The sequence below is a fragment of the Klebsiella sp. JN_Kp127 genome (assembly GCF_040062505.1).
GTDB classification, from domain to species: domain Bacteria; phylum Pseudomonadota; class Gammaproteobacteria; order Enterobacterales; family Enterobacteriaceae; genus Klebsiella; species Klebsiella quasipneumoniae.
The window spans coordinates 1-230686 of sequence record NZ_JBEAHS010000053.1 but is presented as its reverse complement, the minus strand read 5'-3'; the positions used below and the strand labels follow the sequence as shown (position 1 = coordinate 230686).

201 protein-coding genes, 7 pseudogenes and 1 other annotated feature (1 of these 209 cut by a window edge) are annotated in these 230686 nt (G+C 56.3%); of the genes and pseudogenes, 138 read left to right on the top strand and 70 right to left on the bottom strand.

Annotation, left to right across the window (positions count from 1 at the left end; genetic code table 11):
- From ABLV04_RS23125 to ABLV04_RS23070, 12 genes and pseudogenes are all read left to right on the top strand, one after another.
- A protein-coding gene (locus ABLV04_RS23125; protein ID WP_348816234.1) for a phage tail tape measure protein crosses the window boundary here: on the top strand, positions 1-695 show its end. The gene continues 2650 nt to the left of window position 1, outside the view; only the last 695 of its 3345 coding nucleotides appear in the window; its start codon lies off the left edge, out of view; the stop codon is at positions 693-695.
- Positions 695-1033, top strand: a complete 339-nt coding sequence (locus ABLV04_RS23120; RefSeq protein WP_032418052.1) for a phage tail protein — start codon at positions 695-697, stop codon at positions 1031-1033. Before ABLV04_RS23125 ends, ABLV04_RS23120 begins: the two co-directional genes overlap by 1 nt.
- Positions 1030-1785: a phage minor tail protein L gene (locus ABLV04_RS23115; RefSeq protein WP_064141495.1), complete on the top strand. Its 756-nt coding sequence runs from the start codon at positions 1030-1032 to the stop codon at positions 1783-1785. Before ABLV04_RS23120 ends, ABLV04_RS23115 begins: the two co-directional genes overlap by 4 nt.
- Position 1786: 1 nt before the next feature.
- Positions 1787-2497, top strand: coding sequence for a C40 family peptidase (locus ABLV04_RS23110; protein ID WP_348816233.1), 711 nt, complete (start codon positions 1787-1789; stop codon positions 2495-2497).
- Between the two features lie 41 nt (positions 2498-2538).
- Complete coding sequence (locus tag ABLV04_RS23105) at positions 2539-2961, top strand: hypothetical protein (protein ID WP_135704288.1); 423 nt, start codon at positions 2539-2541, stop codon at positions 2959-2961.
- Between the two features lie 39 nt (positions 2962-3000).
- The gene (locus ABLV04_RS23100) at positions 3001-3600 is read left to right on the top strand and encodes a tail assembly protein (RefSeq protein ID WP_130943506.1); all 600 of its coding nucleotides are present in this window, start codon (positions 3001-3003) and stop codon (positions 3598-3600) included.
- 62 nt (positions 3601-3662) lie between these two features.
- On the top strand, positions 3663-16262 hold the full coding sequence (locus ABLV04_RS23095) for a DUF1983 domain-containing protein (protein WP_348816232.1): 12600 nt from the start codon (positions 3663-3665) through the stop codon (positions 16260-16262).
- Between the two features lie 62 nt (positions 16263-16324).
- Complete coding sequence (locus tag ABLV04_RS23090) at positions 16325-17767, top strand: tail fiber domain-containing protein (RefSeq protein WP_348816231.1); 1443 nt, start codon at positions 16325-16327, stop codon at positions 17765-17767.
- Positions 17768-18228: 461 nt separating this feature from the next.
- On the top strand, positions 18229-19098 hold the full coding sequence (locus tag ABLV04_RS23085) for a hypothetical protein (RefSeq protein WP_348816230.1): 870 nt from the start codon (positions 18229-18231) through the stop codon (positions 19096-19098).
- A gap of 342 nt (positions 19099-19440) precedes the next feature.
- Entirely contained in the window at positions 19441-20634 is a 1194-nt protein-coding gene (locus tag ABLV04_RS23080) for an outer membrane protein transport protein (RefSeq protein ID WP_348816229.1), read from the top strand.
- Positions 20635-21084: 450 nt separating this feature from the next.
- A complete protein-coding gene (locus ABLV04_RS23075) occupies positions 21085-23061 on the top strand; it encodes an alkyl sulfatase dimerization domain-containing protein (protein WP_348816228.1) in 1977 nt (658 codons plus the stop codon).
- A 388-nt stretch (positions 23062-23449) separates the two neighbouring features.
- A pseudogene (locus ABLV04_RS23070) lies at positions 23450-23584 on the top strand (OmpW family outer membrane protein); the annotation flags it as partial.
- Between the two features lie 78 nt (positions 23585-23662).
- Here ABLV04_RS23070 and ybiX read toward each other — a convergent pair.
- The 3 genes and pseudogenes from ybiX to ABLV04_RS23055 form a co-directional block, all read right to left on the bottom strand.
- Positions 23663-24340 (bottom strand): PKHD-type hydroxylase YbiX, encoded by a 678-nt coding sequence (gene ybiX / locus ABLV04_RS23065; RefSeq protein WP_032428774.1) that lies wholly within the window; start codon positions 24338-24340, stop codon positions 23663-23665.
- Between the two features lie 48 nt (positions 24341-24388).
- Entirely contained in the window at positions 24389-26674 is a 2286-nt protein-coding gene (locus ABLV04_RS23060; protein ID WP_147733773.1) for a catecholate siderophore receptor Fiu, read from the bottom strand.
- A 323-nt stretch (positions 26675-26997) separates the two neighbouring features.
- Positions 26998-27336 (bottom strand): annotated as a pseudogene (locus tag ABLV04_RS23055) (short-chain dehydrogenase); the annotation flags it as partial.
- A 162-nt stretch (positions 27337-27498) separates the two neighbouring features.
- On the opposite strand from ABLV04_RS23055, the pseudogene ABLV04_RS23050 reads away from it, so the two are divergent.
- Positions 27499-27761, top strand: a pseudogene (locus ABLV04_RS23050) (helix-turn-helix domain-containing protein); the annotation flags it as partial.
- Between the two features lie 47 nt (positions 27762-27808).
- On the opposite strand, the gene ABLV04_RS23045 reads toward ABLV04_RS23050, so the two are convergent.
- Positions 27809-28717 carry a LysR family transcriptional regulator gene (locus ABLV04_RS23045; protein WP_004203855.1) on the bottom strand — a complete coding sequence of 303 codons (909 nt, stop codon included), beginning with the start codon at positions 28715-28717 and terminating at the stop codon, positions 27809-27811.
- Positions 28718-28844: 127 nt separating this feature from the next.
- Here ABLV04_RS23045 and ABLV04_RS23040 point away from each other — a divergent pair, with 127 nt between their 5' ends.
- Genes ABLV04_RS23040 through ABLV04_RS23030 form a run of 3 tightly spaced genes read left to right on the top strand, consistent with a single transcriptional unit; the run spans position 28845 to position 32520 of the window.
- Positions 28845-30155 (top strand): MFS transporter, encoded by a 1311-nt coding sequence (locus ABLV04_RS23040; protein WP_004203856.1) that lies wholly within the window; start codon positions 28845-28847, stop codon positions 30153-30155.
- 14 nt (positions 30156-30169) lie between these two features.
- Positions 30170-31258, top strand: coding sequence for a tartrate dehydrogenase (locus tag ABLV04_RS23035; RefSeq protein WP_004203857.1), 1089 nt, complete (start codon positions 30170-30172; stop codon positions 31256-31258).
- Between the two features lie 2 nt (positions 31259-31260).
- Entirely contained in the window at positions 31261-32520 is a 1260-nt protein-coding gene (locus tag ABLV04_RS23030) for a glycerate kinase (protein ID WP_147733774.1), read from the top strand.
- Positions 32521-32736: 216 nt separating this feature from the next.
- On the opposite strand, the gene trpA is transcribed toward ABLV04_RS23030, so the two are convergent.
- Genes trpA through ABLV04_RS23005 form a run of 5 tightly spaced genes read right to left on the bottom strand, consistent with a single transcriptional unit; the run spans position 32737 to position 39268 of the window.
- Positions 32737-33546 (bottom strand): tryptophan synthase subunit alpha, encoded by an 810-nt coding sequence (gene trpA, locus ABLV04_RS23025; RefSeq protein ID WP_147733775.1) that lies wholly within the window; start codon positions 33544-33546, stop codon positions 32737-32739.
- Positions 33546-34739 carry a tryptophan synthase subunit beta gene (gene trpB / locus ABLV04_RS23020; protein ID WP_023289323.1) on the bottom strand — a complete coding sequence of 398 codons (1194 nt, stop codon included), beginning with the start codon at positions 34737-34739 and terminating at the stop codon, positions 33546-33548. Before trpB ends, trpA begins: the two co-directional genes overlap by 1 nt.
- A gap of 9 nt (positions 34740-34748) precedes the next feature.
- A complete protein-coding gene (trpCF, locus tag ABLV04_RS23015; protein ID WP_023289324.1) occupies positions 34749-36107 on the bottom strand; it encodes a bifunctional indole-3-glycerol-phosphate synthase TrpC/phosphoribosylanthranilate isomerase TrpF in 1359 nt (452 codons plus the stop codon).
- A gap of 3 nt (positions 36108-36110) precedes the next feature.
- Complete coding sequence (gene trpD, locus ABLV04_RS23010) at positions 36111-37706, bottom strand: bifunctional anthranilate synthase glutamate amidotransferase component TrpG/anthranilate phosphoribosyltransferase TrpD (RefSeq protein WP_023289325.1); 1596 nt, start codon at positions 37704-37706, stop codon at positions 36111-36113.
- Positions 37706-39268 carry an anthranilate synthase component 1 gene (locus ABLV04_RS23005; protein WP_023289326.1) on the bottom strand — a complete coding sequence of 521 codons (1563 nt, stop codon included), beginning with the start codon at positions 39266-39268 and terminating at the stop codon, positions 37706-37708. The genes trpD and ABLV04_RS23005 overlap by 1 nt, the downstream gene beginning before the upstream one ends.
- Before the next feature lie 33 nt (positions 39269-39301).
- Positions 39302-39397, bottom strand: a sequence feature (Trp leader region).
- A gap of 159 nt (positions 39398-39556) precedes the next feature.
- Between ABLV04_RS23005 and rnm the strand changes: the two genes are divergently transcribed.
- The 4 genes from rnm (at position 39557) to rluB (ending at position 43084) form a co-directional block, all read left to right on the top strand.
- Complete coding sequence (gene rnm / locus ABLV04_RS23000) at positions 39557-40420, top strand: RNase AM (protein WP_023289327.1); 864 nt, start codon at positions 39557-39559, stop codon at positions 40418-40420.
- Between the two features lie 16 nt (positions 40421-40436).
- Positions 40437-41057: an L-threonylcarbamoyladenylate synthase gene (locus ABLV04_RS22995; RefSeq protein ID WP_023289328.1), complete on the top strand. Its 621-nt coding sequence runs from the start codon at positions 40437-40439 to the stop codon at positions 41055-41057.
- 81 nt (positions 41058-41138) lie between these two features.
- Positions 41139-41801 (top strand): response regulator, encoded by a 663-nt coding sequence (locus ABLV04_RS22990; RefSeq protein ID WP_101976736.1) that lies wholly within the window; start codon positions 41139-41141, stop codon positions 41799-41801.
- Positions 41802-42181: 380 nt separating this feature from the next.
- Positions 42182-43084: a 23S rRNA pseudouridine(2605) synthase RluB gene (gene rluB / locus ABLV04_RS22985; RefSeq protein ID WP_023289330.1), complete on the top strand. Its 903-nt coding sequence runs from the start codon at positions 42182-42184 to the stop codon at positions 43082-43084.
- A gap of 60 nt (positions 43085-43144) precedes the next feature.
- Here the strand turns inward: rluB and cobO are convergent, their stop codons facing one another.
- Both cobO and ABLV04_RS22975 read right to left on the bottom strand, forming a co-directional pair.
- Positions 43145-43735 (bottom strand): cob(I)yrinic acid a,c-diamide adenosyltransferase, encoded by a 591-nt coding sequence (gene cobO, locus ABLV04_RS22980; RefSeq protein WP_023289331.1) that lies wholly within the window; start codon positions 43733-43735, stop codon positions 43145-43147.
- The gene (locus ABLV04_RS22975; protein WP_101976737.1) at positions 43732-44493 is read right to left on the bottom strand and encodes a YciK family oxidoreductase; all 762 of its coding nucleotides are present in this window, start codon (positions 44491-44493) and stop codon (positions 43732-43734) included. Before ABLV04_RS22975 ends, cobO begins: the two co-directional genes overlap by 4 nt.
- A 255-nt stretch (positions 44494-44748) precedes the next feature.
- Between ABLV04_RS22975 and sohB the strand changes: the two genes are divergently transcribed.
- A complete protein-coding gene (gene sohB / locus ABLV04_RS22970; protein WP_032429135.1) occupies positions 44749-45795 on the top strand; it encodes a protease SohB in 1047 nt (348 codons plus the stop codon).
- Between the two features lie 62 nt (positions 45796-45857).
- On the opposite strand, the gene ABLV04_RS22965 is transcribed toward sohB, so the two are convergent.
- Positions 45858-46109: a YciN family protein gene (locus ABLV04_RS22965; RefSeq protein WP_002901761.1), complete on the bottom strand. Its 252-nt coding sequence runs from the start codon at positions 46107-46109 to the stop codon at positions 45858-45860.
- 406 nt (positions 46110-46515) lie between these two features.
- Between ABLV04_RS22965 and topA the strand changes: the two genes are divergently transcribed.
- The 4 genes from topA (at position 46516) to acnA (ending at position 53906) form a co-directional block, all read left to right on the top strand.
- The gene (gene topA / locus ABLV04_RS22960; RefSeq protein WP_023289334.1) at positions 46516-49113 is read left to right on the top strand and encodes a type I DNA topoisomerase; all 2598 of its coding nucleotides are present in this window, start codon (positions 46516-46518) and stop codon (positions 49111-49113) included.
- 343 nt (positions 49114-49456) lie between these two features.
- A complete protein-coding gene (gene cysB / locus ABLV04_RS22955; protein WP_004203875.1) occupies positions 49457-50431 on the top strand; it encodes an HTH-type transcriptional regulator CysB in 975 nt (324 codons plus the stop codon).
- Positions 50432-50676: 245 nt separating this feature from the next.
- Complete coding sequence (locus ABLV04_RS22950) at positions 50677-50844, top strand: YmiA family putative membrane protein (protein WP_002901776.1); 168 nt, start codon at positions 50677-50679, stop codon at positions 50842-50844.
- Positions 50845-51233: 389 nt separating this feature from the next.
- Positions 51234-53906: an aconitate hydratase AcnA gene (gene acnA, locus ABLV04_RS22945; protein ID WP_023289335.1), complete on the top strand. Its 2673-nt coding sequence runs from the start codon at positions 51234-51236 to the stop codon at positions 53904-53906.
- A gap of 47 nt (positions 53907-53953) precedes the next feature.
- Here the strand turns inward: acnA and ribA are convergent, their stop codons facing one another.
- Entirely contained in the window at positions 53954-54556 is a 603-nt protein-coding gene (gene ribA, locus ABLV04_RS22940) for a GTP cyclohydrolase II (RefSeq protein ID WP_023289336.1), read from the bottom strand.
- A 163-nt stretch (positions 54557-54719) separates the two neighbouring features.
- Between ribA and pgpB the strand changes: the two genes are divergently transcribed.
- The 5 genes from pgpB (at position 54720) to yciH (ending at position 58362) form a co-directional block, all read left to right on the top strand.
- Positions 54720-55487 carry a phosphatidylglycerophosphatase B gene (gene pgpB / locus ABLV04_RS22935; protein ID WP_023289337.1) on the top strand — a complete coding sequence of 256 codons (768 nt, stop codon included), beginning with the start codon at positions 54720-54722 and terminating at the stop codon, positions 55485-55487.
- Positions 55488-55622: 135 nt separating this feature from the next.
- Entirely contained in the window at positions 55623-55931 is a 309-nt protein-coding gene (locus ABLV04_RS22930; RefSeq protein WP_023289338.1) for a LapA family protein, read from the top strand.
- A gap of 6 nt (positions 55932-55937) precedes the next feature.
- Positions 55938-57107, top strand: coding sequence for a lipopolysaccharide assembly protein LapB (lapB, locus tag ABLV04_RS22925; protein WP_004203879.1), 1170 nt, complete (start codon positions 55938-55940; stop codon positions 57105-57107).
- 191 nt (positions 57108-57298) lie between these two features.
- Positions 57299-58036 (top strand): orotidine-5'-phosphate decarboxylase, encoded by a 738-nt coding sequence (gene pyrF / locus ABLV04_RS22920; RefSeq protein ID WP_023289339.1) that lies wholly within the window; start codon positions 57299-57301, stop codon positions 58034-58036.
- Positions 58036-58362: a stress response translation initiation inhibitor YciH gene (gene yciH / locus ABLV04_RS22915; protein WP_002901782.1), complete on the top strand. Its 327-nt coding sequence runs from the start codon at positions 58036-58038 to the stop codon at positions 58360-58362. Before pyrF ends, yciH begins: the two co-directional genes overlap by 1 nt.
- Before the next feature lie 129 nt (positions 58363-58491).
- On the opposite strand, the gene osmB is transcribed toward yciH, so the two are convergent.
- The 7 genes from osmB to ABLV04_RS22880 all read right to left on the bottom strand — a co-directional run bounded on the left by osmB (position 58492) and on the right by ABLV04_RS22880 (position 65035).
- On the bottom strand, positions 58492-58710 hold the full coding sequence (osmB, locus tag ABLV04_RS22910; protein WP_002901783.1) for an osmotically-inducible lipoprotein OsmB: 219 nt from the start codon (positions 58708-58710) through the stop codon (positions 58492-58494).
- 271 nt (positions 58711-58981) lie between these two features.
- Positions 58982-59731, bottom strand: a complete 750-nt coding sequence (locus tag ABLV04_RS22905) for a DNA-binding transcriptional regulator YciT (protein WP_023289340.1) — start codon at positions 59729-59731, stop codon at positions 58982-58984.
- A gap of 73 nt (positions 59732-59804) precedes the next feature.
- Positions 59805-59984 (bottom strand): hypothetical protein, encoded by a 180-nt coding sequence (locus tag ABLV04_RS22900; RefSeq protein ID WP_004203883.1) that lies wholly within the window; start codon positions 59982-59984, stop codon positions 59805-59807.
- Positions 59985-60142: 158 nt separating this feature from the next.
- A complete protein-coding gene (locus ABLV04_RS22895; RefSeq protein ID WP_065805819.1) occupies positions 60143-62077 on the bottom strand; it encodes an exoribonuclease II in 1935 nt (644 codons plus the stop codon).
- 81 nt (positions 62078-62158) lie between these two features.
- Positions 62159-63316: a carboxymuconolactone decarboxylase family protein gene (locus ABLV04_RS22890; protein ID WP_117136836.1), complete on the bottom strand. Its 1158-nt coding sequence runs from the start codon at positions 63314-63316 to the stop codon at positions 62159-62161.
- A 188-nt stretch (positions 63317-63504) separates the two neighbouring features.
- A complete protein-coding gene (gene fabI / locus ABLV04_RS22885) occupies positions 63505-64293 on the bottom strand; it encodes an enoyl-ACP reductase FabI (RefSeq protein WP_023289343.1) in 789 nt (262 codons plus the stop codon).
- 199 nt (positions 64294-64492) lie between these two features.
- Positions 64493-65035: a HutD family protein gene (locus ABLV04_RS22880; RefSeq protein WP_048297337.1), complete on the bottom strand. Its 543-nt coding sequence runs from the start codon at positions 65033-65035 to the stop codon at positions 64493-64495.
- Between the two features lie 209 nt (positions 65036-65244).
- Here ABLV04_RS22880 and ABLV04_RS22875 point away from each other — a divergent pair, with 209 nt between their 5' ends.
- Genes ABLV04_RS22875 through hutH form a run of 5 tightly spaced genes read left to right on the top strand, consistent with a single transcriptional unit; the run spans position 65245 to position 69854 of the window.
- Positions 65245-66090, top strand: coding sequence for a transporter substrate-binding domain-containing protein (locus ABLV04_RS22875; RefSeq protein ID WP_023289345.1), 846 nt, complete (start codon positions 65245-65247; stop codon positions 66088-66090).
- An 11-nt stretch (positions 66091-66101) separates the two neighbouring features.
- On the top strand, positions 66102-66821 hold the full coding sequence (locus ABLV04_RS22870; protein ID WP_117128348.1) for an ABC transporter permease subunit: 720 nt from the start codon (positions 66102-66104) through the stop codon (positions 66819-66821).
- 9 nt (positions 66822-66830) lie between these two features.
- Positions 66831-67562, top strand: a complete 732-nt coding sequence (locus tag ABLV04_RS22865; protein ID WP_023289347.1) for an ABC transporter permease subunit — start codon at positions 66831-66833, stop codon at positions 67560-67562.
- A gap of 1 nt (position 67563) precedes the next feature.
- Entirely contained in the window at positions 67564-68358 is a 795-nt protein-coding gene (locus ABLV04_RS22860; RefSeq protein ID WP_017900863.1) for an ATP-binding cassette domain-containing protein, read from the top strand.
- Positions 68355-69854 carry a histidine ammonia-lyase gene (hutH, locus tag ABLV04_RS22855; protein WP_048334801.1) on the top strand — a complete coding sequence of 500 codons (1500 nt, stop codon included), beginning with the start codon at positions 68355-68357 and terminating at the stop codon, positions 69852-69854. The genes ABLV04_RS22860 and hutH overlap by 4 nt, the downstream gene beginning before the upstream one ends.
- A gap of 29 nt (positions 69855-69883) precedes the next feature.
- Here hutH and sapF read toward each other — a convergent pair whose 3' ends face one another.
- Genes sapF through sapC form a run of 3 tightly spaced genes read right to left on the bottom strand, consistent with a single transcriptional unit; the run spans position 69884 to position 72577 of the window.
- Complete coding sequence (gene sapF / locus ABLV04_RS22850; protein WP_004203898.1) at positions 69884-70693, bottom strand: putrescine export ABC transporter ATP-binding protein SapF; 810 nt, start codon at positions 70691-70693, stop codon at positions 69884-69886.
- Between the two features lies 1 nt (position 70694).
- The gene (gene sapD / locus ABLV04_RS22845) at positions 70695-71687 is read right to left on the bottom strand and encodes a putrescine export ABC transporter ATP-binding protein SapD (RefSeq protein ID WP_023289349.1); all 993 of its coding nucleotides are present in this window, start codon (positions 71685-71687) and stop codon (positions 70695-70697) included.
- Positions 71687-72577 (bottom strand): putrescine export ABC transporter permease SapC, encoded by an 891-nt coding sequence (sapC, locus tag ABLV04_RS22840; RefSeq protein WP_004151901.1) that lies wholly within the window; start codon positions 72575-72577, stop codon positions 71687-71689. The genes sapD and sapC overlap by 1 nt, the downstream gene beginning before the upstream one ends.
- 146 nt (positions 72578-72723) lie before the next feature.
- On the opposite strand from sapC, the gene ABLV04_RS22835 reads away from it, so the two are divergent.
- Positions 72724-73941: a site-specific integrase gene (locus ABLV04_RS22835; RefSeq protein WP_049153071.1), complete on the top strand. Its 1218-nt coding sequence runs from the start codon at positions 72724-72726 to the stop codon at positions 73939-73941.
- Between the two features lie 220 nt (positions 73942-74161).
- Here ABLV04_RS22835 and ABLV04_RS22830 read toward each other — a convergent pair whose 3' ends face one another.
- From ABLV04_RS22830 to ABLV04_RS22800, 7 genes are all read right to left on the bottom strand, one after another.
- Entirely contained in the window at positions 74162-74401 is a 240-nt protein-coding gene (locus tag ABLV04_RS22830; protein ID WP_022631172.1) for a DUF4060 family protein, read from the bottom strand.
- Positions 74402-74441: 40 nt separating this feature from the next.
- Complete coding sequence (locus ABLV04_RS22825; RefSeq protein WP_348816227.1) at positions 74442-75551, bottom strand: RecT family recombinase; 1110 nt, start codon at positions 75549-75551, stop codon at positions 74442-74444.
- A 12-nt stretch (positions 75552-75563) separates the two neighbouring features.
- Positions 75564-78596: a RecE family exodeoxyribonuclease gene (locus tag ABLV04_RS22820; protein ID WP_348816226.1), complete on the bottom strand. Its 3033-nt coding sequence runs from the start codon at positions 78594-78596 to the stop codon at positions 75564-75566.
- Positions 78597-78734: 138 nt separating this feature from the next.
- The gene (locus ABLV04_RS22815) at positions 78735-78890 is read right to left on the bottom strand and encodes a YdaE family protein (RefSeq protein WP_023282477.1); all 156 of its coding nucleotides are present in this window, start codon (positions 78888-78890) and stop codon (positions 78735-78737) included.
- An 8-nt stretch (positions 78891-78898) separates the two neighbouring features.
- Positions 78899-79090 (bottom strand): YebW family protein, encoded by a 192-nt coding sequence (locus ABLV04_RS22810; RefSeq protein WP_080892538.1) that lies wholly within the window; start codon positions 79088-79090, stop codon positions 78899-78901.
- 646 nt (positions 79091-79736) lie between these two features.
- A complete protein-coding gene (locus ABLV04_RS22805; protein WP_016946291.1) occupies positions 79737-80246 on the bottom strand; it encodes a hypothetical protein in 510 nt (169 codons plus the stop codon).
- A gap of 340 nt (positions 80247-80586) precedes the next feature.
- The gene (locus ABLV04_RS22800; protein ID WP_177339063.1) at positions 80587-80982 is read right to left on the bottom strand and encodes a helix-turn-helix transcriptional regulator; all 396 of its coding nucleotides are present in this window, start codon (positions 80980-80982) and stop codon (positions 80587-80589) included.
- A gap of 104 nt (positions 80983-81086) precedes the next feature.
- Between ABLV04_RS22800 and ABLV04_RS22795 the strand changes: the two genes are divergently transcribed.
- The 8 genes and pseudogenes from ABLV04_RS22795 (at position 81087) to ABLV04_RS22760 (ending at position 85217) form a co-directional block, all read left to right on the top strand.
- Entirely contained in the window at positions 81087-81314 is a 228-nt protein-coding gene (locus ABLV04_RS22795) for a YdaS family helix-turn-helix protein (protein ID WP_110215589.1), read from the top strand.
- Between the two features lie 2 nt (positions 81315-81316).
- On the top strand, positions 81317-81853 hold the full coding sequence (locus ABLV04_RS22790) for a toxin YdaT domain-containing protein (protein WP_348816225.1): 537 nt from the start codon (positions 81317-81319) through the stop codon (positions 81851-81853).
- A 121-nt stretch (positions 81854-81974) separates the two neighbouring features.
- Positions 81975-82769 carry a hypothetical protein gene (locus ABLV04_RS22785; RefSeq protein WP_177339061.1) on the top strand — a complete coding sequence of 265 codons (795 nt, stop codon included), beginning with the start codon at positions 81975-81977 and terminating at the stop codon, positions 82767-82769.
- 20 nt (positions 82770-82789) lie between these two features.
- Positions 82790-83689, top strand: a complete 900-nt coding sequence (locus tag ABLV04_RS22780) for a hypothetical protein (protein WP_348816224.1) — start codon at positions 82790-82792, stop codon at positions 83687-83689.
- A 2-nt stretch (positions 83690-83691) separates the two neighbouring features.
- Positions 83692-84441 carry an ATP-binding protein gene (locus ABLV04_RS22775; protein WP_177339060.1) on the top strand — a complete coding sequence of 250 codons (750 nt, stop codon included), beginning with the start codon at positions 83692-83694 and terminating at the stop codon, positions 84439-84441.
- Between the two features lie 7 nt (positions 84442-84448).
- A complete protein-coding gene (locus ABLV04_RS22770; RefSeq protein ID WP_348816223.1) occupies positions 84449-84817 on the top strand; it encodes a DUF977 family protein in 369 nt (122 codons plus the stop codon).
- Positions 84814-85017, top strand: coding sequence for a hypothetical protein (locus ABLV04_RS22765; RefSeq protein WP_348816222.1), 204 nt, complete (start codon positions 84814-84816; stop codon positions 85015-85017). The genes ABLV04_RS22770 and ABLV04_RS22765 overlap by 4 nt, the downstream gene beginning before the upstream one ends.
- Positions 85010-85217, top strand: a pseudogene (locus ABLV04_RS22760) (hypothetical protein). The gene ABLV04_RS22765 and the pseudogene ABLV04_RS22760 overlap by 8 nt, the downstream one beginning before the upstream one ends.
- Before the next feature lie 101 nt (positions 85218-85318).
- Here the strand turns inward: ABLV04_RS22760 and ABLV04_RS22755 are convergent.
- The 3 genes from ABLV04_RS22755 to ABLV04_RS22745 are packed head-to-tail and all read right to left on the bottom strand — an operon-like array spanning position 85319 to position 87227.
- Positions 85319-85843: a hypothetical protein gene (locus ABLV04_RS22755; RefSeq protein WP_200779632.1), complete on the bottom strand. Its 525-nt coding sequence runs from the start codon at positions 85841-85843 to the stop codon at positions 85319-85321.
- Entirely contained in the window at positions 85843-86538 is a 696-nt protein-coding gene (locus ABLV04_RS22750) for a hypothetical protein (RefSeq protein WP_348816221.1), read from the bottom strand. Before ABLV04_RS22750 ends, ABLV04_RS22755 begins: the two co-directional genes overlap by 1 nt.
- Positions 86539-86546: 8 nt before the next feature.
- Positions 86547-87227, bottom strand: coding sequence for a hypothetical protein (locus ABLV04_RS22745; RefSeq protein ID WP_048299385.1), 681 nt, complete (start codon positions 87225-87227; stop codon positions 86547-86549).
- A gap of 1114 nt (positions 87228-88341) precedes the next feature.
- On the opposite strand from ABLV04_RS22745, the gene ABLV04_RS22740 reads away from it, so the two are divergent.
- The 6 genes from ABLV04_RS22740 to ABLV04_RS22715 all read left to right on the top strand — a co-directional run bounded on the left by ABLV04_RS22740 (position 88342) and on the right by ABLV04_RS22715 (position 91403).
- Positions 88342-88575 carry a hypothetical protein gene (locus ABLV04_RS22740; RefSeq protein ID WP_102009259.1) on the top strand — a complete coding sequence of 78 codons (234 nt, stop codon included), beginning with the start codon at positions 88342-88344 and terminating at the stop codon, positions 88573-88575.
- A gap of 35 nt (positions 88576-88610) precedes the next feature.
- Positions 88611-89207, top strand: coding sequence for a DUF1367 family protein (locus tag ABLV04_RS22735; RefSeq protein WP_348816220.1), 597 nt, complete (start codon positions 88611-88613; stop codon positions 89205-89207).
- Positions 89207-89413: a hypothetical protein gene (locus tag ABLV04_RS22730; RefSeq protein ID WP_072198463.1), complete on the top strand. Its 207-nt coding sequence runs from the start codon at positions 89207-89209 to the stop codon at positions 89411-89413. Before ABLV04_RS22735 ends, ABLV04_RS22730 begins: the two co-directional genes overlap by 1 nt.
- Positions 89414-89415: 2 nt before the next feature.
- Positions 89416-89712: a DUF1364 domain-containing protein gene (locus ABLV04_RS22725; protein ID WP_080923154.1), complete on the top strand. Its 297-nt coding sequence runs from the start codon at positions 89416-89418 to the stop codon at positions 89710-89712.
- Positions 89709-90524 (top strand): antitermination protein, encoded by an 816-nt coding sequence (locus ABLV04_RS22720; protein WP_117122707.1) that lies wholly within the window; start codon positions 89709-89711, stop codon positions 90522-90524. Before ABLV04_RS22725 ends, ABLV04_RS22720 begins: the two co-directional genes overlap by 4 nt.
- 252 nt (positions 90525-90776) lie before the next feature.
- Positions 90777-91403, top strand: coding sequence for a YagU family protein (locus ABLV04_RS22715; RefSeq protein ID WP_117122708.1), 627 nt, complete (start codon positions 90777-90779; stop codon positions 91401-91403).
- A 746-nt stretch (positions 91404-92149) separates the two neighbouring features.
- Here ABLV04_RS22715 and ABLV04_RS22710 read toward each other — a convergent pair.
- Entirely contained in the window at positions 92150-92320 is a 171-nt protein-coding gene (locus ABLV04_RS22710; protein WP_004184492.1) for a YnfU family zinc-binding protein, read from the bottom strand.
- 204 nt (positions 92321-92524) lie between these two features.
- Here ABLV04_RS22710 and ABLV04_RS22705 point away from each other — a divergent pair, with 204 nt between their 5' ends.
- The 28 genes from ABLV04_RS22705 to ABLV04_RS22570 all read left to right on the top strand — a co-directional run bounded on the left by ABLV04_RS22705 (position 92525) and on the right by ABLV04_RS22570 (position 118068).
- Positions 92525-92824 (top strand): phage holin family protein, encoded by a 300-nt coding sequence (locus ABLV04_RS22705; protein WP_024176410.1) that lies wholly within the window; start codon positions 92525-92527, stop codon positions 92822-92824.
- Positions 92821-93360, top strand: coding sequence for a putative peptidoglycan-binding domain-containing protein (locus ABLV04_RS22700; protein ID WP_060876946.1), 540 nt, complete (start codon positions 92821-92823; stop codon positions 93358-93360). The genes ABLV04_RS22705 and ABLV04_RS22700 overlap by 4 nt, the downstream gene beginning before the upstream one ends.
- Positions 93357-93704, top strand: a complete 348-nt coding sequence (locus ABLV04_RS22695) for a hypothetical protein (protein ID WP_004206698.1) — start codon at positions 93357-93359, stop codon at positions 93702-93704. The genes ABLV04_RS22700 and ABLV04_RS22695 overlap by 4 nt, the downstream gene beginning before the upstream one ends.
- Positions 93701-93976, top strand: coding sequence for a hypothetical protein (locus tag ABLV04_RS22690; protein WP_004206697.1), 276 nt, complete (start codon positions 93701-93703; stop codon positions 93974-93976). The genes ABLV04_RS22695 and ABLV04_RS22690 overlap by 4 nt, the downstream gene beginning before the upstream one ends.
- Positions 93927-94115 carry a hypothetical protein gene (locus tag ABLV04_RS22685; protein WP_071787613.1) on the top strand — a complete coding sequence of 63 codons (189 nt, stop codon included), beginning with the start codon at positions 93927-93929 and terminating at the stop codon, positions 94113-94115. Before ABLV04_RS22690 ends, ABLV04_RS22685 begins: the two co-directional genes overlap by 50 nt.
- A 1522-nt stretch (positions 94116-95637) precedes the next feature.
- Positions 95638-95883, top strand: coding sequence for a DUF2560 family protein (locus ABLV04_RS22680; protein WP_004184480.1), 246 nt, complete (start codon positions 95638-95640; stop codon positions 95881-95883).
- A gap of 558 nt (positions 95884-96441) precedes the next feature.
- A complete protein-coding gene (locus tag ABLV04_RS22675) occupies positions 96442-97437 on the top strand; it encodes a terminase small subunit (protein WP_110226412.1) in 996 nt (331 codons plus the stop codon).
- Positions 97415-98719, top strand: a complete 1305-nt coding sequence (locus ABLV04_RS22670) for a terminase family protein (protein ID WP_177339055.1) — start codon at positions 97415-97417, stop codon at positions 98717-98719. Before ABLV04_RS22675 ends, ABLV04_RS22670 begins: the two co-directional genes overlap by 23 nt.
- 4 nt (positions 98720-98723) lie before the next feature.
- Positions 98724-100148, top strand: a complete 1425-nt coding sequence (locus tag ABLV04_RS22665; RefSeq protein WP_348816219.1) for a DUF4055 domain-containing protein — start codon at positions 98724-98726, stop codon at positions 100146-100148.
- The gene (locus ABLV04_RS22660) at positions 100132-101244 is read left to right on the top strand and encodes a phage minor head protein (protein WP_110216897.1); all 1113 of its coding nucleotides are present in this window, start codon (positions 100132-100134) and stop codon (positions 101242-101244) included. The genes ABLV04_RS22665 and ABLV04_RS22660 overlap by 17 nt, the downstream gene beginning before the upstream one ends.
- Before the next feature lie 106 nt (positions 101245-101350).
- Positions 101351-102115, top strand: coding sequence for a DUF6651 domain-containing protein (locus ABLV04_RS22655; RefSeq protein WP_023282506.1), 765 nt, complete (start codon positions 101351-101353; stop codon positions 102113-102115).
- A gap of 87 nt (positions 102116-102202) precedes the next feature.
- Complete coding sequence (locus tag ABLV04_RS22650) at positions 102203-103339, top strand: P22 phage major capsid protein family protein (RefSeq protein WP_004184463.1); 1137 nt, start codon at positions 102203-102205, stop codon at positions 103337-103339.
- Positions 103340-103379: 40 nt separating this feature from the next.
- Positions 103380-103592, top strand: coding sequence for a hypothetical protein (locus tag ABLV04_RS22645; protein WP_110212811.1), 213 nt, complete (start codon positions 103380-103382; stop codon positions 103590-103592).
- Between the two features lie 3 nt (positions 103593-103595).
- Positions 103596-104006 carry a protein singed gene (locus ABLV04_RS22640; RefSeq protein WP_348816218.1) on the top strand — a complete coding sequence of 137 codons (411 nt, stop codon included), beginning with the start codon at positions 103596-103598 and terminating at the stop codon, positions 104004-104006.
- Between the two features lies 1 nt (position 104007).
- The gene (locus tag ABLV04_RS22635; RefSeq protein WP_110212813.1) at positions 104008-104391 is read left to right on the top strand and encodes a glutamate 5-kinase; all 384 of its coding nucleotides are present in this window, start codon (positions 104008-104010) and stop codon (positions 104389-104391) included.
- 1 nt (position 104392) lies between these two features.
- The gene (locus ABLV04_RS22630; RefSeq protein ID WP_012967909.1) at positions 104393-104944 is read left to right on the top strand and encodes a hypothetical protein; all 552 of its coding nucleotides are present in this window, start codon (positions 104393-104395) and stop codon (positions 104942-104944) included.
- The gene (locus tag ABLV04_RS22625) at positions 104941-105333 is read left to right on the top strand and encodes a phage tail terminator-like protein (RefSeq protein WP_163590411.1); all 393 of its coding nucleotides are present in this window, start codon (positions 104941-104943) and stop codon (positions 105331-105333) included. Before ABLV04_RS22630 ends, ABLV04_RS22625 begins: the two co-directional genes overlap by 4 nt.
- Positions 105334-105356: 23 nt before the next feature.
- Positions 105357-106289 carry a phage tail tube protein gene (locus tag ABLV04_RS22620; protein ID WP_348816217.1) on the top strand — a complete coding sequence of 311 codons (933 nt, stop codon included), beginning with the start codon at positions 105357-105359 and terminating at the stop codon, positions 106287-106289.
- A 38-nt stretch (positions 106290-106327) separates the two neighbouring features.
- Positions 106328-106810, top strand: coding sequence for a hypothetical protein (locus ABLV04_RS22615; RefSeq protein WP_023159435.1), 483 nt, complete (start codon positions 106328-106330; stop codon positions 106808-106810).
- A gap of 167 nt (positions 106811-106977) precedes the next feature.
- A complete protein-coding gene (locus ABLV04_RS22610; protein WP_348816216.1) occupies positions 106978-107154 on the top strand; it encodes a hypothetical protein in 177 nt (58 codons plus the stop codon).
- Positions 107155-107221: 67 nt separating this feature from the next.
- Positions 107222-107689 carry a hypothetical protein gene (locus ABLV04_RS22605; RefSeq protein ID WP_131008383.1) on the top strand — a complete coding sequence of 156 codons (468 nt, stop codon included), beginning with the start codon at positions 107222-107224 and terminating at the stop codon, positions 107687-107689.
- Positions 107690-107789: 100 nt separating this feature from the next.
- Positions 107790-110906, top strand: coding sequence for a phage tail length tape measure family protein (locus tag ABLV04_RS22600; RefSeq protein ID WP_348816215.1), 3117 nt, complete (start codon positions 107790-107792; stop codon positions 110904-110906).
- A complete protein-coding gene (locus tag ABLV04_RS22595; RefSeq protein ID WP_325995800.1) occupies positions 110906-111379 on the top strand; it encodes a hypothetical protein in 474 nt (157 codons plus the stop codon). The genes ABLV04_RS22600 and ABLV04_RS22595 overlap by 1 nt, the downstream gene beginning before the upstream one ends.
- Positions 111366-111848, top strand: coding sequence for a DUF1833 family protein (locus ABLV04_RS22590; RefSeq protein ID WP_325995799.1), 483 nt, complete (start codon positions 111366-111368; stop codon positions 111846-111848). The genes ABLV04_RS22595 and ABLV04_RS22590 overlap by 14 nt, the downstream gene beginning before the upstream one ends.
- Before the next feature lie 9 nt (positions 111849-111857).
- Positions 111858-112238 (top strand): nitrite transporter, encoded by a 381-nt coding sequence (locus tag ABLV04_RS22585; protein WP_325995798.1) that lies wholly within the window; start codon positions 111858-111860, stop codon positions 112236-112238.
- Entirely contained in the window at positions 112235-115291 is a 3057-nt protein-coding gene (locus ABLV04_RS22580) for a host specificity factor TipJ family phage tail protein (RefSeq protein WP_348816214.1), read from the top strand. The genes ABLV04_RS22585 and ABLV04_RS22580 overlap by 4 nt, the downstream gene beginning before the upstream one ends.
- A gap of 78 nt (positions 115292-115369) precedes the next feature.
- On the top strand, positions 115370-117259 hold the full coding sequence (locus ABLV04_RS22575; protein WP_348816213.1) for a hypothetical protein: 1890 nt from the start codon (positions 115370-115372) through the stop codon (positions 117257-117259).
- Positions 117259-118068 carry a hypothetical protein gene (locus ABLV04_RS22570; RefSeq protein ID WP_348816212.1) on the top strand — a complete coding sequence of 270 codons (810 nt, stop codon included), beginning with the start codon at positions 117259-117261 and terminating at the stop codon, positions 118066-118068. Before ABLV04_RS22575 ends, ABLV04_RS22570 begins: the two co-directional genes overlap by 1 nt.
- Before the next feature lie 96 nt (positions 118069-118164).
- On the opposite strand, the gene ABLV04_RS22565 is transcribed toward ABLV04_RS22570, so the two are convergent.
- Positions 118165-121320, bottom strand: coding sequence for an SGNH/GDSL hydrolase family protein (locus ABLV04_RS22565; protein ID WP_348816211.1), 3156 nt, complete (start codon positions 121318-121320; stop codon positions 118165-118167).
- Positions 121321-121411: 91 nt separating this feature from the next.
- Between ABLV04_RS22565 and ABLV04_RS22560 the strand changes: the two genes are divergently transcribed.
- Positions 121412-122011: a recombinase family protein gene (locus tag ABLV04_RS22560; RefSeq protein ID WP_062913846.1), complete on the top strand. Its 600-nt coding sequence runs from the start codon at positions 121412-121414 to the stop codon at positions 122009-122011.
- 131 nt (positions 122012-122142) lie between these two features.
- Here the strand turns inward: ABLV04_RS22560 and lpxP are convergent, their stop codons facing one another.
- Together lpxP and ABLV04_RS22550 are read right to left on the bottom strand one after the other, a co-directional pair.
- Positions 122143-123051: a kdo(2)-lipid IV(A) palmitoleoyltransferase gene (gene lpxP / locus ABLV04_RS22555; RefSeq protein ID WP_023322469.1), complete on the bottom strand. Its 909-nt coding sequence runs from the start codon at positions 123049-123051 to the stop codon at positions 122143-122145.
- Positions 123052-123252: 201 nt separating this feature from the next.
- Positions 123253-123525: a hypothetical protein gene (locus ABLV04_RS22550; RefSeq protein ID WP_023322470.1), complete on the bottom strand. Its 273-nt coding sequence runs from the start codon at positions 123523-123525 to the stop codon at positions 123253-123255.
- Positions 123526-123934: 409 nt separating this feature from the next.
- Here ABLV04_RS22550 and ABLV04_RS22545 point away from each other — a divergent pair, with 409 nt between their 5' ends.
- Positions 123935-124168 (top strand): hypothetical protein, encoded by a 234-nt coding sequence (locus ABLV04_RS22545; RefSeq protein ID WP_004132711.1) that lies wholly within the window; start codon positions 123935-123937, stop codon positions 124166-124168.
- A 19-nt stretch (positions 124169-124187) separates the two neighbouring features.
- Here the strand turns inward: ABLV04_RS22545 and ABLV04_RS22540 are convergent, their stop codons facing one another.
- The 3 genes from ABLV04_RS22540 to cspF form a co-directional block, all read right to left on the bottom strand.
- On the bottom strand, positions 124188-132770 hold the full coding sequence (locus ABLV04_RS22540; RefSeq protein WP_348816210.1) for a glucoamylase family protein: 8583 nt from the start codon (positions 132768-132770) through the stop codon (positions 124188-124190).
- A 156-nt stretch (positions 132771-132926) separates the two neighbouring features.
- Positions 132927-133091 (bottom strand): YnfU family zinc-binding protein, encoded by a 165-nt coding sequence (locus tag ABLV04_RS22535; protein WP_213191361.1) that lies wholly within the window; start codon positions 133089-133091, stop codon positions 132927-132929.
- A gap of 81 nt (positions 133092-133172) precedes the next feature.
- Entirely contained in the window at positions 133173-133385 is a 213-nt protein-coding gene (gene cspF, locus ABLV04_RS22530; RefSeq protein ID WP_071787615.1) for a cold shock-like protein CspF, read from the bottom strand.
- Between the two features lie 279 nt (positions 133386-133664).
- On the opposite strand from cspF, the gene ABLV04_RS22525 reads away from it, so the two are divergent.
- Together ABLV04_RS22525 and ABLV04_RS22520 are read left to right on the top strand one after the other, a co-directional pair.
- The gene (locus ABLV04_RS22525) at positions 133665-133883 is read left to right on the top strand and encodes a cold shock domain-containing protein (RefSeq protein ID WP_023279058.1); all 219 of its coding nucleotides are present in this window, start codon (positions 133665-133667) and stop codon (positions 133881-133883) included.
- A gap of 314 nt (positions 133884-134197) precedes the next feature.
- A complete protein-coding gene (locus ABLV04_RS22520; RefSeq protein ID WP_071787616.1) occupies positions 134198-134425 on the top strand; it encodes a hypothetical protein in 228 nt (75 codons plus the stop codon).
- Positions 134426-134990: 565 nt separating this feature from the next.
- Here ABLV04_RS22520 and ABLV04_RS22515 read toward each other — a convergent pair.
- The 4 genes and pseudogenes from ABLV04_RS22515 to ABLV04_RS22500 all read right to left on the bottom strand — a co-directional run bounded on the left by ABLV04_RS22515 (position 134991) and on the right by ABLV04_RS22500 (position 139567).
- Positions 134991-135492, bottom strand: a pseudogene (locus tag ABLV04_RS22515) (SOS response-associated peptidase family protein).
- 227 nt (positions 135493-135719) lie between these two features.
- The gene (sapB, locus tag ABLV04_RS22510) at positions 135720-136685 is read right to left on the bottom strand and encodes a putrescine export ABC transporter permease SapB (RefSeq protein WP_017900865.1); all 966 of its coding nucleotides are present in this window, start codon (positions 136683-136685) and stop codon (positions 135720-135722) included.
- Positions 136682-138325, bottom strand: coding sequence for an ABC transporter substrate-binding protein SapA (gene sapA, locus ABLV04_RS22505; protein WP_023289350.1), 1644 nt, complete (start codon positions 138323-138325; stop codon positions 136682-136684). The genes sapB and sapA overlap by 4 nt, the downstream gene beginning before the upstream one ends.
- Positions 138326-138658: 333 nt before the next feature.
- Complete coding sequence (locus tag ABLV04_RS22500) at positions 138659-139567, bottom strand: SDR family oxidoreductase (RefSeq protein WP_180265796.1); 909 nt, start codon at positions 139565-139567, stop codon at positions 138659-138661.
- A 107-nt stretch (positions 139568-139674) separates the two neighbouring features.
- Here ABLV04_RS22500 and ABLV04_RS22495 point away from each other — a divergent pair, with 107 nt between their 5' ends.
- Positions 139675-140517 (top strand): helix-turn-helix transcriptional regulator, encoded by an 843-nt coding sequence (locus tag ABLV04_RS22495; protein WP_147733819.1) that lies wholly within the window; start codon positions 139675-139677, stop codon positions 140515-140517.
- On the opposite strand, the gene ABLV04_RS22490 is transcribed toward ABLV04_RS22495, so the two are convergent.
- A complete protein-coding gene (locus ABLV04_RS22490) occupies positions 140484-142805 on the bottom strand; it encodes a helix-turn-helix domain-containing protein (RefSeq protein ID WP_065812999.1) in 2322 nt (773 codons plus the stop codon). The two genes, ABLV04_RS22495 and ABLV04_RS22490, sit on opposite strands and share 34 nt — an antisense overlap.
- 171 nt (positions 142806-142976) lie before the next feature.
- Between ABLV04_RS22490 and ABLV04_RS22485 the strand changes: the two genes are divergently transcribed.
- Together ABLV04_RS22485 and ABLV04_RS22480 are read left to right on the top strand one after the other, a co-directional pair.
- Positions 142977-144146, top strand: a complete 1170-nt coding sequence (locus tag ABLV04_RS22485) for a M20 aminoacylase family protein (RefSeq protein WP_064158318.1) — start codon at positions 142977-142979, stop codon at positions 144144-144146.
- Between the two features lie 25 nt (positions 144147-144171).
- Positions 144172-145563 carry an MFS transporter gene (locus ABLV04_RS22480; RefSeq protein ID WP_178944436.1) on the top strand — a complete coding sequence of 464 codons (1392 nt, stop codon included), beginning with the start codon at positions 144172-144174 and terminating at the stop codon, positions 145561-145563.
- Here ABLV04_RS22480 and pspF read toward each other — a convergent pair.
- Entirely contained in the window at positions 145554-146543 is a 990-nt protein-coding gene (pspF, locus tag ABLV04_RS22475) for a phage shock protein operon transcriptional activator (RefSeq protein ID WP_162823499.1), read from the bottom strand. The two genes, ABLV04_RS22480 and pspF, sit on opposite strands and share 10 nt — an antisense overlap.
- 152 nt (positions 146544-146695) lie before the next feature.
- Here pspF and pspA point away from each other — a divergent pair, with 152 nt between their 5' ends.
- From pspA to ABLV04_RS22445, 6 genes are all read left to right on the top strand, one after another.
- The gene (gene pspA / locus ABLV04_RS22470) at positions 146696-147364 is read left to right on the top strand and encodes a phage shock protein PspA (RefSeq protein WP_004203910.1); all 669 of its coding nucleotides are present in this window, start codon (positions 146696-146698) and stop codon (positions 147362-147364) included.
- 55 nt (positions 147365-147419) lie between these two features.
- Positions 147420-147644, top strand: a complete 225-nt coding sequence (pspB, locus tag ABLV04_RS22465; protein ID WP_147733781.1) for an envelope stress response membrane protein PspB — start codon at positions 147420-147422, stop codon at positions 147642-147644.
- Entirely contained in the window at positions 147644-148003 is a 360-nt protein-coding gene (pspC, locus tag ABLV04_RS22460) for an envelope stress response membrane protein PspC (RefSeq protein ID WP_004203911.1), read from the top strand. The genes pspB and pspC overlap by 1 nt, the downstream gene beginning before the upstream one ends.
- Before the next feature lie 28 nt (positions 148004-148031).
- A complete protein-coding gene (gene pspD / locus ABLV04_RS22455) occupies positions 148032-148250 on the top strand; it encodes a phage shock protein PspD (RefSeq protein ID WP_002901915.1) in 219 nt (72 codons plus the stop codon).
- 102 nt (positions 148251-148352) lie between these two features.
- On the top strand, positions 148353-149750 hold the full coding sequence (locus ABLV04_RS22450) for a YcjX family protein (protein ID WP_032452561.1): 1398 nt from the start codon (positions 148353-148355) through the stop codon (positions 149748-149750).
- Positions 149747-150808, top strand: coding sequence for a YcjF family protein (locus tag ABLV04_RS22445; RefSeq protein WP_023289359.1), 1062 nt, complete (start codon positions 149747-149749; stop codon positions 150806-150808). The genes ABLV04_RS22450 and ABLV04_RS22445 overlap by 4 nt, the downstream gene beginning before the upstream one ends.
- Positions 150809-150907: 99 nt before the next feature.
- On the opposite strand, the gene ABLV04_RS22440 is transcribed toward ABLV04_RS22445, so the two are convergent.
- A complete protein-coding gene (locus ABLV04_RS22440; protein WP_223825673.1) occupies positions 150908-151777 on the bottom strand; it encodes a LysR substrate-binding domain-containing protein in 870 nt (289 codons plus the stop codon).
- A gap of 143 nt (positions 151778-151920) precedes the next feature.
- Here ABLV04_RS22440 and ABLV04_RS22435 point away from each other — a divergent pair, with 143 nt between their 5' ends.
- The 3 genes from ABLV04_RS22435 to ABLV04_RS22425 all read left to right on the top strand — a co-directional run bounded on the left by ABLV04_RS22435 (position 151921) and on the right by ABLV04_RS22425 (position 156102).
- Entirely contained in the window at positions 151921-153234 is a 1314-nt protein-coding gene (locus tag ABLV04_RS22435; RefSeq protein WP_180265685.1) for a 6-phospho-beta-glucosidase, read from the top strand.
- 172 nt (positions 153235-153406) lie between these two features.
- Positions 153407-154948 (top strand): transcriptional regulator TyrR, encoded by a 1542-nt coding sequence (gene tyrR, locus ABLV04_RS22430; RefSeq protein WP_023289362.1) that lies wholly within the window; start codon positions 153407-153409, stop codon positions 154946-154948.
- A 101-nt stretch (positions 154949-155049) separates the two neighbouring features.
- Positions 155050-156102, top strand: coding sequence for an AbrB family transcriptional regulator (locus ABLV04_RS22425; RefSeq protein WP_023289363.1), 1053 nt, complete (start codon positions 155050-155052; stop codon positions 156100-156102).
- A 70-nt stretch (positions 156103-156172) separates the two neighbouring features.
- Here ABLV04_RS22425 and tpx read toward each other — a convergent pair whose 3' ends face one another.
- On the bottom strand, positions 156173-156679 hold the full coding sequence (gene tpx, locus ABLV04_RS22420) for a thiol peroxidase (protein WP_008805229.1): 507 nt from the start codon (positions 156677-156679) through the stop codon (positions 156173-156175).
- Between the two features lie 102 nt (positions 156680-156781).
- Here tpx and ycjG point away from each other — a divergent pair, with 102 nt between their 5' ends.
- Positions 156782-157747, top strand: coding sequence for an L-Ala-D/L-Glu epimerase (gene ycjG, locus ABLV04_RS22415; protein ID WP_048297345.1), 966 nt, complete (start codon positions 156782-156784; stop codon positions 157745-157747).
- Here ycjG and mpaA read toward each other — a convergent pair.
- Entirely contained in the window at positions 157744-158451 is a 708-nt protein-coding gene (gene mpaA, locus ABLV04_RS22410) for a murein tripeptide amidase MpaA (RefSeq protein ID WP_147733783.1), read from the bottom strand. The genes ycjG and mpaA overlap by 4 nt on opposite strands.
- A 72-nt stretch (positions 158452-158523) precedes the next feature.
- Between mpaA and ABLV04_RS22405 the strand changes: the two are divergent.
- From ABLV04_RS22405 to ABLV04_RS22385, 5 genes and pseudogenes are all read left to right on the top strand, one after another.
- Positions 158524-158642, top strand: a pseudogene (locus tag ABLV04_RS22405) (hypothetical protein).
- Positions 158639-160255 (top strand): peptide ABC transporter substrate-binding protein, encoded by a 1617-nt coding sequence (locus ABLV04_RS22400; RefSeq protein WP_048335009.1) that lies wholly within the window; start codon positions 158639-158641, stop codon positions 160253-160255. Before ABLV04_RS22405 ends, ABLV04_RS22400 begins: the two are co-directional and overlap by 4 nt.
- A 415-nt stretch (positions 160256-160670) precedes the next feature.
- Positions 160671-161681, top strand: a complete 1011-nt coding sequence (locus ABLV04_RS22395; RefSeq protein WP_227665980.1) for a hypothetical protein — start codon at positions 160671-160673, stop codon at positions 161679-161681.
- Positions 161682-161768: 87 nt separating this feature from the next.
- Positions 161769-162725, top strand: a pseudogene (locus ABLV04_RS22390) (MFS transporter); the annotation flags it as partial.
- Positions 162726-162802: 77 nt separating this feature from the next.
- The gene (locus tag ABLV04_RS22385; RefSeq protein WP_117136829.1) at positions 162803-163672 is read left to right on the top strand and encodes an aldo/keto reductase; all 870 of its coding nucleotides are present in this window, start codon (positions 162803-162805) and stop codon (positions 163670-163672) included.
- A 24-nt stretch (positions 163673-163696) separates the two neighbouring features.
- Here the strand turns inward: ABLV04_RS22385 and ABLV04_RS22380 are convergent, their stop codons facing one another.
- Genes ABLV04_RS22380 through ABLV04_RS22350 form a run of 7 tightly spaced genes read right to left on the bottom strand, consistent with a single transcriptional unit; the run spans position 163697 to position 175077 of the window.
- On the bottom strand, positions 163697-165895 hold the full coding sequence (locus ABLV04_RS22380; RefSeq protein WP_147733784.1) for a glycoside hydrolase family 2 TIM barrel-domain containing protein: 2199 nt from the start codon (positions 165893-165895) through the stop codon (positions 163697-163699).
- Positions 165885-168575 (bottom strand): response regulator, encoded by a 2691-nt coding sequence (locus ABLV04_RS22375; protein WP_180265684.1) that lies wholly within the window; start codon positions 168573-168575, stop codon positions 165885-165887. The genes ABLV04_RS22380 and ABLV04_RS22375 overlap by 11 nt, the downstream gene beginning before the upstream one ends.
- A gap of 2 nt (positions 168576-168577) precedes the next feature.
- Positions 168578-169012 carry a hypothetical protein gene (locus ABLV04_RS22370; RefSeq protein WP_023289374.1) on the bottom strand — a complete coding sequence of 145 codons (435 nt, stop codon included), beginning with the start codon at positions 169010-169012 and terminating at the stop codon, positions 168578-168580.
- The gene (locus ABLV04_RS22365; protein ID WP_180265683.1) at positions 169009-170403 is read right to left on the bottom strand and encodes a DUF3131 domain-containing protein; all 1395 of its coding nucleotides are present in this window, start codon (positions 170401-170403) and stop codon (positions 169009-169011) included. Before ABLV04_RS22365 ends, ABLV04_RS22370 begins: the two co-directional genes overlap by 4 nt.
- A complete protein-coding gene (locus ABLV04_RS22360; RefSeq protein ID WP_065812992.1) occupies positions 170388-171935 on the bottom strand; it encodes a DUF3131 domain-containing protein in 1548 nt (515 codons plus the stop codon). The genes ABLV04_RS22365 and ABLV04_RS22360 overlap by 16 nt, the downstream gene beginning before the upstream one ends.
- Positions 171932-173263 carry a DUF3131 domain-containing protein gene (locus tag ABLV04_RS22355; protein ID WP_023289377.1) on the bottom strand — a complete coding sequence of 444 codons (1332 nt, stop codon included), beginning with the start codon at positions 173261-173263 and terminating at the stop codon, positions 171932-171934. The genes ABLV04_RS22360 and ABLV04_RS22355 overlap by 4 nt, the downstream gene beginning before the upstream one ends.
- Positions 173260-175077, bottom strand: coding sequence for a cellulose synthase catalytic subunit (locus ABLV04_RS22350; RefSeq protein ID WP_180265682.1), 1818 nt, complete (start codon positions 175075-175077; stop codon positions 173260-173262). Before ABLV04_RS22350 ends, ABLV04_RS22355 begins: the two co-directional genes overlap by 4 nt.
- Positions 175078-175353: 276 nt before the next feature.
- Between ABLV04_RS22350 and opgC the strand changes: the two genes are divergently transcribed.
- From opgC to ABLV04_RS22325, 5 genes are read left to right on the top strand one after another with little or no spacing between them, the layout of a single operon-like run.
- Positions 175354-176571, top strand: a complete 1218-nt coding sequence (gene opgC / locus ABLV04_RS22345; RefSeq protein WP_180265681.1) for an OpgC domain-containing protein — start codon at positions 175354-175356, stop codon at positions 176569-176571.
- 10 nt (positions 176572-176581) lie between these two features.
- Positions 176582-177481, top strand: a complete 900-nt coding sequence (locus ABLV04_RS22340; RefSeq protein ID WP_044522506.1) for a hypothetical protein — start codon at positions 176582-176584, stop codon at positions 177479-177481.
- An 8-nt stretch (positions 177482-177489) separates the two neighbouring features.
- Entirely contained in the window at positions 177490-178704 is a 1215-nt protein-coding gene (locus ABLV04_RS22335) for a SpoIIE family protein phosphatase (protein WP_180265679.1), read from the top strand.
- Positions 178694-179032, top strand: a complete 339-nt coding sequence (locus ABLV04_RS22330; protein WP_023289382.1) for an STAS domain-containing protein — start codon at positions 178694-178696, stop codon at positions 179030-179032. The genes ABLV04_RS22335 and ABLV04_RS22330 overlap by 11 nt, the downstream gene beginning before the upstream one ends.
- A gap of 19 nt (positions 179033-179051) precedes the next feature.
- A complete protein-coding gene (locus ABLV04_RS22325) occupies positions 179052-179519 on the top strand; it encodes an ATP-binding protein (RefSeq protein ID WP_085550764.1) in 468 nt (155 codons plus the stop codon).
- 45 nt (positions 179520-179564) lie between these two features.
- Here ABLV04_RS22325 and ABLV04_RS22320 read toward each other — a convergent pair whose 3' ends face one another.
- Entirely contained in the window at positions 179565-179753 is a 189-nt protein-coding gene (locus ABLV04_RS22320) for a hypothetical protein (protein ID WP_023289384.1), read from the bottom strand.
- A gap of 302 nt (positions 179754-180055) precedes the next feature.
- On the bottom strand, positions 180056-180970 hold the full coding sequence (locus ABLV04_RS22315) for a LysR family transcriptional regulator (RefSeq protein WP_023289385.1): 915 nt from the start codon (positions 180968-180970) through the stop codon (positions 180056-180058).
- Positions 180971-181078: 108 nt separating this feature from the next.
- Between ABLV04_RS22315 and ABLV04_RS22310 the strand changes: the two genes are divergently transcribed.
- Complete coding sequence (locus ABLV04_RS22310; protein ID WP_180265678.1) at positions 181079-181840, top strand: SDR family oxidoreductase; 762 nt, start codon at positions 181079-181081, stop codon at positions 181838-181840.
- A gap of 142 nt (positions 181841-181982) precedes the next feature.
- On the opposite strand, the gene ABLV04_RS22305 is transcribed toward ABLV04_RS22310, so the two are convergent.
- Positions 181983-182549, bottom strand: coding sequence for a DJ-1/PfpI family protein (locus tag ABLV04_RS22305; RefSeq protein WP_023289387.1), 567 nt, complete (start codon positions 182547-182549; stop codon positions 181983-181985).
- A gap of 600 nt (positions 182550-183149) precedes the next feature.
- Here ABLV04_RS22305 and tssB point away from each other — a divergent pair.
- From tssB to ABLV04_RS22205, 20 genes are all read left to right on the top strand, one after another.
- A complete protein-coding gene (gene tssB, locus ABLV04_RS22300) occupies positions 183150-183641 on the top strand; it encodes a type VI secretion system contractile sheath small subunit (RefSeq protein ID WP_180265677.1) in 492 nt (163 codons plus the stop codon).
- Between the two features lie 42 nt (positions 183642-183683).
- On the top strand, positions 183684-185228 hold the full coding sequence (gene tssC, locus ABLV04_RS22295; RefSeq protein ID WP_044522514.1) for a type VI secretion system contractile sheath large subunit: 1545 nt from the start codon (positions 183684-183686) through the stop codon (positions 185226-185228).
- Positions 185229-185237: 9 nt separating this feature from the next.
- On the top strand, positions 185238-186581 hold the full coding sequence (tssK, locus tag ABLV04_RS22290) for a type VI secretion system baseplate subunit TssK (protein WP_072421769.1): 1344 nt from the start codon (positions 185238-185240) through the stop codon (positions 186579-186581).
- The gene (tssL, locus tag ABLV04_RS22285) at positions 186578-187267 is read left to right on the top strand and encodes a type VI secretion system protein TssL, short form (protein WP_023289391.1); all 690 of its coding nucleotides are present in this window, start codon (positions 186578-186580) and stop codon (positions 187265-187267) included. The genes tssK and tssL overlap by 4 nt, the downstream gene beginning before the upstream one ends.
- A complete protein-coding gene (locus ABLV04_RS22280) occupies positions 187264-188970 on the top strand; it encodes an OmpA family protein (protein WP_147733794.1) in 1707 nt (568 codons plus the stop codon). Before tssL ends, ABLV04_RS22280 begins: the two co-directional genes overlap by 4 nt.
- Positions 188971-188974: 4 nt before the next feature.
- Positions 188975-189466, top strand: coding sequence for a type VI secretion system effector Hcp (hcp, locus tag ABLV04_RS22275; RefSeq protein WP_023289393.1), 492 nt, complete (start codon positions 188975-188977; stop codon positions 189464-189466).
- A 265-nt stretch (positions 189467-189731) separates the two neighbouring features.
- Positions 189732-192386, top strand: coding sequence for a type VI secretion system ATPase TssH (gene tssH / locus ABLV04_RS22270; RefSeq protein ID WP_147733795.1), 2655 nt, complete (start codon positions 189732-189734; stop codon positions 192384-192386).
- 1 nt (position 192387) lies between these two features.
- Positions 192388-194757 carry a type VI secretion system Vgr family protein gene (vgrG, locus tag ABLV04_RS22265; RefSeq protein ID WP_180265795.1) on the top strand — a complete coding sequence of 790 codons (2370 nt, stop codon included), beginning with the start codon at positions 192388-192390 and terminating at the stop codon, positions 194755-194757.
- On the top strand, positions 194757-195536 hold the full coding sequence (locus tag ABLV04_RS22260) for a DUF4123 domain-containing protein (RefSeq protein WP_109547451.1): 780 nt from the start codon (positions 194757-194759) through the stop codon (positions 195534-195536). Before vgrG ends, ABLV04_RS22260 begins: the two co-directional genes overlap by 1 nt.
- Before the next feature lie 63 nt (positions 195537-195599).
- Positions 195600-196121 (top strand): T6SS immunity phospholipase A1-binding lipoprotein Tli1-KP, encoded by a 522-nt coding sequence (tli1, locus tag ABLV04_RS22255; protein ID WP_109547450.1) that lies wholly within the window; start codon positions 195600-195602, stop codon positions 196119-196121.
- Positions 196122-196189: 68 nt separating this feature from the next.
- Entirely contained in the window at positions 196190-196720 is a 531-nt protein-coding gene (gene tli1 / locus ABLV04_RS22250; RefSeq protein WP_101861508.1) for a T6SS immunity phospholipase A1-binding lipoprotein Tli1-KP, read from the top strand.
- Positions 196708-199149, top strand: coding sequence for a DUF2235 domain-containing protein (locus ABLV04_RS22245; protein WP_180265676.1), 2442 nt, complete (start codon positions 196708-196710; stop codon positions 199147-199149). The genes tli1 (ABLV04_RS22250) and ABLV04_RS22245 overlap by 13 nt, the downstream gene beginning before the upstream one ends.
- 20 nt (positions 199150-199169) lie before the next feature.
- Positions 199170-199427, top strand: a complete 258-nt coding sequence (locus ABLV04_RS22240; RefSeq protein ID WP_002902252.1) for a PAAR domain-containing protein — start codon at positions 199170-199172, stop codon at positions 199425-199427.
- Positions 199424-200563: a hypothetical protein gene (locus ABLV04_RS22235; RefSeq protein WP_147733799.1), complete on the top strand. Its 1140-nt coding sequence runs from the start codon at positions 199424-199426 to the stop codon at positions 200561-200563. Before ABLV04_RS22240 ends, ABLV04_RS22235 begins: the two co-directional genes overlap by 4 nt.
- Positions 200547-203975 carry an ImcF-related family protein gene (locus ABLV04_RS22230; RefSeq protein ID WP_180265675.1) on the top strand — a complete coding sequence of 1143 codons (3429 nt, stop codon included), beginning with the start codon at positions 200547-200549 and terminating at the stop codon, positions 203973-203975. Before ABLV04_RS22235 ends, ABLV04_RS22230 begins: the two co-directional genes overlap by 17 nt.
- Complete coding sequence (tssA, locus tag ABLV04_RS22225) at positions 203972-205564, top strand: type VI secretion system protein TssA (RefSeq protein WP_048334955.1); 1593 nt, start codon at positions 203972-203974, stop codon at positions 205562-205564. The genes ABLV04_RS22230 and tssA overlap by 4 nt, the downstream gene beginning before the upstream one ends.
- 79 nt (positions 205565-205643) lie before the next feature.
- Positions 205644-207398 (top strand): type VI secretion system baseplate subunit TssF, encoded by a 1755-nt coding sequence (gene tssF, locus ABLV04_RS22220; RefSeq protein ID WP_348816204.1) that lies wholly within the window; start codon positions 205644-205646, stop codon positions 207396-207398.
- Positions 207362-208447, top strand: coding sequence for a type VI secretion system baseplate subunit TssG (gene tssG / locus ABLV04_RS22215; protein WP_348816202.1), 1086 nt, complete (start codon positions 207362-207364; stop codon positions 208445-208447). The genes tssF and tssG overlap by 37 nt, the downstream gene beginning before the upstream one ends.
- Entirely contained in the window at positions 208425-208967 is a 543-nt protein-coding gene (gene tssJ / locus ABLV04_RS22210) for a type VI secretion system lipoprotein TssJ (protein ID WP_023289403.1), read from the top strand. The genes tssG and tssJ overlap by 23 nt, the downstream gene beginning before the upstream one ends.
- Before the next feature lie 126 nt (positions 208968-209093).
- Positions 209094-209588, top strand: coding sequence for a hypothetical protein (locus tag ABLV04_RS22205; protein WP_064154721.1), 495 nt, complete (start codon positions 209094-209096; stop codon positions 209586-209588).
- Between the two features lie 4 nt (positions 209589-209592).
- Here ABLV04_RS22205 and ABLV04_RS22200 read toward each other — a convergent pair whose 3' ends face one another.
- Positions 209593-210348, bottom strand: coding sequence for an SDR family oxidoreductase (locus tag ABLV04_RS22200; RefSeq protein WP_032452600.1), 756 nt, complete (start codon positions 210346-210348; stop codon positions 209593-209595).
- Positions 210349-210506: 158 nt separating this feature from the next.
- On the opposite strand from ABLV04_RS22200, the gene ABLV04_RS22195 reads away from it, so the two are divergent.
- Positions 210507-211385 carry an AraC family transcriptional regulator gene (locus ABLV04_RS22195; RefSeq protein WP_180265672.1) on the top strand — a complete coding sequence of 293 codons (879 nt, stop codon included), beginning with the start codon at positions 210507-210509 and terminating at the stop codon, positions 211383-211385.
- A gap of 50 nt (positions 211386-211435) precedes the next feature.
- Here the strand turns inward: ABLV04_RS22195 and ABLV04_RS22190 are convergent, their stop codons facing one another.
- Positions 211436-211642 carry a DUF1471 domain-containing protein gene (locus ABLV04_RS22190; protein WP_032452602.1) on the bottom strand — a complete coding sequence of 69 codons (207 nt, stop codon included), beginning with the start codon at positions 211640-211642 and terminating at the stop codon, positions 211436-211438.
- A gap of 25 nt (positions 211643-211667) precedes the next feature.
- Positions 211668-212597: an aromatic alcohol reductase gene (locus ABLV04_RS22185; RefSeq protein ID WP_180265671.1), complete on the bottom strand. Its 930-nt coding sequence runs from the start codon at positions 212595-212597 to the stop codon at positions 211668-211670.
- Positions 212598-212735: 138 nt separating this feature from the next.
- Here ABLV04_RS22185 and ABLV04_RS22180 point away from each other — a divergent pair, with 138 nt between their 5' ends.
- Complete coding sequence (locus ABLV04_RS22180; RefSeq protein WP_023289409.1) at positions 212736-213641, top strand: LysR family transcriptional regulator; 906 nt, start codon at positions 212736-212738, stop codon at positions 213639-213641.
- Between the two features lie 21 nt (positions 213642-213662).
- Here the strand turns inward: ABLV04_RS22180 and ABLV04_RS22175 are convergent, their stop codons facing one another.
- The gene (locus ABLV04_RS22175; protein WP_257394947.1) at positions 213663-214586 is read right to left on the bottom strand and encodes a LysR family transcriptional regulator; all 924 of its coding nucleotides are present in this window, start codon (positions 214584-214586) and stop codon (positions 213663-213665) included.
- A gap of 87 nt (positions 214587-214673) precedes the next feature.
- Between ABLV04_RS22175 and ABLV04_RS22170 the strand changes: the two genes are divergently transcribed.
- From ABLV04_RS22170 to ABLV04_RS22160, 3 genes are all read left to right on the top strand, one after another.
- A complete protein-coding gene (locus ABLV04_RS22170; RefSeq protein WP_180265670.1) occupies positions 214674-215537 on the top strand; it encodes an MBL fold metallo-hydrolase in 864 nt (287 codons plus the stop codon).
- Positions 215537-216448 carry an NmrA/HSCARG family protein gene (locus tag ABLV04_RS22165; RefSeq protein WP_060590915.1) on the top strand — a complete coding sequence of 304 codons (912 nt, stop codon included), beginning with the start codon at positions 215537-215539 and terminating at the stop codon, positions 216446-216448. The genes ABLV04_RS22170 and ABLV04_RS22165 overlap by 1 nt, the downstream gene beginning before the upstream one ends.
- 206 nt (positions 216449-216654) lie before the next feature.
- Positions 216655-217014 carry a hypothetical protein gene (locus ABLV04_RS22160; RefSeq protein WP_023289413.1) on the top strand — a complete coding sequence of 120 codons (360 nt, stop codon included), beginning with the start codon at positions 216655-216657 and terminating at the stop codon, positions 217012-217014.
- Positions 217015-217033: 19 nt separating this feature from the next.
- On the opposite strand, the gene ABLV04_RS22155 is transcribed toward ABLV04_RS22160, so the two are convergent.
- On the bottom strand, positions 217034-218209 hold the full coding sequence (locus ABLV04_RS22155; protein WP_165457876.1) for an aminotransferase class I/II-fold pyridoxal phosphate-dependent enzyme: 1176 nt from the start codon (positions 218207-218209) through the stop codon (positions 217034-217036).
- A 220-nt stretch (positions 218210-218429) separates the two neighbouring features.
- Between ABLV04_RS22155 and ABLV04_RS22150 the strand changes: the two genes are divergently transcribed.
- The 3 genes from ABLV04_RS22150 to ABLV04_RS22140 are packed head-to-tail and all read left to right on the top strand — an operon-like array spanning position 218430 to position 220916.
- Entirely contained in the window at positions 218430-219233 is an 804-nt protein-coding gene (locus ABLV04_RS22150) for a MetQ/NlpA family ABC transporter substrate-binding protein (protein WP_064157537.1), read from the top strand.
- An 8-nt stretch (positions 219234-219241) separates the two neighbouring features.
- Complete coding sequence (locus ABLV04_RS22145) at positions 219242-220255, top strand: ATP-binding cassette domain-containing protein (RefSeq protein ID WP_032429140.1); 1014 nt, start codon at positions 219242-219244, stop codon at positions 220253-220255.
- Complete coding sequence (locus ABLV04_RS22140) at positions 220248-220916, top strand: methionine ABC transporter permease (RefSeq protein WP_044522560.1); 669 nt, start codon at positions 220248-220250, stop codon at positions 220914-220916. Before ABLV04_RS22145 ends, ABLV04_RS22140 begins: the two co-directional genes overlap by 8 nt.
- 44 nt (positions 220917-220960) lie before the next feature.
- Here ABLV04_RS22140 and ABLV04_RS22135 read toward each other — a convergent pair whose 3' ends face one another.
- From ABLV04_RS22135 to ABLV04_RS22125, 3 genes are all read right to left on the bottom strand, one after another.
- Positions 220961-222160, bottom strand: coding sequence for an amino acid aminotransferase (locus ABLV04_RS22135; protein ID WP_023289418.1), 1200 nt, complete (start codon positions 222158-222160; stop codon positions 220961-220963).
- 38 nt (positions 222161-222198) lie between these two features.
- A complete protein-coding gene (locus ABLV04_RS22130; protein ID WP_004176405.1) occupies positions 222199-222813 on the bottom strand; it encodes a YitT family protein in 615 nt (204 codons plus the stop codon).
- Positions 222814-223064: 251 nt separating this feature from the next.
- Positions 223065-223544: an Lrp/AsnC family transcriptional regulator gene (locus tag ABLV04_RS22125; protein WP_023289419.1), complete on the bottom strand. Its 480-nt coding sequence runs from the start codon at positions 223542-223544 to the stop codon at positions 223065-223067.
- 334 nt (positions 223545-223878) lie between these two features.
- Here ABLV04_RS22125 and ABLV04_RS22120 point away from each other — a divergent pair, with 334 nt between their 5' ends.
- Complete coding sequence (locus ABLV04_RS22120; protein ID WP_048334942.1) at positions 223879-225258, top strand: amino acid permease; 1380 nt, start codon at positions 223879-223881, stop codon at positions 225256-225258.
- A 274-nt stretch (positions 225259-225532) separates the two neighbouring features.
- Here the strand turns inward: ABLV04_RS22120 and ABLV04_RS22115 are convergent, their stop codons facing one another.
- From ABLV04_RS22115 to ABLV04_RS22105, 3 genes are all read right to left on the bottom strand, one after another.
- A complete protein-coding gene (locus ABLV04_RS22115) occupies positions 225533-225727 on the bottom strand; it encodes a hypothetical protein (RefSeq protein WP_004203980.1) in 195 nt (64 codons plus the stop codon).
- A 236-nt stretch (positions 225728-225963) separates the two neighbouring features.
- Positions 225964-227082 carry an oxidoreductase gene (locus ABLV04_RS22110; RefSeq protein ID WP_348816196.1) on the bottom strand — a complete coding sequence of 373 codons (1119 nt, stop codon included), beginning with the start codon at positions 227080-227082 and terminating at the stop codon, positions 225964-225966.
- Positions 227045-227788, bottom strand: a complete 744-nt coding sequence (locus tag ABLV04_RS22105; protein ID WP_180265668.1) for a DeoR/GlpR family DNA-binding transcription regulator — start codon at positions 227786-227788, stop codon at positions 227045-227047. Before ABLV04_RS22105 ends, ABLV04_RS22110 begins: the two co-directional genes overlap by 38 nt.
- 278 nt (positions 227789-228066) lie before the next feature.
- Here ABLV04_RS22105 and zntB point away from each other — a divergent pair, with 278 nt between their 5' ends.
- The 3 genes from zntB to dbpA form a co-directional block, all read left to right on the top strand.
- Entirely contained in the window at positions 228067-229050 is a 984-nt protein-coding gene (gene zntB / locus ABLV04_RS22100) for a zinc transporter ZntB (RefSeq protein ID WP_032436262.1), read from the top strand.
- A gap of 318 nt (positions 229051-229368) precedes the next feature.
- The gene (locus ABLV04_RS22095) at positions 229369-229563 is read left to right on the top strand and encodes a hypothetical protein (protein WP_071592553.1); all 195 of its coding nucleotides are present in this window, start codon (positions 229369-229371) and stop codon (positions 229561-229563) included.
- 14 nt (positions 229564-229577) lie between these two features.
- Positions 229578-230686, top strand: a 1109-nt coding sequence (gene dbpA, locus ABLV04_RS22090) for an ATP-dependent RNA helicase DbpA (protein WP_348816194.1), incomplete at its 3' end; no start/stop codon positions are given.

The window sequence follows — 230686 nt, the reverse complement described above, 5'->3', positions numbered from 1 at the left end:
AGGGAGAATTCCAGAGCCTGGCCGTCGGGTTATTTGAAACGGCCCATGAGCGCTCAAGCAACTTCCTGACGAGCATGCTGACGCGGACGAGAAGCTTTAAGGAGAACATGGCTGACCTGTTTTCCTCGCTCACGCAGTCGGTCATAAAAAACCTCGTTGATATGGCCGCTCAGGCGCTGGTCACCAGTTCTGTCATGCAAACCATTATGGGCGTGGTGGGCGTCGGGACCAGCGTTTTCACGGGCGCCGCAGGTGCTGCAGATGCAGGTTCGGGGACGGCGATCCAGAATGCCGCCAGTAACTTCCAGTTTAACGCCAAAGGCGGCGTTTACGACTCACCGTCGCTGAGTGCATACAGTAACCAAGTCTACGATTCTCCGCAGTTCTTCGCTTTCGCAAAAGGGGCCGGCGTATTTGGCGAGGCCGGGCCGGAGGCCATCATGCCACTGACGCGTGCCGGCGATGGTTCGCTGGGTGTACGCGCTGTCGGTGGTGGTCAGAACGCCGGCGCGTCGGAAGGGCCAAAAGTCTATATCACGATTGAAGGCGGAAACACCTCAACGCAGGCGCCGTCTGGTTTTGAGCAGTTTGGCCAGCAGATTGGCTCGTTTGTGGAGAAAAAATACAGGGAGCTGATGGCGCAGGATATGCGACCTGGCGGGATGGTCTGGAATGCAGTTAAAGGGCAACGTTGATGGCTATTGAGATATTCACCTGGAGTCCGCGGGTTAATCCCCAGCAGACCGTTAACTTTCGTGTCCGGAAGGCGCAATTCGGTGACGGGTATGCGCAGGTATCCGGCGATGGTATTAACACCCGATCACAGGACTGGGAGCTGAGTTTTGTCGGTACGGAGGACTATATCCGACCGATTAAGCAGTTCCTCGACCGTCATGCCGGCACCCGCGCGTTTCAGTGGACCCCGCCTCTGGAAGAGGTGGGGCTTTTCCGCTGCGAACAATATAAACCGGTGCCGCTGGGCGGCGGAAATTACTCACTTTCAGCCACTTTTATTCAGGCATTTAAACCATGAGCCTTAACGCGAATTATCAGAAGTTAGAGCCAGGCGATGAGGTTCGTCTCCTGGAGATCGATGGCCAGGCGTTTGGCCTGGACGAGGTTTTGTATTTCCACGGCTATAACGTTCCCCATACTGCAGCCGAAATCCTCGCCGCTGGCGGCGACCTGGATAAGCTGCCGGCGAAAAGCATCTGGTGGCAGGGGCGGGAGTATAAAGCCTGGCCATGTGAAATCGAAGGGATCGAGTCCTCCACCACGGGCAGCGACGCGCAGCCAACGCTGCGGGTAGGGAATATCGACGGGAAGATATCCGCGCTCTGTCTTCATTACGACGATCTGGCTCTCGCGCGGGTTGTCATCCACGACACGCAAAAACAGTATCTCGATGCGAAGAACTTTCCGGACGGGAATGCCTCAGCCGATCCGACGCAGGAGAAACGGCGCCTCTTCTTCATTGACGTAAAGCATTATGAAGACGATGAGAAGGTGGAATTTACTCTCTCCAGCCCTTTTGCCCTGCAGGGGATGATGATCCCCACTCGCCAGCTGCATGCGATTTGTACCTGGTGTACCCGCAATCAATACCGCAGCGGTAACGGGTGCGACTATGCCGGCACCCGGTATTTTGACAGGAACAATCAGCCAGTTGATGACCCGTCGCAGGATGTCTGCAATGGAACGCTCACGGCCTGCAAATTACGTCATGGTGAGAATAGTGAACTGCCGTTTGGCGGGTTCCCCGGCACCTCATTAATCAGGAGCTGATATGCGTCAGAAAACGATTAAGGCCATCCAGGAACATGCGGCCGCAGAATATCCGCGCGAGGCCTGCGGCCTCGTCGCCCAGAGGGGGCAAGCGGAGCGTTATTTCCCCTGCCGGAACCTGGCCACAGAGTCGAAAGATAATTTTGTGCTGGCGCCGGAGGATTATGCGGAGGTTGAGGAATGGGGAACGATCACCGGTATAGTTCACAGCCATCCTGATGCCACCACCCAGCCGAGCGAACTGGATAAAGCGCAATGCGACGCGACCCTTCTCCCCTGGCATATTATCAGCTGGCCAGAAGGCGATCTCCGTACCATTCACCCGCGTGGTGAGTTGCCGCTCCTCGAGCGACCATTCGTGCTGGGCCACTACGATTGCTGGGGCCTGGTGATGAGCTATTTTCGGCAAACCCACGGCATCGAGCTGCACGATTACCGCGTCGATTATCCGTGGTGGGAAAAGGAGTATCCGGACAATTTTTATCAGGACTGCTGGTATGAATGCGGGTTCCGTGAGTTTGATGGTCCACCGCAACCGGGTGATATGGTGATCATGCAGGTGCAGGCGGATAAGTGGAACCACGCCGGGATTCTGCTGGAAGGGAACCTGCTGCTGCATCACCTGTATGGCCATCTCAGCAAGCGTGTGCCGTATGGTGGGTACTGGATGGAAAGGACAATGAAAATCGTTCGATACCATTCTCTGTGTTAATCTTTTGTGGCATTTGAATTAAAAGCAAAAGGGACACAGCGATGAAGAAAATAGCTCTGGCATTAGCGATATTAGCTATAACGGGATGCGCGACATCAGCCGTTCCTCCGAGTAAAGCAATGCAGGCACCAAAGGAACGACTCTTAAAATATCAAAGCGACTCGGATGGATATGGCAGTCTAACTGTAATTCGAGATAAGGGTATGGTTGGTGGGGGGTGTTACGCAACAGTCTATCTAAACGGTGAGCGTTCAGCGAAGTTAGATACGAAAGAGAAAGCTACATTTTATCTTCCTGCCGGTGAATGGGCGGTTGGCGTAAACCTTGAGGGTAAAGGGCTTTGTAGCTATTCAGGGGATAGGCAGGAGAGATTTATTAGTTTAAGGAAAAGCGAGCATAAATATGTACGTATATTTACTGACGGTGATGGAAATATGGACATAAGGCCCACGACCCTTAATTAAAAAAATCCCGCTAAATGCGGGTTTTTTTATGGAGAAAAAATGCAAGAAGTAATGACGCGAATTGAATTGAGCGGACCATTAGGTAAAAGGTTTGGGAAAATTCACCATCGGCTAATTTCCTGCACACATGAAGCAGGAGAAGCGCTGGCAAAAACTATCCCAGGCTTTGAAAAATTCATGATATCTAGTGAGGAGCGTGGGTTAACCTATGCAGTATTCAAAGGTGATAAGAATATTGGAGTCGATGATTTAGGTTTTCCTGTAACCGGTGAAGTAATTCGTATTATTCCTGTAATCATTGGTAGTAAAAAAGCGGGAGCATTACAAACAATTCTTGGTGCAGTTCTTGTCGTTGTCGGCGTCATTGTGGGTTATGCCAGTGGTGGGACTTTATCTGCAGTGGGGTATGGAGCAGCCAAATTTGGCGCTGCCATGATGCTCGGCGGCGTCGTTCAGATGCTTTCCCCGCAGCCAGCAGGCCTGGCACGAAAAGAATCTGCTGACAATAAAGCGTCCTACGCCTTTGGGGGCGTGACGAATACTGCCTCTCAGGGATACCCAGTCCCTTTGCTTTATGGCAAACGGCGAATTGGCGGCGCCATTATATCTGCCGGTATTTACGTAGAAGACCAGCAATAAGATTTATTCACTAAACCATCCAATTCAGGCCACCTTGCGGTGGCTTTTTTTATGGGCGTAATATGGCAAATAACATAATTAAAGGGCGCAAGGGTGGCGGCTCAAAGCAGCGTACACCGACGGAACAGCCGGATGATTTACAGTCCGTTGCGAAAGCCAAAATTCTGCTCGCATTAGGTGAGGGTGAATTTGCAGGTGGTTTAACCGGGAAAGATATTTATCTTGATGGCACCCCGCTTGAAAATGCTGATGGTTCGCAAAACTTCAGTGGAGTATCCTGGGAATTTCGCCCCGGCACGCAGGCTCAGACTTATATTCAGGGTATTCCCGGTACTGAAAATGAAATCAGTGTAGGAACGGAAGTTTCCAGCAAGACAGCCTGGACCCATACCTTTACTAATACCCAGCTTTCTGCCGTTCGTGTTCGTCTGAAATGGCCGTCCCTGATGAAACAGGAAGATGACGGCGACGTGGTGGGCAATACCGTCAAGTATGCGATTGACCTGCAGACCGACGGCGGCGCCTGGCAGACGGTTCTGGAAACCGCTGTCACGGGTAAAACCACCTCCGGTTATGAGCGGAGCCATCGTATTGATCTGCCCCAGGCCGGCAGTACCTGGACGCTACGCCTGCGTAAAATCTCTCCGGATGCAAACAGTGTCAAAACTGGCGACGTGATGACGCTGCAGAGCTATACCGAAGTGATTGACGCGAAGCTGCGTTATCCCAACACCGCGCTGCTTTATATCGAGTTCGACTCCAGCCAGTTTAATGGCTCCATTCCGCAAATTTCCTGTGAGCCGCGCGGGCGCGTGATTCGTGTGCCGGATAACTACAATCCGGAAACCCGCGAATATACCGGCGTCTGGACCGGCGGGTTTAAATGGGCCTGGACGGATAACCCGGCCTGGATCTATTACGACATTGTTATAGCTGACCGTTTTGGTCTCGGTAATCGTCTGAGCAGCGCCAATATTTCGAAATGGACGCTGTACCAGATTGCACAGTACTGCGATCAGCTGGTTCCTGACGGGCGCGGTGGTGACGGCATGGAGCCGCGCTATACCTGTAACGTCTACGTTCAGGAACGCAACGATGCTTACACCGTGCTGCGAGACTTTGCCGCCATTTTCCGGGGCATGACCTGCTGGAACGGTGAGCAGATTGTTGTGCAGGCTGATATGCCGCGTGATGTCGATTTTACCTATACGCGCGCCAATATTATCGGCAAACCCCGTTATTCGAGCAGCAGCAGCCAGGTTCGGTACACCAACGCCCTGGTTTCCTGGTCTGATCCGGATAATGCTTATGCTGATGCAATGGAGCCGGCATTTATCCCGGAACTGGTTTCCCGCTACAGTTTTAACCAGCTCGAAATGACGGCGATTGGCTGTACGCGCCAGAGCGAAGCCCACCGTAAGGGGCTGTGGGGCATACTGACCAACAATAAGGACCGCATGGTCGAAATTGATGTCGGGCTGGACGGTCGCATTCCTCAACCCGGCTATATTATTGCCCTGGCGGATGAGTTGCTGGCCGGACGGGTCAACGGCGGGCGAATCAGCGCGGTGAATGGCCGGGTGATTACGCTGGATCGTGATGTGGATGCCAAACCTGGCGACCGCCTCCAGCTAAACCTGCCATCCGGGATCTCACAGAGCCGGACTATTCAGGCTGTTAACGGACGCCGGCAGATTACGGTCACCACGGCGTACAGTGAGACGCCAGAACGGGAATGCGTCTGGGCCGTTGAATCCGATGACCTCTTCCTGCAGCAGTACCGGGTTACAGGGGTAAAAGAGAACAGCGATGCCACCCTCACGATCACCGGCGTGGCACATGACCCGGATAAATTCGCGCGCATCGATACCGGCGCTATTATCGACCAGCGCCCGGTTAGCGTATTGCCGGCGGGCAACCAGTCACCTCCTGACGATATTGTCATCACATCCCGCTCGGTCGTGAATCAGGGGATCAGCGTCGAAACGATGCAGGTTAACTGGTCAGCGGTCAGCGGCGCTATTGCCTACGAGGCACAGTGGCGCCGTAACGACGGGAACTGGATTAATGTGCCGCGCAGCTCGACCACCTCGTTTGAGGTCAGCGGCATTTATGCCGGTCGTTATCTGGTTCGTGTCCGCGCGATAAATGCGGCGGAGATCTCGAGCGGGTGGGCGTATTCCGAAGAGAAAACCCTGACCGGCAAGGTCGGCGAGCCGCTGGCACCGCTGGCGCTGGCAACCCGTTCGCTGGTTCATGGGGTCCAGGTTAGCTGGGAGTTCCCGACCGGCTCCGGGGATACGCTGCGCACGGAACTGCAGTACAGCAAAAATCAGGACGGCAGTGCACCGATGCCGTTATCAGACGTGGCCTACCCGGGGAAAAGCTATCAGCAGATGGGCCTCAGTATGGGCGCAGAATTCTGGTATCGGGCGCGCCTTGTGGATCGTCTTGGCAATGAAAGCCCGTGGACCGGCTGGGTCCAGGGGATGGCCAGCGATAACTTTGATGACTACTACGAAAACCTGACCGACGCGATCAAGGATACGGCTGCCTGGGAGGAAACGCAGCGCACCATTAGCGAAACGCAGGAAGGTATCCGCAATACGCAGCAGGAACTGGAGCAGACCGCTGAAGCTCTGCGCAAGGAAGCCGAAGACCAGGCGAAGCAGGTCAGCCAGGATATTGATGCATCGGCGAAAAGCATCACGGCTGATGTTGACGGGAAGATCTCCGCCGTGAATAAAACCATCACGGATGAGATCACCTCGGTCAATGAGGCTCTCGATTCTGGTCTGGCTCAGGCAAACAAAGGCGTTCAGGAGGCAAAATCCGCCGTCGCAGATGCGAACAAGCAGATCGCAACTGTGAACCAGTCGCTGACCGACAGCATTACCCAGGTAAGACAGTCAGTCACTGATACGGCTACGGAAATCAACGCCACCATCGACCTGGAGATTGCCAGGGTCAGCAAAACGCTGGCCGACGGTGATGCCGCATTGAATGCGCAGATTAAAACTGCCGAGAATGGCCTGAAGCAGTCGCTGTCTCAGGTCAACACCACGCTGACCAATGCGGTGAAACAGGAGACCGCGGATCGTATCGCTGATGTTAACGCGAAGGCGGCACAGGCCGCTGATGAACTGCTGGCGGCAACGCAGGGGATTGAGGCGAGTATCGAGAGCCTGTCTGAGGCCGTGACCTCCGGTGACGAAAATCTGGCACGCCAGATCTCACAGATTGCCGCTGGCACAGGGGAGCAGTTTGACGCTCTGGAAATCTGGTATTTCGACAAGGATGCCGAAGGCTGGACGGAAGACGACAACGGCTACACGCCAATGAGCGTCACCAGCGATGGCTGGCTGAAAGCCAACAATTCGACTTCAACCTGTCGATCTCCTAACGGCCTGACGATCGATGCCCATGCTTATCGTTTCATTAAGATGCGCATTAAAAAGGTTGGCAACCCAACCTGGAATGCCAAAATGTTCTGGATCGGCGCTGATGAAACCGGCTGGAATGCTGGTCGCTCCGTGGTTATCAGTGAGCCGGAATACGATGACAAGGGTATTGCGATTCTGACCCTGCACGACATTGAGTGGCGGGATTCGACAACGATTCGTCGTTTCCGCTTCGATTTCACAACGGGCCAGGATGCGGACAACTATCTGTTATTTGACTGGATCGCCGTTGGCCGGCCAGCACCCGGCGCCAGTACGGCGGCTCTGCAGGATGTGCGCAGTACGCTGAGCAACGCGCTGACTGCCGAAGCGCAGGCACGCAGCACGCTGGCGGCGCAGATGCGTGGCTCCTATGAGGGCAGCGATCTGGATAAAGTCACCTCCGGGCTGCTGTACCAGGAAAAAACCGCGCGCGTTACCGCCATCTCGGCAGAGGTTAAGGCCAGAGAGTCCCTGCAGACGCAGTTTAACGACAACAAAGCTGCTGTTTCTGGTGAGCTGAGTTCTCTGACGACAGAGCAGAGCGCGCAGGCGAGCCGTATCGGTGGCCTGGAAACCAGCCTCGGGAAAAAAGCCGATGCGGCCGCGCTGACGTCCCTGACGCAGAAAGTTGAGCAACAGGGCGCCACGCTGACATCGCAGGGCGCCGCGTTAACATCGCTCACTAACCGGGTTGGCCAGACGGAAACGGGCCTGGCTGGTACGAACGAGGCGCTGAACGGGCTGCAGTCTGTTGTTACCCAGCAGGGCGACAGGATAACCAGCCAGGGTCAGTCCATCACGAAACTGACGAGCGATTTGGGCACGACAAATGCCGCGCTGGCGAAGAAAGCGGAGGCGGCTGCGGTCACTGCCTTAACGCAGCAGATAGAGCAAAACGGGCGGGATATTCGCAGCAATTCTGACAGCATCACCAGCCTGTCGAATCAACTGGTCAATGGCCAGGCGAATCGCTGGTCCCGTCGGATCTATCCTGTGCTGCTGGCTACCGCCGGGACAGTCCCGTCATTCAGCGATATTCGCGCCGTGGCGCCAACGGTCGTGGATGAGGTGGCTGACGCGGCCAAACTGGACTTTACGTCCGCCGGCAGCTATCTGATCGCGCAGTATTCCTGCCAGGTGAAAGTGGCAGCAGATACCACCATCACACTGGCGCCCGGCGCCAGGGTTTTTGATGATACCGGCGCCATATTTGTGAATGGGGTTCAGGTCGCCTGGGGTAACGCCAGCTGGAATACCGTCAGTTTTGAACTGAAAACCGGCTGGAACACCGTTGATTTTCTGGTGAATCAGTGGACCGGCCAGGCGTATATCAACCTGGGCCTGAAGGTGTCAGACAAGGTTGCTGAGATGTACTCCGGTCTCGGGGTTTCGGCGCTGGCAAACGCAGCCGGCGTGCTCAGCTCGAATGTCAGCCAGATTGGCAACGATGTGGTCAGCAATTCGCAGAGCATCACCCAGCTCCGGAATGCGCTGACGCAGACAGACGCGAACGTGTCCAGCAAAGCCGATCAGACGGCGATGAACTCGTTAACCGGACGAGTGGAGAAGACGGAATCCGGGCTGACGGCTGCTAACGCCAACATTACCTCGCTGAAATCCGCTGTACGGGCCGGAAACGCATCAGGTGGAGATTTAATTCCCAACCCGACATTTGACCCGGCTTACGACCAGATGGGGTTTAGCGTCTTATCCACGACGGCTGAGGAGGTCCCTCCTGGCTGCCCGTATGGTTATGCGGCCAGAATTGCCAGCCGGGATCACCATCCTAACTTTGCCGCGTTCCCGGCCACGCTTAACGATGTGATTGAGATCAGCGCACTGGTTGCCTGCGGCGCCGGCACGGCGAATTTTAATCTGTATGTTGGCACCGCCGTTCGGCCAGATACGAGCACCGGTGCGCCACTCATGGCGGGGGGCGGAAAATCACCTTCCGCGACCTGGCAGAGAACCACCTGGCGCTTCAAGGTCACGCAGGCGATGGTGGACAGGGGTTATATCCGCCCGTTCCTGCAGATCTCGCAGAACAGCCCGTATGGCACCGTATGGTTCGTTACGGACTGGCATATGCGAAATGTGACAGCGGCGCAAAAGGTTCAGGATACTGCGGATGCCACGGCGGCGGCGGTTGACTCCCTGACCACCACCGTGACGCAACAGGGTAATCTGCTGACCTCGACCGGCAACCGGACAACCCAGCTGGAAAACGGGCTGGCAACCACCAATGCCGCAGTGGCCAAAAAGGCTGATGCGACAGCGTTGCAGGATTTGACCAATACCGTCACACAGCTGGGCAATGACCTGACGGCTGCGAACAGCGCCATCACGAAACTGACCGGAAATCTGGCGAATACCGATAAAGCGCTGGCGCAGAAAGCCGATGCGACTGCGCTGGCCACGCTCGACACGAAAGTGACGCAGCAGGGTAAAACGCTGGAGAGCCAGAGCAATTCGCTGACGAATCTGTCGAACAGCCTCTCGCAGGTCGCGGCAGATCTCGATGCCAGCGGTCAGATACCGGGTAACCTGGTCGTGAATCCCTCGTTTGAACGCGGGCTGGATGGTTACACCGGGCGGTCAACCGCGACCAGTGTGGTGGAGGTTTCCGTTCCTCACGGCGGGACGCGGGCGCTGAAGGTTGATCCGGGGAATGTGACTCCGGGGCAATACATCCCGTTTGTTCAGGGGCGAACCTATGAAATCGGGGTGTGGGTCAAGGAACCCGGAGCGACGACGGATAATGGCGCGGGGAACAACAAGCTGCGGATCGGCAACTCTGCCGGCCAGCCGGTTTTTGAGCGTCCGTACAACAGCGGTACGGTGGGGACAAACTGGACCCTGATTTCCGGTCGCTGGAAAGCGACGGAGACAGCCAGCCTGCCGGTGACGCTGAGTAACTATCTGATTAGCGGCAGCCGCTACTTCGATGATTTTTACGTCACTGACGTTACCGACCGGGTGGACATCGATGCCACCGCCGGCGCCGTTACCGGACTGACGAGCCGGGTCAGCACAGCGGAAGGGGCCATCACCTCACAAAGCCAGCAGCTGACGAACCTGCAGAACAGCCTGAACACGACCAACAGCAATGTGTCGAAGAAGGCCGATGCAACGGCACTGACTTCGGTCGATAACCGGGTGACAGAGGCGGAAGGGAGACTGACCACACAGAGCCAGCAGCTGACAAATCTGGCGAATGTGCTGACGGCCACCCGCAACGCCGGCGACAACCTGATCCCGAACTTTGATTTTCTGCAGGGCAGCACTGCCTGGGATATTCAGTATCCAGCCGGTGTGACCTTTGGCGATTTCGGGGACGGGAAAGCGGGGGTACGGCTGAACCGGACGACCACGACCAGCCCAGGCATTTTCTCCAACAACAACAAGCCGGTGCCGCTGAATGGCCAGCGCAAGTATCGGGTGGTGGTGAAGGCCAAAGGTGTTTCCGGCGCGATGAGTCTGCTGATCCGTCGCCAGAACAAAATCGGCCAGACGGACAGTACGTATGAGGATAAAACGGTCACGCTGACCACTGACTGGCAAACCATCACCTGGGAAACCGGATTGACGGCTGCCGGCGCGGACGGGCAGAACTTCAAACTTTATTCTCATCCGACAAACGGTGAAATCTGGCTCGATTCAGTCCGGGTGTTTGATATCACCGATGAAACCAACATCAAGGCGACCAGCGATGCTGTTTCGTCTCTGACCGGGACGGTGACGAACCAGGGGAACACCCTGACATCACAGGGGCAATCCATCACGGCGCTGAATAACGCGCTGGAAGGGGTCAAGGGCGATGTGGCGAAGAAGGCTGATGCGTCGGCGGTCAGTTCACTGACCAACCGGGTTACCCAAACTGAAAAGGATATCCGTAGCCAGGCCGACAGCCTGACCAGCCTGAATACATCGCTGAAGCAGCAGGCGACACGGGGAGCCAACGTACTGCCGGACGGCAGTTTTGAATCCTATGCCGTCGGCGATGTTCTCAGTAATGCCCGCGCCGTTATCACCAGTGAAGCTGCTCACAGCGGGACCAAAAGCCTGCGTGTTACGCGCAGTACGGAGTACAACCCGAACGCGACGGATAATAACGATACCCATATCTTTTCAGGCATGCAGGTTCGCGATAACGCGGTCTATTACGTGGAGGCGTGGGTTAAGTTGCCGGCTGGCTCGACTGCCGATCCGACCGTTTATATGGTGCTCGGATTTTCCTTCCAGGATTCTGCCAATGGCTGGTCGTGGCCTGGCCTGAACGTGAAAGTCTCCGAGTTGTCGGTGGACAACTGGACAAAAGTCAGTGGCTATCTGACCAACAACCGAACCGCGCTAAAACAGGCAATGGTGAGGATCTCCATCCCGAATACACCAAAAGTTCGCCTGGGTGACGCCTTCCTGATTGATGATCTGATCATCACTGACGTGACCGATGCGAAAGCGGCGCTCGATGCCGCCGATGCGAATGCGCAGGCGCTTTCCAGTCTGTCCGCGTCAGTCACGCAGAACGGGAAGAATATTACGTCTCAGGGCAGCGCGATCACGAAACTGCAGTCGGATGTGACGCAACTTGGTAAGGATATCAGCGGCAAGGCCGATGCCAGCGCGCTGACGAATCTGACGACCCGCGTGACGGCTACCGAAGGCGGTCTGAAATCGCAGGGAGACAGCCTGACCAGCCTGCAGAACAGCCTGAACACGACTAACAGCAATGTGGCGAAGAAGGCTGATGCAACGGCGCTGCAGAGCCTGCAGAATACCGTTGAACAGCATGGCAGGGATCTGACCACGCAAAGCAGCGCGCTGACGAACCTGGAAAACAACTTTTCCTCCCTGGCCGTGGGCGGGACCAACCTTATCCGCAATGCGGACACACTGGAAGGATGGCGCAGCCGCCACGCCACAGAGACCTATCTGGGCGACCGCGTGGCCTACACCCGGCTGGCGAAAGGTGCATCCGGTTATACCCTGCTGGATGAACAGACGCTGGACGTTACCGGGCGTACGGAATTTGTATTCAGCTTCTATGCGAAAGGGGCTTATGACGGGCAGGAGATGGCGAGTTATTTCTATAACCCGTCGAACACCACCACCACGGAAACCAGCCAGGGCGTTAAAGGCGGGGCCGGTGACGGCAAGGCGGTCACGAAACTGACCACCGCATGGGCGCGTTACTGGGTGAAATGGGTTATTCCTGCCACCAGTGGCACCAAACGGCTGATTGCCGCGCGTCTGGAAAGCGCGACGTCTGCCGACAAAGAAGTCTGGCTCTGCCGCCCTCAGCTGGAAACTGGGACCGTGATGACCGACTGGTCACCGAGTCCGGATGATGCAGCCAGCGGTATTACCGCGAACACATCGGCCATTAACAGCATCACCAGTCGGGTGACGAATGCCGAGGGGCAGCTGACCGCGCAGTCTCAGAGCATCACGAATCTGCAGAACAGCCTGAACACCACCAACAACAACGTGGCACAAAAGGCCAGCGCGCAGTCGGTGAGTGATCTCACCAGCCGGGTCACCAGTGCGGAAGGCAAAATCACCTCCCAGGGGCAGGCTATCACGAAGCTGCAGGGCGATTTGAGCAGCACCACCGATAAGGTCAACACCAAAGCGGATCAGACGGCGCTTAACGCGCTGACTGGCCGGGTTGAGAAAACCGAGGCAGGCCTCACGGCAGCCAACAGCAACATCGTCAGCCTGACGGCGGCGGTGAATGCCGGGAATGCTGCCGGGGATGATTACATTCCAAACCCGTCATTTGATCCGGCGTATGACCGCATGGGTTATGACGTGGTGGAGACCACCGCCGATGGTGTGCCGGCTGACTGCCCGTTCAGGTATGCCGTCCGGCTGGCCGGGCGAGACCATGTGCCAAAAATCAACAATATCGCCGTGACGCCGGGCGACGTTTACGAAATGTCTGCTCTGGTAGCGTGTGGTACCGGCAGCGCTGACTTTAATTTCTACATCGGTCGGGCCACCACTGCTACTGGTGGCATCGGGGCGAGAGCGTCCGGGGGAAACACCAAGACCACCACCGCGTGGAAACGAGCCACCTGGCGCTTTACTGTGCCGGCAGACACGAACTTCCTGCGACCGTTCCTGCAGGTTAATCAGAGCAGCCCGTTCGGCACTGTCTGGTACGCTGCCGACTGGCATATGCGTAACGTGACGGCGGCGAACAGCGCGCAGAAAACCGCAGATGCGACCGCAAAAGCGGTGGATTCACTGACCACCACGGTTAGCCAGCAGGGCGATACGCTCAGCAGCATCGGCACGCGTACCACCTCGCTGGAGAACAGCCTCCGTTCGACAAACGATACGGTGAGTAAAAAGGCTGACACGACAGCGGTGACGCAGCTGCAGGGCACGGTGACGCAGCAGGGTAATGACATCGCGGCAGCCAACAGCGCGCTGACAAAACTCAGCAGCGATCTGGCCACGACGAATGCGAACGTGAACAAAAAAGCGGACGCAAGCGCGATGAACACCCTGCAAAACCAGGTCACGGAGCAGGGCAAAACACTCAGTGCGCAAGGGGATTCTTTGACGCAACTGAGTAACAGCCTGAGCCAGACGGCAGCAGATATTGACGCCAGCGGGAAAATGCCGGGCAACCTCATTGTCAACGGCAGTTTTGAGCGCGGCGCGGCGGGCTTTACCGGCTGGAGCAGTACCGCAACGGTGGCCGATTTACAGGTTCCGCACTCGGGTAACAAGGCACTGAAAATGTCTGCCGGCCAGTCTAACCTGGTCGGACAGGAAATCAGTATCACCCAAGGCCGTACCTACCGCATGGGGGTATGGGCGAAGCAGGATCCGGGGACCACGATTAAAGATGCGGGTAACACGAAGTTTCGTGTGGCCGACAGCACTGGCCTGCTGGTCGGCTCAAACTACGGACCGTTTAGTTCTGGCTGGCAACTGGTAACGTTTGACTGGAAAGCCACGAAGACCACAATGGCCAGTTTCCAGCTGACGACCTTCCTCAGCGCGGGGGCAATGTATTTTGATGATTTCCATGTTCTCGATGTTACGGATGAAAAGGATATCGCGGCTAACGCCGGGGCCATCTCTCAGATGAATACCCGCGTCACCGCTGCGGAAGGGGCTATCACCACCCAGGCGCAGCAGCTGACGAAACTCAGCGGCGATCTGGCCGTCACGAATGCGGCGGTCAGTAAGAAGGCTGAGCAAAGCGCTGTCACCGGGTTGACCACCCGGATGACGTCTGCTGAGGGTAAACTGGATTCGCAGTCGCAGCAGCTCACCAGTCTGCAGAACAGCCTGACCACGATGAATACGGAGCTGGGGAAAAAGGCTGACACGTCCGCGGTGAGTTCACTGACCGGTCGCGTCAGCCAAGTGGAAAACACCATCACCAGCCAGTCGCAGAGCATCACGTCGCTGACCAGCACCATCAATACCATCCGCACTCAGGGAGCTAATCCGTGGGTTGACGGTACATTTGAAAGCTACAGCGATGGCCAGGTGCTGGGCGGGAGCGGTACCGCCGTTGTGGTGGCGTCTCAGAAATTCACCGGCGATAAGAGCCTGAAGTTGAGACGGGATGAGAACAACGGCGGCAACAGCGATAAACAGCTTGGCACCTGGCAGTCAGTCCGTGAGGACGCGAAGTTCCGGTTTGAGTTCTGGGCCATGATGCCGGCGGATCAGGCGCCCTCCTCCGGGTGGACGACGCTGGTCGGTATCCAGTCGCAGAATGCTGCCGGGCAAAATGCCTGGCAGGCGGCGGTCACTATCAGCGAAGCCTCTCTGGGAGCGCGCGATAAATGGGTGAAATTCACGGGTATCGCCAGTAACAACGGGGCGGGCAGAACACGCGCGGTGGTCTGGATCTCCACCCGTGGCGCCACCGGCAACGGTACCCCTGGCTATTCACTGTATATAGACGATCTGGTCATCACGGATGTTACCGATGCGAAAGCGGCACAGGATGCTTCTGACGCGACGGCGAGCGCTGTGAGCGGCCTGACGGCGCGCGTAACGGATGCCGAAGGGAAAATCACCGCTCAGGCGCAGCAGCAGACTGCACTGGCCACGAAAGTGGATAACGCCAACTCCCGCGTCGATAACATGGCGAAGACGCTGAGCGACAGCCAGAGCACACAGGCCAGCCTGAATACCTCGCTTCAGTCGCAGATTGACGCGCAGGCGGCCGCCAACATCAAAAACCAGACGACGCTGGACAACACGATTAAATCGGTGGCCAGTATCACCAGTACCCAGCAGACGCATGCAACGGCACTGGAGGCGCTGGCAACGCAGCAGACGACCCTGACATCCAGTGTTGGGGATCTCAGCGCTTCCGTTCAGAACACTGCTAAAACCGTGGCGGATGTGAATGGTACGGTGAGTTCGCTGTGGTCGATGAAGGTTGAGACGGTTAACGGGAAGAATGTTGGCGCGGGGATTACGCTGGGTAGCAATGGTGAAACGAGCGACATGATCCTCTACGCCGACCGGTTCTCGCTGTTTAACCGTAACAATGCGACGGCAGTGCCGGTGATGATTGCCGAGGGCAATGAGCTGTATATCGATACGGCACGTATCAAAAACAGTTCCCTGACCTCAACCAAAATCGCGGACGGTTCCATCACGAACGCGAAGATCGGCAACGAGATCCGCTCGAATAACTTTGTTGATGGGTCGCAAGGCTGGCGTATCGCCAAGGATGGCTCTTCGCAGTTTAATAACGTGATCGTCCGTGGCAGGGTCGAAGCGAATAGCGGCGTGTTCCGTGGCACTGTCCAGGCGGATGCGTTCATCGGTGACATTGCGGTGGCCAAAAGTTACGACAGCCTGACTTTCCGCCGTAACCAGACGGTACAGCGGAACGGTGCGTATCAGAACAGGGGGTATAGCATGACAGTGGTTCTGGCCTGCACCCTGGTGTGCCAGACCTATGGGACGGGCAGTGGCCTGGGGTATACCTCTGATATTACGTTCAACATTGGTGGGCAGGAGGTAACCCGCCGTATCTTTGTCGATGCCGGTAATATCACAGCCGGCACCACGGCCTTTGAATTGCGGTTTGCCGCGCGCCTGGATGCTGACTACAACAATGTCGGCTTCTTTATCAAAGCGACAGGTCGTACTGCCGCGATTGATTACACCTGCACACTCGAGAACATCACCGCAACCGCATTTCGGACGGACAGCAGTTCATTTAGCTAACAGAGGCCCCGTAAGGGGCCTTTTCTTTTTCCAGAGAAAAACTATCCAGGAGCAACTTTATTATGGCGATGTATGAAGTCGGCACTGTCACGGGTGCAGCGTCGCAGGCACGAGTGACAGGTGCGACAACAAAATGGTCACAGGTGGCGCTGGGGATAATGCCCGGGTCGATTCTGGTGGTCTACCGCAGCGGTAGTGCTGACCTGTATGCGATCAAATCCGTGGACAGCGACACGCAACTGACGCTGACCCGGAATATCACCACCGCATTTTCCGGAGCCTCTTACGGCATTATTACCGCTGAAACCGCCAGCACCTCGTCGTTTGCTAACCAGCTGGCCAGCGCATTTGTATTCTGGCGTAGTGTGGTGGAGGGCTGGTCGATGGCCCTGACCGGCAGCGGCAATATCACCCTGACTGACCCGATCACCGGAAAGCAGGTGACCGTACCGGCGATAGCCGGGATGGCGAAGGCATCGGATCTTAACGCGCTGGCAAAACTCACTGGAGGAAACGACCTCGCCGGCTCGCAGGTTATAACCAGTGATAATGCCGGTTTTATTCTCGGTAAAAACTCAGATCTGGCTCTGCTCAAAAAACAGGGGCAAGGAGGGACAATGGCCGTTGGCTCGGGAACACCGTTCAGGGTTCAGCGCTCAAGAGCGACCACTGTATCACCGTCAGACACCTTTGATGACATCCTCGTTATTGGGACCGATAACCAGACGACTTTGCCCGGTGGGTTATCAGCTGGCGGCAACATCGATAACACGTCAAAGGGGAAGGTCCTGACGCAGTCGATCGAGCTGTCAATGAGCACGCCTTATATTGACTTCCACTACAACGGCAGCAGTGCGGATTATACCGCTCGCCTTATCCACGACAGGCAGAACCGCCTGAACGCGCAGGTACAAAGTTTTTGGGTAACGGACGGGAGGATCACAGCATCATCGACCATGCCAGCCAACCCAGCCATCGGAACGCAACTGACCTCCAATCCGGTACGCTCATTGATGGCCGGGCGCGGGGCCTATGGTGACGTGGACGGCGCTTACGTGCAGATGTACATGGAAGAGCAGGTCGGGACTGAGCACCGGCTTGTGTTGTACGCGGATGGCTTCGGACGCACTGACGCATGGATTTTCCGGGCTGGCGGCACCATTACCACCGGGAAGGGTGACGTTATGACCACCGGATCAGACGTGCGTTTGAAGGAGGTATTCACAAAAGCGCCTCAAAACGCTCTGGATCGGGTCGACCGTTTAGGTGTGTGCGAGTATCAGATGAAGGGAGAAAGTCGAAGGAGGCGGGGTTTTATCGCGCAACAGGCTGAAACCGTAGATTCAATTTATACATTCATGGGGATCGAACAAGAGATAGGCGGAGATAGGTTCAAAGTGATGAATGTGGACTATGTAGCCATCATTGCAGATCTTGTATCGTCGGTGCAGGAACTGAGAAAGCAAGTCTCTAATTTAATGGAGATAAACAGTCAAAAGAAATGATGACAGTTCTGATGTGATTGAACAATAGCTATCCATTAAGAACATTTTTTTAAAGAAATGCTTAATGTAAACACAGAGTTTTTGTGATGTGAAATTAGGCCGCTAAACTCATATATCAAAATGGATTGGTCTCATGCAAAAGTCATTGAGTTAAAAGGTCTTTGTACCTTGCCAAATCGCAATACATGCGATGTCAGAAAACAGCACGCGAGTAGGTTTTATTAGCATTTTTAAAACATAATCCAGAATTAAATGCTTTTTGTGTTACCAGTTATTATTAACATGCTAATCTTATGTGCACGAATCATTTTCCTTCGACCTGGCGTGACTGTTTGCGCAAAGACTGATGGTATAATCTTTTGGAAAATGGGCTAACATTGGTTATTGCTAATAATAAAGTTTATGTCTTCCTAACTCTAAAGTCTTAGAATGCTATCCTAATACAAATCAAGAAGGTGCTTATGTTTCTTGAATCATTAATTTTGAAAATAAAAAGCAGTTTATGGGCTTATTTTTTACCAAATTTCATAACGAAGAGTAAAGCTAACAATGAAACATACAACTACTATGGTGTTTACTTTTCAGATGTAAAACAAGAGAAGTATGTCCTTTCGGAAATAGTCGATAATACTGTCATACTTTTGAAATGGGATCCCGAAACCAAATCCTACTCTGATAGAACGGCATTTTCAATCGCAGAAATCGAAATGATGAATGTCGAAATATTACATTGGTTGAAAAATGGGCCATTAAAATTTGACTCTATATTTAATTACACGATAAATCATTTCACCCGAGTTGCATATGTTAAAACTAGTCTTTCGAGAGTCAAGGGTCAAATACAATCAAAATTCCATTCCAATAATGAAATGATAGGGTTGGAACGTATCAATCTGTTGCAAATGTTGATCAATGAATTTGTGCATCAATCACCTGATAAGATTTACGATGGTGTTACATGCGATGAAACTATTGATATGATTTACGGAAATCTTTGGCGCGATCATATTAAAAATGAAGGTTTTCGAAGGAAAACTCTTTTGCTGCTACAATCATTCACTATTACTGGAGATGTTAAATATCAGAATGGAAGATACTACGTTCAGGGTCAAGCTATTGCAACCATCCTGTCCTGGCAAACCGAAGAAAAAAAGGAGAGACAACAATCTAAAACGCAAAAAAATATCAGCCGATTAATGTTGGTAATCACAGCTTCAACTTTCATGATAACAATTGCAATTTTAGCTCAGGCAGGGATTGTTAACCTGCATAATCTATGGGGTTATATTAAAGAGTTAGGACCTTTCCGTGTATTATTTAAACTAATTTGATGGCAATTGAAGAACTGATTTTTGAATGAGGTAGTAACAAGGTTGGTTTACCTTTCGTGTAACTGCCTCAGAAAGAATTGCACCAAAAAAATTGGACTGACGGCATGCAGCAAGTGTTTTAACTTTTTTATGCGGATAACTGATCTTACCAGAATGATAGTACTATGATTTTGAAAAGAAAACTGTTCCATTGATGTTCACGAGAACACCTTAATTAATAAGAATGTATTTTATTTGCTTAATAATCTAAAAGTTCTATAGTTTTTTTTTGGGGTGATGCATGATGCCACTAATATCTTAACGCAGGTGGTACCTTAAATACATGTAAATGCAGGGGATTTTATGAATACAAGAATAAAAATAACTATCTTGTCGGGGATTTTCGTTTCCACATTTGCTCATTCAAGTGCACTTTACTTTTATGAGATTGCAACGGAAGATTCTGCTTTGGCTGGGGCTGGCCAAGCGGCTCGCGCTCAGGATGCTTCCACGCTATTAACGAATCCTGCGGGTATGACTCGCTTGCCAGATCATATGGTCACCGGAGGGCTGCAGGCCATGGGGGGCGATATCTCTTATACGCTTGATGACAAATCTGGAGGACGTCAGAGCCCAGGCAACGTTATGAAACTTTTCCCGAATGCCAGCATGTTTTATACGCAGCGCCTGAGCAATACGGTTACTGCCGGTGTAGGGCTTTATGGCAATTATGGGCTAGGTATTGATTTTGGGAATTGGGCGGGTGACCGTTTAATTAAGAAAAGTACTATGGTGGCCATGACTCTTAGCCCTGGTATTGCTTGGAAACTGAGTGATAGAGTCTCAATCGGAGCAGCGACTGGCCTGAACTATGGTTTTCTGTCGTTAACGCGGAAGGTTGATGATAATGACGAAAAACAAAGCGATCACGACTGGGCAATGAACTACCGCCTTGGATTGCTGATGGAATTAACCGACCAGACCCGGGCGGGGATAACATGGACCAGTAAAACGGATTATCATTTTAACATCGACGGTAAGGCACGCTTTCCAAACTTACCTAACGTTGAGTATGACCTGCCTATTTCTGCACAAGTGCGTGCACCTCAGCAACTGATGATAAGCCTGGTGCATGATATCGACAAACAATGGTCTGTAATGGGGGATCTCGGTTGGCAGGACTGGAGTCAGTTCGGCAGTCCGCAAATTTCGGTCGATGGTAAAGCTAGCGACCGCAATAATCGACTAAAGGATACCTGGCATACAGCCCTCGGTGTGCAGTTTCGGCCTGATGAACAATGGCGGATTAATGCCGGAGTTGCCTTTGATAGTACACCATACAAAACGCAAAGCGATGTGGCGCTTTCTCTGCCAACCGGTGACGAGTGGCGCTTTGCTACCGGCGCGCAGTACCAGCTGACACCTGCCAGTAATATCGGATTTGCGCTTGAATACCTGCACATGCAGTCATCCCGGGTACAATCAACGGCCTTTGGAGGTGAATATAATAATCCATGGCTTTGGTTTGCCAGCTTGAATTACAGCTATCAATTCTAATTCAATATAATACCCTCTGAAATTTATCGATTTGGTAATAGTCTCTTTGTTGATCATAGAAGGGACTATTTTTCCTTTTCTTGTAACGCTAGCAACTATTAGTGCATGATATCTATTCGTTAAAACTGTGTGGTTGCTATAATTTTATCATTATTTCCGAGTAATTATTTTTCAGCTTTGATAGCAGTAAATCCCTATCTTGTCAAATCTGTGAAAAGAATGGCGATGATGTATTTTTTAAAGGTTTTCAATGTGTTAAATGTATTTTTACTCGTGCACCTCAATAAAAAAATAATTGTCATACTAAGCTATTAATTTGAGTCTGTAGTATTGCCAAATGTAAAAAAATGGTTATCTTTACAAAATAGTTATCTACAGTGGATATGTAGATGTATGAATCACTTACTGTCGTCAACGTGTAACTGCCAATACGAGTCAAAGAGGGCTCCAATGAAACTAACACAAATTGCCAGAAGTCTGGCGCTCGCCGGGCTGATGTCAACGGTCATCCTTCCTGCTTATGCTGATATCGCACCAAAAGATGCTACCGACGCCACCAAATCAGCCAACGACGCGCTTTATAATCAACTGCCTTTTTCTGACAACACAGATTTTACCAATGCACATAAAGGCTTCATTGCTGCTTTGCCTACTGAGGTTATCAAAGGCGAGCAAGGAAACGTCGTCTGGAACCCTCAACAGTATGCATTCATCAAAGAGGGTGAAAAAGCACCAGCTACCGTTAACCCAAGCCTGTGGCGTCAGTCTCAGCTGATTAATATCAGTGGTCTTTTTGAAGTCACTGATGGTGTTTATCAGATCCGTAATCTTGACCTGTCCAACATGACCATCATTGAGGGTAAAGAAGGGATTACGGTTGTTGACCCTCTGGTTTCAGCCGAAACGGCTAAAGTTGGAATGGATCTCTATTACAAAAATCGCGGAAAGAAACCTGTTGTCGCGATTATTTATACTCACAGCCACGTTGACCACTATGGTGGCGTTCGCGGCGTCGTTGATGAAGCAGATGTTAAATCCGGTAAGGTGAAGGTTTATGCACCATCAGGCTTTATGGAAGCCGCTGTAGCGGAAAACATCATGGCCGGTAATGTCATGAGCCGTCGCGCCAGTTATATGTACGGCAACCTGCTGAAACCTGATGCGAAAGGCCAGGTGGGCGCAGGTCTCGGAACTACCACTTCAGCGGGTACAGTTACGCTGATCGCCCCAACGAACATCATTGAAAAAGACGGTCAGAAAGAAGTGATTGATGGCCTGACCTATGACTTTATGCTGGCGCCGGGTTCAGAAGCACCGTCAGAAATGCTGTGGTATATCGAGGAGAAAAAACTCATCGAATCTGCAGAGGACGTAACCCATACCCTGCACAATACGTACTCCCTGCGCGGCGCGAAAATTCGTGAACCATTACCATGGTCTAAGTACATAAACGAAGCTATCGTCCGCTGGGGTGATAAAGCCGAAATTATCATGGCTCAGCACCACTGGCCGACATGGGGCAACGAAAATGTTGTTAATCTGCTGAAAAGCCAGCGTGACCTCTATCGTTACATCAACGACCAGACGCTGCGCATGGCGAACCAGGGCCTGACCCGTGATGAAATCGCTGCAAACTTCAAATTGCCCGATAGCCTTGCGCACACATGGGCTAACCGAGGTTACTATGGCTCCGTCAGCCATGACGTGAAGGCCACCTACGTGCTATATCTCGGCTGGTTCGATGGCAACCCGGCAACCCTCGACGAACTGCCACCGGAAGAAGCAGCGAAGAAATTCGTGGATTATATGGGTGGCCCGGACGCCATCATGAAGAAAGCAAAAGAGGATTTTGCACAGGGGAACTACCGTTGGGTCGCTCAGGTTGTTAGCAAAATCGTGTTTGCCGATCCGAAAAACCAGGATGCGCGTAATCTGGAAGCAGATGCCCTTGAACAGCTGGGCTACCAGGCTGAATCAGGCCCATGGCGTAACTTCTACCTTACCGGCGCGCAGGAACTGCGTAACGGCGTGCTGAAAGGACCAACCCCAAACACTGCCAGCCCGGATACCGTGCGCGCCATGACCCCGGAAATGTTCTTCGACTATCTTGCCGTCCATATTAACGGTGAGAAAGCAGGCAATGCGAAGTCAGTGTTTAACATTGACCTTGGTAACGACGGCGGGAAATACAAGCTGGAGCTGGAAAACGGAGTCCTGAACCACACGGCTAACGCCGAGGCGAAAGATGCCGACGCCACCATTGCCCTCGATCGAGCAACGCTGAATAAGATTATCCTGAAAGAGGAAACCCTCAAACAGGCGAAAGATAAAGGCGAAGTTAAGGTTACTGGCAACGGTGAGAAGCTCGAAGAGATGCTCGGTTACATGGACAAATTTGAATTCTGGTTCAATATCGTCACGCCGTAATTTCCTCGTAATAAAAAGGCTGCTAATAGGCAGCCTTTTTAGTAAAAGCGCCAAAGATATAGCTGCCGAATTATATGCTTCGATTTACTAGAGCAATGATATCCAGCGCCTGAATCTTTAATTTCCCTACTACACAAGATGTTAGATACCAGGAGCACCTGGTACGTCATGAGCCATTACTTCAGACCCATCTCCGGATATTCACTACCTGTTCATTTCGGCTTCGAAAACCGAACTGTGGATGTTGAGTTGTTGCATTGCAAGCATAAAAACCTTCTGCAAAACAATGATTATTTCCAGGAAAATCAAGTTCTTAAAGTAGGGCTAAAAACCCTTATTTTCGCATGTAGAAACAAAGATTTTTCTTTTAAAAACATATAATTAATCATTTCTTTTGGGTGTGTCGGTGTGGTACATGGATATCGATACCGATGTGAAATTCAAAGCCAACGGCGTGGACCAGAAAGTCAGCACCCGCCTGGATCCGTGGGTGTTTATGTTCTCCGCAGGCTATCGGTTCTAACGCCTGCTGCAAACTGGCCAGCGGACGGCCAGTTTGTTGCCTCCTCACTCCTCCCTGCGATATCCCTTCGCCTGCGGATCACACTTCCGTCCACTGGCGCAGCAGGTTGTGATACATATTGAGCAGGGAGAGCACCTCTTCTCCGTCGCCAAAGCGCGTTTTGAGCGACTGGATCGTGCGGTCCAGGTCGTAGAGCATCGCGCGCTGCTTATCGTCGCGGACCATCGACTGGATCCACAGGAAAGAGGCCTGGCGTACGCCGCGGGTGACCGGGGTGACGCAGTGCAGGCTGCTGGCGGGATAGAGCACCAGATGCCCGGCCGGGAGCTTCACCCGATGCTGGCCATAGGTGTCTTCAATGACCAGTTCGCCTCCCTCATAGCTTTCCGGTTCGCAGAGAAACAGCGTCGCCGATAAATCGGTCCGCATCCAGCCCGCTTCGCCGTTCTGACGCACCGCGCCATCGACATGAAAGCCGTAGGTCTCCCCCGGCCCGTAGCGATTAAACAACGGTGCGGAAATCGTCCGCGGCAGCGCGGCGGAAAAAAACTGCGGATGGCCGCGCAGCGCGTCGAGTACGGCGGCCTGCAGACGGGCGTACAGCGGCGTGCGGGTATCGATCTGTTGGTTTTGTTTGACGGTCGCCCCCTGGCTGCCGACGGTAACCCGCCCGTCAACCCATTCGGCCTGCGCCAGCAGGCGGGCATATTCAGCCACCTGGTCCGCCGTTAGCACGTCAGGAATGTGATACATCATTGCGGTGTCCTCTCAAAAAGGTGGGGCGCGATGGCCCCACGTACAGACTCAGAAATGGACGTTCGCCGTCAGCATAAAGGTACGGGGTTCGCCCGGATGATAGCGATAGCCGCTCTTGTTGATGGAAGCCACGTAATCGGTATCAAACAGGTTGTACATATTGAGCTGCAGATCGAGGTTGCTGTTGACCCGATAGCCCAGTTTGGCGTCGGCGACCCAGTAGCCCTCGGTGTGATCCGGGGTACCGACCGCGCCATCGCTGCCCCGGCGCAGGCTTCCGACATAGCGCACGCCGCCGCCGACGGACAAATCGTTGGTGGCCTGATACTGCGTCCACAGCGTAAAGGCATGTTTCGGGGTGTAGGCCAGCGCGGAAGAGCCATCCTGCGCCACATTCTGCCCCTCCGTCACCTTGGCATGCTGCTGGGTGTAGCCGGCGATGATCGTCCAGTCCGGGGTCAGGTTCCCGGTCGCGGAGAGCTCATACCCCTCCACGCGCTTTTTGCCGTATTGCGACCAGGTTCCGTCATCGTTGGCGGCCACTTCGTTTTCAATATCGGTACGGAATAACGCCGCGCTGAGCAGCAGGCGTTTGTCGAGGATCTGCCACTTGGTGCCCAGTTCGCTGGATTTCGCCTTCTGCGGTTTAAAGTCGGTCCGGTTGGCGCTGTTGCCGCTGCCGCTGGCGGCCAGCGCGAAGCTGCTGCCCCCCGGCGGTTGCTGCGAGATGGCATAGTTGACGTAGATATTGCCCTGCTCGGTTAAGCGATACAGCGCCCCGGCCTTCCAGTTAACCAGGTTACCGGATTTGGCGGTATCGACTGTGGTGACCGGGCTGCCGGTCGACTGTCCTGGCGGGCAGGCGACAGCCCCGCGTCCGCTGCCGCCGCAGGCGGTGGCGCTGTCATATTTGGTATGGTAACTGTCGAGACGCAGCCCGCCGTTGACCTCAACCCGATCGGTCAGCGCCAGCGTATCGAAGGCATAAATGCCGAAGGTATCGGTCTGGCCGTTGGCGTTCGCCCCGTTTCTGTCCAGCCCGCCAATCGACAGGCTGCTCACCGGATGATAGAGATTCACCGCCGGGGCGGTCAGGGCGTTGACGCCATAGTTGGTCTGGTTTTCCCGGGTAAACTCCACGCCGGCGCTAACGTCATGGCCTATCGAGCCGGTATTGAAGGTCGAGGTGATATTGGTCTGGTTGGTCAGAATGCGGTTGCTGACATCTTTGGTATTAACCAGCCGTGACCAGCTCCAGGTGTTGACGTCATTGATGTCGGGGGCGGTGATATTGCTCGCGCCGCCCATCACCGCAGTCAGGAGATACTCCTGCTTCACCCGCGACCAGCGGGTGGTATTGCGCACGGTGGTATTGTCCGTCAGATCGTGTTCGAAGCGCAGGGTGCCGCTGTCGGTGGTGGATTTATCGTAATCGGAGTCGGTGCCATAGAAATTGCTGGTATTGACCTTACCGGCGGAATTGAGCGCGGCATACTTCGGCGAAGGCGCTGAATAGCCCGGCAGGCCGACGGTGGGGATCCCGCCATCCGGGGTGTTGTTCTGCCGGACATGGAGATAGTTCAGATACAGACGGGTGGGCGTATCGAGGCCGAAGGCCAGCGACGGAGCGATGCCGTAGCGCTCGTTCTCAATCTTATCCCGGCCGGCGTCGTGGGTTTTTTCGCCCATCAGGTTGAGGCGAAACGCGGCGTTGTCGCCGAAGGCCTGGTTAAGATCAAGGGTACCCCGGCGCGACCAGGCGCTGCCGATGCTGGCCGAACCGTCGATCCCGGAGTCAAGACGCGGCTGTTTGCTGATCATATTGATCGAGCCGGAGGGGGCGCTGCGGCCATAGTCCGTGCCGGCGGGCCCTTTGATGACTTCCACCTGCTGGGTATTGAAGGTATCCCGCGTCACGCTGCCGATATCGCGAATGCCGTCCACATAAATACTGTTGGAGGTGTCCACGCCGCGCATAAAGATGGCGTCCCCGGTGGTTGAGCTGCCATTCTCCCCGGCGTAAAACGCCCCGACGCCAGGGACGTTTTTGAGGGCGTCAGTCAGGTTGGTGACGCCCTGATCTTTAATGACCTGTTCGGGGATCACGGTGATGGTGCGAGTGGTATCCACCAGCGGTTTATTAAACTTGGGATCGGCGGAGGCCCCGGGAGAATAGAGCGAAGGCGGGGCGGCTTCCACCACCAGCGTCTCTTCATTATTTTTGACTGATTTTTCCGCTGCCATGCCGGTTGTCGGCGCGGCCCCCAGACACAGACCCGTAAACAATGCCAATGAGTTGAAACTGCCAAACGGCAGAGAAGCGTTTTTTTCCATGATAAATGCAGGCTTATTTTTTGTTATTCGCACATATCACGCCGCGCAAAAGCGACGTTATTCGTCGTCTGGCTTGCGCTGACCCGGCGTGACTCTATAAATGATAAAAAGAATAGTTATCATTCGCCTTAATATTTACACAGAAAGGTTGACGTTTAAACTGATTTCTTCACCCCCGTTTACAAATTTCATAAATTTTGAACAAAAAAGGCGGATTAGCTCGGCAAAGGCGGCGGGACAAAGCGGTACATGGCGTGGTGATCTGGGATCAATGACGACGGGCGGGCGCCGGAGGACGCCCGGAGGCAGGCGTCCCGGCGGGCTTACCAGGGCACCGTGCGGCCCTGGTAATCCGGAGACTCCAGTCCCGGGCGCCGCTGCTTGTCGAGCAGGACGTTCACCAGGCGTGGGATGGTCTCTTCGATGGTCAGGGGAGCGTCGGCCCCGCCGAGCTCGGTGCGGATCCATCCCGGAGCCATCACTACCAGCGGGTGGCAGGCCGAGGTGGGGCGAGCGGCGAAGCTGCGCATGAACATATTCAGCGCGGCTTTACTTCCGCGGTAGAGCTCCCGCTGGCCGCCGAGATTGTTCGTCAGACTGCCCTGGCCGGAGGACATCACGCCCAGCAACCCCTGCGGCTTGACCGCCGGCTGCGGCAGCTGGTGCGTGAGGTGTGTTGTGAGTAAAAAAAAGCCCGCACAAGTGCGGGCAAAAATACTGGAAGCAATGTGAGCAATGTCGTACTGAATACCTGAGTTATTTACTCAACTATTCAGTAATGAGAAAGATAATATTTCTCATTTAAGATATCAACCCCATCTTTTGTGCGGAAGCGATTTTTATCCAAGGGTAAAGACCGTGCGCTGCTGGATATCATCAGCGTGATGAACCAGCCGGTGCGCGATGAGCAGATCCTCCAGGCGGCCGGCGTCCAGTTGGTACAGATGCTGTTTCCGCTGCTGGTGGCGGTAGGGCGCCATGGCCCGGTGGGGGGGAGCTGGCGGATCATTTAGGGCGCGATAACACCACCGTCAGTCGCCAGGTGAAGAAACTGGAAGCCCAGGGGCTCGCCTGTAAGCAACCGAACTAAATTCTCGCGTGTTGCCGCCCCGGCGCAACAATCATCTTTTTCCGTCACAAATCACGGGTCAGCTCGTCGATGTTGTCGGAAAGTATCTCCAGTAGGGATCGCAAATAGATAGTGTTATTTCCCTGATGCCACATCGCGCTGAGGGGAAGGCCTTCGATATGTTTTTTGGGCGCGAGCTTAAGGTATTTCACGCCGTCCGCATTCATATCTTTATATGACGCAGGCACCAGAGCGATGCCCAGTCCAGCGGCAACAAAACTCAGGATAGTCTGCTTCTCTTCGGCATACTGCGCGATGACAGGCATGCTGCCACCCTCCTTGAAAATATTCATTGTCAGGTCATGGCTGTGACGCCGGGTGCCTCTTTCCGGCACGATAACCGGCTCGTGTCGGAAGTCATCGATACTGACTTCGTCATAACTGACCAGGCGGTGGTTAGCGGGCACGGCGAGCACGCAGGTTTCATTGGCGATAAAACGTGTTGTCAGCGTGGCATCAATATGTTCCGGCGGACGTACAAAGACCACATCCAGCCATCCTGAAATGAGTCGGGGGATAAGTTTGTGAGATTTATCTTCCGTAAGATGAATGTCTGCCTCCGGAAAACGCCTGACGAAAAGATTAAGCAGTTCAGGAAGTAATCCTTTGGCTGCGCTATCGATAGCTCCGATCCGCAACGTCCTTTTCTGCAACAGGCTATTTTTCCGGAATCGCTGCCGTAGCGCATCGAAATCAGCAATGACCGTTTTGGCCTCATTTAAAAAGGCGGCACCTTCAGGCGTTAGCGACACATTGCGGGTCGATCGATTCAGTAGTCTTATCCCCAAATCATCTTCCAGCAGTTTTATGAAGCGACTCAGTGACGCAGGCATCATTTCAAGTTTACGGGCAGCACGGCCGAAGTGAAGCTCATCACCCAATACCACAAAGCAACGTAGCTGATTTATATCCATTTTTTCACCAAAACCTGATTATGCAAATTATTTATATAAAGCCATGCCGATGATAAAGCGGTTCAAAACTTCATACTGGGTTTATTACAAAACGATAACAACCCTACATTACTATGGAGCATCCGTCATGAAAAACGACCTCGAAAAGAAGGTGATGCGCAAGGTTACCCTGCGCATTATTCCTTTCATCATGCTGCTGTACTTCATTGCCTTCCTCGACCGTGTCAACATTGGCTTTGCCGCCCTGACCATGAATCAGGATCTGGGTTTTTCACCCACCGTTTTTGGGCTGGGCGCCGGCATCTTCTTCCTGGGGTACTTTCTGTTTGAGGTGCCGTCAAACTTAATTCTCCATAAAGTAGGGGCCCGCATCTGGATCGCCCGCGTCATGATCACCTGGGGCCTGGTCTCTGGCTGCATGGCTTTTGTGCAGGGTACGACGAGCTTCTACATTCTGCGTTTTCTACTCGGCGTAGCGGAAGCCGGTTTCTTCCCGGGAATTATCCTTTATCTCAGTTATTGGTTCCCGGCAGCCAGACGCGCGCAGGTTACCGCCATCTTTATGGCCGCAGCACCGCTCTCTACAGCATTGGGATCGCCTGTTTCTGCCGCCCTGCTGGAGATGCATGGCTTTCTCGGCTACGCCGGCTGGCAGTGGATGTTTGTACTGGAAGCCTTGCCAGCGCTGATACTCGGCGTTGTGGTTCTGTTCTTTCTTACCGATCGTCCGGCCAAAGCCAAATGGCTGACTGACGAAGAGCGTGCATGGCTGGAAAACACCATGCAGGCCGAGGAGCTGGCCCGGGCGGCAAAACAGAACCACAGCAGCGCATGGAAAGGACTGGCGGATAAGCGGGTACTGGCTCTGGCGCTGGTCTATTTCGGTACTTCTGCCGGCTTGTACACACTTGGCATCTGGTCCCCGCAAATCATCCGCAGCTTCGGTGCTACCTCACTGGAGATTGGCTTCCTCAACGCCTTCCCGGCGGTCATCGGCGTCATCGCCATGATCCTGTGGGCGCGGCATTCTGACCGCACCAGAGAGCGCAGCTGGCATGTGATTGGTGCCTGCCTGCTGGCAGCAGCCGGTCTGATTTACGCCGGTAACGTCAGCACACTGTTTACCGTGATTGTTGCCTTAACCCTGGTCACCGCAGGCATCAGCGCCTCGAAACCGCCCCTTTGGAGTATGCCTACCGTGTTCCTCAGCGGCCCGGCTGCGGCCGCGGGTATTGCCACGATTAACTCCATCGGCAATCTGGGCGGCTTTGTCGGCCCGATGATGATTGGGGTGATCCGCGAGCAGACCGGTAGCTACACCTGGGGCCTGTACTTTGTCGCCGGACTGCTGGCTATTTCGGCCCTCATTGTCCTGATCCTTTCTGCCAGGGCGGGTAAACCGCAAACGGCAGAACTCACTCATCCTCATACTCATTAACCGGAGAATTTACTATGCGTAACTATAAAATTGCCGCCATACCTGCCGACGGTATTGGTCCTGAAGTCATCTCGGCAGGTGTTGAAGTGCTGCATGCACTGACACGCCACGATCCGCAGCTGAAGTTTGATGTGGAGACCTTTGACTGGGGGTCGGACTATTACAAAAAACATGGCGTGATGATGCCGGAAGAAGGGCTGAACACACTAAAAAAATTTGATGCCATTTACTTCGGCGCGGTGGGCGCACCGGATGTCCCTGACCACATCACACTCTGGGGTCTGCGCCTGCCAATTTGCCAGGGGTTTGACCAGTACGCCAACGTGCGTCCAACCAAAATCCTGCCGGGTGTCACCTCACCGCTGCGCAACCGCGGGCCCGGCGATCTTGACTGGGTGATTGTGCGCGAAAACTCCGAAGGTGAGTATTCCGGTAACGGCGGCCGTGCACACCGTGGCTTACCGGAAGAAGTCGGCACCGAGGTGGCCATCTTCACCCGCGTCGGGGTTACTCGCATTATGCGCTATGCCTTCAGACTGGCGCAGTCTCGTCCACGTAAACTGCTGACCGTGGTGACTAAATCCAACGCCCAGCGCCACGGAATGGTGATGTGGGATGAGATTGCCGCCGAGGTGGCGCAGGAATTCCCGGATGTGCAGTGGGACAAGATGCTGGTCGATGCGATGACGCACCGCATGACGCTGCATCCCCAGACCCTGGATACCATCGTTGCCACCAATTTGCATGCCGATATCCTTTCCGATCTGGCCGGCGCGCTGGCGGGCAGTCTGGGCGTAGCGCCGACCGCCAATATTGATCCGGAACGCCGCTTCCCTTCCATGTTCGAACCTATCCATGGTTCAGCTTTTGATATCACCGGCAAAGGCATTGCTAACCCGATAGCAACCTTCTGGACTGCGGTACAGATGCTTGAACATCTGGGAGAGCGTAACGCCGCGGCGATGATTATGGAAAGTATCGAATATGTTTGTGAGAAAGGCATTCTGACGCCAGATGTCGGTGGAACGGCCAGTACCGCGGACGTCACCCGCGCTGTAGTGGAATTTATTGAAGCCAGAGCAAATATCGCCGAGACCGTATAACCATGATAAATGAACAGCCTGCAGAGATCCTGCAGGATATTTTTCAGCATGCTGTCGACAGCGCCCGAGCCGGGCCTGCGATCCTGTCTAACCTGCCGGAAAAACCGCGTGGCCGCTGCGTGGTAATCGGTGCCGGTAAAGCCTCGGCGGCAATGGCAGCGGCTGTGGATGCAGCCTGGCCGGATGTGGATGTGTCTGGCGTGGTGGTGACGCGTTACGGTTACGCGGTGCCTGCTGGTCGCATCCGGATTATCGAGGCTGCTCATCCGGTATCGGATTCGATGAGCGAAGTTGCCGCAATGCTGATTGTGGAAGCGCTGCGCGGATTGACCTCTGATGACCTGGTGCTGGCGCTCATTTCCGGTGGCGGTTCGGCGTTGATGGCGCTGCCCGCACCAGGATTAATATTGAAAGATAAGCAGGCCATTACCCGCGCGCTACTGCACAGCGGTGCCAATATCAAAGAGATGAATCTGGTACGTCGTCATCTCTCCGCGGTGAAAGGCGGCAAGCTGGCAAGAATGGCGCAACCGGCCCGTATTGTGTCACTGATTATCAGCGATGTGCCGGGGGATAACCCGGCAGATGTGGCATCAGGTCCTACTGTCGCCGATGACAGCACGCCGCTTGATGCGCTTCGGGTACTTCAGCGCTACGGTATTCAGACCCCGGAACCTGTTCATAAACTGCTAAGCCAGCCGGCAGGCCCGGTTGAAAGCGCAGTGAACAGCGAAGTAAAACTCATTGCCACGCCGCATCTGGCTTTGCAGGCTGCCGCGCTGGCTGCGTGCAGACACGGACTGACGCCGCTTATTCTCGGCGATGCGTTAGAAGGCGAAAGTCGTGAAGTGGCCATTGTTATGGCCGGGATTGCTAAATCCGTGAAGCAATATGGTCATCCGGTTTCCGGTCCGGCAGTGCTATTGTCGGGGGGCGAAACCACCGTGACGGTAAGTCAGGGTCAGCACGGGAAAGGGGGGCGTAATACTGAATTTGCGCTCAGTCTGGCCTGTGCGTTGCAGGGAGAAAGCGGTATATGGGCAATCGCTGGCGACAGTGATGGTATCGACGGAACGGAAGATGCAGCAGGTGCGCTGGTATTCCCGGACACGCTAACACGCGGCAAAATGGGTGGTCTAAATGCGGCTAGTTATCTTGATGCACACGATAGCTATAGCTATTTTCATGCGCTCGATGACCTGGTAATGACCGGCCCAACGTTAACCAACGTCAATGATATTCGGGCAATATTGATTGCCTGACCTATCGCTCTCCTGTACCAGGGAGAGCGATATTTTTACTTTCAACATGGTGCAAATCTTCGGTATCCGCCCGCCATCAATTTCCACGTTAAAGCGCATCGCCTGGCGTCAAGGTGTCGATCATCGTTCAGTCTGATGTGCAGGCGTGCAAGATGACGTGGAAGGGGAGCTAACGCGAGGAAATCGCCGCCCGGCGCAAGGCCAGGCGGCTGACGGTCAGGCGGTTTTGGTCGCCGCCTTCAGGCTCTGGACGAAGGCTTTCAGCTCGTCGAGCATGGCCTGCGGCTCATCAAGATGGCGTTCGATGATTTTGACGATGGCGGAACCGGAGATCGCCCCGGCGGCGCCGGCGTCAATGGCGGCGCTCACCTGCTCCGGCGCGGAGATGCCAAAGCCCTGCAGCGGCGGCGCGGCGTGATATTCCGCCAGCTTCTCCACCAGATGGTGCAGCGGCAGCGCAGCGCGATTTTCCGCACCCGTCACCCCGGCGCGCGACAGCAGATAGGTGTAGCCGCGGCCATATGAGGCAATCTGGCGCAGTAAATCGTCATCCGCATTGGGCGGGCAGATGAAAATCGGCGCGATGTTATGGCGCATCGCCGCCTGGCGGAACGGTGCGGACTCTTCCACCGGCACGTCGGCGACCAGCACCGAGTCGACGCCGACGCGGGCGCACTGGGCATAGAACTCATCGATACCCGGGCTGAAGACGAGGTTGGCGTACATCAGCAGGCCGATTGGGATCGTCGGACGCTTCTGGCGGATCGCCGCCAGCATCTCAAAGCACTGCGCCGGGGTCACCCCCGCGGCGAAGGCGCGCAGGGCCGCGCCCTGGATGGTCGGGCCGTCCGCCAGCGGGTCGGAGAAGGGGATCCCCAGCTCAAGAGCATCGGCGCCGCCTTCGATCAGCGCATCGATAATTTTCAGCGACTGCTCCGGTCCCGGATCGCCAAGGGTCACAAAGGGGACGAAGGCGCCTTCCTGGCGGTTTTTTAGTTGGGCAAACAGCGTCTCATAGCGTTCCATCAGATTTCCCCTCGCGCTTTCAGGATGTCGTGTACGGTGAAAATGTCTTTATCGCCGCGGCCGGAGAGGTTAACCACCAGCAGCTGCTCTTTTTCCGGGTTCTCGCGCATCATCTTCAGCGCGTGGGCCAGGGCGTGCGAGGACTCCAGCGCCGGGATGATCCCTTCGTGGCGGGAGAGCGCTTTGAACGCGTCCAGCGCTTCGTCGTCGGTGATCGACACATAGTCGGCGCGCCCGGTGCTGTTCAGATACGCGTGCTGCGGCCCAACGGACGGGAAGTCCAGCCCGGCGGAAATGGAGTAAGATTCCTCGATCTGGCCGTCGGCGGTTTGCATCATCGGCGACTTCATGCCGAAGTAGATCCCAACGCGACCATGCTTCAGCGGCGCGCCGTGCTCCCCGCTTTCGATACCGTGCCCGGCAGGCTCCACGCCGATCAGGCCGACATGGGTTTCCTCGATAAAATCAGCGAACATGCCGATGGCATTTGACCCGCCGCCGACGCAGGCGATCACCGCGTCCGGCAGGCGTCCCTCTTTTTCGAGGATCTGCGCTTTGGTCTCTTCGCCAATCATGCGCTGGAATTCACGCACGATGGTTGGGAACGGGTGCGGACCGGCGGCGGTGCCCAGCATATAGTGCGCCTTCTCGTAGCTGCCGGACCAGTCGCGCAGCGCCTCGTTACAGGCATCTTTCAGCGTGGCGGAACCGCTGTGCACCGGGATCACTTCGGCGCCCATCAGGCGCATACGGAAGACGTTCGGCGACTGGCGCTCGACGTCCTTAGCGCCCATGTAGATACGGCATTTCAGGCCGAGCAGGGCGCTGGCCAGCGCTGAGGCGACGCCGTGCTGGCCGGCGCCGGTCTCGGCGATAATTTCGGTTTTGCCCATCCGTTTGGCCAGCAGAGCCTGGCCCAGTACCTGGTTGGTTTTGTGCGCGCCGCCGTGCAGCAGATCTTCGCGTTTCAGGTACAGGGTGGTGCGGGTCCCTTCGGTCAGGTTCCGGCATTTGGTCAGGGCCGTCGGACGACCGGCGTAGTTTTTCAGCAGGTCGGTGAATTCCGCCTGAAAGGCCGGGTCCTTCTGCGCGCTGACAAAGGCTTCTTCCAGCTGGCGCAGGGCGGGCATCAGGATCTGCGGCACATACATGCCGCCGAATTCGCCGAAGTAGGGGTTCAGTAAAGTGCTCATTATTGCTCCTTAATATGCGCGCAGCGTCTGGAAAACGGAGGCCAGCTTGCTGGCGTCTTTAATCCCGGGTTGCGACTCTACGCCTGAATTGAAATCGAGTCCGGCACAGCCGCTTTTGGCCGCTTCCACACAGTTATCGGCGCCAAGGCCGCCGGCCAGCATAACGTTGCGCAGATCCTGGCCCTGCAGCAAGCTCCAGTCAAAACGCTGGCCGCTGCCGCCCTGGCCGTTGTCGAGCAGATACTTATCGACATGGCGGAGTGTACGGGCCGGCAACGTTTCGCCAACGCTCAACGCTTTCCAGATGCGGACGTTATCCGCGAGGGCGTCGCGCAGCGCGTCGATATAAGCCTGGTCTTCATCACCGTGCAGCTGCACGGCGGCCAGCCCCAGGGCCTGGGCGCGGGCGACCACCTCGTCCAGCGGCGCATTGCGGAAGACGCCGACGTACTGCAGCGGCGCGGCGGCGATCACCGCTTTGGCCTGGGCATCATTTACCGCCCGCGGCGAGGTCGGGACGAAGATCAGGCCGCCGTAAATGGCGCCGGACTCCCAGGCCACCTGGGCATCCTGTGGGCGCGTCAGGCCGCACACTTTGTTCTCGCCGAGCAGCACGCGTTTGACCGCCGCTTCCAGATCCGCCTGCTCCATCAGGGCGGAGCCGATCAGGAAGCCGTTGGCGAAGTGGCTCAGCTCACGCACTTCGGCATAGGTATGGATGCCGGATTCGCTGATCACCGTGACATCCGGGCCGAGACGCGCCGCCAACTGACGGGTGCGGTTAAGGTCAATCGACATATCGCGCAGGTCGCGGTTGTTAATGCCCACCACCTTCGCCTTCAGAGCGATGGCGCGCTCCAGCTCCTCTTCGTTGCTGACTTCGGTCAGCACGCCCATATTCAGGCTGTGAGCCACCGCGGAGAGCTGACGATATTGTTCATCGTCGAGCACCGAGAGCATCAGCAGGCAGGCGTCGGCCTGATAGTAGCGCGCCAGGTAGATCTGGTAAGGGTCGATGGTGAAGTCCTTACACAGGATCGGCTGCGGCGCGACCTTGCTGACGATCGGCAGAAAATCGAAGCTGCCCTGGAAATATTTCTCATCACACAGCACCGAGATCGCCGAGGCGTAGTGTTTGTAGATGCTGGCGATCGCCGCCGGATCGAAATCTTCGCGAATCAACCCCTTCGACGGCGAGGCCTTTTTGCACTCGAGAATAAACGCGGTGCGGGTGCCGGCCAGCGCGTCATAGAAATTGCGCTGCGTCGGGACGACCTCATTCTGAAAACTGGCTAACGGTTGTTGTTGTTTGCGGGCTTCCACCCAAATCGCTTTGTCGGCAACGATTTTTGCTAAAACGGTCTGCATTCTTTACCCTCTTGCCGCTAAGGCGGTCACTCTGTCATAGGCCGCGCCGCTGTGCAGCACATCCAGTACCTGCTGAGCGTTAGCTTTCAGATCTTCATGCCCGTGTAAACGCATCAACATGGCGACGTTGGCGGCGACGGCGGCTTCGTGAGCGGCTTCACCTTTACCTTGTAGCAAGCGCGTCAGAATGTCACGGTTTTCTTCCGGCGTACCGCCCGCCAGCTGCGCCTGATGGTAAGGCGTCAGGCCGAAGTCGTCGGCGGTCAACTGATAGCTTTTGATTTCTCCGGCATGCAGCTCGGCGACCACCGTGGGCGCATGCAGCGAGACTTCATCCATCCCGCCGCTGTGCACCACGGCCGCGCGCTGATAACCGAGTACGCGCAGGGTTTCCGCAATCGGCAACACCAGCTCCGGGCTGTAGACGCCAATCAGCGCCAGCGGCGGATGCGCCGGGTTGATCAGCGGTCCCAGCACATTAAACAGGGTACGGGTCTTCAACTGCTGACGGACCGGCATCGCGTGGCGGAAACCGGTGTGATACTTGGGCGCGAACAGGAAGCAGACGCCCAGCTCATCGAGCGCCGCGCGGGATTTATCGGCGTTCATATCGAGATTAATGCCGAAGGCCGCCAGCAGGTCGGAAGAGCCTGATTTACTGGAGACGCTGCGGTTGCCGTGCTTCGCCACTTTTAATCCACAGGCGGCGGCGACAAACGCGCTGGCGGTGGAGATATTAATGCTGTTGCTGCCGTCGCCACCGGTGCCGACGATGTCGGCAAACAGGTAGTCCGGGCGCGGGAACGGCGCGGCGTTTTCCAGTAGCGCGGTGGCGGCGCCGGCAATTTCCTGCGGCTGCTCGCCGCGCACTTTCATGCTGACCAGCGCGGCGGCCAGCTGTTCAGGCTTCACTTCGCCGCGCACCACAGCGGAGAACAGCTGGTGGCTCTCCTGCTGACTCAGGGTTTCCGCCTGGTACAGTTTCTCCAGGATCGGCTGGAGGGTGTTGGTATGCTCCAGCTTCTGCAGCGCCCAGGCCAGAGTCTGCTCCAGCAGTCGCGCGCCCTGGGTGGTGAGGATCGATTCCGGGTGGAACTGGAAGCCGCACACCCGGTCCGCATCGTGACGCACCGCCATCACCATGCCGTTGAAATTGGCGTTAATCGTCAGCCCGGCGGGAATATTGCTGCCGACCAGCGAGTGGTAGCGCGCCACCGGCAGCGGGTTAGCCAGACCGGCAAACATCGCCTGGCCGTCGTGCTCAATGCTGGAGGCTTTGCCATGGAGGATCTCGCCCGCCTGGCCGACATAGCCGCCGTAGGCTTCGACAATGGCCTGGTGGCCGAGGCAGATACCGATGATCGGCAGCTTGCCCCGCATGCGGGTCAGCAATTCCGGCATGCAGCCGGCTTCGCTTGGCGTACCCGGGCCAGGGGAGAGCATCAGCACCGGGTTGTCCATGGTGCCCAGACGCTCAATCAGCGCCTGCGCCGGAACGGAGTTACGGTAAATCACCACGTTATGGCCGTTGGCGCGCAGCTGGTCTGCCAGGTTATAGGTGAAAGAATCGATATTATCGAGCAGCAGAATGTCAGCCATCAGAAAATCTCCTTCGCGTGATGGGCCTGGGCAATGGCGCGCAGCACCGCGCGGGCTTTATTTCGGGTCTCATCCGCTTCCGACTGGGGAACCGAGTCGAGCACAATGCCGGCTCCGGCCTGGACGGTAGCGATACCCTCCTGCACGTAGGCGGAACGGATGACGATGCAGGTGTCGAGGTCGCCGTGGGCGGTGAAATAGCCCACCGCGCCGCCGTAGCTGCCGCGTCGTTTACCTTCGGCGGCGGCAATCAGCTGCATGGCGCGAACCTTCGGCGCGCCGCTGAGAGTGCCCATGTTCATGCAGGCGCGGTAGGCGTGCAGCACATCAAGATCCTGACGCAGTTCACCCACCACCCGGGAGACCAGATGCATGACAAAGGAGTAACGGTCAACCTTGGTTAAATCGGCGACATAGCGGCTGCCCGGGGTGCAGATGCGGGCCAGATCGTTGCGCGCCAGGTCCACCAGCATCAGGTGCTCGGAAAGCTCTTTGTGATCGGTGCGCATTTCCAGTTCGATACGGCTGTCGAGATCGCGATCCAGCGAACCGTCGGCGCGGCGGCCGCGCGGCCGGGTGCCGGCGATGGGGTAGATCTCAATCTGACGGCTGACGGCATCGTACTTCAGCGAGCTCTCCGGCGAGGCGCCGAACAGGGTGAAATCGTTGTCCTGCATAAAGAACATATATGGGCTGGGGTTACTCTTCTTCAGCACATCATAGGCGGCCAGCGGCGACGGGCAGGGCAGCGAGAAGCGGCGGGAAGGGACCACCTGGAAGATTTCCCCGGCGCGGATCGCGCGCTGCATTTTGCGCACCACCGCGCCGTACTCTTCATCGCTCTGGTCAACGTCGCAGCGCATTTCGGCCACGGTGGTGACCGGCAGCGGCAGCGGCGGCTCGTTCAGCTGCTGGCGTAGCTGGCTCAGGCGCTGCTCCAGGCGCTGTTTTTCACTCTCCAGCGGCGTGAACAGGCTCGCCTGAATGCGGGTATGCTTGGTCTGATGGTCGATGACCAGCAGGGTCTCCGCCAGATAGAAACAGTAGTCCGGGCAGGCGGTGTCGCTCTGCAGCGGCGGCAGATCTTCAAAGCCGGCAACCAGGTCATAGGCGAACAGGCCGCCGAAGAACATCGCTTCACGCTCGTTGGCCGGGACGGTCACCAGCTCCTGCAGGAGACGGAAGGCGTCAAACACTGACAGCGAGCAGAGGCGGGCGTCTTCATCGAGCAGGGAGCTGACCGCCGGGAAGGTCAGGATGCGGCCGTTGGGCTGGCGCTGATTGGCGATCCCGGAGGGCAGCGCGCCGTCCAGCAGCTCCAGCAGCGCGGCGCCGTTGGCGGAGAGGGCCTGAATGGTGACAGTGTCACCGAGGGCAGTGATGCGCAGCGCGCTGTCGACCAGCAGCAGGCTTTTTAAGTCATCTTTGCTGTCGATGTCAGCCGATTCCAGCAGCAGGGTGGCCGGACGGGCGCCGCACAGTTGGTGGAATAACGCCGTCGGGTTCTCCCGGTAGATGGCGTCGCTGGTGAGAAGCTCGAGTGCCGGTTTGGATGTTTGCATTATTGTTCTCGCCTGTTCGTATTATTTTTGTCCAATAAAAAGCCCGCTCATTGGCGGGCCGGGTATCTGTATGCTGAATGCAAAACGCGATCACGCCGCCCGTTATCAGGAGGTGCGCCACCAGCTGTGCAGAGTGATAAAGTGCATTTTCATCGTGATACCCCTTCATGTGAACTTGCGTACTAGTTAACTAGTTCAATGGAATAAAGTCAACCCTTGTTTGCAGATTTTCTCTGCCTGTCGGTATGATAATGCGCTTATTTACGTTGATGTCCAGCAGGAGTCCTTTTGAGCGACAGCCAATACGCAGTGATTTACGATCTGCACAGCCATACCACCGCCTCTGACGGGCGGCTGACTCCGCAGGAACTGGTCCATCGCGCCCATGAGATGCGCGTTGGCACGCTGGCGATCACCGACCATGACAGCGTGGCGGCTATCCCGGCGGCCCGGGAAGAGATTGCCCGCGCCGGATTACCCTTGACCCTGGTGAACGGCGTCGAGATTTCCACCCTCTGGGAGAATCACGAGATTCATATTGTGGGTCTCAATATTGATATTGCGCACCCGGCGATGACCGCCCTGTTGGAGGAGCAGAAAGCGCGGCGCCAGCAGCGCGGGCAGATGATAGCCGAGCGTCTGGAGAAGGCGCGCATCCCCGGCGCCTGGGAAGGGGCGCTGCGGCTGGCGGACGGTGGCGCCGTCACCCGCGGCCATTTTGCCCGTTTTCTGGTGGAGGCCGGCCACGCGAAGAACATGGCGGAGGTCTTCAAAAAATACCTTGCCCGCGGGAAAACCGGTTACGTGCCGCCGCAGTGGTGTACAATAAAACAAGCAATTGATGTCATTCATCATTCTGGCGGCAAGGCGGTGATAGCCCATCCCGGACGTTACGATCTTTCCGCCAAGTGGCTGAAGCGGCTGTTGGCCCACTTTAGCGAGCAGGGCGGTGATGCCATGGAAGTGGCCCAGTGCCAGCAGGCGCCCCACGAACGCGCTCAACTGGCCGCCCTGGCCGTGCAGTTTGGTCTTCTGGCGTCGCAGGGATCCGATTTCCATCAACCCTGCGCGTGGATCGAGCTTGGCCGTAAGCTCTGGCTCCCTGCCGGCGTCGAAGGCGTCTGGCACAGCTGGGAAGCGGCCGCCGAATAAAAATTGAGAGGGAAGTATGAGCCAGTTTTTTTATATCCATCCGGATAACCCGCAGGCGCGGTTGATTAACCAGGCGGTGGAGATTGTGCGTAAGGGCGGGGTGATCGTTTATCCTACTGACTCCGGCTACGCGCTGGGCTGCAAAATTGAAGACAAGGGCGCGATGGAGCGGATCTGCCGCATCCGTCAGCTGCCGGACGGACACAACTTCACCCTGATGTGCCGCGACCTGTCCGAACTGTCAACCTACGCCTTTGTGGACAACGTGGCGTTTCGCCTGATGAAAAACAATACGCCGGGCAACTACACTTTTATCCTCAAAGGAACGAAAGAGGTGCCGCGCCGGCTGCTGCAGGAGAAGCGTAAAACCATTGGTATGCGCGTCCCGTCCAATCCCATCGCTCAGGCGTTGCTTGAGACCTTAGGCGAACCGATGCTCTCCACCTCGCTGATGCTGCCCGGCAGCGACTTTACCGAATCCGACCCGGAAGAGATCAAAGATCGTCTGGAGAAAGTCGTGGACCTCATTATCCACGGCGGCTTCCTTGGACAGCAGCCGACCACGGTTATCGATCTCACTGAAGACGCTCCGGTGGTTCTGCGCGAAGGCGTCGGCGACGTGAGGCCGTTTCTGTAATCTGACGAAAAGTGGGCTGAAGCAACGCTCGAAGGTCAGGAGCCTGTCTGGCTCCTGAAAGTCTCATGGGAGAACCTGGTTATGCTTCATGAGCTGATATCGTTAATCAATGTTGTTATTTGGCCCGCTATTGTTCTGTTTTTTCTATGTCGATTTGGAACTGCAATCAACCGGTTTCTTGAAAACCTCAGCCGCCTTTCCATTAAAGGTCCCGGCTTTGAAGTCGAGACCTTCAATAAAGGGGCTGAGTCTAGTGCCAATCTTGCCGCTGCATTGGCCAGCAAAGGTACCATTGCTAAAGGCGAGGGTAATGTAGAGCAAAGCGTTCTGGATGACGTCAACGTAGTGTCTCAGGCTGTAACGCCGAGAGTATTGCGAAGAGCGGGTGATGCCGTCATCTTGTGGGTTGATGACAGACCCAATGGTAATCGCTTTGAACGTCAGTCCATGGAAGCTCTGGGCATAAGGTTTGTTAATGTAGTATCTACCGACGAGGCTCTCGAAAGACTAAAAAATCAGTCGTTTGATGTGATTATTTCCGATATGAAGAGGCCTGGGGATGATCGTGCGGGATATACTCTCCTGGATGAGCTAAGAAGAAAGGGCAAAGACATTCCATACATTATCTATGCGAGCTCCAATGCTGCTCAGCATAAGGAACAAGCAAAACAGCATGGCGCTTTAGACGCGACCAATAATCCGCCGGAATTATTTCGCCTGGTCATGGGGGCGTTAAAAAAATAATTATCCATCAAATCCAGAGGATGGCTTCTGCATTCCACCCCTTGCTAAATCCACGCTGGAGGCGGGTTATCTGTAAATTTCCTTTCCCGGATTGATAATCAATGACCCACCAGGTCTTTTCAGGTTCAGGCTGCTCGCAAATTTAAGCGTCCGCGCAAAATCTGTTCCATACTCAAGGCGCGGTGTGGCGAACAGAAGCTTTCCCGACGAAGTTAGTGTAGTATGTTCGGCCACGATTACGGGCTCGCGGTGAATGTTTTGCGCATGCCAGCGAGACTTTACGTAAAAAGTATATACGTAACAATGAGTTGTTGATAAAGGCCTCATTGTTTCATAAAGCATACCAGACGCCTGGGAAGGCGACACCTTAAGGAAGCTCAATGAGCGAGAAACTGCAAAAAGTGCTGGCCCGCGCCGGCCACGGCTCCCGCCGTGAAATTGAAGCGAAAATCGAAGCTGGCCGCGTCAGCGTCGATGGCAAAATCGCCACCCTCGGCGACCGTGTGGAAATCGTCCCCGGTTTAAAAATTCGTATCGATGGCCATCTGATCTCGGTGAAAGAGTCCGCCGAGCAGATCTGCCGCGTGCTGGCTTACTACAAGCCGGAAGGCGAACTGTGCACCCGTAACGATCCGGAAGGGCGCCCGACGGTGTTCGATCGTCTGCCTAAACTGCGCGGCGCGCGCTGGATTGCCGTTGGTCGTCTGGACGTCAACACCTGCGGCCTGCTGCTGTTCACCACCGACGGCGAACTGGCAAACCGTCTGATGCACCCGAGCCGTGAAGTCGAGCGTGAGTACGCCGTTCGCGTTTTCGGCCAGGTGGATGAAGATAAGCTGCGTCAGCTGTCTCGCGGCGTGCAGCTAGAAGATGGTCCGGCGGCGTTTAAAACCATTAAATTCACCGGCGGTGAAGGGATTAACCAGTGGTACAACGTCACCCTGACCGAAGGGCGTAACCGCGAAGTGCGTCGCCTGTGGGAAGCGGTCGGCGTGCAGGTCAGCCGCCTGATCCGCGTGCGCTACGGCGATATTTTGCTGCCGAAAGGCCTGCCGCGCGGCGGCTATACCGAGTTGGACCTGGCGCAGACCAACTACCTGCGCGAGCTGGTGGAACTCACTCCGGAAACCAGCTCTAAGGTCGCCGTTGAAAAAGATCGTCGCCGGTTGAAAGCCAATCAGATCCGCCGGGCGGTGAAGCGCCACAGCCAGAGCAGCGCTAACCCGCGCCAGGGTAATAACAGCAACCGCCGTTCCAGTACCCGCAATAAGACCAACGGTTAATGTTGCGCGTTCCGGTGGTTTTGCGCCGGAACGCGGACTTCCTTTCGCCGTATCCGGCCCTCAGTAGTCAATCCCCATCTGTGCTTTAATGCCGGCATCAAAGGCATGTTTCACCGGGCGCAGCTCGCTGACGGTATCCGCCAGTTCAATAATATCGCGATGACAGCCGCGGCCGGTGATGATCACCGACTGGTGGGCAGGACGCTCACGAAGGGCGCTCAGCACCGCCTCCAGCGGCAGGTAATCGTAGGCCACCATGTAGGTCAGTTCGTCCAGCAGCACCAGATCGAGCTGGTCGTCGGCAAGCATACGGCGGGCATGCTCCCAGACCGCCAGACAGGCGGCGGTGTCGCTGTCGCGGTCCTGGGTGTTCCAGGTAAAGCCTGTCGCCATTACCTGGAATTCGACGCCGTGTGGCTCCAGCAGATTACGCTCGCCGTTAGGCCAGGTCCCCTTAATAAACTGGATCACGCCGACTTTTTTGCCGTGGCCGACGGCGCGGGTCGCGGTGCCAAAGGCGGCGGTGGTTTTGCCTTTGCCGTTGCCGGTAAAGACCATCACAATGCCGCGTTCGTCCTGGGCCGCCGCCACCCGGGCGTCAACTTTATCTTTCAGCCGCTGCTGGCGTTCGCGGTAGCGTTCATCACTCATTGGGCAATTCCTGGTTTACGCCCCGGTTGGGCGTCGAAGGTCATTCCCGTCTTGCGACGACTGTCGTCGCCCATCAGCCACAGATAGACGGGCATAATGTCAGCGGGGGTTTTCAGTTTCAGCGGATCTTCCGTCGGGAACGCGCTGGCGCGCATGCCGGTGCGGGTACCGCCAGGGTTGATGCAGTTCACACGCAGGTGGCGGCTTTGGTACTCGTCGGCCAGCACCTGCATCATCCCTTCGGTGGCGAATTTGGAGACGGCATAGGCGCCCCAGTTGGCGCGACCCTGACGACCGACGCTGGATGAGGTAAAGACCAGCGAACCTGATTCAGAACGGAGTAATAAAGGAAGAAGCGCCTGGGTCAGCATAAAGGTGCCATTGACGTTCACCTGCATCACCTGCTGCCAGACCTCCGGTTTCTGCTCATCCATCGGGCAGATATCGCCGAGCAGGCCAGCATTGTGCAGCACGCCGTCAAGGCGGGGATAGTGCATGCTGATCTGCTGCGCCAGCTGCTGACACGCCTGCGGCGTGCAGGTTAGCAGGTCGAGAGTAAACCAGCAGGGGGAAATACCGCCCTCGCGTTCAATCTCCTGGGCGACGGCGCGCAGTTTTTCGTCGTTGCGGCCAAGCAGAATCACGCTGGCGCTGTAGCGGGCGTAGGTCAGGGCCGCTTCACGGCCAATTCCGTCGCTGGCCCCGGTGACCAGAATGATGCGATCTTTCAGCAAGTGGCGTTGCGGTTGATAATGCACGGCGACTCCTTTGGCGATCGGCTCTCGATCGCGCTTCATCTTTGGTATCTCACTTTTGCGCTGTTATGCCTGAAAGCGCCCGCCATTGCAATCGGCGAAGCGGAAAGTATTCACAAAATTAATATCTTGCAACGATTTCAGCCTCGCTGAAAAAAAACGGAATCCGCTGCGCAGAGGACACAAAGCACAAAGACTTCTCGCCAAGGGCTGATGTACACTGTGCAGCAACGTCAGTGCTTTACACAAGGTGAAAACGTGGAATTACTTGCTCAATATGGCTTATTTTTAGCCAAGATCGCGACCGTTGTCGTCGCTATCGCGGTGATTGCCGCTATTATCGTCAACCTGGCCCAGCGCAAGAAGCAGCGCGGCGAGCTGCGGGTGACGAATCTTAGCGAGCATTATAAAGAGATGAAGGAGTCGCTGGCGGTGGCCCTGCTGGATGGCCCGCAGCAGAAGCAGTGGCATAAGTCGCAGAAGAAAAAGCAAAAGCAAGAGGCAAAGGCGGCGAAAGCGCGGGCGAAGCTGGGTAACGTGGAGCCGGAAGGCAAGCCGCGCGCCTGGGTGCTGGATTTCAAAGGTAGTATGGATGCCCATGAGGTCACCAGCCTGCGCGAAGAGATCACCGCGGTGCTGGCCGCGGCGAAAGCGCGCGATCAGGTGGTGATTCGTCTGGAAAGCCCCGGCGGGGTGGTGCACGGCTACGGGCTGGCTGCCTCTCAGCTGCAGCGCTTGCGTGACAAACAGATCCCGCTGACGGTGGCGGTCGATAAAGTGGCGGCCAGCGGCGGCTATATGATGGCCTGCGTGGCGAACAAAATTGTCTCGGCGCCGTTTGCGATCCTCGGCTCTATTGGCGTGGTGGCGCAGATCCCAAACCTGCACCGTTTCCTGAAGAACAAAGATATTGATATCGAACTGCACACCGCCGGACAGTACAAACGAACGCTCACTATGCTGGGTGAAAACACTGAAGAAGGACGGCGCAAGTTCCGCGAGGATCTCAATGAGACGCACCATTTGTTCAAGGATTTCGTCCATCGGATGCGCCCGGGCCTTGATATTGAGCAGGTGGCCACTGGCGAACACTGGTACGGGGTACAGGCGCTGGAAAAAGGGCTGGTGGATGCGGTTGAAACCAGCGATGAGCTGCTGCTGGGATTAATGGAAAGCCACGAGGTGATCGGGGTGCGTTATCAACAGCGTAAGAAAATGCTCGATCGCTTCACCGGTAGCGCGGCGGAGAGTGCCGATCGACTGCTGCTGCGCTGGTGGCAGCGCGGACAGAAGCCGCTGATGTAGATGATAAAACGCGAGGCTCTGCCTCGCGTTCTCGTTTAGAGCGGTCTTAATCTACGCCGGTCTTAATCGACAAGGTGATATTTGTCCGACAGCTCATGGGCGAGGTACTTAAACATATTAAATACCGCTGTACTCTTTGGCGTCGGCAGACCCTGCTCATCAAGATAAAACTCACCGCTAAACACCAGGACATTGTTGCGCTGAACGACGTCGGTGGCTTCGATACCGGCTAACGTATCCTCATGTTCGCGAATAAGTTTGTTGGCTTTTTCGAGCAGCGTCTGGCGATCGATTGGTTGGGTTGTACCTTGCATAACGGACTCCTCTTTTTCTCCGGGCGTAGTTTACGCCGCGCGGCGGCGCGGGGCAAATTTTCCATGGACAAAACAGGGGTAATCGTAACCAGTGGAGAAACAGCCGTTTACTGGCGTGATTCGCTTTTGCATGCTAATAAAGTTGCGTAACGAATTTTATCAGGTACAGTGTGACGCTTTCGGCGATCTGGCAACAGATTTGCTTGACATTCGGCCAAAAATTCTTCGTGCTATGTCACCTGACGAAAAAAGGTCAGCAAACTCAAGCGCCTGGTTTTACGGAGTTGAAACAGGTGTTCTGGGTTGATATTCACCGACGGTGCCGCAACATATGAGGCAGTCGCCAGTGGAGGGTGTATGAATGTGCGATGTATTCCTGGATGAATCAAATTAGGTAAAGGTGAATATGGGTAAAGCTCTCGTTATCGTTGAGTCCCCGGCAAAAGCCAAAACGATCAATAAGTATCTGGGTAATGACTACGTGGTGAAATCCAGCGTCGGTCATATCCGCGATTTGCCGACCAGTGGATCAGCTTCCAAAAAGAGCACCGACTCTACCGCCACCAAAGGGGCTAAAAAGCCTAAAAAGGACGAACGTGGTGCTCTGGTTAACCGCATGGGCGTGGACCCATGGCATGACTGGAATGCGCATTATGAAGTACTTCCGGGTAAAGAAAAGGTAGTTTCCGAACTCAAACAGTTGGCGGAAAAAGCTGACCACATCTATCTCGCAACCGACCTTGACCGCGAAGGGGAAGCCATTGCCTGGCACCTGCGGGAAGTCATCGGCGGCGATGAGCAGCGTTACAGCCGCGTGGTGTTCAATGAGATCACCAAAAACGCCATTCGTCAGGCTTTCGAAAAGCCGGGCGAGCTGAATATCGATCGGGTTAACGCCCAGCAGGCGCGTCGCTTTATGGACCGCGTGGTGGGTTATATGGTTTCGCCGCTGCTGTGGAAAAAAATCGCCCGTGGTCTTTCTGCCGGGCGCGTGCAGTCCGTCGCGGTCCGCCTGGTGGTGGAGCGTGAGCGTGAAATCAAAGCGTTCGTCCCGGAAGAGTACTGGGAAGTTGATGCCAGTACCACCACGCCGGGCGGCGACGCGCTGCCGCTGCAGGTGACCCATAAGGATGATAAGCCATTCCGTCCGGTCAGCCGTGATGAGACGATGGCGGCGGTATCGCTGCTGGAAAAAGCCAGCTACAGCGTACTGGAGCGGGAAGACAAGCCGACCAGCAGTAAGCCGGGCGCGCCGTTCATCACCTCCACCCTGCAGCAGGCGGCCAGCACCCGTCTCGGCTTCGGCGTGAAAAAGACCATGATGATGGCTCAACGTCTCTATGAGGCGGGGCACATCACCTATATGCGTACCGACTCCACCAACCTGAGTCAGGACGCGCTGAACATGGTTCGCGGTTATATCAGCGATAAGTTTGGTAAAAAATATTTGCCGGAAAGCGCGAATCAGTACGCCAGCAAAGAAAATTCACAAGAAGCGCACGAAGCGATTCGTCCGTCTGATGTGAACGTGCTGGCGGAAACGCTGAAAGATATGGAAGCGGATGCGCAGAAACTGTATCAGCTGATCTGGCGCCAGTTTGTCGCCTGTCAGATGACGCCGGCGCAGTACGACTCCACGACGCTAACCGTGGCGGCGGGCGATTTCAAACTGAAAGCGCGCGGTCGTACCTTACGCTTCGACGGCTGGACCAAAGTGATGCCGGCCCTGCGCAAGGGCGATGAAGACCGGACCCTGCCGCTGGTCAAACAGGGCGACCAGCTGAGCCTGGTCGAGCTGACGCCTGCGCAGCACTTTACCAAGCCGCCGGCGCGCTTCAGCGAAGCCTCGCTGGTTAAAGAGCTGGAAAAACGCGGCATCGGCCGTCCGTCGACCTATGCCTCGATTATCTCCACCATTCAGGATCGTGGTTACGTGCGAGTGGAAAACCGTCGTTTCTACGCGGAGAAAATGGGCGAGATCGTCACCGACCGACTGGAAGAGAACTTCCGCGATCTGATGAACTACGACTTCACCGCGCAGATGGAAGATCGTCTCGATCAGGTGGCTAACCACCAGGCCGAGTGGAAAGAGGTGCTGAACCACTTCTTCGGCGATTTTACCACCCAGCTGGAGACGGCGGAGAAAGATCCGGAAGAGGGCGGCATGCAGCCGAACCCGATGGTGCTTACCAGCATCGACTGCCCGACCTGCGGCCGTAAAATGGGTATCCGTACCGCCAGCACCGGCGTTTTCCTCGGTTGTTCGGGCTATGCCCTGTCGCCGAAAGAGCGCTGCAAAACCACCATTAACCTGGTGCCGGAAAACGAAGTCCTCAACGTGCTGGAAGGCGATGACGCCGAAACTAACGCGCTGCGCGCCAAACGCCGCTGCCAGAAGTGCGGTACGGCGATGGACAGCTACCTTATCGATCCCAAGCGTAAACTGCACGTCTGCGGTAACAACCCGACCTGCGATGGCTATGAGATTGAAGAGGGCGAGTTCCGCATCAAGGGCTATGACGGTCCGGTAGTGGAGTGCGAGAAGTGCGGCTCCGAGATGCACCTGAAGATGGGGCGTTTTGGGAAGTACATGGCTTGTACCAACGACGAGTGTAAGAATACGCGTAAGATCCTGCGAAATGGGGAAGTGGCGCCGCCGAAGGAAGATCCGGTGCCGCTGCCGGAGCTGCCGTGCGAGAAGTCTGACGCCTATTTCGTGCTGCGTGACGGGGCCGCGGGCGTCTTCCTGGCGGCCAACACCTTCCCGAAATCACGGGAAACGCGCGCGCCGCTGGTGGAAGAGCTGTACCGCTTCCGCGATCGTCTGCCGGAAAAACTGCGTTATCTCGCCGATGCGCCGCAGCAGGATCCGGAAGGCAATAAGACGCTGGTGCGCTTTAGCCGTAAAACGAAGCAACAGTACGTAGCGTCCGAAAAAGAGGGCAAAGCGACCGGCTGGTCTGCCTTCTTTATCGACGGTAAATGGACGGAAGCTAAAAAGTAACTGACCATTATCAGGCAGGAAAAGGGCGCTTTTCCTGCTCTGGCGGCCGGCAGGGGCCATAGATGCCTCTGCCGTGTCGTTTTCCTTTCTCTCCGCGCTTTTCACCCTCTTATAACCACCTATATTATTTTTCGTTACCGTCTATACAGTGTTGATATAAATGATATAGTGGTTATAGTTAATGCCTTTTTTATTATTAAAACGTCTTATACATCATCGCTTTCAGGATGCGTTGCGGCGCCACTATGGTCAACTGCCGGGAGGCCTGGCCTTCACCGGCGACAAGTTGCCTGAACGTAAAGTGTATTAAGCGGCTTCATTTTACGCGCAAACGGATATCAGCATGAAACTACAACAGCTTCGCTACATCGTTGAGGTGGTTAACCATAACCTGAATGTTTCATCCACCGCCGAAGGGCTTTATACCTCTCAGCCAGGCATCAGTAAGCAGGTGCGTATGCTGGAAGACGAGCTGGGCATCCAAATCTTTGCCCGCAGCGGCAAGCATTTGACTCAGGTGACGCCTGCCGGGCAGGAGATCATCCGTATTGCCCGCGAGGTGTTGTCGAAAGTCGATGCCATCAAATCTGTCGCCGGGGAGCATACCTGGCCGGACAAAGGGTCGCTATACGTGGCGACCACCCATACCCAGGCGCGCTATGCGTTGCCCGGGGTGATCAAGGGCTTTATTGAACGCTATCCGCGGGTGTCGCTCCATATGCATCAGGGTTCGCCAACCCAGATCGCCGAAGCCGTGTCGAAAGGCAACGCCGACTTCGCCATTGCTACCGAAGCGCTGCATCTGTATGACGACCTGGTGATGCTGCCATGCTATCACTGGAACCGGTCGATCGTGGTGACGCCGGAGCATCCTCTGGCCTCCAGGGGCTCGGTATCAATAGAAGAGCTGGCGCAGTACCCGCTGGTGACCTATACCTTTGGCTTCACGGGCCGCTCCGAACTGGACACCGCGTTTAACCGTGCGGGCCTGACGCCGCGCATTGTCTTTACCGCTACCGATGCCGACGTCATTAAAACCTATGTTCGCCTGGGGCTGGGGGTGGGGGTGATTGCCAGCATGGCGGTAGATCCGGTCTCCGATCCGGACCTGGTGAAGCTGGATGCCAACGGTATTTTCAGCCACAGCACCACTAAAATAGGCTTCCGCCGTAGCACCTTCTTACGAAGCTACATGTATGATTTTATTCAACGTTTTGCACCCCATCTGACCCGGGATGTCGTGGATACCGCAGTGGCGCTACGGTCGAATGAAGATATTGAAGCGATGTTCAAAGATATAAAACTTCCGGAAAAATAACCCCGTTAAAAATAATGGCATTCCGTGTAAGGAGTGCCATTAACTATCATGGCCCTTATTTAACAACTTAAACCTCGAACCAATCACAAAATTAAGAATTTCTGATAACACGTTTTTCATAATGCCCGCCGCGATCAAATAACCGGTCAAATATATTCCATCAGGCCTAAATTCACTGGATTAATCGTTTATCCATAATTAAGATTTATCTGTACCTGATGATTTGAGCAATTGGTGGTGACAATATGATAAGTAATATCGATTACATGAAACTGGCGATGTCATACGAAAATGACAAAACCGAAATCGATCCCGTTCTGCGTAGTCGCGTATGGGGCGTAGTGTTGGTAGGGCTGGCGATGTTCTGGAGCATCATCGCGCTCACCATCTGCAACATCTGGATTGTCAGCTAAAGCTGTAGGTCATCGTTGTAGATACATGTCATTTTTATGACAGTGAAAGGAAACTGTAATATAAAATCAGTGAACGGCAATACAGGGAGAATATATTTTGCCGCGGGATTCATCCAACCTGAAATCAATCACAAGAGCTAATCGGCCAGCAGGTAATGATTAGCTCTTTTTTTGTCCTCGTGTACTAATACAATATCGCTTAAAAGACCTCTCTGCACTATTTTGGTGCTATTTCTTCTGCGCGTAGATAATTCCCTTTTAACCCCTCTCCGTCACATCAGATTTAGCAATTTGGGTTGTTATCAAAGTGTTATGCCCAGCATGTGTTATCTTTAATGGAGACCCTGAGGAGAATCGGGGTATGCCATCCCTGAGATAAAGGAGGAGCTATGTCGTCAACCCTACGAGAAGCCAGTAAGGATACGCTGCAGGTTAACGCGAAAACCTGGCATTACTACAGTCTGCCGCTGGCGGAGAAGCAGCTGGGCGATCTCAGTCGACTGCCCAAGTCGCTGAAGGTGCTGATGGAGAACCTGTTGCGCTGGCAGGACGGTGACTCGGTGACTGAAGAAGATATTCGCGCCCTTGCCGGTTGGCTGCAGCAGGCCCATGCCGACAGGGAGATTGCTTATCGTCCGGCCCGCGTCCTGATGCAGGACTTTACCGGCGTACCGGCGGTGGTGGATCTGGCCGCCATGCGCGAGGCGGTGAAACGCCTGGGCGGCGATACCGCGAAGGTGAACCCGCTGTCGCCGGTCGACCTCGTGATCGACCACTCGGTGACGGTCGACCGCTTCGGCGATGACGAAGCCTTTGAAGACAACGTCCGCCTGGAAATGGAACGTAACCACGAACGCTACGCTTTTCTGCGCTGGGGGCAGCAGGCCTTCAGCCGCTTCAGCGTGGTGCCGCCGGGCACCGGGATTTGCCACCAGGTCAACCTGGAATATCTCGGACGGGCGGTGTGGAGCGAAGAGGTGAATGGGAAGTGGATGGCGTGGCCGGATACCCTGGTGGGTACCGACTCCCATACCACCATGATTAACGGGCTCGGCGTGCTGGGCTGGGGCGTGGGCGGGATTGAAGCGGAAGCCGCCATGCTTGGCCAGCCGGTGTCGATGCTGATCCCCGATGTGGTAGGCTTTAAGCTCAGCGGCAAATTGCGCGAAGGCATTACCGCTACTGACCTGGTCCTGACGGTCACTCAGATGCTGCGCCAGCACGGCGTTGTCGGAAAATTTGTTGAGTTCTACGGTGACGGTCTGGATACCTTACCCCTGGCCGACCGCGCCACCATCGCCAATATGGCGCCAGAGTATGGCGCCACCTGCGGTTTCTTCCCGATCGATGACGTGACGCTCAGCTATATGCGCCTCAGCGGACGTAGCGAAGAACAGGTGGCGCTGGTGGAAGCCTATGCCAAAGCGCAGGGCATGTGGCGCCAGCCGGGCGATGAGCCGGTCTTTACCAGTACCCTGGCGCTGGATATGGGCAGCGTTGAAGCAAGCCTCGCCGGGCCGAAGCGGCCGCAGGATCGCGTGGCGCTCGGCGATGTGCCGAAAGCCTTTGCCGCCAGCGGCGAGCTGGAGGTTAACCACCTTCAGCGTCAGCGCCAGCCGGTGGCGTATACGCTGAACGGGCATCACTATTCGCTGCCGGATGGCGCTGTGGCCATTGCGGCGATCACGTCCTGTACCAACACCTCCAACCCCAGCGTGCTGATGGCCGCCGGCCTGCTGGCGAAAAAAGCCGTCGAACGCGGACTGCAGCCGCAGCCGTGGGTGAAAGCTTCTCTGGCCCCGGGCTCGAAAGTGGTGTCGGATTATCTGGCCCATGCCGGCCTGACGCCTTACCTCGACCAGCTTGGCTTCAATCTGGTGGGGTATGGCTGTACCACCTGTATCGGTAACTCCGGCCCGCTGCCGGAACCTATTGAAGAAGCAATCAAAAAAGGCGACCTCACCGTCGGGGCGGTGCTCTCCGGTAACCGTAACTTCGAAGGGCGTATCCACCCGCTGGTGAAAACCAACTGGCTGGCCTCGCCGCCGCTGGTGGTCGCTTACGCGCTGGCCGGGAACATGAACATCGATCTTACCCGCGAGCCGCTGGGGCAGGGCAGCGACGGCGAGCCGGTCTATCTGAGAGATATCTGGCCGAGCGGGGAGGAGATTGCCCGCGCGGTGGAACAGGTCTCCACGGAGATGTTCCGCAAAGAGTACGCGGAAGTGTTTTCCGGGACAGAGGAGTGGAAGGCGATCAAGGTGGAGGCGTCAGATACCTACGACTGGCAGGAAGATTCGACCTATATTCGCCTGTCGCCGTTCTTTGACGAGATGGGCATTGAGCCGCTGCCGGTGGAGGATATTCACGGCGCGCGGATCCTCGCCATGCTGGGCGATTCAGTGACCACTGACCACATTTCGCCGGCGGGAAGCATCAAAGCCGATAGTCCGGCAGGCCGCTATCTGCAGGAGCATGGGGTTGCCCGGCGCGACTTTAACTCCTACGGCTCCCGTCGCGGTAACCATGAGGTGATGATGCGCGGCACCTTCGCCAATATCCGCATCCGCAACGAAATGGTGCCGGGGGTGGAAGGGGGCATGACCCGCCATCTGCCGGACCGCGAACCGGTGGCGATCTACGATGCAGCGATGCTATATAAAGCTGAGGGCATACCGCTGGCGGTGATTGCTGGTAAGGAGTATGGCTCAGGTTCCAGTCGCGACTGGGCGGCGAAGGGGCCGCGCCTGCTGGGGATCCGGGTGGTGATCGCCGAGTCCTTCGAACGTATCCACCGCTCCAACCTGATCGGGATGGGTATTCTGCCGCTGGAGTTCCCGCAGGGCGTCACCCGTAAAACGCTACAGTTGACCGGCGAAGAGCGGATTGATGTCAGTAACCTGCAGTCGCTGCAGCCCGGCGCCACGGTGCCAGTGACCCTCACCCGCGCTGACGGCTCGCAGGAGGTGATCGCCTGCCGGTGTCGTATCGACACGGCGACCGAACTCACCTACTACCGCAACGACGGCATTTTGCACTACGTTATCCGCAATATGTTGTAAAACGAAGGGCCAGCATCGCTGGCCCTCTCTTTACGCTGCCGCCGGTATTATTCCGCCGGCTTGCTGTTCAGCAGATGGCCCATCTTGGCGGCTTTGGTGTCCAGATAGTGGGCGTTTTTCGGGTTGCGCCCGACGATCAGCGGAACGCGCTCCACAATGTTAATCCCGGCTTCGCTGAGGATTTCCACTTTTTTCGGGTTGTTGGTTAACAACCGCACTTGCTCAACGTTGAGCAGCTTGAACATATCGGCGCACAGGGTGAAGTCGCGTTCATCGGCGGCGAAGCCAAGCTGATGGTTCGCTTCGACAGTGTCATAACCCTGATCCTGCAGCGCGTAGGCGCGGATCTTATTCAATAAACCAATGTTGCGACCTTCCTGACGATGATAGAGCAGGATCCCCCGGCCTTCTTCGGCGATATGCGACAGGGCCGCCTCCAGCTGAAAGCCGCAATCACAGCGCAGGCTAAACAGGGCATCGCCCGTCAGACATTCTGAATGGACGCGGGCGAGCACCGGCGACTGCCCTGAAATATCGCCGTATACCAGCGCGACATGATCCTGTCCGGTTGCCAGTTCTTCAAAACCCACCATCAGGAAATCGCCCCAGGGGGTTGGCAGTTTGGCTTCTGCCACACGTTTAAGCTGCATGTGATTCTCCAGATTCTGTCAGCACCTGAATGTGCTTTCTGTTTACCGCTATTTTGCCACAACGCCGGGACGTTCTCCTAATCACGAACGGTTAGCCGCGCGGAAAGCGCACAAACGATCTACTTTCCGCTATGATGTTCATCTACAAGGAGAAGGAGAGAAAATGCTGTTGATTGCCCGACGAACCGCTCTCGCGGCGGCGCTGCTGCTGGTCATGCCCCTCACGGTCTGGCTGTCTGGTTGGCTGTGGCAGCCAGGACTGCCGGTGGTATGGCTGAAAAGCCTCTGGTGGGTGACGGAAACGGTGACCCAGCCGTGGGGAATTATCACCCATGTTGTGCTGTGCGCCTGGTTTCTCTGGTGCCTGCGCTTTCGCCTGCGCGCGGCGCTGATCCTGTTCCTCATTCTTGCCGCCGCCATCCTGGTGGGACAGGGGACCAAATCCTGGGTCAAGGCGCGGGTTCAGGAGCCGAGACCGTTTGTCATCTGGCTGGAAAACGCAAGGCAGGTGCCGGTGACGCAATTCTACGCGTTAAAGCGCAAAGAACGCGCTAAACTGGTGCATGAGCAGCTGGCGCAGGCGCAGGACATCCCGCCGTTTTTACGCAAACACTGGCAGAAAGAGACCGGGTTTGCATTCCCGTCAGGCCATACGATGTTCGCCGCCAGCTGGGCGCTGCTCGCTGCCGGGCTGCTGTGGCCGCGTCGGCGCTGGGGCACGATCGCGGTGCTGCTGGCGTGGGCGACGGCGGTGATGGGGAGTCGCCTGGCGCTCGGTATGCACTGGCCGCTGGATCTCATCGTCGCTACGCTGATCTCCTGGCTGCTGGTCACGGTGGCCTGCTGGCTGACGCAGCGTCTTTGCGGGCCGCTTTCGCCGCCGGGGGAAGAGGCGCAGGATATTAAAAAACGGATGCCTGAAGCGGAATAATGTTGATTTTAGCGGCATCCGACCGCATATCCTGTCGAGTTGCCGTGCTTTTTCGTTCCACCGCTGCGGCGAAAATGATACTTTATAGGGCTGAAAGCGGGCTTTTTACGCGCAACCCACAGAACGGGAAGTCATGTGAAATATTTACTCATTTTCTTACTGGTGTTAGCAATCTTCGTCATTTCAGTGACGCTGGGGGCGCAGAATGACCAACAGGTCACTTTCAACTATTTGCTCGCTCAGGGTGAATTCCGCATTTCGACGCTGCTGGCGGTGCTGTTCGCCGCGGGCTTTGCTATCGGCTGGCTGATCTGCGGCCTGTTCTGGCTGCGGGTGCGCGTCTCGCTGGCGCGCGCGGAGCGGAAAATTAAGCGCCTTGAGCACCAGATTGCTCCTGTCAGCCCGGCGGCTGTCGAGGCAGGCGTGCCTGCGGTGAAGGAATAACCTCTTATGCTGGAGTTGTTGTTTCTGCTTTTACCCGTTGCCGCCGCCTACGGCTGGTACATGGGGCGCAGAAGTGCACAACAGTCCAAACAGGACGACGCGAGCCGCCTGTCACGGGATTACGTGGCGGGGGTAAACTTTCTGCTTAGCAACCAGCAGGATAAAGCCGTCGATCTGTTCCTTGATATGCTGAAAGAGGATACCGGCACCGTTGAGGCCCACCTGACCCTCGGCAACCTGTTCCGCTCGCGCGGCGAGGTCGACCGCGCGATCCGTATTCACCAGAGTCTGATGGAAAGCGCGTCGCTCACCTACGACCAGCGCCTGCTGGCGGTGCAACAGCTGGGGCGCGACTATATGGCCGCCGGGCTGTATGACCGCGCGGAAGATATGTTCAAACAGCTGGTGGATGAGACCGATTTTCGCCTCGGCGCGCTGCAGCAGCTGCTGCAGATCTACCAGGCGACCAGCGACTGGCAGTCGGCTATCGAGGTGGCTGAACGACTGGTGAAGCTGGGGAAAGAGAAACATCGTGGCGAAATCGCCAACTTTTGGTGCGAACTGGCCCTGCAGCAGATGGCGGCCAACGATCTGGATAAGGCGATGGCGCTGTTGAAGAAAGGCGCCGCCGCGGACCGCAACAGCGCCCGGGTTTCGATCATGATGGGCCGGGTGTGGATGGAGAAGGGCGACTACGCCAAAGCGGTGGAGAGCCTCGAGCGGGTTATCGATCAGGATAAAGAGCTGGTGGGTGAGACGCTGGAGATGCTGCAGACCTGCTACCAGCAGCTCGGCAAAGCCGATGAATGGGAAGTTTTCCTGCGCCGCTGTGTGGAGGAGAACGCCGGGGCGACCGCCGAACTGATGCTGGCGCAGATCCTTGAGCAGCGGGAAGGGGTCGAAGCGGCGCAAAACTACGTGACCCGGCAGCTTGAGCGCCACCCGACCATGCGCGTTTTCCATAAGCTGATGGACTACCATCTCAACGAAGCGGAAGAAGGGCGGGCGAAAGAAAGCCTTGGGGTGCTGCGAAACATGGTCGGCGAACAGGTGCGCAGCAAACCGCGCTACCGTTGTCAGAAATGCGGCTTTACCGCTCATACTCTCTACTGGCATTGTCCGTCCTGCCGCTCCTGGGCGACCATCAAACCTATTCGCGGCCTCGACGGCCAGTAAGGTCAAAAAAAACAGGCGCTTTAGTTACAACATACTTATCATTTCTTCCCCGTCACCGCCTGCAGCCCCGGCATCGCCATCGGCCGCGCAGGGCAAAACAGCAGCCTGTTATTTTGTTAGCTTCACAGGTAGAATGCTGCCCGTTTACCTTTTTTGCGCCCTCTGGCGCCCATCAACACTAAGGTCTGGTCATGACGTCAACAGCTATCCCATCTTCCCGCGCTGTCACTTCCTCTCCCGTTGTGGTTGCGCTCGACTATGATAATCGCGATAAAGCGCTGGCATTTGTCGACCGCATCGACCCGCGCGACTGCCGCCTGAAGGTGGGCAAAGAGATGTTCACCCTGCTGGGACCGCAGTTTGTCCGCGATCTGCATCAGCGTGGGTTTGAGGTGTTCCTGGACCTTAAGTTTCACGATATTCCCAACACTACCGCCCGCGCGGTGGCGGCCGCTGCCGAGCTTGGCGTATGGATGGTGAATGTCCATGCCTCCGGCGGCGCGCGGATGATGACCGCGGCACGCGAAGCGCTGCTGCCCTTTGGTCAAGACGCGCCGCTGCTCATCGCCGTTACCGTCCTCACCAGCATGGAGTCCAGCGACCTGCAGGATCTGGGCATTACCTTATCCCCGGCTGACTACGCGGCGAAGCTGGCGGCGCTGACCCAACGCTGCGGCCTCGACGGGGTGGTGTGTTCAGCTCAGGAGGCTGTACGCTTTAAGCAAGAGCTGGGGCAGGCGTTCAAGCTGGTCACCCCGGGTATCCGTCCGCAGGGCAGCGACGCTGGCGATCAGCGGCGGATCATGACTCCCGAGCAGGCTCAGGCGGCAGGGGTGGACTATATGGTTATTGGCCGCCCGGTTACCCAGTCGACCGATCCAGCCGCGACGCTGCGGGCGATCAACGATTCTCTGCGCAAGGGGGCATAATGAGCGATTCCAACAGCCGTCTGGTCTACTCCACCGAAACCGGGCGTATCGACGAGGCGAAACCGGCGCCGGTGCGCCCGAAAGGCGACGGTATTGTGCGGATCCAGCGCCAGACCAGCGGCCGCAAGGGCAAAGGCGTCTGTCTGATTAGCGGAATTGATGCCGACGATGCGGCGCTCACTGCGCTGGCGGCAGAGCTGAAGAAGAAATGCGGCTGCGGCGGCGCGGTGAAAGATGGCGTGATCGAGATCCAGGGCGACAAACGGGATTTACTGAAGTCGCTGCTCGAGGCGAAAGGGATGAAGGTGAAGTTAGCCGGCGGCTAATTGTTATTTCAACCCTAATTAATGGCCTGGTGAAATAACAAGGCCGCGGTGAATGCCGCGGCCTTGAATGTTTTAACGTGCGTAAGTCAATTCGTGTGAATTATTCTTTTATTTCGTCAGATAAATATATTATTTGCCGACCTGGTGACCAATAATACCACCGACTGCTGCGCCACCCAGGGTACCGAGTGCGCTACCGTCAGTTAACACCGCACCGCCGATGGCGCCGGCACCTGCGCCGATAGCAGTGTTACGATCGCGTTTAGACATGTTAGAGCAAGCGCTCAGAGACATTGCTACAGTGACAGCCAGAACAACAGCAGCCATTTTTTTGCTCGTTGAAGTCATCATTTTTTTCTCCTGAATAATCTATTCATGGATTACAGCGCTCCTGTAAGCATAGCCTGATAAAGCAGCTTTAGGGCAATTCCATGAAGTTAGGGTGCGCAGGTATCACGAAAATCACGCAGGTGATAGTCACTTCCTGTTATATCGCTAATAATAATTTTACTTTTTTTAAAATTTAGCGTCAGGTAAAAAGTCTTAATTACCGGCTCGGAATACTCTCAGAGCGTTAACGCGCCCGTCCGACGCTTGGCTGGGACGGGGCGGAGACACATCAGACGTAGGGTACAATATCCACAGTCAGGCCGCTGCGCAGCAACTGCTCACGGCAGTCGTTCGGTAGACGATCGTCGGTGATAACACGATTGAAGCGGCCGGCTGGCCCAAGCGGATAGGGGTGCACCGCGCTGAATTTTGAGCTATCGCTGAGGATAATCGCTTCGCAGTGCTTCTCCAGAACGGCGTTAACCACGTCCGCACGCATCATATCGCGACCGGTAAAGCCGGTTTCCGCCTGCCAGCCATCGATCCCGATAAAGGCTTTACTGAAATGCACCTGCTGGATGAACTGGCGGGTCAGTGGGCCAACCATACTTTCACTGCGTTTCTGGTAAATCCCGCCCAGCAGGATCACCTCTCCCGGCGTCTCTTTCAGCAGATGGGCGATATAGCTGCTGACGGTGATGATGGTGATATCGCCGCGTTCGGCCAGGGTGCGCGCCAGCAGGGCGTTGCTGCTGCCGTTTTCGATAAATACCGTTTCGCCGGCATTCACCAGCGCCGCGGCGCGGCTGGCCAGTTCACGCTTAATGGCGAAATGGGTCATCATGCGGGTTTCGACATCTTCACTGTCCAGTGGGACGGCGTAGCCATGGGTGCGGCGCAGATAGCTCTGCTTCTCCAGCAGGTTCAGATCCTGACGGATGGTGACCTCTGAAACTCCGGTCATCTTCGCCAGATCGGCGACGCTCATGCGGCCTTTATCGATGACCACTTGCAAAATACTTTGTTGTCGGGCGTTCATAGCAACATCACTGTTAGGGGGCTATACGGCGAGCAACCGGTCAGCATCGCCGGTTGCGGCATGTGGGCGATAATCAGATTTCCCAGGGCGCTTTGGGTGGTTTGTTTTGCTCGGCGTCGTCTGCCGCCAGCGCCAGCAGCTCCGCTTTGAGGATCTCCAGATTATGGATCGCAGAGTGGTAATCACCGGCAACCAGAATATCCAGCACGGTATCGATACGTTGGGCGAGCAGGTGGGCATTCACATCTGACATGGCATTATCCTGGTAACAAAAACGAATGAAATCAATGATGCTAAAAATGGGTGAAAAAGAGAAGCGAAAAAAACGCACAACCTTAATCGGCGCGACGGAAATGGCGGGACAGGGAGGAAAGAAGGAGCGGTTCCCGGAGGAACCGCTGTGATGAGACGTCAGGCAGCCGGACGAGCAATGATGCTACGAGTTTCCATGCGGACTTCAGCGATAGTGACATCGATAACATCGGTCACTTTGTAGACCACTTCTCCCTTGATCTGCACGGTGCCGTTTTCCTGGCTGCAGACCAGTTCGTCGCGCACGGCGTGAAGGAACGGGGCCGGAATAAAGGCGACCGCGCCATTGTCCACCAGACGCACGCGCATCCCGCCGCGGCTGATGTCGATGATCTCCGCCGCAAAGCGGGTATCGGTGCCGGCTTTATCGTTGAGGAAACGGGCATACAGCCAGTCGGCGACATCGCGTTCGGCCATGCGGTTGAGACGACGGCGCTCCGCCATCTGCACGGTGGCTTCATCCTGCGGGCGCGCAATGGTTTCGCCTTTGATGATGGCCTTAAGCAGACGGTGGTTGATCATGTCGCCATACTTACGGATCGGCGAGGTCCAGGTGGCGTAGGCCTCAAGACCGAGACCAAAGTGCGGGCCCGGCTCGGTGCTGATTTCAGCAAACGACTGGAAACGACGTATGCGGCTGTCGAGGAAACCGGTCGGCTGGGCGTCCAGTTCGCGGCGCAGCTTGCAGAAACCTTCCAGGGTGAGCACTTCCGTCGGATCAACGTGTACGTCGTGGGTCTTCAGCAGGGCAGCCAGCTGTTCGGTATTCGCCGGGTCGAAGCCGGTGTGGACGTTATAAACGCCGAAGCCGAGCTTGTCGCGCAGAACGCGGGCGGCACAGATGTTGGCGGCGATCATCGACTCTTCGACAATACGGTTGGCAATACGACGCGGTTCCGCGACGATGTCCAGCACTTCGCCTTTTTCGCCGAGGACGAAACGGTAATCCGGGCGGTCTTTAAACACCAGCGCGTGGGTCTGACGCCATTCGCTGCGACGCTGACACACGTCCTTCAGCAGCGTAATTTGCTGCGCGATCGCCTCGCTGCCCGGCTGCCAGCTGCCGCGGCCTTCCAGCCAGTCAGAGACGTCGTCATAGGCCAGCTTGGCTTTCGATTCGATGGTGGCGGCAAAGAACTCGATGTTGTCTTCAATGGTGCCATCGGCCGCCAGGGTCATCCGACAGGCCAGCACCGGGCGCACTTCATCGGCACGCAGGGAACACAGGTCGTCTGACAGTTCGCGCGGCAGCATCGGGATGTTGAAGCCCGGCAGATAGTTGGTAAAGGCGCGTACTTTTGCGGCGTTGTCCAGCTTGCTGCCTTCGGCAATCCATGCGGTCGGGTCAGCGATCGCCACCGTCAGCAACAGTTTGCCGTCGGCGCCAGATTCGACATACAGCGCATCGTCCATATCTTCGGTGCTGGCGCTGTCAATGGTGACGAAGTCGAGGGCGGTCAAATCGCGGCGTGTCAGCCCTTCGTCAAGCATCTCGGTGGCGACGCCGTCCGGTGCCTCTTTTTCCAGATTATGGCGCGCCAGCGTCACCCACCACGGGACAAAGTGGTCGTCGCTGAAGGTGATGAACTGGGTCAGCTCCGCGTAAAATCCGCGGTCGCCTTTTAACGGATGACGGCGCATTTCAGCGACGGCCCAGTCACCCTGTTTGAAATCATGCTCAACGCCACGGGCGGCGCGGCAGGGAATGGCGTCTTTCAGCAGCGGATGGTCAGGAACGATAGCGAGGCGATCGTCTTTTTTCTGGATTTTACCGACGAAACGGGTCAGGAAAGGCTCAACCAGCGATTCCGGCTCGGCGCTTTCGCGTTCTTTTTCAGAATGGATCACCGCGACGATACGGTCGCCATGCATCACTTTTTTCATCTGCGGCGGCGGAATGAAGTAGCTCTTCTGAGCGTCCACTTCGAGGAAGCCAAAGCCCTTTTCCGTGCCCTTAACGACCCCTTCCGCGCGCGGCGTCTGGGAATGCAGTTGCTGTTTAAGCTGCGCTAGCAGCGGGTTATCCTGAAACATAATTAGGTATTTTCGTGGCTAAAAGAGCGGCTGACATTTTTACGCGATTATGCCTGTCGCAGCAAGCGCTGTTTCAGCAATTTACGTCTGCTGACGCACATTGCCGAGGGCGATTTTCAGACGATTCATCCAGCCGCACAGCCCGCTCCAGGTTAACAGATCGATCGCTTGTTCCGCTGAGAGTCCATATTCGCCGAGGGGTGTTAACTGGGCGGCGCTAAACCGGTCCGGGGAGCGGGTTAACAACTGTACCGCGGTAACGAGCGCGCGCGACTGAGGATGCTGCCCAAGCCAGCGATGGAGAGCCTGATCGCCCTCCCGTAAATGGCTGACGAACGCTTCTTCACCGTGCCCGTGGGGGAGCCAGGCGTCAAAACAGGTTGCGCTGCCATTGGTGCGCGCGGTGAGTAAGGCGACCTGCCGGCCAAAGGTATCGTTGCCGCTGAGCTGGCGTAACAGCGTCTCCAGCGGCGCCATCAACTGCGGGTCGCAGGCCAGCAGCGGAGCCAGCGGGCCCAGGCCGGGCAGCGACTGCCAGCTGGCGATGCGCCGCTGGCGCTCGTCATCGGCATACTGCAGATCGGGATCTTCTATGTCGGTTTGCCACTCTCCCGGCGGGATGGCGAACAGGCCGGCGGGCGCCTCCTCTTGCTGCGGCATGCCGGGGATCCAGCGCACCGGGAAGCCCTGCGCCGCCTGCAGCACGGCAATCGCCCGCGCCTGGAAGCCGACGAAACCGATAATCTGGTTGATCAGGATAATATCCCGGCTGGTCAGGCCCACTTCGTCCAGCTGGCTGCGGGAAAGGGCGTTAATGACGGAGGGTGAACCGGCGAGCTGACGAGCGTATTGGGTGATCTGCGCCAGACGACGGTTGCTCTCGCGCGAAGAGTCGGGCCCCGGCAGGGGCGCCAGGCGGGCGGCATAGTGGTTACACAGCCGCTGGACGCCGTAGACCTGGGCGACGGTCAGCGCAGTGCTCAGGCGATCGTAGGCGGTAAAGGTTTGCAGGCGGCTTACCGCCACCTGGTCGGGAAACAGCCGCTCGGCGAGCTGGCGCGCGGGGCGTAGCCAGCCTGTGTGAGCGTGTAGCCAGGCGTCCGGCAGCGTCAGGTCCAGCAAAAAGCGGTCTTCAACATGGGCGGCTTCAGGGACGAGCGGCAGGACATCCACCGGGCAGATTGTTGACTGGGTTTCGTGATACCAGTGGTTTTTGCCATTCACGCGGCGTGGCTCCATGGGCTTTCCTTGTTCGGTATGTGGCGAACCGCCGTTCCGCGGATCGTTTATGCAGAACTATCCTGGCGTAACCCGGAAGCAGGAGAAAATATTGATACGTGCTAACAAATAGCCGATTGGAATAACAGGGGGAGCGCAAGGCCTGGGAAGGGAAAACCCTCCTCACCGGGGCGAGGAGGGGAAGGAGCTTATTTCAGTTCCAGCTCGTTCATAGCGGCGATGCTGAACCCGCCATCAACGTGAACGACTTCACCGGAGATACCCGCAGACAGGTTGGAGCACAGGAAGGCTGCGCTGTTACCCACGTCTTCAATGGTGACGGTGCGACGGATCGGGGTGACCGCTTCGCAGTGCGCCAGCATTTTACGGAAATCTTTGATACCGGACGCGGCCAGGGTACGGATCGGACCGGCGGAGATAGCGTTGACGCGAACGCCTTCCGGACCCATCGCGTTCGCCATATAGCGCACGTTCGCTTCCAGAGAGGCTTTCGCCAGACCCATCACGTTGTAGTTCGGGATCGCGCGCTCGGCGCCCAGGTAGGAGAGCGTCAGCAGAGCAGAATCCGGGTTCAGCATCGTGCGGCAGGCTTTAGCCATCGCCACGAAGCTGTAGGCGCTGATGTCGTGCGCGATTTTGAAACCTTCGCGGGTGACCGCGTTGACGTAGTCGCCGTCTAACTGGTCAGCCGGGGCATAACCGATAGAGTGGACGAAACCATCGAATTTTGGCCAGACTTTTTCCAGCTCGGTGAACAGCGCGGTGATGCTCTCATCTTCAGCAACGTCGCACGGCAGCACAATGTCAGAACCCAGCGCGGCAGCAAACTCTTCAACGCGACCTTTCAGTTTTTCATTCTGATAGGTGAATGCCAGTTCCGCGCCTTCGCGGTGCATTGCCTGCGCAATACCGTAGGCGATGGACAGTTTGCTGGCGACGCCAGTGATCAAAATGCGCTTACCGGAAAGAAAACCCATAGCTTTAATCCTTATCGTTATTGCTTATTTTTACTTTAACAATCATAACGTTAACATTGTTATTTCAAAATAACTCAAATTTAGCCGGGAATTATATCCCACTGACGACCCCTTGTGTCACGATATTTTTCAGCCGGCCCGCGCCGCGCGGGGTAAAAGCCGATCGCGATGGCTCAAGTATACCATTTTTCTCTGCTGACTATTTGAGCGCAATCGCCGCCAGCAGCAGACGCCCATCGGCGCTGAGAGGCCGCAACTCGCCCGGAGCGTCGCCGTGCCAGCAGAGCCCGCTGCCGACGGCGCAGCGCCGTCCGGCCAGATCCCACTCACCCTGCAGCACATAAGCAACCCCGTCAGTGGCCGGTCGCTGCCGGTCGCTCACCACTTCAACCTGCGCGAGGGCTCGCCCGCGCTGGGTCATGACATTGAAGTCCAGTCCAGGCTCAACGATCCCGACGCTGGACAGCGCCCATTCGCCGGGAAACGCCCACGGCTGCCAGCGCGCCAGCGGATGGTCGATCTCCTCCCCGCGCAGCCGTAGCGGTTGCCCCGCCAGCAGGACGATCGTCCGGTCGACGCCGGGAAAAGGGGAGAATGGGCCATCGGCCTGCAGGGTGGCAATGCTCGCGCGCCAGAGAAAAGGCGCATCTACGGAAGGAACGGCGATAATTTCCCGGGTGGCGCCAGCGCCGTTCTTCCATGGCGTGACGGGCAAGGTAGCGTAATCAAAATAGGTGATCATAGTTTGCTCGGCGGAAGTCGGAAGTGGATAGTATTTGTTACACACTTGTCTCAATGTTCTTACAAATTATTTACAACGGGGCTCACAAATCCATCATTGAGCGCGTGTGCGGGTTTGTCAATGCTTGTATATACATGAGCAGTCATCTGCGAATTATTTTATCGCCTTGACCAGAGCCATCATGACAAAACGCGATCGGGAGAATGAAAATGCAACAGCGTATTACTTTCCGCCAGGCCTGCCTGGTCACCCTGTTTTCGGGGCTACTGCTGTCTGGTGGCTCAACATACGCTAAAGAGTGGAAATCGATCACCATCGCTACGGAAGGCGGCTATGAACCCTGGAATCTAACCCTTCCCGGAGGGAAACTCAGCGGTTTCGAGCCCGAGCTTATGGCGAATTTATGCCAGCGGATGCAGATCGAATGCAAACTGGTGGTGCAGAACTGGGATGGCATGATTGCCGGACTTAACGCCGGAAAATATGACGTGATCATGGATGCTATCGTCGTCACCCCAGAGCGCTCGAAGGTCGTGGCGTTTACCCAGGCATACGCAGCCACGCCGGCCTCTTTCATTGCGGTAAAAGGGTCGCTGCTACCGCCTTCGCCAGCGGTCAAGCTTCATGATAATGAGAAAGAGATTCAGGCGGCGATTGCGCCGCTGCGCGCGGCGTTGAAAGGGAAAACCATCGGCATCGCGTCCGGCACCGTGTACACGCCGTTTATTGATAAGTATTTCAAGGATATCGCTGACGTCCGGGAATATAACAACTCAGCGGATGCGATCCTCGACCTGCAGGCTGAGCGCATCGACGCGGTGTTTGATGATATTACCTTTGCCAACACCACCCTGTCTCGCCCGGAGAATAGCAATCTGGCATTGAGCGGTCCGCTGATGAGCGGCCCAATCTGGGGAGGCGGTGAGGCGATGGGCGTGCGCCTCGCCGATACCGAACTCAAAGCGAAACTGGATAGCGCCATTCAGGCGGCGCTGGCCGATGGGACGGTAAAAAAACTGAGTGAGAAATGGTTTAAAAGCGACGTGACTCCCTGAGCGAGGCAACCATGTTAAATCTTCTGAGTTTGGGTGAAAACGGGTGGGGGACGCTGATCCTCAGCGCAACGCTGACTACGTTGCTGCTGTCGCTCGCGGCGCTGGCCGTCGGTTCGGGGGTGGGCGGCGTTATCGCCGCCGCGAAGCTGTCCCGCCACGCGCCAGCGCGCTGGTTCGGCGCCGCCTGGTCGGTGGTATTCCGCGGTATCCCTGAATTACTGGTGATCTATCTGTTTTATTTTGGCGGCTCAGGGATGATTTCATGGCTGGGGCGTCTGTTTGGCGCAGACGGCTTTATTGAGGTTCCGCCATTTCTGATTGGCGCCCTGGCGATTGGCTTGATCTCCTCCTCGTATCAGGCGGAAGTCTACCGTGCTGCTCGTCTGGCGCTGATGCCCGGTGAAGTGGAGGCGGCTTCCGCCATTGGCATGCCGCGCTGGCGGATCCTGCAGCGCATCCTGTTGCCGCAGATTGTCCGTTATTCGCTGCCGGGTTTGTCCAACGTCTGGCAAATGAGCCTCAAAGACTCGGCGCTGGTATCGGTGACCGGGATGGTTGAACTGATGCGCGCCAGCCAGATTGCCGCTGGCTCTACCCGCGATTATTTCCTGTTCTATCTCATCGGCGGCGGCTGCTATTTGATCCTGACGCTGCTCTCTAACCGCGCGTTTACCCGGGCGGAGAGCCGTCTGAACCGCGCCTGGCTGCGTCGCAGCGCCGCGCAGGCGTAAGGAGCCCATATGATTATCGATTTTGCCTTTCTCGGTGAGACGTTGTTGAAGCTCGGCGCGGCGCTGCCGGTGACGCTGGGGCTCTTTATCTGCTCTTTTTTGCTCGGCGGCGTGTTGGCTCTTGGCGTTCTGGCGCTGCGAATGAGCCGCTGGCCGCTGGCAAGCGGTTTCGCCAAAGGCTATATCCTGATCTTTCGCGGTTCGCCATTGCTGATCCAGTTGTTTCTCATTTATTACGGGCTGGGTCAGTTTGGGGTGATCCGCCACAGTTTCCTGTGGCCGCTGCTGCGCGAACCCTTTATCTGCGCCGTTCTGGCGCTGGCGCTCTGTACGGCGGCCTATACCGCGGAAATTCTGCGCGGCGGGTTGCTGGCGATACCGCCGGGCCAGATTGAAGCCGGCCAGGCTTGCGGTATGTCGCGCTGGCTGCTGCTGCGGCGGATCATTGCCCCGGTGATGCTGCGCTATGCGCTGCCAGCCTACTCCACGGAGGCCATTTTATTGGTCAAGTCGACGGCGCTGGCAAGCCTGGTGACCGTCTGGGACGTCACGGGGGTGGCCCAACAGATTATTCAGCGTACCTACCGGACGATGGAGGTATTCCTCTGCGCGGCGGCCATCTACCTGCTGCTCAATTTCATCATTGTGCAGCTGTACGCCCTGCTTGAACGGCGTTTAACCCCGCATACCCGGCAAAATCCGGCGACCGTGTCGCTCAAGCCGATAACCAAAGGAGAGTAAGATGCTCGATTCACGTCCGGTGACCTTATCGGTCAGCGATATTCATAAGTCCTTTGGCTCCCTGGATGTCCTGAAGGGGATCACCATCCAGGCGCAGCAGGGCGATGTCATTTCGATCCTCGGCGCCAGCGGATCCGGTAAAAGTACGCTGCTGCGCTGCATTAACCTGCTGGAAACGCCCGATGCCGGAGTGGTCAGCGTCGGCGGCGAGACGATTGAAATGAAGCATCATGCCCGTGGGCATCGGCTGGCGGCGAACCCCCGGCAGATAGAGCGCCTACGCTCGCGGCTGGGGATGGTTTTCCAAAGTTTTAACCTCTGGTCGCATATGACGGTTCTGCAGAATGTCATTGAGGGGCCGCATTATGTGCTTAAACGGGACAAACGAACCTGCATTGAACAGGCTGAGCAGTTGCTGGAGCGAGTGGGGATGTTGAACCGAAAGGATTTCTATCCTGCGCAGCTCTCCGGCGGCCAGCAGCAGCGCGTGGCGATAGCCCGCGCGCTGGCCATGGAGCCGGACGTCATGCTCTTTGATGAACCTACCTCAGCGCTGGATCCCGAACTGGTCGGCGAGGTGCTAAAGGTGATGCGCAGCCTGGCGGAGGAGGGACGGACGATGCTGGTGGTCACCCACGAGCTGGGATTCGCCCGCCATGTTTCCAACCGGGTGGTCTTTATGCACCAGGGGACGATTGACTGCGACGGTGCGCCAGAGGCGCTGTTTGGCAGCCAGGGGTCCGCGCGCTTCAAGCAATTTATCTCCAGCCACCAACAGCCAGGACAGGTCGTATGAAAATGATCCAGTGGGGCGATGCGCCGATACGCTGGCAGGAGGTGGCTTGCGTTGCGCGGGGCGAGGCGACCTTGAGCCTCAGCGACAGCGCCTGGTCGCGTATCGCGCAAGGGCGGGCGATTGTCCAGCATATCGTTAAAGCCGGTCAGGTAGCCTATGGGATCAACACCGGGCTGGGGGCGCTGTGCAATATTACGCTGCCGGAAGCGCAGCTACACCAGCTGTCGCGCAATACGTTGCTCAGCCACGCCTGCGGGGTGGGACCGTTGCTGGAGGTCGCCCCAACCCGGGCAATTATGTGCGCCGCGGTGGCCAATTTCAGCCACGGTAAATCCGGGATCTCCGCCGGGATAGTGCAGCAGCTGTTGGCGTTTTTGCAGCATGGCGTCACCCCTCAGGTGCCCTCCCAGGGGTCAGTTGGCTATTTAACGCATATGGCGCACATTGGCCTGGCCCTGATGGGGATTGGCGATGTGCTCTGGCAGGGGCGAACGTGGCCAGCGGCAGAGGTCCTGTCGCAGCTAGATCTGCAGCCCATCGCGCCGGGAGCGAAAGAGGGGCTGAGCCTGGTCAACGGTACGCCGTGCATGACCGGTCTGGCCTGTCTGGCTTTAGACGATGCCGAGCGCTTAATGAACTGGGCCGATGTAACCGGCGCGATGAGCTTTGAAGCGCTGCGCGGCCAGCTTGTGGCATTCGATGCCGAGATCCTGGCGCTGAAAGCCAGCCCCGGGATCCAGACCAGCGGCCAGCGGCTGCGTGAGCTGCTGGCGGACAGCCGTCTGCTGGCCGAAAGTGAAGGACTTCGCACCCAGGATGCGCTAAGCCTTCGCTCGATGCCTCAGGTGCATGGCGCCTGCCGCGATCAGTTTAGCCACGCGCAGACGCAGATAAATATCGAACTCAACGCCTGTACTGATAATCCGCTGATCCTGGGAACCGTTGAGCAGTGGCGGGTGGTCTCCCAGGCGCATCCGCACGGCGAATCGGTGGCGATGGCCTGCGATTTGCTGGCCATTGCCATGGCTGAGCTGGGCGCCATCGCTGAACGACGCCTTGACCGGCTGGTGAATCCTCTGGTGAGCGGGTTGCCGGCGTTCCTGGTCGCCCGACCGGGCGTGAATTCAGGCATGATGATTGCCCAGTACGTCGCCGCGTCGTTGTGCGCGGAAAACAAGCAGCTGGCGCAGCCGGCGGTGCTGGATAATTTTGTTACCTCGGGTCTGCAGGAGGATCATTTAAGCCTGGGCACCGGCGCAGCGCTGAAACTGCAGCGCCTGCTGGGCAACCTCTATCAGATCCTGGGCATCGAATATTTACTCGCCGCCCAGGGGCTCGATTTTCACGAACCGCAGAAGCTGGCGGCGGGCACGCGCCGGGCGCGAGACCTGCTGCGCGAAAGCGTGCCTGGCTGGGAGGACGATCGCTGGCTGGCGCCGGACATCGCCAGCGCGGTGGCCATCCTTAAGCGAACCGCTGGCCACGCGCCGGCGTGAGGTCAGCGGGCGAGGTGAATGAGACGGCGCTATTTGCCGTCTTTGCGCCAGGCGTCGGCGGTGAGAGCCTCACCGAAGTGGCCGGCGATCAGGCGTCGTGTCAGGTCGTGCAGCGGTGAGGCCAGCACATCGGCGGTGCTGCCGCGCTCAACCACTTCCCCGTTATGCATCACCAGCACCTGATCGCTGATGTGCTTCATCATTCCCAGGTGCTGGGTGACATAGATGTAAGAGATGCCCTGTTTCTCCTGCAGCTCCAGCATCAGGTTGATGAGCTGGGAACGCATCGACATATCCAGCGAGGCCAGCGCCTCATCGCAGACGATGACCTTCGGGCGCAGGATCAGCGCCCGGGCGAGGCCAAGACGCTGCTTCTGACCCGGGGCCAGCATATGGGGATAGTAGCTGACGTGGTCCGGCAGCAGGCCGACCATGCGCAGGGTGTCGATGATCTGTTTCTGCCGCGCTTCGGCGTCAAGGTCGGTATTCAGCCGCAGCGGAAAATCGAGGATCTGCGAGATGCGCTGGCGCGGGTTTAGCGACGTCGACGGATCCTGAAAGATCATGCGAATCTTCTGGCTGCGGTAGGAGTAATCCCCGAAGGTCAGCGGATGGTCATCGATCAGCACCTCGCCGCTGGTGGGCTCCACCATGCCCGCCAGCATCTTCGCGAGGGTGGATTTTCCGGAGCCATTCTCGCCGATAATCGCCAGCGTCTGCCGTTCGCGCAGGGTAAAGCTCAGCGGCTTAACCGCCTCCACCGTCTGGCGGTGAAACCAGCCGGTGCGATAGCGAAAGGTCTTACTGAGTTGGCGCACTTCCAGCAATGTTTCGACCATTTCACTCTTTCTCCATGTTCAGCGGGAAATGACAGGCGTACAGGTGATTGCGCGCCCCGGTAAGACGCGGGGTTTCAATACACTCGCGCTGGGCGTACGGGCAGCGCGGCCCCAGCCGACAGCCGATGGGCAGCTGCTCCAGCAGCGGTATCGCCCCCGGCAGGGTGTTGAGACGGCTTTTATGCGGCATGGCGCTGCCAAAATCCGGGATCGCGCGGATTAACGCCTGGGTGTAGGGGTGATGCGGCAGGGTGATCAGCTCTTCGCTGGGCCCGCTCTCCACCGTCTGCCCGCAGTACATGACGTTGATTTTATCCGCCCATTTGCTGAGCATCTGCAGATCGTGGCTGATCAGCAAAATGGTGGTGTTGTTGTTCTGGTTGAGCCGCGTCAGCAGGCGGATAATCTGCGCCTGCGTCGTGGGCTCCATAGCGTTAGTCGGTTCATCGGCGATCAGCAGGCGCGGCTGGTTGGCCAGGGCGATGGCAATCATCACCTTCTGGCACTCGCCTTCGGTCAGCTGATAGGGGAAGCTGCGCATGGCGTCTTTGTGATCTTTAATCCCGACGCGGTGCAACAGCTCGATGGCCCGACGTTTACGCCAGCCCAGCCGCTGCCACCAGCGGCCCTTGTAGGTCCAGCCAGGGATACTCTGGATCAGCTGCTGGCCGATGCGCTCAGAGGGGTCGAGGCACGACTGGGGCTCCTGGAATATCATCGACACGTTGTGGCCGATCAGTTTCCGGCGCTCGCGGTTCGACAGCCGCAGCAGATCGATGTCGTCGAAACGCATGCGGTCGGCCGTGACCCGCCAGTTGTCTTTTGTCACGCCGCAGATAGCTTTGGCGATCAGGCTCTTCCCGGAGCCGGATTCCCCCACCAGGCCACGGATTTCGCCTTCGGTCAGGGTCAGGCTGACGCGGTCGACGGCTTTTACCCAGCCTTCGTTGGTTTTAAATTCGATGGTTAAGTGACGAATATCGAGTAACGGCATTATTCTACCCCGGCAATGATCGCCCGGCGAATACCGTCGCCCAGCAGGTTGACCAGCAGTACGCTGAGCATAATCGCGGCCCCGGGCAGCATCACGGTCCACGGCGCAACATAGATAAGCTCCAGCGCATCGCCCAGCATCGCTCCCCATTCCGGCGAAGGCAGCTGAGCGCCGAGGTCAAGAAAGCCCAGCGCGGCGATATCCAGAATAGCCATCGACAGGGCGCGGGTGATCTCGGTCACCAGGCCGGAGGCGATATTGGGCAGGATGGCGAACAGCAGAATATTCAGCGTCGACGCGCCGTCGAGGCGGGCGGCGATAATGTACTCTTTCTCCAGCTCATCGTGGACCATGCTGTAGACGGAGCGCACCATGCGCGGCAGCAGCGCCAGCCAGACGGCAAACATCGCATGGCTGAGGTGCGGCCCGGCAAAGGCGACGACGATGATCGCCAGCAGCAGCGAGGGGATGGAGAGCAGGGTATCGAGGATATGGTTCATCACCGCCGAGCGCAGGCCGTGGGTCGATCCGGCAATGACGCCCAGCACCAGGCCAAACAGCGTGGCGCCGAGGGTGACGACAAAAGCGCCGCCGACGGTCGGCGCCGCGCCGCTCAGCAGTCGGCTGAGCACATCGCGCCCCAGGTCATCGGTTCCGAGGAAGAAAGAGACTTCCCCATAGCGCGACCACGATGGCGGCAGCAGCTGGTAGCCGAGGAACTGCTGGTCGATGCCGTAGGGGGCGAACCAGCCGCCGAAGACGCAAAGCAGCAGCAGCCCCGCGCAGCCGTACAGGCCGATCATCGCCGTGGTGTCGCCATAGAATTTACGCCATACGGTGCGCAGCGCGCCGGGCGGACGCTTTTCCAGATAAACGCTATCGTAGGGCATATGAATCCGTTTTAAGTTTGTTAGTCATGCTTTAAGTCTTTTCAAAAATCCCGCTAATAACAACATCTTGCCAGCATAGAGTGCTTTAATTTTGTGTGTTCTGCATTGATTTGAAGGTTATCAATTTAAGTAAAATGTGTACACTGATGTGTATATCGTCTTCCGGAGTGTACACATTGCTTACCGACACAAAATTAAGAAAAGCTCTTGGCAAAAAGAGAGACCAGATCGAGGTCATTTCGGACGCTCATGGTCTGAATGTCCGGTTGTCTACTTCCGGCAGTATAACATTCTTTTACCGCTACAGATGGAACGGGAAAGCCGCTCAGCTAACGATTGGCGATTATCCAACCACCTCCTTATCTCAAGCTCGCGAACGTAGACAGCAGTTCAGGGCCTGGTTGACAGAAGGACTCGATCCGAGACGGCAAACAGTTCTGGAGAAACAGAAAAAAGTCGAAGCACTCACCGTTAAAGAGGCTTTCGATTACTGGGAAAAGTATTACTGCATCCCTGAAGGTCTTGTGAAAATCAAGGTTAACCGGCGGGACTTCAATAACCATATAGCGCCTGTGCTGGGGGACATGATTGTTGATCAGACCACTAAAGCGCACTGGCTTAACCTTTTTGATGGCATGGGGCGAAGAGTTGTCACTGGTCAGATGCTGGGGCTGATGCAGCGTACGTTCCGTTTCTGCTCCAATCGAGGGGTAATTAATGTGAACCCAATTGAGAGCCTTAGGCGCTCTGACGTAGGTCTCACAGCATCCGTAAAAGATCGCAGATTGAGTGATGAGGAAATCAAAACAGTTTGGAACATCCTTCCTGAATTGAAGTACAGACAACAGCTGATAATGAAGTTTCTCATCATGACTGGCTGCCGGAGTACAGAGATCAGAACAGCAAGATGGGAGTGGTTCGATTTCCATGAGCAAACGTGGACCATTCCGGCAAGCGATTATAAAACCGGGAAATCGGTCAGGAGGGCACTTCCCGAGGCAGTAGTAAGAATGATGTTAGCAGAGAAGGAAACGTCAGTTTCAAAACACGTTGTGACACTGTCACGTTACAGGGGGCCAGAAGATGACAGACCTCCACTACAACCAAACGTCGCTCTGTTTTCTGCTCAGATTATAGCTAAAACAGGCATGAAACCCTGGTCTCTCCATGACCTCAGGCGAACAGTGGCGACACGCCTTTCTGAATTAGGTGCGCCGCCACATGTTGTGGAAAAACTGCTTGGCCATCATATGGCAGGTGTCATGGCACGTTATAACCTGCATGATTATCTGGATGATCAGCGTCACTGGCTTGCTGTTTGGCAGGATCATCTTGAGAAGCTGGTTGGTCAGTCTCTGGTTTGATCCCCACGTTATCTTCCCAGGCCAGCAAGTCTGAAAGTCTCCACCTTTTAGGGCTGCCATTTATTTTAGGCTGCGGGAATGGCTGAGCAAAGTAAGAGGGCATCCGGGATGGGGTGCTCCAGAAATAGAGTGTGCTGCGCGATATTTTGTATCTGGACAGAACGTCATCGGTTATCAAAATTTCATCTGATTTATGAGATGTATTAGTCATAAAAACCCCTTAGTTACATTGTCCAGGCAGATGGTGTAGCCGGCGTGCGCAGCTCATGGCTGTGGCCACATAGCTACTTTTTCTGTTAACAACTTCTACAGTGATCTTTGAGCCTTGAACCACCACCGTATAAGTTCTCTTCGTTTTCTGTCGCCCGTAAGCTCCATAAAGCTCAACGTGTTTTGCCAGCGCGGCATCGCACGCCTGGCGGCCCAGAGGGGAGTGTCTGCTTCGGTTAATCAATCGCATATACATTCCTTTATCGGGAGAGTTTCCTCTCCCGATCTGGTTAGCCCACGTATTCCGGTTTCATGTCGTCCAGGGTGATGCGGAACTTGTCATACAGTTCATCACCGAGGTGGCGGCGCGATGAGGTCAAGGTGCTTTCTGCCTTCGCGAATAATGCTTCTGCTTCCGGATCCCCCGGGTTAGGGAGTGAATTTATGGCGGCCTCAACTTTGTTCTTCGCATCAACAAGGTAGTAGCGTTTCACCGCCTTACTCTTCAGTTCGGTATACAAAGCAGTACCCAGCAGAGCTTTCTGTGATTCGATGTCTGCACGAATGGCTTTGGCCTGGTCCACTGAGTCAGCTGTATCAATCCGGTCTCGGAGTTCGTCAGCAACAGAGTCGACGTTAGATGCAGGCTCTTGCGCGCTGGTGGTCGTTTCAACATCAGAGGTGATTTCCTTCATACTCATGCGTTGAACAGGCTCTGGATTGATAACTTTCTCTTCGCGATAGGCAAGATCATCAGCATCCTGAAAACCCATGATTGCGGCAGGGCAGTAGATACGAGACCAGTATTTTGTCGCGAGATAAGCAATCTGCTGCTTAGGATTAGTTGCCCAAAGTGGCGAGTTTCGAATTACCACGCTTGAAAGATAAACGGGTTCACACCAAGTAATCTCAGTTTCACCTTTAATTACCGCCCCAGCCCGCACATACAAGCCTTCTTCATCTTCATCACTCCAGGCTCGTATACGTTCTGTCTTTTCGTAATTGCCGTTTCTTCCGGATTTTGTAGTTGTAACTTCTTTCGAGCGGGTGCATTTAGACCAGTCACCCTCGTATTCATAATGAAAACGCCCGCGGATGGCTCCCGTACTGCTGAGGATTGCGCTGATGAGCTGGGCTTCGTACCCGATTTTTCCACCTACAAAGAACGTTTTTTGTGCGACAGCGTAAGGGTTCATTCCCCATTGCATTGACTGCATAACGATTGCCATGCAGTCGGCAGGTTTGCCTGCGAGATGAACCGGGATCGCAATGCTGGCCGCAGACATTAGTTCTGCAAACGCCGTTAACTGGCTCAGTGCCCGAACGTTAAAAATGGAGTTGTTTGCAGATATATTGTTTGGCACTTGCTGTTCAGATGTGATGATGTTTGTGTTTTCCATAGTCATATCCCCTTATGCCTGTACGCGCAGCGCTTCGAGGCGGCGCACATCAAAATCGTTGAGTTCTTCGGCGTAATCCTCAGTGATTGGCGCCGGCCATTCGCCAGTGTCGAAACCGTTCGCGATGGCACGCATTGCTTTGCGATATTCCAGCATGCCGAGTTCCAGCAGTTCTCCGGATGCCTCGATGATGGCGATCCAGTGGTAGTTCTCGTCTTTGTTGACGAATATCCAGAAGAACTGGTCAAGGGCTGCGGTTTCGCAGTACATAGCCGCGCTCAGGTGGTAATCGCGCTCGATGATTTCCCGGTGCAATTTGGCGCGCAGGCCTTCCTGCTTGATGTTCCACATGCTGATGGTTTTCAGGTCCGCACCGATGCGCAGGCCGCCCATGTCTATCTCAAGGTCAGGACGCACGCGAACTTCCAGCCCGGTTTCCTCATCAATGCCGAAATAGCTCACCTCGACGGCACGGCTCGGGTGCGTCAATAACTTGCCGGCGGTCGGGTGATTCAGGAGTGCTTTCTGAATGGCCAGTGCCGTAGCCAGCTGCTGGCGGGTAACCAGCACTTTTCCTTCCGGGTTCTCGCGCCATGCATCCAGCAGCTCATCGGCAAACACGGCATCCGGTTTAACCGATTTCACGGCCTGAATCAGATCGGCCTTTGTGCCAGAGACTTTCAGGGGCTGCGCCTTCTGTGCTTCCTGAGCAACCATGTCAGGATTAATAAGCGCCAGCTGTTCCAGTAAGGCATCGCGGCTGCCGCTGGTTTTCACCTGGGCGGGCAGAGTAGCGTTATATTCCTTGATGCATGCCTTCATTGCGGTAGCGGTTTGCTTTTGACCGTCTTCAATGCGCTGGAACTCAGCAGGCAAAGACATATAACTCTGGCCGGTTTCTTCAACTGATGTACCCAAAGGAACCTGGGCGGGCAGGGTCGCGTTGTATTCCTCCAGGAATCTCTTGATGTCATCTGCGCTGAGCAAAACCGGAAGCCCGTTGTTGTATTCGTCGATAAACGCGCGGATCGTCGCAGTCGTGGTGAAAGCGCCTTCCGGGATTTCCGGCTCGATGCTGAATTCTTTTTCCAGCTCATCAGGCTGTAGCGCCAGTGCATGCACCAGGTTGCCCATATCAAGAACAGGGGAGCGTACCTTCTGGATAGTTTTGGATACGTGGCGCGCCTCGAAATACATCAGCGAAACCCGCGCATCTTTAACCATCGTGGAACTGATGCCGTTAGCGGCGTGGTAGACCTCATTTGGCACGTCTTCATATCGACCTGGCTCGAAATACTCCGGCCATGCTGGCGCTATTTGTTCAGCCTCTTCCTCATCATCACTGTGAGCACTCTCGGAAACCTGGCTATTCAGCACTGCGGCGGTAAGATCCGGGCAGCGTTCAGCCAGTATTTTGCTCATGTTCACGGCAGTTGTTTGCGCAGGAGGCTCATCAGCGCCTTCGCCTGCTGATACCGCATTATCATTTTCGTCTTCGACCGGCTGAGCCGTTTCCATCTGCACATTGCTGGTGGTTCCTTCTTCGGTGGCATTAGTAGCCGGTGAAGTTATAAGGCCTTCAATTGAAAACATTCCGCCGCCGAGATTTGCAATTTCCGGGGCTCTGGGTTTGGTCAGGTCTTCGGTTATCCACTTCGGATCCGTGGGGTCACTGATACCTTCGACATATTCGCCACGTTCGGCGGCCAGAACCTGATCAGCGTCAGGACGTTTCTTTTGAGCTTCTTTCACCAGTTCGGTGCCAATTACCTGAAAGTCAGTTGGGAGAGTTTCCAGGTCAGGCACACCTTCATCTCCATCGATAGCCTTTTTCACAGCGTCCAGAGTGACGGCGGCAGATGAAACATGACCAGCTTTTTCAAGCGTCTCAGCAGAAGGGGCGTCATGCTTATGCTCGGTCAGGTTCGCATTGATATAGGTCTGCAGACTTACCGGGAAATGGTGAATATCGCTGGTGGCGCCACGGATAAGGGCAAAAATCGCTGCGCGGGAATAATCCAGGATGCCTGCAACCTTGCGCAGCGCTGCAGACCATTCCTTGAACGGACTTTCTTTCTTCTGAACGATCTCTTTGGCCCGGCGGTGAATTGATGCCGGGAAATTGTAGATATCGAAATCCATTGGCATTGTGGCCAGGGCTATTTCTACATCGAGCGTATCAAGGGTATGGGTGTAGTCAGGGTTGCGATCGGTTTTATTACCGCCGCCAGCATTCGTACTTGCATCGGTTTTCAAAACCGAAGAAATGCAGTTACCGGCAGCCCATTCCCTGGTGAGAATGCCGCGGTCGATAGCGTTCGTGGCGAACCACAGCTTTGCAAACTGGATACGCTTGCCGAGCTCATGCCGCTTCCCTTCCGGGAAGACTTTTTTATTGGCACTGGTGAATTTCCAGAGCGCCGGCATATCGTATTTTTTGATTTCAGGGATATTCTCGGCGGCCAGAATCAGATCCTGGACGGCTGCGTTATCAGTGTCCATTTCAAGAACTGACAGCTCCTGCCGGTGAGGCATGCTGATATGATAAACGTGGCGTTCTTCGGCCATATACTGCGCCAGCAGCTGAGCGCGAAAGGGGAGTTCTGCCACGTTAAAAAGCGCGCTCGAATCGTCCTGGTATTCATCGCTACCGAAAGTTTCCACGGTCTCACCTTGTGCCGCGTCGCCAGTAGTATTGGCATCAACCAGCTCGCCACTAACGGGCTCAGCGGATACTCCGGCATCATCGATGTGATGAGGCGCCTGACCTGGCTTCAGAGCCCAGGTGCGACCATCATCACCGAGCTGGTAGCGTTCGCACCATGAGTAATCGAGAACACCTTCCGCCGGCAGGTCATTGAATACCGGGAAATCGGTGCGAATAGGTTTTTGATAGTCTTTGCCGCGGCCTGTTTCGATCCCAGCGTCTTCCAGATCGACGTCCAACTGCAGAAGGGCGCGAGCTTCTGATTTATTAGTGCGCCAGATTACGGCATCAGCTTTACCCGATTTTTGAGTCGCTTTTATCAGATAAAAATATTCCATGTGATAGCCTCTATTTTGGATGTAGAATCCCCCGGGCCATTGGTAGCGCCCATTCAGGGTGGTCATTGGTTATTGGTAATTTCCGGTGGAACTTTGGTCGGTGTCACCGGACGTACAGCCCGCTTCGGCGGGTTTACGTTAGCCCTCGTGAGCCATCTGGTCGTGAGAGGCGCAACGTTCAGAGCAATACTCTTTTTCTTTCCGTGCGAGCTGGTTCCCCTGGAGGTACAACAGGGTGCTTACCACTGGTTTTCCCTCGATTGCTTTACGGCAGTAACCGCATTTCTTCTGCATTCCTCCCCCTACATTTGCACCGTGAATCCGGCCGGATGCTCGTCCAGTACACCTTTCAGCGGATAACATTCAGCTTTCACGTGTTGCTCTTCTGCAGCTGCCTTGCAGTCATTCTCTGTGTCGTAAACGCCGAGCAGGACATCCTGATTACCGCCCGTCAGCATGTTGACGGTGAGAACCAGGGCAAACATCGTGCTCATGAAGGGTCTCCTTTTTGCGCGAGCATGTAGCACATCCGGCGGATGAAAGCTGACAGCGGACTTAAACGAACAGCCTGCTGACGAGCGGGTTTGCGTGCGAAATCAATCATAGAAATAACTCCCGCAGCGCGCTGAAGAGCGCAATCCAGATGAAGAGTCCAATTACTACCGAAATGACCATGGCTCTGATGCCGTGCTTACTCATTTCAACCTCAGCCATTACGTGGCCAGCGGAACGTTTAAACCTACTGCGCGTTGATCTCTCCACCTCATCCGGTGTTTCGTATGCCGCCGGCAGCTACTTCGTGGGCTCCATGCCTGGGTGGTTTGTTGTTACAGGGTAATTAAACACTTTGTTTATTATTGTGTCAACTAAATGAGTGTGCGTATATAAACAAAAAGTTTATGTTTTGGGGCGGGTACAGGCCTTGGCTGCATTGTTTTAAAGCAGCGAGCGGCTATAAAACCATCAGAAAGGGGCGGCTATGGATTACGACGAGGATACGGCGGGGCTGATACTCATGCATTAAGTTTGGCTGTAGTGGATCTTGTTGTGGATGGACACTTGATCGAACAACATGTGGGAAGCCGTGAACGTCATAGGGAAGTGGACATAAAAAAACCGGCGCGGTGGCCGGTTTTCAGTTTAGTTGTGCGCTTTTTTTCGAATCGTATGCATGAAGACAATAGCGTAAAGGATGCTGGAACTAAAGCGGGGGATTTTTTTAATTCCACCAAAAATCATCCTTATGAAAATCGCAGCCGTTGCAAGAAGAAGAGCAATGGCTGCGAAAAAGATGGATGTTAAAGGATGGCGTTTGATATTTACAGATACGATTAGGTTCATAACATCTTGAAAGTTAACGTTTTCACCTTTGTCGATCGACTTATTAGCGCTTTCAACCTGGTTATCTTTTGTGAACAACAAAACAAACGGAACGAGTATGCATACAGAAGAGAAAAACCACCACCTACCAGCACACAGATATGAAAAATAAGCCATATCCTTCATTTTGCTTGGAGCTCGATCATCGTTAAAATAATCTATCGTGACTTTAGAAAGCTTCTCTTTTTCATCCAAAGCAGATGCGCGGCAGGCATACCAGTACGCATAAAGAACCAGCACTGCGATAACAGCAACAATAATCATCATCATCACCTCTTCATCTTCTCTCGCGCCTTAGATTTCCGCCATGCATCATCTACTCTATCATCTAAATCACGCTCTCTCCTGCTGAATTTAGTCCACGTATGCAAGCAGTAAAATGGGAAAGAAAATATAGCAATAACAACGAAATATGCGAGCGTAGGGGATTTGTCATAAATTGACTCCCACAGAAGCCTTACTTGCTTGAGCCCTTCAGGAATCCAACTTAAGTCCATTTATTGCCTCGCGTTCAATTACATCAAGGGTCACAAAAACGCTTTACCAAGAAACTTATGGCTAGTCATGCTTCCTGTGTTCGCTAGGGGACTGCTAAATCATACGGGGAGTGTTACTCCGTATCATCCTTAATCCGCCGCCCCATGTACTTCGCGTACAGTTCGTCGAGTTCCTTCAAGCGTAGAGATACGATCCGCAGCATGTTCTGTTGTTCTTCTTCGTTTGGCAGTTGGTTGTAAAGCTCAAGCAACCTTCGCTCGTCAGGTCTCAATCCGTCTTTAGAGCCCACATCTTGGCCTAAAACCCATTCAAGGCTGACGCCAAGCGCATCCGCGAGCTTTATCGCAGAGCTTTTTCCTATTGCGCCCCGCACAAACCAGTTGTTAACAGACTGTGCGCTCACACCACAGATCCTCGCGATATCAGCTTTTGATATGCGCTTCTTCTCAATGATTTCGTTAAGCCGCTGGACCTGCGGGTTATCTGCTTGGTGCGTATTTTTTCTCATATATCACGATTTTAAACTAAATGTTTACGCCCACAACATTCATAAAGTTGACATTAAAATAAACATAATGTTTAATTTGATTCGTAACCTTTAAGGAGTCACTTATGAATGCATTAGAGAAAGCCATAAAAAATGCTGGTAACGCAACAAAGCTAGCTGAAAAATTGGACGTCTCATCAATGACAATTAGTCATTGGAAAAAACGTTGTGGGGGGCTTGTGCCTCAGGGCCGCATTTCCTCTATTTTTCAGGTTACAGGCGTTACACCTCACGAACTTCGCCCTGATCTTTATCCAAATCCAACAGACGGCCTACCGAAAGAGGAAGGCTGACCATGCAAATACTTTCCTTTCAACAAAATACCGGATTCAACACCGGCGCTCTGATAAAGCGAAATCAACAGAGAGAGGCAGATCACGACGGTATTCGCTCTGCCGTTCGTGCCTGGGCAGCAGCTGAAGAGCAGGATGTTGTGTCGGCACACATCATCGATGAGTGGCGACAGCAGGGCGGCGAGGAGATCGACTTTCCTGAAGACATAAGCCGAGCCCGACAAAAGCTATTTCGCTACCTGGACAACCCGGCCGAGTCTGAGCGCTATCGCGAGTATGTTCGCCTTCTTACACCGGCGATCATGGCCGTTCTTCCGCTGGAATACCGTCACCGTCTTTTTCCCGTAGACAATTTTATGTCTCGCCTGGCTCGTCTGGAAAAAGAAACCAGCGAAGCAAAGATTGCCGTTGCTGTGGGGGCTCCACGCCATCAGAAGCTGAAAGAACTGAGCGAGGGAATTGTCGAGATGTTCCGGATAGACCCTGAGTTAACGGCTCCGTTGATGGCCATTGTCACTTCAATGCTAGGAGTGACGTGATGCTGGAATTCAGAAAGCCGCGGTGCTGCAACACCTACGGCTTTCGTTGCGAATTAACTGGATCAATTCACAGGGGAAATTATGAACACGAACCAACTGAATTTCAATAACGGGGGCGCCCATGGCTAAAAACTCGATCGACGCGTACGGCGCCAGCGGCAAGACAAACGTTCTGATGTTTGAGCCAGAAAACTTGCACCTGGTCACCGATAAGAGCCACCCGCTTTACGATGAACGTATTCACCTGCCTATCAACGAGGCGATGGTGTTGAACATCATGGATCAGGGGGTGCTTGAGCCCATCATCGTCTGGAAGGACCCCGAAAGCGGGCTGGCCTGTGTGGTTGATGGCCGTCAGCGCGTGCGTCATACCCTGGAGGCTAATAAGCGCCTGGTTAAACAGGGTGATTCTCCATTGCTGGTTCCTGCGGTAACTAAACGCGGTTCTGCCGCTCGAATGGCTCAGGCAATGGTCAGCGCAAACGAAATCCGCCAGGCTGATACGCCGCTGGGTCGAGCCAAAAAGATGGCTGATGCGCTGGAGCGCGGCCACGACGAGGACGATTTAGCGCTGATGTTTGGCGTGAGTGTCCAGACAGTACGCGCAACGCTATCACTGCTGGATGCCACTCAGGCAGTCAAAGACGCGGTAGAGTCCGGCATAGTGACCATTACCCAGGCGCGTCAACTTGCATCACTAAAACCCGAAGAACAGCGGGAAAAGGTAGCCGAAATAAAAGCGGCGACCGCTGGCACAACCGGCCACGAGAAAGCTCGCCGCCAGCGCGCTGTCCTTGGAGACACAAAGCCGCGTCTTAAATCCCGTAAGGAAATCACCCAGCAACTTCAAACCGCCAGCGGCGAATACGCAGCGGCTTTGCGGTGGGTGCTTGGTGATGAAAACACACCAGTTTAAGAAGCAACAACGGGGTCTCTATGCGTGATTACGGCAAGGTGCACACATCTTTTTGGATTAGCGATGGAATGCGCCGGGTATCGGATGATGCCCGGTTGCTGGCGCTGTACCTGCTCACCGGGCAACACACGAACATGATTGGGTGTTTCCGGCTGCCTGATGGATATGTTTCGGAAGACTTAGCCTGGACTCCTGAAAGGGTTTCGAAAGGGTTTGATGAACTATCGGCTAACGGTTTCGCAACGCGTGATTCGTCATCGAAATGGGTGCTAATTCGTAACTTTCTGACCTGGAATTCAGTTGAAAACCCAAACCAGGGAATTGCAGCACTGCGTTTGTTTGATCAGGTCCCGGACACATCTACGGTTAAGCCAGAGCTGGCGCGGGTTTTAGCCTCGGCAATATCCCACATCGGCATCGCAAAACTAAAGGGTTCCGAAAGGGTTCTTGAACCGTTCCTTAACCAGGAACAGGATCAGGAGCAGGAACAGGAACAGGAACAGGAACAGGAAGAAGATAGTTCGGGGCATGGCTTCGCCACACCCCCAGACGTTCAGAACCAGGACGAAGGCGATAAACCTGATCCCCAAAAAATTTACCCGAATGAGTTCGAGCAGGTCTGGTCGGTTTATCCCAAGCGGGCAGGGGGTAACAGCAAATCCGATGCCTTCAAAGCCTGGAATGCCCGAATCAGGGATGGAACCACTACGGCGGAAATCCTCGCAGGTGTGGAGCGTTACGCGGCTTTCGTTAAAGCCGAGGGAATTCTGAACACGCAGTACGTGAAACAGGCGAAAACGTTTTTTGGTCCCGGTATGCATTTCAGCGAGCCCTGGGCGATTCAGCAGACGCCAGGCGCACGAGATCCCAATCAGATTTCGGAGCCTGACAAAAACATCCCATCGGGATTCAGGGGGTAGCGATGAAAAACATTGTTGGTACCGGAAATGCACTGGAGCGATTGAAAAAACTCATTCCCCCTGGCGTTCAGCCAAAATTTGGCAGCGTTGATGAATGGCGTGCCTGGCAAGCCGAAGAAAGCCGTAAGTGCTGCGAGGAACTGGAAAAACAAAACCAGCGCGCACGTGCAGAGAAAATCTTTGGACGTGCTGGAATTCAGGATCTGCACCGCAGCTGCACATTCGCTAACTATCAGGTTGAGTCGGATGGCCAGCGTCGGGCGCTCTCGATGGCGAAAAGTTACGCGCAGCAATTCGGCTTAGGGTTTGCGAGCTTCGTATTCAGCGGAGCGCCAGGCACCGGGAAAAATCATCTGGCGGCGGCAATCGGAAATCACCTGCTGGCTGGTGGTCGCTCTGTGCTGGTGGTAACCATTCCGGATCTCATGCTGCGTGTTCGGGAATGTTACGACGGCGGGCAGTCAGAGGCGTCATTGCTGGACGATTTGTGCCATGTGGACCTGCTCATTCTGGATGAGGTGGGTATTCAGCGCGGAAGCAGCGGTGAAAAAGTCATCCTGAATCAGGTTATCGATCGCCGACTGTCCTCCATGCGGCCTGTAGGCATCCTAACCAACCTGAATTATGACTCGCTGAAGGAAACACTGGGCATGCGGATCCTTGACCGTCTCCAGATGGACGGCGGTATGTGGGTGAATTTTGAATGGGACAGCTATCGCAAAAACGTGCGCCATTTGCGTGTCGTTAAGTGAGGTATGTATGGCTAGAGCATTTTCAGCAGTTGAGCGCAGAGAGTACGTCCGCGCAGTGATTCGGATCACCAGGCATCAGGGGCGCCTAACGACCACTGAGGCAATGAAAAAGCTGGGGCTGAGCCGCGCTACTGTCCAACGGTATTTTTCCGAAGCAGAAGCGACTGGCGAGGTTGTCCGGCATGGTCGTCTGGGGCTGTTCCGCGATCAGCGGGCCGTCATCGACTTTGACATGAAGCGGCTTGGGATGGTGCCAAAGGCAGCGTCAGGGATGAATTACAGCCTGCTTGGCAGTCCTGTTTTTCAGCGTTTCCTCGATATTCAAGAAGCCATTTTTGCCTGCGCGCCTGCATCTTCAGCCCGGGAGTCTGTATGACAATCGTAAAAACCCATACCGGCACCGTGATCACCAAAGACGGTCCGCAGGTAAAAAAACTGAACCAGACAGAGCGGATGTGGGTCGTCGGCAAAAACGAGTTTTACCACAAAGAAACCGGGCGCCGTCACTTTGCAGAAAATACGCGCCGCCGGCTGCTGCTCGACACCATCAAGCCTATCGAGGTGAAGCATTATTAAACAGAACGAAAAGGCTATTTCACAGATTGCGGAATATATCCCGCATGCCTGCCGGGATATGCAGCTGCAGGAAGCCAAAGGGCGCCTGGAGAAAAAAAATTGCGCTCTATATCGATGTCGATAGCGATGCTACCATTCTCAATGCAACGTTCGAACCTGTTTCTAATGACCATTCGTGTGAGACGTTTTCTAGGGTATAGCTTGTGCTTGTGGGCAACAAAATGAGCTAGGCGGCAACCAATTCGGTAGCTAAAATTAAAAATAAGGTGTGTTATTATGTTATATAACACACCTTTTGCGGTTACTTGTATAAGGCAGCCCAGTTATCTTTAGTTTTGATGTCATTAGCCTCTGGTGTCTTATCAGGAAAGAGTGAAACAGTTTCCTTCTTAATTTCACCAACAGTTTTTCGATAGATTTGTTTGTCATCGTTAACTTTCTGATGAATTAACATCCCAATTTTACCCAAGGAGTCAATATTCAAGTCTTTAATATCATAATGCTTGCATTTCATCGATTTTATTAGTGTTGTTGCCGAATCAGGAGTATGGGAGATAGAGACTCCTAGTTGTGATATTTCAGCATCAGATATAAAAATAAAATCCGTAGTAGATGGTCGATCTCCCGCAGTATTAATAGCTACAATTATTTGTTTATTTTCATTACTATCGGGATTGTTATTAGGAGTTTCCCAAATGGATAACGTGTTATTGCTTGTTTTACAGCAATTAGTTACACCATCAGTACCCATATGCAAATGATCGCCATCCTCCGGAGGTAAGTAATCCCATTTATTTTTTTCAACTTTTCTTATATAAAATACCATTAAGGTAACTCCTTAAGATAAGTCAATACGCTTTTTTTGTATTTTTCCAAATATGGCCTTTTGAATGGTTCCATCATTTCAATGTAAGTTATTGCGTCTTTAGTTTCCCAATACTCAACAGCCATAATTACAGCCTCTTTAACAGAGTCCGATTTATGATTGTAAAATGAAACTATTGTTGTAAAAAATGAAAGAGGAATGTCACTAACAGAAACTGAAGATAGCAAGCATATGAATTTTATGACTTTTTCGTCATCATTGCTAATGAAAATTGTGCGACTAATTAAGTTGAGAAGAGCGTAGTCTACTTGTTGATAACCATACTCATTTATTAATCGATCAATTATATATTTAGTCTTTGATATTGTGTCAAAAGATATTTCATCAAAAATGAAATGATTGTAAATTTTATTGGATATAAAATCAGTGTCAACGGGCGATATGTTATTTTTTTTATTAACAATATTATGTTGTAAGTCACCAATGATATCAGTTTGTACAGGCTTGAAATGCGCTTCTGTTGTTTTGATATCAAGTTCATCGGATGGTGTAAATATTGTCTCATTAAAATCTGAAAAAACATTATGATACCAAAAGAGATTGGCATCATTGATCACATAACCGTTGGTAGTAGGAATATATGAGTTGTGAAAGTTATAGTTTACGGAAAAATCTTTAACATTATTGTTATTCATAACATACCTCATTTTATGATGCTATGAATATCTTCGAGAGACTTAGAGAAAAGCTTGCTAAGTAAACTACTATAACTGAAATCAAAGCGTTCAAGTTGGTTTAAAGGTACGGTATTATTATCAGCTGTAATAGTGATTGTTTTTATATTTTGAAAAACACCGTTTTGTGATTTTATTGAATGACCTTTATGTACGGTTATTAGATTATATGTTTGTTCGCCATCAATATCTTTCTCACTAACTTTCCTCACAGACCATTCAAATAAATTATTTTCATCCTTGAAGAAAGAGTTATATATTTTGTCCTCAAAGGCTTTATCACTGTTATCAGTTATTATGTTGATAACACTAGAAATTCTTTTCGCCTTTAAGTTATTTAAAAAAGGAGATAAACTGCTAATTATTGAAGTTAATTTTTGTTCGATTAACGTTGGCTCTAATATATTATCACTGGAGATCTCAATTGCAATAATATCGCCTCTAAATAAGATGGCTGCTCCAACATTGTCTTCGTTTTTTTCAAGCTTTAATATTTTTGCAGGAACTCCATTTATAATTTCGTCATTTATGGAGGGTAAAAATCCTTGTGTAATAATTGGAACTAGTTTGGTAACTCCCTCGCTATCGGGAGATATTTGTATATTATTCGTGATAAAGTTAAATGCATAACTTGATGCTAGAATAGGCATATAAAACTCCATTTATTAAGTAATCTTACTTTGTATCATACAGGGCTTTGGTTATAAATAAAAGAAGGTGGTGGGATATTTTTTTTTGATAAAAAACAATTAGATACGTTAAAGGGCTCGACGCGACGGCAACGGACGGTAGTAGAGGTTGCGATTCGATATATATCCCAGAACAACGAAAAGATACCCGCGGATAACCGCCATTGTTCCCTAAATGGGACTTAGCTTTATGATGGCCTTATCAGTTGAAGAGGTCATCATGTTGGTTATTCAAATTCATATACAATGCAAGATTTATAAACACCTATATCTTGTGGTGTTTGCTTTGTGACGTTGAACATAAAATTCTGCCCGGTTATTGTGTTGTAGTTCTTGATGTCTCTAGATTCTGTTATTGAATCAGCCCGTTAAATCTCTGCGGGCTTTTATCCTGCCGTAACTAAGTAAGTGCTGCTCTAGTCGGTCGTCATTTCTAGGCGACTGGTACAAGCTAATGGAACAGACAGGCTCACCTAGATCGCATCCAGATGTTTAGTAAGGTTAAGTACTGGTCTCGCTTACTCCGACGATTTCTTAAGCTCCACTTCCACCTTTCCTGCGATGAGCGACTGCTTTCGTCCTTGCGCACACTATCAGGAGAAGGCCAAGCAGAATACCAGAAGTTTCACCTAATTAACCAAATCTGCACTGGTGCTTATTAGCACTTGTTTCTTGTCATTAACCATTACTCATTTTTTGTCAGAAGGACGGTGCAATATGTCATATGGATATTTCAAAATAATTTGGATTTTAATGCTGCAAAATCTTCGGTTATTTTAACTTAATACCATATTTTGCTATTTCATCACTGCATTGATCAAATAGGGACTTGTACAACACACAAAATATGCCTTTGGCCAACGTGCAAAGCTTTTACCTCCGTCAACCGGTAAAAATAAACAAAAGCACCAAAGTTTCGATTTTGGTTATCTTCTTTGAAAATTAGGGGCTTGTAGGACGACCTTCATCCGCCATCATATCTTCCGCTACCGTGAAATTTTCACATGTAAGTGATTTAACATTAATTTATACTGTATAAAAACACAGTATTTGGTTTTGCTTCCGGGAGGTAGGGATGCGCAGTGAGAGTGATGAGTACTACGATCTGGTTAAACGTTCTACAGGTGAAGTTGTTGGCAGCATCAGGGCAGCAGGCCGGGTTCTGGTATACACGGCAAATGGTATTACTTCTATGCGACCACTGCTTGAGGACGAGGGAGTATTTAATCTCAACGCAATGACCAGTTTTCTGCATCGCCTCGGCTACCGGGTTATCCCGCCTTCTGATAATATGAAATCAACGGCCTGAACAACCGTTGACCTACTGCGCCACGGAGAGAAACCATGGCGCAATTGCACTTAATAAAGCAGTCACAAGGTTTACTGATCCCTGCCACGCAGGAGACCAGCGATTTCTTGCAATCAAAATGCAAGCTCGGTGCCGTTCTGGAGGCCGACTTTAAGCTTGTCCGCAATCCGGCGTTTCACCGCCGTTACTTTGCTTTACTCAATCTCGGTTTTGAATATTGGGAACCTACCGGCGGGGCGATTTCGTCTAATGAGCGCAGGCTTATCACAGGTTACGCCAAATACCTTGCTGCATATGGCGGGAGTGAATCGGCGTTGCTTGATGCCGCCGGGCAATATCTCGACCGAATAGCCGAGAAGCGATCCGGCTATATCAGTATTTGCAAATCCTTCGATGCTTACCGGGCGTGGGTCATCGTTGAAGCCGGCCACTATGACGCCATACAGCTGCCGGATGGCACGCTGAAAAAACACCCCCGCAGTATTTCTTTCGCCAGCATGGACGAATGCGAGTTCCAGGAACTGTACAAAGCATCGCTTGATGTTCTCTGGCGGTGGATCCTCTCTCGTTCGTTCAACAGCCTGCAGGAAGCTGAGAACGCCGCCAGCCAGCTTTTAAGCTTCGCGGGGTGATGCCGATGAAACGCTCATGGTTTCACCATCTCGAATGCACAACGCAGCAGGCCGAAGAATTGGTAGCGAGATATCGTCAGCGGGGTGTAAAGGTCGAACGAAGCTTAAACCCTGACTTTATGACATGGACCGTCAGCGCACAGCTGGTGGAGGACAAAAATCCGCCGCGGCCAGACTCCCGCTGGCGCAACAGGATGTGGGGGTGAGTATGGCGAATCTTCGCAAAGCGGCCCGAGGCCGTGAATGCACAGTACGGATCCCCGGGTACTGCAATGGCAATCCTGAAACCAGCGTACTGGCGCACTACCGCCTGGCGGGTACCTGCGGAACTGGATGCAAGCCGGACGATACACAGGGCGCTATTGCCTGCAGTGCTTGCCACGATCTCATTGATGGCAGAAAGAGAACCACCGATTTCACCCGCGACGAACTGCGCCTGATGCATGCCGAAGGCGTGCTCAGAACTTTGGCTATATGGAAAAAAGAGGGGTTACTGAAAGCATGAAACTCGAAGCATCCTTAAAACATTTCAGCCCTCAGGGTATGCATATCAACGATGACGTGAAAAGCACAACACCAAATCGCCTGACCGGAACAGATGTTATGGCGGCCATCGGTACCACCAGCAGTCGTGCACGATTCGGCCTGGCTGCATTTTTCGGCAAAGCTGGCATCAGCAAGACAGATGAGCAGTTGGCCGTCCAGGCGCTAGCGCGGTATGCGATTGAAACCGCACCGAAGAACGTACGCAAAACGGCGGGTAAAGAGCTGGGGCGCTGCTGCCTGATTTTAGCGCAGTTTGCTTTTGCGGAGTATTCCCGGTCCGCGCAAACAACGGGAGTCTGCAAGGTATGCAGTGGCACCGGAAAGATTGAAACCACTACCACGGAACGCAAAGTTTCTAATCCGTGGGGCAAAGCACCATATTGGGCTAAAAAATCCCGTGCTGTCCGTCCTTCCGACTGGGATAAGTGGACTGAAGTAACAGCCAGCATAAGCGCTAAATGTGAAGCCTGTGACGGTAAGGGGAAAATAAATGCTCGCTGCCGCTGTGGTGGTTCTGGCCGGGTTCTGGACCGCAAAGCGACAAGAGAGCAGGGAGCTCCGGTATATAAAATCTGTGAGCGCTGTTCGGGGAATGGCTTTTCAACGATGCCGTCTACTGCTGCTTATAAAGCGATTCTGACGCTTATCCCAGACCTGCACATCAGAACATGGACACGCAACTGGAAACCTTTCTGCGATGCGCTGGTGGACCTGTGCTGGAGGGAAGAGAAGAGGGCAGATAAAGAGTTTCAACGAGCAACAGCTGATTGAGTAAATGGGCACATTATTTTGCATTTTAAGTGCAAGGTGCTTGATTTTGTCCGAAGTTGTCGTGTATATTTTAAATCGTGGAATAAAGCGCCTGAGCGAAAACATTCATATAAACCCTGCTACTGCAGGGTTTTGTGTTTTTGAAAATAAATGCCTGAAATCGGCTATAAAGTGTGATCTGAATCAAAATGCCATGCGCCAAACTTAAGGAATATTAAGGAACTGTAAATATTCTTTATAAGTGATGGCTTTATGGCGTTAAAAGATATTTTTGTGCGAACCGAACCTCGCAGACGGCATTATGGTGTTGCATTGTTCATTGGGTTTATTTCTGGGGTAGTTTCAGCATTTGTTAAATGGGGTGCTGAAGTACCATTACCACCGCGTAGTCCTGTCGATATGTTTACCAGTGCCTGTGGACCAGAGTCATTAATTCGAGCTGCCGGGCAGATTGATTGCTCCAGAAACTTCCTTAACCCTCCTTATATTTTTCTGCGTGATTGGTTAGGGCTGGCCGATCCAAATGCGGCGGTCTATACCTTCGCCGGACATGTGTTTAACTGGGTAGGCGTAACACATATCATATTCTCCATCGTGTTCGCGGTTGGATATTGTGTAGTTGCCGAGGTGTTTCCAAAAATTAAGCTGTGGCAGGGTTTGCTTGCTGGTGCACTCGCACAACTGTTTGTCCATATGATTTCGTTTCCGCTTATGGGCCTAACCCCACCGTTGTTCGAACTACCATGGTATGAAAACGTTTCTGAAATATTTGGACACCTTGTGTGGTTCTGGTCAATTGAGATAATTCGCCGGGATCTGAGAAACAGAATTACGCACGAACCGGATGCTGAAGTTTCTCTGAATTCAGCATTCAGATAATCTAAGCTGCGAAGTCATAAACCCGCATAAAATGCGGGTTTTTTATGCCTGTGATTAGTCGCTCTTCGATAGCAATGTATGCAGAGTGTATTGACGCTAGCTACGTTTGCAACATAACGTATTGATGTGGTGAATCCCCCTATGCGGAGGGGCGACCAGTCAGTTACAGAAACCTGTAAATGCAGCGCGGGCCATGCCGACTGGGGCATGCTCACCGGGAGGCACCCGGCACCACACTGCCACTAAACATATTTAAGATTCATGTTGGGTTTACTGTTTACAGTTACCCTTCTATGTTTAAAGAACGTAACGGTAAAAACAAATGCATCCTGGTAAATCGGTAGCTCGGACAATCAGGCGCGCTCTTACCGTTGCTCCTTGAAATGCCAACTTCAGCCCGCCTCTCTCAGCGGGCTTCTTTTTGCTCGTAACCAGCTAAAAGGAAAATCAAAAAAAGCTATACCTTCATCTGGCTGGCGAAGGGGTAAACACTAAGATGTGAATCCTCAGAGCGAGCCATGATGACTGACCGAAGAATTACCTGTCGTTATCTGGCACCCCACATGCAGCATAACCCCTTATGGCCTTCCATTACGGTAGGCCTGCTGTCTTCTGGGGCCCTGCACGTCAAAAGTTCAGTCTGTAGGCCTATACCAGTCTTGGCGGAATTTAGCTAACGGACTCACTTTTCTAATCAATACGGGCACAGCAGTGGATGCTTTACCGATACTATGATTACGTAAAGCCTAAGCTAGAGGGAGTTTGTCTTGAGTGAAAATCTTACTGCAGTGGGGGCACATCAGCGCAGAACCTTTTTGGACTCGGGTGTAACTATGTTCTGATTGGTTGATACAGTTAGGGCAGGTACATTTGATGAGGTAGTTGCGATTGTTTTTTGAGTTTTTGCGTTGTTGCATATGACATTTCCTGATGAATGGTCCGCAACCATACACTATCCACTGATACATAGCTCGTATTGAATTTCCCAACCACCTCGCACAGGTGGTTTTTTTCTTTCAGGTACCCGGAATCACCATTGATGAGTATTCCTCCCGCCGGTCCTGATCCTTATCAAACTCACAGCACCCCGTTAACCCGGAGGTGAACCTATGGCAAAGCATATGCAAGACAAAGAGAGCATGGCCGGAATCACCTGGCTGGCTCTGCTGATCATTGCTGGTTGGGGCGGCCTTGTCCGATTCCTGATGGATGTAAAGCAGGGCAAAGCAAAATGGAGCTGGATAAATGCTTTTGCGCAGATTGTGGTTTCGGCTTTTACCGGGGTTATTGGTGGGCTCATCAGCATTGAAGGTGGCCTGAGTATTTACATGATATTGGCCACTGCCGGTATCAGTGGTGCTATGGGTTCCGTAGCGCTCACGTATTTCTGGGAACGAATCACCGGAGTGAAAGCACAATGACAGCAGACAAGACTATCGAGGGGATCCTCGGCAAAGAGGGTGGTTATGTCGATCATCCGTCGGATAAAGGCGGGCCGACCCGCTGGGGCATCACGCAGACCACAGCTCGAGCACATGGTTACACCGGTGATATGAGAAACCTGCCCAGGGAAACAGCAAAGCAAATTCTGCTCAGCGATTACTGGACCGGCCCCCGATTCGATCAGGTGGCAAGTTTATCTACGTTACTGGCAGATGAGCTTTGCGACACTGGCGTGAACATGGGGCCATCGGTTGCAAGTAAGTTTTTCCAGCGCTGGCTCACTGCCCTTAACATGCGTGGGAAGTTGTATCCCGATCTGATCCCGGATGGCGCAATTGGCCCCCGAACCATCACTGCGCTTAAGGGATATCTTTCAGCCCGAGGGAAAGAGGGGGAACAGGTTCTGTTACGTGCGCTGAACTGCAGCCAGGGCGCCAGATACCTCGAACTGGCGGAGGGCCGCGAAGCCAACGAGGATTTCCTCTACGGCTGGGTTAAGGAGCGCGTGCTATGAATATGATCATCTTCGCTTTGCTCGTGGTGGTGGCTGTGCTCGTTCTGTTACTGCTGCGCAAATATACCCGGCTGGAGTTCGTTGCCCATGCCAGCCTGCTGCTGAAAACGTGGTCTGTAAAGCTGGGGGCTATTGGTGCGCTGGTTGGCATGTGGGCGCAGTCGTTCCCGGATGCTGCGCTGCACGCCTGGGCGATGCTGCCGCCGGATATCAAAAACATTCTGCCTCCAAACATTGTTGCGTTGATTAGCCCTGCGCTGGTGGTGCTGGCGGTGCTTTCGCAATACGTACGCCAGCCAGCATTGAAAGCTAAGGCCGAAGAACTGAAGGAGCCGCAGCAGTGAGCTTCGAAATTATTGCTGGGCTGGTGGTCGTCATCCTGGGCGCTATAGCTGGCGCGTTCGGTATTGGTCATGCTCGCGGTACCAGTAAGGCAGAAGCCAAAGCCGATCTGCAGCGTACCGAAGAGAATGCCGCCGCCACCGTCGCCGCGGCAGAACGTAAGGCGGAAGTTGTGAAAGGGGCCATTGATGTACAGCAGACTGTTAGCCATATGCCTGATAACAATGTTGATCGGGAGCTGCGCGAGCACTTCACCCGCCCCGGTAGTCGTTGATACGGCGTGCAACTGGGTGAGGGTCATCTACTTGACCGACCACGATATCGACGTGCTGGATATGCAGACCAAGCGCGACATTCTGGCGCACAACAAAGCAGTGCAAGCCAACTGCCGTAGCATTACCTCTGCTCATTGAGTTAAATAAATGGCTTCATCCTTGAGGTCCACGGGTAAGTAAACGCAAGGTCTTTTATGTAATTTATCAGAGATAACACGGTTGGGCGCACTATTTATGGGGTTAGGAGCTCACCTGTGGAAATGATGATTCCGGTAAATCCTCTCCTGTGTTTTGCTCATTGTGCGAGGGGCAGATACTCATAATCGAATGCCAAAAGGCTTTTATAAGAAAACCATTAAGGCTTGATGAACTCACCTTTGAATAGAACTACTTACGATACATTCCTCATATGTTCGAAGGATATAACATCTCTCAGGTATCCTGCTTCTGGATGCTGGGAATGTGTACCGCTGGTGGGCTGGATTCTTGGAGCCTTTGCCCAGCAGCTTCAGGTGATAAAAAACCCCGTGGAGTAAATCCGACAAATTGACGGGGCGCTGCAGGGGCAGCCAATGTCGGAGTTTAGTCAGATTTCGAGGTGTTTTTCTACTGGTTTTGAGAAAAAATGGATGGTCTGACACTATAGGAAGTGGCTCATCCCTGAGCTCACGGGTAGAACAGTGGACTTTGTCATGGCAGAGCAAAGTCATAAGTTAGTTTAGATAACATTTCGGATATAACAAGCGTAGCGAGTGTATGCTTCATGGATTGTACGTCTGTAACTTTCATAATATTTCTACCATTTCAAAATTAAGATATTAGGTAAAACCTTAGGGAATTTAGAGGGTAAGAGAAGCTGTGAACAAAAAAATCTCCTCGCGAAGCAATGTTTTTCACTTTAACGAAATATATTGTTTGCAATGTGGGTTTTTTAGTTCATCATGTATGCTACATTGAGTTCTTATAAAATGAGCTGCTAATTATGACTGAGTGCAAACTTCCACAACTTCCAGAGTATTATCGATATGGTACTGAACAAATTAACAAGTTGCCTGGGAGTGGGGATGTTTTTCCTCCTGCGGGTAGTATAATAAAGTCAGTAAGTTTAAATGAAGGTGTATTTGTTTGTGTTCCGGTGCAGCGTTATATACAGGGGTTGAATATTTGGGTTGTAGTTGAATCTTCTTGATAATGATTTTTGTTTGGTAAGAGTGATTTTTCGTTGGTTTGGTGATTTCTATTTATTATAAATTCGCTGTTGGAATTTAAAATTAGCATCATTGCAATGCTTTCAAACACCGTAGAAGGATTATGATGCTAGTGCAAAATAATATTTATAATAATTCAGAGTCATATGCTATTCTTTTGTTTAGTATGTGGCCTGTCCTTATTGTACTTCTTGTCGTGATATCTTGCGCCTTTTACGGTGTATTGATGCATAAAACTGCAATTTGTTGTTTTCTGTCAGCTATGTTCCTTGGTGTCGCAGGCTGGTTTTATGGATGATCACCATTAGCTCTAATATGAGTCACTTTTTAGTATAAAGTCAGGGTGTCATTACTTTACCTGGCTTGTAGCGTTGGTTCCCTAAAGTTTGACGATAAAAGGCCCTGTTAATACAGGGCCTTTCTGTATGTATTATTTATCAAAGAGGTAAGACATGTCAGAGATCACCGCATCTGAGCAAATCCGCCTGGATATTATCAAGAAAGTGAATTACGACACTGCAGCGGCGAAGTTAGCCATTGACTGGGTAGGCGACAGCTATCTGAAGTCTGAGCTATTCGCTGACTCTTTCGATCGTGTTTTCACGGAAAGTGAGATTGTCTCGAAGACCCGTAAGGCAATCCAGGAAGCGACCGAAGCGCTGGCGCTGTTTGATACTGCCGCTGAGCAGGTCAGCTAAGGCATTACAGCAGGCGTTCATAGAGTGCCTGTGATAATGACCATCAGACAAATCGTCTGAGCTGACAGTTCAATCAATCACCAATTACCAGTTACACGGGGTAACTGACATCATTGTCTGTTTATCCCGGTGAATTTTGAAATACTCACTACTCTCATAACGTCTCTGCCTGCCAACACCAGAACGGCAGAGGTCAGTTAGCCGTATAGATGAACCTCTCCCGGGTGGCTCCTGAGAGATTCTTTATACGCTAGCTGGTAGTAACTAAAGGCCGCATATTTTTGCGGCCTTTTTCATCATTTGTAAAATGAAAGCCCTCAGGCGATTAACGATGCTCAGGACCATGGAAGTGATCTCCACCATGTCCGCCTCCATGGGGACCAGGGGGAAGGATACATCCTGAAAGTGACAGCGCACCACAGATCACAAAAACAGCAAGCATAATTCTTTTCATAATAACTCCTGAACTAAAGAGCCTTAATTCCAAAACATAAAAGTGAATATTTTATGGAGAATCAGTAATTCCTTTTTCTCCCTCACGTTAAATAGGAATAATCCATGGCAAAACCGGACTGGGGCGAGCTTCAGCAACGGTTCCTGTCCGATCATGCCGCAACCGGCGTATCACCGAAGGATTGGTGTGAAGCGCAGGGACTGAATTACGCTACCGCCCGCCGATACATCAAGAAACCCACTGCGCAAAAACCTGCGCAGAAGAAACTGCGCACTGCGCAAAAGGAAAAGTGCGCAGAAGAGTTGGTGGATGATGATGGCCTCACCGATCAACAACGTTCATTTGTCGCGGAATACCTGAAGGACAACAACGCCACGCAGGCCGCCATTCGAGCCGGGTATAGCAAGAAGACTGCTGAACAAATTGGTTATCAGCTGCTTCAGAAAACTTCAGTTGCGCAGGCTATTGCGCAGCAGCAGAAAGCATCCATTGTGCGCACGCTTGGAAGTGCTGATGAAGTGCTTGAGCAGATGTGGCGTCTGGCCACCTTTGATGCCAACCAGCTATCGCAGTATCGTCGCGGAAGCTGTCGTTACTGCTGGGGCTTCGGTCACCAGTATCAATGGCGTGATGCCGTGGAGTACGAAGAGAAGCGACTCGAAGCGCTTGAGCGAAAACGTCGCGAGCCCGTCGATGTTGGTGGCTACGGTTACGACCACACCAGCGCACCTAACTCTGAATGCCCTCGATGCAATGGTGACGGCATCGGCCAGCCTTTCTTCGCCGATACGCGAAAACTGGCGCCTGATGCTGCGCTTGCCTATTCCGGTGTGAAGCTAGGGAAGAATGGCGTGGAGATTACCGCTATTAGCCGGGAGCGAATGTACGAGGCGGTGATGAAACGGCTCGGCCTGGCTGATAGCGAGTTCGCCCAGCGTCTGCAGCTGATTGAAATTGAGCGCCGGCAGCTGGAGGTTGAAAAATTACGCAAAGAGCTGGCTGCTGACCCGGAGGATGACGAACCAACGCCAGTTGCAATCAATATCAACGTAGTCGATGCACGAGTGAGGGAAGAGGATGGCGATAGCACCGACGCTTAACATCCCTCAGGCCCGATTCCTCGCAATGGAGCACAAATTTAAAGCCTACGTCGCCGGCTTCGGTTCTGGCAAGACGTGGGTCGGCTGCGGTGGTATCTGCAAAGGGATGTGGGAACACCCCAAAATCAACCAGGGTTACTTTGCGCCAACGTATCCTCAGATCCGAGACATCTTTTATCCCACTGTTGAGGAGGTAGCCCACGACTGGGGGCTGAATGTCAAAATCAACGAGGGGAACAAAGAGGTTCACTTCTACGCCGGGCGCCAGTACCGAGGAACGACGATTTGCCGCTCGATGGAGAAACCGCAAACCATCGTTGGTTTTAAAATCGGTAATGCGCTGATTGATGAGCTGGACGTAATGCCCGCCAAAAAGGCGCAGTTAGCCTGGCGAAAAATCATTGCTCGTATGCGTTACAACGTGGCCGGTCTTCGTAACGGGATCGACGTCACCACGACGCCGGAAGGGTTTAAATTCGTTTATCAGCAGTTCGCAAAGGCTGTACGCGATAAGCCTTCGCTCTCAACGCTGTACGGCCTGGTGCAGGCCTCGACATTCGACAATGAAAAGAATCTACCGCCGGACTATATCCCGTCGCTGATGGAGTCATACCCGCCGGAGCTGATCAAGGCTTATCTCCGTGGCCAGTTCACCAACCTTACCAGCGGGACGATTTACCATCAGTTTGACCGTAAGCTGAATAACTGCCGGGAAGAAGAGCAACCCGGTGAGCCCCTGTATATCGGTATGGATTTCAACGTCGGGAAGATGGCCGGGGTTGTTCATGTGTTACGTCTGGGGCTTCCGTTTGCAGTTACTGAAATCATCAAGGCTTACGACACGCCGGACATGATTCGCATCATCAAAGAGCGGTTCTGGCTATATGACGGCCATGACTACCGAAAGGTGCGTGAAATCTATATCTACCCGGACGCTTCCGGCGATTCCCGCAAATCCAGCAATGCCAGCGCCACGGATATCGCTCAGCTTAAGCAGGCCGGCTTCAATGTGGTTGTTAATGCATCAAACCCGCCAGTGAAAGACCGCATCAACGCGATGAATGCCATGTTCTGCAATGGTAACGGCGAACGTCGCTACAAAGTGAATGTAAAGCGGTGCCCGGTGTACACCGAATCGCTTGAGCAACAGGTTTGGGGCGAAAACGGTGAGCCGGATAAAACGGCGGATAACGATCACCCCAACGATGCCGGTGGGTATTTCATTGTGAAGCAATTCCCGATCATCAAACCGACTGGAAAAGTCACCCAACTGCGGATGTAAAACCATGCCTGATATTTCAACGCCCAACCTCGACTATAACGACATGGTTGAGGCATGGGATATTAATGATGCGCTGATGGGCGGCACGCTGGAAATGCGCCGGCAGGGCAAGAAGTATCTCCCGAAATGGCCGAACGAAGATCCTGAAAGTTATAAGGAGCGTTTGGCTTCGGCAACGTTACTCCCTGCCTATGAAGAGGCCATTAAACAAAACATCGGGCGAGTGTTTGCTGAGCCGACGGTATTGAGTGAGGATTCTCCTGAACAAATACGGGAGCTGTCGCCAGATATTGATATGGAAGGAAACCGGCTCGATGTTTGGGCACAGCAATTTTTCAGCATTGGCTTCCAGTATGGTCTGGTACATGCGCTGGTGGATTTCCCGAAAATTGACCCGGAGGCAGTAAAAACTAAAGCCGACGAAAAAGCCGCGGGCTCCCGCCCGTATGCCACGATGCTTAATCCTCGCCAGGTCATCGGCTGGAAATCGAAAGTGGTTAAAGGGAAAGTGGTGTTGACCGATCTGCGTATCAGAGAGGTCATCATTATTGATGGCGATGATTACGGGCAAACGAAAGTTGAGCAAATACGCCATATCATGCCGGGCAAGGTTGAAATTTATCGCCGAAATAAAGGTGATAACGGCGAAAGCCAGTGGCAGATTCACGACGAGTGGGTAACCAGTCGAGATGATATTCCCCTGGTGACGCTTTACACGAAACGCACAGGCTTTATGCGCGGTTCACCGCCACTGCTTAATCTCGCCTTACTGAATATCAAGCACTGGCAGAGTCAGAGTGAACAGGACAACATCCTTCATGTCGCTCGTGTGCCGTTGCTGGTGGCTTACGGTCTGGCTGATGGCGAAACGTTGACGATAGGTTCTTCCTCTGCGACTCGTTTCGATGACCGTCAGCCGCAGGGACTGGAATATGTCGAGCATACCGGGGCTGCGATTGAAGCCGGTAAGATTTCCCTTGAGGATCTGGAAAACCAGATGCGTCAGGCCGGCGCAAAACTGCTGCGCGCGGAAAACACATCGACTAAATCCTTAGATCAGACTCACGAAGAGCGGATGCAGGAGAATTCACCTCTCTACACCATGGCAAGCTCGCTTGAGGATGCGCTCGATAATATCCTGCAGATTATGGCGGAATGGCTGGGCGAGAAAGAGGGTGGCAATGTCGATGTACGCACCGAACTGGATGTTTCAGCCCAGACGTTTGATGCCGCAACTGCAACAGCTGTTCAGTCGCTCCGTCAGGGTGGTGATATACGTCAGGTCGATGCTGTTCGCGTTTTGCAGGCCCTCAAATTTATCGATCCGGATGCGAAGCCTGAAGAGGTAATCGACGAGCTGCGAAATCAGCAGGTCACGCTGGCCGGCGGACTGAGTAACCCTGGTGGTGCAAATGGCAACGGCGAATGACAAGCTTCAGGATGAATCGATAGCGCATGCGATATGGATAGCGCGGTACAGCACCAGCATTGCAAACAGGATGATAAAAATCCTGAATGACAGCGATGCGGAACTGACAGCCAGATTGCTGGTGGCGATGGATAGCCTGGATGCTGACAGCTTTACCGTGTCGCGACTGGAAGCGCTGCTCGTTAGTGTCAGAGCTCTCAATCGCGAGGCTGTGCAGTCAATGTACGCGGGTCTATCTGATGAGCTGCAGCAACTCGCTCAGCACGAAGCAGGCTTTCAGCTGAGCCTGTTCCAGTTTGCGATTCCTGATGATGTGCTATCGCTTCACCCGCTGGTGGGCATTTCACCGGATGCCGTTTACGCAACTGCGATGGCACAACCGTTTCAGGGGCGCCTGCTTTCGGAGTGGGCAGATAACCTTGAAGCTGACAGGATGGCAAGAATTTCCAATACAGTGCGGCAGGGTTTTCTCCTGGGCGATACGCATGAGCAAATCGCCAGAAAGGTCCGGGGTCATGCTAACCGTGGCTATCAGGATGGCGCGCTGCAGATGAGCCGCACCAATGCTGGCAGTATTGCAAAAACGGCTGTGGGGCATCTTGTTTCTACGGCCAGGAAAAGCTTTGCAGATGCGAACGATGACATTTTGAAGGGTAAGCAGTGGTTATCCACTTTGGATAACCGTACATCAAAAGACTGTCGGATTCGCGACCGCCTCAAGTACACACTGGATAACAAGCCGATCGGCCATAAGGTGCCGTATCTGCAGGGACCCGGGAAAATCCATTTCTGCTGTCGCAGCGTCGAAACCTACATCCTGAAATCGTCTGATGAGCTGGGTATTGCTGTTGGGCAAATATCAGATAGCTCACGTGCCAGCATGGACGGGCAGGTGCCTTCGGATACCGATTATCAGGGCTGGTTCTCGCGCCAGTCGTTCACGCGACAGTCCCAGATCGTTGGCGTAACCCGGGCCCGGCTGATTCGTGACGGCGGCATGTCGCCCGATGACTTCTACAACGACAAGGGCGAATGGCTGACTCTGGAGCAACTTCGTAACCTGGATGCTCAGGCGTTCAGCAACGCCAGACTTTAAAGCTTTTTAAGTCTTCAATCAGGCTGCCTCCGGGCGGCCTTTTTTATTGCCGTGATCCGGATGGTGAGCGGTGCAACGGTCGGATGACCACCGAAAAGGTAACCACATGAAACTGAAAACAGTCGAAGTTAACGGCAAAAGCTATGCAGAAGTCGATTCCAGCGGTTTACCCGTCTACGTCCACGATGACGGCCAGGAAGTTGGTTTTGATGCTGTGCAGGCCGTTGGGAAAATCTCCTCTCTGAATGGCGAGGCAAAATCTCATCGTGAAGCCAAAGAAGCCGCTGAAGCCGGTCTGGCTAAGTATGCCAAAATCGGCGATCCGGCAAAGGCGCTCGAAGCGCTGGAGATGATGACTAAAATCGACCAGAAAAAACTGATCGACGCAGGCGCCGTTGATCAGGTTAAAGCGGATATCACCAAATCATTCCAGGCCCAGCTTGATGAAGCTACTCAGCGTGCGACGACCCTTGAAGGCCAGCTTTATCAGGAAATGATCGGCGGCCGGTTCTCTGGCTCGAAATTCATCGCAGATAAAGTAGCAATTCCGGCAGATATGCTTCAGGCGCGGTTCGGTCAGTCCTTCAAAGTCGAGGATGGCAAAGTCGTTGCCTATGACGGTTCAGGCAACAAAATTTATTCCCGCTCTAAACCGGGCGAACTGGCGGCCTTTGATGAGGCGCTGGAATTCCTGGTGGAGCAGTACCCACAGAAAGACCACATTCTGAAGGCCAGCGGCAACCAGGGAGGCGGCTCACGGCAGTCTCAGCATTCACTCGGGCAGAAAACGATGAAACGCGATGCGTTTACCAGTTTGAGCCCGACAGATCAGCAATCAACTCTCAAAGACGGTATCACCATCGTCGATTAATTCTTTGCCAGCCGCCGGATGGCTGCTGGTGCCGGAGCTGGATAGCTCAACCAACCCTATATTTTAATCTCCAAGGAATTTATACACATGGCTAATACGCTTACCGGGTTGATCCCGACTATCTTCACGGCTCTGGATACCGTATCTCGCGAACAGGTCGGTTTTATCCCGGCTGTATCGCGTAATGCGAAAGCTGATGCGGCGGCGAAGGATCAGACTGTTACTGCGCCGGTTGCGCCACCGGCAACCACTGTTGATATTACCCCGGGGGCTACTGCGCCAAATGACGGCGACCAGACGATCGGCACCGTTGATGTCAAAATCACCAAATCCAAAATGGCCCCGGTCAAATGGAACGGTGAGGAACAACTGGCGCTGGGGCCCGCAGGGACATACAACACCATCCTTGCCGATCAGTTTAAGCAGGCTTTTCGCGCGCTGGCTAATGAGATGGATGCAGATCTCGCGGCTCTGTATTTCGCATCCTCTCGTGCTGTTGGTACCGCCGGCACCGCTCCTTTCGGTATTGCAGGTGATTTGTCGGATGCGGCAAATGCGCGCCAGGTTCTCTCTGACAACGGTTCGCCGACAACTGATCTGCAGATGGTTCTCGGTTCTTCGGCTATCGCAAACCTCCGCGGTAAACAGTCTGTTCTGTTCAAAGTAAACGAATCCGGTACTGATGCGCTTCTGCGCGAAGGTATCGTGGGGCGACTGGAAGGTTTCAATATCCACGAATCCGCGCATGTTAAGAAACGCGCTGCATCTCCGGCTGCCGGATACCTGGTGAATGGAGCAAAAGCTGAAGGCGATATTCTGATTGCCATTGACACCGGCACAGGTGCTTTTGCTGCGGGTGACATCGTGACGTTTGACGGGGACAGCAATAAATACCTTGTTGCTGCTGCGACGGCCACAGCAATCACCCTGGCTGCTCCTGGCTTGCGTCAGGCTCTGGCCGACAACACCGCTATTACCGCTGGTGGCGCCTACACCGCAAACATGGCGTTTGATCGCAATGCATTCCTGCTCGCATCCCGAACCCCGGCAATGCCGCAGGGCGGCGATACTGCGGATGATGTGATGAACGTTACTGACCCGGTATCTGGCATCACTTACCAGGTAGCACTGTACCGCCAGTATCGCCAGGTGCGTTACGAAGTCGGTTTGTCCTGGGGCGTAGCGGCAGTTAAGTCGGCGCACTCAGCGTTGTTGCTGGGCTGATAAACAGGGGCTTCGGCCCCTTTTTTTTTGTGGAGGGCTAATGGCCGGATTAACAAAAGAGCAGCGCGCCCAACGAGCTGCTGAGCAAACTGCGTCTACGCAGGCGGATAACAACGAACCCGTATCGACCACATCGCAGCTGGTGGCGATGGTTACCGGTTTCCCGGCATTCCCGGGGGCGCCCAATACCGCCAACGTTCACCCTGATGAAGTGGAGAACTGGAAGGCGCACGGCTGGAAAGAAATGGAGTGATGCATGATCACTTTCATCACCGTTGAAGACGTCAATTCGATTCTCGGTGCCACCTGGACAGATGGAAGCAAAAAAGCCAAATCTGTGCTGATGGCTAATACCTGGATGAATGGACTTAACCTGAAAATGCCGTGCGATAAGGCAACTCACGAAATCATCATTCCTGACGATGTGAAACAATCTGGCGCCTATGCGGCGCTGTCGGCGGCAAATGGCGGGCTGTATCAGCAGAAAACTGATTCGGGGGTATTGCTGAGTAAGGCGGTTGACGCTGACGACGTTTCTGTTTCAAAGACCTTCGCAGAACTCGGTACCAACAGCTCTGCATTGCTTGATTCGGACCTGCAGCTGGCGCTGGCCATGCTTAAGCCCTATGGCGTTAGTCAGTCACAGGTGCGGCTGGTGAGGGGGTGATATGGGCATTCGTGACGAGTTGCAGACCGATGTCGCCGCAGCCTTCGATACAGACCTGCAGGATGCCGTTAAGGATTTCACTGGGTCATACACCGTTCGAGGTGCCTGGGACCCGGTGACGGAAACCGGCACTGAAACGCAGGTGACTTACTCAGGGCGTGGAGTGCTGGCGCGCTATAAACTGCGCCGTATCGATGGCGTTAACATTCTGCATGGTGACGTGAAGCTAACCGCCCTGGTTAACGAGGTGACTGATAAGCCGGCCGTCGGGCATATCATCACCGCACCGGATCCGATTACGGGTGCGCTTCAGCGTTACGACATCATAACCGCTTCTGCCGACTCTGCTGGCGCTGCGTACTCAATTCAACTGCGGAGGGTGTGATATGGCTAAGGGCTGGAACATTGACCCGGCGGCATTCGCCGGGCTGGTGGCCGAAGATGTCAAACTACGCCAGCGGACAATCGCCATTCAACTGCTGAATGAAATTGTTCAACGGTCGCCGGTAGGAAACCCGGAGCTGTGGGCCATCAACGCGACCGCGGTTCAATACAACAAAGCTGTTGGGGAATGGAACGAATCTCTTTATGCCGATCCTGCTAACCTGACCAAAACCGGAAGGCTCAGGAAGAAAGTCCGGGTTAATGACAGCATGGATATCAGGCGGCCGGCTGAGTATCGCGCAGGAACCTTCAGGGCATCGCATTTTGTCAGCATCGGCGAACCCGATCACTCCGTCCCGACCGAGCCGGATCCGCGTGGGACAATGACGTTTCTAAATGGCAAAAATATCATTGACCAGGCGCCAGCCTACTCGGTGATTTACATCCAGTCGAACCTGCCTTACTCCGTGCCTCTGGAGAATGGTCACTCAACGCAGGCGCCAACAGGCGTCTATGCCGTCTCGTTTAATGGTGTGATTCAGGCCTACAAATGACCCTTACAGAAATCAGAAACGCTGTCATTTCCCGAATGGCGGCACAGACCGCTATTGCCTCTGATGCGGTGGATTACCCCAATGGTCCGGTATTTGACCCCAGCAACCGCGATATCTGGGCCCGCCTCACCAACATTGCAGGACAGGCTGGCGCAACCGAGATCGGGGATGGGCCGGTCGTGCACAGGACAGGTTTACTCATCATTCAGCTGTTTGTTCCGGTCGGCGCCGGGACGCTGCTTATCTCCCGGACGGCCGATCAGCTAACGGAGCTATTTGAGTTCAAGGACGACGGAAAACTGAGTTATTTCGCCGTTTCTGCTGTGCCGGCAGGTGAGACCGATGGCTGGTTACAGCTCAATCTTCAAATTCCTTATCGCGCTCTGTAGCGCACAAAAAACAGGAGGCTCCTGTGAGCTCAGGTGCAAAAGTAGTAGCCGCGTTTATTCGCGAGACAACGCCAGGAATCACGCCTACAGCAGGGGCGTGGAACCTGCTGCGTCGTTCTTCATTTGGTCTGAAACCAACGCAGAACACCAATGATAATGACGAAATCGCTGGTGACCGTATGGCGCAGGGTGTTTCACGCGGCACAGTGGATGTCGGCGGCGATGTCGGCACACGGTTTCGCTGGAATCAGCATGACGATTTTCTTGCCAGCTGTTTCGGCGCCGAATGGGTAAATAACGTGCTGACGATGGGTAATGGTCGCATTACGTTCTCAGTGGCGACCTTTGCCAGTGATGTGGGGATCGCCCAGATTGCCCGCGGTTGCCAGGTTGGTACCTTCCAGATGGAAATCCCGGCCGATGGTGATATCACTGCAACCATTACGTTTGCAGGGCTGGACTGGGAGACGAAGGGGGACGATACCAGCTATTTCACCACGCCGGTGGATTTGGCGGGGGCGCTGCGTTACTCCTTTAAGGAGGTCACGAATATCCGGCTGAATGGTGTTGATGGCGGGACAGGCTTTTGCGTCGACACCTTTAACATTCAGTTCAACAACAATATGCAGGCTCAGCGCTGCATCGGTACCGGTTCGGCGTTCGCCGGCGCAAACATTCCGACAACCTTTACCCCGTCAGGTCAAATCACGCTGTCATGGTCAAAGGCTGCCTGGGAGGTTTACAAAAAAACGTTCACCGGCGAAACGGTGCCGTTTAGCTTCACGCTGGAGAATGCTGAAGGCGCCTATACCTTCGATTTCCCGGAAGTGCAGATCTCCGGCGACTGGCCGGATGCGGGGAGCACTGACATTGTTCAGGTTCAGCTGGATATCACCGCGGCCAATACTCCGCCAACTATTACCCGCGTTCCTGCCACTACTGGCGGTGGTGATTAACATTGGCCCTCTTTGGAGGTTTTTTTTATGGAGTTTTTATGCTGATTGTTACCCCGAAAATTGATTTAAATGGCGAGCGCTGGTTTTATCCCTACAAAAAGCCAGAAGGCAGCAAAAAGGAATTCTCGCCGGAAGAAGAATCGCTGTTCAAACTTCGCCTGCTGGTGGCCAGCAGCGAGAATCCTCAATATCGTTCTCGTAACGCGCTGGTGCGCCGCCACATCGATAAGATGGACGCAGGTTATAAGGTGGGGACAACGGATTTTAATCTCGCCAGCGTAGACGATATCGACTCTGTTGATGACCTGCTGATCGATAACGCCGCTCGGTTCCTGCTGAAAGGCTGGGAGGGAGTAGGTCAGTTAGTCGACGGCATAGAGGTTGCTCTCGACTACACCCCAGAACTTGGGGCCGCCATGCTGAAACAGCACCCGGCGCTATACTGGCTGATACTGGCTGAGGCGGCAAACATTGCTCAGGGTAAGGAGCAGCAGACTCAGGAAACCGTAAAAAAGCCATAGAGGCCCAAAAGTGGCTAAATGATTTCGCCGGCGAGCAGGGCGAGAAAGCAAAGTGGCGCAGGGAGAAGCTAAATCTCCCACCCATTCCAGAGCCTGAAATCGATGCGGTCACTGGGGAGATCCTCAACGCTTACGCCATGATATCGCGCGGCAGGAAGTATGCCGGCATGGCCGGAGTGCCGCTCCCTCTATCCCTGAACGATATTGAGCTTTACCTGGCATCGCGCACCATCCTGATCGACCGCATTGAGTTTGACTCAGCAATACTGGCCCTCGATGATGCCTGGAGGGCTGAGTGGGCTGAGTGGGCTGAAGAGCAGAAAAGACAGGCAAAAGTGAAGTAGTCATATCATTGTCCCCATCTTTTCCTGTGCTAATCTGTGAGCAAATGTTAATGATGAGGATAGGGATGTGAAAAGGGTTTTGGTGGTCGGGCTTGGTTTAATGGCATTGTTGGGCTGTGATGACAAGTTTCAAATATCAAAACTACTCCCTCCTAAAGACCCACCTTCTATTGCTGAGATGATAGCTACGGGGAAAGAGGAAATAACGTCGGAATGTAAAAAAGGCGATGTTTCCTTTAACTGTGAATTCCTCACTGGCGATTTAACCGGGACGGGAAAGTGGCATCATACCAAGCTGTACCTGCATAACAGCGGGATGGTAGATATGATTATTGACGGCAAGGCTTACTATCAAAGCGATATCAGCAGTAACACCTTTGCTGGTCAGGAGACAACTACCTTCACAATGAAAGGCGTTGGTGGCGACAATGGTGAAGTAAATATCGTTAGATCCAATGAAGGGAAATCCTTAAATTTTGAAGCCTATAACAAAGATGACAAACGGTTTGTTATGGGAGGCGTTAAATTGCAGTAACTCAATCGAGGGACGAAGATAGCCTTCACTGATTATCATTTTTTAAGTATTTCCTAACCCGCTTTATTGGCGGGTTTTTTATTGCCCGGAGATAAGGTAAATGGCAGAACAAGAATCACGGCTAGCGATACGCCTGGACAGCTCCGGGGCAGAGAAGCAGGCTGACAGCCTTACTGTTGCGCTTGATAAGATGACTCAGTCTGGTGATAAAGCCGTAACCAGCATGTTCAAAGTGACAAAAGCGACTGACGAGGAAAAAGATGCTCTCAATAAATTGCGAGCAGCCATTGATCCGGTTGGTGCTGCAATTGATAAAGTCGGTCGCCGCTATAGTGAGCTAAAAAAATACTTCGATAAGGGGCTAATTGACGAGGAAGAGTTTCGTTCGCTGTCCAAGATGCTGAATGACACCACTGAGGAACTAAGTGGTGTTGCACAAGCTCAACGAGAAGCAGAGAAGGCCAGCAAATTAGCTGCTGCTCAGCAGGAGGCGCAGGCTGATGCATTTCAGAGAATGCTCGATAAAATCGATCCTCTGGCAGCTGCGCTTCGCAATCTCGAACAACAGCAAAGCGAACTCAATACCGCCTTTAAATCGGGGGCAATTAATACTTCCCAATATGATGCCTACAGCAAAAAACTTCAGGAGACTCGTCGGGAAGTAACCGGCGAAGCACAAGCCGAGCGCGAGGCTGTAAAAGCACATGATGAGCAGGTAACTGCGCTGCGTCGTCTTGAAGCCCAAATAGATCCCGTAGGTGAAGCATTCCGCCGCCTGAACGAGCAGCAGCGCCAGCTGGATACAGCTAAAACATCCGGAATGCTGTCGCCCCTGGCTTACGATCGCCTCAACAGCAAACTTGCTGAATCCCGCGATGCTCTGGAGAAAACCCAGACGCAATTGGGTAAAACAAGCCAATCTGCAGCTCAGACTGCCAATGCTATGCGTATGATCCCTGCTCAGATGACCGATATCGTTGTCGGTCTTTCTACCGGGCAGTCACCGTTTATGGTCCTTATGCAGCAGGGCGGTCAGATCAAAGATATGTTCGGCGGCATTGGGCCAGCGATCAAGGGCGTTGGCACATATGTCATGGGGCTGGTTAATCCCTATAGCGTGGCAGCTGCTTCAGTTGGGTTGCTAACTTATGCCGTCTATCAGAACCGACAGGAAATTGATGCTGCGACAAAAATAGCCACAACGTCCCTTGGTGCTAGCGGAGATGTCGCTGAGCGACTTGCACTTAACATGGTTGCTATATCTGATAAGACGGGTCAGACGATCGATGAAGTCGGTAGTATGTTTATAACAACTAATGACGGTGCGAGCGAAGCAATAAATAAGCTAATCGACGTTGGTTTTAGTTATGACGAGGCAAGGACGAAGGTAGCCCAATACAAGGATTCTGCTAATTTCACCGCCTTGAATGCTGATATTGATCAGCATCGACGGGAGATCCTGAAAATAGGTGATTCGTGGACAGCTGCAGCTATTGAGGTCAAAAATTATTACACAGCAGCGGATAAGGGTAGGCAAAACGTAGCGCTTGGTGGCGCAATTGACCCTACGATGAGGTTTATCGGCCAGGCATTAGATCTGCAAACCACGATGAACACACTTACCATTGAAGGTAATAAGGCGGTAAAAAATTCCGTAGACTGGATTAATAAGGAGTATCTGGCGGTAGACAGGGTTGCCGGTGCAGAAGCTCGGTTAAAGGAGGCAAGAGCACAGTCCAGAAAAATTGCTTTCTCAGGAAATAAAGAAGCAATCGATCAGGCCAATGCGCTAATTGCTGTAAGAGAAAAGGAACTTGAGCAGGCCAAAAAAGCTGGACAGCCTAAGATCCACAAAGAAAAAGCCTATACAGAGGACGCAGCAACCCGGCTGCTTGATCAGATAAACCAGCAGACTATCGCCATGCAGTCCCAGCTGGATGCCAGTGACAAGCTTAACAGCGCGACACAGGCACGGATCAAGTTCGAGCAGCAGATTGCTGACCTCAAATCTAAAACGCAGCTCACCGCTGACCAGAAGTCGATCCTTTCCCGTTCAGATGAAATCCTCCAGGCATATAAGCAGCAGGAGGCACTGCAAAACTCCGTAAAAACCCTGGACGATTACCGGAAGATGCAGGAACAGGTAAAGACGAAGGATGAGCGGACCAACGATCTGCTTAAAACCCGCCTTGAACTGCTGGAGAAAGCCAAAGCAACCGGGCAACTGAAACCCGGTGAATATGAAAAAACGCGGGCAGATATTTATCAAAACACCGATATGCAACTGCCCTCGACGGTTCGTAATATTGTAGGAAACCTGACACCCACAGGAGGGCGACTCTCTGGAACTTTTGAGGGGATGCAGGGGCAAATCAACGAATATGACCAGGCTCAGCAAGAGCTCCAGCGCTGGCTGGCAGCTCAGGAGGAAGCTTATGCGAAGGCCGGTGAAATAACTGCCGAGGGTGAGGCCAGAATGACCTCTATTCGTCAACGTGCGGCGGATGCAAATCAGGTCATAGAGGCTCAGAAAAACACCATCATATCTGCGGCCACGCAGTCCTTGTTTGATAGCACCGCTGAAATCATGCGAACGGGGTTTGGTGAGCAATCGGCAATCTACAAGGTTGCTTTTGCTGCGAGCAAGGCATTCGCTATCGCTGACTCTATGGTGAAAATCCAGCAGGCTATAGCAAGTGGGGCAGTAAGCGCGCCTTATCCGGCCAACATCATCGCTATGGCCTCAATCGCTGCGCAGACTGCCAGTATCGTCTCAAACATCCAGTCAATCGGAGCCGTTGGCTTCGCTTCCGGTGGCTATACCGGTCCCGGCGGTAAATATCAGCCAGCCGGCATAGTCCACAAAGGTGAGTATGTCTTTGACCAGGCGTCAACGAACCGGCTCGGCGTGTCTCAGCTTGAGGCACTTCGAAATGGCCAACCGCTTGATGCAACTCTGGGGCGCACAGGGTTTGGTACTGGTGTTCAGAACGTTAACAGCGACAACAGCAGCAAGACCACCATCCATGCTCCCATTGAGCAGCATTTCCATACGCCGCCCGGTGTTACACCTGATCAAATGACTCTCTCCATGGCTCAAACGCAGAAGCGGGCGACAACAGATGCGATTAATCAGATTGCATCGCAAGTGTTGAAGGGGGATGGGAAAGTTGGTAACGCAATGCGTAATAAATACCCGGGAAGGGGGATAGGTTGATGGCCGATATCTACTACCCGCACGACTATCTCCCCATGCCTTTACAGGAAGGGTACGGATTCCAGCCGGTTAGCCCTCTGAAGCGTACAGAAAAGATTACCGGTCGCGCGCGGCAGCGTCGGGCGTATACATCAACCCCGACTCAGGCGACCGTTGCCTGGTTTATGGAGACTGACGCTCAGGGTCTGGCGTTTGAATCATGGTTCCGGGATGCTCTTTCCGATGGTGCGGCCTGGTTCATGATGAAGTTACAGACCCCCGCAGGCGTAAAGTTCTACAAATGCCGCTTTACGGATATCTATCAAGGACCGGTGCTGGTGGCACCAATCTACTGGCGTTATTCCGCCACGCTGGAACTGTGGGAGCGACCGCTTATGCCTGCGCCTTGGGGAAATTACCCTGAGTGGATTGTAGGTAGTTCATTGCTTGATATTGCGCTTAATAAGGAGTGGCCGAAGCATGACAATACTTAACCGACTTTATGCCAGCAGCGGATCGGAAATCATTATTGAAACGCTGCAAATTAATATTGGTTCCACAGTCCACTTTTTCTGTAAGGGTTACGACGACATTACGGCGACGACTGAAAACGGCGATAGCATCACGTTCAAATCATCCTCTATTGATATTGCTCTACCGGCCCGAAACAGCGATGGCACCCAGGATTTACAGTTTGCGATCAGTAATATCGATGGCGAGGTGAGCACGGCTATTCGTGATGCTCTGACTAACCTGACAATCGGTGAATTGACTTACAGACAATATGTCTCAACTGATCTGAATGCTCCAGCTTCTGTGCCGTATAAACTCGCAATAAAATCGGGCTCATGGACGGCTTTACAGGCACAAATCACCGCCGGTTATATGAATGTGCTTGATACTGCGTGGCCACGCTTCCGCTACACCCTGAATGAATTCCCCGGTTTACGCTACATGAATTGAGGTTCCTCCATGTTCAATCCTGACAAATACCGTTCAGTCACCTGGCTGAAGGGCGGCAGAGTGCATCCGCAATTCGACTGTTTTGGCATCGTGAATGAAATCCGGCGGGATCTGGGGCTTTCTGAATGGCCAGACTTCGCCGGCGTCACAAAAGACGGCGGCGGCCTCGACCGTGAGGCAAGAAAACTGATGCTGCGTCTTGAACGCTGCGAGCCTTGTGAGGGGGCTGGGGTAGCTTGCTATTCCGGCTCAACCGTGACCCATGTAGGGGTCGTGGTTCTTCTGGATAATCAGCTGCAGGTCGCCGAATGCAATCCCGGCTCAAACGTAACGTTTATGCCCGTATGGCGGTTTAAGCGTCGGTTTATCAAGGTGGAGTTCTGGCGATGACGATCCGTATTTTCCCTTCCCGGCTGCCGGGTGAGCCGCTGGAGAAACACGAACATGGCACGCTGACTTTGCACGACTGGATGTTGAAAAACGTCAAGGACTACTCGACGGCAACGACGCACCCGATCGCTGTAGAAATAAACGGTAAGCCCCTCCCTCTAAATCAGTGGCCCTTGTGCCTGCTTAAAGCTGACAGTGATGTTCGAATGTATCCCGTCCCTTACGGAACGGGTCTTGAAATTGCAGCCTGGGCAGCGATAGCCGTTGCGGTTGCTTCAGCGGCCTATTCCATTTACATGATGTCCACGATGGATAAGGGTGGCGGTTATTCATCGACAAATGGCCTTGGACTCGATTTAAACCCGGCAAAAGCCAATACGGCAAAACTCGGCGATCCCATTCGTGAGCTGTTTGGTCGATATCGCATTTACCCTGATTACGTGGTGCAGCCGGTAACTCGCTTTGATCCAAACGACCCGACCCGCATGATCGTTGAAATGCTGGTTTGCCTGGGTGTTGGAGATATCGCGTTTACAAACGGTGATATCCGCGTTGGCTCAAGTCCTGCGACGAGTCTCGGTAGCAAGTTTTCCTACAACGTTTTTCCTCCTGGTGCGGATGTATCGGGAGACCATCGAAGTGAAAACTGGTTTAACAGTACAGAAGTTGGTGGTACGTCCAGCGGATCAGGTCTGGATATGGCCCAGACGTCACCTGATTCCACGGATATCACCGCGGACAGCATGACAGTTTCTGGCGCATCGGTAACGTTTTCTGGGCTTCATGACGACAACAATGACGATGAAGAGGATGCATTACCCGAATCCTGGGTGGAAGGTGCGCTGGTGACGATAATCGCCCCGGCCAACTTTGCTGTTTCTACCTCATCAGGGTTTAGTGTGCTGGCGAGCGATACCCTCATGGAGCTCAACCCATCAACTGGAATGCCTGTAACCCTGGAAATCAACGGATCGGAATATGACCTGTTCATAGCCACTTACACCCCTGGTCAGGCCGCTGTGCCGGGCGTGGGTGGAACTGCCGCAGTGTTGCGCGGGAATGCAGCGCCAACGACCTACGATTTCTCAGTAACAGGCCAGACGTTTACCCTGGCCTGGCAGGGGGCCACATACACGATCTCGCTCGTGGCAAACTACGGCACTATGTCCGGGTTGCTGTCAGCGATTAACGAAGGGATCACTGGTTCCGGCCTCATCGCTCATGATGATGGCGGGGTGGTGCGCATTGTTGAGATATCGAGTCCATGGCGCGGTGGTTCTATCACAACATCATCGCTTCCGGTTTCCGTTTTTGGTGATATGCCGGAATTTACCGCTGGCACGGCATCCAGTGGCGGTACGCCGGCGATTACAGCAAATGTCACCCTGGCCTATGGTAGCGCCGCCGGGGCTGCTTTCTCAGGTATCCCTGAAGGGACGCAACGGCTGGCGCTGTCACATCGCGGTAACGAGTACCGCATTGCAGAAGCCGACGGCACGACAGCAACTGTTCAGCGGATAATTGATGGCGCCGTTGATGCATACTGGCCCGGCTTTTCACCGCGCACGATGATCGACTATGCGGCTACCGGCATTAATGACAATAACACCTGGATGGGGCCATTTCTGGCCTGCCCTGAAAATGAGGTGGTGGATGCCTTCGAGGTGAATTTTTCGTTTCCGTCGGGAATCTGCGGTTTCGACAGCAAAGGGAAAAAACGGATCCGTCATTGCGAGTGGGAAATTCAGTACCGTGTATATGGGTCAGGTTCCGGCTGGACGAGTAAACAGGGGGTCTATGCCCTGCAGAACGTCAATGGTCTGGGTTTTACTGAGCGGTTTAATCTTGACGTGCCGGGCCTGGTAGAAGTCCGCTGCCGCCGGCGTAACGAGCAGGGTTCGAACAACGCCAGGGATTCGATGTTCTGGCATGCTCTCCGGGGTCGGTTGCTGGCGCGGCCGTTATCCTATGCTGGTGTGACGCTTATGGCGGCCACGGTTGAAACCGGGGGGGTTCTGGCCGCACAGTCAGACCGGCGCGTTAACGTGGTTGGTACGCGTATTTATGAGACCGGTGCAGCGCGGAGCATCTCAGGTGCTCTTTATCACGTAGGGCGCTCTCTGGGGCTGGCAATGGATGCCGAGGCGATTGATGTGCTGGAATCCACCTACTGGACGCCAGGTAGCGAGTATTTTGACTACGCCACTGGCGACAGTATTTCATCCCTCGAAATGCTGCAAAAAATCGCCAATGCGGGGAAATCGTATTTCCTGCTGAGTGACGGGCTGGCATCGGTTGGCCGGGAAGGGGTCAAAAACTGGTCCGGCATTATCAGCCCTCATGAAATGACAGAGGAGCTGCAAACCACGTTTTCTGCGCCGTCGGCTGATGATTACGATGGCGTCGATGTGACGTATATCAATGCCACGACGTGGGCGGAGGAAACGGTGCAATGCCGGACGCCGAACAACCCAACGCCGAGGAAAGTTGAGAAATATACGCTTGATGGCGTTCTGGATCCAAACCGTGCATATCGAATTGGCATGCGGCGACTGATGAAATATCTGCATCAGCGGCTTGGGCACTCGACCAGTACAGAGCTTGAAGCACTCGTTTATCAGTTCGGCGATCGCATCCTGCTCACCGATGATATTCCGGGTAATAACACAGTGAGCACTCTTGTCGTCGATATGTCCACCGGTGGCGGACAGACAACGTTTTTGGTGACAGAGCCGCTCGACTGGTCGTTTGAAAATCCACGGGCGCTTTTACGTTATCAGGACGGGTCCGCATCAGGGCTGCTGGTGGCCACGCGGGTAGGAGATTATGAACTTACGGTACCGTGGCAGCCAGCCTTTGACGATATCCTCCTTGACGATCCGTGCATCGAACCACCGCGGCTCATTTTCTGCAGCTCCACACGCAGTTATTACGATGCCATTTTTGACGAAATAGGATCGCCGTCAGACGGCACCTGCTCGATAACTGCCCGGCAATATTCCGAGATTTTCTATCAGTACGACGACGCCACATACCCCGGAAACGTCGCGTAACACCCACTAAAACCCCCGATTAACTTTCTTTCGCTTAAACCCTCGTTTGGGCGAAGCCTCTTTTTGGAGCAAAAAAACATGGCCTTTGATCCGCCACTTGGGAGCACTTCGCCCGCGGTGCTGCTCGATAACGCCACTCGCCTGGATAATTTGCTGAATGGCCTGACACTGGTTTTCCCTGACCGCTCCGGGGCTGACCTGGATACCTGGCGAGGTATCATGTCGCGGATTTCGAATACACTGGACGATATCCGGCGCAACCTAGTTCCGTTGAGCCGTCAGTATATGACCCTCCCGGAAGCGCAGGCGGATATCGCGAACATTCCGCCCGGCTCTGCGACGTTCGTTCGTAGCACAGCCGACGATGCTCTCGCAGATGAATACATCAATATCAGCGGCACACTCACCGCGACCGGCAGGCGTATGCCCTCCGATATTGTGGTCAGTAAATTGATCCCCCTGGTTGCGCTGTCTGAAACCACGACATTCAGGACGATGACAGAATTAAACGATGAATACGATTCTGTTGTGGTAGACAGCGAATACAACATTCTGATCGCGCTGAAAAACGGCTTATTTGATTTCTGTGGCCTGTCCGTTAACGGGAAGAGTATTAATCCTGCCGGTATCCTGGGAACGATGGATAAAACAAACCTCGAAGTGCTCAGCGGCACAACCGGATTCAGCTCCGCATCGGGTGAATATGAGCTGAACCCCGCGAGATATGTCATCCTGGACGAAGAGAAAAACATTCAGTTTGATCTGGATTACTATATCCAGAATGCGCCCCTGTGGTATCAGGCGTATCTGTTCTCTTTACAACCGCCAAAAGTTAACCCCTACGCACCATTCACGCAGATCGACGCCAGCGGGAAATCACAGGTTCGCGTTTATGACACTGAGAATAAGAAAGAAATCGCCATAACGTCAGGAAACAGTAACGAAACGAACCCCCGCCCGGATATTCTGAACCGGATCGTATGGACGTCAGACAGAGCCGACAGCGCCCCCGGCGGGTTGTTCTATGCCGATGGGCCAGACTTTAAAGAATATCCCTATATCGCCAGGCCTAAAATTGTCGGCTGGGGACACAGCTTCATGGAGAACGGCCGCTTTCTTTCACGGCTTGCCCAGCTGACAGGCATTTATACCTATAACTTCGGCAAGTCCGGTCTGACATCGGAAGGTATCGCCAGCCGCCAGGGAGCAGTCCGCACTTTTTACATGCCTGCTGGCGGAGTCATTCCTGCATCTGGTGCAGTGACGTTAAGCCCCGCGAAACCCGGCCCAAATCGCATTTTTGGTAATGCTGCCGCCACCAGTATTGCCTGCTCCTTTGCGGGTATTGACGGGATGTTTGGCTGGGACGGGACGAATGCGACGTTTACCAGGACTGCTGCAGGCGCTGCGGTGACAGTCAGTGTGCCCACTCCGGTGATCGTTTATCCGATAACAGGGTTTTCAGTAACAAACGGCGCGCCGGGCGGAACCCGGTACGATCAGCATGATGAGTGTATTAATATTTTCTGGCTGGGTCGAAATAACATTTCTGAGATTGATTTAATAATCAGCAACGCGCAGGTGATGGTGTCATGGCTTAAATCGATAGGAAAGCGCTTTGTTATTTTGCCTGATTTCCCTGGAGGGACTGAGCCAACTGGTTCAACCAATAATAATTACGTCCGTATTTTAAATAACTTATATAAACAGAATTTTCCAGATAATTATTGCCAGATTAATGGAGTCGATCTGCTGCAAAATTTTATAAATCATTATAATCCGACGTCGCCCGGGGATGTCGAAGATATCAGTAATGGCGTAACGCCGAGGTCGTTACGTTACGACAATTTGCACCCCAGCCAGAGTATATCTGGTTCAGTCACACCAGAATATGCGCTGTATGCCGGAGCAGATGTCAATGCCGAGTTCGTTTACAACTTTATGAAATTAAAAGGGTGGGTATTGTAATGAGCGGAAGAATTGAGGTGTTAAAGGGAATAGTTAACGATACCGGGAAGAAATTTTATCGCGATAAAAGCATTAATAAAGGTACCCGTAGCGTATTTGATATGGCCGTCGACGCAATGGGAGGAGGTAAAAATTTAGCTGCTGGAGCGATAATCCACGATCTAACCTATAACGATCACACCGGGGCGTTTTCCCTAGCTAAAACCTACAGCGCAGCAAACAAAGGCATGGTGTTTGCTGGCGTAAAAAACGACGGGTTTGATCTGGATGCCGCCGGTTGCATGAAAGTCAGTGATACGCACTGGCTGTTTATGGCCTGGGTAAAAGTTACGAAAGCCGGGTCCATGTCCACTTTCAACAACCAGCTCCTGCATTTTTCCACGACCGAGACAAACGGCTATGCGAATGCGCTTTTATCAGTTGTGCCGACGACCGATGCAACCGGACAACCGACTAAAATAGAGCTGGCCGTACGTGGAAAAAATTACGTGGCGACCAGTAATCTGCTCCCCCTGTTTGACGGTGTACGCCATCAGTTCGCCGTTGAATGCGAGTTCAGCGCGGATGGTACGCAGCATACTGTTCGCGCCTATATCGATAAGGTGGTGGTGTTTACCTCAACATCTGCGCTGGCGGTGACACCCCCCGGAGAGCCCACGACGCGCCGGGTTGGAACGAGCAATCCGTTTCCGTTGTCCTGGACAGGTATGCTGTATCGCGCACGGGTTGATGATGTCGGTACATCCGGCCTGACGGCCACCGATATACTGACTGCCGATTACAACCTGTGCGCCAACAGATTCAGTTAATCACGTAACCTTTTCATTCATCCCCCGGTTTGAGCCGGGGGATGATTTTGCTTTATGTTTATTGCCTTAGGCACAGCAGGATATACCTGTGAAATATCACCGGAAGAATATCGGCAGGCCCAGTGCCCGCACGATTGCCCCCGCAATTGCATACCCTCCTGTTGACGGATCAGGATGTAACCCGTCACCTATCATCCACGGTCTGGCTGAGCCAGCTGCGTAATCTTCATGGTTTAAACCGAAGGACGCCTGAAGATTAAGAAAAGCGACATCACGATCATCCCGCGCAATTTTATACATAACCCCCGCATAGGTTGTCATAGGAATTGAATTTCCCGTTGGCCGGTTATTCTCCGCCGGACAAATCAACAGAATATCGGCTGTAGGCCTTACTGAACGCACCCGATCAATCATTGTCAGGATATTTGTCCGGAAGGTTGTGGCTGACAACTGGGCGCCCTGGTCGTTGGTTCCCAGCATGATAGTTACCAGGTCCGCACCGAGCTCTTCAAACGCATCAAGCCAGCGCTGATCCATCGCATTGACCCAATGGTTACTATGCGAGCCACTCCCTCCCATTTTATGAATCAAAACACCTGACGCGGTCTGATTAAGGATATTCGCACCGTAGAGCGTCACAGGCGCAGTGATGACCGTATACGTTACCGTCCCACTGCCAGTTGTCGGCAATGAAAGCGGCACAACCTGCATACCTGCCGGATAAGCGGTAAGGTCAATCGTTACAGGATTGCTCCCAGTGGCCTGGTATTGAATCACCCCTGAGCCACCCTCAGCGAACAGGAACGAGTCAAAGCCCTGTGAAAAATTCTGGCTATATGAAATCGTCGCGCCGCTGGCAGCAGCTGTCACAGATGAAATGTCCGGACCGTGACCGGTGTTATACGCACAGGTAAACCCTGATTGAATAACAGATGTGCCGATAACATCGGTGTTATCGGCGTTGCCGTCATACCCGAACGAACGCCAGCCGTAACCAACAGGCGGAACCGTGGCGGCAGTGCCTGCGTTGTTGAAATAACGCCACAGCATTTGCGCCACCTTCAGCACGTAACGCGCTGACGTCCTGGTGTAGCTGTCCCCCAGCATCGCAACGACCAGCCTGACCGCTTCGGCGAAGGTCATTTTCGTCATCCGCATATGGGTTTCACGCAGACGCTCAATGCCAAAAACATCCGGAATTGCCTCTGTCGTAACCTCACCGGAGGTTTTCATTTTGACCGGCGTTCCGTCGGGCATCTCAGACAGGTAATAATATGCATACTCCTCAAATGCGGTTGCGGTCGCCCCCTTCTCAACCTGTGCATCGATATATCGGTCTGATCCAAAAGTGATCCGCGCGTATGCGATTGTAGAATCAGTCGCGAAGGATGTTAGCGCCTGCACAGATGATGCGTCAGCGCGGATGAACGCTTTACTGGCGTTGTAATACGCAATAAAGCGAGCGCCAACTAAGAGCGCATACGAAGTGTTGTAGGCGAGCGGGATATAATCTGAATACACATACCGTGAATCAGGGGAAATAACAGAGCCTGATTCATTGATGTACCCAGACTGGACAGTTTCTTTGTTGAACAGGTTTTTTCCAAGTGCCATTAAGCCATGTGAAACAAAGTTAATATCCAGTTCATCGCCATTAACGATATCACCTGGAATACGAATCTGAAAACCGTCAGGAAGCACTTTACGCATGACGTGCACATAGTCTTCAACGGGTGGCAGTGTTGGCGATTTGGCTATAAACATCGCATCTTTGTTTGACAGGAGCGTGGTCACTCTCATATATCCCGCGGACTCTGGGGCAGTAACAACATTAACCGCCGACACCGACGACAGATATTTTTTATCCGAGTCGTAGAAGTTAATGAATCGCATCGACCTGTTTGAGCTCAGGATATTACCTGCCGACACCTTGATATATTCCGAAGTGATGTATACGGACCCACTACCCGCCGGGACCGGGAACCATGTTCCAAATTCGTTGATATATCCATCAACCACATTGTTCTTATTGAACAGGTTCGTACCAGGACCATATAGGTCTGTTTCGGTCAGAGCCTTTACGGGATCAGAAAAGACTACCGGCACCCCTGAAAATACTGAGGGAGCCTTAGTTTTAAACGGCTCAAATTCGGTGGCCTTGTTATTCCTTTCCACCATGGTGACAGACACCACGACAGAAGGAATTTCTATCCTCATATAGGCGGCGGTCGGCGGTATTGTCAGCGGGTTGACAGGTTTTGTTGAATAGGATGAATCATACTGGCGGCTGATAAACATGCCCTTAGCGTCGTAGTATGCTGTAGCTTTCCACGGGTGATCGACACAATGTGGCACCGCTGGATCGACGGAAATATACCCTGATACGGTCATGCTGGTATCGGCATCTGTCAGGATGGTACCGATACTGGAAAGATGCACGCCGGCCATAGCCTCGGCAGGGTTAAACAAATTTTTCCCGTTAGCAAACCCCAGCGATTTATACGTATTTGTTGGCGCGCCTTTGATTTCATTCCGCAATACAGACTGGTAAGCCCGGTAGGGCATTTCACCTGCACCGAACGTTACCTGATACGTATCAATGTTTACCAGTGGTACGGAAACAATGAAATATGCAGTACCGGCAGGAACAGTAAACGCCAGAACCGATGACAAATCAGATAAAAAATTATCATTACTGTCAAAAAAGCTGACCACTCTGGTGAGTAGCCTGGAAGTATAAGCCCCCCCGGCCACGGCTGAAATTTTTTCTGAATAGCAGTAATCGGGATTCGCCCGAGGAACTCCCGTTCCCTCAAACAGATAAAAACCAGAAATAACCGCGCCTTTGTTGAACAGGTTCACTCCGGGTCCCACCAGGCTGGGAATAATCCCTTCTACGGCTTTCTGTGAAGTCATACGACGCCCGGTAGGTTGCAGCGTCCCGCTAACATTCATGACCTCAATAGCGAGTGCGCTGTTATCCTGGCTGCGGTAATACGTGGTTGAGCCCACCGGGATATTGGCGATATCAGCCTGTGCCGCCGCCAGCGTCATGTACTGTTTGCTCAGCGGGATGATGTTTTGCCGCACCTCATCGTTTTTCGCCATCATTTCGCGCCAGGTATCGAGCGGCTCCCCGCCACGGTCAGGCACGGTACCAGCAGGCCCACTAATCAACTGATCGGCCCGCTTCACGTTTTCCATAAAAATATCGGGGTCAGTGGTCTGCCCTACGGGTGGAACATAGGCCATGTTTTTTGCTCCAAAAAGTCATTTCGCCTAAACGAGGGTTTGTGCGAATAAAAGGAGCTTTTTACAATCAGCTATTTCAAGGAGTTAGATAGTGCTGATTGGCTATGCCAGGGTCTCAACCGGGGATCAAAACCTCGATTTACAGAAAAACGCGCTGATCCGCGCAGAATGTGAGCTGGTTTTTGAGGATATGGCCAGCGGGAAAAATGCCCGGCGGCCAGGGTTAAAGCGCGCCTTGCGGCGGCTGCGACCTGGTGATGTGCTGGTGGTCTGGAAACTTGACCGGCTGGGCCGCAGCGTGCGCGATCTAATTACGCTCGTGTCGGAGCTGCAGGCGCGCGGGGTGAATTTCCGCAGCCTGACCGACTCGATCGACACTTCGACACCGGCCGGCCGTTTTTTCTTCCACGTCATGAGCGCCCTGGCGGAAATGGAGCGCGAGCTGATCGTCGAGCGTACCCGCGCCGGTTTAGCCGCTGCGAGGGAGCAGGGGAGAGTCGGTGGCCGCCGCCGGGTAATGACTGAAGAAGTGGTGGAGCGGTGCCGCAGAATGCTGGAGAACGGCGCTACCCGACAACAGATCGCAGATGTGACAGGGGTGGGGGTGAAGACGATTTACAAATATCTCCCTGTAGCACTTACTCGGGAACCTCTTTGTAGAAAATTGCAGGGATTATCGGAGATAGTTTGAAGACTACTATGAAATTCCCCGAAAAACATTGCCTCATCCTTATAAACTTAAGGATTTCAACGTGGTAAAACCTGCTGCTGTTAAAAAGTAGTCAGCAAGATAGATTCATGGTACATGACAAGTAGAATGGTTCAATTATATAAAGAGGCTTCGCCTTCGGGACGCGTTTTGAACCTGCGATGCATCCACAGGTATTGCTCAGGGGCACGGAGAATTTCACGCTCGATAATCTTGTTTATATAAGCCGCTGCGGCGACCTTGTCCTCCCCTGGATAGCCTGACAGCGGATTGCTGATATACATGTGATAACCTTTTTTATCGCTACGTCGAATCATGCTAAGTGTGAGCAAGTCTGCACCAGCGAGTTTTGACAGAGCATACGTTCCGTTCGTCGTGGCTGCTTTTTTTACCGAGAAAAAAGGTGCAAAAACGCTTCCCTTAGATCCATAATCCTGGTCTGGTGCAAACCACACGGCTTCACCAGCTTTTAGCGCATGAACAAAACCGGATAAATTACGTCGATTAATCATCGCCTTATTTGAACGCATACGCCCTTTTGTCTGTACCCATTCCATTAATGGATTATTGTGTGGACGATACGTTGCCATCATAGGATGGCATAACCCCATTACTCTTCCACACAATTCAAGGGACATAAAATGTATCCCGACAACCATTACCCCTCTGGTCGCACCGGTCAGGTTTTCAAGCCCTTCGACATCAAACCATTTTTTGACTCTCGCATCGCTCCAGAACCAGGCCATTCCTGTTTCCATTAGTCCCAGCCCGAGAGAAACAAAGTTTTTATTGACCATCTGGCTCCGGGCAAACGGTGTCATCTCGGGAAAGCACAGTTCGATATTTCTACTCGCAATCCCTTCCCGGCGTTTCAGAAAGGGTCTGGATATTTTTCCAAGACCAGAGCCCAGAGTATGTAAAACCGGGTAAGGAAGTTGAACGAGAAGCCACAGCAGACCCAAACCAGTCCAGGTAAGCCAGTAGCGGGGATGGAGTAAATTATGAGTAAAAGTCTGTGCCATAAATTTCCTTAATGCTAATGAAGGTTATAACGCAAAAGGAAAACAATGAAGCAATTCGTCTTGAGCGATACATTTTGTTTTAGACAATTTAAACCCATCTAAATTCAGAAAAAATATTTTTGCAATGACTGGTAAAGAATTTAAAGAGTCAGGAATGAATTGTAAGCCAACAAAGTTATTCTGTTATAAATCCATGTTTTATCATTGATACTCAAGAAATTGTCTTCTTGATTCATCATCATCAAGGTACTCAAAAGAAAGAAGCCGAATTTTGGTAAATTTATAAAACCACTCACAATCGTTTCGTTGAATAATTTCGCCTGGTTTGAAACATATCCCGGATGCCACCCGTATAATCGCATATTTACCATTACTAAACCTGACCCGGTGAATACAGAAAGGTTGACCGGCCTGCCCGTGACAGCTGTTTGACAGGATATGTCCTTCAATAAAAACAGTTTTTTTAGATTTCATTATCATACCCTCGACAACTGCAGTACAGGAGAAATGTTGTCATTTCCCGACATCACTGACGTTAAGTGGCAGAAGCTGATCAGCCGCCGATACACCAGCATTCTGAAGGTCTGAAGAGCAGTCCGCAGGCAGGGCACTCAAGAACCGCATCTTTTCTTAGTTTACCTGCTTTCTGATCGGCTCTGTGTGCGCATGCCGGGCAGGCAACATGAACCGGTCTTTCTTTAAAATACCTGAGCCCATTTGTATAAGACATAAATAATTCTCTGAGGAATACAGTAATTATTATACGCTTTAATATAAAAATAACTGGCATAAGTTATGTTAAGTTGTGTCTGAATCAGTATATCAGATATTGAAAATTGAACGTCTGATTTATGGTACACTACCCTTCCGTGAGAAATTTAAGATGAAATCAGAAGACACCCTTGACTGGTATCCGGCACAACTACCGCCAGTGAAAATTATTCTTGGCGAAGCCGTGCTGGCTGTGGGTAAACAGGGCCGGCCGATTAATACCCGCACCTTGCTGGAATACCTTCAGGTCATGCAGGACAAACAAAAAAGGAGGGATGACAAAATCGCCATGCAGACTGCGATTGATGTTCTCAGGGATAATCAGCGCATTAACGGCAGACGTTAATGCACCTCCGGGCTCAGTGTCAGTTCTGAATGATCTCAACCGTATGGTTTTGTCCATCATCCTTCAGCGGTATTCTGTCATCAGGGAGGAGAACACCATCCAGTGTCACGCAATATTCTGCATCGCCGCGTGAAACACTAATCTGATAATGGCTTTCACCATATTGATATGCCATAGAAAAAGACGACCACTCATCCGGTAACCGGGCATGAACACTAAACTCAGTGCCGGAACGTTTTATCCCCAGTAATTCCTCGGTAAGTAAACGCCAGGCCCAGCCTGCGGAACCGGTATACCAGCTCCACCCTGCACGTCCGGTATGGGGAGCGACGCTGTAGACATCAGCACTCATGACATAAGGCTCAGCTTTATAAATCCCGACAGAGTCCGCATTCAGGGTATGATTTATAGGGTTGAGCATTGACCAGAGTTGCCAGGCTCGTCCGGCATTCCCCATTCGGGCAAAGGCCATCACTGCCCAGATGGCGCCATGCGTATACTGCCCTCCGTTTTCCCGCACGCCTGGCAGGTACCCCTGTATGTAGCCCGGATTTGGACCGTGTCCGTCGAAAGGAGGCGTTAACAGTTTGATCAGCCCTCCTTCGTTATCCACAAGGTGCTTATCCAGCGCCTGCATGGCCTTTGCGCACCGTCCCAGGCTCGCGGCGCCGGACAATACAGACCAGCTCTGCGCAATCGCATCAATCCGGCAGTCCTGTGAGGTTTTCGATCCCAGGGGAGTACCATCGTCAAAATACCCGCGCCGGTACCATTCCCCATCCCAGGCGTGGGCTTCGAGATTACTTTGCAGGCGCAGAGCCTGTGAACGGCACATCGCGGCGACGCTTTCATCCAGCCTGCGCTCCGCCAGCGCTGCAAACCGCTGCAAAATGTCGTACAGGAAGAAGCCCAGCCAGACGCTTTCACCTTTGCCTTCGATACCCACCCGGTTCATCCCGTCATTCCAGTCACCAGCACCCATCAGCGGCAGGCCATGCTCCCCGAAGCGAAGTCCATAGTGAATAGCTTTGACGCAGTGTAACCAGAGTGTCTCTTCGGTGCCGCTGATGACCGGCGTGTCATAGACAGACTCTTCACCAGGCTGAAGCGAGCGTCCCTCCAGATAAGGAATGCGTATTTCCAGTGCATCCATATCCCCCGTCGTTTCAACATAGTGGCAAACAGCAAGCGGCAGCCAAAGATAGTCATCGGAACAGCGGGTACGCACACCGTTGCCGTGTGGCGGGTGCCACCAGTGCTGCACATCCCCCTCGATAAACTGCCGTGATGCACAGAGTATTATCTGTTCACGCATCCGGTCCGGAGCAGCGTGGCTCAGAGCCAGCGTATCCTGCAGCTGATCGCGAAAACCAAATGCACCGCCAGACTGATAGTAGCCACTCCGGGCCATAAGACGGCAGGCGACTGTCTGATACAACAGCCAGCCATTAACCAGTAAATTTACGGACGTGTCGGGGGTGTTAACTACGATTTTATCGAGAACATTGTGCCAGTGATTATGAATCCGGTTCAGCTCCTGGCGGACCGTATCCTCGTTCATATAGCGGGCCAGCATCTCCTGAGCACAAACATCATTCTCCTCTGCGCCGAGGATAAAAATAAACGTCCTCTGGTCCCCGTCAATTAATGTAACCGCCGATTGCACCGCTCCGCAGGGATCCAGACCGGCCCCCGTCTTACCAGAAAGCTTTTGCAGTTTCATGGCCGAAGGGGCGTGAAGGGAACCATTACGGCCAATAAACTCCCGGCGGTCCCCTGTCAGAGAACAGTCATTACCGCTGACGGCAAAAAATGCAGTTCGGCCGCCACCATTATCACCATAAAAGTTATTCGCAAGCACCCCGCAGCCGCCGGGCGTTCTGGCCACATGTGTCACAATGTGAGGGGCTGAGCGCGTTCGTGTTTCTCCGAGCGTCCACTCTACATAGCCTGTGACGGAAAGTTGACGTGTCCGTCCCGAAGAGTTGCTGAGCGTCAGGAGCACCAGTTTAACCGGATCTTCTTCAGCAACCAGGACCGTCAACTCGCTGTCTATACCACTCTCACGATGGGCAAAAACGCTGTAGCCAAAACCATGGCGGGTCAGGTAATCACCGTGTCCGCGAACAGGTAAAGCCGTCGGCGACCAGCACTCCCCGCTCTCTTCATCGCGCAGGTAAAATGCCTCGCCGCTGCGATCGCTCACCGGATCGTTCTCCCACGGCGTCAACCGGTATTCATGGGCATTCTCATACCAGGTATAGGCCTGCCCTGCCTCTGAGATCACACTGCCAAAACGAGAATTTGCCAGTATGTTCGACCAGGGAGCCGGTGTAATCGCATTTTCCCGAAGGACGATCTGATATTCCCGCCCATCCAGAGAAAATCCACCGTACCCATTGAAATGGCATAACTGACTGGTATCAGGGCTCCAGTCCGTATGTTGATTACGCTCGCGCACAGCACGCGGAATGAATGCCCTTGCCGGCGATTTCAGGGTATGAATACGCTGGTTAAGCTGCTCATTAATACCCCCTGCGCGGTCATCAAGATAAAGACAGGCCACGCTCATCAAAAGCAACTTATCCTCAGCGGAGAGATGCTCACCGTTCCGGACAAAAAGCCCGCCCTTTTTATCCAGCAGACTGGCTTCAGACCCGGCATAAATTAACTCCATAATCTGATTTTGTAATCCCTGCTGGTAGCCGCCGGGGCTGTTATTCAGGATAACCAAATCAACATCCAGCCCTTTCTGTCTCCAGTAACGGTGTGCCTGAATCAGTGTGGTCACTGAGGTGATACTTTCCTCGCTGGTTATACTCAGCAGCACTATCGGCAGATCCCCTGAAATTGCCCAGCCCCACAGTCCGGACTGGCCACGCCGGTTGCGGCCGATCGCCTGGCCTTCGGCGCGCAGCTCCTGGACAGGGTAAAGCACAGCGCTGGCGAGACTATTGAACAACGTGGCATCATCTTCACTGGCGTTCATCTGGCGCAATACCACCAGACTGTGAGACCAGGCCAGTTCAAAGACGCGATCGGCGATAGGGTAATCGCGATATTTCTCCAGCAACGCCAGGCTCTGCTGACGGGTCTCGCTGATGCCATAAATGATATCAATCGTAACCGGCTGCCCCGGCTGCAGAATAATGGCGTTGCGAATTGCCAGTATCGGATCCAGCACCGAGCCCGACGTGTTGCCTAGCATCCCTCCCGTCTCTATTGCCTGTGCATTCGCAGGGTTTCTGCCACGTCCAATAAACCTTGCCCTGTCCGTTTCAAACGACACGTTATGTCGGTTATCGCCGTGCACCACCATCATGTGAAACAGGCAAGGGCCCGGTTCATCCGGTGAGCGCGGGCGCCGGTGGCAAAGAATAGCGTCACGCTCAGGAGCCAGCTCAGTCTGAATAAACAAATTGCTGAATGCCGGGTGTGCCAGATCGCTGGCATCAGGTGCCAGTACCACTTCAGCATAGGTTGTCAGCTCCAGAGAGCGAGGCTTGCGACCACGATGAATCAGTGTGAGCCGTCGCAATTCAACATCATCCTCCGGAGAGATCACCACCTGAGTTTTGACGCTGAGTCCCCCTAAGCTGCGTCTGAATTCTGCCCCCGCATCGGTGAACAACACTTCCTCGTCTTGTCCGCTGGTGTAGCCTGTTGGTTGCCAGGTATTGCTCCACACATCTCCCGTCTGGGTATCGCGGATGTAGCAGAATGCTCCCCAGTTATCACGGGTGGTATCACTGCGCCAGCGCGTTAGTGCAATATCATTCCAGCGACTGTAACCGCCGCCTCCCGCGGTCAACATCAGATGATAATGGCCGTTGGACAGGAGTTGAATATCCGGGGCGGGGGTATCCACGCTATAGAAAATACGGGGTTCATAGCGAACGGGTTTGACCATGCCCTCATGAGATTCAAAATGACGGCGCGGACTGTACAGATCGACCGCATCCGGCACGCGCTCCTGTAACAGCAGACTCGCTGACCGGAATACCGTGCTGGACATAAAGCGTTCAGTCATGGGGGCGTCAAGCAGCACATGAGCCAGCGCCTGAAATGCCATACCCTGGTGATGCGCCATCCAGGACTGTACCACCGCATAGAGCTGACCGGTTGCAAGACGTGAGGGGGTATAGTCCAGCGCTTCATAAAAACCGTATTCTCCGCGTGCACCATTTTTTTGCAGCCTGAACAGGTTCTCACAGGCTCTCTGTGGGGAAACCATCAGCGCCAGCAGCGTGGCGTAAGGAGCAACAACCATGTCATCGGCAAGTCCCCTGCGCAGACCGAGCCCCGGTACGCCAAATGCCTGATACTGATAATTATGCTGAACATCAAAAGCATGATAGCCAGACTCTGAAACACCCCATGGTACCCCGCGTTCTTTCCCCCAGTGAATCTGGCGCATAACCGCCGACTGACTCATTTCATCGAGCAGGCTGCCGGGCCAGGTGGGCATCACCAGATTCGGCATCAGATATTCAAACATGGATCCGCTCCATGACATCAGGGCCGTTTCATTATCAATCGTGGTAAACAATCGACCCAGCGCGTACCAGCTTTTAAGAGGCAGCTGATTAGTCGCAATGGCAAGAAAACTGGTCAGGCGGATTTCAGACGGCAGGAGATCGTAGTGGCTCTTGTCAGGCATATTGGTGTCACAGTTATAACCGACGCTGAGCAGACTGGTTGCTTCACTGTACAGAAAGGCGAAATCCATCCGGGCATGCTCATCCAGCCGCTGTTCCAGCTCGGTGATAATATTGAGTCGCATTCGGGCCTGCTCCGCCACTGACGCCGGAGGCGTTCCTGTACCGGTTAATGTCGGACGGGCAAGCTCGCTCAGCGTCGGCAGCGTCTGTTCATTCCAGGATGCAGGCAACCAGCCAAGCAACAGAGACCACTCATGGCAAAGCTGAACCAGTTGATGCTCCAGATGTCCAGCCCAGCGCATCTGAAGAGGAGATCCCTGATGGCATGCGCTGGTCAGATGGTTGCACTGGGTGCGCATGCTTTTCAGTTCGCTGAAAAGCGCCTGCGGAGAGAGCGACACCGCGTTCAGGCAATGCTTGCGCAGCAGTCTCAGGCTGTCAGGTGGGTTCTTACCCCACTGTTTTTCCAGAATATCCAGCGTATCGTTCAGTCCTGTCAGTATCTGTTGACTGCTTAAAACAGGCTGATGACGCATGGCGGACAGGCCTGCACGCAGGGTCAATAAATGCCCGGCCATATTGCCGCTGTCGACGCTGGAGATATAACGTGGACTTAGGGGGACCAGCGTACGGGTGTCATACCAGTTGTAGAGATGGCCCCGGTAGTGCTCCATTTTATCCATCGTGTCGAGCGTGAGCGACACGCGCCGGAGCACCTCTCCGCCAGGCAGGTAGCCAAAGTCCCATGCCGTCAGGTTAGCCATAAGTGAAAGACCAATATTGGTAGGAGAAGTTCGGTGTGCCACCGTCGGTTGTGGTATTTCCTGATAATTATCAGGCGGAAGCCAGTTCTCTTTTGCTGTGGCAAATGTTTCAAAAAAAGCCCAGATTTCACGGCTTGTCTGGCGTAACAGCTGTTTTTGTTCCTGATTAGGCGAAATAACCTTACGCACGGGCTGGCGACTCAGCCAGCTCATCAGCAGCGGTGCCACACACCATACCAAACCGATCGGTAACGCAATCCCCAGCAGCTGTGGGGCAAATTGTCCGGTCAGTATTGTCAGCGCCACGCCACCGGCAACGTTCAGCCACATCGCCTGATAAAAACGTGCAACAGTGGGTCTGGCCTGACTGCTGTCCTGGCTGTGGCTGACCCACTGGCTGAGGTGACGCCTGCTTATCCCCAGTCGCCATAGCGTCACGGCGATCGCTTTCAGCGAATATCCGGCTTCGTGCGGCAGTATCGCAAAATTAAGGCTGATACCTGACAGACGCTTTAGCGCGCCCGCCCCCACCAGTAACAGATGCGACTTCACGCGGCGACGCAGAGGTTTATGCAGAAGGTCGTGGCTAATGCAGAGGAGGGCTGGCAACAGCCATATCAGCAACAGTATGCCCAGCCAGTAAACCGGATTGGGTACCCAAAGCAGAGTGAAGAACAGCAATACCAGTAAGGAGGGGGCTACCAGGCTGCGACGCAGATTGTCGAGTAATTTCCAGTAAGAAAGCGCGGTCAGTGGATTCCGGGTACGGGTTCCATCGGTTTTTCTGACGTGTGGTTTCAGCCAGTTAAGCAGTTGCCAGTCACCCCGGATCCAGCGTGAACGGCGTGCAACGTCGGACAGATAATTATTAGGGTACTGTTCGTAGAGTAACACCTCACTCAGCAGACCCGAGCGCGCATAGCACCCTTCGAGAAGATCATGGCTGAGAACCAGATTTTCCGGGCAGGTATTGGCAGTGGCCTGCATAAAAATGTCAACATCGTAAATCCCTTTGCCCACAAACGATCCTTCCCCAAAGAGATCCTGATAGATATCCGAAGACATCATAGAATAGGGGTTATTACCCGGTATGCTGCTGCGCAGGGCGGCGTAACGCCCCTGACCGTTACGTGGTATCTCCTCCGCAAGACCGGGTTGTAAAATACCAAATCCTTTGACCACCCTCTGGCGTACCGGATCATACTCTGGCGTATTCAACGGATGGGCCATCGCCGCGACCAGTTTGTGAGCCGTATCGCGCGGCAACACCGTATCACTGTCCAGGGTAATGACGTATTTAATGTGATCCGGTAAAAGGTGGGCCGGCATGTCTGCAACGCTGACGAATTGCGTTCCCGGATGGCGCAACCAGCTGTTCAGCAACGCCAGTTTTCCCCGCTTGCGTTCGTAGCCCATCCACATTCCTTCCGAGGGGTTCCATTCAGGCTGACGATGTAACAGATAAAAACGTGGTCGACCGGAGGGGTAGCGCCGATTCAGCGCCTGCGTATCAGCGATAGCCTGTCTGAGCAGCGCGTGACTTTCCGGCGAGGGTTCATTTTCAGAATCTGCAAAATCAGTGAGCAGCGCGAACCTGAGATTTTCGTTTTCATTCCCCAACCAGCAAACTTCAAGACTGGTGAGGAGCTGGCTGAAACTTTCGTGGCTGGTCAACATGCAGGGAATGACTAACATAGTGGCACTGTCAGCGGGAATACCGGCTGAAAAATCCATCCCCGGCAAGGGGCGAGGAACGCGAAAACGGGTGGTTGCGTCACTGAGTAAATCACTCATTAACTGAGTTAAAGCGATAACCAGAGGTAATATCACCGCGATTAACAACCAACCTGCGCCCTGCATGGCAGTTTCGTGCAATATTGCCGCGGTCGCTGCGGTTGTCAACAACGCCAGGCTGCCAAGCCATGACAGCAGGGTTATTCTGTTGAAACTGTGCCGCAAGCGTATGAGTCTTGAGGTGTCTGCCAGAAGATGTATATCCAGTGCCTGTCGACCTTCGCCGGCGAGATAATAACCAATATGATGTTCCGGTGTATTGGGGGCTTTTTCCTCTGAAAGCGCCAGCACCCTGTCAGCAACCTCAGGCTCGCTGAGCCCACTGTCTCTGGCCAGGACCTCAACTACGTGCCGGTAATGATCCCGGGTATTGAAGTGCATCCGGGGATAGATACCGGCAGGATCATTGCTTAATGCCTGTTCGACGACGCTTATCGTTTCGGCGAAATCAGCCCAGTCCGTTTCACCCAGTAATCGCAGGCCTGCGATGCTGTTACTGACAGACAGCTGGCTGGCGGCAAGCTGTTGATTGAAGTTATTTATGAGAATGTCAGTGGTGACTCCCTGTTCCCGAAGGCACTGATCAACCCAGGTAAGAGGTAACGACAGCGCGTTGCCGTGCCCCTGCAGACGCCGCACCAGTTCTGCGACAAACGCGCTGGATAACGGAGGACGGGAGCGCGCCAAATCGGCAACCACCATAATTAAATCACCAGGCGCACTCTCTGCACATTCGAAAATCCTGGTTATCCACGTATCTGCCAGGTTTCTGTCCTGTTGCGCTTTTATCACTTCCATACTGATACGACGAAGATTTTCAATCAGCGCCAGGCGAAGCATTCCCGGTAATGCCCAGATTTCACCTAGTGTCAGCGGCGTCACCTGTTGATAGGCAGCGAGATAGCTGGTCAGACTGGTGGCATCCCAGCGGCCATCACCGTGAGCAATGGCCTCTGATGCGATATGATAAATTCTTGGGCAATTCAGCGGCGACATCAGCGACGGGAGACCTTTACCAAAACTTTTCGGCAAGTGCTGGCGGACGGTACGGATTTGTTCCTCAATCAGATAATAATTGTCCAGCAACCACTCCCCGGCGGGCATGATACTGGTCTTTTTACCTGCATTAAGCTCATAGCAGTTTTGGGTGATAACGGCCTCATTGTCGCCAAGCCGTTTCAGAAGATAATAGGGATGTTTATCCGGTGATACTTTATGGGTCCGCGCCAGCTTCTGACCATAGCGTTCCATCTGGGCAGTCGAAAAGAGTTCTGACCGCGGAGTGCTTTCGCTTGCAGGATCGTTCGCCGAAAACGTTACGTTTGCGGCAGCATTCACCGGAATACGGGAGCGGTTAAACCACGCTCTGGGGTTCATTTTCATAGCATTGCTCTGATGCGACATTAGCGCGCAGGAGCAGTTGCGAAATCAGTTCAGAAACGTTCTCTCAGGATGGGCGTCAGGCATCAGGGATTTAACAGCTGCTGGGATTTAACTTAAGTATAGAAGATGGTTCTGTCCACGGTGGATCAGTTGATACTAGCGCCGTGAGATAAACAGGGCTTTACACCGAGGGCAAAGCATGGCCTGATTGCGCCGGATTTTTGCCATCGGTTGAACTGATTTGAAACCACAAACAGTGCAGACAACAGTGGCAGTAGATGCACCGCTGAAGAATTTCATTGCGTAATTGATAATAGACATAACCATTAACCTTTCAATGAATGAACTTCACCGTATCACATATGGTTAAGTTTTAATCTGTTTATTTTGAGACCCTGAAATTCAGGAGAGGTAAATGTTCGCAGCCACAGGCCCTCTGGGACCATTGATCCGACAGAATTCTATGCGGCTTCCTGGGATGAGTAATTCTGATTCGCGGGAGTTAACGGCTGAAATGTGAAGCAGAACGTCTTTTCGTCCATCAGATGGGATGATGAGGCCTTTACCACTGAGAATGTCAAAGCTTTTGACAATGCCTGTCATTTTATGGGACAAGTCAATTCCTTATTGAAAACACGTAAAGACTATACATTCAAAATAGTATATTGCCACATTTAATTTTCCTGCAGGACTTCTGGATGGCTAAAAAATAATTTGCTTATATCGATTCCCTGTGCCTTAATGAATCCTGTTAGTTCAAAGTACAAACGAACGTTAAACATTTTCTGGTCAGTCCTCATTACCAGGCGCTATCGCTGATATCCCCTCTTTTTGAGTCATACCTTTAATACTATACGTTTACTATTAATACTATCATGTATAACGGGAGTCAGTATGTCTACAAGAATTAAAGGTTTGGTAAAATGGTTTAACGAAGATAAAGGTTTTGGTTTCATTTCACCTCTTGACGGAAGCAAGGATGTCTTCGTCCATTTCTCCGCGCTCCATGGTGAGAATTTCAATACCTTATTTGAAGGACAGAAAGTTGAGTTCGCCATGCAGAGTGGTGAAAAAGGGCCTGCTGCTACAAACGTAATACTTTGCGATAAATGAAGATTTGTGGGCCTGCGACAACGATGAAGGATTATTCCTGAGTAGACAGGTCCATAAATTAAATCAGAGAAAGTCGGTTATTTTTAATATCAGGTCAACATGTTTTTCGCAATTATGAGTGTGCTGACCGATGTGATGAAGTGCAGGGCTGCTGCATGAAAGCAGAAGCTAACTGATTGTTAAATAATAAAATATGTAAGAATCGAGGCTGCCTTCGAAATCATCACGTCCCTGATTGTATTTTAATGGCATCGTCATTTAACATCACTGATAGAAGAGAGTGACGGGAAAGACTAACAGAATTATGGTGGCATATGATAAAAGTACTCGTTTTCTTTAATACCGAATCCTGTAAAGTCATGACCGTTCCGGAGGGGACATCCTCAATCAGACAGGAATACCCAAACGGTGAAGAAACACATCTACAGATTATGTCTGCAGGCTTTCCTTCATTAACCGGTGATCATGATGTTATTTACGTAGCCTCTGACAGACAGTTAATGTCACAGGAAATTCTTGATGCGTCCCGGAAATATTTATAGCATTTTCGTTATGTTCTCTGCTTCAAATTTAATTGCGTATTTACCCTATTTATCAGAAGCGAACAAAAAATGAGTTAAAATCTTTGTGGCTTGCTAATAGCAGGCCTTTTTTTACATGTTCATTTTTAATAATCGTTCTCATATAAGGAAGTCACTCTTTGTGCACTGACAAAATGCAGATATCTTTCTAACCTGATGACTTTGCTGCTGGAATGTTCATCATGCACGACTGAAGCCGCGAGTCATGGGGGGATACCTAAATATTTACCGGGAGGAACCCGGCATCATATTGATACATCCAGACAATGCAGCAAGGGCTTTTTCACCGGATATTCCATTTTCTGACCCAGTAAGTTATTATCGAAAAATTATTATTTATTTCCGCTTTTGGCATTAGGCGCACGTCTGGCTATGTGCATTTGATTGCCTCAATCAATTATTCCCCTGATTTTTCACATTTTTTTACGGCGCGCGTCACTGCATGCTAGATAAATTTGTCTGCGGGCACGGTGCCATCCGCAGCTAACTCCTCTGACTCTTTCCCTCCAATGTCCTGCCTCATCCATTATCTTGCTGCTTCTGGCGACAGTACCAGAGGCTGGTGGTCGTGGATATCTATTAGACCTTTTTCTGTTGCTGCGGTGACGATCAGAAAGCCTTCTGTTTCGTCTCCACGTTCAAATGGTGTGCTTCCGATTGCCGCCATGAATATCGGCTGGCCATCGGCGCGATGGATAAAGTAGAGTGGGTTGCTTCTTGTCACCTTCTTTCTTCCATTCGAAGCCCCCATCAGCAAAGCAGATCGCCCGGCCATGTTGCCATAGCGGCTTAAACATCCTGCCGGTGACCACAGTTTCAACACGCGCGTTAATCAGTGGAGCCTTATCCCACCACCCGGGCGCATAACCCCAGAAGACAGGATCGATATGCAATTGTTCGCCGCGTTCGCTCAGAAGCAAAACTTTGGTACCGGGCGCGACGTTATATCGACTAATCGGCGCCGGGTCATATGCAATGTCACGATCGGCATCATCTGCAAGGTAGGACAGATAATCTTCACGGGTCATTGACTGAGAAAAGCGTCAGCACATATCAACCTCCAGTGGTCAGACTGGAAGTATAGAAGGTGTGGAGGAAACGTAGGAAGGGAACTCCGACAGCCATCTAACTGATGACTGTCGGAGATGACGTCAAAAACAATGTGTACAAAATTGTGTGTTAAAGTCAGGAAAAACGCACAATTTAAAAATTTAAATCATTGTTTTTAATTAAAAAATTATTTAGTTTGTAGCTGCTATCGTAGGGCATACCATTCCTTATGTTTCAGTGGGTTAGCCATGGCACCGAGAATATCGGAAATCACGTTGACAATAATCACCAGCGCGCCAATCACCATCACTCCGGCGGAGATCGCCGCGTAGTCCTGCTGACGAATGGCGTTGATAAGCCACCGGCCCAGCCCTGGCCAGCTGAATACCATCTCCGTGATCATCGCCAGGGTGAGCATGGTGGAAAACTGCAGGCCGAGGCGCGGGATCACCGGCGGCAGGGCGTTGTGCAGCACGTGGCGCAGTAAAATTTTGCGTCGCGAGACGCCGCGGGTGGCGGCCGCCTTGACGTAGTTGGTGTCATAGACTTCGCTGGTGCTAATGCGCATCAGGCGGATCACTTCGGTAGTGGGGGCTACCGCCAGGGTCAGCACCGGCAGCACCATATGCCGGGCGGCGCTGACGATCATCTCATGGCGCCACGGCGAGTCCGAAAGCCAGGCGTCAATCAGCGCGAAACCGGTGACGTTTTTCACCTCATACAGCAGGTCGAAGCGGCCGGAGACCGGAAGCCAGCCGAGGGTCAGGGAGAAGAAGAGGGTCAGGAGCAGCGCCAGCCAGAAGACCGGGATCGAGAAACCGACCAGCGCGACGGCGCTGATCAGGGTATCGGGCCATTTGTTGCGCATCACGCCGGCGATCATCCCCACCGGAATGCCAATCAGCAGGGCAAAGCCGAAGGCGAGGATGCACAGCTCCATGGTCGCCGGGAACACCTCGCGCAGCTGCTCGGAAATCAGCTGGCCGTTAATGCTGGAGACGCCAAAATCCCAGTGCAGCACCCCTTCAAACCAGAACAGCCATGCATTCCACAGGGTCGCGCCCTGCAGCGGGGCATGGGGAGTGAAGTAGCTCAGGCTGAAGCCGACAAAGGTCAGAAAAAAGAGGGTGACCAGCAACAGCAGCAGACGGCGCAGGGTAAAAATAATCATGGTTTTTTCACCTCTTCGGTTTTCTCCCGCGATACGCCAGCGAACGAAGCGTTACCGAAGGGGCTAAGCACCAGGCCTTTCATATCATAGCGATAGGCCTGCAACCGCAGCGATGAGGCCAGCGGCAGGACCGGCAGTTCACGAGCGAGGATGCGCTGGGCCTCTTTGTAAGCGTCCATCCGCGAGGAGAGCTGCTGCGAGAGCAGCGCTTTTTGCAGCACGTCATCGAATTCCCGGTTACACCAGTGGGCGAAGTTGGTTTGCGAGGCGATCGCCGCGCAGCTCAGCAGCGGCCGGAAGAAGCTGTCCGGATCGTTACTGTCCGTCGCCCAGCCGGAGAGCGTCAGGTCATGGTTCATGTCCATCAGCCGCGCCTCCTGGAAGCGCCCCTCCACCGGCATGATGATCACCTTGACGCCAATCTGCGCCATATCCGCCTGGATCAGCTCTGCTGTTTTCAACGGGCTGGGGTTCCACGCCTGCGAGCTGGTGGGAACCCACAGTTTGAGGGTCAGATTTTCCAGCCCCAGGGCCTTCAGCCGGGTGCGGGCCTCCTGGGGATTATATTCGGTAATCTTAGCGTCGTTATCGTAGGCCCACGAGGCGCGCGGCAGCATCGACGCCGCCGTCTCCGCGGTGCCATAGTAGATAGACTGCATCAGGCGCTGGTTGTTAATGGCCAGCGCCAGCGCGTGGCGCACCTCCGGGTTGTCCAGCGGCGGCTTGGCGGTGTTGAAGGCCAGCCAGGCAATGTTCATCCCCGGACGCAGCGTCAGGCGCAGGCGCGGGTCGTCACGCAGGATCGTCAACTGGCTGGCGGCCGGCCAGGCCAGCACGTCGCATTCGCCGGTCAGCAGTTTCGACAGGCGGCCGGTTCCACCGGAGCCGAGGTCGACCACCACCTGCGGCATCAACGGTTTTCCGCGCCAGTAGCCGGGGTGGCGCTGCAGGCGAACATACTGCCCGGAGCGGTACTCAGACAGCTGGAACGGGCCGGTGCCCACCGGCTGGCGATCGAGCTGTTCCTGACGATCGTCCTGCGTTAAGCGGGCGGCATATTCGGCGGAGGTAATCGATGCATAGTGGGTGGCCAGATGCCAGAGGAATGATGCATCCGGCCGCTTGAGGCGAAACTCCACGGTCTGATTATCGAGCTTGCGGACGCTCTCCACGCTGTCAGCAAACTGCAGGCTGTCGAAGTAGGGGAAGCTGCTGCCGTTGACGTTGTGCCAGGGGTGATCGCGGTTAAAAATGCGGCCAAAGGTGAAAATCACGTCATCGGCGTTGAAATCCCGCGTCGGGGAGAACCATGCCGTGCGTTGAAACGGGACGTGGCGGCGCAGGTGAAAGCGGTAGGTGGCGCCGTTATCGAGGACTTCCCAGCTCTCCGCCAGCTCGGGGACCAGCCGATAGGTATAAGGGTCGACGTCAAGCAGGCGATCGTAGATCTGCGCGGCCAGCGTATCGACGATCAGGCCGCTGCTCACTTTCTGCGGATTAAAGGTATTAACCTGGCCGCTGACGCAATAGACGAAACCGCTGTCGCGAATATCGGCGCGGTCGGGGAGCGCAGGGGCGGCAAAAGCCTGCCCACACAGCAGGGAAACCGCTGCCAGGAGAGATGACAATTTCAGGCGCATATTTTCTGTTTGATTATAGAGTTGAACTCTATCTTATTAAGATTCATAGACATTCACCACCGCCTTCAACAAGCCTGAGGGATAATGCGGTTACCGGGTGCGTATAGTATTCAGTCAATTGATTAAAATAGTCGCGGAACCGAGTCTGTATAATGAAACATGGTAACTTTTTATCGCCGATATCGCCAGTCAGCTCTGTTTGGCCGCAGTTGACCGGACGGTGGACGCGACGTTAACGCCGGGGATAAATTCAGTATAGCGGGGAGAAAGCAGAGGGTTCGACGGGCGGGTAACCCTACCCGTCGGATGTCATACAGGGGGGAACGTTCTTGTTTATCGTGACAACGTCACTTTTTGATAATCCATATTCCGCAAGTCTTCCAGTAGCCCCGGGCCGACCGGCTGCCACTGCAATCGCTCGCGAGTCCATGCCGAGCTGGCGCGCAGGTCAAGGGCGGTAAAGGGGGCAAACCAGCCGAACCAGGCGTCAGCCTGCGCCTCATCCAGCTGGGTCAGCGGCAGATTTAAGCCCCGGGCGATAATTGCGGCAATCTCGCGTAATGCGATCCCCTCTTCAGCCACCGCATGGTAGCGCTCGCCCGCAGCGCCCTGCAGCAGGGCGCTGACGTACAGGCGCGCGACGTCATCGACATGGGCGGCGGACCAGCGGTGGTTCCCCTCGCCGCGCAAGGCCACCGCGCCGCTGGCGACCGCGCGTTCGATATAGCTGGTCAGCAGCCCCTGGCGCACGGTGTCATGCACCTGCGGCAGGCGAACGACCCGGACGTCCACTCCCGCCTCCAGCAGCTGCTGGCCGGCAAGTTCTGAGGCGGTCCGCGGGCTGGGGTGCGCGGCGTTAAAGCACGACTCGCGGGCCGGGGCGCCGCTCCCGTCGTCGCCCATCAGCGTGCCGGAGGTGATGACCAGCGGCCGCGCGCTGCCCCGCAGCGCCTGGCCGATGGTGAGGATCGCCTGGCGGTCTTTCTCGCAGTTGGCGGCAAAGCGGCTGAAGTCGTGGTCGAAAGCGGTATGGATCACCGCGTCGGCGCTCTCGACGCCCGCCAGCAGCGAATCCGGGGCGTCCAGCGTGCCGCGGCGCACCTCGACCCCTGCCGCTTCCAGGGCCTGCGCCGTGGCGTCGCTGCGCGCGAGGCCGATAACCTGATGGCCCGACGCCTGCAGCGCCGGAAGAATACGCGAGCCGATAAATCCGCTCGCGCCGGTAAGAAATATACGCATTATGAACCTCCTGAACGGGTTATCAGGCGTATCCTACCCGCGATGTCATACTATAAAAGTAGAGACATTATCGGGGTATAAATTCTAACAGGCAGACTTACAGGCAGATGATGAACACTTCTGACAATCATGCTTTAGGTGATTTTCTCCGCGCCAGGCGCCAGCGTCTCGACCCGGCAACGTTTGGCTTCCCGGCGGGACGCCGGCGCACGCCGGGCCTGCGCCGTGAAGAGGTCGCCCAGCTCGCAAGCATCAGCCCGACCTGGTATACCTGGCTTGAACAGGGGCGCGGCGGGGCGCCTTCCCGCGAGGTGCTGGAGCGGATCGCCCGCGGTCTGCGGCTGACCGCCCCGGAGCGCGAACATCTGTTTATACTCGCCTTCGGCCATCCGCCGCAGACCCGTTTGACGATCACGGATGATATGACGCCGCGGCTGCAGCGGGTGCTCGATGCCTTCGCCATTCCGGCGATTATCCGTACCGCCAGCTGGGACGTGATCGCCTGGAACGCGGCGGCGGCCAGGGTGCTGACCGACTACGGCCAGCTGCCGCTGGCGGAGCGCAACGTGCTGCGCCGCCTGTTTACCCGGCCTGAGGCCCGCTGCACCCTGGAGGACTGGCAGACGGTGGGGCAGCTTATCGTTAACGCCTTCCGCGCCGACGTCACGCGGATGGGCGCCACGACGGAAACTGACCAGCTGATCGCGGAGCTCAGCCAGCAGAGTGTCGAGTTCGCCCGTTTCTGGCAAAGCCACGACGTCGCCGGCCACGGCGAGGGCTATAAGCGCATTCACCACCCGCAGATGGGCCCGCTCGATCTGGAGTTCACCTCTTTTGCCGTGGAGGGCCGCCCCGATCTGTCGCTACTGGTTTTCAACCCGGCGACGACGGAGAGCCAGCGCAAAATTCACGGTTTGCTTCAGGCGTCGGGATCCTCATCGGGGGAGTACTGAGGGGTAAATTCGTACAGGGCCAGGGCGTTGCTCTCCAGCGAGTCGACCCGCAGCCAGTGGCCGTCGAGTCGGGCTTCCTCCACGCTGAGCGCCGGACGGGCCTGATGCATCAGCCACTGATAATCTTCGGCGTCGGGGCCGCTGCGGCTGCGAAAGGCGTCCACCAGCGGGAACAGCGCGCCGTGGTGCTGATCGAAGAGGTGCTGTTTGATGCGCCAGCGGCCCTTGAGCCCCTGCAGCCGCACATTGTACGGCTGGCTGAAGCGTTGAATAAAAGCCGCTTCGCTGGAGAGCCAGGGGTTGTAGACCACCGTATTGCGCAGCAGCAGCTGGTAGTGCCCCTGGTGATGGAGCAGCAGCAGGTTTTTGTCGTGAAACAGGATCTCGCCGCGCAGCCGTCGCCAGAGCCACAGCACCCAGTAAACCGGGCGTGGCAGCCCGTGCAGATAGTGCAGCGCCAGGCTGGAGGTATCCAGCTTGCCGTTGGCGCGGGCTTCGCCCTGGAGGCCGGAGTTTAACCAGAAGCCCGCCAGCCAGACCTGGTCCGCGACCCCCAGCAGATTATCCATCAACAGCGCGCCGCGAAAAAAGCGCCCGTTGGTGTCCCGCGTATCGCCGGTCAGCGTATTCCACGAGAGCAGCCATAGCGGCAGGTTAAGCTGCCGTTGACGCAGGGCGCTGTGGATCTGTCGCAGCTTATGTGCCGGATAGTGCTCGCTGGAGGCCAGACTGCTGCTGTCCGCCTGAGCCAGATCCAGCCGTTCGTTGGCATCCGCCTGGCAGGCGAGAAAATCGGCTTCCGCCAGCAGCGGCGAGTGGAACAGCGGATCGTCCCCGGGCGCGCTGGCGGCAAAGCGGTGCCAGATCCCCAACTGCGGCTGCGGCAGCAGACGGTGAAGAACCTCGCGCTGCTGCCGCCAGGCGGCCTGGCGGGCCGCTTCGCTGGCCTGCGGCGACCAGTGCCAGACAAAGCGCCAGCTGCTGAGCGTCGTCGGTGGAAAATGGTTGGCGGCGAGTTGCAGGAAGCGCTGCAGCAGATCGCTGCGGGTGGTGACCCCGGTATGCAGGATCACCTGCCAGCCCATCGCCGCCAGCCAGCTGAAGATCTGCTGCAGGTTGTACCAGCAAGCGTAGCCAGCCATCTGCGGATCGTCCCAGCCGGTGCCGAACAGGCGGCTGCTGAGAAAGGCATCGTTGATATCAATGGCATACACCGGCAGGGCGCGGTGCAACTGCTCCAGTTCGCGGCGCACGTCCTCCCGCAGCAGATCGTCCAGCTCGCGCACGGTCACCACCATCCGGGTATGGCGCAGCACCGCGGCGCGCGCCGGTCGCTGGTGCAGGTTGATCTCCCGGGTTTGCGGCGGATTGATCAACAGCGGCTGACTCTCCCGGTCGCGTTGTTCCGGCTCATTAAGGCGGGCGTAGAGCCGGTCCACGGCCACCGGCTGCCAGCGATCGCCCTGCGGCGGGCGCGGTCGGCCCGGCTCCCGGGGGGACCGCTCGCGATACTGGCGCGGCGTCACCCCATGGTGGCGCTTAAACAGATCGCTCATCATCCGCGTGCTGGCGAACCCCTGCTCGCGGGCAATTTGCTGAACGGGTTTGCGGGTGGTTAACAGCTGATCGGCAGCGTGGCGCAGGCGCAGCGCGGTGAGGTACTGAACAAAACTGACGCCAACCTCCTTGTGAAACAGGCGTGACAGCCAGGCCTCGGAGACAAACTCGGCGGCCGCCACCTCCTGTAAAGAGAGACGGCGCTGATAGTTGGCGTCGATCCGCGCCACTACGCTGGCTATCCTCCGGCTCCATTTTTCAGCATCGCGCCGTGGCGTGAAGGCAATGGGCTGGCTGAAGCGCGTGGCCAGCAGCAGCGCTATCTCACTCAGCCAACGGTTGGCCTCCAGCCGGTAATGGCCGGGATGATTGACCAGGCCGCTCACCAGCAGCTGGCGCATCAGGCGGCGCAGGCCGTCATCGACATCGCGGGTGCGCGGCGATATCTGGTAGTCGACGGCAAAAAAGGCGTTGTCGAGGCGGGCCAGCCAGCTGGCGGAGAGGGTGAGGATCATCACCGCGTTGCCCCCGGCGCTGCGCAGGCTCCAGCGACGGTTGCGGTTAACGATCGCCAGCGCGTCGACGGCAAGCTGCTGCGGCGCGCCTTCCGCCTCCGCCAGATTTACGCTCCCCTCCAGCACCCACAGCAGCGTCAGCAGATCGCTCTCCGGCTGGCTTAGCTGACGCACATCGCGCACGGTGACGCTAAAGTCGCCTGAATGCTGCTCCACATGGTTCTCCTCTGTAGACAAAAAGCAACCGGTTGTTTTTTGTCATAACCGATATGTATGAAAAACACTCATTCATTTCTCGTCAATATAAAACAAAAAAGCGCGCCTGAAAGCTGTTTCACCCGCATAAACTCGAAAGTGTCGTGCAAACACAACACAGGAATAACAAAAATGACACATCCGTTGCTTGAAGCCTTGCAGGTCAACGAGGCGCAATTTATTGCCTTACGTCGCCGGTTCCACCAGCAGCCGGAGATCGGCTTTGAAGAGCATCAGACCAGCAGCGAGGTCGCCCGACTGCTTGGCGAATGGGGATACGAGGTTCATCGCGGCCTGGCGGGCACCGGGGTGGTGGGTACGCTGCGCGTCGGCCACGGGGAAAAACGCCTCGGCCTGCGGGCGGATATGGATGCCCTGCCGATGCAGGAGCGGAGCGGGAAGCCGTGGGCAAGCCAGGTTGACGGGCGCTTTCACGGCTGCGGCCATGACGGGCACACCACCACGCTGCTCTACGCGGCTGAATATCTGGCGCGCACCCGCCAGTTTAACGGGACGCTGCAGCTGATTTTCCAGCCCGCGGAAGAGTTGCTGTACGGCGGGCGGGTGATGGTCGAGGACGGTCTGTTTGACCAGTTTCCCTGCGACGCCATCTTTGGCCTGCACAATATGCCGGGTCAGCCGCTGGGTAAAATTGGTCTGCGCGACGGGGCGATGATGGCCTCCTCCGATACGCTGCATATTGAAGTGAAGGGCGTTGGCGGCCACGGCGCGGTACCGGAGCATACGGTGGATGCCACGCTGGTGGCCTGCCATATTACCCTCGCGCTGCAGTCCATCGTCTCGCGCAATATCACCCCGTTTGAGCCAGCGGTCGTGACCGTCGGCAGCATCCAGGCCGGACATGCGCCCAATATCATTAACGATCATGTGTTGATGAAGCTCACGGTGCGCACCCTCAATGAGCAGGTACGCGAGACCGTGCTGCAGCGGATCCATGATATTGCCGTGGCTCAGGCGGAGAGCTTTAACGCCACGGCTACGCTGACCCACGTCAACGGCAGCCCGGTATTACGTAACGATCCGGCGGCCAACGCCATGGTGCGGGAGGTGGCCACAGCGCTGTTTGGCGCAGAGCAGGTGGGCGAGGTGAAGCCGTTTATGGGCAGTGAAGATTTCGCCTTCATGCTGGAGCAGCACCCCCACGGCAGTTATTTCACTATCGGCGCTGGCGACGAGCCGGATCGCTGCATGGTGCATAACCCGGGCTATGACTTCAACGACGCGCTGTTGCTTAGCGGCGCGGCGCTGTGGTGCGGCCTGACGGAACACTATCTGCGTTAATCACCGGAAACGGGAGGGCCATGCAATGAGCACTGTCACCGTAAGCGACACCCCCTATGTCGGCAGCGATCGTCTGCTGGTGGGGATTGTGCTGAGCGTTTTAACCTTCTGGCTGTTTGCCCAGTCGGTGATTAACGTCGTGCCGGCGATGAAAAGCAGTCTTGATATTTCTCTTGAGACCTTAACCCTGGCCGTCAGCCTCAGCGCGCTGTTCAGCGGCTGTTTCGTGGTGGCCAGCGGCGGCCTGGCGGACAAGTTTGGCCGCATGCGAATGACCACCCTCGGGCTGGGGCTGAGCATCGCCGGCAGCGCCATGCTGGTACTGGCCCAGGGGCCGGGGCTGTTCCTCGCCGGCCGGGTGCTGCAGGGGCTGTCGGCGGCGTGCATTATGCCGGCGACGCTGGCGCTGATTAAGACCTGGTACCAGGGGCGCGCGCGTCAGCGGGCGGTCAGCTTCTGGGTCATCGGCTCGTGGGGCGGCAGCGGCCTGTGCTCCTTCGTCGGCGGAGCTATCGCCACCGGCCTGGGCTGGCGCTGGATCTTTGTCTTTTCCATCGCCGTTGCCCTGGCGGCGCTGGCGTTACTGCGCGGCATGCCGGAGAGCCGCAGCGCCAGCGCCAGCCAGCAGAAGCTGGACGTTGGCGGCCTGCTGAGCCTTATCGCCGGGCTGGTGCTGGTGAATCTGTTTATCAGCAAAGGCCACGGCTGGGGCTGGAGCAGTCCGCTGTCGTTGAGCATGCTGGCGGGGGCGCTGATCGCTGGCGCGGTGTTTATTCGCAGCGGGCTGCGCAAAGGCGAGGCGGCGCTGATCGATTTTGCGCTGTTTCGCAACCGGGCGTACGGCGCGGCGGTGCTGTCGAACTTTCTGCTCAACGGGGCGATTGGCACCATGATGATCGCCAGCATCTGGCTGCAGCAGGGGCACCACCTGACGCCGCTGGAGAGTGGAATGATGACCCTCGGCTATCTGGTCACCGTCCTGGCGATGATCCGGGTCGGCGAGAAGCTGCTGCAGCGCTACGGCGCCCGGCTGCCGATGATGGCCGGCCCGGTGCTGACCGCCATCGCCATCGGCCTGATATCCTGCACCTTTCTCGATAAGGCGCTCTATATTGGCGTGGTGTTCGGCAGCAATGTGCTGTTCGGCCTTGGGCTGGGCTGCTACGCCACGCCGTCAACGGATACGGCGGTGGCCAACGCGCCGGAGAACAAAATTGGCGTCGCCTCGGGGATCTACAAGATGGGCAGCTCGCTGGGTGGGGCGATGGGGATTGCCGTGACGGCGTCACTTTTCGCGCTGTTTTTGCCGCTCGGTATGGCCCATGCCGCCCAGTATGCCCTGTGGTTCAACGCCGCCTTATGCCTGGGGGCGATGGCGGTGAGCGCGCTGCTGCTGCCGCGCGCCTCTCATAGCTGATGCTTTTTCAGCAGCGCGCGGAGCTGATGATAGGTTAACCCCAACAGCTCCGCCGCCTGCTTCTGATGATACTTCGCCTGCTCCAGACTCCGCTGCAGCAGGCGTTTTTCCTGCTGTAGCTGAAAATCGCGGAGATCCAGCGGCAGGGCGGGCAGTTCGTCCCCGGACGCGGCCTCCGGCACGGAGGCGGCGGTCTGACGGAAAGGGTTGAGGATAATGGCGTCCAGCTCGTGCTCGCTGTCGCCGTGGCGATAGACCGAGCGCTCGACGACGTTCTTCAGTTCACGAATATTTCCCGGCCAGCGGTAGCCGAGCAGCGTGGCGGTGGCTCGTTCGCTGAAGCCGGGAAACAGCGGCAGACCGAGCTCGCGGCACATCTGAATGGCAAACTGGTTGGCGAGCAGCATGATGTCGCTCTGCCGTTCGCGCAGCGGCGGGAGCTGCACCACGTCGAAGGCCAGACGGTCGAGCAGGTCGGCGCGGAAATGGCCTTCCTCCACCATCCGCGGCAGGTCGGCGTTGGTGGCGCACACCAGCCGGACGTTGACCTGCAGCGGCTGGCTGCCGCCCACGCGCTCCAGTTCGCCATATTCAATCACTCTTAACAGCTTCTCCTGCACCAGCATCGGGGCCGTCGCCAGCTCATCGAGAAACAGCGTCCCGCCGTCGGCGCGCTCGAAGCGTCCGGGATGGCGCTTGCTGGCGCCGGTGAAGGCCCCGGCTTCGTGGCCAAACAGCTCCGAATCGAGCAGGTTATCATTCAGCGCCGCGCAGTTCAGCGAGATAAACGGCCCCTGCCAGCGGGCGGAGAGGTAGTGCAGACGGTTGGCGATAAGCTCTTTCCCGGTACCGCGCTCGCCGATGACCAGCACCGGCTTGTCCAGCGGAGCCAGTCTTGAAACCTGTTCCAGCACCTCGAGAAAGCTGTTGGCCTCGCCCAGCAAATTATCCTTGTACTGCGCCATGATGAATTTCGCCATTAAGTAGTGTGATTAACCAGGTGACTGTAGCAATGCCCTGCCTATTTCGCAACCACTCTGTTTAAAATCAATAAGATAAAAAGTTGGCACGCCATTTGCATTAGCTAAGCCACAGGTGAATGCCTGCAACCAGAACTATGAGGACTGAAATTATGGGTATTTTTTCTCGTTTTGCCGACATCGTGAACGCCAACATCAACTCCCTGCTGGAGAAAGCCGAGGACCCGCAAAAGCTGGTGCGTCTGATGATCCAGGAGATGGAAGACACGCTGGTTGAGGTACGTTCCACGTCGGCCCGCGCGCTGGCGGAAAAGAAACAGCTGACCCGTCGTATTGAGCAGGCGGTCGCCCAGCAGGCGGAATGGCAGGAAAAGGCCGAGCTGGCCCTGCGCAAAGAGAAAGAGGATCTGGCCCGGGCGGCGCTGATCGAAAAACAGAAGCTGACCGACCTTATTGCTCAGCTGGATCACGAAGTGCAGCTGGTGGATGAAACGCTGGCGCGCATGAAGAAAGAGATTGGCGAGCTGGAGAACAAACTCAGCGAAACCCGCGCTCGTCAGCAGGCGCTGGCGCTGCGACATCAGGCGGCGAGTTCGTCCCGCGATGTGCGTCGCCAGCTGGACAGCGGTAAACTGGATGAGGCGATGGCGCGCTTTGAATCCTTTGAACGTCGCATCGATCAGATGGAAGCGGAAGCGGAGAGTCACCGCTTTGGCAAGCAGCAGACGCTGGATCAGCAGTTTGCCGAACTGAAAGCGGACGATGAAATCAGCGAGCAGCTGGCGGCATTGAAAGCCAAAATGAATCAGTCCAACCAGTAAGTACGATTGCGCGGCGCGGCGTTGCGCCGCGGCTCACCCCCTGTAAGGAGTACACATGAGCATGCTTTTTCTCGCCATTCCGTTGACGCTGTTTGTGCTGTTTGTTCTGCCGGTCTGGCTGTGGCTGCACTACAACAATCGCGGCGCCAACGGGACGCTGACGCAAAATGAGCAGCAACGGCTGCTGCAGTTGACCGATGACGCGAAGCGGATGCGCGAGCGCATTCAGGCGCTGGAAGCGATCCTGGATGCCGAACATCCGAACTGGAGAGACCAATAATGGCTGGACTGGATCTGAATAAAAAACTATGGCGTATCCCGCAGCGCGGGATGGTCAAGGGCGTCTGCGCGGGTATTGCTCAGCATCTTGATGTCCCGGTGAAGCTGGTGCGCCTGATTACCGTGCTGGCGATGATTTTTGGCCTCTTTTTCTTCGTCCTGGTGGCCTACATCATTCTGACCTTCGCCCTGGACCCGATGCCGGACAGTGAGCTTTACGGCCACAAAGCGCCGAGCAATGGCGATCTGCTGGCCGCCGTGGATGCCGAACTGGCCTCCGGCGAACAGCGTCTGCGTGAGATGGAACGGTACGTCACCTCCGACACCTTCACGCTGCGCAGCCGCTTTCGTCAGCTGTAAATCCTGTTGTTAACGAGTGAGGCAACGCATGAATAGCAAATGGCAACGCGCCGGGCAGCAGGTTAAGCCCGGCCTGAAAATCGTCGGTAAGCTGGCGCTGCTGACCGCGCTGCGTTATGGCCCGGCGGGCGTTGCCGGCTGGGCGGTCAAATCGGTCGCGCGACGGCCGCTGAAAATGCTGCTGGCGGTGGCGCTGGAGCCGCTGCTCAGCCGGCTGGCCAACCGCGTCACGCGCGGGATGAAATAACGCCGTCGTGGGGAAGGCGCAAAAGGATTAACGTTCTCCTGCTTATCCCCGGCAGATAGCTTATGATGACGAGACACACCTTCAGGGCATAACGGACTGGCGATGAAGCGACTGAAAACTGAATTGAATGCGCTGGTCAACCGCGGGGTTGACCGGCATTTACGGCTGGCGGTGACCGGCCTGAGCCGCAGCGGCAAAACGGCGTTTATCACCGCGCTGGTCAACCAACTGCTGAATATTCACACCGGCGCCCGCCTGCCGCTGCTGAGCGCTGCGCGCGAAGAGCGACTGCTCGGCGTCAAGCGCGTACCGCAGCGGGACTTCGGCATTCCGCGATTCACCTACGATGAAGGGCTGGCCCAGCTGTACGGCCAGCCCCCCATGTGGCCAACCCCGACGCGCGGCGTTAGCGAGATCCGTCTCGCGCTGCGCTACCGTTCCAACGACTCCCTGCTGCGCCATTTTAAAGACACCTCCACACTGTACCTGGAGATCGTCGACTATCCGGGCGAGTGGCTGCTCGATCTGCCGATGCTGGCGCAGGATTATCTGAGCTGGTCGCGGCAGATGACCGGACTCCTGCAGGGACAGCGTGCGGAGTGGTCGACCCGCTGGCGGCAGTTGTGCGCCGGGCTGGATCCGCTGGCCCCTGCCGACGAGGCACGGCTGGCCGAGATCGCCGCCGCCTGGACGGATTATCTGCACGCCTGTAAGCGTGAAGGGCTGCACTTTATCCAGCCCGGACGCTTTGTCCTGCCCGGCGAAATGGCCGGCGCGCCGGCGCTACAGTTTTTCCCATGGCCTGACGTCGATGCCGTTGGCGAAGCCAAGCTGGCGCAGGCCGATAAACACAGCAACGCCGGCATGCTGCGCGAACGCTACAAGTACTACTGCGAAAAAGTGGTGAAGGGGTTCTACAAAGAGCACTTCCTGCGCTTCGACCGACAGATTGTGCTGGTGGACTGCCTGCAGCCGCTGAACAGCGGGCCGCAGGCGTTTAACGATATGCGCCTGGCGCTGACCCAGCTGATGCAAAGCTTCCATTACGGGCAGCGCACCCTGTTCCGCCGGCTGTTTTCGCCGGTCATCGACAAGCTGCTGTTCGCCGCCACCAAAGCCGACCACGTCACGGTGGATCAGCACAGCAATATGGTGTCGCTCCTGCAGCAGCTGATCCAGGACGCGTGGCAGAATGCCGCCTTCGAGGGGATCAGTATGGATTGCCTGGGGCTGGCGTCCATTCAGGCGACCCAGAGCGGGCTGATTGAGCTGAACGGCGAGAAAATCCCCGCCCTGCGCGGCAATCGGCTGAGCGACGGCCAGCCGTTGACCATCTATCCCGGCGAGGTGCCGGCGCGCCTGCCGGGGCAGGCCTTCTGGCAGCAGCAGGGATTTCAGTTTGAAAACTTTCGTCCGCAGGTCATGGATGTCGATCGGCCCTTGCCGCACATTCGCCTCGACGCGGCGCTGGAATTTTTGATTGGAGATAAACTGCGATGAGCGAACCGTTAAAACCGCGGATTGATTTTGATGGCCCGCTGCAGGCGGAAAAAACGCCGCCGCTGAAAAGCGCCCGCGCCTTCGACCGACGGGAAGCCGACAACTTCGCGCCGGCGCTTCTGGTGACCGGCGAAGAGGAAGAGGGGGCGGCAGAGGCGGTGGTGGAATCGGTGCTGCGGCCGAAACGCAGTCTGTGGCGGCGGATGGTCAGCGCTGGCCTGGCGATCTTCGGCGTCAGCGTCGTGGCGCAAGGGGTACAGTGGACCGCCAACGCCTGGCAGACGCAGGACTGGATAGCGCTGGGCGGCTGCGCTGCCGGGGCGCTGATCGTCGGCGCCGGCGTCGGATCGGTGGCCACCGAGTGGCGCCGCCTGTGGCGACTGCGCCAGCGCGCCCACGAACGCGATGAAGCCCGCGATATGCTGCACAGTCACGCGGTTGGCAAAGCGAAATCCTTCTGTGAGAAGCTGGCGCAGCAGGCGGGTCTGGATCAGTCGCATCCGGCGCTGCAGCGCTGGTATGCCGCCATCCACGAAACGCAAAGCGACCGGGAAGTGGTCAGCCTCTATGCCCAGCTGGTGCAGCCGGTGCTCGATGCCCAGGCGCGGCGGGAAATCAGCCGTTCGGCGGCGGAGTCGACGCTGATGATCGCCGTCAGTCCGCTGGCGCTGGTGGATATGGCGTTTATCGCCTGGCGCAATCTGCGGCTGATCAACCGAATTGCCACCCTGTACGGCATTGAGCTGGGGTATTACAGCCGCCTGCGTCTGTTTCGCCTGGTGCTGCTGAATATCGCTTTCGCCGGCGCCAGCGAACTGGTGCGCGAGGTGGGCATGGACTGGATGTCGCAGGATCTGGCGGCCCGGCTGTCGGCGCGCGCCGCGCAGGGCATCGGCGCCGGTCTGCTTACCGCCCGCCTTGGTATCAAGGCGATGGAGCTGTGCCGCCCGCTGCCGTGGATCGCCGATGATAAACCGCGGCTCGGCGATTTTCGTCGCGAGCTGATTGGCCAGCTGAAAGAGACCCTGCAGAAAAGCAAAACCAGTCCGGAGAAGTAACCTCCGCTCAGAGACATCGCCGGGCGGCGGTTTGGCCTTGCCCGGCCTGCGAGGTCGAGTCCAGGCTTGCGCACCTGCCGCGCCGCGGGCAATGTCCGGTCATACGCATTCCGCCGCCAGCCACTCGCTGAAGGCGCGAAAGCGCGGGCGCGAGCGGTTCTCCTGCGGACAAATCAGATCATAGCCAAAGGGAGATTCCGCCTCGTCTTCGGACAAGGCTACCAGTCTCCCGGTGGCGAGCAGCGGCTGGATCAGCGTTTTACGCCCCATCACGACCCCGAGTCCATTCAGCGCCATCTCGATGGCCAGCGAGTGGTTGTTCACCGCGTAATACCGGCCGTCAAAGGGTAACGCCTGTCCGCTTTGCTGGCACCACAGGCGCCATTCGGCAAACTGATCCTGCACGTCGGTGGATTCGCAGGCATGGATCCAGACGATCGCCGCCGCGTCGCCGCCGCTCAGCGGGCGATACTGCCGGCGATACTCCGGAGAGCAGACCGGCAGCAAACTTTCCGCCATCAACCGCTGTTGATAAAGATCGGGATAGCGCGTGGCGCCGTAATAAATCGCGAGGTCCACCCGCTCCTCGTTAAAATCCATCACCCCGGCGCGGACGCGAAACTGTAGATTTAGTCCCGGCCACTGGGCCTGGAAGCGGGGCAGACGCGGCATCAGCCAAAGATGGGCCAGGGTCGGCGCAATACCAATATGCAGCGTGCCGCGCAGATCCTGTTCGCGAATATCCTCAATTTCATCGTTAATCGCCCGCAGCGAATGGCTCAACGTCGTCAGCAGGCGTTTGCCTTCCTCCGTCAGCGCCAGTTTACGCGTCATGCGAATAAACAGGCGAAAGCCGATATGCATCTCCAGCTTGCGGATCCGATGGCTGACCGCCCCCTGGGTCAGGTTCATTTCATGCGCGGCGAGGGTAAAACTCAAATGGCGGGCGGTCACCTCAAAGGTCTGCAGCAGCGCAAGGATGCTTTGTTGTTCAAGCACAGGTTGTCTCCCTTATGCATTAATTTGCTTCATGCATAGGCCGATTTAATTCGTTTGTTACGCCAGTTTGGCCGGTTTTAAATAGTTATATCGTAACTAAACCGAGGTATACCATGTCAGGACTCAAAATTGTGGTGATTGGCGGCGGCTCCAGCTACACCCCGGAACTGATTGAAGGTTTGCTTAACCGCTATCACGAGATGCCGGTCGCTTCGCTATGGTTGGTGGACATTGAAGAGGGCAGAGAGAAAGTCGAGATCATCGCCGGACTGGCGCGGCGAATGATCGCCAAAGCCGGGCTGACCATCGAGGTGGTGGCTACCCTGGATCGGGAGAGCGCCCTGCGCGATGCCGATTTCGTCTGCTCGCAGTTTCGCGCCGGCTGCCTTGACGCCCGCATCAGCGATGAACGTATTTCCCTCAAGTATGGCCTGATCGGCCAGGAGACCAACGGCCTTGGGGGCTTCGCCAATGCCTGCCGTACCATTCCCATCGCCCTGGCGATTGGTGCCGATATGGAACGACTCTGCCCTGACGCCTGGCTGCTGAACTTTACCAACCCGTCGGGGATGGTGACCGAAGCGATCCTGCGCCACAGTCGCATCAAAGCCGTCGGCCTGTGTAATGTGCCGGTGATTATGCAAAAAGGGGTGACCAACCTGCTGCAATGCGCTGACGAAAAGGAGGTAGTGATGCAGGTCGCCGGCCTGAACCACTTTATCTTCGTGCGCCAGATCCTGCACAAAGGAAAAGAGTGGCTGCCGGAGGTCATCGCCGAGATCAATGCCGGTCGGGATCCGCTGGTGCCGCGCAACATTCCGCCGTTCCGTTGGCCGTCGCATCTCCTGCAGGGCTTAGGCATGATCCCCTGCGCCTATCTGCGTTATTACTACATGAAGGACGATCTGCTGCGTCAGGAGCTGGCGGAGGCGGGCGGCGAAGGGACCCGTGGCGAAGTGGTTAAGCAACTGGAAAAAACCTTGTTTGAACAGTACAGCGACCCGCACCTCGCGGTTAAACCGAAGGCGCTGGAGGGCCGTGGCGGTCAGTACTATTCCGAGGCGGCCTGCGAGCTGATGAATGCCATCTACAATGACAAGCGCATTATCATGCACGTCAACACGCGCAACAACGGCGCCATCAATGGCCTGCCGGATGACTGTGCGGTGGAGGTCAGCTCGCTGATCACCGCTTCCGGTCCGCTGCCCCTCAACGTGGCGCCGTTCCCTGACGATACCCTGCGTTTGCTGCAGCTGATGAAATCTTTCGAACAGCTGACCATCGAGGCCGCCATCACCGGCAATCGCCATACGGCGTGGCGCGCGCTGGTGCTGAATCCGCTGATTGTCAGCGGCGAGAAGCTCGAACAAGCGTTGGATGAAGTGATCGCCCATAACCGCCAGTGGCTGCCTGCCTTCCATGCTTAACCCACCATTAACCGGCCGGATGGCCGGTTAATTGACCACTGACCGCCTGACTTTACGGCGCAACGCCCATTTTTCCGCCATGCTGTCAATAATTGTTGACAGTTAGCTTCCCGAAAGTCCATTCCTGGCCTATTATTCTCCGGTCATTGGCACTTTTAGGGTGAACACTCCCATGCGTCTTGAAGTCTTTTGTGAAGACCGCCTCGGTCTGACTCGTGAATTGCTCGATTTGCTGGTGCTGCGCGGCATTGATCTGCGTGGTATCGATATTGACCCTATTGGCCGTATCTACCTCAATTTTGCCGAACTGGAGTTCGCCACCTTCAGCAGCCTGATGGCAGAGATCCGCCGTATCGCCGGCGTGACAGACGTGCGCACCGTGCCGTGGATGCCATCCGAGCGTGAACATCTGGCGCTGAGCGCGCTGCTGGTGGCGATGCCGGAGCCGGTGCTGTCGCTGGATACCAAAGGCAGGGTCGAACTGGCCAACCCCGCCAGCTGCCTGCTGTTTGGCCAAAGCCAGGCGAAGCTGCGCAACCATCCGGTGGCGCAACTGATCGACGATTTTAACGTCCAGCGCTGGCTGGAAAGCAGCCCGCAAGAGACGCTGGCGGAGCATGTGGTGGTGAATGGGCAGAACTACCTGCTGGAAGTGACCCCGGTTTATCTGGAAGGGGAGCATAACGAGCGAGTGCTGACCGGCGCCGTGGCGATGCTGCGCTCAACCGTGCGCATGGGACGCCAGCTGCAGACCATGACCAGCCAGGACACCAGCGCCTTCAGCCAGATCCTCGCGGTGGGGCCGAAAATGCGCCACGTGGTGGAGCAAGCGCGTAAGCTGGCGATGCTCAGCGCGCCGCTGCTGATTGTCGGCGACACCGGCACGGGTAAAGATCTGCTGGCGCACGCCTGCCATCTGGCCAGTCCGCGGGCGGGCAAACCCTATCTGGCGCTCAACTGCGGCTCCATTCCTGAGGACGCCGTTGAGAGCGAGCTGTTCGGTGACGCGCTGCAGGGCAAAAAAGGCTTCTTCGAGCAAGCTAACGGCGGCTCGGTGCTGCTGGATGAAATTGGCGAGATGTCGCCGCGAATGCAGACCAAGCTGCTGCGCTTCCTCAACGACGGCACCTTCCGCCGCGTCGGCGAGGATCATGAAGTGCACGTCGATGTGCGGGTGATCTGCGCGACGCAGAAAAACCTGGTCGAGCTGGTGCAGAAAGGGCTGTTCCGGGAAGATCTTTACTATCGCCTCAATGTCCTGACGCTGTATCTGCCGCCGCTGCGCGACTGCCCGCAGGACATTATGCCGCTGACCGAGCTGTTCGTGGCGCGCTTTGCCGATGAGCAGGGGATCCCCCGACCGAAGCTCTCCGCCGATCTCAGTACGGTGCTTACCCGCTACAGCTGGCCCGGCAACGTCCGCCAGCTGAAGAATGCCGTTTATCGCGCGCTAACCCAGCTGGAAGGATTCGAGCTGCGTCCGCAGGATATTTTGCTGCCGGACCACGACGTCGCCTCGCTGCCGGTGGGCGAGGAGGCCATGGAAGGATCGCTGGACGATATTACCCGCCGCTTTGAGCGCTCGGTATTGACCCAGCTCTATCGCAGCTACCCCAGCACCCGTAAGCTGGCAAAGCGGCTGGGGGTGTCGCATACCGCCATCGCCAATAAGCTGCGCGAATATGGTTTGAGTCAGAAAAAGGGCGACGAATAATCGCTGAACGCCGGCGACGCTCGTCGCCGGTATCCCGGCCTGCAAAGCGGGCTAAACCTGTATATACTGGTTTTTTAATCCTTTTTCCGGGGTGGTGCATATTGGCGTCGCGTCGCGCGATCGGGCAATGGCTGACATTGCTGCTGCTCTCAATTCTCTTTTCCTCGCTGCTGTTACGCATTCATCTGCCGGCAGCGCTGCTGCTGGGGCCGCTGATTGCCGGTCTCATTTTGAGCCTGCGCGGGGTGAAGCTGAGGATCCCCCGCGCCTGTTATCTGGCGGCTCAGGCTATCGTCGGCTGTATGATCGCCCGCGCCATTAACCCCTCCGTTTTTGGCGTGCTGTTCAACAACTGGGCGCTGGTGCTGGCGATCCTGTTAACGACCCTGGCGATCAGCGGCCTCACCGGCTGGCTGCTGGTCCGCTACAGCGCGCTGCCGGGCGCCACCGGCGCCTGGGGAAGCTCTCCCGGCGGGGCGTCGGCAATGGTAGTGATGGCTCAGGAGTACGGGGCTGATGTACGCCTGGTGGCGCTGATGCAGTATCTGCGAGTGCTGTTTGTCGTCGGCGCGGCGGCGCTGGTGGTGCGCTATGCCCTGGGCAACGAGGCGCAAACAATGAGCCAGGCTATCGTCTGGTTTCCACCGTTGACCCTTCATTTCCCTTTAACGCTGCTGCTGACAGCGGCGGGCTGCTGGCTGGGCGTGCGGCTGCGCATTCCTTCCGGCGCCATGCTGCTGCCGATGCTGCTCGGCGCGCTGGCCCAGGGGGGCGGCTGGGTGATGCTGGAGCTGCCGGAGTGGCTGCTGGCGATGGCCTACGCGGTGCTGGGCTGGACGGTGGGACTGCAGTTTAACAAGGCGGTGTTTCTGTTGGCCCTGAAGACGCTGCCGCAGATTATCGCCTCCATTCTTGGGCTGATCCTGATGTGCGCCCTGATGGCACTCGGCCTGACCCACATTCTGCAGATGGATTTCATGACCGCCTATCTGGCCACCAGCCCTGGCGGACTCGACACGGTGGCGATTATCGCCGCCGGCACCCGGGCGGATATGTCGTTTATTATGGCGCTTCAGACGCTGCGGCTGTTTACCATCCTGCTGACCGGCCCGGCGATGGCGCGGGCTATTTCCCGCTATGCGCCGCGGCAATAAAAAGCCCCCGCAGAGCGAGGGCTGAGTACATAGCATGTCCGCAGGCGCGATGCCCCCAGGCAGTCTGTTATCAGGCTTTCAGGGCGGCCAGCGCGGCGTCGTAGTCCGGCTCTTCGGTGATTTCGTTCACCAGCTGGCTGTAGACAACCTGATCGTTTTCATCGATAACGACCACCGCGCGAGCGGCCAGGCCCGCCAGCGGACCGGCGGCGATGGCGACGCCGTAGTCAGCGAGGAACGAGGCGCCGCGCAGCGTGGAAAGGGTCACCACGTTGCTCAGGCCTTCCGCGCCGCAGAAGCGGGACTGGGCGAACGGCAGGTCAGCGGAAATGCACAGCACCACGGTGTTGTCCAGTTCAGCGGCCAGCTGGTTGAATTTACGCACTGATGCGGCGCACACGCCGGTATCAATGCTCGGGAAAATATTCAGTACTTTACGTTTGCCGGCGTACTGGCTCAGCGCGACGTCAGAGAGATCTTTGGCGACCAGCGTAAACGGCTGCGCTTTAGCGCCTGCCTGCGGAATGGTGCCCTGAACAGAAACGGGGTTGCCCTGGAAATGCACGGTTTGTGACATGGTTATCTTCCTGTTTACATATAGTTAACGTCGGGAGTAGTGTATGACATCCGCCAGCTACACGGCAAACCCTATTTAACATTTACCAGAGAGGACAAGGGAATGCGCAACGTGCGAGTGTATGAGGAAGCCTGGCCGCTCCACACCCCCTTTGTGATCGCCCGCGGCAGCCGCAGCGAGGCAAAAGTGGTGGTGGTGGAACTGGAAGAGGACGGTGTGAAAGGGGTGGGGGAATGCACCCCGTATCCCCGCTATGGCGAGAGCATCGCTTCGGTCATGGCCCAGGTGATGGCGATCGGCGAGCAGCTGGAGGCGGGACTTACCCGCGAACAGCTGCAGCGGCTGCTGCCGGCAGGCGCCGCGCGCAATGCCATTGACTGCGCCCTGTGGGATCTGCAGGCGCGGCGCGAAGGCAAAACCTTGCCCCAGCTGCTCGGAGTGACGTTGCCAAACCGGGTGATCACCGCCCAGACGGTGGTCATTGGCACGGCGGATCAGATGGCGGCCAGCGCCGCGGCGCTGTGGCAGAAGGGCGCTCAGCTGTTGAAGGTGAAGCTCGACGACCGGCTGATCAGCGAGCGGTTAATCGCTATCCGTCAGGCGGCGCCGGAGGCTACGCTGATTGTCGACGCCAATGAATCCTGGCACAGCGAGGGGCTGGCGGCGCGCTGCCAGCTGCTGGCGGACCTCGGCGTGGCGATGCTTGAGCAGCCGCTCCCTGCCGACGCCGATGCGGCGCTGGAAAATTTCGTCCATCCGCTGCCGATTTGCGCCGACGAGAGCTGCCATACCCGGGAGAGCCTGCCCAGGCTGCGCGGACGCTATGAGATGGTCAATATCAAACTGGACAAAACGGGCGGCCTGACCGAAGCGCTGGCCCTCGCCGAGGAGGCAGAACGACAGGGCTTTGGACGGATGCTGGGCTGTATGCTCTGCACCTCGCGCGGGATCGCCGCCGCGCTACCCCTGGCGCCGCTGGCGCGCTTCGCCGACCTCGACGGCCCGACATGGCTGGCGGTGGATGTCGAGCCGGCGCTGCGGTTCAGCACCGGCGTGCTTCATCTTTAAGCCTGCCAGCGCAGCAGGTCGGTCATCGCCGGCAGGTAACGCTCGGTTGCCTCGTCGGCGGAGACCGGCGGGAACTCAGCGGTAATGCAGGGGAGTCCGATATCAGCGCACCAGCTGCCAAAGGAACCTGGGGTGTCGTAGCCCACGCTGCCGACCAGCGGTAGTGAGAAGGCGTCGGCCAGCCAGTGTCCCAGCGGGCTGTGTCCCGGGTCTTCGATGCAGGCCAGCGGATCGTGAAAGGAGATCACCCACGCCGGATGGATCTGATGGATCAACTGACACAGGGCCTGGGTCTCTCGCTCCGAGCCCGGCTGTTCGCCGGTCAATAACACCACGTCTCGTTCCGTCGCCGCGCTGTTCCAGCGGTACACCGTTTCCCCTTGTCTCCAGTTAGCGGCCGGAAAGTTACGGTTGAGGTCAACGCCGCGGGCGTTGGCGCGCAGCCCGAGCTGACAGCCGTCAGGATTGACCGTCAGCACCACGTGGTGGCGGCGCAGCTCCGGCTTCAGGGTGCGCAGGGCGCAGGAGAGGGTCACAATCGACGAATTCTCATCGCCGTGGGTGCCGGCAATAATCAGGCCGCTGCGGCTGTCGGCCATCGGCGCAGGAAACCACAGCAGCGGCGCGCCCAGTTCCGAGCTGCCGTACTGCCGGGTCCCCGGCGGAAAGTCGCCGCGCTGCGGGCGAGGACGTGAAATAGACATAGGGCTTCCTGTGTGTCGTTATTATGTAGTGTTGGCGAAAAGCGTGTTGGAATCAAACCCATTCCCTGAGGCGTGAAATCCGACGGCACATCAATTTTCTATCATATGTTGTTTGCAATTTCAGGTGATGAAACAAATAATTATCGCTCTGTTGGCGGTGTTTTTTTCTCATTTTAAAGGGGATCTTATGAAGTATCCTGTCGCTTTGACATGCGGCGCGCTGTGGTTAGCCAGCGTATCTTCTCTGGCCTGGGCGGCGGACGTACCGCCGGGCACGGTACTGGCGAAAAACCAGCTGTTAGTGCGCCATATCAAAGATGAACCCGCCTCGTTAGATCCCGCTAAAGCGGTGGGCCTGCCGGAAATTCAGGTGATCCGCGATCTGTTTGAAGGTTTAGTCAATCAGGATGCGAAAGGCAACCTGATCCCGGGCGTGGCGACCCGCTGGCAGAGCAACGATAACCGCGTCTGGACCTTTACCCTGCGCGATAACGCCCGCTGGTCCGATGGCACGCCGGTCACCGCTGAGGACTTCGTCTATAGCTGGCGGCGTCTGGTGGACCCGAAAACCACCTCGCCGTTCGCCTGGTTTGCCGCGCTGGCGGGGATCGCCAACGCGCAGAACATCATTGACGGCAAAGCCGCGCCGGAGACCCTGGGGGTCACCGCCGTCGACGCCCACACTCTGCGGGTGCAGCTGGATAAGCCGCTGCCGTGGTTCAGCAACCTGACCGCCAGCTTTGCCTTCTACCCGGTACAAAAGGCGAACGTCGACAGCGGGGCAAACTGGACGCGGCCCGGCAGCCTGGTGGGCAATGGCGCCTATGTTCTGAAAGATCGCGTCGTGAATGAAAAGCTGGTAGTGGTACCCAACACCCACTACTGGGATAACGCCAAAACGGTGATCCAGCAGGTCACCTTTGTGCCGATCAACCAGGAGTCCGCCGCCACCAAACGCTATCTGGCCGGCGATATCGATATCACCGAATCTTTCCCGAAAAATATGTATCAGAAGCTGCTGAAGGATATTCCGGGGCAGGTGTATACCCCGCCGCAGCTGGGCACCTACTATTACGCCTTTAATACCCAAAAAGGGCCGACGGCGGACGAGCGGGTGCGACTGGCGCTGAGTATGACCATCGATCGCCGGGTGATGGCGGAGAAGGTGCTGGGGACCGGGGAAAAACCGGCCTGGCGCTTTACCCCGGACGTAACGGCGGGCTTCACGCCGCAGCCGTCGCAGTTTGAGAGCATGAGTCAGGCCGAGCTTAACGCTCAGGCGAAAGCCCTGTTGGCTGCCGCCGGCTATGGCCCGAATCGCCCGCTGAAGCTGACGCTGCTGTATAACACCTCTGAGAACCACCAGAAGATTGCCATCGCGGTGGCGTCGATGTGGAAGAAGAACCTCGGCGTGGAAGTGAAGCTGCAGAATCAGGAGTGGAAAACCTATATCGACAGCCGCAACACCGGCAATTTCGATGTGATCCGCGCCTCGTGGGTAGGGGATTACAACGAGCCGTCCACCTTCCTGTCGCTGCTGACCTCCACCCACAGCGGAAATATCTCCCGCTTTAACGATCCGGCATACGATAAAATCCTCGCGCAGGCGGCGGTGGAAAATTCAGCCAAAGCGCGTAACGACGATTACAACGCGGCGGAGAAGATCATTATGGTCAAAGCGCCGATTGCGCCGATCTACCAGTACACCAACGGTCGGCTGATTAAGCCGTGGCTGAAAGGCTATCCGATCACCAACCCGGAAGATGTGGCCTATAGCCGTACCATGTATATCGTGAAGCACTGATCGGTACTGGTTTCCTGATTACGCCACGTAACCACGTATAAACCCAGAACTGGCGCGGCTTGCGGCGCCAGTTATTTATTAATAAGTTAATCAGCCAATTGAGAATTTGGTGCTTTAAGCTTTGCCAGAACTTAAAATTTATATCGTCATTTCCTATAATGATGAACCAGAACTAAATAATATTCGATGTTCGAAATATATAAAAAAGCTGTCCTTTGCATATTATATGTTCAGTAACTGGTTGCACCGAAGATCGACTTAAGTGAAAATACCAGTTTTCTGTAATCCTGAATTACTAACAATGTACATTGATTTCATATGTCCGGTATGTTCGGTAGCACCATAGAATAGACGAGGGGAAACTATTTCTGTTATAACTGTCTGAAATAATCTTTGTTAAAGAAGGAAATTAATGATGGCAAACATACTTCGCTCAATACCTATGCTATTAGTGATTGGTTTTAATCTATTGCTGGCCATCCTGTTTAGTTTGATCTATGCCAGGAAGCATCCCGAAACTGATCTATTCATCATCATAACATTTACTGGTATGTTATTAATTTCCACATATATTATAAATTTCTACTCTGTTCCGACCTTTGCAACTAGTGAGAAAAAGAAAATAAAAGGTGTCTTTCCCGGACGAAGAGGTAAGCTAAAAAGAATTATTACAGACTCGATGGTACTAATCCTGGTTTTTTTTGTATCAGGCTCAATAGTATTTTCAGGGAGTGATTTGAATTATGGTCTTACTCTCTTAGCCATTTCAACAGGCTATTTTACTTTCTTGTTTGTTAATTATTATTTTTTGTGTATGTCAAGAGTAAAAGAAAAGATAGTCAAAATAATAAATAAAATCCTTTTTATTGTGTTCTCGATTATATTGTTTTTTTCTAAGATGATTGCAAATGGTTTTGTTAAAGAGTTTTTTGATGTTGATATCGCTAAAGTTCCTTATATTAGTTGGTCATTCTCGATTCTGTTTGCCATTCCATTTTTTTTGATTACTTCCCACGTGGGGGGGATGATTTTAGAAAGTACAACAGATTTATTCAGGATAAGAAAAATTAAAGTGCCTTCGATGATTCATTATTCGATACTTTGTTTATCTTGCGTTTTTTTTAGCATTAGTTATATTTCTTATTTGGGTAGCGCAGGTTGGTTATTTAATGCTGTGACCAAAAAGATTTATTCTTATGATACCAGGAGCTCTTTTCAATGCAATAATAAGTACTGGACGATTCCAGAGTTAGGGAAAGATGCGAGGTATCTCGCTGAAACATCTGATAGTTACCGTGTTATCTATATTAGAGGGAATAAAATTAATGTGGAAGTGGTAAAATGTGGAAAAAAAGAAGGATATATCCGTTTTCCCATTGAAAATGCTAACGATATATTAAAAAAGCCGGTTCCACAGGGAGGCTGACTCACGTAAGGCTGCGAATATTGAGTCTTGATTTAGTGCGGATAGAGGTACATCTTGCCACAGTTCTAAACACGATCCAGGTTAGCGCTCACGGCGCTGATGGCGGTCTCGGGAATGATGATTGCCCTGGCGTCCAGCTATCCAGTTTATATGCTGGGCAGGGCGCTCATTGGGATCGTCATCGGCGGCTTCTGGTCTATGTCGGCCGCAACGGCCATTCGCCTGGTGCCGCAACGTCAGGTCCCCCGCGCATTGGCCATCTTTAACGGCGGCAACGCGCTGGCCACCGTTGTGGCAGCGCCGCTGGGCAGCTACCTGGGGGCCACCGTCGGCTGGCGCGGCGCCTTTTTATGTCTCGTCCCGCTGGCGATGGTGGCCTTCGTCTGGCAATGCGTTAGCCTGCCGTCGATGAAAAGCCAGCGCGCACCACAGCCGCAGGGAACCGTGCTGGGTCTGTTCCGCCGCTCGACGGTATTCCTTGGATTGCTGGCCTGCGGGCTGTTTTTTATGGGGCAGTTTACCTTATTTACCTATGTGCGACCGTTTCTGGAGACCGTGACCCGAGTCAGTTCCTCTGGTCTGTCCCTGATATTGCTGGCGATGGGTACCGCCGGTTTTGTCGGCACGCTGCTTATTTCGAGCGCGCTGAACGCCCGGTTTTATCCGACGCTGGTGGCTATCCCTTTGGTCATGGCCGCGATTGCCGGAACGCTTCTGCTGGCCGGACGCCACCCGGGATCAGTCGCCGTACTGTTAAGCCTGTGGGGCCTGCTGGCGACGGCCGCACCCACCGGCTGGTGGATGTGGATTGCGCGGACGCTGCCCGAGGATGCGGAGGCGGGCGGTGGTCTGATGGTCGCCGTGATCCAGCTATCGATTGCCCTCGGGTCAACGGCAGGCGGCCTGGTGTTTGATAGTCTGGGATGGCGCAGCAATTTTGCACTGAGCGGTCTGTTACTGCTGGCGGCGGCAGGGGCGACTTTTCTGCTCTCTGCCAAAATCAGCTCATCTCAGCGCACGCCGATTAATGAGCTGGATGCATAAGTCAAATCACAAATGACAGGGTAATCACGGCGACGTTTATGGCCTACCATGATGGTTAAACAAGATGAGGGCTGACCATGGAATATTGCGTATTAAGTAACAACCGTAAAATGCCGATGCTGGGTTTTGGCGTTTTTAAGGTAACCGATAAAGCAGAGTGTAAGCGGTCGGTGCTGAACGCCATTCGCACCGGCTACCGCCTCATCGATACCGCCGCCGTCTACGATAATGAAGATGCGGTGGGGGAGGCCGTTCGCGAAGCCATCGCCGAAGGTCTGTGTACCCGCGAGGCGCTATTTATTACCTCCAAACTGTGGGTTCAGGACATGGCCAACGCCGGAATGGCGAAAGCCGGGATTGCCGCGTCCTTAAAAAAATCCGGGCTGGAATACTTCGATCTATATCTGTTGCATCAGGCGATGGGCGATTATTTCAGCGCCTGGCGCGCGCTGGAGGAGGCTTATGAAGCCGGTACCCTCAAAGCGATCGGCGTGTCCAATTTCTATGCCCATGTGTTAGCTAACTTCTGCGAAACCGTCAGAATCAGGCCGATGGTGAATCAGGTCGAACTACATCCTTATTTCGCGCAGCCCGCGGCGCTGGAAACCATGATGCACTATCACGTTCAGCCGGAAGCCTGGGCGCCGTTAGGCGGTGGCAGACATAATCCGTATGAAGAGGCTATGCTGCAGGAGATTGCCGATGCCCACCAAAAAACCGTTGCTCAGGTGGTCCTGCGCTGGAACGTGCAGCGAGGCGTCACGGTCATTCCTAAATCCACCCGCCAGGAGCGTATTGAAGAGAACTTTGCCATCTGGGATTTCTCGCTCACCGCGCGCGAAATGGCGCAAATTAGCGATCTGGATTTAGGTTACGTTGGCGAAGCAGTGAAACACTTTAACCCTGAATTCGTTCGCGGCTGTCTGGGGGTGAAAATCCACGACTGATCGTGGCTCAGCGTGAAGCCTGCTTCATTTAGCTGCCAGCGCCGCGGCGACGGGTTCGGTATGCTGGTTAGCGCCCACGCGTGTGCCGCGACGGTTGTCGATGCGGTAGTCGACCGTCACGGGCTGCGGGCCGGCGGGGGTGACGGTCAGCTCCCTGATCATCTGGCCGGCGTCCGGCGGCAGGGTCCGGGTGGTTTCCCCCTGAGCCAGCATCTGGCCATTTTGCCTGACCTGCCAGGTCAGGCGACAATCCTCGCAGGTCGTCCAGGTATCGTTAATCGCCCACAGGCGCACCGTCGCCGGGCTGCCCTGACGCCAGCTGGCGGTCACCGGCTCGATGGATGGCAGGATCGGCTGATAGGCGCGCTGCAGGGCATAGTAACCCGCCTTCGGCTGGCGCAGATAATCCACCACCCCCCAGTTGATGGAGGGCCATGTCTCGACAAACATAAAGTGGAACAGGGCGGTCACCGGCTGATAACGTTGGCGGCGATAGCTCTCCGCTGCCAGCGCCACCAGCCTGGCCTGATACGCCTGGGTGTTTTCAATCATCTCCTGAATAGTGTTGCCTCGTGGAATACCGGCAAATTTAAAGGTCTGGAAAGGCTGAAAATTATGGTACTTCCATCGCACCCAGCCGGGGTCGTCGGCGGCGGTGGTTTTCGGCCACAGCAGACGGGCCGGGATAATGGTCTTCAGGGTGGAGAGGCGGGGCAGCGCCTGGGCGCCAAACTCGGAAATAATCCCGGTTTTCGCCGGGGAGAGCAGGTCGCGCAGGGTGCCGAAATACCAGCCCGCCCAGTAGTGCTCTTCAACAGCGGAAAAGCGATGCACGATGCGGGAGGTATCTTCCGCCAGCGCATCGCCCACCCGCTGCGTCAGGGTCTGGTTTAAGGTTTTACGCCAGTCGGGGAAGCGTTTCTCCATCCACGGCGAGTTCCACGGCGGCTCGTTGTGACCGCCCCAGACAATAATCGCCGGCGAATTGCCGAACTGGTCCATCATCGCCCGGGTCTGGCGCACCGCGTTATCGGCAAAGGCGACGCTGTCATCATAACCCCACTGCAGTGGAACATCCTGCCAGATCATCAGCCCCATCTCATCGGCCACCTCATACAGCGCGCGGCCCGCCACGTGGCCATGAACGCGGATGGCGTTGGCGTTCATGGCCGTGACTAGCCTGAAATCCCGGCGATATTTTTTCCGCGTCATGGTGCTCAGCCACGGCGAGCCAATATAGTTGCTGCCCTTGATGAACAGCCGTTTGTCATTGATGCGCCAGCCCTGATTGTCCGCCAGCGCTTCCACCTTACGTAATCCGGTGCGGGTGACGGCGGTATCCATGATCCCCCGGTTATCCGCGAGGGTGGCGCGCACCCGGTAGAGGTTAGGTTTGCCAGCACCCGCGGGCCACCAGAGCTTTGCTGAGGGCATGGGCAGCGAGACGCGCAGGACGCCTGCGGTGTTCTCCAGAGTGACCGCGAAGGCCTGTTGAAAACGCGGGCCGGAAAAATTGTCCGGGGTGGCCGTCAGGCGCAGCGTGACGGGGCCGGGGGTCACGGCGCGATAGCGGATTTCGGCACGCAGAATGGGGTGCTCCAGCCCCTGTCGCCAGTCCGGACGCAGGATCACCTCGTCGAGGGTGACGCCGCGGCTCAGATGGAGCTTCACCGGCGCCCAGATCCCCCCGGAATTGGCATCCTGCCCCTGAACCGACCAGGCGCCGCCCGGGCGGGTATCGTGCTGGTTCAGGATCCCTTTCATCAGCGTTTTGTGCAGCGGCCAGATCGTTTGCGGGTCTTCATAGGGGCTGTCGACCCGCACGTCGAGCTGATTATGGCGGCGAACGACCCCGGTGATGTCCACCGGGAAGCGCTGAAAATACCCTTCGTGCCGGGCCAGCGTCTTGCCGTTGAGCGCCACCTCGGCAAAGTAATCGACGCCGTCAAACACCAGGGTGGCCATGGCGTCCGGCGTCAGGCCATGCAGGGTAAACTGATGGCGATACCACAGGGCGCCCTGATGATCGTATCCGGCGCTGTACCAGTTTGCCGGTACCCGCAGCGTGCGCCAGCCGCTGTCCGAAGCCTGCGCGCCGTCGAAGGCGCTGTCGTTGGCGTCATGCACCCGCCATTGTCCGGCCAGTGACCAGGTCACCGGCGCTGAGCCGGCGTGCGCCAGCGGCAGGCAAACCACCAGCAGCAGAAGACGTCTAGCGATCACGGGGAGCCTCCTGCATTCTGCGGCGCAGCCACAGGTGGCAGCCCGCGATCGCCTCGGCCAGCGTGTCTTGCAGGTCGCCCGGCACGCTCTGGTCGGGCGAGGCTGCCTGGGTCTCCAGTTGCTGGAGCACCCCGGAAAGGCGCTGAAAGCCAAGGGTGGCCGCCTCGCCGCGCAGTTTGTGGGCGGCGCGACGCCACGTCTCCCGGTCATTAGCGTTAATGGCGTGGGTAAGGGCGGCGGCGGCAGCGTCAAGCCCAGCAGCGAAGAGCCCCAGCAGCTCCTCGACCAGCTCAGGATCGCCGGCGCACTGTTTCAGCAGGCGGGCCTCGTCCGGCAGGCCTTGCTCTTCCTCCGGACCGCTATCTTCCGCCGCGCCGACGCGGGCGATGGCCTCCCGTAGCGCCTCCTGGCTCACCGGTTTGGCGATATAGCCGTCAAAGCCCATCGCCAGACAGCGCTCTCTATCGCCCTGCATCGCGTGGGCGGTCATAGCCATCGCGGGCTGGTGCTCCCGGCCGAGCGCCTGCGTCTCTTCACGCAGCAGGCGGATGGCGGTTTCACCGTCCATCTCCGGCATTTGCAGATCGATCAGCAGGAGATCCCAGCAGTCGGCGCGCCAGCGCGCCAGCGCCTCCCGGCCGTTGTTCACCACCTCGCAGCGGTGACCAAGCTGTTCCAGCAGCCGTCTGGCGACCTTCTGATTAACCAGATTGTCCTCGGCCAGCAGGATATGCAGCCCGGCCTGCTCCCTGACCGGTTCCGCAACGGGGGCTGGCGCTGTCGCCGCCACCGGCGTGGGAACCAGAATGCCGGCGATAACCTGATGCAGTTCGCGCTGCGCCACCGGTTTATGCAGATAATGGGCAATGCCGATGCGCTTGAGCATATTGGCGTCAAAATGGCGGCTCATGGAGCTGAGCATAATAATCTGGCTTTGCCGGGCCTCGGGCAGGGCGGAAAGCTCCAGCGCCAGGGATACGCCGTCCATATCCGGCATCTGCGCGTCCAGCAGGATCAGCGGCCAGGGCGGCCCTTCGGCGGCCCGGCGTAGCGCCTCTCCGGCGTTGTCCACGCAGCTTGGCATCAGCCCCATCTGGCGAAGCATGGCGTCGAGCAGGCGCAGGTTGGTGCTGTTGTCGTCAACCACCAGCACCCGCTGGTGGTTAAAGTGGCCCAGCGGGGCGCTGTCGGCGGCGGCGTGCAGCGCTGCCAGCGGCAGGGTGAAGGCAAATTCGCTGCCCGCCCCGGGCTGGCTCTCCACCGTCAGCTCGCCGCCCATCAGGCTGACCAGGCGGGCCGAAATGGTTAACCCCAGACCGGTGCCGCCGTAGCGGCGGGTGGTGGAGCTATCGGCCTGGCTGAAAGCTTCGAAGATCGCCTTTTGCTTCTCCGCGGCGATGCCGATGCCGGTATCGCGAATGCGAAAGCGCCAGCGGTTTTCGTCGTCGGCCGGGGCTATCGCCAGCAGAACCTCCCCCTGATGCGTGAACTTCAGCGCATTACCCAACAGGTTGGTCAGGATTTGCCGCAGCCGGGGGCCATCGACGATCAGCACCTCGGGCACCGCTGGGGAGATATCCACCAGCAGCTCAATGCCCTTTTCGCTGGCGGCAGGCATATGCGGGCGGATCAGCGACTGAACAAAGGGGCGGATCTCCAGCGGCTCTTCGTCCACCTGCATCTTGCCCGACTCAATGCGTGAGAAATCAAGAATGTCGTTAATAATGTGCAGCAGCGACTGGGCTGAGCTCATCACCAGCGAAAGATACTCCCGCTGCTCCGCGGTCAGCGGCGTGTCGAGGCAGAGCTGCGTCATGCCGAGAATGCCGTTCATCGGGGTGCGGATTTCGTGGCTCATATTGGCGAGGAAGGCGCTTTTCGCTTCGTTCGCCTCGCGGGCTTCCTTCGCCGCCTCAATGGCCAGCAGCTCTGCGGCTTTGCGCCGGGTAATATCCTGCAAGGTGCCGATCACCCGCTCTGCCTGCTGCTGCATATTGAGGGTGACGATCTGCCCCGAGAGCAGCATCCAGCGCCAGCCCTGCGTGGGGTGCTGGACACGAAGTTCACATTCAAAAACCGGCATATGCTCGTTTTGCGAGGCGATCATCGCCTGCTGCAGGGTGGCGCGATCCTCCTCGTGGACCAGATTGAGCATAAAACGCAGTGGAAAGCGCCACTGCGCCCGTGACTGGCCGACCATCGCCAGCAGGGTGTCATTGACCTGCAGGCTGTCGCCGGAGACCTGCCAGTCCCAGATGCCGATCTGGATCGACTCCGCGGTGAATAAAAAGTCGTCATGAAGCTGGTGACGCGAGCGTCGGGCCTCGTCAAGCTCAGTGATGTCGGTATGCAGGCTGACAATCCCGCCATCCGCCAGCCGCTGATGCTGAACGTAAATCCGGCGGTTGCCCGACTGACGGACCTCGCAGTGGTTCGTCTGGCGGCAGTTGCGGATTATCGCCTCGCGCAGCGTCTGTTGCCGGCCTGGGTCGATGTTATATCCGGCATCGATAAACTTCTCCGCCAGACTCTCAAGAGAGGCGCCGACGGCGAGCCAGGGCGCGATCGTTGGATAAAACAACGCCACCTTATCATTCCAGGCCTGCAGTCGTTCGCGCTCATCGTAGATCATCACCGCCGAGGGCAGGAGGTTGAGGTCGGTACGGTTAGCGGCATGCATGATTACTGGCCAGCGGTTTGATAGTGCAGCTCAGCCTGGCGGCGCAGATACTCAAGCCCAGGGGCGATGGCCATTGCCCATGCGGTGAGGATCTCCTCATCGCACAGCGGATCGCTGGCGCGGACGGTTTTGAGCATCGCTTCCCGCCAAAGGGCAAAAAAACGCGGCGGCAGACGCAGGCCTTCCTCGCTCTGCGCCCGCGCCAGCCGTTCCAGGAAATCGGGTACAAAGAGGTCGCCGTTGACCGCCAGCATGGCGAAAAAGCTTTTAAAGATCATCTGCTGGCCTTCTTCGCCAGAGCGTTGTGAGAAGTGCTGCTCGGTTTCCGCAGACATATGGATAAAAGTAGTGTAGAAGGCCTCGAAGAAGCGCTGTTTGTCGTGCTCCGGTACGACGCGATTCAGGCTGGCTTCAAAGAGATCGCGATAAAACTTCATGGTGCGCTCCTCATGACCCGTTCGCCCGGCAGGCAGCGGCGGGGCGGGTTAAATTCGTCCGTCGCGCGGCGGGCAAAGTAGCTGTTGTCATCCGCGAGGCCGTTTTTGAACAACGGCCCGGCGTTGTGTTTGTAAAACAGCGCCTCCAGCACCATGGCGTTGGTGGAGAGGGTGAGGGTGGCGTTGACGTCGCCGGTGGCCTCGACCCGACCTTCAAACCAGCCGCGCTGCGGGTCGTTAAGATGGGTAGTGACCGCCATCAGCGCATCGGTATACTCGGTTTCCCACAGCGTCCACAGGACAAAGACCGCTTTGGTGGTCACCTGCGCCAGCCGGGGGTAGTATTTCCCGTCGTCCCCGAGCGTATTCCAGGCGTAGCCATTTCCCCAGACGGTGTCTTCCACGTGCCAGGGCGCCTGGGTAAGCGAAAAATCGGCCCGGGCGGTGAGCACCTTATCCTGCGTCCAGCGCGTTTTCTGGCTGAGCCATATCCCTTCCGCCCGGGCGCGCATGGCTTTTTGTACCTCTTCCGACACGCCAGGCGGCTGCCAGCCGAACTCCAGTCCCGGCAGCATGGCGGGCAGAGTGGAGAGCACCACGGGTTGCCAGGTGGTTCGCGGGTCGCGGTCGTCAACGGCGAGGCGGCGCTGATAAATAATCACATGGCGCGCCGGGGGAGAGAGAGCCTTGCCGGCCGGAAATCCCCACAGGCGGAACGCGCTGGCGGCGTATTCACTGTCTCCCAGCCGGAGCTCCTCGCGGATCGTCCGCTGCCCGCTCTGCAGTGAGGCGGACCACAGCTCACCGTCTTTATCGATCACCGGACAGAAGTTCCAGCGCAGGATAATTTTATCAATGTACTCGCCATACTGCGGCGCGCGTTCGGCGGTGAGCCGCAGGGCGAGCATCAGTCGCGCCATATCTTTCGCTGACCAGCCGCTGCCCGCCGGTTTGCCGCTGAAGTCGACAGGGGTCGCCGTCTGAGTGGAGTATAGCCTGCCCGGCGAACCGCCGTCGGTTAGCGTCAGTCGATTGAGGGTGCCGAGCAGGGGCGTCAGGCGGGCGTCGAATTCCGCTTCCTTTACCAGCCCCAGCTCTCTGGCGGCGAGCAGGGCGATAAGGGTGTCGCCCATCTGCCATAGCGTCGCGCGGGGCTGTTTGTCGCTGCCGTTGACCAGGCCGGTATGCGGCTGGGTATTGTTCTCGACGTACCGCCAGGCGATCTGCGCCCACGTCCGCTCCTGCGGCGTCAGGCTGCTGATACGGGCGGTGGTGTGCCAGCCGCCTTTAGTCAGCCAGCGCCACCCCGCGCCTTCGCGACCAAACAGCGCCAGGGCGATAAGCAGCAGGACGACGGCGACGGCCAGCCAGCGGGCTATGGTTTTAAGCATTGCGCGGTCACCGGCGGAAGTTTAACGGGCTCGTCAGCCTTGCAGGCGGCGCACTGGCAGGCCTGGCAGGCGGGTTGGGTGCGCTGCGTGGTCCCGGTCTGCTCGCACCATGTTTTGACGGCCGGGGTGTTGCTCAGGAACGGGCGATTGCGCGGGCCGTTATTCGGTTCAAAGAGATCCACCAGCTTCTTGTCCCACAGCGACGGGGCGAAATTGCGGTTTTTCGGATTGTCGCTGGAAAACTGCAGCAGTTTGCCCTCTTTTTTAAACAGCAGCGCTTCCAGCATGATGCCGTTATTGTTGGCGGTAAATTCATTGATTGGCCCGTCGCCGTTCTCATACAGCCCCTCGTAATAGCCTTTACCCGCTTCGTTCGCGTTTTCAATGGCGTCCAGCAGACGATCGGTATAGGGCGAGTTCCACAGCACCCACATCCCCATCGCCGCTTTGAGCGACACGGCGGCGCTGTTCGGTACGAACTGGCCTTTGTCGGTTATGGTGTTCCAGTTAAAACCATCGCTGAACACCGTGTCATAGACAAAGTACGGGGATTTATCGAGCTGATGCTCGGAGCGGGCGGTGAGGATCCCGGTGATGGCGTAGCGATTCTCCTGGGCCTGATAGACCCGGTCGGCAAAGTTTTTCATCCAAGGATGGGAGTACTCGCGCGGGCTGTTGTTCCGGTCAGCAGGATTATCAAAGCCAAACTCCATGCCATACAGCACGTAAGATTCACTGACCACATAGTTATGCTGGCTGGTTTGCCGCGGGTCGCGCGAATCATAGGGGACCAGCACGCAGTAAATCTCCGCCAGCTCGTAGGGCTGCGGCCGGCTGGCCTGACAGGTGTTAAATCCCCACAGCTGAAAGCCCGCCGCGCCGTACTCCTCGTAGCCCAGGCGGCCTTCCTGAACGTATTTTGGCTGGCCGTTTTCCAGATACGCCCCGTACAGCGTGCCGCAGGGATCGACCACATGGCTGAAATCCCACCCCAGCACCACGTTATCGATGCTGTTGCTGTATTCCGGATAGCGCTCCTTGATCACCTTCAGCCAGATCAGCATTCTGCCAATATCCAGCGCCGAATAGCCGATTTCGCCCGGCTTGTTCTGGTAGTTCACCTTCTGTCCACTCACGGTGTTATAGGCTTTGTTGGGCAATTCGTTACGGAATAAATCGAGCTTATTCAGCGTGGCGAGAAACTTCAGCATCCGACGGTCGAACTCCGCCTTATCAATAATCCCCAGCTCACGGGCCGCGGTCATCGCGGCCAGATAGGAGGCGCTGTCCCACATGGTGGTGGAGGGGTATTTGTTCACCGCATTGACCAGCCCGGTGGTGGGCTGAAAGTTGGCGACGAAATATTGCCAGGCGTTTCTGGCGATAGTCATCTCCCTCGGCGTCAGCTCCCCGCTGCGCGGGGCGTATTCCGCAGCCGGCAGACCGGTCGCGGCCTGCGCGCCGGAGAGCGAGAGCCACAGCGCCATGAGTCCGGCCAGCAGGGGAAAACGGGATAAATAGATCAGCTTCATGGCGTTGCTCCTGCTGAGGACGAGGGGAGAGGGGCAGGGCTCAGGCAGGCCAGACACAGCATCTGCCCCCGGGAAATGTAGGCCAGGCTTTCCAGCACGATCGCGTTGGTATCGCCGTCAATAACGTCGTTGACGCTGCGGTTGAGGTTTAACCCGCGCTGCCAGCCCCTGCCCGGGACCTGCAGCGTCTGGACCTGCTGGCGCAGCGCTTCGCTCCAGCTATTACGGAACAGGGCGTACCAGGCAAAGGCGGTGCGGGTGGAGGTGATCGCCGATTGCTCCGGGGCGGCGCTGCGCGGGGCGAAGGCGCTCTGCGGCTGCCGGTCCGCCAGCGCGCTGGCATAATCCGGCGCGGGCTCGGCGTAGTCGGTGCTGATCGGCGGCTTGCTGACCCTCAGGCTATGACGGCGCTGCTGGATTTGCATGATGCGCCAGGCGATCTCCGCGCTCTGCGCGTCAAAGCCCAGCTCAAGCCCGGTGAGCAGGTACGGCAGGCTGATCAGCGAAGGCTGCCGACCCCAGGGCGTGCGCAGCCCCTCGTCGGGCACCATGATGCCGTCGATATCGATCATCTGCTGCCCCTGCGGCGGGTTGGTCACCGCCAGCCCCGCGGCGCTGTCGATCAGCCGCAGCGTATGGCTGGCGTACAGCCGGTAGCCAAAGCTGTCCCGCGGTTCATCCGCCGCCAGCGCCCAGTGGTGCAGCGGCGCAGCGGCCTGGCTGGCGGGGCTGTTGCTGATGAGCGCGCCGACCCGCCACTGATTAAACAGATCCCGCACCGCGGCGGCGTGCTGAGGATAGCGCCAGAGCAGCGTTTGCAGGGCGGTGAGCAGGCGTCCCATACCGATGGCGGAGGAGTCCGGGTTGCCGAGGATCTGCAGCGTGTCGGCATGGTACTGAGCGGCGGGCAATCCCAGGGCGTTGAGGGGCAGTTGACCGAGCGTAAACAGGGCGGCGGCAATGCGCTCATCACCTTCGGCGGCGGTCACAATATGCAGCTGCTCTGCGGCGACCACGGCGAAAAGATAGCTGCCGACGCTCCACAGGCTAAGCCAGGGTTCGCCATCGTGCGCGTTGGCCAGACCGTTTGGCTGAGTATTATTCACATAATACTGCCAGGCCACTCGCGCCCAGATCGCCTCGTCAAAGGTCAGCTCGCGCGGGGCAGGGAGCGGCGGAAAATCCTGGCTCAACGTCATCCCACCGCTGCTCTCGACGCGCGCGGGCATCTGTTTTTCCACCCACACGACAATCGCAAAACCCAGCAGGAAGCCAATGAGGATGGTGAGGTAGCTGCGGGCGGGGAGCAGGGCATCGCGGATCCTCATCGACTTGCCTCCTGCTCTTCGGGGGGCGTCCATATGGCGGCGAAGATAAGCGGCAGCATGGCGGCAATATTCACCGCGCCCCAGAAAATGTTGATGACGTACCCGGAGGGGTCGTCAACCTGCCCGCGCACCACCTGAATGCCGCCCCATAGCAGCCCCGTCAGGGTGAGTACAACGATGGCAATTTGCGGCTTGACGAGATAGAGAAAACGGCCCGTCTGTCGCTCTTTCGGCGTGACGTGAAATTTGATCTGCTCCCCGCGCAAAACGGTGTTTAGCGCCCGCAGATTCATCGAGAAAAAGGAGAGGTAAGAGGCCCGGCCGTCCCAGGCCGAAATACCCCAGGTGCCGAACATAAAGGCCAGTTCGGAGACAATAAAAAAGGGTAAAAAGTGTAGATAGAAAGGGGTAGACCACGCCGACACCGGGGGAATGCCGGTGAAGAGATAAATAATGGGTGAAATCAGGAACACGGTATTCCATACGCAGGCCAGATAGGACCAGAAGGTGGTCGCGTACATCAGCGTTTGCGGCAGCGAGAGTTTAAAGCGGCGGCGGCTGAAGATGTTGTCATGGAACAGGATATCCAGCGAACCGGCGGCGTACTTAAAGCGCTGGATCATCCACGTCAGCATATCCTGCGGCGAGAGCATTTTCGACTCGATCCGCGGGTGCATTACCGAGCGCCAGCGGCGGGCAGCGTCGCCGTGCAGCAGGATGGAGGTATAAATATCTTCCGAGACGTGGAACTTATAGGGCGTCAGTTCAGTATCGAAGGCCACGTGGGGGCGCATGGCCTCCTGCAGCGCTTCCCGCGTTGCCGGGTCGCGAATATCCCGCGTATGACGCGCGATCTCGGCGTCAACGCTCCAGACGTAGCTGCGCAGCGCGGCCTGCATCACCGCTTCCCGCCGGTGAACGGAGGCGGCGCCACAGCAGAATGCGGCATTAGCCCAGTTGCGGCGCCGTAAAATCACGTCGTAAAACATGCGCGGATCGTTGAAAAACGGATCGCGACCAATGGTCACCGGACCGACGATTTTCTGCGCCAGCCAGCCCACGCCGTAGCCTGCGCCGCCCGCTTTACGCCGCAGCCAGCGCGCCAGATCCTCCCCTTCAGGGAGATCGAAAAACCATTGCGGGGTCTGCACCCAGGCGACGTCCGGATCGCGAAAATAGCCGAGCGTATTGCTCAGCAGGGTCGGGAAAACGCGGGTATCGGCATCACAGATGATCAGAAAGTCGCCATCGGTATGTTCCAGCCCGTTGCGCAGGTTACCGGCCTTATAGCCGATATTGCTCTGACGGGTGATATAGTTCGCCCCCTCCTGCTCGCAGACCTCCTTCATCTCCGGGCGACGCCCGTCGTCAAGAACATGCACCTTATAGTCGAGCGGACCGGGATAGGTCATCCGCATGGCGTCACGGATCGACAGCCTGACCAGCTCCACATCTTCGGAGTAGGTGGCGATAAACAGATCGACTTTAATCGGCCTCGACTCCACCGCTTCATCCGCTCGCAGACAGTCGTTAATCTCCGTCGGGGGGACGCCTGGCGGAGGATCTTTTTCCTGCCATAAATTAATGGTGAACAGGACTGTGCCAATCCACGCCAGGGTTTCCGCCAGCGCCAGCGGAACGGCATACCATAGGGCGTCGGTATTTAAAGACGCGGTCCAGCGCCAGTAAATATAATTGGCGCCGAGAACCAGGGCGGCCACGGCTAATACCTGCCAGATCATCCTCACCCAGCGCGGGGTGCTGAGCGGCTCAGGCGGTCGACGATGTTCAAAACGGGAAAAATAAAAATCCATAGCAAGGATATCCTGATTCCGCGCTGAGTTTGAATGACTGGTCTGTTATTGATTGGCGGCGTTCTGCAGAACGCACAGGGGCTTATAAATAACAGTAAAGTGAGTGTAGATGGTGGCGTAAAAATTTCAACAGCGCGAAATGATAGTCACCGGGATGACTTAACATAGTGTGATGTACGCAGGCGGAATTTATAAAATGAGCATTGCAAGATAGCGCATTCTACACTATCTAAATAATTTGTAATAAATGTTGCAGGGTAGACGACGGGATCCCTCATGAGCCAGGTTGTTTCAGCGATTTCGCAAAAAGAAACTGATAAATCAACGGCCTGGCGTTACTCTCTGACCGGGGATCGCGACCTGCGTATCGACTTTATGCGCGGTATTGCTCTCGTGATGATGGTGGTGGCGCATACCGAAGTGATGTCGATATTTAATATTTTCAGCTGGGAACGATTTGGTTTGACCACCGGTGCCGAGGGCTTTGTGATCCTGTCCGGCTTCATGTTAGGGATGCTAAATCGTGTCAGATTACAAAAGGCAGTATTATTGACGGTGAGCTGGGGGCTTTATCTTCGCGCCTGGAAAATATATCAGGTTAATATTATTATTATTGTCTCTTTTCTTTTGCTGAGATATTTACCTCATATTAATGTCTATGAAGTCACTCATTTTACCGACCGCTTTTCCGGGACCAGTTGGTCGCTTTATCCGCTAACCCCACAAATAAAAGAGACGTGGTTTAACATTATCCTCTATCTGCAGATTGGCCCGCATCAGACGCAGATCCTCGGTCTCTATATTTTTTTGTTATTGCTCAGCCCGCTGTTTCTCGGCATGCTGCAAAAGGGTCACGTCTACCCATTACTGGGCGTCTCGCTGCTGATCTACGGCTGCTGGCAACGCTGGCCGGTACGGGTGACGCCCTGCGAATTTGAATTCGCCTTTCCCCTGATGGCCTGGCAATTTATCTTTGTGCTGGGAATGTGCTGCGGCTGGTACAAAGCGGAACTGATCTCTTTCGCCCGCATGCCGCCCGGCAAAGTCGCCGTCGCGGCGCTGGTGTGCATCGCGCTTATCCTTGCGTTTATCGCCCAGAATCATACCAATCCTTTTATGCCGCCCGCGCTGCTGATGCATGTGATCCCACCGGCGGAATTTAACGCCTTTTACCATACCTGGGCGGCAAAAAACGGCCTCGGGCCGGTACGGATCCTTAATGATATCAGTCTGATGGTCACTATTTATCTGCTGTTGACCTGGTGCTGGCGCCCCTTGAACTGGCTGGCAGGCTGGTTCCTGATCCCGCTCGGGCAGCGTTCGCTCTACACCTTTATTTTGCATGTTTACATCGTGCTCGCCGTAAGCCAGCTGGTCACCTTCGATCTGTGGCGCCAGGCGTGGATAGTGAACACCTTGATCCATGCCGCCGCGCTGGGCGTACTGTGGCTGATGGCCAAATACCGCGTCGCCGCACGCTGGATACCTAACTAAGGAAGGGCAAATGCGGGAGAAATATATGCTGGCCTGCGCGCTATGGTGCGCCATCGCAGGTGCTGAAGGAGCAGAAAAGAACGACGCACAACCGCTGCGTGATAAAAATGGTGAACCGGTGCAGGCCGGCGTGTTTACCAGCCGCTGGGGACGGCTTTTTTCCGGGAATGACAAGGTGTTTTCCGGAGCGCTGAGCTTTAGTTCGGGTTTAAAAGAGCAGTGGATGACCGTCCCCAACAGCTCAGACAGCGCAGAACAGAAGAAAAAATATAATCAGACGCTGAACCTCAGTCTGCAATACTCGCCTTACAGCTTCTGGTTCGCCAACGTGACATCACGTTTACCGGTGACCGATACCAGCCGCTATACCGCCGATTTTCGCTATAGTTTTGGCTACGACGACTGGCATGCCAACACCGTCAGCCTGGTTTACAGTAACTATGGCGATAACCACTTCTGGACTTCGGGCAGCAAGCGTCACACCTATTTTGAGCAGGGGGCGATTACCCTGGCGTATAAATTTTCGCTGCCGAAACCCATGGAGCATGCGCTATTGATTAACAAAGGCGATGCCATTATCTGCCAGGTAGGCTACAGCTGGGTGCCGCGCTATTACGATCTGGAGAGCGATGACATCCGCAAAAACAAAAACGTGCTGCTCGGCGGCTGCGGATATACCTTTAAGCAGCATTTTTTTGTACGCGCTACCGCGTTCTGGTATCCGGACAGTAGCCAGCAGCAGCCGTGGAATGGCGACTACAGTTACAGTTTCGGCTACGCGGGCTATACGCCAGGATCGTTCTCTGTGCAGTATGCCAACTATGCCGGTACCCGCTATCCGGGGCACGACAGCGGCAGCGGCAAGTTTCGTGAAGGCACGATCAGCCTTATCTGGTTCTTGCCGATTTAGGAGGCGCGATGTCGGCACAGCACGTCCTGATTGTTGAAGATTCGCTGGTTTATCGTCGGCTGCTAAGCCGGATGTTGACGCAGTGGGGCTATATCGTCAGTGAGGCGGAAAACGGCGTCGCCGCGCTGGCGATCCTCGAAAACCAGCCCGTCAGCCTGGTGATAAGCGACTGGGAGATGCCAGAGATGAATGGCCTGACGCTGTGCCGGGAAGTTCGCCGTCGCCAGTTTGGTCACTACGTTTATCTGATATTGCTTACCGCTCGCGAAGACCCTGGCGATTTAACGCAGGGGTTTGAGGCCGGGGCCGATGATTTTCTCAGCAAACCGGTAGAGCAGAGCGAACTGCGGGCGCGGCTGCACGCCGGGTCGCGGATCCTCTCCCTTGAGGCTGACCTCGCCGCGCGCAATGCGCGGCTGAGCGAAGCGCTGCGACAGATTGAACAGGATCTGGAGCTGGCGGCGCGCATTCAGCAGTCGGTTCTCCCGGCTCATCAGCTGCGTCATCAGGGATTTTTCTCCGACTGGATTTTCCTGCCCTCGGCCTGGGTGTCGGGGGATATTTTTAACGTCTTCCCGTTGGGCGATCGTCTCGGATTTTACTGCGTGGATGTCTCCGGACACGGCGTGGGGGCGGCGATGATGTCGCTCGCCGTCGCCCGCCAGTTTCTGCATGGCAGGGCCGTTGAGCGCTTTCTTTTTACGGCAGACAACCAGCCGGCGTCGCCTGCTGAAGTGGTGGCGATCCTTAATGGTCGTTTTTGCAGTGACGAAACAGAGATTGTCAGCTATTTCACCCTGATCTATGGCGTCATCGACCTGAAGACCGGCGCGGGCAAACTCTGTCAGGCCGGGCATCCCACGCCTTTTATCGTGAGCCCGGACGCAGCCGTCCGTCCGGTCGGCAGCGGCGGGGCGCCGGTGGGGTTGATAGACCATCTCTCGTGGGCAGATGTCAGTTTCTCACTGGCGCCGGGAGAGCGGCTGTGCCTGTTCAGCGACGGCATCAGCGAATGTGAAAACCGGAGCGGTGAACAGTTTAGCGAGGCGCGTTTACAAGCATGGCTGCAGGACAGCGTGACGCAGCCGCTGCCCGCGCTGCTGCCGGGGTTTGCCCGGCACCTGATCCGCTGGCGCAGTGGCGACGGGCAGGAGACTCAGGCGATGGCCGATGATGTTTCACTCTTGATTATTGAACGAACAGGGGACAGTGATGAAAATTGAAACCGAACGGCAGGCCTCGGTGACGATCCTGACGCCGGCGGTGCGTCGGCTGGATGCGTCCGTCGCGGTAGCCTTTAAAGCGGCAATCGCCCAGGAGATAGGCGAAGATCGCACCGATCTGATTGTTGATTTCAGTAAAATCGATTTTATCGACAGCAGCGGTTTGGGAACGCTGGTTTCGCTGATGAAAATGATGAATGGTAAAGGAGAAATGACACTGTGCGCGCTGAACCCCGGCATCCGCAATATGTTTACCCTGACCAGGATGGATCGTATTTTTCGTATTTGCGAGGATCGCACTTCAGCCCTTGCGCAGTTCAATCCGTGATGCGCCCGTGAATAACGTCATGCTGTTTCCTGCCCAACTCAGCTCGCTTTCACCGCTGGCGGCGTGGCTGACTCAACAATTGGCGCCGCTGCCCGTCGGGGAGGAGTGGCGCTTCGCGCTCGATCTTGCCGCCTGTGAGACGGCCGCCAATATCATTCGCTATGCGCTGCATGAGGATCGGCAACGCGTTTTTCGTGTCGAATTTATCGCGGCGGAGGACCGGGTGACGCTGCGCTTTATTGATGCAGGAGAGGGCTTTCCGGCCGAGCGCCTGACGCTGGCGCGTAGCGATGAGCGCTTCGATGTCGATCCGTTAGCGGAAAGCGGCCGAGGTTTGCGGCTCATTCTGCGCGCGGTGGACTATTTTAATGTGGAAAGCCGCGCCGGGGAGAATGTGACGACCCTGATAAAAGCGTTGCCGGATGCCGGCCTTCGCCATTCCACCGACGGTGCGTCAGGTGAAGGACCAGATGTTGCCCCCAGGTGAATCACCGGGGGGATTTTCCCGCCCGCGTTCACCAGCTTCATCGTCTTATGGCTGTGCCTGAGCGGTGGACAGCGCGCCCAGGTGATAAGGGCGAATAGTATCTAAGGTCATCATGGCCGATTTGCAGAAAATGCATTTCGCACCAAAGGGATTTTTTTCCGTCACGTCAAACTGGGACGTTCTGTACTGGGAGCCATGGCAGCATGGGCATCTAAAATGGATATGTTCAATCATAATGTAAACCTTGTATGGGTAATGTTCTGTTGAAAAGACAATGGTCGTTTTCAGGGAAATTAACGCGGCTGATTTTTGTTAGTGGTAAGCCGGGTATTGGGTCAGACGGAGGGCTTTTTTAACGAGCCAACAGGGGTCTGACAGGGCCTGTTTACAGAAAAAGCAAAATACTAACGGGACTGCTCAAAGGAAGGTGGTATCAGGGATAACGCCTGGAGATGAGAACACGTGCTTCGATAATAATTTTTCGTCTGGTAAATCGACTTAATGATTAACGCACGAGCCGCAAATAATAGCAAACGTTATTTTAGCCTTCCGGATGCCTGCTGCGCCAGGGGCGCCTTCATCAGCGCCGTCACCCAGTCGATAAATACCTGTACCCGGGCAGAGAGCTGCCGGCTGCTGGGATAGAGCAGGGAGAGCGGCAGCGGCGCAGGGCGAAAATCAGCCAGCACCTCCGTTAACCCACCGGATGCCAGATCGGCCTCAAGGCGGGACAAGGGTGCCTGATACAGGCCAAAGCCCAGCCTGGCCGCTTCGGCGCCGACGTCGGCATCGGAAGTCAGCAGCCGACAGGGCAAACTGACCTCGGTCTGGCGGCCATCCAGGGTAAAACTGAGCGGCAAGGTACGGTGCGTGCGCGATGAAACAAAACCGATCGTCACGTGTCCCGCCAGCCCGTCAATCGTATGCGGGGTACCGTACCGGGCGAGGTAGGCCGGGCTGGCGCAGGTGATCTCCTGCAGCATGGCGAGCGGCCGGCAAATCATCTCGCTATCGGGAAGATGGCCGCCGCGAATGACGCAATCTACCCCTTCGCGGACCAGATCGACGTCGCGCTCGCTTTCGCCAATCTGCAAGGTAATGGCCGGATAGCGGGCGAGAAACTGCGGTAGCGCGGGCAGCAGCAGGGTTCGCGCCAGATTGCCCGCCACGTCCACCCGGAGGGTGCCGGAGATGCTCCCTCCGGCGCTGCGGTTGGCCTCCTCCAGGGCCGCCAGGATGGAGACGCAGCGCTGATAATACAGCGACCCCTCCGCCGTCGGCTGCACGTGCCGGGTGGTGCGCTGCAGCAGGCGCGCCCCAAGGCTGGCCTCCAGCGCCTTAATGGCTGCGGTCGCCACCGGCCGGGAAAAACCCAGATCCGCGGCGGCAGCGCTGAACGAACCCCGTTCGACGATACGCACGAACAGGGTCAGGGTATCCAGTTTATCCATGACATTGTTCCAGCTGGCAAAACAATCCTGTCGCACCATGCGGTCTTATCGTCGGCATTCAGAGGCCTATAATCGCTCATGTTTTCAGCAGAGATAAAAGGGGAAAACATGAACAATAGCGCAAAAATCGCCCTGGTGACAGGCGGCAGCCGTGGCCTGGGCCGCGCGACTGTTGAAGCGCTGGCTCAGCGCGGCGTGAACGTGGTATTGACCTACAACGCGCATTTCGCCGAGGCGAACGATGTGGTCGCGTGGGTTGAAGCCCAGGGCTCGCGGGCGATCGCGCTGCCCTTCAGCGCCGGCGAAACCGACACCTTTGACGGGTTTGTCAGCACCTTTCAGGCGGCCCTGGCGGAGCTGGGGGCCGATCGGTTTCATTACCTGGTCAATAATGCCGGCAATGCCAGCGGCATGGGGTTTCTGAACGCTACCGAAGCGGAGCTCGATGCGCTTTATCGCATCCATGTGAAGGGTGTTTTTTTCCTCAGCCAAAAATTATTGCCGCTGCTGGCCGATGGCGGGCGAATTGTGAATATCTCGTCCGGACTGACCCGTATCGTGATGGCGAATCGGGCGCCCTATGCAGTCATGAAGTCTGCGGTGGAAACCCTGACCCGTTATATGGCGTTTGAGCTGGGCGGCCGCGGGATCACGGTGAACTGCGTGGCGCCGGGCGCCATCGCCACGGATTTCAGCGGCGGGGTGGTGCGGGATAACCCGCAGGTCGCTCAGGCGGTGGCGAACATGACGGCGCTTGGCCGACCGGGGGTGCCAGAGGATATCGGGCCGATGATCGCCTCGCTGTTATCCGATGCTCATCGCTGGGTTAATGCCCAGCGCATTGAAGTTTCCGGGGGAATGCGCATCTGAGGCGAGGAGACAATCCGGCCAGCGTTTCGCTGAGCTGAATCAGGTTTGGCGGCAGCGGAAACGGCCGTTCGAAAACCGCCGGGCCGGTAACAAAGAGAGCGTCAGCGCGGCGATAGTCGTTCACTTAGTCAGAGAAAATGCGTTACTCCGCCAGCAGGGCGGCGAATTTCGCCAGCCACTGCGGGTGTGCCGGCCAGGCGGGGGCGGTGACCAGATTGCCGTCAACATGCGCCTGATCGATACCGATATCGGCATAATGCCCGCCGCTCAGGCGCACCTCCGGGGCGCAGGCCGGATAGGCGCTGCAGGTCCGCCCCTGCAGAATCCCGGCGGCGGCCAGCAGCTGTGGCCCGTGGCAGACGGCGGCGATAGGTTTACGTGCGGCGTCGAACGCCTGGACCAGTTTAATGACCTGTTCGTTCAGACGCAGATACTCTGGCGCGCGTCCGCCGGGGATCAGTAGCGCGTCGTAATCCTCGGCCTTCACCGCGGCAAAATCGGCGTTCAGGGTGAAGCGGTGCCCCGGCTTTTCGCTGTAGGTCTGGGCTCCGTCAAAATCATGGATCGCCGTCATCACATAGTCGCCGGCGGCTTTATCCGGGCAGACGGCATCGACCTGGTGGCCAATCATCTGCAGTGCCTGAAAAGGGACCATCGTTTCGTAATCTTCGGCGTAATCGCCGACCAGCATCAGGATCTTCTTGCTCATTATTTTTACTCGTTGTGGGAGAAAGGTGTCATAGATATAGCCTGGCGATCCGCAGAATGCGACCTCCTCAGGATGCCGATGACGGTGGCGTGCGCATCTTGTAACCGGGTTCATATTTTTTTGGTAACGACAACTTTTTTCGCCATCGCGCTGTGGTCAGTCGCCCAGAAAAATAAGCTCTTCAGCCACTGACGACTGTCTGCGGAGGAACATATCGCTGGGTCCGCGGTCATTCCTCGTCACGCTCGCTGACCGGTTAGCGCAAACCAGTTGCTGAGAAAAAGGTTGCTCTTGAATGTTTTGCCGCGCGGGTGACGATAAATTGCGTTGCGAGGGGATGATTTAATTCCAGGTGCTGTTATCGCTATGTTTATTCTTATATTTTTCTTTGGTGCATAATTTATTTTGATTATTGTTTTAGGTTTTGTATTTATTTATTAAATATTTATCCTGGTGCTAAGAAAAAATAAAATCATTCACCTTGTGAGTATATTCAATAAATCTTCTTGTTAAGTTGATCGATAATCTATTTCTGTTTTATTATCCTCAGGCTTTTACCGTCAACTCTTCAATAATTATTCCCTGAGGAAAGGAACTGCTATGGCTGATACGTTCCAGAATGAAGTGCCTAAGGCTCGCATTAATCTCAAATTATCTCTCCACACCGGCGGCGTGCAAAAAAAGGTTGAGCTGTCATTAAAGCTACTTACCATTGGTGATTTTAGTCACGGTAAAGACAACCGGCCATTATCGGAAAGAGAAAAAATTAACGTCAATAAAAATAACTTTAACAGCGTACTTTCGGAATTTAGCCCGGAGGTGAATCTCTCGGTGCCGAATACGCTGGCTGGCAATGGCGAAGAGGAGAACGTCAGGCTGCGTTTTACCGATATCAACGATTTTGAACCGGAGCAGATTGCCCGGCAAATTCCACAACTCCGCGCCATGCTGGCGATGCGTAATTTATTACGCGATCTCAAATCCAATCTGCTTGATAACGCCACTTTCAGAAAAGAGCTCGAGGCAATTCTGAAAGATCCGGCGCTGTCACAGGAATTACGCGACGAAATGAGTGCGCTTGCTCCGAAATAATGGCGGGGCAAGTCTGTTAATGGAATAACCGGGAAAATGCTAATGTCTGTTACCACAGAAAACAGCCCTGTTCAGGGGCAAACCGCGCTGCAGGAAAACACGGCGAGCGAGGGCGTTTACGCGTCGCTGTTTGAAAAAATCAATCTCGCCCCGGCCGCTCGCCTCGGGGACATCAACGACTTTCTGGACGATGCCGCGCTCTCCGAGGCGCCGGCGGCGGAGCGTCTGACCGCGGCGATGCAGGTGTTTATGGAGCGCATCCGCCAGTCCGGCCAGCGGGTGGAAAAGCTCGATAAAACGCTGATTGACCACCATATCGCTGAACTGGATTTCCAGATAAGCCGCCAGCTGGACGCAGTGATGCACCATCCGGAGTTTCAGCAGGTCGAATCCCTTTGGCGCGGCCTCAAACAGCTGGTGGACAACACCGACTACCGCCAGAACGTGAAAACGGAGATCCTCGACGTCTCAAAGGACGATCTGCGTCAGGACTTTGAGGATGCGCCGGAGCTGATTCAGAGCGGCCTTTACTGGCACACCTACACCGCGGAGTACGACACCCCCGGCGGCGAGCCGATCGGCTCGCTGATCTCGGCCTATGAGTTCGACGCCAGCGCGCAGGACGTGGCGCTGTTGCGCAATATCTCCCGGGTTTCCGCTGCCGCCCACATGCCGTTTATCGGCGCCGTCGGCCCGGCTTTCTTCCTGAAAGAGACCATGGAAGAGGTCGCCGCCATCAAAGATATCGGTAACTACTTCGAACGTGCGGAATATATTCGCTGGAAAGCGTTTCGGGAAACCGACGACGCCCGCTACATCGGCCTGGTGATGCCGCGCGTGCTGGGTCGTCTGCCGTATGGTCCGGACACCGTGCCGGTGCGCAGCTTTAACTATGTCGAGCAGGTGAAGGGGCCGGACCACGAAAAGTATCTCTGGACCAGCGCGGCGTTCTCTTTCGCCTCCAATATGGTGAAGAGCTTTGTCAATAACGGCTGGTGCGTGCAGATCCGCGGCCCGCAGGCCGGCGGCGCGGTGAAAGATCTGCCCATCCATCTGTACGATCTGGGCACCGGCAATCAGGTGAAGATCCCTTCCGAGGTGATGATCCCGGAAACGCGGGAGTTTGAGTTCGCCAGCCTGGGCTTCATTCCACTGTCGTACTACAAAAATCGCGATTACGCCTGCTTCTTCTCGGCCAACTCCGCGCAAAAACCGGCGCTGTACGATACCGCCGACGCTACCGCCAACAGCCGCATCAACGCGCGTCTGCCTTATATCTTCCTGCTGTCGCGCATCGCGCACTACCTGAAGATGATCCAGCGCGAGAATATCGGCACCACCAAGGACCGGCGTCTGCTGGAGCTGGAGCTGAACACCTGGGTGCGGAGCCTGGTCACCGAAATGACCGATCCGGGCGACGAGCTGCAGGCCTCCCATCCGCTGCGCGATGCCAGCGTGGTGGTGGAAGATATCGAGGACAACCCGGGCTTCTTCCGCGTGAAGCTGTACGCCGTGCCGCACTTCCAGGTCGAGGGGCTGGACGTCAATCTGTCGCTGGTCAGCCAGATGCCGAAGGCGAAGGCGTAGGGTCGGACGATGATGAAAACCGAACGTCCGTTATGGGGCCGGGGCATTATGGTGTCGCCCCAGCATTTTCAACAGCAGGCTGCGTTTGCCGCCTGGGCTGCGGAAGCGATTGCCCGGATGGGCCTCAACCACCCCTGGGGAGTGGTTGAGGCGACCTTCGAACCAGAGATGCTCAAACTGGGCCGCCTGCAGGCTCACAGGCTGCAGGTCCGGTTCCAGGATGGCACGATGATTGATACGGACAATGCCGATGCGCTGCCGCCGGCTTTGTCGCTGGAGGGCGAATCCCGCACGGGAGTGGTGATGCTGGCGCTGCCTCTGATGAAGGCCAATGGCGGCAACTGCCTGAAGCCTGATGATGTGGCCGACAGGCCGGTGCGCTTCCGGCAGCGCTGGCGCGATGTCCGCAACCAGTTCGGGGATGATACCCGGCAGATTGCCGTCATGCAGCCGGAGCTATCCCTCCGCTTCGCCCATCAGGATAACAGCGATTACCTGACCTGTCCGGTGGTACGCCTGCTGCGGGATTCGCAGGGGGCCTGGCTCATCGACGAGACGTTTCTCCCGCCGCTGCTGCAGATTCAGGGCAGCCGCTGGCTGGCGACGCAGCTTGAACTGCTGCTTACTCAGCTCCGGGCTCGTCTGACGCGCCTGATGGCCATGCGTCGCGAGAGCAATGAACGGATGGCTGATTTTGCCGTGGCCGATGTCTCTCTGTTCTGGTTGCTGAACGCGCTGAACAGCGCTGAGCCGGTGCTGGGTTATTTTCTGCGTTACCGGCAAAGCCCGCCGGAACGCCTCTATCCGGAGCTGGCGCGCCTGGCTGGCAGCCTGCTGACCTTTTCGCTGACCCATCAGGCGAATGCCGTCCCGATCTATCAACATGACCAGCTGAACGCGGTTTTTCCGCCGCTGTTTGATTTACTCAGCGACCTGCTGGAGGCGAGCTTGCCGTCGCGGGTGGTAGCGATTGCCCTGGAGCATGATGCCCGGCTGCACTTCTGGCAGGCGCGTCTGCACGATGCCCGGCTGCGGGAAGGGGCGGATTACTATCTGTCGGTTCGTTCGTCGGTACCGGTCGCCCAGCTGCAGGAACAGTTTCCGCGGCAGTGCAAAGTGGGCAGTCCGGATCATGTCAAAGCCATCGTCAACTCCTCGCGGACAGGGGTGCCCCTGACGCCACTGCGTCATGTGCCGGCGGCGATCCCGCTGCGTCTGGAAAACCAGTATTTCAGCCTCGATGTGTCCCATCCTCTGGCGACGGAAATGCTGCAGAGCGGTACCTGTATGTTCTACGTCCCGGGGATGCTCGGCGAGCCTGAACTTGAACTTTTTGCGGTGCTACGAACGTGAATGAACGTCAACGCGGCAACGCCGCGTCCATTGATATCGATGCGCTGCTGCAAAACACCTGGCTGCAGGTTATCAGCCTGCGCCATGGCCCGCAGTTCCGCGATGAGGAGGGGTACACGCTATGGCAGCGGTGTATTGCTGATGTCGAGCGCGTGCAAACTGAGCTGAAGGCGAGCGGGCTTGATGACGTCAGCTGTCAGCATATTCTCACCGCCCAGTGCGCGCTGCTCGATGAAGTCGTGAAAGGGCGCGGCGTGGAGGATGATGCCTGCCTGCAGTGGTATGACATTCCGCTGCAGGGGCATTTTCTCGGCACCATGGATGCCGGCGACACTCTGTGCGAGCGGATGCGCGAGGTTCTGCATGATCCGACGCCCGATCTGGCTGTGGTCACCTGTTTTCAGCGGGTGATGCTGCTGGGTTTTGTTGGCAGCTTTCGCTCCCTCCACGACCCGGAGCGCCTGAAGCTGGTCAACGCGCTCAGTGAACATGTCCCGCCTTTCCGTTGTCCGCAGGGCGCTCCGGTGCTGATAGAGAGCCGCGCCGGACTGGGGATAAGCGGCTGGCTGGCCTCCTGGCCGGTACGTGCAGGGCTGAGCGTGGCGGTGGTCGTGGCCCTGTGGTGGGGATTGAACCACTGGCTCGATCATCTGCTGCTGACCCTGCTGCCGGGGGAGGTGAAATGAGCCCCGCCCAGCAGCGCGGGCTGGCGCTGTGGGCAGGCTTGCTGAGCGCGCTGGTGTGCCTGCTATTTTTGCCGGTTCCCCGCTGGGGGGCGTGGCTCATTCTGCTGGTCACGCTGGCCCTGATTATCGTGATCTGGCGTATTGCCCGTCGTGGTGCCGAACGTCACGTCTCGTCAACCCTGCACGAACTTCCGGCGATCGCTTATCGCCAGCCGGTAGTCCTCGTTTGCGGCGATTTGCCGTGTGTCTGGCCGCAGCCGTCCCCGGTGCGGGTCGTCAAACAGGGCTGCTGGATCCGGGTGGAAAAGACGGAGGAGCTGCCGCAGGTTGCGCGCCAGATATTAAGCCAGCGACCGGAGTGGGGGCCTCAGCTGTCGGTGCTGCTCTGCGTCTGCCCGCAGCGGCACGCGCAAAGCGACGCGCTGACCAGCGCCCTGCTGGCCCTGCGCTGGCAAATCAGCCAGCTGCGGCAGCAGACGAGGTATGCCGTACCGCTGGCGCTGCAGGGGCAGGTGGGCAGCGCGATGAGCCCCAGTCTGCTCTGGCAGGCGGCGTTCCCGGGTGAGGCGGTGAAAGTCTGGCAGCCATCCTGCGCCCCCTGTTCTGTGTCGACCTGGTTGAGCGTCGGCGGCGCGGCGGCGCTGCAGCAGCAGGTGTTAATGAACAGCCTGATGGGCTGGTTCGAACGGCACGTCCTTGCCGTGTTAACGGAGGAGAATGCCGACCTGCCACCCTTGACCCCAGCGGCCGTACTTTGGGGGATCGGACCCACCCATGCCGGGAGCCTGGCGTCGTCGGCATGGACGAGGTGGTTATCCCGGCATACCGGCCTGACGCGGGTAGCTGGCTGGCAGCCAGGCGAGACCGACACCCCGGATGCGTCATCCTTGCCGGATTTCATCCTGTCGCAGTTACCGGCGGGACGGGGGCTTACGCCATGGGGCAGGGCCTGGCGCGCGGCGCTCGCTGTTTTCACTCTTGCGGCTGTCGCCGCGCTGCTCAGCAGTGGCTGGAACAATCGACAACTGCTGCAGCGCGTGGGCGCTGATATTGCCCGTTATGAGCGGATCGCGATGGATGATTATGGGGCAAAAGCCAGCGCCGTCAGGGTGCTGCGTGAAGATGCCGCGCTGCTGGATAGCTGGGCGCGTAACGGCGTCCCGCTGCGCCTGAGTCTTGGCTTATATCGCGGGGAGCGGATTCGCCTGCCGTTGCTGGAGGCTATTCGCCGCTACGTGCCGCCACCACCGCCCCCCAGGCCGGTGCAGCGCGTCGCGCCGCACGTCATCCGCCTTGACAGCATGTCGCTGTTCGATACCGGGAAATGGGTACTGAAACCCGGTTCGACAAAGCGGCTGGTCCACTCGCTGGTGGACATTAAGGCCAGGCCCGGGTGGCTGATCGTGGTGGCGGGCCACACCGACAGCGTCGGTGATGAAAAAGCCAACCAGCTATTGTCGCTGAAACGCGCGGAATCGGTCCGCGACTGGATGCGCGATACCGGCGACGTGCCGGATAGCTGCTTTGCCGTTCAGGGCTATGGCGAAAGCCGCCCAATTGCAACAAACGACACGCCGGAAGGCCGGGCGCTGAACCGACGTGTCGAAATCAGTCTGGTGCCGCAGGTCGACGCCTGCCGGTTACCGGACAAACCCTCTGCGTCATCCCAGGATGATGGCGCTTCACTACACAATGGAGAGTAATTCCATGGCAATTCCTGTTTATCTTTGGCTGAAAGACGACGGCGGCGCGGACATTAAAGGGTCTGTCGACGTTCAGGATCGTGAAGGCAGTATCGAAGTGGTGGCCCAGGAGCATAACCTGTACATCCCGACCGATAACAACACCGGCAAACTGACCGGCACGCGGATCCATACGCCTTTCCTGTTCACCAAGGAGATCGACTCCTCCAGCCCCTACCTGTACAAGGCGGTGACCACCGGTCAGACCCTGAAATCCGCCGAGTTCAAGTGGTACCGGATCAACGATGCTGGCCAGGAAGTGGAGTATTTCAACACCACGCTTGAGAACGTCAAGGTGGTGAAAGTGAATCCCCTGATGCACGACATCAAAGACCCTGCCTACGAGAAGCACAACCATCTGGAACAGATCGAGCTGCGCTACGAGAAGATCATCTGGACCTATAAAGACGGCAACATCATTCATTCCGATAGCTGGAACGAACGCGCTACCGCGTAATTGCCCGTCATTCTTCGCGCCGGAGGCGCGTTGGCGGCGTTCGCTCACCCCGGTCGCATCGTTATCTATGCGACCGGGGAGTAAGGAGGGCCATCGCCTGATGCGGACAGCGTTTCTCTGTCCGCCGTTTTTTGCTGAATGCCTGAGATGCGGGTACTCAGCAAAGAAAAACACAATCTGCCTGCCTGACCCTGTGCGCTATGGGTTCCTGTTGGGGAACAGCGACGGGCGGTAGCGTGTCCGGAACCAATAAAGAGAGGATCTCATGGAAAATCCAGCCAGCCTGTTACGCCGTCTTAATCCCTGCTGTGCCCGCGCGATGGAGGGGGCGGCCTCGCTGTGCCAGTCCCGGGCGCACGCTGAGATCCTGCCCGAGCACTGGCTGCTCAAGCTGCTGGAACAGGGGGAAGGCGATCTGACGGTGCTGGCGCGGCGCTACGAATGGGATATGGATGCGCTATGGCAGGATCTGCTTAGCTGGCTGGATAAACAGCCGCGCTCGGTACGTCATCGTCCTCAGCTATCTGGCGCTATCCTGAAGCTAATGCAGGAGGCCTGGCTGATTGCCTCGCTCAGCGGCGAAGCGCAGATCCGCAGTGTTCACCTGTTGATGGCGCTGGTAGCAAAACAGAATCTGATCCAGTGCGATGGCCTGTGGCCGCTGTTAACCCTGGGCCAGAGCCAGCTGGAACGCCTGCGCCCCCTGCTGGATACCCAGTCCGACGAACGTCCGCAAGCGCAGCAGGAGGCGGCGCTGGCGCAGCGTCATGGCGGGGACGTGGAGTTTGTGGGGCGTCCTGCGGACGGGGTACCGAACGCGGATGGGCCCAACCCGGCGCTGCAGAACGCCCTCGACAAATTTACTCTCGACGTCACTGCCAAAGCCAGAGACGGGCAGATTGACCCGGTGTTCGGACGTGATACGGAAATCCGCCAGATGGTGGATATTCTCTCCCGGCGTCGTAAAAACAACCCGATCCTCGTCGGTGAACCGGGCGTGGGCAAGACCGCCCTGGTGGAAGGCCTGGCGCTGCGCATTGCTGAAGGCAACGTCCCCGACGCGCTGAAGCCGGTGTCGGTGCGCACCCTGGACCTCGGATTGCTGCAGGCCGGCGCCGGGGTCAAAGGCGAGTTCGAGCAGCGGCTGAAAAATATCATTGAGGCGGTGCAGCAGTCGCCTGGGCCGGTGCTGCTGTTTATCGACGAGGCGCACACGATTATCGGCGCGGGCAATCAGGCCGGCGGGGCGGATGCCGCCAACCTGTTGAAGCCGGCGCTGGCCCGGGGGGAACTACGGACCATCGCCGCCACCACCTGGCGTGAATACAAGCAGTACTTCGAGCGCGATGCCGCGCTGGAGCGCCGCTTTCAGATGGTCAAGGTGGATGAGCCGGACGACGACACCGCCTGCCTGATGCTGCGCGGCCTGAAGCCCCGGTATGCCCACCACCACGGGGTGCATATCACGGATGACGCGGTGCGTGCCGCCGTGACGCTGTCACGACGCTATCTCACCGGCCGCCAGCTGCCGGACAAGGCGGTGGATTTACTCGACACCGCCTCCGCCCGCCAGCGCATGAGCCTTGATACCGTGCCAGAGCCGCTGACCCGCCTGAAGGCGCAGCTCACCGCGCTGGCGATGGAGAAGCAGGCGCTGCTGGAGGATATCGCGCTGGGCAACAGCGCCCACGGCGAACGGCTGGCGTTCATTGAGCAGGAGGAGAACCGCCTTATCCTGGCGCTGGATACCCTCGAAACCCAATATGGTCAGGAGCTGCAGCTGACGGAGGCACTGCGGGCATGTCGTCGCGATCTCTCCCGCCAGGGGGAAATCAACGACCTGCAAAACGCGCTTACTGCCGCCCAGCACGGCAATCCGCTACTCGGGCTGGACGTCGACGTCCGCACCGTGGCGACGGTGATTGCCGACTGGACCGGCGTGCCGCTCTCCTCGCTAATGAAGGATGAGCAGACGGAGCTGCTGAGCCTGGAACAGAGTCTCGGCAAACGGGTGGTTGGCCAGGAGGCGGCCCTGAGCGCTATTGCCCGGCGCCTGCGCGCCGCGAAAACCGGCCTGACGCCGGAGAACGGTCCGCAGGGGGTGTTCCTGTTGGTCGGGCCGAGCGGCACCGGCAAAACGGAAACGGCGCTCGCCCTCGCCGATGCGCTGTTCGGCGGCGAGAAAGCGCTGATCACCATCAATCTCTCCGAGTACCAGGAACCGCACACCGTCAGCCAGCTGAAGGGTTCTCCGCCGGGCTACGTCGGCTACGGCCAGGGCGGGATCCTGACCGAGGCGGTGCGCAAACGCCCCTACAGCGTGGTGCTGCTCGATGAGGTGGAGAAGGCCCATCGCGATGTGATGAACCTGTTCTACCAGGTCTTCGACCGGGGGGTAATGCGCGACGGCGAGGGGCGTGAAATCGACTTCCGCAACACCGTGATCCTGATGACCGCCAACCTTGGCAGTGACCTGCTAATGCAGCTGCTGGATGAACAGCCTGAAGCCAGCGAATCAGACCTGCACGAGCTGCTGCGCCCGGTGCTGCGCGGTCACTTCCAGCCTGCGCTGCTGGCCCGCTTCCAGACGGTGATTTACCGTCCGCTGCCGGCGGCAGCGCTGCGCGGCATTGTCGGCATGAAGCTCGGGCAGGTGAGTCAGCGTCTGGCTTGCCATTACGGGATGACCGCCACCCTCAGCGAGAGCCTGTTCGACGCGCTGACCGAGGCCTGCCTGCTGCCGGACACCGGCGCCCGCAACGTCGACATTCTGCTCAATCAGCAGATCCTGCCGGCGCTGAGTCAGCAGCTATTGAGCCATATGGCGGCGGGGCATAAACCGAACCATGTGACGCTGGGGTATCACGAAGAAGAAGGCATCGTGATGGCGTTTGACGAGAGGGCAATCGCCGATGAGTAGCGTGAAATCGTTGTTGTTCAGCCACAACCACCATCTGCTTTCGGTGAAGGGATGTGAAGCCGGGCTTGATGTGCTGGCGTTTGAGGGCGATGAAGCCCTGAGCCAGCCGTTCCGCTATCGTATCGAATTCACCAGCGCAGACCATGCCATCAGAAAAGAGATGATGCTGATGAAGGCTGCCTCCCTGACGCTGCAGGCGCCGGTAGCTCAGGGCTTCGACATCAATGTTCAGCAAGCCGTGCGGGTGATCCAGGGCGTGGTGACGGGGTTCGAACGGCTCGGCACCTCCAGGGATGAAACGCACTACGCGCTGACCCTCCAGCCGCGCCTGGCGCTGCTTAACCGCTCGCACCAGAACGCCATTTATCAGGACCAGTCCGTTCCGCAGATTGTGGAAAAAATCCTCCGCGAGCGCCACGGCCTGCGCGGTCAGGATTTTCTGTTCTCGCTGACAAAAACGTATCCGCGACGCGAGCAGGTGATGCAGTACGGCGAGGATGACCTGCGCTTTATCATCCGTCTGCTGGGTGAGGTGGGGATCTGGTTTCGCTTTACCGCCGACACGCGGCTGCACATCGACGTCGCTGAGTTCTGCGACAGTCAGCAGGGCTATGAGAAGGGGCTGACGTTGCCTTCGGTCCCGCCATCCGGGCAGCAGTCGGCCGGGGTGGACGCGGTGTGGGGGATGGCATGCCGCCACCGCGTCGTGGAGCAGCAGGTCAGTACCCGCGACTACAACTACCGCGAGGCGACGGCGGACATGAGCGCGCAGGTGGATGTCACCCGCGGGGAGACCACTACCTTCGGTGAGGCTTACCACTGGGGAGATAACTACCTGACCGCGGGAAATGTCCATGACCGCCATCCGGCGCCGGAGTCCGGGGCGTTTTACGCCCGGCTTCGTCATGAGCGTTATCTGAACGGCCAGACCCGGATGCAGGCCACCACCAGCTGCCCGACGCTCTGCCCGGGTCAGGTGCTGAAGGTGACCGGCGGAGAGGAGGTGGCCGGAGAGTTTGCTGATGGTGTGCTTATCACGGCGATGCACAGCCACGCCCGGCGCGATGCCGACTTTGCGGTGGAGTTTGCCGGCATACCGGACAGCCCGGACGTCGGCTACCGGCCCGAGCCCGGCGCCCGCCCGGTGATGGCCGGGACGCTGCCGGCCCGCGTGACCAGTACCCGGGAAAACGACACCTACGGGCATATCGACAAACACGGGCGCTACCGGGTGAATATGCTGTTTGACCGGGCGCGCTGGGAAACCGGGTTCGAGAGCCTGTGGGTCCGCCAGTCGCGGCCGTATGCCGGAGACACTTACGGCCTGCACCTGCCGCTGCTGGCGGGGACGGAGGTGGCGATTGGCTTTGAGGACGGTAACCCGGACCGGCCGTATATCGCGGGCGTGCTCCACGATTCGGCGCACGGCGATCACGTCACCATCCGCAATGACAAACGTAACGTCCTGCGCACCCCGGCCAACAACAAAATCCGCCTCGACGATGAGCGTGGGAAAGAGCATATCAAGGTGTCGACGGAGTATGGCGGCAAGAGCCAGCTGAATCTGGGGCACCTGGTGAACAGCGACAGGCAGCCGCGCGGCGAAGGCTTTGAGCTGAGAACCGACAGCTGGGGGGCCATCAGGGCGCAGAAGGGTATTTTTATCAGCGCGGACGGACAGGCGCAGGCCCAGGGGCAGGCGCTGGATATGGAGCCGGCGGTCAGTTTGTTGAAAGGCGCGGTGAATCAGGTCACGGAATGGGGAAGCATTACGCAAACCCATCACAATGTTATCCCAGACCCCGGCCCGTTAAGCGCACTGGCCACAGGCAGCCGCGAGCTTAAACAGCCGACATTGCTGATGTCGGCCCCGCAGGGAATTGCCGCCGTCACACCGGAAACGACCCTCCTGCACAGCGGTAACGGGCTGTATCTGCAGAGCCTGGGAGAGGTCAACATCACCACGGCACAGCGCTGTTCACTGAATGCCAGCCAGGCTATTTCACTGCTGGCGCAACAGGAGGGAATGCGGCTGGTCTCCGCCAAAGGCCCGCTGGAAGTAGAGTCGCACGGCGATATTCTGTCGCTGACCGCGCTAAAAGATATCACCGTCCAGTCAACTCAGGGGCATCTGCAGTTGACGGCTAAAAATGGCATCACCCTGGGGTGCGGCGGCGCATATATCCGTCTTACCCCGCAGGGAGAAGTACAGATCCACGGACCGGGGGTGATTAGCCTTAAGGGGCAGCACGATTTGCAGGGGCCGGTCAGCGAGGCGTTTCCCTTACCTGATCTACCGGCATCGGTTTGTAAAGAGTGCCTTAAAAAAGCCCAGGCGCTGGCGCAGGGCTTCGTGCCGCGGGAGGCATAATGACCAGACAATGGATTGAGGAGGTCGCCGGAACCTCTCGGGTTTTCGGAACGGATTATCTGCACGTCATTATCGATCAGGCAGGGGTGGATTTTTCCGTTATTCCGGCGCTGAATTCGCTGTCAGTTGAGTGGCAGTCGCTTTTTCATGGACTTCCGGAAGCATTTATCGTCGATGATGCTCCGCTGGTAGCGCGCTTTACGCTTGATGATCTTGAGCAAATGCGCTGGTTACAGGATATCAGCCAGCAACTTGCCAGCCAGGCGCCGCTGCTCCTGTTCTGTACATACTGGCCCTTTTCGGCGCTGGCGAACTGGCTCACGCAGTGCATGGATATTCTGCAGGAAGGGCGCAGCGGAATTTTACGCTTTTACGATACCCGGGTATTTCCGCTGTTGTTTACGCACATTCTCAGTGAAGAGCAGCAAGAGCCATTGATGCGTCCGGCCCTGTTCTGGGCGTGGCAGGATCTTGACGGGCAGGCGAAAGGCATCAAAGGCAGTGGTCTCCCACCGGAACGCGATGAAAAGGCGCCAAAAATAGAACTCAGCGATCGCCAGCTTGAGCATCTGATGTGTATCAGCGATGTCATCGTCCTGTTGTCACACTGTGCTCCGCCTGCGGGCATATTTGATTCAAGACAGTCGCTGTTTTCGGCCTGTTATCAGGGCATGGTGGAGGCGACACGCCAGGGCATTCTTCTGGATGACGCCCGTGAAGACTGGGTAATGAAAAAGTGGCTTGCCGACGTAAAAACCAGTGAGAGACCTTCGGAATGAAAAGCCTGGTCTGGCTGAGTTCATCCCTCTTTTCATTACCCTCAACCCGACAGGGAGAGTCCGATGCAATCTGCATTAATCAGCCCGCTGCTGGCGGGGCTGCTGCTGTTAACCGGCTGCGCACAGCCTGCCGCCCGGGCCGGAGGCGGAACAATAAAAGCCATCAACCATACAAAGTGGGCGATCAACCACTTCAGCGTCAACGGCCAGTCGGGCATCGACATTATAGGCCCGTTCCAGGGAGGCGGTGGCGGCTGCTGCTTCAGCGTGCCCGCCCGCTGGACGCCGGGTATGACGGTGCGCATTGACTGGGAAAGTGGGGAGGCATCGACTGAAGGTTTTCCTGGATTTGCTGATTACGAAAAATATAAAGCCTGGGAGAAAAAAATGAGCTCTCAGAATCGGCAGCACAGTAAAACCGTCCCGCTGCCCGACTATAACGGCCAGGAGGTGTGCGGTATTACGGTGCACTTTTTACCCTGCGATGACGTGAAGGTAACCACCAGCTGCTGGTCACCGAGAAATGCGAACTACCCGATAAAAGAGCCCGTCAGGATGAAGGAGCCGGCCGTCTGTCCGAAGTAGCTCGCCTTCGTTTCCCCGGGATGGCATCACCATTCCTTAATCACCCTCAAACCGACAGGGAGAGTCCGATGAAATCTGCATTAATCAGCCCGCTGCTGGCGGGGCTGCTGCTGTTAACCGGCTGCGCACAGCCTGCCGCCCGGGCCGGAGGCGGTGGCGGCGGCACCATTGACGCCATCAACCACACAAAGTGGGCAGTTAATCACTTCAGCGTCAACGGCCAGTCGGGCATCGATTCAATAGGCCCGTTTCAGGGGGGCGGTGGCGGCTGCTGCTTCAGCGTGCCCGCCCGCTGGACGCCGGGTATGACGGTGCGCGTTGACTGGGAAACTGGGGTGGGGTACTCCATGGACTTTCCGGGGTATCAGGATAGGCAAAAATACCTTGCCTGGAAAAAAGGAATTGATGCCCAAAAGAGGCAGCACAGCCAAACCGTCCCGCTGCCTGACTATAACGGCCAGGAGGTGTGCGGTATTACGGTGCACTTTTTACCCTGCGATGACGTGAAGGTAACCACCAGCTGCTGGTCACCGAGAAATGCGAACTACCCGATAAAAGAGCCCGTCAGGATGAAGGAGCCCCCCGTATGTCCGAAATAACCGAAACGCATGCCGCCTGGGTCCCGCCGTCGTTTCCACCGCAGGGACGTCTGCCGGGCCGGGCGCTGGAGGTTGGTCAGAACTACTATCAACAGAACAGCGACGAGCGGCGCTATCATCAGGAACTGTGCCTGGCTGCCGGACGGCGCGTGGAGCCGCCGTGCTGCAAGACGCTTCATATCAGCCTGTTTTTCGACGGTACCGGCAATAACTTAAATCATGACTTTTTTATCGCGAACCCGAAACATCCGACCAATATCGCCCGGCTGTTTCGGGCGACTATTGGAACGGGTACGGCTGGCGGGGTGCCGTCTGATGATCAGAGCAAGCTGTTTGATGGAGACGGCGAGGGAGACGGGAAATATTTTAAATTCTATATGCCCGGCGTGGGCACCCCCTTCCCGGAAGTGAATGACCCCGACTATTCCACCATGGGTCTGGTGGGGGCAGTTAAGGGGGAGGACCGGATTAACTGGGCGCTGCTGCGCATAATCGATGTGCTGATGTTTAGTGCCACCGAAAAATGGCTGACCACCACAGAGAGTCGTCGTTCACTGAAAGAAATGAGCACCAACTGGAACCTGCTGGGGTTTGGTGGCAGCCATAACCGCTATGAAGAGTTCACTCGTTTGCTGAATGGTCTTGCCCCGAAACTGATGCCGATGCTGATTCAGCCTGAGCCGGGCAAGCCGAAACTGACAGGCATCAAACTGTATGTCTATGGTTTTTCCCGCGGCGCGGCAGCGGCGCGCACCTTTGTGCGCTGGCTGAGCGAACTGCTGCCCCCGCCGGCGGCGGAGGGTGAAAAACCGCCGCAGTGCCTGCAGACAGGCGGGATGCAGCTGCCCGTCAGCGTGGAGTTTCTCGGGCTGCTGGATACGGTGGCCTCCGTCGGGGTGGCGCATGTTGTGCCGGTTGCCGACGGGCATATGTCCTGGGCAGACGGCACGATGGAGCTGCCGGATGATGAAACCTATGGCGGGCTGATAAAAAAATGTGTTCACCTGGTCTCCGGGCATGAGCAGCGTCTCTGCTTTCCGCTGGACTCGGTGCGCCGGGCAAACGGCAAATACCCGCCCTGTGCCACTGAGGTGGTTTACCCGGGCATGCACTCGGATATTGGTGGAGGATATCCGCCGGGGGATCAGGGGAAAGCGAATGGTGAGGATGACAGCTTATTGGTATCTCAGGTAGTTTTGCATGACTTGTATGCTTCGGCATTTGCTTTTGGTGCGCCACTTAAAGTCCCACCGACCACATTACCGCGAGATCTAAACCGGCAGCTTTGGCGAGCCATGTCGCCAGATTTGCAGGAAGAATTTGTAATTGATACACCACTAGTCAACCGCTTCAACGCCTGGCGCGAACTCACTCTGGGCCAAACCACGCCGAAAACGTTCGATCCCGAAGCAGCCTCTCACTACGAACCACTTGCCGCCGGCGGCAGCCTGGAAACCGTCATTGCTGAGCAGATGGCCTGGATCACCGCCTGGCGCATCGACCGCTATGCCAGAGGCTCGATGCTGAAAACGCCATTCTATCAGCGCGCCACGAATACCGAAGCGCTGCCTGCCGCGCGGAAGGCGGCAGAAGAGATTCGTGATGAAAAACAGGCGGCGGTGCTCAGGGCTCGCCAGAACCAGATAGCAAACCAGCCTCCTGACAGGATGGATGAGCTGGTTCTGCAGCCGGGCGTGAAGGATTTTGACCCAAAGATGGATCAAACCCAGCTGTTCGACGCGGCGAAGGAGTTCGGAAAGGATTACCACGACGGTTACCGTATCCCGGAGAACCTGGCGCAGCTGGTGCTGGATACCGTGCTGCAGCCGGTGATTTTCATTCTGAATACCGATGATGAAGCGCAGGAATACCGGCGCATGAAGCGTGACGGAGAGGCCCGGGTGGCCGTCCTGTTCCTCGCGGCTGGGGAGGCCAGCAACGCGGAGCAGCCTGCCGGGCTGGTGAGGGCGCTGTTTGATGACCAGGTGCATGACTCACGCGCCTGGTTTATGTATGCCGTGCTCGGCACGCGCGAGATGTGGACCGGCTACTTCCGCTACCGGATGATTTACTTCGGCGAGCGCTGCAGTAAGCCGCTCTCGCCGCTGGTGCTCGCCGGAGACCTGGTGGGTTTTGCGACCGTGACTGCGGGCGTCGTGCTCAGTTTCCGGCAAAAGTCCCTGACCGGCAAGCTGGCCGGGCTGGCCGCTACAGGCGCCGTGCGCTCGCTGGAGGTGGCGGTGCTGGACAAGATAACCGGGGAAGCGCTCCCAGAGCTGCCCGGAGGGGAGCAGTTGCGGGCCTTTACCCACGAGCCGGGGACCGTTGTCGCACAGCAAAAGGCGCGGAAAGCGGAACAGCAGGTGGCGCGGGGGCAAGCCGCTCTGCCGGCCAGCTGGCTTGAGGACGTTCTGACGACAACGGTCTGAACGCGGATAAGGAGGATCCGATGAATAAAGTCATCCGCAAAGGAGATACCCTGCGGGAGTATGGTGGCAGGGTGCTGATGGGGCATTATCAGTGTTTTGGTCTGGGATTCGCCTGCAAGGGCGACCCGGTCAAGTGTAACAAACACGGTATGACGACCATCGCTGAAGGCAGCGCGCGAACCACTATTGATGGCCAGCCGGTTGCGCTCCACGGTCATCGCTGCGCCTGCGGCTGCACGCTGGTCAGCTCTAACCCAGACTGCGGGGTTGATCAGTGAGGCCGGTACCGGAGTATCCCCCGTACAAATACGCGCGACCGCCTGGTACGGCCAGGTGGCTATCGGTTTCGGCCCTGCTGGTTCTGCTTAGCGGCGGGATCAGCGCTTTACTTCCCTCGTCAGAAGGAAAAAGCGCCCTGGCCGGCACCGGGATCCTGTTGGCCCTGGCGCTGGCAGGTACCGGCTGGTTGATCCGGCTGCTGTACTACCGCATGAGCGTGCATAACGCCAGGTTCTATGACCAACTGGTGGCATACGAACAACAGCAATGGTGGGCGGAGCATCGGCAGCCGATCGGGTTACAGGACGGTCTGCTGCTGGGCCCCGCGGGCAAAACGACCACTGACTGGCTGCGGGTGCTAAGCCGTCACGAGCGTCCGCCAGAGGAAGAGAACGAGGGCGGCGGCAGGGCGCTGCGAGCACCATACCTTTCAGTTTCTGAGGCTATCGCCCGCGAAAAACGGCTGGCGGAACTACTGGTGATGGAATGGCAACGACAGCGCAGTGAAAGAACGCTTACTCCGCCGCTGCGTTGCTACTGGCATGGAACGGAACTCGCCTGGCAGGCGTTTCGTGCACAGATGACCCTCACTGTTGAGCAGATGACACTACCATCCCGCCCGCATACCTGGTGTGGGGAGGCCAGCCTCGCGGAGATAGCACACACTCTGGCCGAAGCTGACCCCCACGACACTGTGCTTATCGCCGGATGTCAGGTGGTTGTCGCCCAGACGGGGGCAGTGCAACCCGCCGGAGAGTCTGCGGTACTGTGGCTCGCCGGACGGGACGGTCCGGTGCACCTGACCAGGGGGGAAACCTATTGCGCAGAAAAAGGGGAGGCCCTGACTGCTGTAGCCGCTCGTGTGCTGGAGCAGAACGAACTGAGCGGCCCCCCGGAAGCCTGTGCGCTGTTTTTTCAGCCGGGACTGGAAGCGCTGGCGCACAGCGGTTGGGATATCAACCTGTATCGCCAGGATGCCTGTTGGGGAGACATCGGCGAGATGGAAGGCTTGACCGTTCTGTCGCTGGCGGCGATCTACGCCGCGCACTACCAACAACCGTGTGGCTGGATAGCCCGCGATCCCTTGAATACCCTCGCAATTGGAATTGTAAAACCTGATGGACAACGTCAATAAACCTGCAGCTATCTCTGTGGCGGCTACGGTTATCGTCAGTATTGCTGCGGTCACGCTTCTGGTGCTCCTGGGCGGGCTGGCATGGTGGCTGTGGGCGATGGATCATGCCACGCAGTGGGAAACGCTGCGCCCGTTTATCGCCATGGGCTTTATTATCTGGGGGATGGCGCTCAGCCTGCTGGTACTGGGGTTTATGGCCTTTCGACTGCTGATAAAAGATAAGGTTAAGCCTTCAGCAGCGCCTGTGCGGCAACCCGCCAGGCCCGATGGGCGCGAAGCCCTTTATGCCCCGCTGAAAAAGCACCTTCACGCACGTTACCGCCTGCGCTGGCACCGCAAAGTCCGCCTGCTTTTAGTCACCGGCGACGATGAGGCAATAGAACAACTGGTTCCCGGCCTACAACGGCAGCACTGGCTTGAAGGCAACCGCACCGTACTGATTTACGGCGGCAGCCTTGCATCGGAGCCTGACCGAGAAAAATACGCCGCGCTGCGCAAGCTGCGCCGCGGCCGTCCTCTGGACGGGATTGTGCGGGTGATGCCATCGTCTCTCACCCTGACGCCGCAGATAAGCGAAAACGACCTGCGCGGGCTGGAAAAAATTAGCGAACTGCTGGGCTATGCCGCCCCGGTCTGGCTGTGGAAACTGTGCGACAGTGAGTGGTCGCAGTCTGACCGCGCGGTGCAGGCGGTAGGGGTTAGCTTCCCGTTACGCGCTACCGAGGACGATGTCGCCCGTCAGCTTGCGCAGATGCTGCCCACGCTGCGGGAGCAGGGGATGCACCAGATCGCGGAGGAGACCCGCCACGACTTCCTGCTGCGTCTGGGGCAGCAGTTTCTCGACGGGGGGATCGCGCAATGGCGCTGGCAGCTGGCGCCATGGCTGACCGCCTCGCGACAGCGGTTTGCGCTGCGAGGCCTGATGTTTAGCCTGCCGGCGCCTCGTAGCGCAGATCCTTATCAGGAGGCTGATGCCTCGCCTGCGGGCCAGCCTCATCTCCTGACGCTGCCCGCCACCTGGCAGGGAATCGTCGATGACTGCCGCCGTTTACGCGGGCATCACGTGGGAATGGCGTGGGAGCGGTGCCTGGCGTGCGGTCTGATGGCCATCCTCGGCCTGTGGGCGGCGGGACTGCTGCTCTCCTTTACCTTTAATTACAGCCAGATTGTTTCGGTAGCGGGAAAAGCCCGTGACCTGGTGACCCACCCCTCCGTTTCTGACTATCAACTGACGGCCCTCCATGCCCTGCGCAATGAGGCCGGCAGTCTCGTGCTCGATGGGCAGAAGGGCGCTCCCTGGTATCGGCGCTTTGGTCTGGACCATCATCAGCAACTATTAGACGCCGTCCTGCCCTGGTACGGCGTGGCAAACAACCGCCTGATACGTGACCCGGCCAATGTCGCGCTGCAGCAGGCGCTCAGCGCGCTGGTCAACTCCGCACCCAATAGCGACCAGCGAGCCCAGCTGGCGAAACCGGGCTATGACCAGCTGAAAGCCTGGCTGATGATGGCTCGTCCGGATAAAGCCGATGGCGCCTTTTTCGCGCAGACCATGAAAACGGTCCAGCCAACGCGAAAGGGGATCTCGACCGGACTGTGGCAAAGTCTGGCGCCGGATCTGTGGGCCTTTTATCTCTCCCTGCTGCCCGAGCGGCCAGAGTGGAAGATCATCCCGGATGCACAACGTGTCAGTCAGAGCCGTCAGGTTCTGTTGCAGCAGATAGGTCGCCGCAATGCCGAAAGCACCTTGTATGAGAACATGCTCAAATCCGTGCGTCGTAATTTTGCCGATGTATCGCTGGAAGACATGACCAGTGGCACCGATGCGCGCCGCCTGTTTACCACCGATGAAGTGGTCCCGGGGATGTTTACTCGCCAGGCATGGGAAGGCGGCATTCAGCAGGCCATTGATAAGGCAGCCAGCTCGCGCCGGGAGGAAATCGACTGGGTGCTGAGCGATTCGCGCAAAACGGTGTCGACAGACCTGTCGCCGGAGGCGCTGAAAGCGCGTCTGACCCGACGCTACTTCACCGATTTCGCCGGCAGCTGGCTGAATTTTCTCAACAGTCTGCGACTTAATCCGGCGACCACCATTGCTGATGTTACCGACCAGCTCACGCTGATAAGCGATGTCCGCCAGTCGCCGCTGATTGCCCTGATGAATACCCTTGCCTGGCAGGGGCAGGCGGGGCAACAAAGGGAGGGGCTGTCGGACAGCCTTATTAAATCGGCCAAAGATCTGGTGGGCGGAAAAGACAAGCCGGTCATCGACCAGTCGGCAGCCGGGCCGCAGGGGCCTCTGGATGACACGTTCGGCCCACTGCTCCAGTTAATGGGGAAAAACACGGGCAGCAACGTCATGTCGGCCGACAGCACCCTGAGCCTGCAAACCTATCTGACCCGCATCACCCGCGTGCGCCTGCGTCTGCAGCAGGTTGCGAATGCCTCCGATCCGCAGGAGATGATGCAGACCCTGGCGCAGACCGTCTTCCAGGGGAAAAGCGTCGACCTGACCGACACGCAACAATATGGCAGTCTGATTTCGGCAAGCCTTGGCGAAGAGTGGAGTGGCTTCGGTAACACTCTGTTTGTGCAGCCGCTGACTCAGGCCTGGGAAACCGTACTTCTGCCGTCGGCGGCCAGTCTGAATGATAAATGGCGCCGATCGGTAGTCGCCAGCTGGCACACTGCCTTTGACGGCCGCTTTCCGTTTACCGCCAGCAAAAGCGACGCCTCTCTGCCGATGCTGGCTGAGTTTGTGCGCAAAGACAGCGGGCGAATCGAACGTTTTCTTACGACGGAGCTGAACGGTGTCCTGCATAAAGAAGGCAGTCAGTGGGTGCCGGATAAGGTCAACAGCCACGGCCTGGTCTTTAATCCGGCCTTCCTGCGCGCCATCAACCAGCTAAGCCAGCTGTCCGACATTCTTTTCACCGATGGCAGCCAGGGCATCAGCTTCGAATTGCAGGCCAGGCCTGTTGCACAGGTCGTGGAGACACAGCTGACGATAGACGGCCAAAAGCTGCGCTATTTCAATCAGATGGCCGACTGGCAGACTTTCCGCTGGCCGGGGGAAACGTATAAACCCGGCGCTCTGCTGACCTGGACCACCGTCAATGCGGGCACGCGTCTGTTTGGTGACTACAGCGGAACCTGGGGTTTTATTCGCTGGCTGGAGCAGGGTAAACGCCAGCAGCTCGAACGCAGCCAGTGGATGATGAGCTTCACCGCTCCGGATGGCCGCACCCTGCAGTGGGTACTGCGCTCCCAGCTTGGGAGCGGCCCGCTGGTGCTTCTGGCGCTGCGCGGATTGACCCTGCCGGATCAGATTTTCACTGTCGATGCGGCTCAGAGCGCACAGGCCCTGACGGCGGGGGTAGGGAATAGTGACATGGATGAGATGGAAAAATGAGTATTTTACAAAATCTGGTTGCCGCCAGTCAGTTGGATGAAAGCGTACTGCGCCAGCAGGCCCGGTCACGCCAGGAAAACTGGCAGTCATGGCTTGCGCCAATCAGTGATAGCCAGCCCACCGGCAGCGATCCGGGCTATGACGATGATTTTCAGCGTATCCGCGAGGAGGTCAATAAGATCTCCGGCGTCGATACCGAACTGATTTGCCAGCTGGCAGAAAAACTGCTGACTCATACCTGCAAGGATCTGCGCGTGATCACCTTTTACGTGTGGGCGCGTCTGCAGCAGGATGGCGAAACCGGTCTGGCCGAGGGCGTTACGCTGCTTGCGGCAATGCTTGAGCGGTTTGGGGATATGCTCCATCCCCAACGTGAACGTAGCTGCAAATCGGCGCTGGAATGGCTTGGCAGTCGCCGGATGTCGGACAGTCTGTCTCTTTATCCGGAAGTCGACATGACCACTATGCAGGTCATTATCGGGGCGTTATTGCTGACGGAAGCCTCTTTTGCCGTATTGGCTGAGGCCTCTCGCCCCGATCTTTCCGGGCTATATCAGCTCCTGGAGAACCGACTGGTACAAAGCGGCGGCGCCCGCAGCCTGGTGCCGCAGACCAGCCGCGAAGAACACGATCTGCTGCCCCAACATGCAGACACCGCACCGGTAATGCATACCGTCACGTCAGGACGTGATTTGCTCGACCAGGTTAAAGTGCTGGCGAAATATCTGCGTGAGTGTCCCGGCGGATGGCTGGCAGGTCATCATCTGATGAAGAGTGTGCGTTGGGATACTTTAACGGAATTACCGCCGCTGGATGCCTCCGGCCGGACCCGGCTATTGCCTCCAAAGCCGGAGAGTAAAGCCCATCTTAAGCGGTTGTATTTACAGAAAAGCTGGTCAGAACTGCTAGAGCATACGGACACGCTGTTGGCGCAAGGCGTCAATCATCTGTGGCTGGACGTGCAGTGGTACGCCTGGCAGGCGCTGCTGAAACTGGATGCTGACACTGTACGGGCCGATATCCTGTGCCGGGATATGAAAGGGCTACTGGCTCGTCTACCGGGGCTGGAAACCCTGGCGTTTAACGATGGTACGCCATTCGCCGATGAAGTGACGCTCAACTGGCTTAACGAACATGTTCTGGATGAGATGGCCGGATGGCAAGGTGAGCCGGTGATGGCGGCGACCAGCACTGATGAGGTGCTGTCGCTGGAGTCAGAAGTGCTCGCCCGCGCGGACGATGAAGGTATTGAGTCGGCGCTGAACTGGTTACAGGCGCAACCGGGCTATACCACCAGCCGCAATCGGTGGATGATGCGCTTATTGATGGCGCGGGTCAGCGAGCAGTACGGAAAAAATGAAATAGCGCTGCATCTGCTGGCGGAACTCGACAGCCGTGCCCGGGAGATGACGCTCGAACAATGGACGCCGGAGCTTATCTTTGAGATCAAAGCCCGCCGACTCCGGCTGCTAAGAGGCAAGGCCGGGCGCAGTGAGGCAGAAAAAAATCGCTTGCAGCCAGAGATGGAGTCTTTGCTTGCCGGGCTTATCGCTCTGGATCCCGCTCGCGCTGCGGTGCTGTGCGCATAATTTACGCGTCAACCGCACCTCATTACTTGCATCTGCTGTCTTCTGCATATCTGAAAGCTATTACTTCTTCTGGTGACTTATGGACGATTTAACCCTGCGTTATTACGACGCTGAAATGCGCTACCTGCTGGAAGCGGGTGAAGAGTTTGCCCGCGCTCATCCTGAGCAGGCGGCAATGCTCAATCTTGACAAAGCGGGCGCCCGCGACCCCTTTGTCGAGCGTCTGTTTGAAGGTTTTGCCTTCCTGATGGGCCGCATGCGCCAGAAGCTCGATGACGATCTGCCTGAGCTGACCGAAGGCGTGGTCAGTCTGCTGTGGCCACATTATTTACGTACCATTCCTTCCCTGTCGGTCGTGGAATTCACTCCCGACTGGCAGGAAATGAAAGAGCCGATGACGATGGCCAAAGGCTTTGAAGTGCTTTCCCGGCCGATCGGTGAAAAGGGCACGCGCTGTCGGTACACCACCACCAAAGCGATCGCTCTGCAGCCGTTGTCCCTGGAGCGCGCTCAGCTGACCACCGATACGGATGGCCGGTCGGTGATCACGCTGCGCTTTAACTGCAGCAGCCTGACGGACTGGCGCCGGATCGATCTCAGCCATATCCCGCTCTACTGCAACGCTGATGTGCCGCTGGCCTGCGCCATGCACGAGGCTTTTACCCTCAATGTGGCCAGGATGTGGCTGCGCGTACCCGGTAAGGAGGACAGAAAGCCGCTGGACGGGTATTTCAGCGCGCTGGGATTTGGCGAGGATGACGGCCTCTGGCCCGAAGATAGCCGCAGTTTTCGCGGCTACCAGCTGCTGCTGGAGTATTTTACCTTCCGTGAAAAGTTCATGTTCATCGACCTGCGCGGGCTGGAGACGGTGGCTTTCCCGGCCGGGATGGCGTGGTTTGAGATCGACGTCGTGCTGGCGGAACGCTGGGAACATGACTTCCGCTTCAGCGAAAAGCAGCTGCGCCTGCACTGCGTGCCGGCGATCAACCTGTTCCCGCTGGAGTCCGATCCGCTGACCATCAATTCCCTGCAGACAGAATACCTGCTGCGCCCACTGCGCGTGCAGGACGGCCACACCGAAATTTACACCGTCGATTCCGTGAGCTCCTCGAGCCAACAGGCTTACGCGCCGTTCTCAAGCTTTCGTCACAAAGGCGGCATGATGCGTCATGACGCGCCTGATTATTACTATCATACCCGGGTGCGCCGTGGCCCCTCCGGGTTGCATAACACCTGGCTTATCGTCGGCGGGGAAGCCTTTGACAATCATACCGTACCGGAAGATGAAAGCCTGTCGCTCACCCTTACCGGAACCAACGGCCAGCTTCCGCGTCGTGCGCTGCAGAGCACCGTGCTCGATACGGTGATGAAAACCACCTCGGCCAGCGTCGCGGTTCGTAACCTCTGCGCGCCGACGCTCCCGTGCTATCCCTCTGCCCAGGATCGTTTTCACTGGCGGGTGCTGAGCCATCTGGGCAGCAGTTTTCTTTCCCTGATGGACAACGCTGAAGTCCTGCGCGGCACCCTGGCGCTGTATGAATGGACCGACAGCGAGATGAATCGTCGGCGTCTGGAAGCCATCCTCGAGGTGAAGCACCGCGCAACAGAGCGCTTTGCACAGGGCCATCTGGTGCGCGGCGTGCAGATTGAAGTCACCCTCGACAGCCACGGCTTTGCCGGACGAGGCGATATATGCCTGTTTGGCGAGATGCTCAGCCGCTTCTTTGCGCTCTACACCGATATCTACTTGTTCAACCGCCTGATTATCATTCTGCAACCAACCGGAGAACGACTGGAATGGGAAGAGAAGCACAGCCGACGCATTCCCGGCTGATGCCGCGTCTGGAGGCCGACCTGCCGCGGATCAATTTTTACCGCTTTTGTCAGCTTCTGGAACGACAGCACCCCGATAAGCCGCTGATGGGGGCGACTAGCCATCCGGCTGACGATCCGGTACGTTTTTATCCGCATCCGGGGATGGGGTTCCCCGCCAGCGAACTCAGAGCCGTGGAATACGATGAGGCCAATGACAGCGGGCCGCCGGTCATTCGCACCACCTTTATGGGCTTGTACGGTGTCGATTCGCCGCTCCCGACGGCCTGGCTCGATGATATCGCCCAGCGCAGGGAAGGGCATGAAGCGCTGCAGGGGGGGCTGGATATCTTCAGTCACCGGATTATCACGCAGTATTACCGCATCTGGCGGAAATACTGCTGGCCCGCCACCTTTGAGCCCGGCGGTACCGACCGCCTGTCACAGTCGCTGCTGGGTCTGGCGGGGCTGGGCATCCCCGGCACGACGCGGCATATCGCCTCGCCAGCGTCGCGCTTTCTGGCGCTGACTGGCGTGCTGCGTCAGCCGGGCAAAACTCAGCAGGGGATCCAGGCGCTGATCACGCTGCTGGCCCCGAAGACCACCGTCAGGGTGAGCCCTTACTGCCTGCGTCCGGTGGCGGTCAGCCAGCCGCTGGGCTTTTACGGCGATGACGACTTCTTACTGGACGGAAATACCCCGCTGGGTGACGAAGCGATGGACAGCAGTAGCCAGCTCCTCGTCGCCCTTATCACCGATAATCCCGAGGAGTCGCAGGGCTGGAAGCCTGATGGCCCGCTGTTTCGGGACTTTCTCATCCTGCTGCGGGTGTATCTGGGCTGGCGATTCCGGGCCAGAATCACCCTGACCGCGCCGACCCGACTGCTGGCTGTCCCGCCGCTGGGGGACGGACCGTTCTGGCTCGGTATGAACGGCGTGCTGGGCGCTGGAGAGGGTGAGAGTCAGGATGATATCCCACAGACATTTACCACCGAACTGGGCACCTATACCGGCCTGCAGCCTGCCACCTCATCGCAAGGAAACCGACGTGTTACGTATAAGTTTGATTAAAACCGCCTGCCTGCTGTCCCTGCTAGCGCTTTGCCTGAGCGGATGCGGGCTCACCCAGCGCGTCTCGGAGGGAACAAAATCCGCCTTCAACGCCGTTTTTTATAAGCAAATTAATACGCTGCATCTGGATTTTACGGCGCGCGAAGCGCTCAACACCGATGCCAGAGAGAATCACTCGCTCTCCGAACCGGTGGTGGTGCGCATCTATCAGCTTAAAGATCGCCGGACCTTTGACCGGCTGGTTTACCAGCAGCTGCTGGAGGAGGGGGATATTCTGCTCGCCGCCGATCTCCTCGCCAGTCGCGACGTAGTGATCAACCCCGGAGGGGACGCCAGTCTCAATATGCCGCTGGAAACGCAGGCGAAGTTCGTGGCGGTTGTCGGCCTGTTCCGCCATCCGGATACAGAAAGAAATACCTGGAAGCAGGTGCTGGCGCGTGAGGAATTGGATCCTGACAAGCCACGTATTTTTACCGCCGAAACTAACCAGCTAAGGCTCAGGCCTGAAGCGGCGAAGTAACGTCGAAAACAAATTTCTGCGGCGGGTCCATCGTGGCGATTGGCCCGTAATCTTCGTTAACCAGCGAACTGGCGGTAACCATCCTCATCCAGCCTCACCGGTTTCATCACAGCACAGGGAGATAACGTGACAGCGAGGGAGCGTTTTTTTAAGAAACTGCAGCACCAGCAAAATCCGCCGCGGACAACCACCTTCGATGGGGCGGCGGCCGCGGATATTGCCATGTTTCGCCAGCAGATGGCGGCGCTCGCCCGGCAGGTGAATCAGTGGTTTGACGGAACGGGCATCGAGGTGGTGGTTTCGACCCGCCACCTCCACGATCTGAGCACCCTCGGCTACAGCCTCAATAGCGGCATCTGCCGCTACGATATCCCCACTCTCCGCCTGCAAAACGGCGAGCGCAGCGTCAATATCGTGCCGCAGCAGCTGTGGGATGGCGTGGAAAAGGGGGTCGTGACCCTGAGCCTTGAGACACCTGGCGGGGCGGGCTCCCGGGAGGTGTTTTATCTGAGCCTGGCCCCGGACGGCGGCTGGTTGATCCGTCAGTCGCGCCAGCCCCCGGAGGCGCGACAGATTCTCACCGAAGACCGCTTTTTTATGGCGATCGACAGCCTGGCATGACTGGTCAGATGGTCTGTCCGCCCGATACCTCGATCCGCTGGGCGGTCACCCAGCGGTTATCGTCGCGCAGCAGGCTGGCGATCATCGGCCCAATATCCTCGGGAACGCCCACCCGTCCCAGCGCCGTCATCGCGGCAAACTGCGCGTTAACCCCCGCGTCGTCCCGCACCAGTCCGCCGCCAAAGTCGGTGGCGATAGCGCCGGGGGCGACGGTATTGACGGTGATGCCGCGCCCGCCCAGCTCGCGGGCCATGTATACGCTCAGCATCTCCACAGCCGCTTTGGCCGCGGCGTAGGCGGAGAAGCCAGGATAAGAGACGCGGGTCAGTCCGGAGGAGAAGTTAACGATCCGTCCGCCGTCAGCCAGCAGCGGCAGCAGGGTTTGAACGAGGAAAAACACCCCCTTAACGTGGACGTTAAACAGCCCGTCGAACTGCGCCTCGCGCGTTTCGGCCAGCGGGGCAAATTCGCCGTGTCCCGCGTTATTGATCAGATGGTCGAAGGTGTCCCGTCCCCAGACGCTGCCCAGCGCAGCGCGCAGGCTATCGGCGAAGGCCGGAAAGCTGGCGGTCTGCGCCATATCCAGCGGCAGGGCGATGGCCTTGCGGCCGAGGGCGTGAATGTCGGCCACCACCGCTTCCGCCTGTTCAATATTGCCGCGGCAGGTGACGATGACGTCCCCACCCTGGCGGGCGATATCCAGTGCGGTCTGACGGCCAAGGCCGCGGTTAGCGCCGGTGATAAGTGCAATCTTAGTCATGTTCGATCCTCTCTGGTGTGTGGAGTCCTTACAATAGGGGGTGCCTACCAGACCGGGTTGCCCAATCCTTGTTATTTTTTGCCCATTCCTCTCCATACACTCTCTTCTGGTGGGAAATAGCGCATACTGAGGCTTTAAAACTTGCCTGAAAGGATCTTATGCGCGACGAACTCTTCGCTCTCTGCCGCCGGTATGCCGATGCTCATGTCGATAGCAGCGGGGTGGCGGTTACCCCGGTTCCCGGCATCACTCTGGTGCGGGCCCTGCACCCCGGCGATCTGCAGGCGGCTATCGCCAGGCCGCTGGTGGCCATGCTGCTGCAGGGGCGCAAAAGCGTGACCACCGGCCTGGCAAGTTTCGACTATGGTCCGGGGGAGGCGATGGTGATCGCCGCGGATGTCCCCACCACCAGCCAGATCACCGAGGCCAGTCAGCGTTTTCCCTATTACGCGCTGGTGCTGGAGCTGGATCTGGCTATCCTGCGCGAGCTGCAGGAGGTGGGACCGTCAGGGGCGGATGAGGCGCCCCGCGTCGGTATCGAACCGATGAATGCCGACGTGACGGACGCCGCTTACCGGCTGGCAAGACTGTTTGATCAACCGGGGGCGCTGGCGGTGTTAGGCGAAGGGCTGCGGCGGGAGCTGCATTACTGGCTGTTGCAGAGTGTTCACGGGGCGGCCATCCGGGCGCTGGGCGTCGCAGACGGCCATTCGGCGCGGATCCGCCGGGCGGTGGCGGTGCTGCGCCGGGATTTTATGCAGCCAGTCAGCGTCGACGCGCTGGCCGACGCCGCCGGGATGAGCGTTTCGGTCTTTCACCGTCATTTCCGCGCCATGACCACCTTGTCGCCGCTGCAGTTTCAGAAGCAGTTGCGCCTGATCCACGCCCGCCGCCTGATGCTGGCGGAAGGGATGAGCATTGCGCAGGCGGCCGGCGAAGTGGGCTATATCAGCGTGTCGCAGTTCACCCGGGAATACGCTCGCCTGTACGGCGCGCCGCCGGGCAGCGACCGTCGACGGGAAAGAATGAGCGCCTGATCTGGCGCGCGGGCTGACGGCGGCTCCTCCCTGAGCCGGATAGCGGTGGTTCAGTTATCGAGTGTCGCCGTGATGTGCACTTTATTACCCATTCGCGCCTCAATGATCCGATAGGCGGTTGCGCCCTCGCGGGCGGCCTGCTGGCGAATTTTGCTTTCCGCGTGGTCCAGGGTATCGCCGGTGGCGGTGAGGGTCCTGGCGTTGACTGCCAGCGGCAGCAGGCAACTCAATACGATCAGTGGAATCAGCTTGTTCATCGTCATTCTGTCCTGTGAGAGAAAATCAGCGCGCGGCCTGCAGCCAGCCGGCAATGTCCTGGGTCGGCAGATGGTGGCGGGTATTCCAGGTGTCGCCCATCGGCCACCACACGCCATCCCCCCGGGCGAAGGCGGCGCGATAGCGCAGCATGGCGTTATCCGGGTCTGTCCGCAGCTGGTCCAGCAGGGCGGGCAGGGTGTGAACGGCTTTGCTGAACGTCTGCTGCGTCACGCGCTCCACGGTGTCCGCCAGCTGCCGGTAAGAGGTCGTTTCGCCGGCAACAAACGTCACCTCGTTGACGATCCGCGGCTGATGCAGATAAATCGCGGTGGTCAGGCGGCCAATATCCGCCGGCGAGGTGACGGTCACCTGGGTGTCCCAGCTGCCAAGGGCGTGAAGGGTTCGGGTGGATAAATTCACCACATCGAAGTCTGGCTCGAAGAGAAAGCTGGTAAACATGCCGGTGGAGATAATGACCCACTCCGTGGCCTGCTGCGCGCGCAGCAGGGTCCGGACATCATACTGCTCGTCCCAGACCGGCTGGCCGCTGCCTTTGCCGACCACATCGTAATTGACGCCAAACTGCCAGGGAAAATAGCGAGGCACTCCGGCGGCCAGCACCGCGCGGGTAATTTTCAGCTGCGTCCCCGGACCGGCGACAAAGCCCATGCAGTTAATCACGGCGCTGTACCCGCGAAACGCCCCGGTCAGGGTCTCCAGTGAACTACCGGCGATGTCGACGGCGAGAAAGGCGGCCCCGGCGTCGGCCAGCGCCCGGTGGCTTGCCGAACGCAGCTGGCCGGTTTCATCCCAGGCCGCCGGCGAGACGATCACCGAGACCGCGCCCTGGCGCTGGATCACCGCTGGCACCAGCGCATCCAGTACGGCGGCCCCCAGTTGTCCCGCTCCCAGAACTAATACTTTTTCCTCAAGATTAATATCATCAGTTTTCATTTTAACTCCTTGCTCAGTTAAGCCTTGTATTCACTGGCTACAGGCTCAGTGTAGGGGGGAGGGCATCATTCGATAAGAACAGGATTTCGGGTTAGACTGTTCGTCATAATGGGATAATAACCGTCGGGGGAGCACCAAATGGACAGACTGGATGCCATGCAGTTGTATGTTGCGGTTGTGGATGCCCACAGCTTCGCCCGGGCGGCGGAGGCGCTGGGGCAGCCGCGCTCAACAGTGTCTCGGGTAGTGAAGGAGCTGGAAGCCTGGCTTGGGGCGCAGCTTCTTCAGCGCACCACCCGCAAGCTCAGCGTGACGGCGGAGGGGCGTCGGTATTACGAAGAGTGTAAACGGCTGCTGGCCGAAATGACGGCGATGGAAGCCTCCTTTCCCGGCCGCTCGGCGCAGCCCGCCGGGCGGTTCAAGGTGGGGATGCCGCAATCTCTCGCCCGGCACTGCGTTTTGCCGAGGATCGGCGAGTTTCTGCAGCAGTATCCCGACCTGGAGCTGATCCTCTGCTCAAGCGACAACGTGGAAGATATCATCCAGGAGGGATTCGACTGCGTGATCCGTACCGGGCAAATCGAAGATTCCACCACCCTGGTGGCGCGCCCTCTGGCCCGCTACCGCTGGATGGTCCTCGCCTCGCCGGCCTGGATAGCGGCCCACGGCCGGCCGCAGAGCATCGACGATCTGCACCAGCACCGGGCGGTGGGATACCTGAACCACCGTACCGGGCGGACCATCGACTGGCTTTTCTCCCTCGATGACGGCGACTGCGCGATCCGCATGCAGGAGACGCTGGTGGTCGACGATACCGATGCCTATATCCAGGCCGGCGTTCAGGGGCTGGGCCTGATCCGCGTCGCCAGCTATCTGGCGCAACCCTGGCTGCAGAGCGGCGCGCTGGTCGCCTGTCTGGAGCAGGCCGCGTCTGATCTTCCCCTGTCGCTGGTCTATCCGCAAAACCGCTATCTGCCGCCGGCGGTGCGCGCGTTTTACGACTGGAGCAGGCGCGTTCTGCAACCCCCGCTCAGCGAGGCCTGATGACGGTGGTATTCGCTACCGCTATGGTCCGCGCATGGCCTGTTTTATCCTCGCTATCAGCCAGTTCAGCGCCGGATCCTGCGCCCGGCGTTTGTGGCGCAGTATACACAGGGTAAATTCCGGGTAGGCCACCGGCGGGGCGTCCGCGCGCAGCGCATACTGCGCCTGCCAGCGTTGCGCCAGCCCCTGGGGGACGGTGGCGAAGAGCGGCAGGGTGGTCAGCAGGAGGGGAAAGGTGGAGAAATTCTGCGTGGCGAAGCGCACGCGCCGCGCGAGTCCCTGACTGGCGAGCTGGCGATCTATTTCCCCGTGGCCGGTTTCGCGATAGGCCACCATCACATGTTCCCAGGCGACGAAATCGCCCACCGACAACGGCCCGCGGCAGGGGATCTGCTGCGGCGACCAGAGGGTGGTCACCCCCATGCTCATCACCGGTTCGCTGACGATCTCCCCGCGGCTCTGCTTGTTGAGGGACACCGCGACATCAATGCGATCCGCCTCCAGCAGCTGGCGTACCTGGAAGGGGTCGGCGGCGAGTGTCTGAAGCGACACCCCGGGCGCCTCCTGCATCAGTCCGGGTAACAGCTGGGGCATCAGCCAGTGTTCGCTCCAGTCGCTGAGGCCGACGCGGAAAAGCTGCTGCGCGCTGGCGGGGGAAAACTCCCCGGCGCCAAACATTGCCGAATGCAGGTGTTCCATCAGCGGCTGCAGCTCGGTCACCAGCGCTTGCGCCCGCGGGGTCGGCAGCATGCCTCTGGCGCTGCGCACGAACAGCGGATCGTCAAACATCTCGCGCAGCCGTTTCAGCGCCCCGCTGATGGCCGGTTGGCCAAGATGCAGCGCCTCTGCGGTGCGGGTAACGCTGGCTTCGCGGTACAGCACCATCAAGACCGTCAATAAATTCAGATCGATACGACTAAAATCATTTTCAATGATTTTCTTCATTATGTTAATCAATTTGAATGTGGGTTATCCCGGCAGCATAGTGAATATCACCCCGGTAAATCAACCAGCGCAATGCGCGCGGAGGGAGTGATGCAAACTTACCAGACAGGCGACAGCCTGATATTCAAAGTGCCGGAGCGCGAGATTAGCCTGCAGCCGGCGGCGCTCTATCCCGCGGCGTTCCCTGTGACGGAGGCGGACGCCGATAATCAGCCAATCGCGCTGTCAATCCACAGCTGGGTGGTACAGACTCCCCACGATCTGATCGTTATCGATACCGCCACCGGCAATGGTCGGGAGCGCGGCGGCAATCCGCTCTATCATCAACTTAACACGCCCTATCTGGAGAATCTCCGCGCCGCGGGAGTGAACCCGGAGGAGGTGACCCTGGTGCTACTGACCCACCTGCACACCGACCATGTCGGGTGGAATACCGTCTGGCGGGACGATCGCTGGGCGCCGCTGTTTCCCAACGCGCGCTACCTGTGTTCGGCAAAAGAGCTCACGCGGGTGAAGAACAGCGAACGCTACCGGGCGCTGTGGCTCGACAGCCTGCTGCCGGTGATCGAGGCTGGCCAGCTGGAGACCGTGGATGTCGCGGCCAGGCCGCTGGTCGGCGGGCGGATCGCCTTTATCCCTACCCCAGGCCACAGTCCGGACCATGCCGCGCTGATCCTCTCCTCTGGCGATGACTACGCCTGTTTCTCAGGCGATCTTCTGCATTCCCCGCGCCAGTTTACCCATCCGCACTGGAGCTCGGCGTTCTGCGGCGATCTCCGGCAGGCGGAACGCTCGCGACGCGAGATGATGGCGTGGTGCGCAAGCCATCATGCCCAATGGTTCACCGGCCATTTCGCTGGACCCTCCTGCGGTTGGCTGGAGGAGGACAGGCCAGGGGAGTATCGCTGGCGAGACGCCGGAGAACGATCTGCTGACGAGGGGGAACGGTGATGAATAATGCCCAAATCGTATTGGTTTTTGGCGCCACCGGCCAGCAGGGCGGCTCGGTGGCGCGGGCGCTGCTGCACCGCGGCTGGCGAGTGCGGGCGCTGGTCAGGGATCCTTTCTCCGCCGGGGCTGTCGCGCTGGCGGCGCGGGGAGCCGAGCTGGTCGTGGGCGCCTTTGAAGACCGGGCGGCAATGCGGGCGGCGATGGCCGGGGTCGACGGCGTCTTCAGCGTGCAGCCCAGCTCGCCGGGCGGGACGGTAACCGATGAGCAGGAGGTGCGCTACGGGATAACCATCGCCGACCTTGCCGTCGAGTGCGGGGTGAAGCATCTGGTATACAGCTCCGGCAGCGCGGCGGGGGAGACGCCGACCGGCGTAGCGCATTATGACACCAAAGCGGCGATTGAGCGGCATATCCGCCGCCTGCCGCTGGCGGCGACCATCGTGCGGCCCGCCACCTTTATGGAGCTGCTGGTGATGCCCGGTTTTGGCCTTGATGAAGGTCATTTTCACTTTTTTATGCTGCCGGAGGGGAGGATGCAGGTGCTGGCGGTGGAGGATATCGGCCAGCTTGTCGCGGCGATTTTTGCCGCGCCGGCGCGGTTTGCCGGCAAGACGTTCGAGATCGCCAGCGACAGCGTGACCGGTCGTCAGCTGGAGGCGTTATTCTCCGCGGCGGCGGGACGGCCGATCCCCTATTCGCGATTTTCCGACGAGGTGCTGGCCGCCAGCCCTTTTCTGCACAAGCTGACCGGGCTGGTGGACGACGGGCGGCTGGCGGGGCACGCCGACCTCGACGCCCTGCGCCAGCTGCACCCGCAGCTGCACACCTTCGCCGGCTGGCTGGCGGGCCCCGGCCGTCCCGCCTTCGAGCGGGCGCTGACCAGCGGGACCCGCTGGGCGTTTAATCGTTAAAGACGGCTATATCCTTCCCGCCGGCGTCTCGTTGTCTGGCCCGGCGGATGAGCTGCGCAGGGAAGGCCTGCAGGTCGTTAAGACAACGCACGAGGAGTCTGAGTGTAAATTATTTTGCGGTTTTTGCTGGCAACGATAGGTGAAAGTGAACGTCCAGAATTTTCAGCCGCTTAGAATGGAGGAAACTCTCTGGGATCGCCTGAATAATGACAATTTACCGATGGGCTTCGGCCTGCCTGTTAAGCATAACCTGCGCCGCTACGGCGGCGGAATTTAAAACCATCGAGGCCGATCTGCTGGCCTCCAACCGGCTGTTCTGTATGACCGGCTATGACCATAAGCCGATCGGCGTGGCGTGGGAGAGCGTCAAATCCAGCCGCTATCAGCCGCAGTCGGATGGCGACCGTATTTTCAGCGACACCGTCTCCCGGCGCTTTCTGGAAGAGGAGAATAAGACCGCCTTTTACAATGGCGCCAAATATCGCGTACTGGGTAAACCCGCCAGCGCCTGCTATGACTATTCCGCCGCGCGTATTCAACGCATGGCGGGCTACCTGAAGGTGTAACGACTCCGCGAGGCGGGCGCTAAAACAGCGCCAGCCGGGCGAGACGGTCCAGCGCCTTGCTCAGCGCGTCATCCCCAGCCGTCAGACTGATGCGAATAAACCCTTCACCCCCATCGCCAAAACCAGTGCCTGGCGCCACCAGAATATGCGCCTCCTGCAGCAGCAGGCGGGCAAACTCCTGTGAACGGTACCCGGGCGGCACGCTCAGCCAGAGGAAGAAAGTACCTTGTGCGGCACGAACCGGCCAGCGCAGTGCGGCCAGTCGACGCAGAACCCACTCCCGGCGCTGATGATACACCGCCGTCAGCTGCGCAATCCGTTCTGCCGGCAGGCTGAGCGCGGCGATTGCTGCATCCTGAATGGCGCCAAACACCGTGCTGTAGCTGTGGGTGTGCAGTTTTTTAAACGCCCGGATAATCGAGGCGTTGCCGACCGCGAAGCCGAAGCGCCAGCCGGCCATATTAAAGGTCTTGGAGAAGGTGTAGGTCTCCACTCCCCACGCTTTCGCGCCGGGCTGAGAGAAAAGGCTCAGCGGCGCATCGCTGGCCGCGCTGCCGATGGCCGCATAGGCAAAATCATGCAGGATCGGCACCTGGTGACGGCGGGCAAACTGCAGGGCGCTGGCGAACAGCGCCTGCGTGGCGAGGGCGCCGGTGGGGTTATGCGGATAGTTAAGCACCACCAGCCCGGCCTGGTCAGCCACCTCCCGGGGGAGGTCGTTAAAATCCGGCAGGAAGTGGTTCTCAGCCCTGAGCGGCAGGCCATAAAACGCCGCCTGGGACTGCAGCGCCGCTGAGCGGTAAATGGGATAGCAGGGATCGGTGGAGATGAGGTATTGTCCGGGACGGAGCAGCGCCCGCGGGATGCCACCAATACCGATATGCGAGCCCTGAAATACCGCGACTTCGCTGTGCGGATCGAGTTCCACATCATACTGGCGGCGATAAAAATGGGCGATTGCTTCGCGGACCTGCGGCTTGCCCCAGAACGACGGGTAGCCATGGTTTTCACGACGATGAATGGCGCTCTGCAGCGAGTCAATCACTTCCGGCGGAGTGGGCTGATCCGGACTGCCGCTGGAGAGGTCGATCAACGGCAGCGCGTCGGTGTTGACCTCCGCGGCCAGTTTTTCCAGCAGGCTGAACAGATTCTCTTCCAGGGCGTCCACCAGCGGTGAAGCAGCGAAATCAGGCATAATTTTCCCGGTTTACGTTATCAATAATCTGCCATCTTTAAGGGATTTATTGCGCCTGGCTAAATAACAATATATGCAAAGGATTATTGTTTTTAGGATATGTCGGGATGGCAAAAGTTTATGTGGAATAAGCAAAAGGAAATCCGGCGTTCTGGCTTACAACCCGCTTTCGGCTGTGATTTAATCGCTCGATATCGCCAACCTTCCAGGAAAATACCTTATGAACAAGTCAGTTGCGCTCGGAGTGACGCTCGCCCTGTTATCCGCCACCTCCTTTTACGCCACCGCCGATCAAATTATTCGTATCGGCTTTAACCCCGGGCCGTATAAAGAGCAGTTTGAAAAAGGGGTCGCCCCCTATTTATTGAGTAAAGGATATAAAATCGAATATAAAGATTTCAGCGACGGTATTCAGGTCAATGACGCGGTAGCTCGCGGCGATATCGAAGCGAATATTATGCAGCATCCGGTATACCTGAAAGCGATCAATGAGCGACTGGGGACCGATAACGTCGGCATTGTGCAGGTACCCACGCCGCCGATGGGTCTGTACGGCGGCAAGCTGAGGACCCTGGGCACCCCGGCAGCCGGCACGGTGGTGTCGGTGCCAAACCAGCCGTCGAACGAATATCGCGCGGTACTGGTGCTGGAAAGCCTCGGCTGGGTGAAGATTAAACCGGACAGCGATCCCGCCACCTTTTCGCAGCGTAATATCGTTGCCAACCCCTATAACATCGTGCTTAAGGAGATGGACAATGCCCAGCAGGTTCGCGCGCTGCCGGACGTCGACTATGGCCTGATTCAGGGTAATTTCGCCGTCTCCAGCGGCATGGCGCTTACCTCGGCATTAAAGCTGGAGGCCGCCACCAGCCATTTTATTAACGTTGTGACCGTTGCCGGTAAAAATCAGAAGGCGCAGTTTGCCAAAGATATCATCGACGGCTATCACTCTGCCGATTTCAAAAAATATATTCTCAGCCATCCGCAGTATGATGGTTACCTGCTGCCTGATTATTTAAAATGAATAACGCGATGATAGAATTTCGCCATGTCAGTAAAACCTTTAACAGAAAAGGGCATCCGGTTCTGGCCCTGCAGGATATTAATCTCAGTATCGACCGGGGCGATATTTTCGGCATTATTGGCTACAGCGGCGCAGGGAAAAGCACCTTATTGCGGCTGATTAATCGTCTGGAAACGCCGGGTGAGGGCGAGGTGGTGTTGAACGGTGAGTCGCTCCAGGACTGCAGCGGCCAGCGCCTGCAGGCGATCAAAAAAGATATCGGCATGATCTTTCAGAATTTTAATCTGCTGAATTCGAAAACGGTATTTCATAACATCGCTATCCCACTTATTTTGCAGGGACGCGACAAGGCTTTTATCCAGGCGCGGGTTGCGGAGCTGCTGGCGTTTGTCGACCTGAGCGACAAAATGCACAGCTACCCGAATGAGCTGTCGGGAGGGCAAAAGCAGCGGGTCGGTATCGCCCGGGCGCTGGCCACCAACCCGTCGGTGCTGCTGTGCGATGAAGCCACCTCGGCGCTCGACCCCCATACTACGGTACAGATCTTATTGCTGCTGCAGGAGATTAATCGCCGCTATGGCATCACCATTGTGCTGATTACGCATGAAATGTCAGTGATCCAGACAATCTGTCACAAAGTGGCGGTGATGCAGGCCGGGCGCATTGTTGAGCAGGGGACGGTTTTCGATCTCTTTGCCCAGCCGCAGCATCCGGTCACCGCCAGTTTCGTGCAGTCGGTGGTGCACGATCGCCTGCCGCAGCGGGTGGCGTCGCTCCTGCAGCGCGACAACGGCGCCCGGGCTTTACGCCTCGAATTTATCGGCGCGACGGCCCGGCAGCCGATCATTAACCGCCTGATCCGCGAGTATGCTGTCGAGGTGAATATCCTGTTTGCCAGCATGTCCGAAGTTCAGGGCCGGATACTGGGATTTATGATTGTGCAACTCCTCGGCGAGCCTGACGAAACCGAACGCGCCATCACCCATCTGGCCGACGCAGGAGTGAAAATCATCCATGTTTGATCTAATTGATACCGCCATTACCGGCGAGCAGTTTCTGCTGGCGCTGCATGATACCCTGATTATGGTCGCCATCTCACTGGGCTTTGGCGCGCTGCTCGGCGTCCCGCTGGGAATTGTGCTGGTGGTTTGCCGTCCTGGCGGCATCGTGGCCAACCCGGTGGTGCATCAGGCGCTGAATCCGCTGATTAACGTGCTGCGCTCGCTGCCGTTTATCATTTTGCTGATTGTGATCCTGCCCTTCACCAGGCTGCTGGTGGGCACGACTATCGGCACCGCGGGGGCCATCGTGCCGCTGATCGTTTTTGTCGCCCCCTATATTGCCCGGCTGGTGGAGAGCTCGCTGCTGGAGGTGGATGAGGGGATCCTTGAGGCCGCAGACGCCATGGGCGCGACCCCTCTGCAGACCGTCTGGCATTTCATGCTGCCGGAGGCGGCGGCGTCGTTGATTCTGGCACTAACCACCGCGACCATCGGTCTGCTTGGCGCGACCGCCATGGCGGGAACGGTGGGCGGCGGCGGGATCGGCGACCTGGCGATCACCTACGGCTATCAGCGTTTCGACGCCTTTGCCACCCTCACCACCGCCCTGGTGCTGATTGTTATTGTCCAGCTTATTCAGACGCTGGGCACCCGCCTGGCTCGCCGACTGCGTCGCGAATAACTGCTATACCGCGCCGGGGTTGCCCCGGCCAGCGGGAAAGCGGATCAGCGTGCGCAGACCGCGGCGAAGGCGCTGGCTACCCGCGCAATATTGCCGTGGTTGAGCCCGGCCACGCAGACGCGACCGCTGGCAATCAGATAGATGCCATGTTCTTCACGCAGAACGTCTACCTGATCGGCGCTAAAGCCGGTGTAACTGAACATGCCGCGCTGGGTCAGCAGATAGGAAAAATCCGCCGCCGGCAGGGCTGCCTGCAGGGCCTTCACCAGCGCGACGCGCATGGCGCTGATGCGGGTGCGCATGGCCTCCACTTCCCCCTGCCACAGGGCATTCAGCTCGGGATCGTTGAGCACCTGCGACACCACCTGGGCGCCAAACCCCGGCGGGCTGGAGTAGTTGCGGCGTACGGTAGCTTTCAACTGGCCCAGCACGCGCCCGGCGGCATCGGCGTTGTCACAGACCACCGACAGGCCGCCGACACGCTCGCCGTACAGTGAAAAAATCTTCGAGAACGAGTTGCTGACCAGCGCCGTCAGTCCGGCGCTGGCGATGGCGCGTATGGCATAGGCATCTTCATCCAGCCCGCGGCCAAAACCCTGGTAGGCAATATCGAGGAACGGGATCAGCTCCCGGGCGATCAACACCTCAATCACCCGATCCCACTGCTCGGGGGCGAGATCGGCCCCCGTCGGATTATGGCAGCAAGGATGGAGCAGCACGATGCTGCGCGGCGGGAGCTGCTGGAGGGCGGCAAGCATCGCGGGGAAATTGACCCCACGGGTGGCGCTGTCGAACCAGGGATAGGTATGCACCTCGAAACCCGCCCCGGCAAAGATGGCCACATGGTTCTCCCAGGTTGGATCGCTGACCCAGACCGCGGAGTCGGGGAAGTAGCGCTTGAGGAAATCAGCACCCACCTTCAGCGCGCCGGAGCCGCCCAGCGTCTGGATGGTGGCGATGCGTCCGGCACGCAACGCCGGATGGTGTTCGCCAAACAGCAGCGTCTGGACCGCGCGGCGATAGGGAGCCAGTCCCTCCATCGGCAGATAGAGGCTGGCCTTGTGCAACTGGCTCTGCAGCCGGTCAGCGGCCTGACGGACCGCCTCCAACTGAGGAATGATGGCCTGCTCGTTATAGTACAGCCCGATGCTAAGGTTAACTTTGTCTGCCCGGGGATCCTGTTGAAAGGCTTCCATCAGCGACAGGATAGGATCGCCCGCGTAGGCGTCAACGTTCTGGAACACAGTGGTTACTCCTGAAATGACCGTTCAAGGTGAAGCCATTACACCGCGTAGCGTCCTGGGCGGTGGTTCATGGCGATAATCGAATTCAAAATCACGGCGCCGAGGACAGAGACCAGCAGCATCGGCAGGCTAACCACCCACAGCGAGGCGGTGACGATGCAGGCGTCCACCACCATCTGGAATTTACCGGCGCGGATGCCGCTTTTATCCTGCAGATAGAGGGCCAGAATATTGACGCCGCCGAGGCTCGCTTTATGGCGGAACAGCACCACAAAGCCGATACCGACCATGATGTTGCCGAAGAGGGTGGCGTAATAGGGGTTCAGGCGATCGACATGGATAAAGTAGCCGTGCAGGTCGGAGAACAGCGACACCAGTCCGACCGCGCAGAAGGTTTTCAGCGTGAAGGCGGCGCCCATCCGCCGGACGGAGAGCCAGTAGAAGGGCAGGTTAATGGCGAAGAAAACCACGCCGAACGGCAGGTGGGTGGCGTAGTGGATCAGAAAGGCCATGCCTGCCGTCCCGCCGGTCAGGGCGCCGGCCTGGCGAAACAGGATAATGCCAAAGGAGATCATCAGCGTGCCGAACAGCAGCGCCAGGGCATCCTCCAGCCAGGTGTGGGTCAGTTTTTCAGGGGAAAGGACGTTATCCATAAATAAGCACTATCTTTTCGTTAACAAGGATAAGCTCTTGTTTGCAAAAATCGCACCAGAGGAGCGTGCCCGGGCGATTGGTTGCGGAAAAAATAGCCGTGGTTTAGCCTAACCTGTTGTTCTGTTGGAAAGAGAAAATCGCACGGGTCGTGCGCATAATGGTTATGAAATGCGTAAGTTGTGCGAATTTACTGCTTATCACGCATTGGCTGGCCCCGCATCTGCACCAGCGCAGGGCACTGTGCTCCGGTTCAGCGCAGCGAGGGCGTGCCCGGCATCAGCTGGCCGTTCTCCTTCAGGCGGTTGAGCACGACGGCGGTTTTCAGATGAGCCACCCCTTTGTTTTGCGCCAGAATATGGCTGATCAAATGGCTCAGTCCGGGCAGGTCCGGGACCGTTACCCGCAGCAGATAATCGGCGTCGCCGGTGGTTTTCCAGGCGTCCAGAATGGCGTCCACTTCACTGAGCATCTGATGAAAGCTCTCCACGCATTGCGGGGTGTGATTCAGCAGGCGCACCTCAATCAGGCCAAGCATCTCCTGCCCGGCGGCATCCGGCGCCAGACGCGCATGGTAGCCGAGGATAAGCTGCGCCTGTTCAAGGGCGATACGGCGGCGCGAACACTGGGAAGCGGACAGGCCGATAAGCTCGCTAAGCTCCTGATTGGTCAAACGGCCATTGGCCTGCAGCAGGGTAAGAATTTTCAGATCATAGTCGTCGATGTTGTACATAGTGGCCACTAGCGGAACGTAAAAGTGGCTACCAGCCTAACAGTTTTTTGCCTGGCGTGAAGCCTGACCCGACGGCGGCAAACCGGATGCACCAAAACGGGTCAGCTTCATGCATTCAGTTACTTGTTTTCTCATGATCTGTGCGTCATCTGGCCAATTTTTGCGCGTTATGCGCCAGGTCAGCGGCGCGATGACCAGCTTTCAGAACGAACTAGAAAATAATATTTCAATATCATTCAATGGATTAATTTTGGTCTGACGCTCCGCGGCGATCCACTGGCCTGAAAGTTGCTACCGGCGAAAGTGACTTTTTACAAACAGGGGCAGGTCAGAGATGACAACGCAGCAAGAGCATCAGTTAAAGCGCGGGTTAAAAAACCGCCATATCCAGTTGATCGCCCTCGGGGGGGCGGTCGGCACCGGACTGTTTTTAGGTATCGCGCAAACGATCCGTATGGCAGGCCCCTCGGTCCTGCTGGGGTACGCCATCGCCGGGGTTATCGCCTTCTTTATCATGCGTCAGCTTGGCGAAATGGTGGTAGAGGAGCCGGTGGCGGGGTCGTTCAGCCATTTCGCCAACCGCTACTGGGGGCCCTTCGCCGGGTTTATGTCCGGCTGGAATTACTGGGTGTTGTACGTGCTGGTAAGCATGGCGGAGCTGACGGCGGTGGGCATCTATATTCAGTACTGGTGGCCGGAGGTACCCACCTGGCTGTCGGCGGCAATCTTCTTCGTGGCGATCAACGCCATCAACCTGACGCACGTCAAAGTGTATGGCGAGCTGGAGTTCTGGTTCTCGATTGTCAAAGTGGCCGCCATCATCAGCATGATCGCCTTTGGCTGCTATCTATTATTTAGCGGTCACGGCGGGCCGGCGGCGACGGTGGCCAACCTGTGGCAGGACGGGGGATTTTTCCCTAACGGTATCACGGGCTTAGTGATGGCCATGGCGGTGATCATGTTCTCCTTCGGCGGGCTTGAGCTGGTGGGGATCACCGCGGCGGAAGCCGACGAACCGCATAAAACCATTCCCAAAGCCACCAACCAGGTGATCTACCGTATTCTGCTTTTTTATGTGGGGTCGCTGGCGGTCTTGCTGTCACTCTACCCGTGGCGGAACGTCGTGGAAGGGGGAAGCCCCTTTGTGCTGATCTTTCACGCCATTGACAGCAATATTGTGGCCAACGCCCTCAATCTGGTGGTGCTCACCGCCGCGCTGTCGGTCTACAACAGCTGCGTCTACTGCAACAGCCGGATGCTGTTCGGCCTGGCTCAGCAGGGCAACGCCCCGCGCGCGCTGCTGCGGGTGAACCACCGCGGGATCCCGTTGAACGCCCTGGCGGTGTCCGCCGTCGCCACGGCGCTTTGCGTGGTGATTAACTATGTGATGCCCGGGAAAGCCTTTGCCCTGCTGATGGCCCTGGTGGTAGCCGCCCTGGTCATCAACTGGGCGATGATCTGCATCACTCATCTTAAGTTCCGTCGCGCCATGCAGCGGGCCGGGAAGGTAACGGCTTTCCAGAGTTTCGCCTATCCCCTGACAAACTGGCTGTGTCTGCTGTTTCTCGCCGGGATCCTCGGGGTGATGTATCTGACCCCGGACATCCGCATCTCCGTCTGCCTGATCCCGTTATGGCTGCTGATCCTTGCCGCAGGCTATCTGCTGCGCAGGAAAAGCGCGCCGGAGCCGGTGGCGGCGCTGGAGGAGCGGTAGTCGCCGACGCCCTGCCTGGCGGCAGGGCGATAGTGTTTCGACTAAAAAATCACGGGGAAATAGATAATTACGATAAATGACATCTCACGTTATCGGTCTGGAAATTGACAAAAGCGTGGGGGAGACAGCATGGGGTTCTGGCTGGTCGTTATCCTGTTTATCGCCGGTGGGGAAGGAGAGCCGCCAGCAGGAACGAGGGCCGTGGCGGCGGAAGGGGGGAGATCAACGGCAGGCGCGTCGGCCTGGCCTTGGGTATACCGCAACAGGCTGCCTGTTAATCCACGTTAGTAAAATAATCGCGCGCGGCGGTCTCGACGCGCTTCGCGTCCAGCCCGGTCTTCTCAGTGATCTGCTCGATAAACGGTTTAAATTTTTCGTCCATCACGTTCCCTCCTTCCCAGTGGGCAACGTAGAATTTGCACTGATAGCGATAAAAATGGAGAGTGGTATCTCCTAACGTGTAGTACATGAGCTTCTCCTGTCCGGTATTGCGGTCACCGCGTCCACAGCGTCAGCAACCTTGTTCTCATCACGATCGATCTGTCCTCTATCCTCCTCCCAATTGGCTGAAATTTCCAGCGGTGCTTTAGGCAAAAAGGCAGGATAAAGAAAGGATAATCTGCTGACAGGCAGTGATTATTTCTGCAGTCGGGGTGGCGATCCGGTTACCTGCAGGCTGCGCAGATAACCGGAGTAACGACAGGCTTAGCGCAGCGCGTTGCGCTCGTCGTCGGTCAGGTCGAGGGTCTGCGCCACGCCGCTTTCTGCAGAGCGCGCCGCCGCTTCCAGGGCGGCCATCACCGCCAGCGCCTGCACCGGCGGCACCGGATTGGCGATCAGGCCCTTCAGCGCGTCGCGGATCTGCATATAGTACTGGCGCTGATCGCCCGGCGGGGTAGGCTGGGTTTGGGTCTGCAGCGAGGCGTCATAGATAACCAGCCCATCCTCATCCTCGCCCCAGCCGGCGCTTCCCGGCACCACACCCGCCAGCAGCTGGCTCTCCTGCTGGTCGGCCCGGGCTTTAACAACGCTGCCTTTATCGCCATGCACCGTGAAGCGCGAGGAGCCCCCCGCGACCAGCATGCTGCAGTGGAGGATCGCTTTATGCGCCGGGTAGTTTAAGACCACATGCGCCCAGTCGTTGATCTCCGCGCCGTCGCGCAGGGTGGCGATATTGCCCTGTACCGACTGCGGCAGACCAAACAGCTGCAGCGCCTGATCGATCAGGTGCGGCCCCAGATCGAACCATAAGCCGCTGCCGGGGACGTTCTGCTCGCGCCAGCGGACGCGGACTTCCGGGCGGAAACGGTCGAAATGGGACTCAAAATGTTTCACCGTGCCGATGGCGCCCTGCTCAATAACCTGACGGATACCGAGATAGTCGCTGTCCCAGCGGCGGTTATGGAAGACGGAAAGCAGCCGCTGTTTCACCTGCGCCAGGGCGATCAGCTCCCGGGCCTCCTGCATATCAAGAGTAAAGGGTTTGTCCACCACCACATGCTTGCCGGCGTTCAGCGCCAGGCGGGCCAGCGGCGCGTGCGTGGCGTTAGGGGAGGCGATAACCACCAGATCGACATCCGGGTGCTGGACCGCCGCTTCCGGGGAAGCGATCACTGTGACGTCCGGCAGGTCGCGTTTGACTTTCTCTTCATCGCGCGAGGCGACGAAGGCCAGGTTCAGGCCCGGCACCGAACGGATAAGCGGCGCGTGGAAAGTCTTACCGACGAAGCCATAGCCAATCAGGGCGATATTTATCGTGTTGTTACTCATCAGGTTCTCCACGTTGTTAAGCGTCAGCAATATGTACAGAGAGGGCAGGGTCATCCCCCAGCTCAGGCCAGGGACGATCGAGGAAAAGATGGTGAATGTCGCTGAGACCGGCCACCAGCCAGGGTTCGCAATGGTTGACTTTGGTATGGTCCGCCACCAGCCAGTGTTCCGCGCTGGCGGCGAGCATGGCGCGTTTTACGTCCGCATCGGCCTCCTGGCTGGCGCTCAGGCCCAGTTCGGCATGCAACGCGCAGGCGCCGAGAATCGCGATATCGGCGCGGTAGCGCGCCACCAGCGACAGCGTGGCGCTGCCGGCGAACAGCCGCTGTTCACTGTCCCACTGGCCGCCAAGCAGGATAAGCTGGATATCGGCGCGGTCGCTGAACAGCTGGGCGATATCCAGCGAAGCGGTGATCAAGGTCATGGGGCCTTTCAGCTGGGTAGCGACGGCCAGCAGTGTGCTGCCGGCGTCGAGAAACAGCGTCGAGCCGGAGGGGATGCGCGCGGCGACCTGCTGGCCCAGACGCTGTTTCGTTCCGGGGAGCAGGGCGTTTCTTCCCTGGCGCGTCATCGCCGGGACGTTAAGCGCGATGGCGCCGCCGTGGCTTTTCTGCAGTACCCCCTGGTTTTCCAGCTCACTGAGATCCCGGCGTATGGTATCGGCCGACACCTGCAGCGCATCAACCAGTTCGCTGATGCTCAGCTGACCGGTTTCACTCAGCCGGTCAAGGATGTGTTTTTGTCGCGCGAGCTTATGCATGGCGAGGGACTCCGCAAATTGACGCAATAAACGGCATAATACAACAAAAAGCCGCAAAATAAACCGCAAAAGGTCGCAGTGAACCGCGCAAAACCTGAAGAACTTGATTTCACTACACTTTAACGTTAAATGAGGAAAGCGGGCGCGGCCCGGGGGAAAGCGCTTTTTAATGAAGCGATTAGCCTCTTTCACCGGGCAATAAACAGCGAAAAAGCGCGCTTTCGCGTACCTTATACAGAGCGCGCGCAATGCGACAGGCATGGATTAACGGAGGTTGAGTGGACGCGATTAAAGGCTCGGAGTTGCAGATACCGGACGCGATCTTCGCGTGGGTGCTCGACGGGCAGGGGGGCGTGAAGCCGCTCGCCGATGACGATATTATCGACAAAGAGAAGCCCTGCTGGCTGCATCTCAACTATACCCATAGCGACAGCGCCGACTGGCTGGCGGCCACCCCGTTGCTGCCCAATAACGTGCGCGATGCCCTGGCGGGCGAGAGCACCCGACCGCGGGTGACGCGGATCGGCGACGGGGCGTTGATTACCCTGCGCTGCATCAACGGCAGCACCGATGAACGGCCAGACCAGCTGGTGGCGATGCGTCTGTATATGGATGAGCGGCTGATCGTCTCCACTCGTCAGCGCAAAGTGCTGGCGCTGGACGATGTGCTGGGCGACCTGAAGGAGGGCAATGGGCCGACGGATGGCGGCAGCTGGCTGGTGGAAGTCTGCGACGCGCTGACCGATCATGCCAGTGAGTTTATTGAACAACTGCACGACCGAATTATCGACCTCGAAGACGACCTGCTCGATCAGCAGGTGCCGCCGCGCGGTTTTCTCGCGCTACTGCGTAAGCAGCTGATTGTGATGCGTCGGTATATGGCGCCGCAGCGCGATGTTTACGCCCGGCTGGCCAGCGAACGCCTGCCGTGGATGAGCGACGATCAGCGGCGGCGGATGCAGGATATCGCCGAGCGGCTGGGGCGCGGGCTGGACGAGATCGACAGCTGCATTGCCCGGACGGCGATCATGAGCGATGAGATCGCCCAGATTATGCAGGAGTCGCTGGCGCGGCGGACCTATACGATGTCGTTGATGGCGATGGTGTTTCTGCCCAGCACCTTTTTAACCGGCCTGTTCGGTGTCAACCTCGGGGGGATCCCTGGTAACAGCTGGCATCTGGGCTTTAGCCTCTTTTGCCTGATGTTAGTCGTTGTCATCGGTGGTGTTGCGTGGTGGTTACATCGCAGTAAATGGTTGTAAAGAATCGCCTTTTGGCAGCGACGATGCCGGGAAAACCCGGCAATGTTTGAGCGAAATCAATAAACCCTCTACCTATTCAGGGCAATATCTCTCTCGCAGGTGAATGCAACGTCAAGCGATGGGCGTTGCGCTCCATATTGTCTTACTTCCTTTTTTGAATTACTGCATAGCACAATTGATTCGTACGACGCCGACTTTGTTGAGTCGGCTTTTTTTTTTGCGCTCTCCTGACCAGCTTCTACGCTTACTAAGACACCCGACGGTCTTCAGGCCGTTTACGCCTGCGGGTACGCCCGTATCACTTTCCGGGAGGCCACTATGCATTACGCTTCAGGGCTGACAGCCCAGTCCATCCCCATCTCGCCCGAGCCGAACGATCCGGTTCCTTTACCCGATCCGCGACCGCGCCCGCAGCCGCAGCCCGATCCGCCGCCTGATGAAGAGCCGATTAAATTGTCGCATCAGGCGCGGAGATCTGCGAGGATACGCGCCTGCAGATCGTCTGTCCTTTAATACGAGAATACATTGTGACCGCTTTTTCTACCCTGACTGTTTTACCTGCCGCCCAATTAGCCAACCTTAACGAGCTGGGTTATCTGTCGATGACGCCGGTTCAGGCCGCCGCCCTGCCGGCGATCCTCGCGGGGAAAGATGTGCGCGTGCAGGCAAAAACCGGCAGCGGAAAAACGGCCGCCTTCGGGCTGGGCCTGCTGCAGCATATCGATCCGTCGCGCTTTGAGACCCAGTCGCTGGTGCTGTGTCCGACCCGCGAACTGGCCGATCAGGTTGCCGGCGAGCTGCGCCGTCTGGCGCGCTGCCTGCCGAACATCAAGATTTTGATGCTCTGCGGCGGGCAGCCGTTTGGCGCTCAGCGCGATTCACTGCAGCACGCCCCGCATATTATCGTCGCCACCCCGGGCCGTCTGCTCGATCATCTGCAGAAGGGGACGGTCTCTCTCGACGCGCTGCAGACCCTGGTGATGGATGAAGCGGACCGCATGCTCGATATGGGCTTCAGCGACGCCATCGACGAGGTGATCCGCTTCGCGCCGGCTGACCGGCAGACGCTGCTGTTTTCCGCTACCTGGCCTGCGGCGATCGCGGCGATCAGCGGTCGGGTGCAGCGTCATCCGGAAACGATTGAGATTGACAGCGTCGATGCGCTACCGGCTATCGAACAGCAGTTCTTTGAAGTTTCCCGTCACGGCAAGATTGCGCTGCTCCAGCGTCTGCTCAGCCAGCATCAGCCGGCGTCCTGCGTGGTGTTCTGCAATACCAAGCGCGATTGCCAGGCGGTCTGCGATGCGCTCAACGCCGCCGGGCAGAGCGCATTATCGCTGCACGGTGACCTCGAGCAGCGCGACCGCGATCAAACGCTGGTGCGCTTCGCGAACGGCAGCGTCCGGGTTCTGGTGGCGACCGACGTCGCCGCCCGCGGCCTGGACATCAAATCTCTCGCGCTGGTGGTGAACTTCGAGCTGGCCTGGGATCCGGAGGTGCATGTTCACCGCATCGGCCGCACCGCCCGCGCCGGCGAACAAGGCCTGGCTATCAGCTTCTGCGCGCCGGAAGAGGCGCAGCGCGCCACCATTCTGGCCGACATGCTGCAATTATCCCTTAACTGGCTGCCGGCGCC

What these genes read in the sequence shown, in the direction of transcription:
- ABLV04_RS23120 (WP_032418052.1), top strand. Translation starts at nt 695, where the DNA reads ATGGCTATTGAGATATTCACCTGGAGTCCGCGGGTTAATCCCCAGCAG.
- ABLV04_RS23115 (WP_064141495.1), top strand. Translation starts at nt 1,030, where the DNA reads ATGAGCCTTAACGCGAATTATCAGAAGTTAGAGCCAGGCGATGAGGTT.
- ABLV04_RS23110 (WP_348816233.1), top strand. Translation starts at nt 1,787, where the DNA reads ATGCGTCAGAAAACGATTAAGGCCATCCAGGAACATGCGGCCGCAGAA.
- ABLV04_RS23105 (WP_135704288.1), top strand. Translation starts at nt 2,539, where the DNA reads ATGAAGAAAATAGCTCTGGCATTAGCGATATTAGCTATAACGGGATGC.
- ABLV04_RS23100 (WP_130943506.1), top strand. Translation starts at nt 3,001, where the DNA reads ATGCAAGAAGTAATGACGCGAATTGAATTGAGCGGACCATTAGGTAAA.
- ABLV04_RS23095 (WP_348816232.1), top strand. Translation starts at nt 3,663, where the DNA reads ATGGCAAATAACATAATTAAAGGGCGCAAGGGTGGCGGCTCAAAGCAG.
- ABLV04_RS23090 (WP_348816231.1), top strand. Translation starts at nt 16,325, where the DNA reads ATGGCGATGTATGAAGTCGGCACTGTCACGGGTGCAGCGTCGCAGGCA.
- ABLV04_RS23085 (WP_348816230.1), top strand. Translation starts at nt 18,229, where the DNA reads ATGTTTCTTGAATCATTAATTTTGAAAATAAAAAGCAGTTTATGGGCT.
- ABLV04_RS23080 (WP_348816229.1), top strand. Translation starts at nt 19,441, where the DNA reads ATGAATACAAGAATAAAAATAACTATCTTGTCGGGGATTTTCGTTTCC.
- ABLV04_RS23075 (WP_348816228.1), top strand. Translation starts at nt 21,085, where the DNA reads ATGAAACTAACACAAATTGCCAGAAGTCTGGCGCTCGCCGGGCTGATG.
- ybiX (WP_032428774.1), bottom strand. Translation starts at nt 24,340, where the DNA reads ATGATGTATCACATTCCTGACGTGCTAACGGCGGACCAGGTGGCTGAA.
- ABLV04_RS23060 (WP_147733773.1), bottom strand. Translation starts at nt 26,674, where the DNA reads ATGGAAAAAAACGCTTCTCTGCCGTTTGGCAGTTTCAACTCATTGGCA.
- ABLV04_RS23045 (WP_004203855.1), bottom strand. Translation starts at nt 28,717, where the DNA reads ATGGATATAAATCAGCTACGTTGCTTTGTGGTATTGGGTGATGAGCTT.
- ABLV04_RS23040 (WP_004203856.1), top strand. Translation starts at nt 28,845, where the DNA reads ATGAAAAACGACCTCGAAAAGAAGGTGATGCGCAAGGTTACCCTGCGC.
- ABLV04_RS23035 (WP_004203857.1), top strand. Translation starts at nt 30,170, where the DNA reads ATGCGTAACTATAAAATTGCCGCCATACCTGCCGACGGTATTGGTCCT.
- ABLV04_RS23030 (WP_147733774.1), top strand. Translation starts at nt 31,261, where the DNA reads ATGATAAATGAACAGCCTGCAGAGATCCTGCAGGATATTTTTCAGCAT.
- trpA (WP_147733775.1), bottom strand. Translation starts at nt 33,546, where the DNA reads ATGGAACGCTATGAGACGCTGTTTGCCCAACTAAAAAACCGCCAGGAA.
- trpB (WP_023289323.1), bottom strand. Translation starts at nt 34,739, where the DNA reads ATGAGCACTTTACTGAACCCCTACTTCGGCGAATTCGGCGGCATGTAT.
- trpCF (WP_023289324.1), bottom strand. Translation starts at nt 36,107, where the DNA reads ATGCAGACCGTTTTAGCAAAAATCGTTGCCGACAAAGCGATTTGGGTG.
- trpD (WP_023289325.1), bottom strand. Translation starts at nt 37,706, where the DNA reads ATGGCTGACATTCTGCTGCTCGATAATATCGATTCTTTCACCTATAAC.
- ABLV04_RS23005 (WP_023289326.1), bottom strand. Translation starts at nt 39,268, where the DNA reads ATGCAAACATCCAAACCGGCACTCGAGCTTCTCACCAGCGACGCCATC.
- ABLV04_RS22995 (WP_023289328.1), top strand. Translation starts at nt 40,437, where the DNA reads ATGAGCCAGTTTTTTTATATCCATCCGGATAACCCGCAGGCGCGGTTG.
- ABLV04_RS22990 (WP_101976736.1), top strand. Translation starts at nt 41,139, where the DNA reads ATGCTTCATGAGCTGATATCGTTAATCAATGTTGTTATTTGGCCCGCT.
- rluB (WP_023289330.1), top strand. Translation starts at nt 42,182, where the DNA reads ATGAGCGAGAAACTGCAAAAAGTGCTGGCCCGCGCCGGCCACGGCTCC.
- cobO (WP_023289331.1), bottom strand. Translation starts at nt 43,735, where the DNA reads ATGAGTGATGAACGCTACCGCGAACGCCAGCAGCGGCTGAAAGATAAA.
- ABLV04_RS22965 (WP_002901761.1), bottom strand. Translation starts at nt 46,109, where the DNA reads ATGCAAGGTACAACCCAACCAATCGATCGCCAGACGCTGCTCGAAAAA.
- topA (WP_023289334.1), top strand. Translation starts at nt 46,516, where the DNA reads ATGGGTAAAGCTCTCGTTATCGTTGAGTCCCCGGCAAAAGCCAAAACG.
- cysB (WP_004203875.1), top strand. Translation starts at nt 49,457, where the DNA reads ATGAAACTACAACAGCTTCGCTACATCGTTGAGGTGGTTAACCATAAC.
- ABLV04_RS22950 (WP_002901776.1), top strand. Translation starts at nt 50,677, where the DNA reads ATGATAAGTAATATCGATTACATGAAACTGGCGATGTCATACGAAAAT.
- acnA (WP_023289335.1), top strand. Translation starts at nt 51,234, where the DNA reads ATGTCGTCAACCCTACGAGAAGCCAGTAAGGATACGCTGCAGGTTAAC.
- ribA (WP_023289336.1), bottom strand. Translation starts at nt 54,556, where the DNA reads ATGCAGCTTAAACGTGTGGCAGAAGCCAAACTGCCAACCCCCTGGGGC.
- pgpB (WP_023289337.1), top strand. Translation starts at nt 54,720, where the DNA reads ATGCTGTTGATTGCCCGACGAACCGCTCTCGCGGCGGCGCTGCTGCTG.
- lapB (WP_004203879.1), top strand. Translation starts at nt 55,938, where the DNA reads ATGCTGGAGTTGTTGTTTCTGCTTTTACCCGTTGCCGCCGCCTACGGC.
- pyrF (WP_023289339.1), top strand. Translation starts at nt 57,299, where the DNA reads ATGACGTCAACAGCTATCCCATCTTCCCGCGCTGTCACTTCCTCTCCC.
- yciH (WP_002901782.1), top strand. Translation starts at nt 58,036, where the DNA reads ATGAGCGATTCCAACAGCCGTCTGGTCTACTCCACCGAAACCGGGCGT.
- osmB (WP_002901783.1), bottom strand. Translation starts at nt 58,710, where the DNA reads ATGACTTCAACGAGCAAAAAAATGGCTGCTGTTGTTCTGGCTGTCACT.
- ABLV04_RS22905 (WP_023289340.1), bottom strand. Translation starts at nt 59,731, where the DNA reads ATGAACGCCCGACAACAAAGTATTTTGCAAGTGGTCATCGATAAAGGC.
- ABLV04_RS22900 (WP_004203883.1), bottom strand. Translation starts at nt 59,984, where the DNA reads ATGTCAGATGTGAATGCCCACCTGCTCGCCCAACGTATCGATACCGTG.
- ABLV04_RS22895 (WP_065805819.1), bottom strand. Translation starts at nt 62,077, where the DNA reads ATGTTTCAGGATAACCCGCTGCTAGCGCAGCTTAAACAGCAACTGCAT.
- ABLV04_RS22890 (WP_117136836.1), bottom strand. Translation starts at nt 63,316, where the DNA reads ATGGAGCCACGCCGCGTGAATGGCAAAAACCACTGGTATCACGAAACC.
- fabI (WP_023289343.1), bottom strand. Translation starts at nt 64,293, where the DNA reads ATGGGTTTTCTTTCCGGTAAGCGCATTTTGATCACTGGCGTCGCCAGC.
- ABLV04_RS22880 (WP_048297337.1), bottom strand. Translation starts at nt 65,035, where the DNA reads ATGATCACCTATTTTGATTACGCTACCTTGCCCGTCACGCCATGGAAG.
- ABLV04_RS22875 (WP_023289345.1), top strand. Translation starts at nt 65,245, where the DNA reads ATGCAACAGCGTATTACTTTCCGCCAGGCCTGCCTGGTCACCCTGTTT.
- ABLV04_RS22870 (WP_117128348.1), top strand. Translation starts at nt 66,102, where the DNA reads ATGTTAAATCTTCTGAGTTTGGGTGAAAACGGGTGGGGGACGCTGATC.
- ABLV04_RS22865 (WP_023289347.1), top strand. Translation starts at nt 66,831, where the DNA reads ATGATTATCGATTTTGCCTTTCTCGGTGAGACGTTGTTGAAGCTCGGC.
- ABLV04_RS22860 (WP_017900863.1), top strand. Translation starts at nt 67,564, where the DNA reads ATGCTCGATTCACGTCCGGTGACCTTATCGGTCAGCGATATTCATAAG.
- hutH (WP_048334801.1), top strand. Translation starts at nt 68,355, where the DNA reads ATGAAAATGATCCAGTGGGGCGATGCGCCGATACGCTGGCAGGAGGTG.
- sapF (WP_004203898.1), bottom strand. Translation starts at nt 70,693, where the DNA reads ATGGTCGAAACATTGCTGGAAGTGCGCCAACTCAGTAAGACCTTTCGC.
- sapD (WP_023289349.1), bottom strand. Translation starts at nt 71,687, where the DNA reads ATGCCGTTACTCGATATTCGTCACTTAACCATCGAATTTAAAACCAAC.
- sapC (WP_004151901.1), bottom strand. Translation starts at nt 72,577, where the DNA reads ATGCCCTACGATAGCGTTTATCTGGAAAAGCGTCCGCCCGGCGCGCTG.
- ABLV04_RS22835 (WP_049153071.1), top strand. Translation starts at nt 72,724, where the DNA reads ATGTGTATATCGTCTTCCGGAGTGTACACATTGCTTACCGACACAAAA.
- ABLV04_RS22830 (WP_022631172.1), bottom strand. Translation starts at nt 74,401, where the DNA reads ATGCGATTGATTAACCGAAGCAGACACTCCCCTCTGGGCCGCCAGGCG.
- ABLV04_RS22825 (WP_348816227.1), bottom strand. Translation starts at nt 75,551, where the DNA reads ATGGAAAACACAAACATCATCACATCTGAACAGCAAGTGCCAAACAAT.
- ABLV04_RS22820 (WP_348816226.1), bottom strand. Translation starts at nt 78,596, where the DNA reads ATGGAATATTTTTATCTGATAAAAGCGACTCAAAAATCGGGTAAAGCT.
- ABLV04_RS22815 (WP_023282477.1), bottom strand. Translation starts at nt 78,890, where the DNA reads ATGCAGAAGAAATGCGGTTACTGCCGTAAAGCAATCGAGGGAAAACCA.
- ABLV04_RS22810 (WP_080892538.1), bottom strand. Translation starts at nt 79,090, where the DNA reads ATGAGCACGATGTTTGCCCTGGTTCTCACCGTCAACATGCTGACGGGC.
- ABLV04_RS22805 (WP_016946291.1), bottom strand. Translation starts at nt 80,246, where the DNA reads ATGATGATGATTATTGTTGCTGTTATCGCAGTGCTGGTTCTTTATGCG.
- ABLV04_RS22800 (WP_177339063.1), bottom strand. Translation starts at nt 80,982, where the DNA reads ATGAGAAAAAATACGCACCAAGCAGATAACCCGCAGGTCCAGCGGCTT.
- ABLV04_RS22795 (WP_110215589.1), top strand. Translation starts at nt 81,087, where the DNA reads ATGAATGCATTAGAGAAAGCCATAAAAAATGCTGGTAACGCAACAAAG.
- ABLV04_RS22790 (WP_348816225.1), top strand. Translation starts at nt 81,317, where the DNA reads ATGCAAATACTTTCCTTTCAACAAAATACCGGATTCAACACCGGCGCT.
- ABLV04_RS22785 (WP_177339061.1), top strand. Translation starts at nt 81,975, where the DNA reads ATGGCTAAAAACTCGATCGACGCGTACGGCGCCAGCGGCAAGACAAAC.
- ABLV04_RS22780 (WP_348816224.1), top strand. Translation starts at nt 82,790, where the DNA reads ATGCGTGATTACGGCAAGGTGCACACATCTTTTTGGATTAGCGATGGA.
- ABLV04_RS22775 (WP_177339060.1), top strand. Translation starts at nt 83,692, where the DNA reads ATGAAAAACATTGTTGGTACCGGAAATGCACTGGAGCGATTGAAAAAA.
- ABLV04_RS22770 (WP_348816223.1), top strand. Translation starts at nt 84,449, where the DNA reads ATGGCTAGAGCATTTTCAGCAGTTGAGCGCAGAGAGTACGTCCGCGCA.
- ABLV04_RS22765 (WP_348816222.1), top strand. Translation starts at nt 84,814, where the DNA reads ATGACAATCGTAAAAACCCATACCGGCACCGTGATCACCAAAGACGGT.
- ABLV04_RS22755 (WP_200779632.1), bottom strand. Translation starts at nt 85,843, where the DNA reads ATGGTATTTTATATAAGAAAAGTTGAAAAAAATAAATGGGATTACTTA.
- ABLV04_RS22750 (WP_348816221.1), bottom strand. Translation starts at nt 86,538, where the DNA reads ATGAATAACAATAATGTTAAAGATTTTTCCGTAAACTATAACTTTCAC.
- ABLV04_RS22745 (WP_048299385.1), bottom strand. Translation starts at nt 87,227, where the DNA reads ATGCCTATTCTAGCATCAAGTTATGCATTTAACTTTATCACGAATAAT.
- ABLV04_RS22740 (WP_102009259.1), top strand. Translation starts at nt 88,342, where the DNA reads ATGCGCAGTGAGAGTGATGAGTACTACGATCTGGTTAAACGTTCTACA.
- ABLV04_RS22735 (WP_348816220.1), top strand. Translation starts at nt 88,611, where the DNA reads ATGGCGCAATTGCACTTAATAAAGCAGTCACAAGGTTTACTGATCCCT.
- ABLV04_RS22730 (WP_072198463.1), top strand. Translation starts at nt 89,207, where the DNA reads ATGCCGATGAAACGCTCATGGTTTCACCATCTCGAATGCACAACGCAG.
- ABLV04_RS22725 (WP_080923154.1), top strand. Translation starts at nt 89,416, where the DNA reads ATGGCGAATCTTCGCAAAGCGGCCCGAGGCCGTGAATGCACAGTACGG.
- ABLV04_RS22720 (WP_117122707.1), top strand. Translation starts at nt 89,709, where the DNA reads ATGAAACTCGAAGCATCCTTAAAACATTTCAGCCCTCAGGGTATGCAT.
- ABLV04_RS22715 (WP_117122708.1), top strand. Translation starts at nt 90,777, where the DNA reads ATGGCGTTAAAAGATATTTTTGTGCGAACCGAACCTCGCAGACGGCAT.
- ABLV04_RS22710 (WP_004184492.1), bottom strand. Translation starts at nt 92,320, where the DNA reads ATGCAACAACGCAAAAACTCAAAAAACAATCGCAACTACCTCATCAAA.
- ABLV04_RS22705 (WP_024176410.1), top strand. Translation starts at nt 92,525, where the DNA reads ATGCAAGACAAAGAGAGCATGGCCGGAATCACCTGGCTGGCTCTGCTG.
- ABLV04_RS22700 (WP_060876946.1), top strand. Translation starts at nt 92,821, where the DNA reads ATGACAGCAGACAAGACTATCGAGGGGATCCTCGGCAAAGAGGGTGGT.
- ABLV04_RS22695 (WP_004206698.1), top strand. Translation starts at nt 93,357, where the DNA reads ATGAATATGATCATCTTCGCTTTGCTCGTGGTGGTGGCTGTGCTCGTT.
- ABLV04_RS22685 (WP_071787613.1), top strand. Translation starts at nt 93,927, where the DNA reads ATGTTGATCGGGAGCTGCGCGAGCACTTCACCCGCCCCGGTAGTCGTT.
- ABLV04_RS22680 (WP_004184480.1), top strand. Translation starts at nt 95,638, where the DNA reads ATGTCAGAGATCACCGCATCTGAGCAAATCCGCCTGGATATTATCAAG.
- ABLV04_RS22675 (WP_110226412.1), top strand. Translation starts at nt 96,442, where the DNA reads ATGGCAAAACCGGACTGGGGCGAGCTTCAGCAACGGTTCCTGTCCGAT.
- ABLV04_RS22670 (WP_177339055.1), top strand. Translation starts at nt 97,415, where the DNA reads ATGGCGATAGCACCGACGCTTAACATCCCTCAGGCCCGATTCCTCGCA.
- ABLV04_RS22665 (WP_348816219.1), top strand. Translation starts at nt 98,724, where the DNA reads ATGCCTGATATTTCAACGCCCAACCTCGACTATAACGACATGGTTGAG.
- ABLV04_RS22660 (WP_110216897.1), top strand. Translation starts at nt 100,132, where the DNA reads ATGGCAACGGCGAATGACAAGCTTCAGGATGAATCGATAGCGCATGCG.
- ABLV04_RS22655 (WP_023282506.1), top strand. Translation starts at nt 101,351, where the DNA reads ATGAAACTGAAAACAGTCGAAGTTAACGGCAAAAGCTATGCAGAAGTC.
- ABLV04_RS22650 (WP_004184463.1), top strand. Translation starts at nt 102,203, where the DNA reads ATGGCTAATACGCTTACCGGGTTGATCCCGACTATCTTCACGGCTCTG.
- ABLV04_RS22645 (WP_110212811.1), top strand. Translation starts at nt 103,380, where the DNA reads ATGGCCGGATTAACAAAAGAGCAGCGCGCCCAACGAGCTGCTGAGCAA.
- ABLV04_RS22640 (WP_348816218.1), top strand. Translation starts at nt 103,596, where the DNA reads ATGATCACTTTCATCACCGTTGAAGACGTCAATTCGATTCTCGGTGCC.
- ABLV04_RS22635 (WP_110212813.1), top strand. Translation starts at nt 104,008, where the DNA reads ATGGGCATTCGTGACGAGTTGCAGACCGATGTCGCCGCAGCCTTCGAT.
- ABLV04_RS22630 (WP_012967909.1), top strand. Translation starts at nt 104,393, where the DNA reads ATGGCTAAGGGCTGGAACATTGACCCGGCGGCATTCGCCGGGCTGGTG.
- ABLV04_RS22625 (WP_163590411.1), top strand. Translation starts at nt 104,941, where the DNA reads ATGACCCTTACAGAAATCAGAAACGCTGTCATTTCCCGAATGGCGGCA.
- ABLV04_RS22615 (WP_023159435.1), top strand. Translation starts at nt 106,328, where the DNA reads ATGCTGATTGTTACCCCGAAAATTGATTTAAATGGCGAGCGCTGGTTT.
- ABLV04_RS22610 (WP_348816216.1), top strand. Translation starts at nt 106,978, where the DNA reads ATGGCCGGAGTGCCGCTCCCTCTATCCCTGAACGATATTGAGCTTTAC.
- ABLV04_RS22600 (WP_348816215.1), top strand. Translation starts at nt 107,790, where the DNA reads ATGGCAGAACAAGAATCACGGCTAGCGATACGCCTGGACAGCTCCGGG.
- ABLV04_RS22595 (WP_325995800.1), top strand. Translation starts at nt 110,906, where the DNA reads ATGGCCGATATCTACTACCCGCACGACTATCTCCCCATGCCTTTACAG.
- ABLV04_RS22590 (WP_325995799.1), top strand. Translation starts at nt 111,366, where the DNA reads ATGACAATACTTAACCGACTTTATGCCAGCAGCGGATCGGAAATCATT.
- ABLV04_RS22585 (WP_325995798.1), top strand. Translation starts at nt 111,858, where the DNA reads ATGTTCAATCCTGACAAATACCGTTCAGTCACCTGGCTGAAGGGCGGC.
- ABLV04_RS22580 (WP_348816214.1), top strand. Translation starts at nt 112,235, where the DNA reads ATGACGATCCGTATTTTCCCTTCCCGGCTGCCGGGTGAGCCGCTGGAG.
- ABLV04_RS22575 (WP_348816213.1), top strand. Translation starts at nt 115,370, where the DNA reads ATGGCCTTTGATCCGCCACTTGGGAGCACTTCGCCCGCGGTGCTGCTC.
- ABLV04_RS22570 (WP_348816212.1), top strand. Translation starts at nt 117,259, where the DNA reads ATGAGCGGAAGAATTGAGGTGTTAAAGGGAATAGTTAACGATACCGGG.
- ABLV04_RS22565 (WP_348816211.1), bottom strand. Translation starts at nt 121,320, where the DNA reads ATGGCCTATGTTCCACCCGTAGGGCAGACCACTGACCCCGATATTTTT.
- lpxP (WP_023322469.1), bottom strand. Translation starts at nt 123,051, where the DNA reads ATGGCACAGACTTTTACTCATAATTTACTCCATCCCCGCTACTGGCTT.
- ABLV04_RS22550 (WP_023322470.1), bottom strand. Translation starts at nt 123,525, where the DNA reads ATGAAATCTAAAAAAACTGTTTTTATTGAAGGACATATCCTGTCAAAC.
- ABLV04_RS22545 (WP_004132711.1), top strand. Translation starts at nt 123,935, where the DNA reads ATGAAATCAGAAGACACCCTTGACTGGTATCCGGCACAACTACCGCCA.
- ABLV04_RS22540 (WP_348816210.1), bottom strand. Translation starts at nt 132,770, where the DNA reads ATGAAAATGAACCCCAGAGCGTGGTTTAACCGCTCCCGTATTCCGGTG.
- ABLV04_RS22535 (WP_213191361.1), bottom strand. Translation starts at nt 133,091, where the DNA reads ATGTCTATTATCAATTACGCAATGAAATTCTTCAGCGGTGCATCTACT.
- ABLV04_RS22525 (WP_023279058.1), top strand. Translation starts at nt 133,665, where the DNA reads ATGTCTACAAGAATTAAAGGTTTGGTAAAATGGTTTAACGAAGATAAA.
- ABLV04_RS22520 (WP_071787616.1), top strand. Translation starts at nt 134,198, where the DNA reads ATGATAAAAGTACTCGTTTTCTTTAATACCGAATCCTGTAAAGTCATG.
- sapB (WP_017900865.1), bottom strand. Translation starts at nt 136,685, where the DNA reads ATGATTATTTTTACCCTGCGCCGTCTGCTGCTGTTGCTGGTCACCCTC.
- sapA (WP_023289350.1), bottom strand. Translation starts at nt 138,325, where the DNA reads ATGCGCCTGAAATTGTCATCTCTCCTGGCAGCGGTTTCCCTGCTGTGT.
- ABLV04_RS22495 (WP_147733819.1), top strand. Translation starts at nt 139,675, where the DNA reads ATGAACACTTCTGACAATCATGCTTTAGGTGATTTTCTCCGCGCCAGG.
- ABLV04_RS22485 (WP_064158318.1), top strand. Translation starts at nt 142,977, where the DNA reads ATGACACATCCGTTGCTTGAAGCCTTGCAGGTCAACGAGGCGCAATTT.
- ABLV04_RS22480 (WP_178944436.1), top strand. Translation starts at nt 144,172, where the DNA reads ATGAGCACTGTCACCGTAAGCGACACCCCCTATGTCGGCAGCGATCGT.
- pspF (WP_162823499.1), bottom strand. Translation starts at nt 146,543, where the DNA reads ATGGCGAAATTCATCATGGCGCAGTACAAGGATAATTTGCTGGGCGAG.
- pspA (WP_004203910.1), top strand. Translation starts at nt 146,696, where the DNA reads ATGGGTATTTTTTCTCGTTTTGCCGACATCGTGAACGCCAACATCAAC.
- pspB (WP_147733781.1), top strand. Translation starts at nt 147,420, where the DNA reads ATGAGCATGCTTTTTCTCGCCATTCCGTTGACGCTGTTTGTGCTGTTT.
- pspC (WP_004203911.1), top strand. Translation starts at nt 147,644, where the DNA reads ATGGCTGGACTGGATCTGAATAAAAAACTATGGCGTATCCCGCAGCGC.
- pspD (WP_002901915.1), top strand. Translation starts at nt 148,032, where the DNA reads ATGAATAGCAAATGGCAACGCGCCGGGCAGCAGGTTAAGCCCGGCCTG.
- ABLV04_RS22450 (WP_032452561.1), top strand. Translation starts at nt 148,353, where the DNA reads ATGAAGCGACTGAAAACTGAATTGAATGCGCTGGTCAACCGCGGGGTT.
- ABLV04_RS22445 (WP_023289359.1), top strand. Translation starts at nt 149,747, where the DNA reads ATGAGCGAACCGTTAAAACCGCGGATTGATTTTGATGGCCCGCTGCAG.
- ABLV04_RS22435 (WP_180265685.1), top strand. Translation starts at nt 151,921, where the DNA reads ATGTCAGGACTCAAAATTGTGGTGATTGGCGGCGGCTCCAGCTACACC.
- tyrR (WP_023289362.1), top strand. Translation starts at nt 153,407, where the DNA reads ATGCGTCTTGAAGTCTTTTGTGAAGACCGCCTCGGTCTGACTCGTGAA.
- tpx (WP_008805229.1), bottom strand. Translation starts at nt 156,679, where the DNA reads ATGTCACAAACCGTGCATTTCCAGGGCAACCCCGTTTCTGTTCAGGGC.
- ycjG (WP_048297345.1), top strand. Translation starts at nt 156,782, where the DNA reads ATGCGCAACGTGCGAGTGTATGAGGAAGCCTGGCCGCTCCACACCCCC.
- mpaA (WP_147733783.1), bottom strand. Translation starts at nt 158,451, where the DNA reads ATGTCTATTTCACGTCCTCGCCCGCAGCGCGGCGACTTTCCGCCGGGG.
- ABLV04_RS22400 (WP_048335009.1), top strand. Translation starts at nt 158,639, where the DNA reads ATGAAGTATCCTGTCGCTTTGACATGCGGCGCGCTGTGGTTAGCCAGC.
- ABLV04_RS22395 (WP_227665980.1), top strand. Translation starts at nt 160,671, where the DNA reads ATGGCAAACATACTTCGCTCAATACCTATGCTATTAGTGATTGGTTTT.
- ABLV04_RS22385 (WP_117136829.1), top strand. Translation starts at nt 162,803, where the DNA reads ATGGAATATTGCGTATTAAGTAACAACCGTAAAATGCCGATGCTGGGT.
- ABLV04_RS22375 (WP_180265684.1), bottom strand. Translation starts at nt 168,575, where the DNA reads ATGCATGCCGCTAACCGTACCGACCTCAACCTCCTGCCCTCGGCGGTG.
- ABLV04_RS22370 (WP_023289374.1), bottom strand. Translation starts at nt 169,012, where the DNA reads ATGAAGTTTTATCGCGATCTCTTTGAAGCCAGCCTGAATCGCGTCGTA.
- ABLV04_RS22365 (WP_180265683.1), bottom strand. Translation starts at nt 170,403, where the DNA reads ATGCTTAAAACCATAGCCCGCTGGCTGGCCGTCGCCGTCGTCCTGCTG.
- ABLV04_RS22360 (WP_065812992.1), bottom strand. Translation starts at nt 171,935, where the DNA reads ATGAAGCTGATCTATTTATCCCGTTTTCCCCTGCTGGCCGGACTCATG.
- ABLV04_RS22355 (WP_023289377.1), bottom strand. Translation starts at nt 173,263, where the DNA reads ATGAGGATCCGCGATGCCCTGCTCCCCGCCCGCAGCTACCTCACCATC.
- ABLV04_RS22350 (WP_180265682.1), bottom strand. Translation starts at nt 175,077, where the DNA reads ATGGATTTTTATTTTTCCCGTTTTGAACATCGTCGACCGCCTGAGCCG.
- opgC (WP_180265681.1), top strand. Translation starts at nt 175,354, where the DNA reads ATGAGCCAGGTTGTTTCAGCGATTTCGCAAAAAGAAACTGATAAATCA.
- ABLV04_RS22340 (WP_044522506.1), top strand. Translation starts at nt 176,582, where the DNA reads ATGCGGGAGAAATATATGCTGGCCTGCGCGCTATGGTGCGCCATCGCA.
- ABLV04_RS22335 (WP_180265679.1), top strand. Translation starts at nt 177,490, where the DNA reads ATGTCGGCACAGCACGTCCTGATTGTTGAAGATTCGCTGGTTTATCGT.
- ABLV04_RS22330 (WP_023289382.1), top strand. Translation starts at nt 178,694, where the DNA reads ATGAAAATTGAAACCGAACGGCAGGCCTCGGTGACGATCCTGACGCCG.
- ABLV04_RS22325 (WP_085550764.1), top strand. Translation starts at nt 179,052, where the DNA reads ATGCTGTTTCCTGCCCAACTCAGCTCGCTTTCACCGCTGGCGGCGTGG.
- ABLV04_RS22320 (WP_023289384.1), bottom strand. Translation starts at nt 179,753, where the DNA reads ATGATTGAACATATCCATTTTAGATGCCCATGCTGCCATGGCTCCCAG.
- ABLV04_RS22315 (WP_023289385.1), bottom strand. Translation starts at nt 180,970, where the DNA reads ATGGATAAACTGGATACCCTGACCCTGTTCGTGCGTATCGTCGAACGG.
- ABLV04_RS22310 (WP_180265678.1), top strand. Translation starts at nt 181,079, where the DNA reads ATGAACAATAGCGCAAAAATCGCCCTGGTGACAGGCGGCAGCCGTGGC.
- ABLV04_RS22305 (WP_023289387.1), bottom strand. Translation starts at nt 182,549, where the DNA reads ATGAGCAAGAAGATCCTGATGCTGGTCGGCGATTACGCCGAAGATTAC.
- tssB (WP_180265677.1), top strand. Translation starts at nt 183,150, where the DNA reads ATGGCTGATACGTTCCAGAATGAAGTGCCTAAGGCTCGCATTAATCTC.
- tssC (WP_044522514.1), top strand. Translation starts at nt 183,684, where the DNA reads ATGTCTGTTACCACAGAAAACAGCCCTGTTCAGGGGCAAACCGCGCTG.
- tssK (WP_072421769.1), top strand. Translation starts at nt 185,238, where the DNA reads ATGATGAAAACCGAACGTCCGTTATGGGGCCGGGGCATTATGGTGTCG.
- ABLV04_RS22280 (WP_147733794.1), top strand. Translation starts at nt 187,264, where the DNA reads ATGAGCCCCGCCCAGCAGCGCGGGCTGGCGCTGTGGGCAGGCTTGCTG.
- hcp (WP_023289393.1), top strand. Translation starts at nt 188,975, where the DNA reads ATGGCAATTCCTGTTTATCTTTGGCTGAAAGACGACGGCGGCGCGGAC.
- tssH (WP_147733795.1), top strand. Translation starts at nt 189,732, where the DNA reads ATGGAAAATCCAGCCAGCCTGTTACGCCGTCTTAATCCCTGCTGTGCC.
- ABLV04_RS22260 (WP_109547451.1), top strand. Translation starts at nt 194,757, where the DNA reads ATGACCAGACAATGGATTGAGGAGGTCGCCGGAACCTCTCGGGTTTTC.
- tli1 (WP_109547450.1), top strand. Translation starts at nt 195,600, where the DNA reads ATGCAATCTGCATTAATCAGCCCGCTGCTGGCGGGGCTGCTGCTGTTA.
- tli1 (WP_101861508.1), top strand. Translation starts at nt 196,190, where the DNA reads ATGAAATCTGCATTAATCAGCCCGCTGCTGGCGGGGCTGCTGCTGTTA.
- ABLV04_RS22245 (WP_180265676.1), top strand. Translation starts at nt 196,708, where the DNA reads ATGTCCGAAATAACCGAAACGCATGCCGCCTGGGTCCCGCCGTCGTTT.
- ABLV04_RS22240 (WP_002902252.1), top strand. Translation starts at nt 199,170, where the DNA reads ATGAATAAAGTCATCCGCAAAGGAGATACCCTGCGGGAGTATGGTGGC.
- ABLV04_RS22230 (WP_180265675.1), top strand. Translation starts at nt 200,547, where the DNA reads ATGGACAACGTCAATAAACCTGCAGCTATCTCTGTGGCGGCTACGGTT.
- tssA (WP_048334955.1), top strand. Translation starts at nt 203,972, where the DNA reads ATGAGTATTTTACAAAATCTGGTTGCCGCCAGTCAGTTGGATGAAAGC.
- tssF (WP_348816204.1), top strand. Translation starts at nt 205,644, where the DNA reads ATGGACGATTTAACCCTGCGTTATTACGACGCTGAAATGCGCTACCTG.
- tssG (WP_348816202.1), top strand. Translation starts at nt 207,362, where the DNA reads ATGGGAAGAGAAGCACAGCCGACGCATTCCCGGCTGATGCCGCGTCTG.
- ABLV04_RS22200 (WP_032452600.1), bottom strand. Translation starts at nt 210,348, where the DNA reads ATGACTAAGATTGCACTTATCACCGGCGCTAACCGCGGCCTTGGCCGT.
- ABLV04_RS22195 (WP_180265672.1), top strand. Translation starts at nt 210,507, where the DNA reads ATGCGCGACGAACTCTTCGCTCTCTGCCGCCGGTATGCCGATGCTCAT.
- ABLV04_RS22190 (WP_032452602.1), bottom strand. Translation starts at nt 211,642, where the DNA reads ATGAACAAGCTGATTCCACTGATCGTATTGAGTTGCCTGCTGCCGCTG.
- ABLV04_RS22185 (WP_180265671.1), bottom strand. Translation starts at nt 212,597, where the DNA reads ATGAAAACTGATGATATTAATCTTGAGGAAAAAGTATTAGTTCTGGGA.
- ABLV04_RS22180 (WP_023289409.1), top strand. Translation starts at nt 212,736, where the DNA reads ATGGACAGACTGGATGCCATGCAGTTGTATGTTGCGGTTGTGGATGCC.
- ABLV04_RS22175 (WP_257394947.1), bottom strand. Translation starts at nt 214,586, where the DNA reads ATGAAGAAAATCATTGAAAATGATTTTAGTCGTATCGATCTGAATTTA.
- ABLV04_RS22165 (WP_060590915.1), top strand. Translation starts at nt 215,537, where the DNA reads ATGAATAATGCCCAAATCGTATTGGTTTTTGGCGCCACCGGCCAGCAG.
- ABLV04_RS22160 (WP_023289413.1), top strand. Translation starts at nt 216,655, where the DNA reads ATGACAATTTACCGATGGGCTTCGGCCTGCCTGTTAAGCATAACCTGC.
- ABLV04_RS22155 (WP_165457876.1), bottom strand. Translation starts at nt 218,209, where the DNA reads ATGCCTGATTTCGCTGCTTCACCGCTGGTGGACGCCCTGGAAGAGAAT.
- ABLV04_RS22150 (WP_064157537.1), top strand. Translation starts at nt 218,430, where the DNA reads ATGAACAAGTCAGTTGCGCTCGGAGTGACGCTCGCCCTGTTATCCGCC.
- ABLV04_RS22145 (WP_032429140.1), top strand. Translation starts at nt 219,242, where the DNA reads ATGATAGAATTTCGCCATGTCAGTAAAACCTTTAACAGAAAAGGGCAT.
- ABLV04_RS22140 (WP_044522560.1), top strand. Translation starts at nt 220,248, where the DNA reads ATGTTTGATCTAATTGATACCGCCATTACCGGCGAGCAGTTTCTGCTG.
- ABLV04_RS22130 (WP_004176405.1), bottom strand. Translation starts at nt 222,813, where the DNA reads ATGGATAACGTCCTTTCCCCTGAAAAACTGACCCACACCTGGCTGGAG.
- ABLV04_RS22125 (WP_023289419.1), bottom strand. Translation starts at nt 223,544, where the DNA reads ATGTACAACATCGACGACTATGATCTGAAAATTCTTACCCTGCTGCAG.
- ABLV04_RS22120 (WP_048334942.1), top strand. Translation starts at nt 223,879, where the DNA reads ATGACAACGCAGCAAGAGCATCAGTTAAAGCGCGGGTTAAAAAACCGC.
- ABLV04_RS22115 (WP_004203980.1), bottom strand. Translation starts at nt 225,727, where the DNA reads ATGTACTACACGTTAGGAGATACCACTCTCCATTTTTATCGCTATCAG.
- ABLV04_RS22110 (WP_348816196.1), bottom strand. Translation starts at nt 227,082, where the DNA reads ATGACCCTGCCCTCTCTGTACATATTGCTGACGCTTAACAACGTGGAG.
- ABLV04_RS22105 (WP_180265668.1), bottom strand. Translation starts at nt 227,788, where the DNA reads ATGCATAAGCTCGCGCGACAAAAACACATCCTTGACCGGCTGAGTGAA.
- ABLV04_RS22095 (WP_071592553.1), top strand. Translation starts at nt 229,369, where the DNA reads ATGCATTACGCTTCAGGGCTGACAGCCCAGTCCATCCCCATCTCGCCC.